The organism is Curtobacterium sp. MCSS17_005 (assembly GCF_003234225.2).
Taxonomy (GTDB): Bacteria; Actinomycetota; Actinomycetes; order Actinomycetales; family Microbacteriaceae; genus Curtobacterium; species Curtobacterium flaccumfaciens.
Genome location: NZ_CP126258.1, coordinates 3,528,667 through 3,751,267, shown reverse-complemented (window position 1 = coordinate 3,751,267; position 222,601 = coordinate 3,528,667). Strand labels below are relative to the sequence as shown.

Sequence of the window (222,601 nt, the reverse complement as noted above, 5' to 3'; positions counted from 1 at the left end):
ACGACGCTCGGCGTAGATGCCCCGGAAGGTGTCGACCTGACCCTTCCAGTCCGCGGCGTCGAGGTACGCGTTCACGACGTACTGGCCGAAGGAGTTCGGCGCGAGCACGGCCGATTCATTGGCGAGCACGAGCTTCTCGCGGATGGCGTGCGGTGCGAGCGCCCAGCCGACGCGGAAGCCCGGTGCGAGGGTCTTCGAGAAGGAGCCGAGGTACACCACGCCCTCTTCGTCGATCGATCGGATCGCCTGCGGCGCCGGCTCGTCGAACCAGAGGAGCCCGTACGGGTTGTCCTCGAGCACGAGGATGTTGTTCGACCGGCAGATGTCGAGCACCTCGATGCGGCGCTCGCGGCTCATGGTGACGCCGGCGGGGTTGTGGAAGTTCGGGATCGTGTAGAGGAACTTGATCCGCTTGCCCTGTATGCGGAGGTTCGCGATCGCCTCGCGCAGCGCCTCGGGGACGAGACCGAGCTCGTCCGTCGTTACGTGCACGGTCTCGGCCTGGTACGACCGGAAGACGCCGATGGCGCCGACGTAGGACGGCGACTCGGCGAGCACGACGTCACCCGGATCGATGAACAGTCGTGTGACGAGGTCGAGGGCGTGCTGCGAGCCCGTCGTGACCACGACGTCCTCGGCGCTGGCACGGATGCCCTCGAGGCTCATGACGTCCACGATGTGCTCACGGAGGGACCGCAGGCCCTGTCCGCCGCCGTACTGGAGCGCCATAGCGGAGTGCTCGGTCATGACACGGTCCAGGGAGCCCGTGACGAGCTCTCTGGGGAGCGCCGAGACGAACGGCATGCCGCCGGCCAGCGAGACCACTTCGGGGCGCGAGGCGACGGCGAACAGGGCTCGGACCTCGGAGGCGCTCAGCCCGGCGGTGCGCTGGGCGTAGGAGTCGTACCAGGGGTCGAGGCTGTTGCCGTTCGTCATCGAGTGCTCCGTTCAGTGGGACATTCCCGCCACACTACGACATCGGCCCGGGGAACCAGGGTTCCGCGACGGGGCCGATCGTCATCCGGTGGCTCCGGACGAGAACGGCCCCGCTCTCCGGGGAGAGCGGGGCCGTTCGGGTGGGGTGACCTACGCGAGGAACTCGGCGAGGTCGGCCTCGAGTGCGGGCTTCGGCTTGGCGCCGATGACGGTCTTGACGACCTCGCCGCCCTTGAAGACCTTCATCGCTGGGATCGACGTGATCTGGTAGTTCATCGCCGACTGGGGGTTGTCGTCCACGTTGAGCTTGACGATCTCGATCTTGCCGGCGTGCTCTTCGGCGATCTGGTCGAGGATCGGCGAGACCGCGCGACACGGGCCACACCACTCGGCCCAGAAGTCGACGAGGATCGTCTTGTCGGACTTGAGGACCTCGTCCGAGAAGGTGGCGTCGGTGACAGCCTTGGCGTTGGACATGTGTGCTCCTTCGAGAAGTCGTTCAGGGGGTACAACGGCGATGCCGTCGTGGTATTCCGAGGCGGGTCAGGCCCGGGCGGCGATGACGTCGACCATGGCGGGCTCGGTCGGGGCGACGCCCTCGGCCTCATCCGTCAGTGCGTCGTCGAGCTCGGCGAGGTACTTCTCGGCGTCGAGCGCGGCGACCGTGCCCGAACCGGCAGCCGTGATGGCCTGACGGTAGGTCGGGTCGATGACGTCACCGGCGGCGAAGACACCCGGCAGGTTGGTCTTCGACGAACGGCCCTGGACGGCGATCGTGCCCTCGGGCGCAATGTCGATCTGGCCGTGGATCAGGTGCGTGCGCGGGTCGTTGCCGATCGCGATGAACAGGCCGTCCAGGGCGAGCTCGGACTCCTCGCCCGTCACGGTGTCCTTGAGCGTGACGCCCTCGACCGCGGAGTCACCCGTGATGCCGGTGACCTCCTTGTTCCAGGCGAACTCGATCTTCGGGTCGTTCATCGCGCGGTCCTGCATGATCTTCGATGCACGCAGGGAGTCCTTGCGGTGGATGACCGTCACCTTGTCGGCGAACCGGGTGAGGAACGTCGCCTCTTCCATCGCGGAGTCGCCGCCACCGACGACGGCGATGTTCTTCTGTCGGAAGAAGAAGCCGTCGCAGGTCGCGCACCACGAGACACCGTGGCCGGACAGGCGCTCTTCGTCGGGGAGGCCGAGGTGACGGTACGCCGAGCCGGTGGCGTAGATGACCGCGAGGGCCTCGTACGTCTCGCCGGAGCCGACCGTGACCTTCTTGACCTTGCCGGTGAGGTCGACGGAGACGGCGTCGTCGTACAGGACCTCGGCACCGAACTTCTCGGCCTGTTCCTGCATCTTGATCATGAGGTCGGGGCCCTGGATCCCCTCGGGGAAGCCGGGGAAGTTCTCGACCTCGGTCGTCTTGGTGAGTTCACCGCCCGTCTCGACACTGGAGGCGACGATGAGCGGCTTGAGCTCTGCGCGCGCTGCGTAGATGCCGGCGGTGAACCCGGCCGGGCCGGAACCGATGATGATGAGCTGGCGCATGCCTGATTGCCCTTCCGTTGCGTCTGACCGGGTCAACCCATCGTACCGGCGAGGCATTCCACGCGGCCCGTGAGCGTGCGGTGCCCGGCTGGTATCAGCGGCCGAGCTTGCTGCGGAGCATCCGGACGGCGTTGCCGATCTCGCCGTTCTTCGCGACGACGAGGGCTCCGAAGTACACGGCAACCATTGCGGCCCCGGTGAGGATGATCGTGATGAGGGCACCGGTGCGGTCGGACATCGCGAACCCGGCCTCTGAGAACGCGCCGAAGAAGTTCACGACGAGGAGCCCGACGACGCCGGAGATCAGCGCGGCGATCACGAACTGGACGTGCGACCGGGTGATGACCGGACCCTCGATGCTCCCGAGCCGCTTGCGGACGAGCACGAGTGCGACGATCGTCTGCGCCGACCCCGCGATGGTGGTGCAGGCGGCGACCCCGATGCCGATGACCGAGGTGGGGAACGTCGACACCGCCAGGGCGCCGATGACGAACAGCACCGACTGGATGCACTGCATCAGGAACGGCGTCCTGTGGTCGTGCATCGCCCAGAAGACCCGCTGGATCACGAACAGCATGCTGAACAGGACGAGTCCGGGCATGTAGGCGACGAGCACGGCACCGACCTGCAGGGCACTCTCGAACGTGCCCTCGTACAGGCGGCCGAACGGGACGGCGACGACGATCAGCGCGACCGAGGCGAAGACGGTGAAGAGCCCGACGATGCGCAGGGACAGCGACAGGTTGCGGCGGACCGCGTCGAGGTCGCCGCGTTCGGCGTCGTGGCTCATGCGGGTGAAGTACGCCGTCGCGATGGAGACCGTGATGATCGAGTGCGGGAGCATGAAGATGAGCCACGCGTTGCCGAGCACGGCGTTGCCGGGCCCGTCGTCCCGCCCGAGCCAAGCGACCTGCGACTGCACGACGCCGGCGATCTGTGTGACCAGGATCATCGCGAAGAGCCAGCCGGCCGCGGTACCGGTGGACTTGAGGCCCACCCCGCGCCAGCGGAAGTCCGGTCGGAACGACAGGCCGGCGCGCTTCCAGAACAGTGGGAGGAACGCGGCCTGCGCGAAGACGCCGAGGGAGGCGCTGCCCGCGAGGAGCGCGATCTTCGCCGGCGTCCACTGGTCGAGTTCGCTGCCGCTGGTGCCGTACAGGGCGATGAACACGATGAGCCCGGCGATGGCGATGACGTTGTTGAGCAGCGGCGCCCATGTGAACGGCCCGAAGACCTGCTTGGCGTTCAGGACCTCGCCGAGCAGGGAGTACATGGCGTAGAAGAGGATCTGCGGCAGGCACCAGAACGCGAAGGCGACGGCGAGGTCGGTGGCGGCGGGACCGGAGTCCGCCGAGTTGCTGGTGTAGAACCGCACCAGCAGCGGGGCGAGTGCCGTCGCCACGATCGTGATGACGATGAAGACGGAACCACCGAGCGTCACGATCTTGTTGACGTACGCCTGCCCGCCGTCCGTGCCGGCCTTCATCGCGCGGACGATCTGCGGGATGAGCACGGCCGACAGCAGACCGCCCGCGATGAGCGCGTAGATGTTGTTCGGCAGCTGGTTCGCGACGGCGAAGGCGTTGGCCGACGGGCTCGCGTTCTGCCCGATCGCGTACGCCAGCACGAAGGTCTTCGCGAAGCCGAGGATGCGGCTCACCATCGTGCCGGCGGCGAGCATCGCGCTCGCTCGGCCGAGGCTGCGCTCGGCGACCGGCTCGGCGTCGACGTCGGGCTGGGGCTGGCTGGTGCTGATGGTCGGCTCCTCGGGGTCGCGGTCGTCCGCGACGGTGCTGCGTGCGGCGTCGGACGGGAGGCCCGGCTCGGACCCGGCGCGCGCGATGGCGTCCTGCAGGGGGCCCTGGTCCACCGCCGCGGTCGCCGCTGCAGCCGGGGCTGCGGCCGCCGCTCCGGTGGCCGCGCCGGCCGTGGACGCGGCCACGCTGGGTGCGGGGGCCGCTCCGGAGCGGTGATCCGTGCCTCCAGGCCGGGTGGTGGACGCCTGCGCGTCCCCGACCGTCGGCTGGACCGCCAGGGGGCGGTTCGGGTCGTCGTCGTCCTCGTCGTCGAGCTCGCCGTTTCGGCGGCGGATGCGCTTGCGGATGCTGCGGAAGATGCCGAAGCCGAAGATGCCGATCAGGGCGATGGCGGCGACCGCGGTGATGACCGTCTCCCACTGCGCCTGCACGTTCAGCTCGACGGTCGCGGGCTCGGCGATGGCGACGCCGGTCGGGCTCGAGAGCGACATCGTCAGCTCGACCTTGCCGTTCGCGACCGACTGCACGGGGACGGTGGCGCGGGTGGAGGAGTCGGGCTGGATCTCGACCACGATGTCGTTGCGGACGACCCGCAGCGCCGAGTTGGACGGCTGCACGGACAGGTGCACCGTGACCGGGTAGGCGGAGCTGTTGCGGATGGACACCGGCAGGGACGACCGGTCGCCGAGCAGGGTGAGACTGCTCGAGTCGACGATCCCGACCTCGGTGGTGCTCTTCGCCCAGGCGGCCGTGCGCGCCTCGACCGCGGCGGCGAGGCCCTGGTCGTCGTCGCGCCACGCGTTCGAGGCGAGCGCGAGCAGACGGAGCCGGGCCGGGGCGGTCAGCTGGTTCGGGTCGCCGAGGATCGTGGCGAACGCGGAGAGCCCCTGTTCCCCTCGGACGAGTCGCTGGAGCTGGTCGACGCGGGCCTCGCCGGTGGACGCGCTCGCGAGCGTGAGCGACCCGGCGACGGCCTTCGAGGCGGTGGAGAGGTCGGCCGGGGCGACCCAGGCGGTGCTCTCGAGGGCGTCCAGCGCCTGGCTGAGCCGGGTGGAGTCGGACGGCCACTCGCGCCCGAGGGTCAGCAGGATCGGCCCCGTGGCAGTGGCGGCACGGGCCGAAGTGGCCAGCGTCGCGGTGAGCTCGGACATCGTCGATGACCAGGTCTGCCGGTCGGTGGCGGTCGCCGCTCGGCGGAGCATCGACGACATCGACTGGTCGGAGACGAGCACGTGGTCGTCGCCGATCTTCTCGGACGCGGTGATGGTGGTGTCCGCGCCGGCCGAGGTGTTGCCGCTCGAGACGATGGTGGTCTTCGTGCCGGCACGCTCGAGGGCCGGCAGGTCGGCGGAGGACACCGTTCCCTCGGTCGGCCAGGCGATCGAGTCCATCGAGTACGGGAAGTCGAGCAGGGACTCCGTGGTCGGCAGGGTCTCCTGCGCCTGGTCGGCACCGTCGTCGGTCGTGGTGCCGTCGCTCGAGGCCTCGGTGGGGGCCGGTGACGAGGTCTGCCCCGGTGTGGCCGTCGGAGTCGGTGCCGGGGTCTCGGCACCGGGGAAGTTCTCGGACTTGACGGACTGGTCGAGGGAGATCGGCGACAGGATGCCGTCGGACCCGGCCTGGCGCAGGCCGGTGACGTCGGCGTCGGCGTAGGACAGCGCGAAGGTCTCGTTGCGCAGTGATTCGAGACGCTGCAGCCAGGTGATCGCGCTCGACGGGGCGTTGTCGCCGAGGATCCGGATCGAGGCGATGATCCGCGGGTCCACCGCCACGGCGACGTTGTGGTCCTCGGCCGCGTCGAGCTGCTGCGTGAGCGTGCCGTCCACCGAGGTCGCCGCGGCCAGCACGGGGGCGGTGAGGATGCCGTCGGTCGACTTCGGCACGGTGATCGGCATCGCGACGGAGACGCTGACCGGGGCCTGCTCGAAGTCCGGGTACCAGGTGATCGCAGAGCGGTCGACGGCGAAGGCGTCGCCCGCCGTGTACTCGGCCGCGATGCGCCGGGCGCCGAACGAGGAGTACCCGCCGAGTGCCACGTTGCCGGAGACGATCTCGACCGAGTCGATGGTGATCGAACGGTGCGCGGGGATCGCCGGGATGTCCACGGAGTCCATCGGAGCGCCGAGGTAACCGGTCGTGGTGGTGTCGCTGAGCCAGCTCGCCAGGACGTCGCGCGTGCTCACCGAGCGGAAGATGTCGAACTCCGCGGTGCCGGCCGGCAGTGCTGCGTCGGTGTCGTTCGTGACGGTGACCGACAGGGTGAGGTCCTGGTCGCGCTGGACGACGCCGCGGTTCGCGGGGGCGATCGAGATGGTCGCCTTGCCCGCGTCTGCGGCGGCCGGATCGGCGAGGTGGCTCTTGGCTGCGGACACCGTGGCGGCCGAGGCGTGATCGGTGGCGACGGGCGCGACGACCAGGCCGAGCGCGACGAGGGTCGACGCGGCTGCGGCGAGCGTGGTGCGGAGCATCTGCATACGGGGAGCGGGCCACGGGGTCGGTTCGGGCCGAGCACGAGTGTATGAGGCGCGACCATGAACAGGTCCCGTGCGCGCGCGGCTCATGGAGAACTCGGGGCCTCGATCTGGGAGGATGAGCACCGTCATGCAGTCCGTTGCCCAGGCCGTCGAACGACTCGACGCACTCGCCACCACCGAGCCCGTCGACCTCCTCGCTCGGGCCTTCGCCGACGCCGGACACGAACTCGCCCTCGTCGGCGGCCCCGTCCGTGACGCGTTCCTCGGCCGTCCGGTGACCGATCTGGACTTCACCACCAACGCCCGGCCGGACGACATCCTGCGGATCGTCGAGCCCATCGCGAGCGCCACGTGGGACGTCGGTCGCCAGTTCGGCACCATCGCCGCACGGGTCGCCGGCGAGCAGGTCGAGATCACGACGTACCGCAGCGACGTCTACGACGGCGAGACCCGCAAGCCCGAGGTCGCGTTCGGCGACACCATCGAGGACGACCTGCTCCGTCGCGACTTCACCGTCAACGCGATGGCCCTGCGGCTGCCGGCCCGCGAACTCGTCGACGTGCACGGCGGCATCGAGGACCTGCTCGCCGCACGGCTCCGGACGCCCCAGACCGCGGTCGTCTCGTTCCGCGACGACCCCCTGCGGATGATGCGCGCCGCACGGTTCACCTCCCAACTGGGCTTCACCGTCGACGACGACGTGCGGTCCGCGATGCAGGAGCTCGTCGCATCGATCGACATCGTGTCCGCCGAGCGGGTCCGCGACGAGCTCGTCAAGCTGCTCAACACGGACGACCCGGTCCCCGGCCTCCGGCTGCTCGTCGACACCGGCCTCGCCGAGCGGTTCCTGCCCGAGCTGCCCGAGATGCGGCTCGAGGTCGACGAGCACCACCACCACAAGGACGTCTACGAGCACTCGCTCACCGTGCTCGAGCAGGCCATCGGGTACGAGGCCGAGCGGCACGCCGGCGATCCCCCGGACACCGTGCTCCGGCTCGCGGCGCTGCTGCACGACATCGGCAAGCCCGCGACGCGCAAGCTCGAGCCCGGCGGCGCCGTGAGCTTCCACCACCACGACCTGGTCGGTTCGAAGCTGGCGAAGAAGCGACTCCGCGCGCTCCGCTTCGACAACGACACCATCGCCGCCGTGTCCCGCCTGATCGAGCTGCACCTGCGCTTCTTCGGGTACACCGAGGGCGCCTGGACCGACTCCGCCGTCCGCCGTTACGTGCGTGACGCCGGACCCCAGCTCGAACGGCTGCACGAGCTCACCCGTTCGGACGTCACCACCCGCAACCGCCGCAAGGCCGACCGGCTGGCGTTCGCCTACGACGACCTCGAGGACCGCATCGAGGTCCTGTCCAAGCAGGAGGAGCTGGAGTCGATCCGTCCGGACCTGACCGGCGACGACATCATGCGGATCCTCGACATCCCGCCGGGGCGTGCCGTGGGCGAGGCCTACCGGTTCCTGCTCGAGGCCCGGATGGACGAAGGGCCCCTCGGGCCGGAGACCGCCGAGGAGCGCCTGCGCGAGTGGTGGAGCGCCCGAGGCGACACCAGCGCCTGAGGCGACACCAGCGCCTGAGGCGACGCCGGCGCCTGAGACGCGACCGCCTGACGGGCGGGACCGCTCTCCACAGGCCGGTAGCGCGCCTCCAGGCAGTCCGGTAGGCTACCCAGGTTGCCCCTCGCGCACCTGCGTGGTCTGGGGCACATGCATCAACCCTCCTGCCCCGGGAACCGCCCGGGGCCGCTGAGACCAGAGGAGGTGGGTTCCGCATGCACCAGTACGAACTGATGGCGATCCTCGACCCCGAGATCGATGAGCGCACCGTCGCTCCCAGCCTGGACAAGTTCCTGGCCGTGATCCGCAACGCGGGTGGCACCGTCGACAACGTGGACGTCTGGGGCCGTCGCCGGCTCGCTTACGAGATCGCGAAGAAGTCCGAGGGCATCTACGCCGTCGTCGACTTCACGTCGTCGCCCGAGGCAGCCAAGGAGCTCGACCGTCAGCTCGGTCTCTCCGAGGCCGTGCTCCGCACGAAGGTCCTCCGCGCTGAAGAGGGCATCGCGCAGGTCGCCGCCCAGAAGCAGCGTGACGAGGCTCGCGCGGCCCGCAAGGCCGCCAACGCCTCCGCAACCGCGACCGCGAGCGCCGAGTAACCCGTGGCCGGCGAAACCGTCATCACGGTGGTGGGCAACCTCACCGCGGACCCCGAGCTGCGCTACACGCAGAACGGGCTCGCCGTGGCGAACTTCACCATCGCGTCGACCCCTCGCACGTTCGACCGTCAGGCGAACGAGTGGAAGGACGGCGATGCGCTGTTCCTCCGCGCGAGTGTGTGGCGCGAGTTCGCCGAGCACGTGGCGGGGTCGCTGACGAAGGGCTCGCGCGTCATCGCGCAGGGTCGTCTGCGTCAGCGTTCCTACCAGGACCGTGAGGGCCAGCAGCGCACGAGCATCGAGCTCGAGGTCGACGAGATCGGCCCGTCGCTCCGCTACGCGACCGCACAGATCACCCGTGCAGCGGGTGGCAGTGGCGGCGGTCGTGGCCAGGTCGGCGGCGGCGGCAGCGCCCCCGCGGGCAACGGCGGCGGCAACTGGAACAACAACGGTGGCGGTCAGTCGGACGCGCCCTGGTCTCCCCAGGGCGGCCAGCAGGGTGGCGGCAACGCACAGTCGAACGACGTGTGGAGCACCCCCGGCGGCAACTTCGACGACGAGACCCCGTTCTGATCGGAGCACGCAGCGCCGCCTGACAGCGGCAACTGCGAGTTCCGGACTGATCCTCAGCGTTCCCACGGACACACAACTTTTCTTCTAAGGACAAATCACTATGGCTGGAAAGAGCACCGGCGACCGCCGGAAGCCTCGCGGCAAGGGCGGCAAGAACGCTGCTCCCGCGAAGTCGATCAAGGTCGGCGTCATCGACTACAAGGACGTTGCGACCCTTCGCAAGTTCATCTCGGAGCGTGGAAAGATCCGCGCCCGTCGCATCACCGGCGTCTCCGTCCAGGAGCAGCGCCTCATCGCCCGTGCCGTGAAGAACGCCCGTGAGATGGCGCTCCTCCCCTACGCCGGCTCCGGCCGCTGATCGGAGGTCGACACATGTCGAAGCTCATCCTCACCCACGAGGTCTCCGGCCTCGGTTCCGCTGGTGACGTCGTCGACGTCAAGAACGGCTACGCCCGCAACTACCTCATCCCCCAGGGCTTCGCTGTCGCGTGGTCCAAGGGCGGCGAGAAGCAGGTCGAGTCGATCCGTGCCGCGCGTACCGCGCGCGAGCTCGCCACCATCGAAGAGGCACAGGACCTCAAGATGAAGCTCGAGAACGCGACCATCACCCTGTCGGTCAAGGCCGGCAAGGACGGTCGTCTGTTCGGCTCCGTCCGTCCGGGCGACGTCGCTGACGCCGTCCAGGCGCAGGGCGTCGGCTCGCTCGACAAGCGCAAGGTCGAGGTCCCCGCGACCATCAAGACCGTCGGTGACCACGAGGCCACCGTGCGCCTGCGCGAGGACATCACTGCCGTGATCTCGCTCAAGGTCGTCGCTGCCAAGTAGCACTGACGTTCCGCTCCACGACGGGCGGGTCTCCTCCGGGAGGCCCGCCCGTCGTTGCGTTCCAGGGGCGGTCGCGCGGCTTGTCCTACGGCTGTCGCCGACATGGTCACGGGCCTGGAGGCGCGGCTCGACTCGGGCTGGCTGGTTACGGTTCAGACGGGGTCACGCTTGCTGGGAACGGGCCGAGAACTCTTCCCACAGGAGGGGTGCTTGTCAAGTCGTTTTACACAGTGGAAACGTGTCAAATCGGAACCTTCAAGGGGTACTTGAACCCCACTTTTCCACACACGGTGTGCAACAGAAAACCCCAGGTCAAGTGGTCGAAAGTGTGTTCGCACGCCACTTTTTCCACAGGCTCGTCCACAGTTCTCCACACAGCGTCCCGGCGTGTTCCGCAGCCTCTCCACAGAGTTATCCACAGGGCCGTTTGTTGGGGATAACTCTGGGGTCGTAGCTTGGGCGAGCGACTCGGGGATGTCGGTCGCCGGGGGTAGAAACAGGGGTGCGGGTTCCGGCCGGTGGGTGCTGTCCCGCCGGTTCAGGTCCGTGTCGTCAACAGAGGAGAGCGTGTGTCGATCGCACATCTTGAGCCCGCACCGCAGGACTACGCGGACCGCGGCATGGAACGCACCCCGCCGCACGACATGCTCGCGGAGCAGTCGACCATCGGTGGCATGCTCCTGTCGAAGGACGCCGTCGCCGACGTCATCGAGACCGCCCGCGGTGTGGACTTCTACGTCCCCAAGCACGAGGTCATCTTCGACGCCATCCTGTCGCTCTACTCGCACGGTGAACCCACCGACGTCATCGCCGTCACCGACGAGCTGACCAAGACCGGTCTGCTGTCCCGTGCCGGCGGCGCCGAGTACCTGCACAGCGTCACGAGCATGGTGCCGACCGCTGCGAACGCCGGCTACTACGCCGGCATCGTCGCCGAGAAGGCCGTGCTCCGTCGTCTGGTCGACGCCGGCACCCGCATCGTGCAGATGGGCTACGCGTCAGAGGGTGAGGTCACCGACCTCGTCAACAGCGCGCAGGCCGAGGTCTACAACGTCGCCGGTGGTGTGCAGACCGAGGACTACGTCCCGCTGACCGACGCCATCTCCGCCGCGCTCGACGAGATCGAGGCCGCCAAGGGCCGCGACGGCCAGATGACCGGCGTGCCGACCGGGTTCGCGCAGCTCGACGGCCTGACCAACGGCTTCCACCCCGGACAGCTCATCATCGTCGCCGCGCGCCCGGCCCTGGGCAAGTCGACGCTGGCGCTCGACCTGTGCCGCGCCGCCGCGATCAAGCACGACCAGACCGCCGCCTTCTTCTCGCTCGAGATGGGTCGCGCCGAGATCGCGATGCGTCTGCTCTCAGCCGAGACCAGCGTGCCGCTGCAGAACATGCGCAAGGGCACCGTGGACTCCCGCGACTGGACCACCATCGCGCAGACCCGCGGTCGCATCAACGACGCCCCGTTCTTCATCGACGACTCCCCCAACATGACGCTCGTCGAGATCCGCGCCAAGTGCCGTCGACTCAAGCAGCAGCACAACCTGAAGCTCGTGGTCATCGACTACCTGCAGCTGATGACCTCGGGCAAGAAGGTCGAGAGCCGCCAGCAAGAGGTCTCCGAGTTCTCGCGTGCCCTGAAGCTGATGGCCAAGGAGCTCCAGGTCCCGGTCATCGCCCTGTCGCAGCTGAACCGTGGTCCGGAGCAGCGTGCCGACAAGAAGCCGGCGATCTCCGACCTCCGTGAGTCCGGCTCCATCGAGCAGGACGCCGACATGGTCATCCTGCTGCACCGTGAGTCGGCGTACGAGAAGGACAACCCGCGTCAGGGTGAGGCGGACCTGATCGTGGCGAAGCACCGTAACGGACCGACAGACACCATCACCGTGGCGTTCCACGGGATGTTCTCGCGGTTCGTCGACATGCCGCAGTAGGCGCGTGGGCGCGCGACGCCTCGCCAACGTCGCATCGACTAGCGGGCGATCGTGAGGGCCCCGTTGTCCTCGCGGATGCGGCCGTCCTTCGGCACCCACACGCGCAGGCCGTCGAGCCTGCCCGTGGTGAAGGACGAGGCGTCGTCCTGCAGCAGGTTGGTCACGGCCTCCGGTGCGGGGAGCCGCTGGTCGCGTCCGACGACGATGGCGACGTAGGGGCCGCGGTCGAGTCGGTTGGTGCCGTGGTCGCCGACGTACGGCTGGAAGAGCGTGGGAGTCGCCGACACGAACAGGATCCGACCGTCGGGCACATCGTGGTCTTCGAGGTACCCGGGCAACAGCGCGATCCCGGTCGGGTGCGCCCGCGCGACGGCCTGGCTCACCCGGAACGACGGGACGACGAGCGTCGCGACGAGGACCAGCACGACCGGGACGGTCAGGGCCCTCGGGGGGACGGTGGCGAGTCGAGCGAAACCGATGGCGGCGAGGACCAGCAGGAACGGCATCCACGCGGTGTAGTAGGTCGGCAGCGCGATCTTGGCGACGACGACGTAGAACCCGACGAGCAGCACCAGGGATGCGCCGACGTACGCGACCAGGCGGTCCGCCCGCACCACCAGGGCAGCGAGCACCCCGATCGCGAGGACGACGAGCATCCCCTTGCCGGTGCCGTCGAGCAAGAACCGGAAGCTCGCCCACCACGGTGCGAACGTGTAGATCTGCCCGTCGATCGTGATCGGGTGCCCGTTGGTGTTCTGCCCCTCCTGGAACGCGACCATGTACTGGATCGCGGAACGGATGCCCATCGGGACGTACAGGGCGACGAACGTCACCGCGAAGGCGGCGACCCAGAGCACGCCGCCGACGAGGCCCTTCCGCCATGCCTTGAACACGACCGGGAGCAGCAGGAACGCCGGGAGCAGCACGATGGTCGACAGCTTGGACGTGACCGAGGCAGCCATGAGCACGCCGGACACGGGAGCGAGCCACCAGGCCCGTTCGCTGCGGATCCACCACCACGCGGCGACGATCGCGAACACGGCGAAGGCCGTCATCACCGGGTCGAGCAGGGCGAGCCGGTCGACCCGGGCACCCGCACCACCACGCGGAGTCAGCCACCACAGCGACGCCGCCAGCAGGGCACCCCAGTACCCGATCTCGCGACGCAGCCACAGGTACAGGACCACGCCGACCGCGAAGGTGAGCACGCCGACGAGGACCCGCGGGCCGATCGGACCCTGCCCGGTGAGGAGCTGCACGAGCCCGAACAGGTACTTGGCCGTCGGCGGGTGTTCGCGGTTCGCGGTGAAGTCGCCGTGGACGTACTGCCACCCGCTCTGCAGGTAGATGTTCTCGTCACCGGTGATGTTCGAGCCGGCCAGGTTCCAAAAGCACTGGTAGAGCGCGGCGATCAGGACGAGGGAGGCGATCGTCAGGCGGAGGCGGAGGTCGCCGGCGAACCCGGACACTCGTGATGGCACCAGACGAACCTACTGGCCCTCCGGCCGTCTTCGGCGTCGACGTGTTAGGTTGTGCACAACCGAATCGAGCACAACGTGAAACTCACCAGCTGGATCGACCTCGTCACCGGCGTCCTGCTCGCCGGGCACGGCATCGTCACGGTTCGCCGCACCCCGCTGCGCGCACGAGCCCAACAGATGCAGCGCCGGGGCTTCGAGCCGGGCGTCCCGCACGCAATCGGCATCTCGGCCCTGGAACTCCTGTCCGGGCTCGGGCTCGCCGCTGCAGCGGTCCGCCGTGCCCCCGGGAGCGACCTGATCGGCACCGGCTCCACCATCGCGGCGACCGCCCCCGGCGGGACCCGGCTCGTGATCGACCTCGAAGACCGGCAGGTGACGACCACGACCGGTGCTGCCGGGGCACTCGCACTCGTCGGCGCACTGCGACTGGCCGCCTCGACCCACGGCCGTCCGGCCGCCCGGATCCTCACGCTCGGTGCCGCCGCTGTCGTGATCACCTTCGAGGCCGCACGCCGTCGCCGCGTCCTCCGCAGCCGCTGACCTCGCCCCCCACTCCACCGAACCCCACCACCACCGTGAAAGGCACCGCCCCGATGGCAACCCGCACCCCCGCAGTCCGCTCCACCCGCCCCCGGACCATCGTCCGCATCCTGTTCGGCGCGATGCTCACCTGGGCCGGCATCAGCCACCTCACGGTGGCACGCGAGGAGTTCCAGGCGCAGGTGCCGAAGTTCGTGCCGCTGCCGACGGACGTCACGGTGATCGCCTCCGGTGTGGTGGAGATCTCGCTCGGGGCTGCGCTGATGCTCCTGGCACGGCGACAGGTGACGGTCGGGTGGGTCGTCGCGGTGTTCTTCCTGGCGGTGTTCCCCGGCAACATCGCGCAGTGGATGCACCACCGCGACGGCTTCGGCCTGGACACCGACACCAAGCGCTTCGTCCGCCTGCTGTTCCAGCCCGTCCTCATCGCCGTCTCGCTGTGGGCGACGAACGCGCTGCGCAAGCGCCGCTGAACCGGCCTGCGCGAGCGCCGCTGACCGACCCTGCACCCGCGCGACCGTGACCATGGGGCAGAATCGGCCCCATGAGCGGGGACGACATTAACCAGCCGCGCGTGGTCGCGGTGAGCAAGGACGGCGAGCACCGGTTCAGCAAGCCGTTGGTCGACGCGGTGACGCTCGTGGCGGGGTGGGGCATCGAGGGTGATGCCCACGCCGGCACGACCGTGCAGCACCGCTCCCGGGTCGCCCGTGACCCCTCCCAGCCGAACCTGCGCCAGGTCCACCTGCTGCACGCCGAGCTGTTCGACGAGGTCGCCGAGGCCGGGTTCAGCATTGAACCGGGACAGATGGGCGAGAACGTCACGACCAGTGACATCGACCTGCTCGGGCTGCCCGAGGGAGCAGTCCTGCACCTCGGCGACGACGCCTCCGTGCAGGTCACGGGCCTGCGGAACCCGTGCCAGCAGATCAACGGCTTCGAGCCGGGGCTCCTCCGTGCCGTGTTGGGGTGCGCCGAGGACGGCACGGTCGAGCGCAAGGGCGGGGTGATGAGCGTCGTGCTCACCGGTGGCACGGTCCGGCCGGGCGATCGCATCCGGGTCGAGCTCCCCGACGGTGAACGACGACCCCTCCAGCCCGTCTGATGACGCAGCGCGTGCGACGCGTCCTGGTACTCGGCGGAACCGGTTGGCTCGGACGGACGATCGTCGGTGAGCTGTTGGCCGAGGGCGCCGACGTCACCTGCCTCGCCCGGGGCGCCACCGGCAGCGTCCCCGAGGGAGCGCGCTTCGTCCAGGCGGATCGAGCCCTGGCCGGCGCGTACGAACAGGCCACCGGCGACTGGGACGAGGTCATCGAGCTCGCCAGCGCCCCCCAACTCGTCGCCCCGGCGCTCGACGCCCTCGCCGACCGGGCCGCGCACTGGACCCTGGTGTCGACGGTCTCGGTGTACGCGGACAACGACGAACCGGGCGCCGGCGAGTCCGCCCGCCTGGTGGAGCCGAAGGACCCGTCCGAGTACGCCGACGCGAAGGTCCTCGCCGAGCGCATGACGCGGCTCCGGCTCGGGTCACGGCTGCTCATCGCACGCCCGGGGTTGATCGTCGGCCCCGGCGATCCGAGTGACCGGTTCGGGTACTGGCCGGCACGCCTCGACCGCGGTGGGCCGGTGCTGGTGCCGACGACGGCGGAGCGGTTCGTCCAGGTGATCGACGTCGCAGACCTCGCCGCCTGGCTCGTCCGGGCCGGGCGCGACCGGTTCGTCGGCACGGTCAACGCCGTGGGCGCTCCGGTGCCGATGCAGGACTTCTTCCGGTGCGTGGCGGAGGTCACCGGGTTCGATGATGAGCTGGTCGCGGTCGACGACGACGTCCTGCTTGCGCACGACGTGGCCTACTGGGCCGGACCCCGATCACTCCCCCTGTGGATCCCGGTGTCGGAGGGCGGGTTCGCACAGCGCTCCACGGTGGCGTTCGCTGACGTCGGCGGGGTGACCCGACCCCTCCGGGACACCGTCGAACGGGTGCTCGAGGACGAGCGTGCCCGCGGGACGGATCGGGAACGCCGTGCCGGCCTCACCGCCGCAGCGGAAGACGCGGTCGTCACCACCGTCCGGCACTGAACAAGCAGCAGAACCGGCTGATCAGGACGCAGCGGCAGCCTGCTCGTACAGACTCGTCGCCAGGTCGTTGAGTACCTCGTGCAGTTCTCCCTTGTGCGCCCCGTCGACGGCCCGGAGCATCGCTGCGTACCGCTCCTGGTAGTCCGACACGACGACTTCGCCCGGGGGCAGCAGCCGAAGCAGTGAGCCTCGGCGATCGGCCGGGTTCGGTGCGCGCTCGAGCAGGCCGGCGGTGCTCATCCGGTCGATCATGTTCGTCACCGCGCCCGAGGTCAGCCCCAGGTACCCGGCGACCTCGGTCGGAGTGGAGTACCCGGTGTCACTGATGAGCACGAGCGCTCGCAACGCGTTCTCGTGCACGCCCGCACGAGCGCTGAGCTGACTCACCAGGCTCGCGTTCGCACGCACGACGGCGGTGAACGCGGCCATGAGATCGGCCGCGTCGTCGTCGTTGCGTGCTGCTGCCACGAGGGTCTTCTTCCGTGTCGGGTACCGGGGGGACAACGGCCGTCCCCCGCACCGGGGTAAGTATACGAGTGGTCAACTTGGTGAATCAGTGACTATCTTAACCATTGAAGCAAAACAGCCCGAATGCCTTGCTTCCCCAACTTCCTGAAACCACCACCGAACGATGAGGTACCCCGTGTCCACCAAGCTCCGCACCTCCGCACTGAAGCGGGTCCGCTTCGCCCCCGTGGCGCTCCTCGCGGGTATCTTCGCCGCCGTCCTGCTCTCCCTCTCGCTCACCGGCACCCTCTCCGGGTTCGCCGCGAGCATCACCAACAGCAGCAACACCGCCGGCAGCGGCACGCTGATCATGCAGGAGCAGAACGCCGGCGCGACCGTCACCTGCCTCAGCACCGACGGCGGCTCGGTCTCGACGAACTCCGCGACCTGCTCGACGATCAACAAGTTCGGCGGCAGCACGACGATGACCCCGGGCAACACGGTCAACACCGCGATCTCGATCAAGAACACCGGCACCGCGAACGCAAGCACCTTCACGCTCAACCCGGGCGCGACGTGCACCCAGTCGGCGAACGGTTCGGCCAACGGCACCGCGACCGACCTCTGCGCCAAGATGAACCTCGTCATCACCTCCGGCTCTACCACCGTGTTCAGCGGCACCCTCGCCAGCTTCAAGGGTGCGGCGGCGTCGGCCTTCACGATGCCGCAGGCCCCGGCTGCCGGCGCGAGCGTCCCGTTCAACTTCGCGGTGACCCTCGACTCCTCGGCCGGCAACACCTACCAGGGCCTCGCCGCCTCGGTCCCGATGACCTGGACCTTCACGGCCTGATCGGCCTGATCCGCCCCCATCACCCCTCCCCCAGACCGGCGACGCTCGGCCGACCCCCCTCCGGTCGAGCGTCGCCACCCCAGCAAGACCAGCAAGACCAGCAAGACCAGCAAGACCAGCCCCACCACCGCCCCACCCCGACCTTCCGGAGCAGAGCCCATGAGCCAGACCGCAGCGATCCCGCTCAGCGGCATGCTCGACCGCCCGGTCCTCCGCGGCCGTCAGGTCACCCGCTCCGAGACGGTCCTCGCCTGGTCGGTCGCCGCGATCGCCGCGCTGCTCCTCACCGCCGCGGTCCTGTTCCTCTCCGCCGGCGGCCGCTGGTTCGTCGTCGAGACCCCTTCGATGGGCGAAGCCGCCCCCGTCGGCACCCTCGTGCTCGACCTGCCGGTGGACGTCGCCACGCTCAGCGTCGGCGAGATCGTCTCGTTCGAGACCTCCGCCAACCCGGACGTCGTCTACACGCACCGCATCGTCTCGATCGACGCGGACGGCGGGCTCCACACCCGCGGTGACGTCAACGGCGCCACCGACCCGTGGACGCTCACCCAGGCGGACGTGATCGGCACCCCCGCGCTCCTGGTCCCCCGCATCGGCTGGCTGCTCCGCGCCGCCCCGATCCTGCTCATCGGCACGCTGATCATCCTGACCCTGACCAGCGCGTTCACCGACCGGGTGACCCGCACGTGCCTGCGGATCGCGGGCAGCGCCCTCACCGTCTCGTACGCGGCGTTCGTGTTCAAGCCGTTCGTCAACGTGACGACGATCACGAACACCTCGAGCCCGACCGGCGTCGAGGCCACCGTGATCTCGTCGGGGATCTTCCCGGTCCGCGTCGACGCCGTCGGCGGCACCAGCGTCCACCTGGTCGACGGTGAGATGGGCAAGGTCGTCATCCATGAGCTGACGAAGAACGGGCACTACCAGCTCATGTCGAACATCGACCTCGACCCCCTGGGTTGGATCGCCCTGATCGCCGTGTGCCTCGTGCCGCTCATGGCGTGCCTGGCGGTCGGCCGCGTCGAGGCGGTGCGTCCCTCGTGATCCTCCGTCGCCTGCGCGACGGCCGCGTCGTCGCCGTCCTCCTCGTGGTGGCCCTGGCCGTCGTCGTCCTGCTGAACCAGTTCGCGCCGACCCGCTCGGCGTACAGCGCCCGCGTGACCAACAGCGCGAACACCGCGGCGACCGCCCCGTACTTCACGTGCACGGGCGCCGTGGGCGCCGACACCGCGAACGCGCTGTTCGCCTACCGCCTGACCGAGGCCTCGGGTTCGCGGACGGCCACCGACTGGTCCGGTCGTGCTGCGAACGGCACGTACCAGGGCACCATGACCGCGACCACGCCGAGCCCGAACGCCTGCCCGCGTGACAGCGGGAGCGCCTACGCGCTCAACGGCTCCACGAGCTACGTCTCCACCCCGCGGTCGTACGCCAACCCGACGACCTTCAGCGAGGAGGTCTGGTTCCGCACCACGGTCGCCGGCGGCATGCTCATCGGCTTCGGCAACAGCCAGACCGGTGCGTCGGGCCAGCACGACCGGAAGCTCTACCTGACCACCACGGGGCAGCTCGCGTTCGGCACGTACAGCGGCACCACGCAGGTCATCACCTCGCCGAAGGCCTACACCGACGGCGTCTGGCACCACGCGGTGACGACGATGTCGCCCACCAACGGCATGCGCCTGTACGTCGACGGCACGCTCGTCGCGTCGAACACGGCCTTCAAGAGCCCCGAGAACTTCACCGGGTACTTCCGCGTCGGCTACGACGTCGTCAGCGGGTGGCCGGGTTCGACGAACAACCCGTACTTCACCGGGTCGATGCGGTACGCCGCCGTCTACGGCACCGAACTGACGGCCAGCCAGGTGGCCGCGCACGCGGCCGCCGGTTCCTGACGCACTGACCGCCGGACTGGAGGCGCGTGGCCGTGCCCGCCACGAGCCTCCAGTCCGTCCCCTGGTCACGTCGAGGACGTGGGCAGGGTTGGCGGACCGGGCCCACCAACCCGCGGATTCGGGGCGACGAATCCCGCTGATCAGGCCTTTTCGTGCCCTGGACCGTGCCAGGATCGTCAGGTCCTGAGACGTCGGAGTCTCCATCCGACCGTCTCGAAAGGCGCCACCTCCATGTCCTTCTGGGCCCTCTTCCTCATCGCGCTCGGCGTCTCCGCAGACGCCTTCGCCGTCGCCCTCGGCAAGGGCCTGCACATGAAGCGCTTCGACGTGCGGCACGCGATCGTGATCGCGCTGACGTTCGGGGTGTTCCAGGCGGTGATGCCGTTGCTCGGCTGGCTGCTCGGGTCGGCGTTCGCGCAGTACATCGCGGCCTTCGACCACTGGGTCGCGTTCGGGCTGCTCGCGCTGATCGGCGGGAAGATGCTGTGGGAGGCGTTCTCGAAGCACGAGGACACCGAGCAGGACACCGATCGGCTGCCGGTCCGCGAGCTCCTCGTGCTGGCGGTCGCGACCAGCATCGACGCCCTGGCGGTCGGCGTCACCCTGGCGTTCCTGCCCGTCTCGATCGGCGGCGCGGTGCTGCTCATCGGGATCACCACCGCGGTGCTGTCGTTCGTCGGGGTCCTGGTCGGTCGCCGTGTCGGTTCCCGTTTCGGCAAGCCGGCGGAGATCGCGGGTGGCGTCGTCCTGATCCTGATCGGTCTGAACATCGTGCTGGAGCACACCAGCGTCATCGGCTGAGGCCGCGGTCGGAACCGACACCGGACAGACGGGAGGCCCGTGGCGAGCTGCCACGGGCCTCCGTTCTGGTGCTGGTGGGTGTCAGTAACTGCCCATGCTGCCCGCCGGAGCGTTCGCGACGACAGCGATCACGAAGATCACCCAGATGATGCCGAACACGAGCGACAGGGCGCTGATGATGACGCCGGCGAGGGCCAGGCCGCGGCCGCGCTCCCCGGTCTTCTTGATCTGCGAGAGCGCGATGATCGACACCACGAGGCCTGCGATGTTCACCACGAAGGCCAGGACGAACCCGACGATCGCCATGACGTTGAAGCGGTCGGACGACGGCTGCATCGGAGCGCCGTAGGGCTGCCCGCCGGCGGCGTAGGGGTTCGGGTTCTGCTGGTTGTACTGGGGCGTGCCGTCACTCATGGCGCCGCGTCCTCTCTGGTCAGGTGGATGTCTACACAGGAAACGTACAGGAGCAGCGGGCCGCATGGTTCGGAGGGATCAGGCAGGACGGCACCCGTCAGATGTCGAGCACCCCGTCCACCGCGTCCGACCGGTCGACGATGTGCCCGGTGGCGACCTCCTCCTCCAGGTGCACCGTGACGTAGGTCCAGTCCTGCACGTGCCCGGCGTCGTCGAACACCCGGTAGCGCCGTCGGAGCCGCAGGTACGGCACGGCGCGGTGCTCGAACGACACCACGACCTCGGTCGCCGGCCACTCGCCCTCGACGGTGACCTCGACGGCTCGGTAGTCGCTCGCCGACCGCCGGGGTTCGGGATGGTCGCGGGTCCACAGGACGCCGGGCTGGTCGAGGGCCTCGAACACGGCCACGAGGTCCGCGACCGCGCGCTCCCGTGCGGCAGCGTCCAGGTCGTACAGCGGCCAGCGCGCGCCCTCGACGTCGGTCAGGTCGAACCGCTCCGTCCACGGAGCGCGGGCTGCTTCCAGCCGCTCCTGCTCGTCCTCCCACGACGTCTCGTCCTCGTCGCTCGCGGGGCGGGACGGCAGGTCCCCCGTGGTCACGGTGGCGGGCAGGCCGCCGGTCACGTCGAGGTCGACCTCGCGGGAGACGTAGACGACGTTCCGGAACACGGACGCGTCGGGTTCCAGTCGTGGACCGGTCGGTGCGTACCGGATGGTGAGGACCGAGCCGGTACGGCGGACGTCCTCGACCAGGTGGTCGACGGCGATCATCGTCCGGCTGCCGTCGGTCCGCACGAGCACGAGGTCGGTCGGCGGGGTCGGCAGGGGTGGCGCGGGATCGACCGGTGCTCCCGACCGACGAGGGAAGTCGTCCTCGTCGTCGTCGGCGTCGGATCCGGCACTCCAGAAGTAGCGGGGGCCGTCATCGTCCGCGTCGTCGTCCAGCAGCTCGGGGCCGTCGTCCTCCGGCTCCTCGCCGGCCGCCAGCGTCGCCGCCCACTCCTCCGGCGACGGCCAGAACGGCTCCGACGGCGCCCACGGCAGCGTCTCCGGGTCGACGCCGTCGAGCGGGTCGTCCGAGTCCCCGTCGTCGTCCTCCGGATCCTCGAGGCCCTCGTCCTCGGAGTCCTCGTCCTCGTCCTCGTCCTCACCCATCCACATCGACGCGTCACGCGGGTCGCCGATCCACAGCCCGTCGACGTCCGCCCCGAGCACCCGTCGGTCACCGAGGTCGACCGCGCACGTCACCCCGGTCGGCGTGACGTGCACGGCCGTCCGGGACATCTCGTCGAGGTCGTCGCCCACGTCCTCGCGCGATCCGTAGACGACCCAGGCGCCCTCGTCGGTCGCGAGGACCCCGACCTCGTCGACCGCAGCGTCCGGCAACGGAGCGTCCGGCCACGTCACCCACCGCACGTCGTCGCCCGTGACGACCGCGGCGACCGGTCGTGTGGCGTCCGGCACGATCGTCACGTCACCGACGCCGACGGCGTCGATCGGCTCGAGGAAGCTGCTCATGCAGCGAACGTACCGCGGCCCTGGGGCCGGCCCGTGAACAGCCGGGAGGTCCGTGGCGGGCCCGCACCGCGCCTCCCGTCCGCCCGTTGCCGGTCCACCTGCCGGACCCGCCGCAGCCGTCGGGCGCATGATGGGCGGATGGCACGCATCTTCGTCACCGGATCCACCGACGGCCTCGGGCGGGGAACCGCCGACTCGCTGCTCCGCAGCGGACACGACGTCGTCGTCCACGCGCGCAACACGGCCCGCGCCGAGGCGGTCGCCGACCTGGTGGAGCGCGGCGCCGAACTCGTCGTCGCCGACCTGGCGGACCGCGACGCCGTGATCGCCACCGCCCGGGAACTCGACGCCGGCACCCCGCTCGACGCCGTCGTGCACAACGCCGGCGTGATCTCGGGCCGTTCCCTGGTGCCCGTCAACGTCGTGGCGCCCTACCTGTTCACCGCCTTGCTGCGCTCGCCGGGGCGGCACGTGTACCTGAGCAGCGGGATGCACCGGGGCGGCCGTCCGCGCCTGGACACCGTCGACTGGACCGGCGCTTCCGAGACGAACTCGTACTCCGACACGAAGCTGTTCGTGACGGCGCTCGCCGCCGAGGTGCCGCTCCGACGCCCGGGCGTGCTGAGCAATGCCGTCGACCCGGGGTGGGTGGCGACCAAGATGGGAGGCGTCGGCGCTCCGGACGACTTCGAGCTCGGACACCGCACGCAGGAGACGCTCGCGACCGACTCCGACCAAACCGTGACGGGTGGTTACTGGTTCCACGGGGAGCGGCAGGAACCGCACTCGGCGGTCGCGGACAAGCGGTTCCGCACCGAACTGCTCGACGCGCTCGCGACGGCCACCGGCGTCACGCTCTGAGTCGCGCGCACCGCCGTCAGGAGCGGCGGAGCGTCTCGCTCGGGTACTCGCCGTGCCGGTCGGCGTACGCGGCGGAGAACCGGCCCGCGTGGGCGAAGCCCCAGTAGCGGGCGACGTCGGCGACGTTCGTGGTGCCCGGGTCGGACGCCAGCAGCTCGGTCCGGATGCGGTCGAGCCGCACCGAGCGGATGTAGGCGTTCGGCGACATGCCGAGCAACCGCTGGAAGGCGGCCTGCAGTGCGCGGAGGCTGAGGTGCGCCATCCTGGCCAGGTCGGTGCTGGTGATCGGCAGGTGCGCGTGCTCGTGGACGTACTCGACGACCTGGCGGATCCGACGGTGCTGCGGCAGCAGGAGTTCGGGCGGCAGGTCGGCGGTGGCGCGGGGGTACAGCTCGAGCAGGGACACCGCGGCCAGCCGGCCCATCTCGGCCTGCAGCAGCGGGGACGCCTGTCGGTCCAGGGTCGTCGCGGAGATGAGCTGGACCGTCTGTCGCCACTGCCGGATCGCGGCGTCGTCGATCTGGGCGGTGTGGTCAAAACGGCGGAGCGACAGGCCACGCTCGGCGGCGACGGCCTCGACGGCGGCGCGGTTCACCTGGACGAGCCGCTGGTCGTAGTTCTCGAAGCGGAACGGGAACGCCTCGTTCGGCCACATCTGCGGGCGTCCCGGCACCAGGTGGATGGCGGTGCCGCCGTCACCCAGGACGCCGCGGCCTCGGGTGATCCACTGCACGACGAAGTCGTCACCGGCGGGCATCTCGCCTGTCAGACGTCCACCGAAGTGCACGGCGCGGAGCGTCATCGTGCCGTCGCCGGCCGCCGTGTACCGGTAGTCGAACCCGTCACCCGTGGTGTCGGCGTGCCATTCGATGCCGTCGTACGCGGTCGCGAGGGTCTGCTTCGCGGCTGCGAGGTCCGTGCCCTGCTCGTCGACCCGGATACGCGCGGGCTGCTCGGTGTCGTCGTTCATGTCGCTCGAGCAGTAGTTTCACACCCCGGTTCGGGCTCATCGCGCGATTGTCCAGATGCGGTCAGAACCGGGCGTCACCCTCGTGCACCGCGAGCAACATCGCCGCAGCGGTCCGGGCCGTGCGGACCGGTTGCACCGAGCGGTGGACCGTCGCCTCGACGTGCGCTCCGTGGAGCAGCAGGGTGAGCGCCTGGCCGAGGTGCACCGGCAACGCGGCCGTCGCGCAGCGATCGGCGACGTGCGCCTCGACCTGCCGCAGCTGGTCGTGCAGCAGGTCGGCGAGGTCGGTCCCGTCGGCGGCGGTTCCTGCTCCGGCACGGCCCGCGTCGGACGACGCCCGGAGCCCGTCGGCCACGAGTCGGTGCTCCAGGTGGGTGAACACGGCGAGCAAGCGGTCCCGGGGGTCGTCGAAGGCGGCCTCGTGCGCCAGCAACCCGCGCATCCACTCGTCGTGCCGGTGGCGGATGGTGTCGAGCGCGTCGAGCGCGTCGAGCGACCCGAGCCCGCCCGGCGCTCCGGACGAGGCGGTCGGTTCGGCCACGAGGGTGGTGCTGCTCACGCTGCGACGAAGAAGTCCGCGTACGTGGGGTCGGCCGGGACACCTCGCACCACGCCGGACAGCCGCCGGGCGATGAGCGCGTCGAGTTCGGTGGGGGGTGTCAGGCCGCGGCGGCGCCACTCGAGGGGCTGCGCACGGAGTTCGTCCATCGCGTCGTCGTCGAAGGGATGGGCCACGGGGTTCATGCGCCGAGGCCGATCACGACGACGGCCGCGGATGCCGTGGCGGTGACCGAGACGATCCCGGTCGCGGTCGCGGCGACCATGAGCGTCCGGAGCCGCGCCTGTTCGCGGATCTCGGTGAAGGGGCTGCGCTCGGAGACGCAGCGTGCACGGCGGGCCACTGCGGTGTGGGCGTGCTTCGGGGCGAGTGCGGTGTCGGTGGTGAAGGTGGTCGTGGTGGTCATGGCTCGTGCCCATTCCTCTCTGCGTCCTCGCCGGCGTCGGCGGTCCTGGCGATCGGGCTGGCATCGACGGTAGGTCGGACTTCCCGGTGGCCGTGGACGAACCGGGGTCGGACGGCGAAAGTCGGACAGCCGGTGTGCGGAAGGTGTCCGGAACCGGCTCGCGCACCAGCGCGATCCGGCCACGACGGTCCTGCGAAGGCGTTCGTGGCGCGCGGACCAGGATGGCTTCGACACGAGAACGGAGGACCCGGTGACCCTCGGCCTGCACAACGGATCGAGTGGGTGGCAGCGCGTGCGACGGCACGGCCTGCTCCTCGCGAACGTCGCCGTCTTCGTCGTGTGCTTCGTCGGCATGGTGTTCGCCGGGTGGCGGGTGTCCGTCGCGGACGCGCTCCAGCACGGACAGGCGGCCGAGTCGCTCTGGGGCTTCCTGACGAGCGGCGACTTCGCCGAGGCCACCTTCGAGAACTGGGAGAGCGAGTTCCTGCAGATGGGCGCGTACATCGTGTTCACGGTGTTCCTGTTCCAGAAGGGGTCGAGTGAGTCCGAGCCCCTGGACGAGAAGAGCCCGCAGGACGAGGACCCCCGGGAGCACGCCGACGACCCGAAGGCTCCGTGGCCGGTGCGCCGGGGAGGGATCGTGCTCGTGCTGTACGAGAACTCCCTGCTGATCCTGTTCGCGGTGCTGTTCCTCGGCAGTGTCGTCGGGCACGTGATCGGTGGCGCTGCGGCCTACAACGAGGAGCAGCTCGAGCACGGCGACAGCGTGGTCTCGGCGTGGGGCTACCTGGGCACGAGCCAGTTCTGGTTCGAGTCGATGCAGAACTGGCAGTCGGAGTTCCTGGTCATCTCGGTGATGGTGATCGCCACCGTGTCCCTGCGGCAACGAGGGTCGAGCCAGTCGAAGCCCGTGGCCGCACCGACGGAGCAGACCGGGGCCTGACCGGACGCTGCTGACGACGATCGCGGGGTTTCCCCACCGACGACGGGGGGCAGCACCGGTGTGCGGGCGGACCCCCGCGGCGAGGCTGGTGTCGGGCAATAAGCTCGTCACCGACACGAAGAGGTCCGCATGTACACCGCCGTCGCCACCCCGGGCGCACCCACCGTCCCCCGGTTCCGACCGTTCCGAGCCGTCGCCGACGGCAGCACCTGGCGGGCCTTCGCGTTCCACGCCGCGCACCTGCCCATCGCGATCGCCGCGCTGGCCTGGTTCGTCGTGGTGCTGGCCGTCGGCATCCCGGTGTCGCTGACCTGGGTCGGCCTGGTCGTCGCCGCGTTCCTGCTCGGTGGGTCGCACTGGTTCGCCGCGGTCACCCGCCGGATGTCCGCCGCGCTGCTCGGGCAGGTCGTCGTCGCCCCGGTACCGCCCCGAGCGGGCTCGACGGCGCTCGGCACCGCGTTCGCCCGGCTGTCGGACGGCCCCACCTGGCGGGCGGTCGCGTACCTGCTCGCGGGGTTCGTGCTGACCACCACCACGTTCGCCGTCTCGACCGCGGTGCTCGTGAGCGGTCTGGGCGCGATGACCCACGCGGCGTGGGGGCACTTCCTGCCGGCGCAGCGGGGTGCGGACGGTGAGCTCCACAGCGGTGCGCAGTTCCTCGGCGTGTACGTCGACACCCCGCCGCTGCAGGTCGCGTTCGCGGTGCTCGGCCTGCTCATCGTGCTGTTCCTCTGGCCCGCGGTGAACCACGGGCTCGCGGCACTGCAGCGTGTGGTCATCCGCGCCCTGCTCGGTGCCACCGCCCGCGACCTGCGGCTCCGCCAGGTCACGGCCTCGCGCGACGCCGCCGTGCTCGACGCCGACACCACCCTGCGTCGCATCGAGCGGGAGCTGCACGACGGCACCCAGGCCCGGCTCGTCGGTCTGGCGATGACGCTCGGCGATGCCCGCGACCGCCTGCAGACCGGCACCGACCCGGACGCGGTCGCCGCGCTGGTCGACCGGGCGCACGCGTCGACCAAGGAGGCCCTGGTCGAGCTCCGCGCCCTGGCCCGCGGCATCCACCCGCCCGTCCTCGACGAGGGGCTCGAGGCCGCGCTGACCTCGGCGTGCTCACGGACCCCGTTCCCCGTCGCGCTGTCGGTGGACCTGCCCGTCCGGCCGTCCCGCGTCGTCGAGGGGATCGCGTACTTCGGGGTGCTCGAGCTGCTGACGAACGTGTCGAAGCACGCCGGAGCCTCGGCCACCGCCGTCCGGGTCGGCATGCTCGGCACCGACCTGCTCGTCGAGGTCGAGGACGACGGCCACGGCGGGGCACACGTCGCGCTCGGCACCCCCGACGGTCACGGCACCGGCCTGGCCGGGGTGCTCGAACGGCTGCGCGCCGTCGACGGGGACCTGCAGGTCGACAGCCCCGCCGGCGGCCCGACCCGCATCCGGATGCGCATGCCGAGCGGAGCCGAACGGTGAGGATCGTCGTCGCCGACGACAACACGATCGTGCGCGAGGGGCTGACGTCCCTGCTGCGCGGTCGCGGGCACGAGGTCGTGCCGGTGTCGGACGGCGACGCCGCGGTGGCTGCCGTCGCGCACGGCGCGGTCGACGTCGTGGTGATGGACATCCGGATGCCGCCGACCCACACCGACGAGGGCGTCCGTGCGGCCATGCGGGTGAAGGACGTCCGGCCCGACGTCGGGGTGCTCCTCTTCTCGCAGTACGCCGAGGCGCAGTGGGCGCGGGCGCTGCTCGACGTCGCCACGGTCGGCGTCGGGTACCTGCTCAAGGACCAGGTCGCCGAGGTCGGCACCTTCATCGACTCACTGCACCAGGTCGCCGCGGGCAACGTGGTGCTCGACCCCGAGGTGGCGGCCGCACTGGTCCAGGCGCCGCGTGCCACGAGCGGTCCGCTCGACTCGCTGACCGCCCGCGAGACCGACGTGCTGCGCCTGATGGCCGAGGGCCGGTCGAACGCCGCGATCGCGGACACCCTGTTCCTGTCCGGCGGGACCGTCGAGAAGCACGTCACCGCGGTCTTCACCAAGCTCGGGCTCGAGGCGACGCCGAACGAGAACCGGCGGGTGCTCGCGGTCCTGCGGTTCCTGGCGGACTGAGCGGGGCCCTGGACGGGCCGACGGACCGGACGGGAGGCCCGTGGCGGGCCCGCCACGGGCCTCCAGTCCGGTCCGCACCACGCTGGTGCGGTAGGTTCCTGCCGAACGCAGTCCGCATGCGAGAGGGGGCGCCCGATGGCGCAGGGGCACCGCTCTCCGCCCACGATGAGCGACGTCGCCGCCGTGGCAGGTGTCTCGAAGAAGACCGTCTCGAACGTGCTGTCCGGCTACGAACACGTCTCCGTCCGCACGCGCGACCGTGTGATGGCCGCCGTCGACGAGCTCGGCTACGAACTCAACGTCTCGGCCCGGAACTTCCGCGCCGGACGCTCCAAGGTGCTCGGGCTCGCGGTGCCGGAACTGCGGCAGGCGTACTTCGCCGAACTCGCCGACGCCGTCATCCGCGCTGCCGGAGCCGTGGGCTACACGGTGCTGATCGAGCAGACCGCGAGCGGTGTGCGCGAGGCGGACGCGATCACCCGGATGCGCGAGCACTCCATCGACGGCATCATCTACAGCCCGCTGACCGTCCGGCCGAGCGACGCCGCCGCACTCGAGGTGAAGTTCCCCCTCGTCGTGCTCGGTGAGCCGATCCCGGACGCCCCCGTGCCGTTCATCGCGATGTCGAACGCGGACGCGCTGCGGGACGCGACCTCGCACCTGCTCGACGCCGGCCGCCGGTCGATCGCGTTCATCGGCTCCGACCCGTCGGGCCCCGTGCGCACGGCGCAGGAGCGACTGCGGGGCTACCGCGAGGCGCTCGACGACCACGGTGTGCCGTTCGCGCCCGAGCGGGTGGTGCCGACCGCGCTGTGGCACCGGGCCGAGGGGGCGGCGGCTGCACGGCAGCTCCTCGACGCCGGCGTGCCGGTCGACGGGATCGTCTGCTGCAACGACGCGCTGGCGCTCGGGGCGATGAGTGCCCTGCAGCTCGCGGGTCGGACCGTACCGGACGACGTCGCGGTCGTCGGGTTCGACGACATCGAGGAGTCGGCGTACTCGACCCCGGCGCTGACGACGGTGTCGGCCGACCTGGACCGCGTCGCGGCGACGGCGGTCGGGGTGCTCGTCGCCCAGCTCGAGGAGGGCGCTCCGGCGACACCGGGGGTGCTGCGCTCGCCGCACGCACTCGTCGTCCGGGCGTCGTCCGGACCGTTGCGTCCGGTTGCTGCCTGACCCGTTGACCACGGGTGCTCCCCGACCCCTTGACCGGGCGGTCGAGCACCGGCTACTGTCCACATTTACACCGGTGTAAATCCGGGATGGACGAGGTCCGCACACCGACGTGCCGGACGGATGGCAGGTTTTCGATGAAGAAGCACATCGCGGTCGTCGCGCTCGCAGCAGCGGCGTCGCTCTCCCTCGCCGGGTGCGCCGGCTCCCCCGGGTCGTCGGGTGACGGCGGCCACGTCGACCTGACGTTCTGGCACGGCTACACCGAGGCCGACGGCAAGGTCCTGGACGGCATCGTCAAGGACTTCAACGCCTCGCAGGACAAGGTCACCATCACGACCCAGACGAAGACCTGGGCCGTGATCGACGACACGATGCTCCCCGCCCTGTCCGCGAAGAAGGGCCCGGACCTCGTCGCGATGACCTCCGACCGGCTGCCGGTCTACGCGCAGAAGAAGGCGCTGGTCGACCTCAGCGACTTCTACGCCGACGACGCCAACAACACCGGGGACCTGAAGGAACAGGCCGTCGCGATGGAGCGGGTCGACGGCAAGGAGTACGGCGTGCCGAGCGGGTTCGTCCCGCTCTCCGTGATCTACAACAAGAAGCTGTTCGCAGCGGCCGGCATCGACTCCTTCCCGACCACCTGGGACGAGTGGGTCGCCGACGCGAAGAAGCTCACGAAGGACGAGAACGGCGACGGCACCCCCGAGCAGTACGGGCTCGTGCTGCCGGACCACCAGACCGTCGGCAACGGCATCTGGCCGAGCCTGTTCGCCGGCAACGGCGGATCGATCACGAACGAGGCGGGCACGAAGTCCACCATCGACTCCGCCGCGAACGCCGAGACGCTCGAGTACTGGGCGAAGGCGGTGCGCGACGACAAGATCTCGCCGACCGGTGTCGACGGCATCGCCGCGGACAAGCTCTTCACGGCCGGCAAGACCGCCATGGAGATCGGCGGCCCCTGGATGGCCGGCGTCGCCGAGGCCTCGGACATCGACTACGGCATCGCCGCGATCCCGGCGGGCCCCGAAGCACAGGTGGCCTCGGCCATCGGCATCTCGCTCGGTGTGACGGCCCAGACCGACGACGCGAAGCAGGCAGCAGCCGAGCGGTTCCTGCGCTACTTCAACGAGCAGTCCGTCGCGACGAAGTGGGCCCTCGGGTCCGGCTGGCCGCCGCTCCGCACCGACGTCACCGCCGCGGACGTCGACGAGAACCCGACCGTCGCGACGCTCACGGGGCTGCCGGGCACCACGATCCCGCTCCTGCCCGGCGTGGTCGACAGCGCCGACGTGCTCACCGCCGTGGACACCGCGACCCAGAAGGCGATGGCGGGCGGGGACCCCGGATCGCTCCTCGCCACCGCCGACGCCGACGTGCAGTCGGCCCTGAAGTAGCAGCAGCGGCCCTCGGAGGACCCTCGTGACCACGCAGCAACTCGGCCGACGCCGTCGGTACCGACCACCGGGCCAGCTCGGCGGACGATCGCCCCTGAACGGCACGTTCCGCCGCCGCGCCACCATCGTCGGGTTCCTCGCACCCGCGATCGTCATCCTCGGGGCGTTCGTGCTCTGGCCGATGCTCTCGGCGCTCCAGCTGTCGTTCACCGACGCCAGCGGGTTCGGCGACCCGTCGTTCATCGGGTTCGCGAACTACGTCCGGGTCTTCACCGACCCCGACGTCCTGCGGTCCATCGGCAACACCGCGCTCTACTCGGTGCTCTTCACCCCCGTCGCGATCGTCGTCGCCCTGGTGCTCGCCCTCGTGCTGAACCACCCGGCCCTGCCGTTCCGCGGGTTCTTCCGGTCGGCGCTGTTCCTGCCGTTCATCGTCTCGCTGGCCGTCGCCGCGTTCGCGTGGTCGTACCTGCTCGACCCGCAGATCGGCCTGCTGAACCACTGGCTGCAGCTCGTCGGCATCCGGCTCGGCAACGTGCTGCAGGACCCGACACTCGCGATGCCCACCGTGGTGCTCGTGGCCGTGTGGAAGAACTTCGGCTTCTACATGGTGATCTTCCTGGCCGGGCTGCAGGAGATCCCCACGAGCCTGTACGAGGCAGCGCAGCTCGACGGGGCCAACGGCCGCCAGCGGTTCGCGAACGTCACCTTCCCGATGCTGAGCAACACGATGGCGTTCGTCGTGATCGTCGCCCTCATCGCCGCGCTGCAGGCGTTCGACCAGATCTACGTCCTGACCGGCGGTGGTCCGTACCGGTCGACCGAGACGATCGTCATGCAGATCTACCAGTCCGGCTTCAAGGACCTCGACCTCGGGTTCGCGAGCGCCCTGGCGTACGTGCTCCTCATCGCGACCCTGCTGCTCAGCCTCGTGCAGTTCCTGTTCTTCGGGAAGCGCGGAGAGGACACCGCATCATGACCGCGCTCCCCCGTCCCGCGACCGTCGTCCGACGCAGCACCGTGGCCCGTCGACAGCCGTCGATGCGGTGGCTCGGCTTCGCAGCCGTGGCCGTCGTGACCCTGGCGGTGCTGCTCCCCGTGCTCGTGATCGTGTTCACCGCGTTCAAGCCGGCGAGCGAGGTCAACGCCTACCCGCCGACGCTGTTCCCGCACACCTGGACGCTCGACAACTTCCGGGCGATCTTCACGCAGCTGCCGTTCGGCCGGCTCATCCTGAACAGCTTCGCCTTCGCCGGCGGTGTCACGGTGTTCGCGCTGGCGTTCGACGCGCTCGCCGCCTACGCCCTGGCACGGCTCGACTTCCGGGGCAGCAAGGTGCTGCTCATCGTGATCGTCGCCAGCCTGATGATCCCGTTCCAGGCGACGCTCATCCCGATCTACCAACTGGTGTCCGACCTCGGGTGGGTGAACACGTTCGCGGGGCTCATCGCGCCGCGGGCGGCCGACGCCTTCGGGATCTTCTTCCTGCGGCAGTTCTTCGTGTCGCTCCCCCGCGACCTGGACAACGCGGCGCGGATCGACGGGGCCTCGGAGTGGCGGATCTTCCGGAGCGTCGTCCTGCCGAACGCCGTCCCCGCCCTGCTCACCCTCGGCATCTTCACATTCGTCAACAACTGGAACGACCTGCTCTGGCCGCTGGTGTTCACCACCGACCAGGACATGGGGACCATCACGTCCGGCCTCACCCTGCTGACCGGACCCGGCGGGATCATCCCGCAGGGCGTGATGATGGCCGGCGCCCTGATCGCCGTGCTGCCCCTCGCAGTCATGTTCCTGCTCGTGCAACGCCGCTTCATCGAGAGCGTCGCCAGCACCGGGCTCAAGTGACGACGACACCGCACGAGCCCGGAGCGGCCGTGCCCACCACGAAACGAGACACCATGCACTGGTCCGACGACGGCAGGCTGCACTTCGCCCTGGGCATCGAGGACACCTTCGTCCCGCAGGCCCGACCGGGTGAACGGCCCATCGACGAGTACGAGCTCACCGACCACTACCGGCAGTACGCCGCCGACCTCGGGCTGGCGGTCGACGTCGGCGCCGAGCTCCTGCGCTGGGGCGTCCCCTGGTACCGCGTCGCCCCCGAGCCCGGCGTCTGGGACTGGTCGTGGGTGGACGGCGTCATGGCGCGGTTCCGCGAGACCGGCCTGCGCCCCGTGGTCGACCTGCTGCACTACGGCACACCGCTCTGGCTCGACGGGCAGTTCGCCCACCCCGACTACCCGGCGCACGTCACCGAGTACGCCGCCCGGTTCGCCGCGCGGTACGGCGATGTCGCCACCGACTACACGCCCGTCAACGAGCCCGTCATCCACGCCCTGTTCTCGGGTGAGTACGGGTACTGGCCCCCGTACCTGACCGGCGCCGAGGGGTCGGCCCGGATCGCGTCCGCCCTGGCCAAGGGGTTCGTCTCGACGCAGCACGCGATCACCCGCGAACTCGGAGACGCCGCCACCTTCGTGCACGTGGATGCCGGCATCCGGTACGTGGGCGACGTCGACGCCCCGGAACACCGCGACACGGTCGCGCGCCTGCGCGCCCAGACGTTCCTGGTCGAGGACCTGGTCACCGGTGGCGTCGACGACGCGCACCCCCTGGTCGGTCGGCTGCGCTCCGGGGGCGTCACCGACGCCGACCTCGACTGGTTCCGGCAGCACGCGGTCCGGCCCGACGTGATGGGCGTCAACTACTACCCGCTGCACTCCACCGAGGTGTTCGAGGCGGGGGTGCACCACGGCGGCGGGTTCGCCGACCCGCGGCCCTACGAGGACACGGGCGTCGAGGGGCTCCGCGACGTGCTCACCACCTACGCCGAGCGCTACGGCGCCCCGGTCATGCTCACGGAGACGTGCGTCACCGGTTCGGTCGAGGAGCGCATCGGCTGGCTGGACGCCTCGGTCACGGCCGTGCGGGAGCTCCGTGACGAGGGCGTGCCGGTCGTCGGCTACACCTGGTGGCCGTTGTTCGACATGTACGAGTGGACCTGGCGGCACACGGACGCCCCACGCCAGGAACACCTGCTCACGATGGGCCTCTTCGACCTCGTCGAGGACGGCGCCGGCGGCCTCGACCGTCGTCGCAACCCGGTCGCCGACGCGTTCGCTGCGCACACGCGACAAGAACGGGCCGTGGCAGCGGCCCTGTCGGCGACCCCGTGACGGACGGGAGGCGCGGGTCGGGTCGGTCCCGCGCCTCCAGTCCGCCTCCGCGCACCACCACCGCACCACCAACCGAACGGAGCACCATGTCCCTCCGCCTCGGCGCCGCTCCGGCGCCTCGTCGACGCCGAACGCTCGCGCTCGTCGTCACCGCTGCCGCCGCCGCGGCAGCCCTCGTCGCCGGCGTCGCCGGCCCCCTCCCCGCCCAGGCGGTCACGACCGGCAACGGAGCCCTCGTGTACTCGCCGGCAGCGGGTTCCTCGTTCAACCCCGAGGGCGGCCGCGCTGCCGGCACCACCTACGCGAAGAACATCGTCCTGAAGAACAGCGGATCGGCCAACGGCCAGCAGTTCGTCACCTTCGACCAGCTCGTGCTCGAGAACGGCGTGCAGGTCTACCCGATCTACCGGAGCACGGACAACGGCACCTCGTGGAGCCGCGTCGCCACGGTCAAGCCGAGCACCCAGTTCCCGACGCTCACCCGCACCGCGCAGCCCTCGCTGTACGAGACCCCGGTCCAGCTCGGCACGATGCCGGCCGGCACGCTGCTGCTGAGCGGCATGATCATGCCCACCGACCGCTCGAGCAGCCGACTGGTCATGTACAAGAGCCTCGACCACGGGCTGACCTGGTCCTTCGTGAGCACCATCGACACCGGCGGTCCGGCCACCTACGACCCGAGCCCGACCTCGACGACCTCGACGGTGTGGGAGCCGTCCGTCGCCGTCGACGCGAACGGCGGGCTTGTCACCTACTTCTCGGACGAGCGGCAGAAGGCGAACAACGTCCTGCAGGCCGTCAGCTACCGGCGCTCCACGGACGGCGGCCTGACCTGGGGTCCCCTGGTCAACGTGTCCGCACCGACCAACAAGAGCGACCGTCCGGGCATGATCACGGTGACGAGGATCCCGAACGGCAACTACGTGGCGACGTTCGAGGTCGTGAACCGGCCGAGCCAGACGAACAACACGGCGCCGGTGTACTTCAAGACCTCACCGGACGGTCTGAACTGGAGCCCCGAGACGAGCATCGGCACCAAGATCGCGCTGCCGGACGGCCGTGGGGTCGGGTCGTCGCCCGAGGTGCGCTGGGTGCCGACCGCCGGCAACGCCAACGGCATGATCGTCGTCTCGTCCAAGTGGTCCCTCGACAGCGCGGGCAACATCGACGGCGGCCAGAACTTCGTCGTGAACCGCAACCAGGGCGCGGGCTCGTGGGAGCAGCTGCCGTACGCGGTGACGTACGACGCGCGAGACGCCGAGGGCGGGACGTTCAGCGGCTTCGCCCAGGGCTTCGACTCGAGCGCCGACGGCAAGACGCTGTACCAGGCGACGAACGTCGAGAACCTCACCACCACGTACAACGACGTGCGGGTCGGGTCGATCCCGATCAACGCGCAGCGGTACGAGGCCGAGTCCGCGGTCCGGAACGACACGAGCACCGTCACCCAGGCCGACGCGGTCGGCGGCGCGAAGGTCGGCAACATCAACAACGCGACGAGTTCCGTGCAGTTCACGGTGCAGGCCGCGACCGCGGGGACGTACACGGTGAACGTCCGGTACGACAACGGCACGGGTGCGACGAGCACCCACGCGCTCGCGGTCAACGGCACCTCGGCCGGTTCGGTCAGCTACGCGCCGACCGTCAACTGGGGCCGGTTCGGATGGGCGCAGAAGACGGTCACGCTGAAGGCCGGCGCGAACACGCTCACCTTCACCAAGGGGACAGGGTTCGCCGAGCTGGACCAGATCCAGGTGTTCCAGCCCTGACGCCGCACCCGCGGCCCTGGTCGTGACCAGGATGCGGACGGGAGGCCCGTGGCGGACCCGCCACGGGCCTCCCGTCCGTCCCGGTGCCGCGTCTCAGGCCGCGACCGGCTCCGCAGGTCGGTCACGCAGTGCCGGGCAGTGCTCGGCGGTGGGGTGTTCGGTGATCGCGATGACCTGGTCGAGGCGCCCCCGGACCGCCTCGAGCTCGGCCAGCTGCGCGGTGATCCGGTCCCGCTCGGCGATGAGGAGCGCGAACGACTCCGGCGTCGACTCCCCGCGGTCGACGCAGGGCAGCAGCTGCACGATCGTGCGGCTCGCGAGCCCGGCGGCGAACAGCTGCTGCACGAGCTGGACCCGCTCGACGGCGGCGTCCGTGTAGACCCGCTGCCCGCTCGCGGTGCGCGACGCGGTGAGCAGTCCCTGCTCCTCGTAGTACCGCAGCGAGCGGACGCTGACGCCGGTCTCGGCCGCGAGGTCACCGATGCGCATGTTGCTCCGATCCGGGCTTGCCCCTGACATGGATGTGAGGTCTTAGCGTAGCCGAGCCGCTGCGGGAGACACCCGAGGGGCAGGAGGAGACACCATGGACATCGCTGGATCGGTCGCACTCGTCACCGGCTCGAACCGCGGCATCGGACGCCGCTTCGCCCTGGAGCTGCTGGAGCGCGGAGCGTCGAAGGTCTACGCGACCGCACGCCGACCCGAACTCGTCGACGTCGAGGGCGTCGTCGCGCTGCCCCTCGACATCACCGACCAGGCCTCGGTCGACGCGGTGGCCGCAGCCGCGGGGGACGTGACCCTGCTCGTGAACAACGCCGGCATCTCGACGCAGGGCTCCCTGGTGACCGACGACCTGACCATCGTCCGGAAGGCCATGGACACGCACTTCTGGGGCAGCCTGTCGATGATCCGCGCCTTCGCACCGGTGATCGAGCGGAACGGCGGCGGCGCGATCGTCAACGTGCTGTCGGCCCTGTCGTGGTTCGCGGCTCCCGGTGCGGGTGGCTACGCCGCGGCGAAGGCGGCCGAGTGGAACATGACGAACGCCGTCCGCCTGGAGCTCGCCGACCGTGGCATCAGCGTGCAGGGACTCCACCTCGGTGCGGCCGACACCGACATGATGGGCGACTACGACGGCCCGAAGACCGACCCGACGGACGTGGCCCGGGCGGCACTCGACGGTGTGGAGCGCGGCGCGGCCGAGGTGCTCGTCGACGACTGGAGCCGGATGGTGAAGGCGTCGCTCGCCGATGCACCGGAGCGCTTCTACGCGCAGATGGCCTGACCGCCGCCCCTGACTGGGGGCGTGTCCCCGCGGCGCAGTCCTGGACCCGGTGCGCGGTCATCGGCGAGCATGGACCCCGATCAGGAGCGGGGGGCACGTCGCCTGCCGCTGGAAGGGAACCATGCGTCCTGTCAGGAACGCGCTGAGCACCGGGGCGATCGTCGCGATCCTCGCCGGTCTCACCATCACCGCAGCACCCGCCCAGGCGGCGACCCCGGGGGCCGGCGCGAGCTGCGCCCCCGGGACCCTGTCGGTGCAGACGCTCGAGAGCGGCTGCACGGCGACGTCCGGCACGGTCGTGACGCCCGACGGCCGCACCTTCGCGCTCCCCGCGCCGGGTGAGAGCGTCATGGCGAGCAGCTCGGCAGCCCCCGGGGCGCCCGAGCTCGCCGACGTCCTCATCGCGAACAACGGCTCCGCCGGTGTCGCCGTCCGCGTGGACGAGGCCTGGACCGGTTCGGCCCCCGCCGTCCAGCAGGAGCGCGCGCAGAGCCAGGCCGCGACGGCACAGGCAGCCCCCGCCGCGACGACCGCTGCGACCACGAAGTGCACGAGCACGGCGTACAAGGCGTCCGGCTACACCTGGCCGAGCACGGTCAAGTGGTACTACAACCAGACCGGCCAGAAGTCGTCCTACGCCAAGGACGCCCTGCGCAAGGCGGCGAACACCTGGAACGGCACGATCTCGGCGTGTGACCGGACCGTCACGTCGACGGCTGAGAACGACTACCTGCGCCTCGCGACCCAGAAGCCCAACCTCACCGACCAGGGCGGCTGCTCGCGGAACAACGGCTACAACGTGATGGGCTGGGGCAAGCTCCCGACCGGAACCCTCGGCGTGACGTGCGTCTGGTTCGACGGCAACGGCAACGCCCGTGAGGCCGACCAGCGCTACGCCACCGGCTTCAAGTGGAGCTCGACGGCCACCTGCTCCGGCGCGCGCTTCGACACCCAGGTCGTCGCGACTCACGAGTGGGGTCACCTGTACGGCCTCGACCACGTGAAGACCGGCACCGGCCAGGTCATGGAGCCGTCCGGCGGCTACTGCGAGCTCGACGGCCGCACGCTCGGCCGTGGCGACATGACGGGTATCTCGACGCTCTACTGAGCTCGACGTTCTGCAGAGACACGGACGGGGTCGTGGCGGAGAACCGCCGCGACCCCGTTGGTCTGCGCGTTGGTGGGTCTGACTGTCTCGGTCAGGCCGCGTCGGCGCGCAGGAACTCCGCCACCGGGGTGGACCCCGTGTTGAACCGGAACGTGTTGCCGGCCGTGCCGGGGTTCTCGACCACGTCGGCGACCACGTGCGCCACGTCACCGCGCGGCACCTGCGTCGACGAGCCGTCCCAGTCGACGGAGCCGGTCGGCTCGTCGTCGGTCAGGGTGCTCGGGGCGACGATCGTCCACTGCAGCCCCGAGTCGCGGAGCACGGCGTCGGCGATCATCTTCGACTGCGCGTACGCGAAGAAGTCCTGGTCCTGCGGGACGCCGTGGTCGAGCTGCGAGCCCGAGAACGACACCATCACGTAGCGGTCGACGCCGGCCTCCTTCGCCCCCTGGATCGACAGCACCGCAGCGTCGCGGTCGATGGCCCAGGTCCGGTCGACGGACCCGCCACCGGCACCGGCCGACCACACCACGGCGTCGTGCCCGCGGACGAGTTCGGCGAAGTCGTTCAGGGACTGCTGCTGGATGTCCGCGACGAGCGGTTCGCCGCCGTGGGCTCGGATCTCGTCGGACTGGTCGGCGTTCCGGATGACGGAGGTGACCGTGTGTCCGCGCTCGGACAGGATGCGGGTGGCGAGGAGTGCGACCTTGCCGTGGCCGCCGAAGACGATGACGTTGCTCATGGGCCGGACGCTACTCGGGGCGGCTCCGTGCCCGGGGAACGCCCGACGTCCGCCCGACGTCCGCTCGTCGCCCGCGATGCTCGGAACACCCGGGGGCACCGTGCGTACCGTCGGGGGCAACACGACAGGAGTCACGATGAGCAAGCAGCACGAGCAGCACACCCTGGTCCGCACCCTGGTCCTCGGCATCATGAGCGGCGGCCGGAGCGCCACCCCGCTCGCCGTCCTCGCACTGAACCACGACCGGTCCTCGCTGAAGGGTTCGTGGCAGCAGTGGAAGGTCTTCAGCACCCCGGTCGGCCGTGGGCTGCTCGTGGCCTCCGCCATCGGTGAGCTCATCGGCGACAAGCTGCCGAAGACCCCGAACCGCATCGCCCCCTCGGCACTGCTCGGACGTGTCGCGTCCGGTGCCCTCGCCGGTGCCGCCCTCGGCACCACGGGCAAGCGTGACCTGCGCATCGAGGGCGCGATCCTCGGTGGCGTCGGTGCCCTCGTCGGCAGCTTCGTCGGCTGGGGTGCGCGCAAGGCCCTCGGGGGTGCGGGCCTGCCCGACCCCGTCGTCGCGCTCGCCGAGGACGCCGCGACCATCGCCGGTTCCGTGAAGGTCATCACCGCCGACTGAGCGTGTCGCTCGTGCGCCGGGCGGGTCGTCGCGCTCGCCGCGGGCGCGTTTCGTGAGCAGGAACGGTCGGGTCGCACCGCCGCACCCGACCATTCCTGCTCACGATCCGCACGCTTCGGCCTACGGTGGCGTCCATGCACATCGTCGTCATCGGAGCCACCGGCCACATCGGCTCGTTCCTCGTCCCCCGTCTCGTCCGCTCGGGTCACCGGGTCGTCGCCGTCACCCGCGGCACGAGCACCCCGTACGCCGACGCCCCGGAGTGGCAGCAGGTCGAGCGGATCACCGCCGACCGCGAGCAGGAGGACCGCGACGGCACCTTCGGCAGCCGCATCGCCGCACTCGGTGCCGACGCCGTCGTCGACCTCGTCTGCTTCACCGAGTCCTCGGCCGCAGCGCTGGTCGACGCGCTCCGCGGCACCGGCACGCACCTGGTGCACTGCGGCTCGATCTGGCGCGCGGGGGTCTCGCACGTGCTGCCGATCACCGAGCAGAATGCGACCCAGCCGTTGGGTGACTACGGCGTCCAGAAGGACGCCATCGCCCGGATGCTCAAGGAAGAAACCGCATCAGGTGGTTTGGTCACGACGTCGCTGCACCCCGGTCACATCAGCGGTCCGGGCTGGACGCCGATCGGTCCGCTCGGCAACCTCGACACGTCGGTGCTGACGAAGCTGTCCGCCGGCGAACCGCTCGAGGTCCCCGGGCTCGGCGCCGAGACGATGGCACACGTGCACGCCGACGACGTCGCCCAGGCGTTCCAGCTCGCGGTCGAGCACCGCGATGCGGCGGCGGGCGAGGACTTCTTCGTCACGGCTCCGACGGCGCTCACCACGCGCGGGTACGCCCACCTGGCAGCGTCGTGGTTCGGCCAGGAGGCCCGGCTCGACCCCGTCACGTGGGACCGGTTCCGCGAGACCACGGCTCCAGAGCACGCTGACGCCAGCTGGGAGCACCTGTCCCGCAGCCAGGTCTTCAGCACCGAGAAGGCGCGTCGTCTGCTCGGCTACGCGCCGGCGTTCACCGCCGAGGAGACCGTGCTGGACGCCGTGCGCTGGCTCGTCGACCACGGTGAGCTCGAGGTCGCGAATCCCCTGGTCCGCTGAGCCCCGTGGTCAGGCCCGCTCCGGCTCGACCACGAGCCCGCGGTTCCGGTGCACGACCCAGACCGTCGCGGCGAAGCCGGCCAGCACCGCGGCGCCGGTCGTGACCGCCGTCCAGCCCCCGGCGTTCCACAGCACCGACGCCAGGGCCGAACCGATCGCGCCGCCGATGAAGTTCGAGGTGACGAAGGCCGTGTTGAGTCGGCTCCGCGCGGCCGGGTCGACCGAGAAGAGCCGGGTCTGGTTGAGCACGTTCGCGGCCTGCACGGCGACGTCGAGCAGCAGCACGGCGAGCAGCACCACGACGATCGAGTGCGCACCGATCCCGGCGACGACCAGGGAGACGAGCAGGAGCACGATCGCTCCCCCGGTGACGGGTACCGACAGTCCCCGGTCGTGCAGCCGCCCGACCCGCTGCGCCGCCACGGCACCCGCGAGCCCCACCAGGCCCACCAACCCGATGCTGCTGGTGAAGAAGTCGTAGGGGTCGCTGCTCAGCAGGAACGTCAGGGCGGTCCAGAACATCGTGAACACGGCGAACACCGACGAGCTGATCACCAGCGTGACCTGGACGGTCCGGTGGGTCCGGACGGCACGGAACACCGACAGGATGAGCTGCGGGTACGGCACCCCGCCGCGGGCCTCGAGCTCGGGGATGGCGCGCCGCAGCAGCAGGGCGAGGACCACCGCGACGACGGCGGCGAGCACGTAGATCGCACGCCACCCGAACGCGTCCGCGACCAGGCCGCTGATCGTCCGCGACACGAGGATGCCGGTGAGCACTCCGGACGCGATCGTGCCGACGACGCGTCCGCGCTGCGCGGGGTCCGCGAGGTCCCCGGCAAGCGGGATGAGGAGCTGCCCGGCGACCGTGGTCAGCCCGACCAGTGCCAGGGCGACCAGGAGCGTCGCGAAGGTCGGAGCGATCGCGGCGAGCAGCAGCGCGACGGCGGAGGCGACGAGCACCCAGGGGATGAGGCGCCGGCGATCGAGGACGTCTCCGAGCGGCACGACGAGCAGGATGCCGAGGGCGTAGCCGACCTGGGTCAGCGTGACGAGCAGCCCGGCGAGCGACGCCGAGGTGCCGAGCGACGATGCGATGTCGTCGAGCAGCGGCTGCGACCAGTACAGGTTGCCGACCGCTGCTCCCCCGGCGACGGCGAACAGCAGGGTCCGGCCCGTCGACATCGAGTGGTCGGTGCTCATGCGTCGGGTGCTCCTTCTTCCGGGAGGTCCAGCTTCTGCTGTCGACGGAACAGCGCACCCAGGTGCCACGGCCCCGGTGCGAGTCGCACGGCCGCCTCGGCCCGCACCCGGGCCTCGAGCTCGCGGTCACGGGTCAGTTCGTGGATCTCCTGCTCGGCCCGCAGCCGGAACCGCAGGCGCTGCAGGAGACCGAGCGGCGCCGCGGGTGGCGCGGTCTGCAGGGACTCGGTGTCGTTCATGCGCTCATCGCGCCCTTCCTGGTCGTGATGGTGGACAGTCGGCACGGCGGTGCGACGCGACCGGCACCGGTCTGGAGGCGCGGTGCGGGCCCGCCCCGCGCCTCCAGTCAGTGGGGTGGTCGCGACCACCGCATCAGGCGAGCTGGCGCGCCCGCTCCGCGATGCCCTCGGTCGCCGCCCACGACGCCAGCACCCGCAGGGCGTCGGCCGTCGGGCTGCCCGGCGTCGCCGGGTAGATGGTGAGCGCGAGCCCCGGGTCCTCGGCGAGCTCGAGCGTCTGGAAGTGGAGCTCGAGCGGCCCCACGACGCTGTGCCGGAATGACTTCACGCCGGCGTAGTGGCGGCGGACGTCGTGCGCTGCCCAGAGGCCGCGGAAGTCGTCGCTCCGCATCGACAGCTCGCCGATCAGCGCGGCGAGGTCCTTGTCGTTCGGCGTCCGGCCCGCTTCGCGGCGGAGGATCGCGACGTTCGTGTGCGCGGCCCGCTGCCAGTCCTGGTAGAAGTTCCGCGCCTGCGGGTCGAGGAAGATGAAGCGCGAGAAGTTCATCGGCCGCGCCGGTGCCGCGACCAGGTCCGAGTGCATCGCGAAGCCGAGCGCGTTCGCGGCGACGATGTCCTGCCGGTTGTTGATGATCATCGCCGGGGCGTCCGTGACGACGTCGAGCAGGTACTGCAGCTCGGGCCGGACGGCAGCGACGGGCACGACACGACCGGCGCGACGCGGGGTCTCGTTCTGGTGCTGCGACAGGTCGCGCAGGTGCTCCTGCTCGGCGGGGTCGAGCTGCAGGGCCCGGCCGATGGCGTCGAGCACGCTGTCCGAGACCCCCTGCAGGTTCCCGCGCTCGAGTCGCGTGTAGTAGTCGATGCTGACGCCGGCCAGGCGTGCGACCTCTTCGCGACGCAGCCCGGTGACGCGGCGCCGTGTGCCGAAGGTCTCGACGCCGGCCTGCTCGGGGGTGATGCGGGCGCGACGGCTGGAGAGGAAGTCGCGCGCTTCGTCGCGGTGGTTCATGCCGTCACGGTACTTGGCCCCATCCGGGGCGAGCGAGGGGCTGCGGGAACCCCTTTCACGTGCGCGTGAACGGGACGGAGACGATCCGGTCGTCCCCGCTCGACGGTGTCCCGCGGCCGTCGGTGTTGTTCGTGACGAACCAGAGTGTGTCCGACGGGCCCTCGAGCACCGTCCGGATGCGGCCGAAGTCACCCGCGAAGTACTCGGTCGCCGTGCCGGGGTCGTCGGCCGGGATCGCACGGAGCACCTCGCCCCGCAGGTTCGCGACGAACACCGTGTCGTCGACGACGGCGAGGCCACTCGGGGACGCCTCGTCGGTGGACCACTGCTGCACGGGGTCGACGAACCCCTGGTCCTCGCCGCCGGTGCCCTCGACCTCGGGCCAGCCGTAGTTCGACCCGGGCTCGATCACGTTGAGCTCGTCGTGGGTGTTCTCGCCGAACTCCGACGCGAACATCGTGCCGTCCGACGACCACCCCATGCCCTGCACGTTGCGGTGCCCGAGGCTCCACACCGGCGACCCGTCGACCGGGTTGTCGGCGGGGACGTCGCCGTCCGGGGTGAGCCGCAGGATCTTGCCCGCGAGTGACTCCTCGTCCTGCGCGTCCGTGCTCGCGCCGGCGTCCCCGACGCTCGCGTAGAGCATGTCGTCGGGCCCGAACGCGATCCGCCCGCCGTCGTGGAACGTGTTCTTCGGCAGGCCGTCGATGATCGTCGTCGCCTCGCCGAGCCCCCACGACCCGGTGCTCCCCGTCAGCTCGTACCGCTGGATCCGGTTGCCGTCGTCGGCCGTGGAGTACACGAACAGGTCGTCGTCGTGCAGCGCGAGCCCGAGCAGTCCGCCCTCGCCGCCGTGGCTGACTCCCTCGACTGCGCCGACCTGACGGGTGGTGCCGTCGGACCGCAGCTCGAGCACCCGGGCCGAGTCGCGCTCGCTGACCAGCGCGTCGCCGTCGTCACCCGTCAGGACCACCGACCAGGGAGCCTCCAGGCCGGTGACCACGTCGGTGGTGTCACCGTCGAGTGCCACCTGCCCCGCCGACAGGTCGGCGGGCGCGGTCGCGCGCGCCGACGGCGAGCCGCCTCGGTCGGATCCGTCCCGCTCTGCTCCGTCGCCGCTCGTGCAGGCGGTGAGGGCGAGCGCTGCGACGGCGGCGAGGCCGGCCAGCGACCAGAGGCGGCGGTTGCGGGGCGTTCCGGCGGGTGTGTCCACGATGATCCTCCCGGGGTCGTGGGTCGATCACACACGCTGCGTTCGGGAAACCCCTGAGGGGGTCTGTCGGCACCTCCCGACGGTGCGCACGGCGGCCTACCGTCGTCGGCATGCAGATCGAACCGAAGCAGCCGACCGTCAAGAACCCGCCCGAGCAGTTCACCGGCGACGTGTACCTCGACGCCATCGCCTCGCCGAAGGAGCCCGGTCAGACGATGACCGTCGCCAAGGTCCGGTTCCTGCCCGGCGCCCGCACCGCCTGGCACTCGCACGCCAAGGGCCAGACCCTGCACGTCACCGAGGGCGTCGCGCGGATGGGCACCCGGGACGGCCGCGTCATCGAGGTGCAGGCTGGACAGACCGTCTACACACCCGCCGGCGAGGAACACTGGCACGGCGCGACCCCCACCGACTACATGGAACACCTCGCGATGCTCGAGGCCGCCGACGACCCGGCGACGACCACCACCTGGCTCGAGCACGTGAGCGACGAGGAGTACACCGCATGACCACCATCGCCATCGTCGGGGCCGGCAAGGGCCTCGGTCTCGCCGTCGCCGAGCGCTTCGCCCGTGAGGGCTTCGCCGTCGCCCTGATCTCCCGCAACCAGGACCGGCTGGACGGCCTCGCCGCGGAACTGCGCGAGCACGGCCACACCGCAGCCGGGTTCGCCGCGAACGTCCGTGACGGGGACTCCCTGCGCACCGCACTCGAGCGCGCCACGGAGCAGCTCGGCCCGATCGAGGTGCTGCAGTACAGCCCGCTCCCCGCGAAGGAGTACATGCGCCCCGTCCTCGAGACCACGGCGGACGACCTGGTCGGCCCGATCGAGTTCTCGGTCTACGGCTCGGTCAACGCCGTCCGCCAGGTGCTGCCCGGCATGCGCGCCATCGGCCACGGCACGATCCTGTTCGTCAACGGCGGCAGCGCGGTCCGACCGGGCGCCCGCGTCACCGGAACGTCCGTCGCCTTCGCGGCCGAGAGCGCCTACGCGCAGCTGCTGCACGACGCCGTCCGCGACGAGGACGTCCACGTCGGCCAGCTCATCATCCCGTTCGGCATCGACGACGGGCAGCCCGAGCACTCCGGGGAGTCCATCGCCGACCGCCTGTGGGCGATCCACACGGAGCGCGGCGACTTCCGCACCTACGCGGAGGCGCTACCCGAGCTCGCGTGAGCGCGGCGCTCGCCGCTTCGTGAGCAGGAATGGTCGGGTCCGGCACAGCGACCCGACCATTCCTGCTCACCATGTGACGGACTGGAGGCCCGTGGCGACCCCGCCACGGGCCTCCCGTCCGTCCCGTGGTGCGTGCGGGGCGATGGGTCCCGAGTCGTAGGCGGGACACCAGAGCGCCGCGCTGCTCGACGCTTCCGCTACCGTCGCGGCGTGGACCCACGAGCCTTCGACGGTGCGGCCTGGGCAGCCCTGATGCTGCTCATGCCGACGTCGGTGCTGTTCGTCGCAGCGGCACTCCGTCGACTCCGGCTCCCCTGCTGGACGTGGCCGCTGTACCTGCTCGGCGTCGCAGGCGGACTCGTGCTCCTGCACGTCGCCGGGCACACCCGGTACGAAGCACCGGACACCGGATCCGGATCGAACTGGTGGGACTTCGGGCAGTTCGTCGGGCTCGGCCTCGGGCGGATCGGCGTCGGCATCAACGCGGTCGCGGCGACGGCGTGGATGCTGCGACGTCCTCGGCTGCCCGACGACCAGCTCGACCGACGTGAGAACCGCCTGGTCGTCCTGTCCTACCTGGCGATGGCGGTGGCGTCCGCGCTGCCAGCGATCTGGTGGGGCATCGGTCTCGGGATCGTGCCACTCCTGATCGAACTGCCGATCGTGGTGGCGGGATGGGTCTGCCTGGCGGTGGCGGTGGTCCTGTACCGCCGCCGGATCCTCGGGGTGCCGGGAGCCGACCGCTCCCTCGGGCCCGTGTGGCCTGTCGACGCGATCGTGGTCGCCTGGCTCGTGGGGACGCTGGCCGTCGGCCCGCTGTTCGCCGGGAGCGGTCTGCCAACCACTTCGTGAGCAGAAGACGTCGAGTCCGAGCAGCCGAGTCGACATCTTCTGCTCACCAAGCGAAGCGGAGCGCACGAGGCAGCGCGCGCGTCAGTGCGCCCGTCGCACCGCCACCCGCCGCCGACCACGCGAGGTCAGCCACGCCCCGGCCGTCACCACGAGGGGCAGGCCGATCGCGAGCAGCGCCAGCACCGGCCAGTCCGGCACGAACGGCATGTGGTTCACCCCGACCGGACTCTCGGTGAAGCGCAGGGTCAGGGCGCGGATCGGCAGGAGTCCGAGGAGCGTCCCGATCACCGAGCCGACCGTGGCCAGGATCGCCGCCTGCCAGGTCGACACCCCTCGGCGCAGGCGCGGTGCGGCACCGATGGCGTCGAGCACTTCGTCGTCCCGCCGGCCGTCGGACCGTGCGAGTCCGATCGCCACCGCCGTCGCACCGATCGTGACGGCCGCGGCCAGTGCGAGCACGATCGCCCGGATGATCGCCTCGTTGTCGGTGGGGCCGGCTTCGTACATGAACGACGGGCCGCTCCACCGTGCACGGTCGTCGCCGCCGAAGCTCTGCCACGCCGAGCTCAGCTCGTCCGCCTGTGCCGGGTCGAGGTCGTGCGGCAGCGTCGTGACGAGCATGCCGTCGACCACGGGCACGCCGTACTGCTCGGCGGTCGCCTTCGTCATGAAGACGCCGACCTGGATCCGCGGGGTCTGCACGTCGAGCACGGCGGGGATCGAGACGCTGGCCGCCGGTCGGCTCCGCTCGGTGATGGGCTCGCTCTCCCACGTCCGGTCGTGGAAGGTGTCGACGCGGACCGCGCCGTCGTGGGCGTACTCGGGCCAGAGCGACACCGCGCGCCCGCCCTCGAGCGCGTCCCGCACGGCGGCGGACGGCCGGTGCCCGGTCAGCACGGCGTAGTCGTCGACGGTCCCCGTCCAGATGTGCGGGCTCGACATGCTCGCCGTGTCCAGGTAGTACGAGCAGCTCGTCGTGTCGTTCGCGGGGCAGTCGTACGCGCTCCAGCGGTGCGGGATCGTGACGGTCGACGGGCTGTCGCCCGGCTGCTCCTGCGCGACACCGAGCACCCGGATGCGGTCCTGGTCGAAGACCCCGGACACCACCTTCGCGGCGTGGGACGTCAGCTTCGCGTCGTGGCGACCGGTACTGCCGCCGTCCTTCGTCTCGGTCTGCACCTCGGCCGTCGCGACCCCGACCGCGGTGGAGTACTCGTAGCCACGGACGTACTGGGCCTGACTCGACGCACTCCACGTGATCACGACCGACGCCACGAACACGACGCTCATCACGCTCGCCAGCACGGGTACCGTGCGGACCGGGTTGCGGCGGGCGTCGCGGGCGGCGAGCCGTGCGGACAGCCCCGCGCGGGCGGTGAGTCGGGTAACCAGGGCGAGCAGCCACGGCGAGCAGATGGCGATGCCGAGCTGCATCAGGCACGGCCCGATCGCGACGCCGGCACCGACGACGTAGGCCCACCGGTCGTGCTGCACCGGGCGGTCGTTGAGCATGAGCACCCCGACACCGCATGCCATCGTCATCACGGCGCCGAGGACCATGAGCAGTGGGCCCCAGATGCGCCGACGACGGCGGGCCGGACGGCTGACGGGCACCGGACGGAGCGAGCCCCGCAGTGCCGCGAGCACGTTGATCCGGGTCGCCGACCGTGCGGCGACGAGCGCGGAGACGAGTCCGGCGAGCACCCCGGCGGCGGCGATGGACAGCAGCAGGAGCGGCGGCACGTGCAACCCGGGGAACGACGCCACGTTGCCGTTGTCGATCAGTCGGTAGGCGAGCACGCCGATCCCGGTGCCGGCGGCGACCCCGAGGACCGCGCCGACGAGCCCGAGCACCAGGCCCGACCCGGCGACGATCGTGCGGACGAACCGCTTGTCGCCGCCAACGCTCGTGACGATGGCGTACGAGCGGGTGTCCGCCCGGGTGCCTACCAGGAACGCGGCCCCGGCGAGCAGGGCGACCTCGAACATCGCGAAGACGCCGAGCAGTCCCATCGCCCCGAGGTACCAGCCGAGCGTCGAGCCCAGCTGCCCACCGGGGAGCCGGGCGTCCGGCGGGTCGAGCACGACCGGACGCGACTGCACGATGATGCCGTGCGCGTTGAGCTGCCGGATCTCCGACCACGTCGGGGCGTCCGACGGCAGGTACACGGTGACGTCGGTGAGCCCGACGTCGTCGGTGGTGTCGGTCGTCGAGAGCGTCGTGCCCCATGGCAGGAACACCCCCTGCGTCCCGGGGTCCGTCCCCAGGTCGGTCATGGTCCCGGTGATCGTGAAGCGCTTGGTGACCGGGTCGGTCAGGTCCACCGTGTCGCCGATCCGCGCCCCGAGGCGGTCGAGCGTGGCCGGCGTGACCATGAGTTCACTGCGCGTGGTCGGCGCGGAACCGTCGAGCACGTGCCAGTGGCCCTCGAGCGACGGGTCCCAGACACTGCCCTCCACGGCGGTCAGTCCGACGGGGCCGTGCGCACCCTGCACCACGACGGGCGTGCTGCCGACCGGGATCGACAGGGCGCCCTCGGGCACGTGGGCCAGGACGTTGGTGAACGGTGAGTCCTCGTCCGACTTCGTGACGGGACTGTTCCGCTTCGAGTCGGTGAACTGCCACTGCACCGGGTCCTGCACCATGCCGGGCAGGTCCGGGCCGGACACCCGCATCTGCGCCGATGCCTGGCCGAGGTCGTAGTCGAGCCGCTCGGTCGCGGTGGCCTGTGTGGACTGCACCACGACGGCGACGGCGGCGAACCCGGCGGTGGGGACCCCGATGAGCGCGATGATCAGTGCCGCGCGGCCCGCCTTCGCGAACGCCAGCCGACGCCCCAGACGGAGCGCCGGTCGGAGGGCGAACGGCGTCCGGCCGGTCCCGGCACGCCGACCCCGGCTCACGAGGCGGTCCGGTCCGTCAGCGCCGCCTCGACGCCCGAGTACACGGTCTCGTCGACCACCCGACCGTCGCGCAGGAACACGATCCGGTCCGCCCAGGCCGCGTGCCGGGCGTCGTGGGTCACCAGGAGGGCGCCGGCTCCGGCGTCGACGTGCCGACGGAGCATGCGGAGCACGACCTCGCCGGTCTGCGAGTCGAGGGCTCCGGTCGGTTCGTCGGCGAGCACGAGCCGGCGCTCGCCCACCACGCCGCGGGCGATCGCGACGCGCTGCTGCTGGCCGCCGGACAGGTCGTCCGGGTAGGCGTCGGCGCGGTGCGACAGCTCGACGTTGTCCAGCGCGAGCTCCGCGGCGCGGCGGGCCTGCGAGGCCTTCCACCCGTCCAGCTCGAGCGGCAGTGCCACGTTCTCGACCGCGGTCAGCGATGGGATCAGGTTGAAGTCCTGGAACACGAACCCGATGAGCCGGCGCCGTAGCGCTGCGAGCTCCTTGGCGGGACGGTCGGACACGAAGGCACCGTCGATCAACACCTCACCGCTCGTCGGCGGCAGCAGGGTGCCGGCGCAGGCGAGCAGCGTCGACTTGCCCGACCCCGAGGTGCCCATCACGGCCACCATCTCGCCGCGCTCGACCCGCAGGTCAATGCCGGCCAGGGCGGTGACGGCCTTCGCGCCGGAGCCGTAGTGCACGCTCACGGCGTCGAGCTGCAGGAGCGGTGCGGCGGTCACCGCGCGCTCCGGGGAGCGGAAGCGGCAGCGGAGGCGTCGGTACTGGCAGGCGCCGCCGGGTGTTCGTCCGGCCGGTACCGCGCGACACTCGACTCCACGTGGTCGAGCCAGCGCACCTCGGCCTCGGCCTGGAACACCATCGACTCGAGCACGAGCGACCACGCCAGGTCCGTCGACGGGTCGGTCGTGCGCTTCAGCCGGGTCAGGTCCTGCAGGTTCCGGATCGCGGCACCGCGCTGCACCTGCACCAGCCGCGCGACGTCGACCCCGGGCACGGTCACGGCCAGGGCGAACTTGATCGCCAGCTCGTCGCGGCCGCGCTTGGCCGGCACGGGTTCGCTGAACCAGCGGTCCACCTCGGCGTGTCCCGCGTCGGTCGCCGTGTAGACGACGTGTCCGTCGTCGTCGGCGTCACCGCGGGCCACGAGGCCGTCGCGTTCCAGGCGGTCCAGGGTCGTGTAGACCTGGCCGATGTTCAGCGGCCAGCTCCCGCCGGTGCGGTGCTCGAACTCCCCCCGGAGCTGGTAGCCGTAACCGGGTCCCCCCACCAGCAGCGCGAGTACGCCCATCCGAACGCTCATGACACTTCCCCTGTCTCGGGCCACCGTGGCCATACTGAGTATGCACATACCCGGTATGCCTGCGCAAGCACGGATCTGGACAGGGCAGAAATACGAACGGGAGGCGCGGTGCCAGCTGGCACCGCGCCTCCCGTCCGACCGGTCGTCGCGTTCGCGACCCGCGGTCGCGTCGGGTCAGTGACCCAGCTTCGCCAGCTCCTCGAACTCGTCGTCGGTCAGCTCGACGGTGGCACCGGCGAGGTTGTCCTCCAGGTGCGCGACGCTCGACGTGCCGGGGATCGGCAGCATCACCGGGGAGCGCTTGAGCAGCCAGGCGAGCGCGAGCTGCGCCGGGGTGGCACCCTTGCGCTCGGCGATCTCGGTGAGCGGCGAGTCCTCACCGGTCAGGCCACCCGTGGCCAGGGGGAACCACGGGATGAAGCCGATGCCCTGCTGCTCGGACCAGTCGAGCAGCTCCTCGGCGTCACGCTTCTGCAGGTTGTAGAGGTTCTGCACGGAGACGATCGTGGCGATCTCCTGTGCGGCCTTGACCTCGTCGACGGAGACCTCGGACAGGCCGATGTGGCGGATCTTGCCCTCGTCCTGCAGCTTCTTCAGCTCGCCGACCTGGTCCTCGAGCGGGACCTTCGGGTCGATGCGGTGCAGCTGGAACAGGTCGATGCGCTCGAGGCCCAGGCGGCGAAGGCTCATCTCGGCCTCTTGCCGGAGGTACTCCGGGCGGCCGACGGGCGGCCAGACGTTCGGGCCGGTGCGGGTGAGGCCGGCCTTCGTGGCGATGACGACGTCGTCGCCGTAGGGGTGCAGGGCCTCCTTGAGGAGCTCCTCGGCGACGTAGGGGCCGTACGAGTCGGCGGTGTCGAAGAAGTTCACGCCGAGCTCGACGGCACGCTTGAGGACGCGGATCGCCTCGTCGTGGTCCTTCGGCGGTCCCCAGACGCCGGGGCCCGTGAGCTGCATGGTGCCGTAGCCGAGCCGGTTGACCTCGAGGTCGCCGCCGATGCGGAAGGTGCCGGAGGACGCGGCCGGACGGTTCGTGGTGTCAGTGCCTGTGGTCATGACCCCGGTCTACGCCCGGTGCGTTGCCGGTCCCTGAGTCGGTGTCCCCCGACCGCTCCCCGGGTTCGCAGGGTCTACGGACGGGTGGGCCGCGGGTACGGGGTCTCGCCGCGTTCGAGTCCGCCGACGAGCTTGGTGAGCCGGTTCGTCCGCACCGTGGCGTTCGGGGCGGTGGTGATGCGGTGCAGCACGGCGTACCGGTTCGTGGCGTCGAGCTCGGCGAACAGCGCGGCGGCTGCGGGGGCGGCGTCGAGCGCGGCCTGCAGGTCCTCGGGCACCGTGGCCGTTGCCGAGCCGGCGTAGGCGCGGTCCCACCGGCCGTCACCCTTCGCGCGCTCGATCTCGGCGTGCCCGCGCTCCCGCATCCGCCCCTCGGCGATGAGTGCCGCGACCAGGCCGAGGTTCCGCTGCGACCACAGCGAGGCCTTCCGGCGCGGGGTGAACCGCTGGCGGTAGGTGGTGTCGTCGCGCCCGCGCCGCTGCCCGTCGATCCACCCGGAGCACAGCGCTTCGTCGAGGGCCGTGTCGTAGGTCAGCGTCGTCGGTTCCGTGACGCCCTTCTTGGCGAGGACGAGCCACACCCCGTCGGGTTCGTGCTCGTGGTCGTCGAGCCACGCGCGCCACGCGGCGACGTCCGGCAGCACCAGGTCGACGATGTCCATGCGGTCATCGTAGGACCGGCCGGCGACGGGCCGGGGCGAGTTTTCGCGCTGCGCGACAGTTCACGGGGTGCAGGACGCGTGAAGTGTCGCTGGGGCCGAAACCCGGACCGCGCGCCGTCCCCGGGCCGCGGGTCAGGCCGCGCTGCTGCTGATCCGGGTCGCGCTCGCCCAGTCGTGCACCCAGTCGGGCAGGGTCAGGTCGCGGTCGGCCCCACCCGCCGCCTCGAGCAGGTCCGCGGTCGGCACGGTCCCGCCGGAACGCCGCAGGAACCGGGCCTGCACCACGGCGCGGGCCATCACGGCACCCTGTCGCACGAACGTCTGCTCCAGGTACACGGCACGGTCGTCGACCCCGAGCACGTGGGTGCGGAGCTCGAACCGCTGCCCGAGCGTCAGCGACCGCTTGTACGTGATCGTCTGCGCCGAGACGACGGGGTACCAGCCGTGCTCGGCCAGCGCGGCCCAGTAGCCGGAGCGGAGCATCAGGTCGAGCCGACCGAGGTCGAGCATCGACAGGTACTTGCCGTTGTTGACGTGGCGCAGCGGGTCCAGGTCGGTCGGGACCACCCGGAACGGCGTCCGCACCTCGTCCCAGAGCGACGCCCGGCGGCGCCCACCCACCCGAGCGCGCAGACGGGTGCGCAGCTGCAGCAGGAGCAGTCGGAAGTACAGGTTCACGAGACGATCACACCAGTGCGCGGAGCAATCGTGCGAGCACCTTGGAGGAACCTCACGAAGCGCGCGGCCGTCTGCCGACACACGACCAGCCGCTCCCGACAATCGGCAACCGGTGGGGTCGAGCTGTTCAGCCGGGGAAGCCGCCGCCGGCGCCCGTGATCCCGGGGTGTGCGGATTTGGCGAGCCCCTCGGTCCTGGAGTGCGCCGCATCGGCTTCAGCCGTGGCGCGTGCGCTGTCACGCGGATCCGACAGGTCTTCGATCGCCTCGAGCGCCCGCCGCCGGCGGCGGTTCTGCACCTCGAGCACGACGAGCAGGGCGCCGAGCACGACGACCACGGCGATGACGATCCAGATGATGACCACGGCACTCCCCCGAGCCCGGGGCGCCTGCCCCGTCGCTCGCAGCGTAGTGGTGCGGAGGCGGGTACAGCCAGTGCCTCCCGCCGTCAGGGGGACCGGGAGTAGACCTGCAGCATGCAGACACGCAAGCTCGCAGACCTCGAGGTCGGCCCGATCGGCCTCGGAACCATGGGCATGAGCGCCTTCTACACGGGCGCCGGCACCGACGACGACGAGTCGATCCGCACCATCCACCGCGCGATCGACCTCGGCGTCACCCTGTTCGACACCGCCGAGGCGTACGGCCCCTACACGAACGAGGAACTCCTGCGCCGTGCGCTCGAGGGCCGTCGCGACGACGTCGTCATCGCGACCAAGTTCGGCCTGTACCACCACGAGGCCGGTGAGGAGACGCCCGCGCAGCAGCGCGGGATCTCCAGCCAGCCCGAGTCCGTGCGCGAGGCCCTCGAAGGCTCCCTCCGTCGCCTGGGCACGGACCACATCGACCTCTACTACCAGCACCGCGTCGACCCGGCCGTCCCGATCGAGGACGTCATCGGCCAGCTCGCCGGCTTCGTGCAGGAGGGCAAGATCCGACACATCGGACTGTCCGAGGCCGGCGCCGAGACCATCCGCAAGGCCCACGCCGTCCACCCGATCACCGCGCTGCAGAGCGAGTACTCGCTGTGGACGCGGGACCCCGAGGGCGACGTGCTCGACACCCTGCGCGAACTCGGCATCGGCCTGGTCCCCTACTCGCCGCTCGGCCGCGGGTTCCTGACCGGTGCCATCACGAAGCCGTCCGACCTGGACTCCGACGACTTCCGCCTGGCGAACCCCCGCTTCCAGCAGGAGGCGTTCGAGCAGAACATGCGCATCGTCGACGCGGTCAAGGAGATCGCCACCGAGGCCGGCGCCACCCCGGCGCAGGTGTCGCTCGCCTGGCTGCTGGCCCAGGGCGACGACATCGTCCCGATTCCCGGCACGAAGCGGGTCTCCCGCCTCGAGGAGAACGTCGGCGCAGCCGACCTGACCCTCACGGCGGACCAGCTGTCGCGCCTGTCGGCGCTGCCGGTCCCGACCGGTGACCGCTACCCCGACATGTCGACCATCGGCCGGTAGACGCGACCGGTTGACGGCCTGGAGGCCCGTGGCGGATCCGTCACGGGCCTCCAGTCCGTCGTCAGTCGCGTTTGCGGACGTCTCAGACCTCGGCGGCGAAGGACGCGGCCCGAACCTGCAGGTCCTCGATGCGCCGGAGGCGCGCGGCCTCGACGTCGTAGCCCTCGTAGGCGGGCGGCGGCAGCTTCCGGACGTTCCGCGAGCACTGGAAGTCCTGGCACACCAGGGTGCCGACGGTGTTGCCGTTCCGTCCGGCCGGCCCGGACCGTTTCGCGCTGTAGAACGCGACGTCGTTCGGCAGCTTCACGTCCTGGCACCACGAGCACTGGGCACGGGAGCGGGGCGAGGCCTCGGCCTGCCGGAACAGGATGCCGATCAGGTCGCCGTCCAGGGTCGGCACGACGGCGTACGCACGCCGACCGATCTTCGGGTCGCGCCAGCCGAGGTAGTCGAGCGCGTCCCAGTCGAGCGTCTCGAAGTCGGCGGGCAGCGTGAGGTCGGACACCTCCTTGCGCGAGGCGTTGACGAAGGACGTGCGGAGGGTCTTCTCCACGATGGGGAGCATGGGTGATCGCTTTCGTGCGGGCCCGGGGCGTGCGGACGCACACCGCACCGGGCGGAGGAGGTCAGGGTTCGACGAGGGCGGCCGCACCCGAGGGCGCGACCGAGGGCCTCACGCCCTGATGCCGGCGCTCCGGGCGCCGACCACCTCCTGGAAGCTCACCCGACCAGCCTACGACCGGGTGTCAAGCCCGGCCCGGCTCGGCCGCGGTCGGTTCGGTGTCGCCGTGACCAGGACGACCGAGCCCTCGTACGTCGGCCGGATCCGCAACGACCCGTGCCGCCGGTCCCACTCCCCCGACTCCAGCGCGGTCCGGAGCGCTGCCACCGACCGCCGGACGGTGAACTCGTCGACCAGGCCCCACGCCGGGTCCGCCTGGCGCACGCCGGGGTCGAGCAGTCGCTCGGGGCGGGCGTAGTACGCCTCGGCGAACCCGTCGACGCACGTGAACGGGATCGGCAACGGGGTGCTCGTCACGGTGTCGTCGCTCAGCGCGTCGGCGATCCGCGGCAGTGCCGGATGTCGACGGGCGTCCGCCGCCAGCACCTCGGGCGCGTACTCGGCGAGCCAGGAGCGCTCGATGCGGTCGGGGTCGAACGTCAGGACCACGATGGGGCCCCGGGTCACCCGACGCACCTCGGCGAGCACGCGTTCGAGGTCGTGCCACTCGTGCAGCGAGAAGGTCGTCATCGCGGCGTCGAAGGTGTCGTCGGCGAAGCGCAGGTCTCCGGCGGGCTCCACGGCGGTCACGTCGCGGTCGGTCGGCGCGTACGAACCGGCACCGGCACCGGCACCGGCACCGATGTCGAGCACGGTCCGGGCGTCTCCGAGGGCCTTCGCGACCGCGCGGGCGAACGCGGGTTCGGGCCGGCGGTGCTGCCGGTCGTCCGCGTCCCCTGCTGAGCCGTCCGTCGTCCTCGTCACGTCCCCACCCTACGAACCCGCGCTGCTATGTTCGACGGATGCTCGCAGACAGTGGTCTCGGATTCGTCGTCGTCCTCTACGCCCTGTTCGTGCTGGCGCTCGCCGTGCTGGCCGTCGCCCTCATCGTGCTCGTGTTCGCCGCGATCCGTGTGCTGCGGTTGTCGGCGACGGAGCGGCAGCTGCGCATCGAGCGGATGCGCTCGCCGGAGCTGTTCGACGGCGACGTGCCGCCCCAGGCGTGACGGTCCGGCCTCGGGGCTGACGCTCCCGGCGATCCGGGGGCCGGGTCAGTCGACCGACTCGGACTCGGACTCCGACTCGCGCAGGGCCGCGTACTGCTCGGCCCGCTCCGTCGCTGCCCAGCTGCCGAGCAGCGCGAGCGACCGCTCGGACTCGCTGCCCGGTTCGGCCGAGTACGAGAACAGCGTCAGACCGGGGTCGGCGACCAGGTCGAGCGCCTCGTAGGACAGCCGCAGCTCCCCCACGATCGGGTGGTCGATGCGCTTCTTGCCGGTGCGCTGCATCCGGACGTCGTGGGCGGCCCACCAGCCGCGGAACTCCTCGCTCCGGGTGGAGAGCTCACCGACGAGCGTGATGAGCCCCGGCTCGCAGGGGTTCGACACCGCAGCGGTCCGGAGCACGGCCACGGCGTCCTTCGCGGTCTGCGCCCAGTCCGGGAAGAAGTCGCGGGCGGCCGGGTCGAGGAACGTGAAGCGTGCGGTGTTCACCGGGCGTCCGGGGCCGGCGAAGAGCGGTGCGTAGAGCGCACGGCCGAGCTCGTTCGTCGCGACGACGTCCCCGCGCTCGTTCCGCACCCAGGCCGGTGCGCCGGTGATGGCGTCGAGCAGCCGCTGCACGCCGGGGCGCACGCGGGTCGGCACGTTCCGGTGCATGACCTTCGCGCCGGAGTTCGCCAGGCGCGTGAGGTCCCACAGGTGCGCCCGCTCGTCCTCGTCGAGCTGCAGGGCGCTCGCCAGGCCCTCGAGCACGCTGTCCGAGACGCCCTTGAGCGAGCCGCGCTCGAGTCGCGTGTAGTAGTCGACGCTGACGCCGGCGAGCATGGCGACCTCGTGCCGCCGCAACCCGGGCACGCGGCGGACCCCGCCGCCGAACGACGGCATGCCGACCTGCTCGGGGGTGAGCCGCGCCCGCCTGGAGGACAGGAAGTCGCGGATCTCGTTGCGCACGTCGATACCCATGCGACGAGCGTACGTGCCCGGGCCGTGCGTCCGGCAGGCGGGAGGTCCGAGGCGGGGCCGCCGGCCGTCGCTGACTGGTCACGACACGTCGCGGGCCGTGCGCCGTCCCGTCGCAACCTGTCGGCTGGTGGCGCCGCAGGCGACGGCCTGTGACCGCTCGTCGGCGTCTGGCGGGGTGTTGCGACCGCCCGGAGCGGACGGGAGGCGCGGGGCGGCCCCGCCACGCGCCTCCCGTACGCCGTCTGGTCGCGTTCTGTTGCGTGACCGGCCGTGCCCGACCGGTCGCGACACGTCGCGTGCCGCCCGCCGGGTGGTCGCGACCTGTCGGCTGGTGGCGCCGTAGACGACGGCCTGTGACCGTTCGCCGGCGTCCCGCGGGGTGTTGCGACCGCCTGCGCCAGGGGCTTCCCCCCCCGCTCTGTCCCGCGGTCAGGGCGCGGCGTCGGCTCCGATGCGCACCCGCGCGACGCGGTGACCATCCATGGCGGTCACCTCGAGGCGGTGGCCTCCGGCCAGGATCACGTCGCCGACCTCGGGCACGCGGTCCAGCTGCACCTGCACGAGGCCACCGACGGTCTCGTAGTCGCCGTCCGGCAGGACGGGGCCGCCGTCCGCAGCCAGGTCCTCGAGCACCGTGGCTCCGTCGACGCCGTCGTGCGCCAACACCGACTCGTCGTACTCGGTGGAGTCCCACTCGTCGCGGATGCGGCCGACGAGGTCCTCGAGCAGCGCCTCGAGCGTGACCATGCCGGCGCTGCCGCCGTACTCGTCGACCACCAGGGCGATCTGGTGGCCGTCGGTGCGCATGTCCGCGATCGCGCTCGACAGCGACTTCGTCTCGGGCAGGGCGAGCACCGGCCGGACGAGCGTGGCGACCGGGGCCGCGGGGTCGACCGGACGCAGCAGGTCACGCAGGTGCACGAAGCCCTGGACCTCGTCGCGCCCGCCGGAGGTCACGAGGTACCGGGTGTGCCCGGCCGCGATGGCCTGGTCCGTGGCATCGGCGACCGAGAGCCCGGCGTCCAGCGTCGAGACGTCGTACCAGGGGCGCATCGACTCGCGCAGGATGCGGTCACCGGCGTCCAGGGCGCTGCGGGCGATCCGGCGTCCCTGCTCGTCGACGCCGGTGTGCTCGTCGACCAGGCCGCGGAGCTCCTCGGTGCTCATCGACTCACTGCGGGCTTCCGGGTCGCCGCCGAGCAGTCGCACGACGGTGTCGGTGGACTTCGAGAGCAGCCAGATCACCGGCCGCATCAGCACCGCGAAGCGCTCCAGGGTCGGGGCGACGGCCATCGAGAAGCCCTCGGCACGCTGCAGGGCGAGGCGCTTCGGCACGAGCTCGCCGAACACGAGCGACAGGTACGCGATGACGAGGGTCATCAGCACCAGCGCGACGGCTTCGGCCGTGCCCTGCTCGAGGCCGAGCCCCTGGAACAGCGGCGCGACGTCGGGTGCGATCGAGGACGCACCGTACGCGGCGGAGAAGAACCCGGCGACGGTCACGCCGATCTGCACGGCGGACAGGAACCGGTTCGGGTCACGGCCGAGCTCGGCGACCCGCATCCCGCGGGGGCCGCGGCGTTCGAGCTGCTGCAGCTGGGATTCGCGGAGGGAGACGAGTGCGATCTCGGCGGCCGCGAAGACCCCGCCGACGAGCACGAAGAGGATGACGAGCCCGAAGGCGATCCAGGTGTCAGCGCCCATCAGCGGGCAGCCGCCTCGGATCGACGACGGGCGGGCGGTCTGTGGGGATCGTCCATGCCTGTGAGTCTGCACAGGCCGACTGGGACATCACCGTGCTGCCGCTCGACAGCGGCTGTGGATCCCGCGTCGTGACGGGGAGTGGTCGCTACAGGGTGAGTGAGCGACCGATGCGGGCTTCGAGCCACGCCTTCGGGTCGATCGGCGTGACGCCGTCCATCAGGACCTCGAGGTGCAGGTGCGCACCGGTCGAGACGCCGGAGGACCCGACGAGCCCGATGAACTGCCCGGCAGCGACGGTGTCGCCGACCTTGAGCGGCGAGGAGCCGGGGATCATGTGGCCGTAGAGCGTCGACACCTGACGGCCGTCGACCACGTGGTCGATGATGACCGCGTTGCCGTACGAGAAGTAGGTGCCCGAGACCCGGACCTCGCCCGCGGCGACGGCGCCGATCGGCGTGCCCATGCCCGGGGTGAAGTCGAGGCCCTGGTGCAGCGACGAGCACGCGCCGCACGGTGCCGAGCGGTACCCGAAGCCGGAGCTCATCTGCACGGGGCCGGGGAACGGCGAGCGGACCGCGCCGCCGAACGACACGGCGCCTCCGGCGGTCGCCGCGGTGTCGGTGGAACCAGCCGTCTTCGTGGTGACGGTCGAGCCGCCGCCGACGGTGAACCCGTCACGGTCGAACCCGGCGGCCGTGACCGCCTGGGTCACGGCGTAGTCCTGGGTGCGCACGATGGGTGCGATGGTCGAGGTGGCCATCGAGGTGCCGGCGCTCGCGTGGGCGGGCATCGCCGAGGCGGCGAACATCGCGATGGCGGCGGCGGCGCTGGTGAGCGTGATGCGTCCGGCACGGGCCGACCGGGAGGCCCGGGGTGCGCTGGCGACGCGGGTCACCTTGGGTGCGGGGCGACGGACGACGCGCTGGATGCGGTCGTCGACGTGCTCGGTGGTGGCGCGTGCGGCTGCGGAGCGGCGGCCGGCCGGCTCGGTGGCCGAGGACGCGGTCGCGAGGACGACGGCCTTCACCGGCTTGGCGACCTTCGCGGCCTTCGGCGCCTTGGCCGGCTTCGTGGCCTTCGCCGGCTTGGCGACCTTCGCTGCCTCGGCCGGCTTCTCGGGCTTGGCCGCCTTCGCGACCGGGGCCGCCTTGCTGCGACGCTGCGATCCGCGGGCTGCTGCGCGCTCGGCCTCGAGGGCGGCGCGACGGGACAGGTGCACCACCGGGGTCTCCGGGTGCTGGTCGAGTTCGGGTGCAATCGTCATGGCCGCCCACCATTCTGCACGACTCTGTCGCTTTGTACAGGCCCTTCCGTGATCTTTTCGTTACCGAGTGCGCTGGGAGGCGCCTGATCACCACGGCCTCGAGCGTCCCCCGGGCCCTGCGCATCGGTACGGTCAGGGGAAAGCGACGGAAGGACCCGCACCATGGCCCGATCGCCGCGTGAGCGGTACGGAACGGTCGACCTGGCGTCGGCCGACGTCGTGCTGGCCGGTACCCAGGAACTCCTGCCCGTGCTCCGGGCCGCGGCCGTGCGTGCCGGGATCGACGCCGCGCGGATGCGGGTCATCGGGGTCGACGACCTGCCGGACCCGGAGGAGGCCTGGGACGCGGCGCTGGCCGTCATCGCCATCCGCCGTCCGGGTGACGACCCCGCCTTCCACCGGGCGCAGGCGGCTGCCGAGCTCATCGCGCCGATGCTCGCGCCGCACGCCGTCCGCATCGTCGTCACCGTGTCCGGGGTCACGCGGCTCGCACCGAAGCTCGAGCGCACCATGACGTCCGAGGTCCTGCACCAGATCGATGCGGCGTCGGCGTCGTCCGGGTTCCGCCGGCCCTTCCGGCCCCTGCGCATGCGGCTCGGGCTCGCCGGACTCCGAGCCGCCGGCGTCCGGGTGTTCCGCATCTCGATCGGCGACTGAGCGGACGCCGAGCAGGTCACCGGGTCGGCGCGCCCCGCAGTTCGAGGGCGATCTGCTCGGCGTCCAGGTTCTGCAGCATCGACTCGAGCACCTCGGCGTCGAACGTGCCGTCGTCGCGGGCGTCGAGGATCGCGGAGCGCTGCGCCTGGAGGACCGCGAGGCGTCGCGCCTTCTCGCGCCCCATCCAGGCGCGGAGCTCGGCTGGGTCCGCCGCCTCGAGTTCTCCGCGCGAGGCCGGGGGGTGTTCACCGGTGCGCGGTACCTGTTCGGCCGCGCTGCGCATGAGGTCGAGCAGACGCTGTCGTTCCTCGGTGTCCTTCGCGGCGGTGTCCGGTGCGGGGGCGGCGATGCGTCGGAGCAGGGGGCCGATCGTGCCGCCCTGGACCACCAGGGACAGCAGTGCGACCGCGAAGGCGACGAACACCAGGAGCGATCGCTGTGGGGTGTCCTCCGGCAGGGTCTGCGCAGCTGCGACGGTCACGGCCCCGCGCATCCCCGCCCAGACCACGGCGGTGCCCTCGCGCCAGCCCAGCGGCGCCTTCGTGTAGTACGCGATGTCCGCCAGGGTGCGGCGGACGCGGGTCGTGAAGCGGTCGAGCTCTCGTTCCGAGGGGACGCGGTTGCCCGGTCGGTGCTCGCGGATTACCTCGCTCATCGCGTCGCGGTCACCGGCGTGCATCTCGGCGAAGCGCCCCTGCATCCGCTCGCCGCGCTTGGCGCTCGCCGACAGGGCGAGCAGCAGCGGGACGACGTACGCGGCCCGCACGAGCACGGTGAGCACGAGGGCCCCGACGGCGATGAGGAGGGCCGGTCCGACACCCGTGTGCTCGTCCTGCACGTCGCCGAGGATGGTCGAGAGTTCGAGCCCCATCGTCAGGAACACCGCGCCTTCGAGCACGAGTTCGATGGTCTGCCAGTTCTGGGCGTCCGACAGCCGGTGCCCCGGAGGGAGCTTGCGCGGCCCGACGATCCCGGTGAACAGGCCCGCGACGACGGCGGCGACGAGTCCGGACCCGCCGAAGTGCTCGGTGGGGACCGCCGCGACGAACGGCACCGCGAAGGACAGCGCCGTGTTCACCGCGGCGCTCGGCACGCGCGCGCGGACGAACACGTTCAGCCAGCCGACGAACCACCCGACGACGACGGCGATGGCCACGGCACCCGCGAAGTCGCCGAGCGCCCCCCAGAACGAGAACGACGCGGCCGCTGCGACGACGGCGGTGCGCAGGAGCACGAGCGCGGTGGCGTCGTTGAGCAGCGATTCACCGTCGAGGATCGAGATCGCCCGGCGTGACACCGAGGTCTGCTTGACGATCGAGGTGGCGACGGCGTCGGTCGGGCTGACGATCGCGCCGAGGGCGATGCCCCACCAGAAACCGAGGCCCGGGATCACCCAGGCGAAGAACAGCCCGAGCACCAGGCTCGACGCGACGACGAGCAGGACCGACAGGCCGCTGATCGCGCCGAACTCGCGCCGGAAGTTCATCGACGGCATCGACACCGCCGACGAGTACAACAGCGGCGGCAGGACCCCGGCGAGGATCCACTCCGGTTCGATCTCCGCGTGGGGGATGAACGGCATCAGGCTCGCGACGATCCCGACGACGACGAGCACGAGCGGTGCCGCGATCCCGATGCGGGGGCCGAGCACGGCTGCGCCCGCGATGGCGATCAGGGCGATGACACCCACGACGAGGAGTTCGGTCACGGGTCCAGGGTGGCACCACCGGCCGGATCAGGCTCCGTCGGGTCCGGAACCGTGGACGGCGCTCGCCTGCACCGACGGGTGTGGAGGAGCGGCGTGCGCGACGACGGAGACGCTGCCGACGGCGAGCACGAGCGCCAACGCACCGGCGGTGCAGGCCGTCCCGATCCGCCGCAACCGCGACCGGCTGCCACGCTGACGCGGCGCGAACCGTTTCGTGCTCCGTCGGGGTTCGGGGCCGACGAGCCAGGGACCGGAGCCGTCGGGGTCGTACGAGAACGGGCCGGAGCCGTCCGGCGCGTACCGGTAGGGCCCGCTGCCGTCCGAGGCGTAGGCGGACCGCAGGTCCTCCGCGGTCCAGCCGAAGTCGTCCGGGGTCTGCCGTGTGGTGGTCATGCGCGCTCTCCCTCGCTCTGGTGCTGCGGAAGACCAGTCCACGCACCGTTCCTATGTGTCGACAGTGCGCCTCCAGGATGTCGGCCGAGCATCTGCCGCGCGGAAGCGGGGTCCATGTATCTTGATGTCGAGACATCCTGCGCCACGAGTACCGTGGACGTACCGACGGTCGAACAAGGGAGTACCCGCCAGCATGGCCAAGATCATCTACACCCTCACGGACGAGGCGCCGTTCCTCGCCACCCACTCCTTCCTCCCGGTCATCCAGGCCTTCGCCGGCACCGCGGGTGTCGACGTCGAGACCCGCGACATCTCGCTCGCCGGCCGGATCATCGCCCAGTTCCCGGAGCGGCTCACCGACGAGCAGCGCCTGGACGACGCCCTCGCCGAGCTCGGCGACCTGGCGAAGACCCCCGAGGCGAACATCATCAAGCTGCCGAACATCTCGGCGTCGATCCCCCAGCTCAAGGTCGCCATCAAGGAACTGCAGGCGCAGGGCTACGACCTGCCCGACTACCCGGACGAGGCCACCACCGACGAGCAGCGCGACGTCCGCGCCCGCTACGGCCGCGTCCAGGGCAGCGCCGTCAACCCGGTGCTGCGCGAGGGCAACTCCGACCGCCGCGCACCCCTGTCGGTCAAGAACTACGCCCGCAAGCACCCGCACCGCATGGGCGCCTGGTCGCGTGACTCGAAGACGAACGTCAGCACCATGGGCGTCGACGACTTCCGGTCGAACGAGAAGTCCTGGATCGCCCCCGCCGACGACGTCCTGACGATCACCTTCGTGGCCGAGGACGGCAGCGAGCAGGTCCTCAAGCAGTCGATCCCCGTGCTGCAGGGCGAGGTCGTCGACGGCACCGTGCTGCACGTGGCCGCCCTCGAGTCGTTCCTGCGCAAGCAGATCGAGCGCGCCGCGGCCGAGGACGTCCTGTTCTCCGTGCACCTCAAGGCCACGATGATGAAGATCTCCGACCCGATCATCTTCGGGCACGTCATCAAGGCGTTCTTCCCGTCGGTGTTCGAGCGCTACGGCGCCGACCTGGCCGCCGCGGGCCTGACCCCGAACGACGGCCTCGGCTCGATCCTCGCCGGCCTCGCTGCGCTGCCGAACGGCGCCGAGATCGAGCGTGCCTTCAAGCAGGGCATCGCCGACGGCCCCGAGCTCGCCATGGTCGACTCGGACAAGGGCATCACGAACCTGCACGTGCCGAGCGACGTCATCGTCGACGCGTCGATGCCCGCGATGATCCGCACCTCGGGCCACATGTGGGGCCCGGACGGCGACGAGCACGACACCCTCGCCGTCATCCCCGACTCGAGCTACGCCGGCATCTACCAGGCCGTGCTCGACGATTGCCGCGCCCACGGCGCCTTCGACCCGTCGACGATGGGCTCCGTGCCCAACGTCGGCCTGATGGCGCAGAAGGCCGAGGAGTACGGCTCGCACGACAAGACGTTCGAGCTCCCCGGCGGCGGCGTCGTCCGCGTCACGACCGCCTCGGGCGACGTCGTCATCGAGCACGACGTCGAGCCCGGTGACATCTGGCGCGCCTGCCAGACCAAGGACGTCGCCATCCGTGACTGGGTGAAGCTCGCCGTCACCCGCGCGCGTGCCTCCGCGACGCCGGCCGTGTTCTGGCTCGACGAGACCCGTGCGCACGACGCGAACCTCATCGGGCTCGTTCGCCAGTACCTCGGCGAGCACGACACCGACGGCCTGCAGATCGAGATCCTCGCGCCCGAGGACGCCATGCGCTTCTCGCTCGAGCGCATCCGCCGCGGCGAGGACACCATCTCGGTCACCGGCAACGTCCTGCGCGACTACCTGACCGACCTGTTCCCGATCATGGAGCTCGGCACCTCGGCGAAGATGCTCTCCGTCGTCCCGCTGCTGGGCGGTGGCGGCCTGTTCGAGACCGGTGCCGGCGGTTCCGCGCCGAAGCACGTGCAGCAGCTCGTGCAGCAGAACTACCTGCGCTGGGACAGCCTGGGCGAGTTCCTCGCACTGGCGGTCAGCCTCGAGCACCTCGCCGGTGTGACGGGCAACGAGCGGGCGAAGATCCTGGGGGAGACCCTCGACCGTGCAACCGGGACGTTCCTCGAGCAGGACAAGTCCCCGGGTCGGAAGCTCGGCTCGATCGACAACCGCGGCAGCCACTTCTACCTGGCGAAGTACTGGGCCGAAGAGCTCGCGGCGCAGACCCAGGACACCGAGCTCGCGTCGTCGTTCGCGGACCTCGCGGCGAAGCTCGGTGAGCAGGAGCGCACGATCGTCGACGAGCTCGTCTCGGTGCAGGGTCACCCGGCGGACATCGGCGGCTACTACCGTCCCGACGACGCCAAGACGAGCGCGGTCATGCGTCCGTCCGCCACGTTGAACGCAGCGCTGGCAGCGCTCTAGGCGCACCAGCCGACGGACGGGAGGCCCGGTGCCAGCTGGCACCGGGCCTCCCGTCCGTCCGTGGTCGCGTCCGCACCACGAACCCGACCGTTCCTGCTCACGAAGTGACAGGGGACGCGCGGGGCGTCAGCCGCGGGACGGCACGGGCGGGCCGGCGGCCAGCAGCCCGGTGAAGACCAGGGCGACGGCCACGACCCCGATGCCGGCGGCCACGGCGGGCCGACGCACCACGAAGAACAGCAGACGATCCCAGAACCCCGAGTGGGCGTCCGGCGAGCGTCGCCAGGACCCCTCGAGCATGCCGCGGCGGGCGACCGCGACCTCGAACGGCACCGTGGCGTACGGCACGACGGCACTCGCCCAGCCGAGCACGAGCGCCCCGAACGACCACCGCTGGTTCACCGCGACGACCGTCGTGACCACCAGGTACGCCAGGAACACGAAGCCGTGCACCCCACCGCCGATGCGGACGCCCCAATCGCCGGCGTCCAAGCCGTACTTGAGCACCATCCCGAGGATGAGCAGGGTCCAGGTCACGAGTTCGGCGACCGCGGCGGCGCGGAACAGGGAGCGCGGAGTCATGGCCTCCATGGTGGCGGACCCGGTTGACAGACAGCAGGACGCCCCGGCCTGCAGGGCGCCCACCGACAGCAGGACGCCCCGGGCCGTCGACCCGGGGCGCCCTCGACGTCAGGTCAGTGCCGCACGACCACCGTCTGGCCCAGGCGGTTCACGCCGGCGCGTGCGTCCCACGTGCCGGTGTTCGCGGTCTGGATCGCGAAGGCCGGGTTCGACGCCACCGAGCGTTCAGGTGCCGGCAGGGCGAGGGCGACGTCCCAGCGGCCCTTCGGCAGGTGTGGGAGCGACGCCCGGACGGTCACGCTCCGTCCCGGCTGCCACGACGACGCGTCCGCACGCACCGGCACGGTGACCCTGCGGTGCCCGTCGGTGAGGACGAGCTGCACCGGGCGGCTGTTGTACGGCGCCGCCCAGCCGTCGTTCCGCACCGACACCGCGACCGACGGCGTGCGACCGGTGGTGACGGTGCTCGAGGTCATCGTGAAGCGGTAGCCGAGCTTCTTCGCGGCGTCGGTCATGCCGTCAGCGCCCCAGGTCGCCAGGACGTCCTTGTTGTAGTCGAGGTTGAGGTAGCTGTAGTGGTACTTCGCCATCTCGGCCGAGGCGGACGGGTACTCGGACCGCGGCGCGTTCACGGCGCAGGTCTCGCCCCCGACGGGGACGTACCGCGACTCGGCGGCCAGGTAGTCCTGGTCGAGTGACAGCGGGTCGCTCAGGAACGTGCCGAAGTCGTCCGGCGAGGCGAGGAAGCAGTCGTTGTGGTGCCCGATCCGCGACGCCGCCGACCCGTCGTGCGCCTGCGCCGGGGTGAGCGCCCCGGCCGTGCCGGACGGCGTGCGCAGTGCGTCCTGCTTCATCTGCATCTTGCGGACCTGGACCGAGCGGCTGGACGGCAGGGCTGCGAGTTCGGCCCGCAGGACCTGCCGTCGGGCGTCCTTGTCGGCCTCGGTCAGCGCGCCCGGGTTCGCCGGGTCGCTGGCGAAGTGGTCGGTGTAGTAGCCCTCGCCCCAGAGCCCGATGAACCCCTGCTGCAGGGTCGGGATGACGTCGGCGTTCCGGCGGAGCGTCGGGGTGAGCTGCTGGATGTGCGCGAGCACGGTCGGCAGGTCGGCGTCGCCGTAGGGCGCCGTGTACGGGTACGCGCCGCCCTGCACGTACGCGAACCGGGTGATCACGCCCACACCGGCCGCACGTGCGGTGTCGTAGTCGCGCTGCACGAGCCGCAGCCAGGCCGGGCTGATGCGCCGCTGCTGCACGAACGCCTCCATGTAGAACACCCGGACGACCTGGGTGACACCCTCGGCGCGGTAGCCGCGGAGCGTCGCGGCGTCGAGCGGCGTGTACCCGGTGCCGTCGGCCCGGTAGTGCGTCTCGGTGGTGTGGTCGAACCCGCGCGAGGGGTTCGGGATGACCGCGTCGCTCGCCGTGTAGGTCACGGTCGAGGTCGTCGCGGTCCGTGCCGGATGGCCGGTGGGCGACGAGGCCCATGCTGTGGTCGGTACGGCGAGCGCGAGTGCCGCCGCGAGTGCGACGGTGGTGATGGTGCGGTGCGGCATCGGACGAGCCCCTGTCCTCGGCGCGGACGGTGATCGGCGCCCCCTGGCGCTGCCGTCCTGCGCGAATGTGATCTGAAGGTAGGCCAAACGATCAGAAAACGCCAGTGGATGCGTGAACCGAGCACGGGTAGCGTTGCCTGCATGTCGCCGTCGACCGAGAACCGTCCCCTGAACATCGTCGTCTGGAACGAGAACGTGCACGAGACCCGCGGTGACGCGACGGTCATCGGGCACTACCCCGACGGCATGCACACCGTGATCGCCGAGGCGCTCCGGCAGCTGCAGCCCGGGGCCGACGTCTCCACCGCCACCCTGCAGGAACCCGACCACGGCATCACCGCCGAACGGTTGGCCGCCACGGACGTGCTGTTCTGGTGGGGGCACGCCGCCCACGACGAGGTGAGCGACGCCGTCGTCGACCTGGTCGTCGACGCCGTGCACGCCGGGATGGGCCTGGTGGTGCTGCACTCCGGCCACTACTCCAAGCCGTTCAAGCGCCTGATGGGCACGACCTGCTCGTTGAAGTGGCGGAACGACGGCGAGCGCGAACTCGTCTGGACCGTCGCGCCCGAGCACCCGATCGCCGCCGGGGTCCCGCACCCGATCGTCATCGACCGGCAGGAGATGTACGGCGAGTACTTCGACATCCCACGCCCCGACGAAGAGGTGTTCCTGTCGACCTTCGCGGGCGGCGAGGTCTTCCGCTCCGGCGTCGCGTACCGCCGAGGACTCGGCAAGGTCTTCTACTTCTCGCCCGGCGACCAGGAGTACCCCGTGTACCACCACCCGGACATCCAGCGCGTGCTGTCGAACGCCGCCGCCTGGGCCGCCCCGGTGTCCGAGCGCCGCGAGCTGACCGCCGACCCCCACCCGCGGGACTGGTTCCTGTCGGACGATGGGGGTAGACAGGCCGGGTGACCAACCATCTCGACGGTGCGGACAAGCGCACCGCGGTGATCGAGGCGCTCGCCATCTTGGGATCAGGACCCGAGGAGCGCTTCGACCGCATCACCCGCATGGCCCACGAGGCGTTCGACGTCCCGTTGACCTTCCTCAACCTCGTCCACCACGACCTCGTCACCACGCAGTCGACCTTCGGCTGGCACCAGGGATCGAGCGTCCCCGCCAGCGAGCAGTTCTGCGCGTCGACGGTGCTCACCCGCGAGCCGATGGTGATCCCGGACGCGTCGCTCGACGCCCGGTTCGCCGACACAGCGGCGGTGGCGGAGCACGGCATCCGGTTCTACGCGGGCGCACCGTTGACGATGGTCGACGGCACCCGGGTGGGCACGCTGTGCCTGATGGACGCGGTTCCGCGCACGTTCTCGCCGGACGACGTCGCCCTGCTGCGTGACCTGGCCCGGTGGGCGGAGCGGGAACTCGGCGTCGCCATCGACCGCGGGCGGGTCCGTCGCGTGCTCGACGGCCTGGTGCCGGACCCGGTCGCGGTGCCGGGGTACCACGTCGACGTCCTGGTCGCCCAGCACGACGACGGCGGGGGTGACGTCGCCGATTGGCGCACCGCCCCCGACGGTGCCCTGCACGTCACCGTCGGCCGGGTGAGCGCCGCCGGACCGGCGTCCGGCCTGCTCGCCGCGGCGGTCCGCGGTGCCGTGGCGGCACGGACCGGTTCGGCCATGTCGGACGCGATCGTCGGCCTGGAGGCGCAGGTCACCGCCGACCTGTCGGCTGCGGACGCCGTCGGCTCGCTCTTCCACCTGCGGCTCGACCCGACGTCGGGTCACGTCGACTTCGGCGACGCCGGCCACGGCCTCGCGGTGCTGGTCCCCGCCGACGGTCCGGCTCGCGTCCTGCACCCACTCGACCTGCCGCTCGGGCTGCAGCCGGACGCGATCCCCCGGTCGCCCGGCGCGCTCGACCTGGAGCCCGGAGACCGGCTGGCGATCTGCACCCAGGGCGTCCTGTCGCTGGACGGGCTCCGGCACCTGGACGATCTCGCTGCGCTGGTGCGCTCGGCTCCGGACGGGGCGACCGTGGTCGAACGGGTGCGCACGGCGGTCCCCACGGACGCCGCGGTCGACGTCACGCTGGTGGTGCTCACACGGCACTGAGCGGGATTCGCCGCCTCGGCACGGCGTGCTGCCCGGAGCGGGTCAGGAGCGGAAGCGGTCCGGCCGCGGGCGCGGGGTGCCGGTCAGGGAGACCACGAGCAGCGTGGCGAGCAGGGCGAACCCGGCGAGCTCGATGCCCAGGCCGGCGAGCTGCCAGTACGCGCTGCCGACGTGCTGCGGCTGCGTGATCGATTCCGGCCACCACGACTCGATGAGCGGGAACGAGCCCGGGAACGGGTCGAGGGCGAACACCACCAGTCCGCCGAGCAGCATCACCACGCCGAGGCCGGCCATCGCCCCGCGGGACCGACGGAGCATGTGCACCACGAGGGCAGCGCCCATGCCGGCGAGCCCGACGACGGCGATCAGGAACGCGAGCACCACGATGGTCTGCGGCGTAAGCGCGACCCAGTCCAGCACCGCGATCGGCAGCAGCAGCCACCGACCCGTCCGTGCCCAGCGCGCAGGGTTCCGCCATCCGTCCATGGCGACCGACCGTAGGGCATACGGCCGAACGCCTGCCGAATGCGGCCAGTGGTCCCCGGCGGCAGCGTGCGCTGACTACGATCGGACCCCATGGTGCAGGACCGACCGACCCGACAGCAGCGGTCGCTCGCGACCCGCACGGCGATCATCGAAGGCGCGGCCGCGGAGTTCGACGAACGCGGGTACGTCGGCGCCTCGATGGACGGCATCGCCGAGCGCATCGGGATGACCAAGGGCGCGCTGTACTTCCACTTCACGTCGAAGGCCGACATGGCCGGGGCTGTGATCGCGGAGCAGCACGCGATCTCCCGGCGCTACGGTGCGGCCGCGTTCGCGCGCGGCACCAGTCCGCTCGGGGTGTTGATGTGGATGTCGCAGGGGCTGGCGATTCAGATGACCAGTGAGGTCGTCGTCAGCGCGGGCATCCGGCTCTCCACCGAGGCCGCCACGCGCGACGTCGCTCGCCAGGACCCGTACACGGACTGGATGACGGTCGTGTCGGAGCTCGTGCAGCAGGCGATCGACGCTGGACAGGTCGACCCGCGGTGGGACGCGGCGCTCGTCGGCCGCGTCGTGATCCCCGCGTACACGGGCGTCCAGACCGTGTCCGACGTCCTGACCGAACGTGCGGACCTGTTCGAACGACTGCGGGAACTCTGGACGGTCCTGCTGGACGCGTTCGTCACCGAACGGCTGCGTCCGGAGATCCCGCGGCTCGTCGCGCTCATCGCTCCGGAGTGACGCGGGTCCCCCCAGGGAAACACCCACGTCACCTCGCCTCTGAGACTACCGAGGAGGGTGTCGCGGTACCGGCCCCAGTTCGCGGGCGTGTGTCCGGCGGCCCACTAGCCTGACGCCGTGCCCAAACCCGCTGCCGAGGTCGACGTCGACGTCCCGCTCGTCCGGTCCCTGCTGCGCGACCAGCACCCCGACCTGGCCGGGCTCCCGCTCGAGGTCGTCGCGAACGGTTGGGACAACGTCGTGCTGCGTCTGGGCGACGACCTGGCCGTCCGGGTGCCCCGTCGGGAGCTGGCCGCACGCCTCGTCGAGCACGAACAGCGCTGGTTGCCGGACATCGCCGCCCGGGTCGGATCGGTCGTCCCGGTGCCGGCCCCGGTTCGGACCGGCCGCCCCGCCCTCGGCTACCCGTGGTCGTGGAGCATCGTGCCGTGGCTACCCGGCACGGCGATCGGTGAACGTGCGGCCGGAGTCCCCGTCGCCGAGGCGCTCGCTGCGTTCGTCGGGCTCCTGCACGTCCCCGCCCCGGCCGACGCCCCGGTGAACCCGTTCCGTGCGGTGCCGCTCGCGTCGCGGAGCGACGCCGTGCTGACGCGACTCGACGACCACGGCGTGCACCGGGCCGGAGAGCTGGCCACGCTGTGGCGGACCGCAGCCGCCGTGCCCGCGCACGCCGGGCCTCCCGTCTGGGTGCACGGCGACCTGCACCCCTTCAACCTGCTCGTCGACCCGTCGAACGGTGTCGACCGCCTGTCGGCCGTGATCGACTTCGGGGACGTCACCGCGGGCGACCCCGCCGTCGACCTCGCTACCGCCTGGCTGACGCTCGACCGGTCGGGGCGTCGGGCGTTCCGGGCGCGCGTCGCGGCCCCGGAGGCCACCTGGCTGCGCGCACGCGGGTGGGTGGTCGCGCTCGCGTCCGCGCTGGCGACCGCCGACGAACGCGCCTTCCGGAGCGTCGCGCGACGGAGCATCGACGCGGTGCTGGACGGCTGAGTCCCCGCGGGGCTATCGTGAGCGCACCATCCGTGCACAGCCGATCGGAGGGGCCACCATGACCCTCGAGCTCCGCGTCCAGCACGACGTCGCCACCGACGCCTCCCCCGCCCCCGTCCGACCCGAGCGACGCGGTCTGCGCGGCCTGCTCGACCGTCTGTCGGACCGCCGCGCCGCCGCCCGCGCGCGACGGGTCGACGACCGGGTGCGCGAACTCGGCGAACTCGTCCACCTGCTCTCCGACGCACGCGCGGTCGTCGAACGCGGGTGGGTCCAGCACGCCTGGTTCGCCTACCTCGACGAGCACGGCCGCGAGCGCAAGGCCTCGAGCGCCGCCGCGATGGACGTGCAGGGCCGGCCGCTCGTCGGCGCCTGTCTGGTCGGCGCGGTCGTCTCCGCCGCCGGCGGGCCGCACGCGGTCCACGCGCCCCGGGTGCAGCACGCGCTCGACGTCGTGTGGCACGCCCTCGCCCGCGACGAGGGCGAGCCCGTGCTGTGGTGCCCCGCACCGGACATCCGGATGGGGCGGGTGCGTGACCTGACGAGCTGGAACGACGCACCGACACGCACCGGTTCCGAGGTCGCCGGGCTGCTGCTGACGGCCGAACGGGTCGCCGTGCAGGAGTCGACGCGCCTGCAGGAGCTCCGGGTGGCACGATCGGGGGCATGAGCGACGTCGAAGCTGTCCCCGAGGTGCACCCCGCGAGCACCAGCACCCTGGCGGCGAGCGGCAACGCCCTGCTGTCGGACGAAGGGTCCACGCGGAACCCCGACGGCGCGACGGCCGCGGACGGCGCGGTCGCCGACACCGCGGTGAAGCGGACGCTGCACCGGTACCTGCAGAAGCACCGTGCGGCCCTGCTGGCCAAGCTCGACGGGCTTGCCGAGCGGCAGGCCCGCTGGCCGGTGACGCCGACGGGCACGAACGTCCTCGGGCTCGTGAAGCACGTCGCCGGGGTGCAGGCCGGCTACTTCGGCGAGGTGTTCGGGCGGCCGTTGCCGGACCAGCCCGCCTGGCTCGAGTCTGAGGACGGCGAGGACATGTACGCCTCGCTCGACGAGACCATGGCCGACATCGTGGCCTTCCACCATCGGAGTGCCGCCCACGCCGACGCCACGATCGAGGCGCTCGACCTCACCGCCACCGGGACCGTGCCGTGGTGGCCGGAGGGGCACCGGGACGTCACGCTGCACCGGATCCTGGTGCACATGGCGTACGAGACCGCCCGGCACGCGGGTCACGCCGACATCGTCCGCGAGATGCTCGACGGCCTGGCCGGCGACGGTGACGGCAACCTGGCCGACAAGTCCCCGGAGGAATGGGTCCGCTGGCGTGAGCAGCTCGTCGACATCGCGGAGCGATCCGGGTTGCGCGACCTCGACGCATAGCCGAGCGGGCAGACCGATCGTTACCGTTCTCTCAGGGTGCGCATGGTGAACATGCGCTGAACAGGGGTTCTTCTCCGTGCAGATGTGAGGGAAACGTTCGTCCACCCCAGTGTGCGTTGTACAACCGGGCCAGCTGCTGCGTAGCTTTGGCCGAGCTCGTGCCCCGATCTGTGGGCAGTTCAGCCGACCGGAAGGGGAGCGCCCACCCGTGTTCCAGTACGTCGTGGAGCGATGGAGCCAGATCTGGTTCGCATCGTGGCAGCACTTCTCACTGGTCGTCCAGTGCGTCGTCCTCGCCACGGTCATCGCCGTGGTGCTCGCCACACTCGTCTACCGCAGCCCGCGCCTGACCGCGTTCGCGAACGGGGTGTCGGCCATCGGCCTCACCCTGCCGTCGTTCGCCGTCATCGGCCTGCTCATCGTCCCGCTCGGCTTCGGCGTCCTGCCGTCGGTCGTGACGGTCGTCTTCTTCGCCGCCCTGCCGATCCTGCGCAACGCGGTCGTCGGTCTCGCCGAGATCCCGCCTGCCGTCGTCGAGTCGGCGCGCGGCATCGGCATGAGCCGGTTCCGAACCCTGCTGCAGGTCGAACTGCCGATGGCGTGGCCGATCATCCTGAGCGGGGTCCGCGTGGCCGCGCAGATGGTGATGGGCATCGCCGCCATCGCCGCGTACGCGCTCGGCCCCGGGCTCGGCGGCTTCATCTTCTCCGGGCTGTCCCGCCTCGGCGGTGCCAACGCCCTGTTCTCCGTCGTGGTCGGGGTGGTCGGCGTCGTGCTGCTCGCCCTGGTCCTCGACCTGCTCCTCATCGGCCTCGGCCGCCTGACCATCTCGAGAGGTATCCGTGTCCAGCACTGACTCCGCCACCACCACCGCGCCCGACGGGGACGTCACCGGGCGCAGCATCCTGCTCGACGAGGTCACCAAGCGGTACCCCGGGCAGTCGAAGCCCGCGGTCGACGGCATCACGCTCGAGATCCCGGCGGGCAAGATCGTCATGCTCGTCGGCCCGTCCGGCTGCGGCAAGACGACGACCCTCAAGATGATCAACCGTCTGATCGAGCCCACCGAGGGCCGGATCGTCGTCGGCGACGACGACGTCACCGGCATCGACGGTGACGAGCTCCGCCGCCGCATGGGCTACGTGATCCAGGCCGGCGGGCTCTTCCCGCACATGACCGTCGCGGCGAACATCGCGATCGTGCCGAAGATGCTCGGCTGGTCGAAGGAGAAGATCGCGGCGCGCGTCGACGAGCTGCTCGACCTGGTGTCGCTCGACCCCGACACCTACCGCGACCGGTTCCCCCGCGAACTCTCCGGCGGGCAGCAGCAGCGCGTCGGCGTGGCCCGCGCGCTCGCCGCGGACCCGCCCGTCCTGCTCATGGACGAGCCGTTCGGCGCCGTCGACCCGATCACCCGCCAGCGCCTGCAGGACGAGCTCCTGCGCATCCAGGAGGAACTGCACAAGACGATCGTCATCGTCACGCACGACTTCGACGAGGCCGTGAAGCTCGGTGACTGGATCGTCATCTTCACCGAGGGTGCGCACATCGTGCAGTACGACACCCCGGAGCGGATCCTGGCCGAGCCGGCGAACGAGTTCGTCGAGAACTTCATCGGCTCCGGTGCCGGCCTGAAGCAGCTCACGCTGAACCGCGTGCGCGACGTCGAGGTCGAGTCCGCCGTGACGTGCTCCCCCGGCGAGGAGGTCAAGGCCGTGCTGCAGCGGATGAACGAGGCCGGCGGGCACCAGCACGCCGTCGTCGTCGACCACCGCCAGCGTCCGATCGGGTGGCCGTCCCGCCGCCAGCTCGAGCGTCTCGAGCGCATCCCCGACGGCGTCGAGCCCGGCCTGCCCGTCGTGGGCGAGGCAGCGACGCTCAACGACGCGCTCGACACCATGCTCGTCTCGAGCGCCGGCGCCGCACTCGTCACCGGTCGTCGTGACGCGTTCCGCGGGGTCATCACCGTCGAGACCGTGATGGAGGCGATCACCCGCTCCCGCGCGACCGCCGCCGGTGACCAGGCCTACACGCCGGTCGGCACCAACACGAACCCGATCGAGACCATGCCGTCGTCACCGGTGTCGGCCATGCCCACCGGAGAAGACCTGTGAGCACCGTCGCCGTCGCCGGCCCCGCCACCGGTGCGCGCACCTCGTGGAAGGGCCTGCTGTTCCAGCCGATCGCGATCCTGGTCGTCCTGGCCGGCTTCGCGGTGTGGCTCGCGACGGCGGACCTGACCCCGACGGAGCGCACGACGCTCAACCCGGCGGACATCCTGGCCCTGACCGGCCAGCACCTCGTACTGACCCTGCAGTCGACGGTCCTGGTGCTCGTCATCGGCATCCCGCTGGGCGTCGTGCTCACCCGCGGGCCGCTGCGCCGGGCGAGCCCGTACGTGCTCGCCGTCGCGAACTTCGGGCAGGCGGCCCCGGCCGTCGGCCTCATCGTGCTGCTCGCCGCCTGGCTCGGCCTGAACAGCTCGTCCGCCGTCATCGCGCTCGTGCTCTACGCGATCCTGCCGGTGCTCCGGAACACCATGATCGGCGTGCAGAGCGTCGACGACCGCCTGGTCGAGGCCGGTCGTGGCATGGGCATGAGCGCCTTCAGCGTGCTGGTGCGCGTCGAACTGCCGCTCGCGGTGCCCGTCATGCTCTCGGGCATCCGGACGGCACTCGTGCTGCTCGTCGGCACGGCGAGCCTGGCCACCTTCGTCGGTGCGGGCGGACTCGGTCTGCTCATCACGACGGGCGTGACGCTGTTCCTGCCGAAGGTCCTCGTCGCCGGGGCCCTGCTCGTCGCCCTGCTGGCCCTCTCCATCGATTGGCTCGGCCGCGTGGTCGAGACGGTCGCACGACCGAAGGGACTCCGATGACCCGCCGCACCCGCCGCACCCGCAGCACCCGCACCCGGGTCGGAGCCGCCGCGTTCGTCGCCGGTGCCACCGCCCTCGTCCTGACCGGCTGCGGTCTGCAGCCCGCCACGTCGTTCGTGCCCGAGGCCGGTGCAGGCTCCATCCAGCGCATCGACGACCTGCCGGCCGGCGCCCACATCACCGTGACGTCGAAGAACTTCACCGAGCAGCTCGTGCTCGGCAAGATCGCCGTGCTCGCCGCCAAGGCCGCCGGGTTCGACGTCACCGACGAGACGAACGTGCCCGGCAGCGTCGCGGTCCGTGAGCTGATGACCTCGCACGCGGCCGACTTCACGTACGAGTACACCGGCACCGCCTGGCTGACCTTCATGGGCCACACGAAGGGGATCCCGGACAAGACCGAGCAGTGGACGGCGGTGAAGAAGGAGGACGCCCGCAACGGGCTGACCTGGCTCGAACCCGCGCCGATGAACAACACCTACGCGTTCGCCGTCCGCAACGAGGCCGTCAAGGAGCTCGGGGACGTCAAGACGCTCTCCGACATCACCAAGCTGCCGGTCGACCAGCGCACGTTCTGCGTGGAGTCGGAGTTCAACTCCCGTGCGGACGGCTTCAAGCCGATGCTCAAGAAGTACGGCTTGGAGCTCGGTGGTTCCGGTGCGAACGGTGTGCCGAGCCGCAACGTCAGCATCCTCGACACCGGCACGGTCTACACCGCCACCGACCGTGGCAAGTGCAACTTCGGTGAGGTCTTCACCACCGACGGACGCATCAAGTCGCTCGGTCTGACGGTGCTCGAGGACGACAAGGGCTTCTTCCCGGCGTACAACGTCGCCCCCGTCATCGATTCGACGACGCTGAAGGAGTACCCGCAGCTCGAGGGGATCTACGACCAGATCTCGCCGAAGCTCACGGACGCGGTGCTGCAGGAGCTGAACCGTCAGGTCGACGTCGAGGGGCGTGAGCCGGCCGACGTCGCCTTCGACTGGATGGTCAAGGAGGGCTTCATCACGAAGCCCTGACCGTTCTCGACGTGCCCACCGACGGACGGGAGGCGCGGTGCCAGCTGGCACCGTCCCTCCAGGCACGGCCGTCACCCCGCTGGCGCGGTGTGCCGGTACCGGCTGGTGGGGCCCACCTCCAGGCACGGCCGTCACCCCGCTGGCGCGGTGTGCCGGTACCGGCTGGTGGGGCCCACCTCCAGGCACGGCCGTCACCCCGCTGGCGCGGTGCGCCGGTACCGGCTGGTGGGGCCCACCTCCCGTCCGTTCGTGGTCGCGTCTCAGGCCGCGGCGATGCGCGCAGCCGTGTCGCGGATCGACGCGACCACCGCCGCCCGCACCTGTTCCGGGTCGGAACCCTCGTGCCGAGCGGCACTGCGGAGCCCCGTCATGCACATGCCGAGCAGCATCTCCGCCGCCTGCGGGGTCGCCGCCTCCGGCCCCCAGGCCGGGTCGCGCTCGAGGATCGTGCGCACCGCGCCGGTCATCGCCTCGGCGACCGTGGTCATCCGCGTGACCTGCCGACGCATCAGCTGCGGGAACCGCACGATGACGGCCTTGCGCTCGAGCCGCTCGTGCTCGTCGCCGAACGACGACCCGAACACCAGGAACGCCAGGTCCACCACGGCCTGCGCCGCCTGCTCCCCCGCGACGGCGGCCAGGTGCGCCTCGAGGGTGGCGGGCTCGAGGTCGAGCTCGGTGTGCCCGAGGACCGCGTCCTCCTTGCTCTCGAAGTAGTTGAAGAAGGTCCGCGGGGAGACGTCGGCCCGCGCGGCGATCTGCTCGATCGTGGTGCCGTCGACGCCCTGCTCGAGGGCCAGGGACCGAGCCGCCTCGGCGATGCGGTTGCGGGTCTCGATGCGCTTGCGGTCACGGAGACCGAGTTCTGACGGCGTCGCGGAGTCGGGCATGGCCCGACTGTAACCGGAACGTCACATGATCTACAGCAAACGCAAACTTGCAGTCGTGCATCGGACACTACGGTGAACCCATGACCACTCCCGTGCTCGAGGCCCGTGACCTCGCCAGGACCTACGGCCGCGGCGCGACGCGGTTCGACGCGCTCAAGGGGGTGTCGCTGGCGGTGCACCAGGGCGAGAGCCTGCTGGCCGACAAGGCGAAGAACGACGCCAACGACCTGTCCGGCGGCCAGAAGCAGCGCGTGGTCATCGCCCGGGCGCTGGTCGGCGAGCCGAGCGTGATCTTCGCCGACGAGCCGACCGGCAACCTCGACACGAACACCGGACAGGTGGTCGAGGACATGCTGTTCGGGCTGCAGCGCGAGCGGGGGATCACGCTCGTCGTGGTCACGCACGACGAAGAGCTCGCCGCACGCTGCGACCGCAGCGTGAACGTCCGAGACGGCCTGATCGTCGGCGGACCCGACGACGTGGTCGACGCGTCTGCCACGCACGGAAGGCACTCCGCATGAACTTCCTCGACCTCCTGCGCACCGCGGTCTCGAACACCTTCCGCTCGAAGCTGCGCACGACCCTGACCGTCATCGCGATCTTCATCGGCGCCTTCACGATCACGCTCACGTCGGCGATCGGCACGGGCGTCAGCAACTACATCGACAGCCAGGTCTCCTCCATCGGAGACGACGGCACCCTGGTCGTCACGAAGGCCGTGGACTCCACCTCGACCGACAGCGGCCCGGCGGAGTACGACCCGGACGAGTCCGGCCAGAGCGTCGACCGCGGCCCGGCGTCGTTCTCGTACCTGTCGCAGTCCGACGTCGACGCGATCAAGAAGACGGACGGCATCAAGAGCCTCCGCCCCGCGGTCGCCCTCGCACCGAAGTACGCCGAGTACGGGGACCAGGGCAAATACGTCGTCTCGCTCACGGCCAACGCCGGCGAGCTCGACGCCGACCTGGCGAGCGGCAAGCAGCTCGACGACGAGACCGACGCCAACCAGGTGATGCTGCCGACCGACTACCTGAAGAACATGGGCCTCGGCAGCGCCTCGGCCGCCGTCGGCAAGGAGCTCACGTTCGCCGTCGACGACTACCAGGGCAAGGCGCACACGCTCACCGCCACCGTCGTCGGGGTGCAGAACGAGTCGCTGTTCGGCAGCGGTGCCGGGGCGAACGCCGCACTGACCGACGCCATGCAGGCCGCGCAGGAGATCGGCAAGCCCGACTCGATCGCGACGTCCTACGCAAGCGCCACCGCGACGCTCGACGCCGACGCCTCCGTCACCACGGTCAAGAAGTCCCTGGCCGACGACGGGTTCCTCGGTCAGACCATCCAGGACCAGCTCGGCCAGTTCCAGACCGTCATCAGCGGCATCGTCGGGGTCCTGAACGCCTTCGCCGTGATCGCGCTCGTCGCCGCCGGGTTCGGCATCATCAACACCCTGCTCATGAGCGTGCAGGAGCGCACCCGCGAGATCGGCCTGATGAAGGCGATGGGCATGGGTGGCGGCAAGGTCTACACGCTGTTCTCGCTCGAGGCGGTGTTCATCGGGTTCCTCGGCAGTGCCATCGGCGCCGGGGTCGCGATCCTGCTCGGCACCGGGATCTCGAACGTCCTGGCCGGCACGCTCCTCAAGGACCTGCCGGGGCTGCAGATCATGCAGTTCGCGCCGGGGTCGGTCGCCACGATCATCCTCGTCGTGATGTTCATCGCGTTCCTGGCGGGCACCCTGCCGGCACGACGAGCGAGCGGCACGGCAGAACCCGATCGAGGCGCTCCGGTACGAGTGACAGGCAGGGGTGCCTAGTGTCTGGACGGTGACGACGTTCGGACGCGACCTCGGTGACGGCTACACGCTGACGCTGCGCGACCTGACGACGGTCGACCAGGTGCTCGCACTCGTGCACGCCAACACCGATCGTCTGCGGGCCGCCGAGCCCTGGGCCTGGGACCCCCAGACCCGCGAGGCCATCGCCCTGTACACGGAGCGCCTGCTCGGCCAGTTCGCGATGGACCGCGCGCTGCCCTGCGTCATCCGGGCTGACGACCGCATCGTCGGGGTGGCCTCGCTGACGTTCGACCCGTACCTGGGCCAGGCATCGCTCGGCTACTGGGTGGACGCCGGACAGGAGGGCCGTGGTGTCGTCCGACGGGCCGCCACCGTGCTCATCGGGGTCGCCCGGGCACGCGGGTCCGCACGGATGGAGATCCGGACGGCGGTCGACAACGCGCGGAGCCGTGGGCTCGCCGAGCGGCTCGGCTTCGCGCACGAGGGCACCCTGCGCGGCGCACTGCCCCTCGGCCCCGAGCGGGTCGACGTCGCGGTGTACGGCCTGCTGCTCTGACGCCCGCCGCCGTCGTGCAGGCCGACCGACACCGGTCGCCGGTATCGTCGGAGCATGGCCTTGTTCGGACGACGCAACCCCGACGTGCGCGATCGACCCATCAGCCAGGTCGAACTGAAGCGGGCGGTCGACGAGGGTTTCCTCATCGCGAAGGCCGCCGTCACGATCGCGGTGGCCAACCGCATCATCACGAACGCCCTGCGTGACCAGGGGTACTTCGACCACGCGCTCATCGCCGAGGCCACGCGCGAGGAACTCCACCGCATGGCCGAGGAACAGCGGGGCGACGCCGCACGCATGCGGGAGATCCGCTCCACCTCGAGCAAGCAGAAGGGCCGTTCCCGCCACCAGCACGACTACCGGCGGGGCGACGACCTGAAGCTCCGGATGCGCGAGGCCACGTACGAGCAGCTCGCCACCATGCTCGACAAGCGGCGCGACGACCAGCACTTCGTCGACGGCATCGTGCTCGCCGCGCGGGCCCGCGCCTGGGACGACATCGGCACCACCGTCGTCGGACGCCTCGGTTGGGCACAGCGCCCGGCGGACGACTACGAGATCGGCCGCGACGACCGGTTGCAGCAGATGCTCGACGAGGACTTCGCCGAGTTGCTCGCCGAGCACCCCGTCGGATCGACCCCGGTCGACTCCGACGAACCCGACGACGCCGATGGTGACCAGGACGAGTCGGACCCGGCCGACCCCGACACCTCGCGCACCTGACCGGTACTTGATATACCGAGGCGTCTTCGATACGCTCATCGAGTAACGCCCCAGGACCATTCGGCTCGCCGGACTCCTGGGGCGATTGCTGTCTCAGAGGGGTGCGACGAGGGGCGCGATGATCGATCCAGCCACGCTGCAGGCGCTCCCGAGGCTGCTCAGCGCAGCGCGTTTCGGCCGGTATGCGGCCCGCTACGACGGCCGCACCGACCTCGCCGCGCGGCTCTACGCCTGGAACTCGGAGATCGCGTCAGCGTTCTGGAATCCCGTCGGTTGCGTCGAGGTGTTCGTCCGGAATGCTCTCCACGACGAACTCCGCCGGGGCCGTCGTGACGACTGGTGGAACGACTCCGCTGTCCACCTGCTGGACCGCGAACGCCGAGCGGTCGATGACGCAACTCGAACCCTGCGACGACGGGGCTTCACCGATCCCGAACCGGATCAGGTGGTCGCAGCGACGAGCTTCGGTTTCTGGGTCGGCCTCACCGATGCGGGGATCCCCCGAGACCCGATCTGGAGCTACGAGACGACGCTCTGGCAGCCCCGACTCGTTCATGCGTTCCCCGGCCTGGGGGCGGTCCGACGCAAGCAGCTGCACCGGCGACTCGATGCCGTGCGGAGATTCCGGAACCGGCTCGCTCACCACGAACCCATCCACAACGCGCCGTTGGCTGCCATCCGCGACGACATCGTCGCGATCGCCGGAGCGATCGACCCCGACGCAGCGGCGTTCATCGCCGGTGCGCACCGCATCGACGACGTCCTGGCTCGGAAGCGGGTGGCGGTGTCGACAGGCGCTTCGGTGATCTGACCGACACCACACGCAGTCACGAGTCCCTAGGCTCGGTGCATGGTTGATGCGGTGGTCGTCGGAGCGGGACCGAACGGGCTCGCGGCAGCGGTGACGCTCGCACGCGCCGGACTGTCGGTCGAGGTCGTCGAACGGAACGACACGATCGGCGGCGGCGCCCGCACGGCCGAGCTCACCCTGCCCGGCTTCCTGCACGACGTCTGCTCTGCCGTGCACCCGATGGCCCTGCAGTCCGAGTTCTTCCGGCTGTTCCGCATGGAGGAGCGCATCGAGCTGCGCCTGCCCGAGGTGCAGTACGGCCACCCGCTCGACGGCGGCCGCGCCGGCATCGCCTACCAGGACCTCGACCGCACCGCCGCCGAGCTCGGGGTGGACGGGCCGGCCTTCAAGCAGCTGATGGCCCCGCTGGCGGAGAACGCCGACCAGGTCGCCGACTTCGCGACCGACGCGCTGCTGCACGTGCCGCGGCACCCCCTGACCGTCCTGCGCTTCGGCCTGCGTGCGCTCGAGCAGGGCACTGCCGCGTGGAACCTGCGCTTCCGCGGCGAGGCTGCTCCGGCGATGGTGTCCGGCGTCGCGGCGCACTCGATCCAGCACCTGCCGTCCCTGTCCACCGCGGCGGCGGCGCTGTCGCTCGGCTCGTACGCGCACGCCCGCGGCTGGCCGGTGCCGATCGGCGGCAGCCAGGCGATCGTCGACGCCCTCGCCGCGGACCTCGTCGCGCACGGCGGCCGCATCGTCACCGGGCAGGAGGTCCGGTCGCTCGGTGACCTCACCCCGGCGAAGGCGGTGCTGTTCGACACGAGCGTGCCGGGCATGCTCCGGATCGCGGGCAAGCAGATCCCGACCCCGAAGCGCGGTGCACTGCGACGATTCCGGTTCGGCAACGCGGCGGCGAAGGTCGACTTCGCGCTGTCCGACCCGGTGCCGTGGACCAACGAGTCGCTGCGGAAGGCCGGGACCGTGCACATCGGCGGGACCCGCCAGGAGATCGCAGCCGCTGAACGTGCCGTCGCGAACGGGCAGCACGCCGAGCGCCCGTACGTGCTCGGCGCGGAGCCGACGGTGGTGGACCCGACCCGCGCCCCGAGGGGCAAGCACGTGTTCTGGGCCTACGCGCACGTCCCGGCGGGGTCGGACGTCGACCCGACCGAGGCCGTCACCCGCCAGATCGAGCGGTTCGCGCCGGGGTTCCGCGACACGATCCTGTCGTCGAGCTCCCGCACCGCCGTGCAGATGGGCGAGTACAACCCGAACTACGTCGGTGGCGACATCGCCGCCGGTGCCGCGAGCTTTTGGCAGCTCGTCAAGCGCCCCGTCCTGTCCAGCGACCCGTGGCGGATGGGCGGTGGCATGTACCTGTGCTCCGAGTCCTCCGCGCCCGGCCCCGGCGTGCACGGCATGGCCGGGTGGCACGCGGCGAAGAGCGCACTCCGGCACACCTTCGGCCTGCCGGAGGACGTCGACCTCACCCCGGAAGGCTGATCACCATGGCGAAGAACGTCCGCATCCTGCACTGCCGTCCCGAAGCCGTCTTCGACGTGCTCGGCGACGGGTGGCTCTACACGACCTGGGTGGTCGGGGCCTCGCGCATGCGCAAGGAGGAGTCCGGCTGGCCGCAGGTCGGTACCCACCTGCACCACTCGTTCGGCGCGTGGCCGATCGTCATCAACGACGTCACGACGTCGCTGGTGTGGGAGCCGCCGCACCGCATGGTCATCCAGCCGAAGGGCTGGCCCATCGGCGAGGCCCGCGTCGAGCTGACGGTCGAACCGCACCGGTACGGCTGCAAGGTCACGATCACCGAGAACGCGGTGGCCGGGCCGGGCTCGTACGTGCCCGACTTCCTCATGCAGCCGCTCATCTGGATCCGCAACCGCGAGACCCTCCGCCGCCTGGAGTGGGTGGCCGTCGGGCGCGCGGCGAACGCCTGAGACGTCGCACGAGACGGACGGGAGGCCCGTGGCGGCATTGCCACGGGCCTCCCGTCCGCCCCGTGGGTGCGTCGACTACTCGGCGCGCGAGAACTCGCTGGCGCGCGCCACCTGGTCGTCGGACAGGGCGACGCCCGTGTACCGCTCGAACTGGCGGGCGGCCTGCAGGGCGATGACCTCGGCGCCGGTGATGACGTGCTTGCCGGCGTCGCGGCCCGCCCGCACGAGCGGGGTCTCCGACGGGAACGCGACCACGTCGAAGACGGTGTGCGCCGCCTCGATCCGTTCCGGAGCGAAGGCGAGTGCGTCCTGCTGGTCGCCGCGCATGCCGAGCGGGGTGACGTTGACGACCAGGTCGGTCTCCCCCGCCTCGTGCTCGTCGGCGACCCACTCGTAGCCGTACTGCGATGCGAGGGCCGGGCCGGTCTGCTCGTTGCGGGCGACGACCGTCAACCGGTCGAAGCCGGCGCCGCGGAACGCCGCCGTGACGGCCTTGGCCATGCCGCCCGAGCCGCGGAGCAGCACGCGCGAAGCCGGGTCGACCTCGTGGGACCCGAGCAGGGCGGCGATCGCCTCGTAGTCGGTGTTCGACGCGGTCAGCACGCCGTCGTCGTTCACGACCGTGTTGACCGACTGGATCGCGGCGGCGGAGTCCTCGATGTGGTCGACCAGCGGGATGATCGCCTCCTTGAAGGGCATCGACACCGAGCAACCGCGGATCCCGAGCGCACGGATGCCGGCGACGGCGCCGGTCAGATCGGTCGTGGTGAACGCCTTGTACAGGAAGTTGAGGCCGAACTCGTCGTACAGGTAGTTGTGGAACCGGGTGCCGATGTTGCTCGGTCGCGCGGCCAGCGACATGCAGACCTGCATGTCCTTGTTCAGGATGGGCATGCCCCCAGTCTCGCACCCTCTCCGTTTCGCGTCCTCGCAGGGATGGAGCGGTCCACCCAGACCGGGTGCCGCCCTCCGGGGTAGCGTCGGTGCCGATGACTGAGATCCCGGAGACCATGCGCGCTGTCCGCTTCGACGAGTGGGGTGACCGATCGGTCCTGCACGTCGCCGAGGTGCCCGTTCCCGAGGTGACGCCCGGGCGGGTGCTCGTCCGCGTCCGTGCCGCGGGCATCAACCCCGGTGAGTCGGCCATCCGCCAGGGTGCGTTCGGTGGCGACCTGCCGTCCGGGCAGGGCACCGACTTCGCCGGCATCGTGGTGGCCGTCGGGGCCGAGGTGGACGGCGTCGACGAGGGCGAAGAGGTCATCGGCTGGTCGTGGGACCGCGCCAGCCAGGCCGAGTACGTCTCCGTGCCGGCCGTCCAGGTCGTCCAGAAGCCACGCCTGCTCGACTGGACCGTGGCGGGGGGCCTCGACGTCATCGCGACCACCGCGGCCGCCGCCGTCCGTGCGGTCGATCCGCGTCCGGGCGAGACCGTCGTGGTGTCCGGCGCCGCCGGCGGGGTCGGCGGCTTCGTCACCCAGCTGCTCGCGAACGAGGGCATCGACGTCATCGCCGTCGCCTCCGAGGCGAACCACGAGTGGCTCCGTTCCAAGCGTGCACGGCCGGTCGCGTACGGCGACGGACTGCAGGAGCGCATCACCGAACTCGCGACGAACGGCATCGACGCGGTGATCGACACCCACGGCGCCGAGTACGTCCGGCTCGGCATCGCCCTCGGGGTGCCGGTCGACCGCATCGAGACGATCATCGCGTTCGAGGAGGCCGCCGAGGTCGGGGCGAAGGCCTCGGGCAGCGCGGACACCGCCGACCCGGAGATCCTCGGGGCGCTCGCACTCGAGGTCGCGAACGGCGCGATCGAGGTTCCGATCGCCGCGACCTACCCGCTCGACCGCGTGCAGGACGCCTTCGAGGAGCTCGAGCAGGGCCACACCCGCGGCAAGATCGTCCTCATCCCTTGATCCCAGGCCGCTCAGGGCCGGCCCGGGGGTTTCCCCCACCACGCTCGGGGTGCGTCCCGGATGCGCTCGACCGGCGGCGTTGCGTAGCGTCGTCGGTATGAGCACACTCTCCCGTCCCCGCAACGGTCGTCTGCTGGCCGGCGTCTGCGCCGGTCTCGCCGATCGCTTCAACCTGTCCCGCACCCTGGTCCGGGTGGTCTGGGTCATCCTGAGCTTCTTCCCCGGGCCGCTGTGGATCGCGTACGTCGTGCTGTGGTTCGTGATGCCGCCCGAGGGTGGTCGGCGGCGCTGAGCGGTCGGGATCTCGTGCTGAAGGGTCCGGGGTCGCGCGCTGAGCACCGGTCCGTCCGGACGGGTTAGTGTGGCGGCGTGCCGGTCTCCGTCTTCGATCTGTTCAGCGTCGGTGTCGGCCCCTCGAGCTCACACACCGTCGGCCCGATGCGGGCCGGTGCCGAGTTCGCCACCCTCGTCCGTGGCCTGCCCATCACGACCGTGGTGGTCGACCTGTACGGGTCCCTCGCGTCGACCGGGCAGGGCCACGGCACGCTCGGTGCCGTCGTCGCCGGGCTCATGGGGTCACACCCGGAGACCGTCGACCCCGATGCCATGGTCCTCGCGCTCGACGCCCTGGAACGCGACGGTGTCCTGCGGCTCGACGGCGGTGCGAGCGTGCCGTTCCGCCTCGCCGACATCGTCCTGCACCCCCTGACGATGCTGCCCCGGCACCCGAACGCCATGCGGCTGCGTGCCCGTGACGCCGCCGGTGCCGACCTGGCCGACGAGACCTACTACTCGATCGGTGGTGGGTTCATCGCACGGGACGAGGCGGCGGAGCCCGCGGCGGACGCATCGGCTGCCGTCGCCGGTGCCGCGATCCCGGTCGACGACGCCGTGCCCTACCCGTTCTCGAGCGGCGCCGAGCTGCTCGCCGCGTGTGCCGGTTCCGGCCTGCCGATCAGCGGCGTCGCCCTGGCGAACGAGGCGGTCACCCGGACGGACGCCGAGATCCGGTCCGGACTGCTGGGCATCCACGGCGTGATGGAGTCGTGCGTCGACCGATCCGTCCGCCGGGGCGGGTGCCTGCCCGGGGGACTCGACGTCCGTCGTCGCGCCGCCACCTGGCACGAGCAGCTCACCCGCGAGGACCCCGACCACGACCCGCTCTTCGCGATGGAGTGGGTGAACCTCGTCGCCATGGCGGTCAACGAGGAGAACGCCACCGGCGGCCGCGTCGTCACCGCCCCGACGAACGGCGCAGCCGGCATCATCCCCGCGGTGCTGTACTACGCGCTCACCTACGTGCCCACGGTCGCCGACGCCCCCGCCGCCGAACGGGACGACGCCGTCGTGCGGTTCCTGCTCACCGCCGGGGCGATCGGGTCGATCTACAAGGAACGGGCGTCGATCTCCGGCGCCGAGGTCGGCTGCCAGGGCGAGGTCGGATCCGCGGCGTCGATGGCGGCTGCGGGGCTCGCCGAGGTCCTCGGAGGCACGCCGGAGCAGGTCGAGAACGCCGCCGAGATCGCGATGGAGCACAACCTCGGGCTGACCTGCGACCCGATCGGCGGCCTGGTGCAGATCCCGTGCATCGAGCGGAACGCGATCGCGGCGAACAAGGCGATCAACGCCGCCCGGATGGCCCTGCGGGGCGACGGGGTGCACCACGTGTCGCTCGACCAGGTCGTCGAGACGATGCGGCAGACCGGGGCGGACATGTCGTCGAAATACAAGGAGACCGCGATGGGTGGACTCGCGGTGAACGTCCCGCTCTGCTGAGCGCCAGCCCGCGCCTGCTCGCGCGTCAGGCGTGCAGGAGCGTCAGCAGTCTCGCCGTCTCGGTGGCGATGGCGTCCCGGCCCGCCGACACGTACTTGCGCGGGTCGACGACGTCCGGCCGCTCGTCGAGCACGGTGCGGAGCGCGCGGGTGAACAGGCCGTTCAGGTGCGTCGAGATGTTGATCTTCGTCATCCCCGCGTGCACGGCACCGCGGAGTTCATCGTCGGACAGGCCGGAGGACCCGTGCAGCACGAGCGGCACCGGCACCGCGGCACGGAGACGCTCGACCAGGTCGCGGTCGACCGACGCCTCGCGGGTCTGCATCGCATGCGACGTCCCCACCGCGACCGCCAGGGCATCGACCCCGGTGTCGGCCACGAACGCGGCGGCGTCGGTCGGATCGGTGCGGACACCGGGCGCGTGCACGCCGTCCTTGCCGCCGACCTCGCCGAGCTCGGCCTCGATCGCGACACCCGCGGCGTGACACCGCGCGGCGAGCTCGCGGGTCGCTGCCACGTTGGCGGCGAAGTCCAGGTGCGAACCGTCGTACATGACCGAGTCGACGCCCAGGTCGACGCCGGCCGCGACCAGCTCCGGGTCCTCGATGTGGTCGAGGTGCACGAGGACCTCGACGTCGGCGGCCCGTGCGACGGCCTGGGTCGCGGTCGTGATCGGTGCGAGGCCGCCGTGGTAGCGGACGCAGTTCTCGCTGATCTGCAGGATCACCGGCAGACCAGCCAGCTCGGCGCCGGAGACGATCGCCTCGGCGTGCTCGAGCAGCACCACGTTGAACGCACCGACCCCGCGGCGTGCCGTGCGGGCGGTGTCGAGCAGGCCGGTGAGGGCGAGGTCGGTGATCATGCGGGGGTCCTCGTTCGGTCGTGGGCGGGAGCGGGCGGGGTGGACAGGAAGCGGTCGACGTCTGCCGGGTCGACCACGCCGGCCACCGGCTGGAGGACGGCGGCGGCCCCGTGTGCGGCGGCGGACCGCAGCGCGCGGAGCAGGGTGGCGTCGTCGGGGGCTGGGACGCCGCGGTCGGGCCCGGGGAGACCAGCACCGACGAGGACATCGACAAGCGCACCGACGAGTCCGGCGGTGGCTGCGTCACCGGCGCCGGTCGGGTTGCCCGAGACCCCGGGGACCGCCGGCACCTCGAGCACGTGCTCGGCGGTGTGAGCGGCGATGCCGTCGGAGCCGCGAGAGACCACGACGATCGCGGCGCCGAGTCCGAGGAGCCGGAGTGCCCCCGAGCGCTCGTCGTCGGTGCCCGTGGCCTCGAGCAGTTCCTCGTGGTTGGGCTTGCAGACCGTCGCGCCTGCCGAAGCGGCAGCCAGCAGTGCCGTTCCCGAGCAGTCGACCACCGAGAGCACACCGCGGCGGCGAGCGGCGGTGACCCAGCGGGCGACGACCGCGGGATCGGAGTCGCGGGGCAGGGAGCCCGACACGACCAGGGCAGCTGCCGGCGGGGCACCGGCTTCACCGCCGACACCGCCGACACCGCCAGTACGGCCGACATCGCCGCCGAGCAGCGTCTCGACCGCGGTGGTGACGGTGTCCCAATCGTCGGGGCTGAGCACGGGTCCGGGCTCGCCGAACATGGTCGGGTGGGCGACGTCGTCCACCACCGTCACGGTCGTGCGGGTCTCACCATGGACGGCGACGTCGGTGTGGACGAGCCCGAGGTCGTCGAGGGCGTGGGCGATCCAGCGCCCGCCGTCGCCACCGAGGGGCAGCACGGCGTGGGTCGGGATACCGATGGCGGCGAGGACCCGCCCGACGTTCAGGCCCTTGCCGCCGGGGCGCCGCTGGACCTCGAGGACGCGCTGGGTCTCGCCGATGCGCTGCTCGGCGACCCGGTAGGTCACGTCGACTGCCGGGTTCGGGGTGACGACGAGGATCACGCGACCACCGCCGTCGGCAGGGCTCGGACGCTGCCGCGCTCCGGGTCGAGCACGACCAGGTCGGCGGGGGCGCCCACGCTGAGCGGTGCCGGGGCCCCGAGCAGGCGTGCCGCACGCCCCGCGGACGCCGCGACGACCTCGGGCAGGTCGGTCCCGGCATCGAGCAGGCGGCGGACGGCGTCGGCGACCGTGATCGTGCTGCCCGCCAGCGACGAACCGTCGGCGAGCACGGCGAGCCCGTCGCGGACGGTCACCGCCGATCCGGCCACCGTGTACGCCCCGTCGGGGCAGCCCGTCGCCGCCATGGCGTCGGAGACCAGGACCATCCGGCCCGGAGCGCTGCGCAGGACGATGTCGACGGCGACCGGGTCGAGGTGGTGGCCGTCGACGATGCACTCGAGCAGCACTCGGTCGTCGGTGAGTGCGACCCCGACCGGCCCGGGTGCTCGGTGGTGCAGCGGTGGCATCCCGTTGAACAGGTGGGTGACGAGCGAGGCCCCGGCGTCGACCGCGCGGCGGGTCTGCTCGGCGGTGGCGTCGGTGTGGCCGATGGCGACGACGACCCCGGCTTCGACGAAGCGGGCGACGGCGTCGAGTGCACCCGGAAGCTCCGGTGCGAGCGTGACGATCCGCAGGGCGCCACCCGCGGCGTCGCAGTAGGCGTCGACCTCGGCGGGGTCCGGAGCGTGCAGCAGGTCGTCGCGGTGCGCCCCGCGACGGGCGGGTGCGAGCCACGGCCCCTCCAGGTGCAGTCCGGCGAGCGTGCCGTCCGCGACGAGCGGTCGGAGCCGGGTGAGGGCCGCCACGGTGTCCGCGCGCTCGCCCGTGGCGACGGACCCGACCACGGTGGTCGTGCCCCGTGACCGGTGGTGCCCAGCGGCGGCACGGGCGTCCTCGGCGGAGCACCGGGCGAAGTCGTGCCCGAGCGCGCCGTGGGCGTGCAGGTCGACGAACCCGGGCACGACCGCGCCGTCGACGGTGACGGCGGTGTCCGTGCGCATCGGGGACCCGGTGCCGGTCGCCAGCACGGTGTCGTCGTCACCGATGACGAGCCAGCCGTCGTGCAGGTCCGCCTGGGCCGTGACGATGCGGTGGGCTCGCACGAGGGTCGTCACAGCCGGACCCCGGTCTCGGTCTCGAGCAGCGTGCGTGCGAGGATCCCTGCGCCGATGGCGCCGGCTGCGTCGCCGTGCCGGGCGGGGACGATGACGGGGACACGGACGCCCTGCAGACGCTCCGTGACGGCGTCGCGCAGCGGGTCGAGCAGCAGCGGGCCCGACTCGGCGAGTCCCCCACCGACGATGATCGTGTGGTTCCCGGCGACCGCGGTGGTCCCGGCGAGTGCGTCGGCCAGGACCGCGACGCAGTCGTCCCAGACCGCACGGGCAGCGGGGTCGCCCTGGCGGACCAGGAGCATGGCGGCGTGCGCGGAGGCTGCCCCGGACCGACGTGCGACTCCCCCGGCGGACGCGATCTCCTCGACGCGGTGGCCCGCGTGCGGACCGGTCTGGATGCGGACCTGCCCGATCTCCCCCGCCCAGCCACCGCCGGACACGACGACGCCGTCGACCACCAGGGCGCTCGCCAGCCCGGTGCCGACCGGCACGAACGAGACCGACCCCCGCGAGAGCGCCGGGTCACCGGCCCGGACCTCGGCCAGGGCGCCGGCGCGGACGTCGTGGCCGAAGGCGAGCGGCACGTCGATCCCCTGCCGCAGGAGCTCGGCACGGACGAGGTCACGCACCGGGACGTCGCGCCACCCGAGGTTGACGGACAGGTCGACGGTGCCGCGGGTCTCGTCGACGACGCCGGGGGTCACCACCCCGATGGCTCCGAGCTGCGCCCGTCGCGTGGCCTGTGCGGCCAGTTCGGCGACGACGGCGGCGAGGCGCCCGGCGTCCGGGTCGTCGCGCGGCGTCGGTACCCGGGTCTCGTCGAGGACGAGTCCGTCGGCCGTCGTCAGCCGGGTCTTGATGCCCGTGCCGCCGACGTCGACCCCGAGCACCGCGCCTGCGCCACCCATCAGGTGAGGATGACCGACCGGGTGAGCGACCGGGGGTTGTCCGGGTCGAGCCCGCGTCCCTCGGCCAGGGCGACGGCGAACCGGTGCACGACGACGAGTCCGGCGATCGGGTCGAGGTCGTGCTGGACGAAGCGGGCACCGGTGGCGGCGACCTCGTCGGCCAGGCCCTCGGGTGCGGTGCCGAGCGACCAGACGAGCCGTCCGGGCTGGGCGATCGCGATGGGACCGTGCCGGTAGTCCATCGCCGGGTAGGACTCGGCCCAGAACTGCGCGGCCTCACGCGTCTTGAGCGCGGCTTCGAACGTCAGGCCGACGGCGGCCCCACGACCGACGAACGAGACTTGCTCGGCGTCGAGCAGGTCGTCGATCGGCACCGTCAGCGCGGTCTCGGCCTGGGCTGCGAGCGCGTCGACGTCGTCACCGATGGACGCCCGCAGCAGTGCGAGGGTCGTGGTGGCGAAGCGGGTCTGGACGACCGAACGCTCGTCGGCGAAGGGCAGGGCGACCACCTGGTCGGCGACGGCCGCGGCGGGGCTGTCGGCGACGGCCGTGATCAGGACGGTCCGCTGAGACGGCAGGGCCTGCAGCAGGTCGACGATCTCGGTCGTCGTGCCCGAGCGGCTGATCATGAGCACGCGGTCGTACTCGCGGGACGCGGGGTACTCGGACCCGGCGAAGGCATCGGTCACGCCGAGGCCCGCCTGCTCACGGGCGACGGCGTAGCTCATGGCGATGAACCAGCTCGTGCCGCAGCCGATCACGGCCACGCGTTCGCCCGGCTGGGGGAGCGCATCGGCGAAGGTCGGCAGGAGCGCGGCGGCTGCACGCCAGGTCTCCGGCTGCGAGGCCAGTTCAGCGCTCACGAAGGTGTCGGTCATGGGAGCCTTCCGGGTCCGGATCGATCCGGGTGATCGATGATCAGGAAGCGTAGCGAGCGATCGTGCGCAGGGGAAGGGCAAACCGTCATTTCCGATCACCGGACGACGGTCGTGACGCCGTAGGATGACCGTCATGACCCCCCAACAGCGGCTGAACGCCCTGCTCGAACTGGTGAGCGAACGCGGCAACGTGTCGATCGCCGAGATCGGCGAGCTGCTCGGGATCTCCGCCGCGACGGCCCGCCGTGACCTCGCGACCCTCGCCGATCAGCGGCTCGTCACGCGCACGCACGGGGGAGCGGCGGCACTCGGGGCCGGGTACGAGCTCCCGCTGCAGTACAAGATCGCCCGGCAGGCCGAGGCGAAGACGGCGATCGCCCGCGCGGCCGCCCGGTTGGTGCAGCCGGGGGAGACCGTCGGGCTCAACGGCGGGACGACCACGACCGAGGTCGCGCGTGAACTCGGCAAGAGCGAGCGGTTCATCCGCGCCGACGGCGAGTTCGGCATCACGATCGTGACGAACGCCCTGAACGTCGGGTACGAGCTGTCCGTCCGCGCCAACGTGAAGATCGTGGTCACCGGTGGTGTGGCGCGGCGGCAGTCCTACGAGCTCGTCGGGCCGCTCGTCCGGGACACCCTCGACGAGTTCGCCCTCGACCTCGTGGTGCTCGGCGTCGACGGGCTCACCGGCCAGTACGGTGCGACGACCATGCACGAGGGCGAGGCCGAGGTCAGCCGCCACTTCGCCTCGGTCGGACGACGGGTCGTCGTGGTCGCCGACTCGACCAAGATCGAACGGTCGACCTTCGCCCGGATCTGCCCGCTCGACCGCATCGACGTCCTGGTCACCGACCAGCCGGTGCCGGCCTCGTTCGCTGCTGACCTTGCCAGCGCCGGCGTGGAGCTCGTCGTCGCCGACTGAGCGCCCCCTGCGGCCACCCCGGAGCGGTCCGGACGTTTCGATCGTGTAAAACCCTCCCCGGCACGGGTGCGTGAGCGATCCGTGAGCGCCTATTGTGCATTCATGATCGATTCGGCATCATGGGCGTCACATTCACGCAAGGGAGCGATGAGCATGGGCGCTGACAACGCAGGACTCCGCGTCGCGGTGATCGGGATGGGCCAGCGGTCCGCCATCGCCCGCCACGTGGCCGAGGCAACGGCGGACGACCCGTCGCTGCAGGCCCGGGTCGTGGCCGTCGCGGACGTGACCGCGGCCGGCCGGGACCGCGGGCACGACGAGTACCCGGACGCCCTGGCGGTCGAACACCACCGTGACCTCACCGGTCACGTCGACGCGGCCATCGTCACCACGCCGGACTGGACCCACGCCGAGATCGCGATCGACCTGCTCCGCGCGGGCATCGCCGTCTACCTCGAGAAGCCGCTGGCCATCACGGTCGAGGACGCCGACGCCGTCCTGAACACCGCGGCGGAGACCGGAACGCCGCTGTACGTCGGGCACAACTTCCGGCACGCCGCCGTCGTCCGCCTGATGCGCCAGATCGTCGACCGCGGCGAGATCGGTCAGGTCAAGGCGGTCTGGTGCCGGCACTTCGTCGGCAACGGTGGTGACTACTACTTCAAGGACTGGCACGCCGATCGCAGCAAGGTGAACTCCCTGCTCCTGCAGAAGGCGAGCCACGACCTCGACGTCATCCACGCGCTCGGCGGGGGTGACACCGCCCGGGTCGTCGGGATGGGTTCGCTGTCGGTCTACGGCGACGTCACCGACCGGCGCGACCGCAGCGGCGAGCTCATGGGGGACTGGTTCTCCCACGACAACTGGCCGCCGCTCGCCCAGACCGGGCTGAACCCCGTCGTCGACGTCGAGGACGTCTCGATGGTGATGATGACGCTCGACAACGGGGTGCAGGCCAGCTACGAGCAGTGCCACTTCACCCCGGACTACTGGCGGAACTACACCGTCATCGGCACCGAGGGACGCCTCGAGAACATCGGCGACACCGGTGGTGGCGTCGTGAAGGTGTGGACGCACCGCCGGGGCTGGGACACCGCGGGGGACCGCGAGTACCCGATCGTCGGCGTCGAGGACGGTCACGCCGACGCCGACCTGCTCACCATGACCGAGTTCCTGCGGTCCGTCGCCTTCGGCGAACCGTCGGAGCTCTCCCCGATCGCGGCCCGTGCCGCGGTCGCCGCGGGCGCGCTGGCCACGCGCTCGCTCCGCAACGGGTCCGTCCCCATCGACGTCCCGCCCCTGCCGGCCGAGACCATCGCGCACTTCACATCGAACGCCCCGCACTCCACCCCCTCCACCCCGCATCCCGCCCAGACCGTCGGCTCCTGACGGCCGTGCGAAAGGACACCCCGATGACCGCACACATCCCCACCCGAGGAACCGGCGTGCGCCGCGCCCTCCTCGGCGCCGTCGCCGCCCTCGGCGCGGCAGCACTCCTGGCCGGCTGCTCCTCGTCGTCCGGAGCGTCCGGCTCCGGCGGCGACTACGAAGCCGCGCCGAAGGACACCAAGGCGTCCCTGACCTACGCCGTCTGGGACGAGAACCAGGTCAAGGCCATCAAGGCCAACCTGAAGGGCTTCAACGAGGAGTACCCGGACGTCAAGGTGAGCGTCGACGTCACGCCGTTCGCCAACTACTGGACGAAGCTGCAGACCCAGGGTTCGAGCAACACCCTGCCCGACCTGTTCTGGATGAACGGCCCGAACTTCCAGCTGTACGCGGCCAACGGCAAGCTCGCGCCGATCACCGGCGAGGTCGAGTCCGGTGACATCGACGCGTCGAAGTACTCGAGCGCGCTCAACGACCTGTACACGTACGACGACACCCAGTACGGCGTGCCGAAGGACTTCGACACCATCGGGGTCTGGGTCAACAAGTCGCTGTTCGAGCAGGCCGGCATGGACCTGCCGTCCAAGGACTGGACCTGGGACGACTTCCAGCAGATCGGCGCCGAGCTGTCCGAGAAGCTGAAGGCGAAGGGCGCGTACGGGGCAGCGGGCGGCATGGACGGCCAGACGACGTACTACAACACGATCCTGCAGGCCGGGGGATCGGTCGTGAACGCGGACGGCACCGAATCCGAGTACGCCACGAAGGCCTCCGAGGACGGCCTGCAGTTCTGGACCGACCTGATCGACTCGGGGGCATCACCCTCGATCAAGCAGCTCACCGACACCACGGCCGACCAGTGGTTCACCTCGGGCAAGCTCGCGATGTACCAGGGCGGCAGTTGGTTCCGCTCCGCGCTGACCGGCACTGAGATGGAGAAGGACGTCGTCGCCTACCCGCTGCCCAAGGGCAAGGAGCAGGCGACCGTCATCCACGGGGTCTCGAACGTCGTGTCCGAGGCGAGCAAGGACAAGGCAGCCGCCCAGGCGCTGCAGGTCTACCTCGCGGGCAAGACGGCCCAGCAGCAGCAGGGCGACATGGGCGCGGTCATCCCGGCGTACGAGGGCACGCAGAGCGCCTTCACGAAGACGATGCCCGACGCCGACCTGCAGGTGTTCCTCGACGCGGTGGACTACGCGAAGCCGCTGCCGGTGTCGAAGAACACCGCGGCCTGGAACACCCTCGAGACCACCCTGCTGCCGAGTGCCTTCGACGGATCGAAGCCCGTCGACCAGGTGGCAGAGGACCTCGCACAGAAGATGGACGCCGCCCTCGCCAAGGAAAAGTAGGACCCGCGCGTGACGATCAACACCGAGCGGCCCCCGGCCGCAGCCACCCCAGCCCGGACGACACGTTCGTCCGGGCGGGGCGCCCCCGCGCCGCGCGCCGACGGCGGCCGAGCGCCACGACGGACCGACGGCTGGTGGCCGTGGCTCTTCGTGCTCCCGTTGCTCGTCGGCGTCGGCACCTTCTACATCTGGCCGATCATCCAGACGTTCTGGTACTCGTTCACCAGCTGGGGTGTCTTCGGGGGCGCCACGTTCACCGGCGTCGCCAACTACGTCCGGCTCGTCGGTGACCCGCAGCTGTACCAGTCGCTGCTCAACACGGTGATCTACACCGTGATCGTCCTCGCCGGGATCCCGATCGCGGTGTGGCTCGCCAGCCTGCTGAACACCCCGGGGCTGCGGTTCGCGCAGTTCTACCGGGTGCTCTTCTTCCTGCCGTACGTCGCCATGCCGGCGGCGATCGCCCTGGTCTGGCGCATCATGTACAACGGCGACTACGGCATCGTGAACTGGTTCCTCGGGAACTTCGGCATCGACGGCCCGTACTGGATCTCGACCCCCGGCTTCGCGCTGATCGCGGTGAGCCTGGTCGGCCTCTGGTCGTCCCTCGGGTTCTCGATGATCATCCTCGGCGCCGGGCTCAAGGATATCCCGCCGGAGCTCTACGAGGCCGCGGAGCTCGACGGCGCGAGCCGGTGGCGGCAGTTCCGGTCGGTGACCGTGCCGTTGCTCAGCCCGAGCATCTTCTTCGTGGTGATCGTCACGACGATCTCGAGCTTCCAGCTGTTCGACCTGCTGTACGCGATCCTCGGCAGCACCAACCCGGTGATCCCGAAGACGATGTCGCTCGTCTTCTACTTCTACAGCGCAGGGTTCATCGACAACGACAAGGGCTTCGCGGCCGCGATCGCGATGGTGATCTTCCTGCTCATCGGCATCGTCACGCTCGTGCAGTTCCGCGTCCAACGGAAGTGGGTGCAGGGATGACCGCCACCATCACACCGCCTCGGGCCGCACGCCGGCCCGGCCGTCGCGGCGGCAGCCACTGGTGGATCCACGTCGTGCTCGGCATCGGCGGGTTCGCGATGGCCTTCCCGTTCCTGTGGCAGATCATCATGTCGCTGTCGACGAACGCGCAGGTGCAGTCCGTCACGCCGGTCTTCTGGCCGGGGGAGCTGCAGTGGCAGAACTACGCGCAGGTCTTCGAACGCCTGCCGTTCCTCAGCCAGCTCGGCACATCGGTGTACGTCACGATCATCCGCACGATCGCGCAGATCGTCCTCTGCACGCTCGCCGGGTACGCCTTCGCCCGGATGCGGTTCCGCGGGCGGGCGGCCCTGCTCGCGATCGTGCTGTCGATCCTGCTCGTGCCCTCGCAGGTCTACCTGATCTCGCAGTACCAGATCGTGCAGGGGCTCGGCTGGCTCGACACCCTGATGGGGATCGTCGCGCCCGGGCTGTTCAGCGCCTTCGGCACGTTCCTGATGCGGACCGCGTTCCTGAACATGCCGCCCGAGCTCGAAGAGGCAGCGCGGATGGACGGCGCGAACCCGTTCCAGACGTTCTGGCGGATCATGCTGCCCCTGGCGCGTCCCTCGATCAGCGTGCTCGCGATCACGACCGTGCTGTGGTCGTGGAACGAGCTGCTCTGGCCGCTCGTGGTCTCCACCCGCGCCGAGGACATGCCGCTCGCCGCCGGCCTCGCGACGCTGTCGAGTGACCGCACGATCGACTACCCGGTGCTGATGGCCGCCAGTCTGATGGCGATGGCGCCGGTGCTCATCATGTTCGTCGTGCTGCAGCGTCGGGTGATGGACGGGCTCGCGTCGTCCGGTCTGAAGTGACCACCGCGACCCCCGGCCTGGAGGCCCGCCCCGGGTCCGTCGCGGTCCTCGCCGCCGCCGTGGGGTCACCGGACGACTCCGCGACGGTGGCGGCTGCACTGGCCGCCACCGTCGCCGACGCCGGGCCCGCGGAGCGGGACGCGCTGCTGGTGGCGGCGCTCCGCGCCGCGGTGCCGGGCACCGCCGATGCCCTCGCGGAGCGTGGGCTCCCGCGCGCGCTCGCCGAGGCCTCCGTCGCCGATGTCGACCGCAAGCTCGCCCGCTACGGGCTGCACGGCACCGGGGTGGAGTGGCTCGTCGCCGTGGTGACCGGGCGCGTGGTGGCCGTGGGGCGCCTCCAGTTCGAAATCGGGGACCACCTGGCGGACGGCACGCCGGCCTGGGGGGTGCACGTGCCGGAGACCGGGCCGCTCGACCCGGTGGCCTGCGACCGCTCGTTCGCCCGCGCACCCGAGGTCCTGCGCGGCCTCGCACCGCAGCTCGCTGCCGATCGGTGGCAGTGCCGCTCCTGGATGCTCGACCCGGGGCTGCCCGCCGCGCTCGGTCCCGATGCCAACCTCGTGCGCTTCGCCCGGCGCTTCCGTCTCGTCCCGCCGGGGGAGCACGACGCGACCGAGGGGGACGCCAGCGTCGCGAAGTTCGTCTTCGGGGTGCCGCTGGCCACCGCGCGGTCCGCGGCGCCGTCCGGTCGGTTGCGTGCGGCCGTGCTCGACCGGTGGGCGAGGGGTGGGCACTGGACCGAGCGGACCGGCACGGCGCCGGTCGCGTGACCACCCGCAGCCGCGGCCGCGTACCGTACACGGCATGACGAAGCCCGACCACGATCACCTCGACGACGGCGTCGACATGACGTTCGAGGAACGCCGACAGGACACGTTCCGCCGCATGTCCGGATCCGACGAGCACGACGCCGATCCGCGGGTCGAGGTCTCCCGTGCCGAGGACGGCGACGTCCGCATCGACGTCGCCGACACCGCGGCGGTCCGACCCGGCGAGTGACACCCGTTCCGGCCCTGGTCCGCCGGGGTCGGTGGGGCACGGCATGATCGTGTCGTGCACCTCGTCCTCCGCCGCGTCGACGGCGGCGTCCTCGCGACGCCCCTGACAGACGCGGGGACCGCCGGGGGTGAGCCGATCCGCCTGGACGAGCCGGGCCTCCCGGCCTTCGTCGCGGCCCACGACGCACCGGGCGTGCGCTGGGTGTGGGACGACACCGCCCGCTGGTACCCGGCCGTACTCGCCGCCGGCGGGCGGGTCGGTCGCTGCGTCGACCTGCGCCTCGGTCGTCGTGTCCTGCGGGCTGCGCTCGCGGCACGGGGATCTGCGCTCGCCGCTGCGCCGACCGACGCCCTGGACGCCCCGGCCGCGGAAGCCCGCGTGGTCCGGCCGACGCAGGCCCAGCTCTTCGACGACGCCCTGTTCACCGCCTCCGCGCCCGACGACGAGGTCGAGCCGGTGGCGGAGTTCCGGGCGCAGCTCGCCGCGGTGGCGGGGTCGAGCGCTCCCGGTGCGCTCCGCCTGCTGCTCACCGCGGAGTCGGCCGGTGCGCTCGTGGCGGCCGAGATGCTGCACGCCGGGCTGCCGTGGCGTGCCGACGTGCACGAGCGGCTGCTCGAGGACGCCCTCGGGCCGCGTGTGCCCTACGGGGTGCGGCCGCGACGCCTCGAGGAGATCGCCGCCGTCGTGCGCGAGCGCCTCGACGACCCCGGTCTCAACCCGGACTCGCCCGCCGACGTCCTGAAGTCGCTGCGCCGGGCCGGCCTGATGGTCACGAGCACGCGGAAGTGGGAGCTGCAGGAGATCGAGCACCCCGTCATCGAGCCGCTGCTCGAGTACAAGCGCCTGGCGCGACTGCTCACCGCCAACGGGTGGACCTGGCTCGACGACTGGATCCGCGACGGCCGGTTCCACCCGAAGTACGTCGTCGGCGGCGTCGTCACCGGGCGCTGGGCGGCCGACGGCGGGGGAGCGATGCAGTTGCCGAAGGGCATCCGCGGGGCCGTCATCGCCGATCCCGGGTGGAAGCTCGTCGTGGCGGACGCCGCACAGCTGGAGCCCAGGGTGCTCGCCGCGATGTCCGGCGACCGGGCGATGGCCGCGGCCGGCGACGGGCGCGACCTGTACGACGGCGTGGTGGCGTCGGGGGCGGTCGAGACCCGGCAGCAGGCGAAGGTGGCGATGCTCGGTGCGATGTACGGGGCGACCCAGGGCGAGGGCGGTCGGCTCGTGCCACGCCTGGTCAGGGCGTTCCCGCAGGCGCTCGACATGGTGGAACGGGCCGCGCGTGCGGGGGAGCGCGGCGAACCCGTGACGACGTTGCTCGGGCGGACGTCACCGGTGCCTGACGACTCTTGGTTCGCGGCCCGGAACCAGGCGTACACGGTCGAGGGGACCCCGGCGATGCAGCGTGCGGTCGAGTCCCGCGCCCGGAGCTGGGGCCGGTTCACCCGGAACTTCGTAGTGCAGGGGACCGCGGCCGAGTGGGCGCTCGCGTGGATGGGGTCCCTGCGCTCGCGGCTGATCGCGCGCTTCCCCGGAGCCGTGACGGACGGGCCGCACCTGGTGTTCTTCGTGCACGACGAGATCGTGGTGCACGCCCCGGCGGAGCACGCGGAGTGGGTGGCGCAGCAGATCCGGGAGGCCGCCGTCGATGCCGGACGGCTGTTGTTCCAGGACTTCCCGGTGACGTTCCCGCTGTCGGTCGGGGTGGTGGGGGCGTACTCGGAGGCGAAGGACTGAGGCGGCCGGGGGCTCACGTCCGCCGAGTTGTGCCACTGAAACACGTATGTCAGCGTTCTGGCAGCAGCTGTTGCCCGGTGCTCTCCCGCCGAGTGCCCAGAAACGATCGGACGGATCGATGCGTGTCCTCTCGTGGCAGCGGTTCGACATCGGGTTGCGGCTCATCCTCTGCAGCGGCCCTGTGCTGATCTGCGTGTTCTCCCTGGCCGAGTTCCCGGAAGTGAGCGGCTGGTGGATGCTGGGCATCGGGACCGCGTCGATCGTGCTGATGCTCAGCACCCCGGCAGTCGGCATCATCGCGACCCGTAACGCCCTCTGGCTCGTTGCGGCGCCGTTCTGAGGCGTCCAGGTCAAGATCGGCGACATCGCCTCGGTGACCAGCGTGGACGTGCGACCGATGGAGGACTTCGGTGGGTGGGGCATCAAGGGCAGGAGCCGCCGCGATGGTCTGCTCCTGGCAGCGGACGGCCAGCGCGCCGTACGCATCGCTCGACTGAACGGACAGGTCTTCCTCGCCACCTCGGATGATGCCGACGGTGTGGCCAGCGCGATCGGTCGTGTGGTCGCTCGGCGCTCGTAGCCAGGCGGCCGGGACGGCTCCCGGCGGCTTCGGGCAGTGTGGACGGATGCACACCGAACGCGGGGACGCCGCCGACCGCACCGTCGGCGAAGTCGACCTGACCCGTTGGCGCTCCCGGGCGGGCCGCAGTGTCGCCGGTGCGTGGACCGCGCTCGGCAAGCGCTTCGGCGCCATGCCGGTCCTGCTGCTGACCCTGGCCATCGGCCTGGGCATCGCCGTCCTCGCCACGTGGATCGCCTCCGAGGTCTACGACGCCGTGCGGGAAGCCGACGACGTCGCGGTGCTCGACCGACCCGTCCTCGACTGGGCGCTCACACTCCGATCACCCACGGCGGACACGCTCGTCACCTGGTGGACCGACATCGCGGGCACGATCGGAATGCCGATCGTCGCGCTCGGGTTCCTGGTCGGCTTCACGATCCAGCGCCGTGCGTGGACGCCACTGGTGCTCCTGGTCGCCGCGAGCGGTGGTTCGCTGCTCATGACGATCGCGGGCAAGGACCTGATCGGCCGCGCTCGTCCGCCGCTGTCCGACGCGGTGCCGCCGTACGAGACGTCGCCGTCGTTCCCGTCGGGGCACACGCTCAACTCCACGGTGATCGTGGGCACGATCGTGTACCTCCTGCTCCTGCGGCAGTCGCGCGTCGTCACCCGGGTGTGGACGATCGTCGTGGGCACCCTGTTCGTGCTGTCGGTGGGGGCGTCGCGGGTGTTCCTCGGGCACCACTGGCTGACCGACGTCCTGGCGGCGTGGGCGCTCGGACTCGCCTGGCTCGCCCTCGTGATCACGGCGCACCGGTTGTACCTGACGGCGCTCCACCACGGTGCCGAGCCCGCGCCGGACGTCGACCGCATTACTTCGTGAGCAGAAGACGTCGGGTTGCTCGCCCGCACCCGACATCTTCTGCTCACGAAGTCGCCAGGCCGCCGCCCCGCCCCCCCCCGAACGGCAGAGCGCCGTCAGCCGCGACCGGTAGGTTGCCGGGCATGGAAGAACGGGTCTTCGGCGGCAGGTACCGCGTCACGGGCACGCTCGGACACGGTGGCATGGCGTCCGTGTACCGGGCGGTCGACGAGCAACTCGGTCGCGAGGTCGCGGTCAAGGTGTTCCGCATCGGCCCGGTCGACCGCGGTGAGCGCGCCCGCGCCGAGGCGGAGATCCAGACCCTCGCGACGCTGCGCGCCCCCGAGCTCGTCACGCTCTACGACGCCGCACTCGACGACGTCGACGGCGACTCGTACCTCGTCATGGAACTCGTGCCGGGCAGTGACCTGGCGACCCGTCTGCGCGAGGGCCCGCTCGACCCCGCGACCGCTGCCCGCCTGGGTGCCCAGGTCGCCGACGGCCTGGCCGCCGTGCACGCGCAGGGGATCGTCCACCGTGACGTGAAGCCCGCGAACGTCCTGCTCGAGAGCGACGGCCGGCACGTCAAGCTCGCCGACTTCGGGATCGCCCTGCTCCGTGACGCCTCACGTGTGACGGGGACGGGGACCGTGATGGGGACGGCCGCGTACCTGGCCCCGGAGCAGGTCCTGGCGAAGGAGATCACCGGCAAGGCGGACGTCTACTCGCTCGGGCTCGTGCTGCTCGAGTGCATGACCGGCCGCCAGCCGTTCCCGGGCAGCGCGGTCGAGTCGGCCACCGCCCGGCTCACCCGTTCGCCCGAGATCGACCGGCAGCTGCCCACGGCCTGGCGCACCCTGCTGCACGTGATGACCGCGCAGGACCCGGCGGAGCGACCGACGGCAGCCGAGGCGGCCGAGCGCCTGCGTGCGCTGGGCCGTGACGAGCCGACGAACGCCACGCAGCTGCTGCCCGGCACGCCCGGTGCGGTGACGGCCGCGGCCGCCGGTGCTGCGGGTGCCGCGGTCGGCGCCGGTGCCGCCGCAGCGGCGAACGCCGACGACCGGACGCGGGCGATGCCGGCGAGCGAACTGCCGAACGGCGGCGCGCGTCCGGGCGATGACGCCACCCGCGTCCTCGACACCCAGCGTCCGAACCCCGCCGACGACGTCTCGACGACCGTCCTCGGCGCCCAGGCGAACGACCGCGGCGCACCGGGCCCGAGTGGGCCGACCCCGCCGCCGGTCACGCCCCGCCCGGTCCGGGGCGACCAGCCGGACGACCAGCCGGAGAAGAAGAAGCGCGGACCGCTCATCGCCGCGATCATCGTGATCGTCCTGGTGCTCATCGGCATCGGGGTCGCGGTGTTCGCCCTCAACGGTGACGACGACGGCACCCCGGCCCCGACGGACACCACGTCGACCGCGCCGACCGAGCAGCAGCCGTCCGAGGACCCGGGCGAGGAACAGCAGCCGAGCGAACCGGCCGAGCAGCAGCCCTCACAGGAGCAGCAGCCGTCGCAGCCCGCCGAGGAACCGAGCGAGGAACCGAGCGAGCAGCCGAGCGAACCGACCCAGCCGGAGCAGCCCACGCAGGACCCGCCCGTCGGCCCGGAGCCGAGCACCCCGGCCTCGAACCCTGTGCAGGAGCCGCAGGACGCTACCGGCGCCGCCGACACCGGTGCGGTCGACACCACGTCGGACACCGCCCCCGGCAAGTCCGGCAGCGCACCGGGACACAACAAGGACTGACACGCCGGGGTTTTCGTCCAGTCCCTGGAGCAAATAGGCTCGCCCCGTGCGAGAACTGCAACGGAGCGGTGGTCCGACGACGGCCGTGGCCGCTCGGAACGGTGTCGGCTTCGGTTCGGCAGAGGCCTGGCTCGTCGAACGACCAGCGGGAACGTCCGTGGCCGAGGCGATCGTCCCCGGTTTCACCGGACGCACCATCGCCACCGGCGACGAGCTCTCCTGGGTCTGGTTCCCCGAACGGACCCTGCCCGACGGGGCGTCGGAACCGACCGAAGCAGACCTGCCGCACTTCTGGGACGCCACGGCCTTCGCCGTCGACGTCGTCTTCACCGACGGCTCGCGGCTGCGTGACGACGCCGGGGTCCGCGACCAGTACGGCGACGCGGTCACCCCGGACGCGCAGGACGCGGCCCGCAAGCAGTGGGTGGACCAGTGGAACCGTCGCGCGGTCGACCTCACGCCGTTCGCGGGGCTGGTCGTCGACCGCCTGGAGGCCCGGCTCGGCTCCGACGCACCGGCTGCGGCCGCCGACGAGCGTCCCGCACTGCGCGGCTGGCTCGACGCCGTCCGGATCGGTCCCGCGCGCCCGACCCCGACGACCCCGCTCGGCCACGTCCGGACGACCCGTGGCACCCAGGCGTCCTCCCGGTTCTCCCGCGGCAACAACGCCCCGCTGGTCGGCGTCCCGCACGGCGGGGTGTTCGGCCTGCCGATGACGGACGCCTCGAGCAACCGCTGGCCGTACGCGTACCAGGAGCACGACCGGCTCGACGACCAGGGGCGGCTCCGCCCGGCGATCCAGGCCTTCGCGACGAGCCACATCCCGTCGCCGTGGATGGGCGACCGCGGGGTGTTCCAGGTGATGCCCTCGCCACTCGACACCCCCGACGTCGACCGGTCCGCCCGCGCGCTCGGGTTCGACCACGAGGACGAGCAGGACGGGCCGCACCGCTACCGGGTCGCCCTCGCGCACGGTGTGACGGCCGAGCTGACCGCGGGGGAGTTCGCCCTCGGGTTCCGGTTCACCGGCACCCGCAGCGTCGTGCTCGACCACCACGGCCGGGTGTCCGACGTCTCCGTGACGGTCACCGACGGCACCGCCGTGGTCGAGGCCGTCCTCGACGACCGCCCCGGCACCCCGCCGCACCACGTGCACCTGCGGGTCGCGGGGGTCACCGCCGACCACACGACGGTCGGCGAGCACGAGCTGCGCGGCTGGCTGTCCGTGGGGGAACCCGGGGGCACCGGCGGCCCGGTCGACGTCCTGCTCGGCATCTCGACCGTCTCGATCGAGGACGCCCGCGCGAACCTCGACGACGCCGGCTCGTTCGACGCCATGTGCTCCCGTGCCGAGGCGCTGTGGACCGAGAAGCTCGCGACGCTGTCCTTCGACGGCGCGAGCCCCGACCAGCTGACGAGCCTGTACTCCGGCCTGTACCGGCTGTTCCTCTACCCGAACCGCGCCGGGGAGACCGCCCTGACCGGCACCCCGCGGCACCGCTCCCCGTACGGCGACGTGCTGGCGGAACCGATCCGCGACGAGCCCGGGCCGGAGGTCGTCGAGGGCGCGTTCACCACCACGAACGGCTTCTGGGACACCTACCGCACGGCCTGGCCGCTCCTCGGACTCCTGACCCCCGAGACCGCTGGGGAGCTCGCGCAGGGCTTCGTCGAGCACCACCACGACGGCGGGTGGACGCCCCGCTGGAGTGCCCCCGGCGCCGAGGACTGCATGACCGGCACCACGAGCGACACCGTCTTCGCCGACCTCGTGGTGAAGGGCGTGCGCGGCTTCGACCTGGCCGAGGCGTACCGGAGCGCGGTGCGGAACGCGACCGTCCCGCCGCGTGACGAGCGCGTCGGACGCAAGGGGAGCCTCCCGGGCGCCTTCCGCGGCCACGTCGACACGGCGACCCACGAGGGGATGTCGTGGACCCTGGACGCAGCCATCAACGACTGGGGTCTGGCCGTCATGGCGGGCCTGCTCGCGTCGCGAGCGCGGACGCCCGCCGACCTGTCCCGCTACGAGGCCGAGGCCGAGTGGTTCGCCCGCCGGTCGCTGCAGTACCGGCACGTGTTCGACTCCGAGCGCGGGTTCTTCATCGGCCGCGACCCGGACGGCTCGTGGCGGGTCGGCACCGAGTTCGACCCGCGCAACTGGGGCGACGACTACACGGAGACGAACGCGTGGGGCACCGCGTTCACGGCGCCGCACGACGGCGCCGGCATCGTCGACCTGCACGGCGGGCCGGAGCGGTTCGACGCGGCCCTCGACGCCTTCTTCGCAACCCCCGAGACCGGCGCACTGGCGCGCTCCGGCTCGTACGGCTTCCCGATCCACGAGATGACCGAGGCCCGCGACGTCCGGATGGGCATGCTCGGGCTGTCGAACCAGCCCGCGCACCACATCCCCTTCTTCCCGATGTTCACCGGACGGCACGACGACGCGCACCGCATCGTCCGCGAATCGCTCGAGCGCCTGTTCGTCGGGTCCGACCTCGGCCAGGGCTACCCCGGCGACGAGGACAACGGTGAGATGAGCGCCTGGTACGTCTTCGCGACCATCGGCCTGTACCCGCTGGCGCCGTCGACCGGTACCTACGTACTCGTGCCGCCGTCGGTCCGCAGGACGGTGCTGCGACAGCCTGGAGGATCGCCCACCGTCATCGAGATCGCCGCGGGCTCCGCAGGCGCGTACGTCGCGTCGGTGACGGTCGACGGCTCGCCCTGGATCTCGGTCACCATCCCGCACAGCGTGGTCGTGGCCGCGTCGCGGATCGAGTTCACCCTGTCCGACGAACCGCAGGGATGGGCGTCGGACACCCGCCCCGTCTCCGCCTCCGACGTGCACGGCTACCGGGACGCCCCGGTGGACGTCCTGCCCGTCGGGGCCTCGGCGCTCACCGACGACACCGGCCGCACCGTCACGGCGCTCGCCGCGGGGGAGTCCGTGTCCTTCGACGTGTCGTGCCCCGTCGCCTCCCTGTACACGGTGACGGTGGCATCACCGGGGTCCTACTCGTGGCAGGTCGGCCTCGACGACGCCGTCACCGCGGTCGACGGCGCCGAGTTCTCGTGGGCCGGCCAGACCCGGGTGTTCCGGATCCTCGGCGGTGGGTCGTCGTTCACGTTCACCGCCGGCACCGACCTGACGCTGACGCAGCTCGAACTCATCGCGGCCGACGGACAGCGTTGACCCGGCGTTCACCCAGCGGGAGCATGCTCGCCCCATGTCGATGAGCGCACCGTTCGATCCCGAACAGCAGGGCCGGTCCATCCCCGTGGACGGCAGTGACGAGTCCGAACTCGAGATGGAGGAGGACCGCGGCGCCGACGTCGGCGACGACTCCGCCGACCCGAGCGTCTCGCCCGTCAGCCACCACGACGAGGACGAGGCCGGCGGCGGCCCGGTGTTCCGGCGTCCGCACCCCGGTGAGCGGCTCCACCCGGACGACCTCTGACCGTTCCGGGGGTCCTCCGGGCTTTCTTGGGCGATTGCCAAGCGGCTCGGGCATGCTCGTGCGCATGTCGATCGCGAACTCGTGGGACCCGTCTGGTGGCCGTGCAATCCCGGAGGACCAGGTCCGTCAGGACGGGCTCGAACTCGACGAGGACCCGGCGATGCTCGGGATCTCGTTCGACGTCGTGGGTGGCGCCTCCGCTGACCCCGCCGGGGTGTCCCCGGTCGACGTGAACGTGCCGACGCCGAGGTCTGCTGGCTCCGCCTCCGACGACTAGCGCGCCTGGTCGAATCGGGCATACCTGGTCGAATCGGGCGTACCTTGTCGGATCTTTTCACCAGGTACGCCCGAAAGCACCTTGCATCGCACGCGTTGTGGGAAGGAACTTCAGCGCGCGGAAGGGTCGGGGACCCGGTACTTGAACCCGACGTGCGAGCCGGTGAAGCCGAGGCGCTCGTAGAACCGGTGCGCATCGGTCCGTGCAGCGTCCGACGTGAGCTGCACGAGCGGGGTCGACCGAGTCGTCCTCGAATCTCGCGGGCCCTCGGACCGGAACGATCGCGCGCACCTCGACGCCCTGCGGTCACGCAAGTTGGTTCACGGGCTGGTGCTCGGCGAGGGGAAACGGCCTCCCTCGAGCAGCTGAACCATGTGCTGAGCGTCCACGAACACCGTCGGTGAACGTGCGAATCCCCGGGCCCCGCTATACCGCAGGATCTCCCGGGGATCACTTCCGCACCCACCTCGATGGGGCGACTGGTCTCAGTGTGACATATCAGCGGACGGGCAGGGCGAGGTCGTGGAGCACGATCCCACCCTGCCCGAGCCGACGGGGTGGTCCTGGTTCAGGGGACGGTGTGTCCGGCCGCGGTGAAGAGCCGGTACCACTCCTCGCGCGACAACTCGACGTCCGAGCCGGCTGCCGAGTCGCGCACGCGCTGCGGGTTCGTGGTGCCGAGGACGACCTGGAAGTGCGCGGGGTGGCGGGTGATCCATGCGACCGCGATGCCGGTCGGGGTGACACCGTGCGCGGCGGCGACCTCCTCGAGCACGTCGTTCAGCTCGGCGTACCGCTCCCGGTCGCCCAGGAAGACGCCGTCGAAGAAGCCCTTCTGGAACGGCGACCAGGCCTGCAGCGTGATGTCGTTGATGCGCGAGTAGTTGAGGATGTCGTTGTCGCGGTCGACCGACTGCTCGAGGCCGCCCATGTTCGCGGTCAGGCCCTGCGAGATGACGTTGGCGTGGGTGATGCTCAGCTGCACCTGGTTGAACGCGAGCGGCTGCCGGACGTGCTTCTTGAGCAGGTCGACCTGGCCAGGGGTGTGGTTCGAGACGCCGAAGTGGTGCACCTTGCCGGCGACGTGCAGCTCGTCGAAGGCCTTCGCGACCTCTTCCGGCTCGACCAGGGCGTCGGGGCGGTGCAGCAGCAGGACGTCGACGTACTCGGTCTGCAGTGCCTCGAGCGACTCGTGCACGGACTCGAGGATGTGCTCGTACGAGAAGTCGAAGTACGCGCCCTTCGGCGTCGGCCGGATGCCGACCTTGGTCTGCAGCACGATCTCGGCGCGTTCCGCGGGCGACAGCGTGACGGCGGCGCCGAAGCGCTCCTCGCAACCGTGCCACTCGCCGTAGACCGCGGCGTGGTCGAACATGTTCACGCCCGCATCACGGGAGGCGCTGTAGAGCGAACGGATGTCCTCGTCGCTCATGTCGTTGATCCGCATCAGTCCGACGACGACGTCGGAGGCGGTGAGGTCTGTCTGTGGCAACTCCAGTGTCTTCACGCCCTCGATCCTGCCAGCCGGTCCCCGGCACAGGCAGGCCCTGCCAGTACCTCAGGCGCGTTCGGGCAACAGGACGGCGAGCACCTCGGAGCCGTCGACCCACGTCCCTTCCAGCGTCTCGCCCTCGGGCAGTGCCGTACCGACGACCCGAGCGACGACGATCGTGCCGTGATCGGTCGCGATCGACGTCAGGGCGTCCGCAGTGGTCGCTCGCACCGAGGTGACGCTGGGGGAGTCGGGATCGGAGCCGCTCCCGCTGGCCCAGGCGTCCTTCGGCCGCTGTCCGGCACCGTTGGCCAACTCGAGCGAGGCTTCATGCCCGCCGGTGACGATCGCCCGGCGCAGGACATCAGCGTGGACCGGATCGCCCACGGCGTCGTACACCCACCGTCGCCCGAGCACGGAGTGGTCCATCTCGGTGACCAGGAACGCGTCGGCACCCGGCAGTGGTGCGTCCCGGTAGGTCAGTGGCGCCTGCAGGACCCGGCCGTGGTCGGTGCGGACGAGGAGCACCTCGACGCCGACCTCGCCAGCGGGGTCGTCGAACCGGAACTGCCCGATGACCTCGACGGACGCTCCCGCGACGACGCCGCTCCACGCCTGGTCGGGGAGCCAGGCGGCGAGCGCCTCGGCCTTGGAGGGGCGGAGCGTTGCCTGCTCGATGACTGCCATGACCTGACCGTACTGCCGCGCAGCACCGCGCCGTCGGCGCACGTCGAGGTCAGTGGACGGAGAACCCGCCGTCCACCGCGATGGACTGCCCGGTGACGTAGGCCGACCCGGGTCCGGCGAGGAACACCGCCGCCGCGGCGAAGTCCGACGCGAGCCCGTTCCGCCCGACCAGCGTCCGTGCGGCGAGGGCCGCCACCGTCGCCGGGTCGGAACCGAGCCGCTCGTTGAGCGGGGTGCGCACGAAACCGGGGACGAGGACGTTGGAGGTGACCCCCTGCGCGGACCAGGCCTCTGCCTGGGACCTGGCCAGCGCCTCCAGGCCGGCCTTGGAGACCCCGTAGGCGCCGCTGGCGGCGAAGGGGCGGTGGGCCTGCTGTGAACTGATCGACACGATCCGCCCGTACCCACGGGCCGCCATGCCGGGTGCGAGCCGCTGCCCGAGCACGAACGGCGCGTCGAGGTTGACGGCCATCGTGGCGTCCCAGGTGGCCTCGTCGAGTTCCGGCATCGGCGGCCGCAGGTTGATCCCGGCGGAGTTCACCAGCACGTCGACGTCGCCGGCGGTGTCCGCGAGTGCGTGGGCTCCAGCGCGGGAGGACAGGTCCGCGACGATGCCGTCGGCCGAGCGGCCCGCCTGGCGGATGCCGGCGACGGTGGCGTCGATGGTCGCGGACGTCCTGGCGGCGACGAGGACGTGGGCACCCGCGTCGGCGAGTGCGGTGGCGATCGCTCGGCCGATGCCGGAGCTGCCTCCCGTCACGAGTGCGGTGCGGCCGTCGAGGCCGAAGAGCTGCTGCAGCGACATCCGGTCAGGCTACCGAGGCCCGTACGCTGGGCCGGTGCGTGACGACCTGCTGCCGATGCTCGCCTGCCCCGTGTGTGCCGAGCCCCTCGGCCGCGTCGACGGCGGCCAGGTCGGCTGCCCGAACGGTCACCGGTTCGACGAGGCGAAGCAGGGCCACCTGACGCTCCTGCCCGCGAAGCGGCGCGCGCTCACCGCGGACACCCCGGAGATGGTGGACGCGCGGCTGCGGTTCCTGGGGCGCGGGCACTACGCGCCCGTCGAGCGGGCGCTCGCCGCGATCGTCGCGGACGCCACCGCGCCCGGCATCGTGCTCGACGTCGGTTCCGGCCCGGGGACCTACCTGGCGCATGCGCTGCGTGCGGCGGACGGGAGGCTCGGGGTCGCGTTGGACTTGTCGGCCGTCGCGACCCGGCGTGCGGCACGCGCCCACGAGCGCGCGGGGGCCGTCGTCGGGGACGTGACCGAGCGCCTCCCGGTCGTCGACGACGCTGCCGCCGTCGTCCTCGACGTCTTCGCACCGCGCAACCAGGCCGAGTACGCCCGCGTCCTGCATACCGACGGCGTGCTCGCGGTGGTGACCCCGCGGGCCGGCCACCTGGCGGAGCTCGCCGAGGCGACGATCAGCGTGGACCCGGAGAAGGAGCGCCGGCTGCACGACTCCCTGACGCCGTCGTTCGCGCTGCGGTCCTCCGAGGACCTGACCTGGACCATGGAGTTGTCGGCGGAGGACGTCCACGACGTCGTGCACATGGGGCCGAGCCACCACCACGTCGCGGCGGACACGGAGTTCGAGCCGGCGACGGTGACGGCGGCGGTCACCGTGTCGACGTGGACGCCGACGCGATGATCGCGGCCTCACAAGCAAGTTTGTATGCGGCCTTGGCATGAAGAATCTGATGTTTTAGTGTGCTGCCAGGGGTCGCCAACGAGGGCGGCTCTGACACGGAGAGGCTGCACATGTCGAAGCGAACCAACACCTGCGCTGGAATCCTCCTGAGCGCCGCGCTGATCGCGGGCGGAGGCCTGACCGCCCCTGCTGCCAGCGCCGAACAGGCCGGTATCAAGGTCGTCGAGGCGCAGTCTGAAGCGCCGTTCGTCACCCGAGCGCTGATCGCACAGGCGATCGACGAAGCTCGCAGTGCGGGCGCGGTCAAGCGGGAAGAGACGCAGTCCGACGGCAGCCGGACCGTCATCGTCGATGGTGGCAACGGATTCGAGCTGGCGTTGAACGACACCAATCCGAACGCCCGTCTGGCCTACGGATCGGACAACCGCGGCGCCTACATCGCCTTCAACTCGTTCGACCAGGGCGTGATCATCAGCGGTGCCGGATCACTGCTCGCCGCCGGGATCTGTGCGCTCGGTCCGGCTGCGTGCATCGTCGGGAGCGCCGCGATCATCCTGGCAAGTCAGTACATCACCTCGCACAGCAAGTGCCCCAGCCCGAAGTCCGTCCGCGTCTACCCCGTCACGAAGAAGACGAGTCGCTGCGTCTAGGAGGAGTCCCTCATGTCGAAGATCCTGAACAGTCTCCCCCTCGCGATCTGCGCCGCCATCGGGCTCGTGCTCATCGGGGCCGCCGTCTACGCCGGAGTCAACGGAACAACCGCGCAGTCCTGGGGCGGGATTGCCGTCGGTGCCACTGCAGTCTCCGGGGGCGCGTGCACGGCATCAGCGATGCGGTACCGCCGCTCCCGGCGCCACGGTCGACGGGACTGACGGCGGTGGACGGCGAATGCCCCGTTCTCATGGAAGAACGGGGCATTCACCGTTTCACAAGGTCGTCAGTTGCCGGCCGGGGCGACGTCGAGCTGCCAGACCACGCCGAAGCGGTCGCGCAGCTGCCCGGCCAACGGTGCCCAGGCCGAGGGCTCCAGCGGCTGCCGGATCTCGGCGCCGTCGGACAGTGCGGCCCAGTACCGCTCGATCTCGGCCGTGTCGTCGCCGTGCACGAACACGTAGAAGGCGTTCGATCCCTGGTCGTAGGGCTGCCCGGGCCAGACGTCGAAGGCCATGACGCGGAAGCCGGCGGCCGTGGAGACCTGACCGAACACGATGCGCTCCACCCAGGCCGGGTCGTCCAGGGCGCCCATCTGGCCGTAGGTGGCGGCGGTGACCTCGCCGCCGAAGACCGATGCGTAGAAGTCGAGCGCCGCGCGGGCGTCGCCGTCGAAGTTGAGGTGGGTTGTCGTTTCGATGCTCATGGGACGAGGATGTCGGGCAATGCGGTCAGATCGTGTCCGCTTCTCAGACGAAGATGGACGCCATGGCCGGACCCTCCGCACGGATGCTCGCGCTGCTCTCCCTGCTCCAGGTGCACCGCGACTGGTCGGGGGACGAGCTCGCCGGGCGGCTCGACGTCAGTCCGCGCACCGTCCGCCGCGACGTCGATCGGCTCCGCGGGCTCGGGTACCGGGTCGAGGCGCTCCGCGGACCGGCCGGCGGCTACCGGCTCGCGGCCGGCTCCGACCTGCCCCCGCTGCTCTTCGACGACGACCAGGCGGTGGCGATCGCCCTGGCGCTCGCCGTGGCGCCGGCATCGGGGGCGGACGTCGCCGAGTCGGCGGCCCGCGCCCTGGCGACCGTCCGGCAGGTGATGCCCGCGCGGCTGCGGTCCCGGGTCGACGCGGTGCAGGCCGTGACCGCGACGAGCCGGACCACCACCGACCCGGAGGTCCTGGTGGCGGTGAGCGAGGCCGTCCACCTGCAGGAGGTGTTCCGCTTCGGGTACGGCGACGACGAGACCCCGCACCGGGTGGAACCGCACGCCGTCGTCGCCCGGAACGGTCGCTGGTACCTGCTCGACTGGGATGGCGACCGTGACGACTGGCGCACGCACCGCATCGACCGGATCACGCCCCGGATGCGCACCCGCGTCCCCTTCACGCCGCGACCGATCCCCGGTGGCGATGCGGCCGCGTTCGTGTCCGCGCGGTTCAAGGGGTCGGCGGTTGACGACGTGTGGCCGTGCACCGGTTCGGTGACCACGACGGCGGGCGATGCGCGGCGGATCGCGCCGTACCTGCCCGAGGACGCCGTGGTCGAGCATCTCGAGGACGACCGGGCCCGCGTCACCCTCGGATCGTGGTCGTGGGACGGCCTCGCGGGCGTGGTGTCAGGACTTGCGGTCGACTTCGTCGTCGCGAGTCCGGACGAGCTCGTCGAGGCCGTAGCAGACCTCGCTGACCGGTTGCGCGCGGCTGGCACGCGTGGCCCAGCGTGATCAGTGGCGACCTCTCCAGAGCGCGTGGTCCAGCCAGCCGGCGCCGACACACATCGACGAGAGATTCGCGAGGAGCGGCGAGCTTCTCGATCCGGACGCCATGTGCCCGCGAGACGAGAAAATCGGCCCGAGCCGTGAGGCGAGCGGGCCGATCATGATGGGTCGACGCTAGCAGGATCCGCTCCGCGAGAGCCAGTGTTGGTCGGCTGAGGAGCGCCGGAAGCGTCAGCCGCCCGTGATGGATCCGCCGAAGAACATCGCCACCGGCGCGAACACGACGAACACGATGCACCCGACGGTCAGCGCTGCACGGCTCCGACCACCACCGCGGGACCACCCCACCGCGGCGAGCGCGAGCGCGGTGACGGCCACGAGCCACGGAACGACGGACAGCGGTGCCGCCCAGAACCAGAACAGCAGTTGCCGCCGTTCGCCGAAGAGCCACAGCGGCGCGAAAACCGTCCCCCAGAGCACACCGAACGCGACGCCGGCGACCGCCAGCAGTCCGGCCGCCACGACGGACGCCGTCGCACCGGGACGGGCGGGGACCACGGGGATCGTCACGTCTCGATCGTAGGACGCCGGAACGCGTTAGGAGCGTGCATGCGTCCGCCAGGGCGGCGTCAGGGATCTGTTAGGACCGGACTGGAGGCGCGGCGCAGGATCCAGCATCGGTTCGGCACCACTCGTGGTGCCGGTCCGCGTCACCCGGCGCGGACACCGCAGATCTTCTGGAGTCCCTCGTGTTCGACGTGTTCGTCGTCGCCGGTGTCCTCGCCGTGTTCGGCGTGGTGGCACTGATCGCCAAGGGGGTGGAACGGCTGTGATCGGCATCACCATCGCGGCCGCCGTCCTCGGCATCGCCGCAGTCGTGTACCTCGTCTGGGCGCTCGTGCGTCCGGAGCGCTTCTAGTGGGCGCCGCGGACGTCTGGGCGGGCATCGCCCAGGTCGCCACGCTCGTCCTGCTGCTCGTCGTCGCGTACCGCCCGCTCGGTGACTGGATGGCGAAGGTCTTCACGCCCGTCCGCCACAACCGGGTCGAGCGCGGGGTCTACCGGCTGATCGGGGTCGATCCGGACGCCGAGCAGTCCTGGCCCGTGTACCTGCGCGGCGTGCTGCTGTTCAGCGTCGCCGGGCTCCTGCTCGTCTACCTGCTGCAGCGCATCCAGGTCGTCCTGCCCGGCGACCTCGGGCTGCCCGCCGTCGGACCCTCGCTCGCGTTCAACACCGCGGCGTCGTTCGTCGCGAACACGAACTGGCAGTCGTACTCGCCCGAGGTCACCGTCGGCTACACGGTGCAGATGGCCGGCCTCGCGGTGCAGAACTTCCTGTCCGCGGCCGTCGGTCTCTCGGTCGCCGTGGCCCTGGTGCGTGGGTTCGCCCGTCGCAGGTCCGGCACGCTCGGCAACGTGTGGGTGGACATCGTCCGCGGTCTCGGCCGGCTGCTCCTGCCCGGGGCGTTCGTCTTCGCGATCGTGCTCGTCGCCGGCGGGGTCGTCCAGTCGTGGGGCAGCGGCACCGACGTCACCACGCTCATCGGCGGCACGCAGCACATCCCCGACGGGTTCGTCGCCTCGCAGGAGGCGATCAAGGAACTCGGCACGAACGGTGGCGGCTACTTCAACGCGAACTCGGCGCACCCGTTCGAGAACCCGCAGGCGTGGACGAACCTCGTCGAGATCTTCCTGATGCTCGTCATCCCGTTCTCGCTCCCGCGCACGTTCGGGCGGCTGGTCGGCGACGACCGTCAGGGCTACGCGATCCTCGCCGTGATGGGCGCGATCTTCCTCGTGTCGCTGTCGGTCATGTCGATCGCCGAACTCGGCGGCGGCGGTGTCGCCACACACGCCGCCGGGGCCGCGATGGAGGGCAAGGAGAGCCGCTTCGGCATCCTCGGTTCGACGCTCTTCTCGACCGCGACCACCTCGACGTCCACCGGTGCCGTCAACGCGATGCACGACAGCTACACCCCGATCGGCGGGATGATGGCGCTCGTCAACATGATGCTCGGCGAGGTCACCCCCGGCGGCGTCGGCTCCGGTCTGTACGGCATGCTCGTGCTCGCCGTCATCACGGTGTTCATCGGCGGCCTGCTCGTCGGTCGCACCCCGGAGTACCTCGGCAAGAAGATCCGCGCCAAGGAGATGACCTTCGCGGCGCTGTACATCCTCGTGACGCCGACGCTCGTGCTCCTGGCCACCGGGCTCTCGCTGGTGATCCCCGGGGTCCGCGAACAGGTGCTCGGGACGTCGATCTTCAACCCCGGCAACCACGGGCTGACCGAGCTGCTCTACGCCTTCACCTCGGGTGCGAACAACAACGGCTCGGCCTTCGGCGGGCTCACCGCGAACACCACGTGGATGAACTCCTCGCTCGGCGTCGTGATGCTGCTCGGCCGCTTCGTGCCGATGGTGTTCGTCCTGGCGCTCGCCGGGTCCCTCGCCGCGCAGGACCGGGTGCCGGAGACCGCCGGCACGCTGCCCACCCACCGCCCGCTGTTCATCGGGTTGCTCGGCGGCGTCGCCGTCATCGTCACCGCACTCACCTACTTCCCGGTGCTCGCACTGGGTCCGCTCGCAGAAGGACTGTCATGACCACCCCCGTGACCACGGAGTCGGAACCGCGCACCGCCGTGGAACCGGCCACCCGCTCGTCCGCATTCGGACCCCGCCAACTTGTGGCGGGCCTCCCGGGCGCCCTGCGGAAACTCGATCCGCGACTCATGTGGCGGAACCCCGTCATGTTCATCGTCGAGGTCGGCGCAGCGCTGACGACGGCGGCTGCCGTCGTCGAGCCGTCCGCGTTCACGATCGCCATCGCCGTCTGGCTCTGGCTCACCGTCGTCTTCGCCAACCTGGCGGAGTCGGTGGCGGAGGGCCGTGGCAAGGCGCAGGCGGACACCCTGCGGAAGACCCGCTCGACCACGAGCGCCCGCCGTGTGCTCGGGTACGCGACGACCGACGCGGCCGCGACCGGCAACGAGACCGAGGAGGTCGCGTCCGTCGACCTCGCCAAGGGCGACGTGGTCGTGGTCGTCGCCGGCGAGGTCATCCCCGGTGACGGCGACGTCATCGACGGCATCGCGTCGGTCGACGAGTCGGCCGTCACCGGCGAGTCCGCGCCGGTCATCCGTGAGTCCGGCGGTGACCGCAGTGCCGTCACCGGCGGCACCCGGGTGCTGTCGGACCGGATCGTGGTGCGCATCACCTCGACGCCGGGCGAGACCTTCATCGACCGGATGATCCGCCTGGTCGAGGGTGCGGCACGGCAGAAGACGCCGAACGAGATCGCGCTGAACATCCTGCTCGCCTCGTTGTCGATCGTCTTCGTGATCGTCTGCCTGACGATGCAGCCCATCGCGGGGCTCGTCGGCGCGACGGTCAGCGTGCCGGTGCTCATCGCCCTGCTCGTCTGCCTCATCCCGACCACCATCGGAGCCCTGCTCTCCGCGATCGGCATCGCCGGCATGGACCGGCTCGTGCAGCACAACGTGCTGGCGATGTCGGGCCGCGCGGTCGAGGCCGCCGGTGACATCACGACGCTGCTGCTCGACAAGACCGGGACGATCACCTACGGCAACCGTCGGGCATCCCGTGTGGTGCCGGTGCCGGGGGTGTCGGAAGCCTCGCTCATGGAGGCCGCCGCGCTGTCGAGTGCTGCCGACAGCACGCCGGAAGGACGCTCGATCGTGTCGCTCGCTGCCGACGCAGGGGTGACGCCGGCACTCGCGGACGGCGCCGTCGAGGTGCCGTTCACGGCCCAGACGCGCATGTCCGGTCTCGACCTGCCCGACGGCTCACAGATCCGGAAGGGCGCCGCTGCGGCAGTGCTCGCCTGGGCGGACACCACCGAAGCCGGTGTGGTGTCAGCCATCGACGCGACCGTCGCGGAGATCTCCGACCAGGGCGGCACCCCGCTCGTCGTCGGCCGCCGCTCCTCCGACGGCGCGGTCGCCCTGCTCGGCGTCGTGCACCTGAAGGACGTCGTCAAGGACGGAATGGCGTCGCGGTTCGCCGAGCTCCGGTCGATGGGCATCCGCACGGTGATGATCACCGGCGACAACCCCCGCACCGCGGCCGCCATCGCCCACGAGGCCGGCGTCGACGACTTCCTCGCCGAGGCCACCCCGGAGGACAAGCTCGCCTACATCAAGCGCGAGCAGGAGGGCGGCAACCTCGTCGCCATGACCGGTGACGGCACCAACGACGCCCCGGCCCTGGCCCAGGCGGACGTCGGCGTCGCGATGAACACCGGCACGACGGCGGCGAAGGAGGCGGGCAACATGGTCGACCTCGACTCCGACCCGACCAAGCTCATCGACGTCGTCCGCATCGGCAAGCAGCTGCTCATCACCCGCGGTGCCCTGACCACCTTCTCCATCGCCAACGACGTCGCCAAGTACTTCGCGATCATCCCGGCGATGTTCCAGGCGGCGTTCCCCGGGCTCGCGGCGCTCAACATCATGGGGCTGCACAGCCCGTCGTCCGCGATCCTGTCGGCGGTCATCTTCAACGCGCTCGTCATCGTGGCGCTCATCCCGCTGTCCCTGCGTGGCGTGAAGTACCGCGCGGCCGCAGCGTCGTCGATCCTCGGCCGCAACCTGCTCGTCTACGGGCTGGGCGGCGTGGTCGTCCCCTTCATCGGCATCAAACTGATCGACCTCGTGGTCGGTCTCATCCCGGGGTTCTAGTCATGGCATCTGCACGTTCCACCTTCCGTTCCGCCGGTGTGGCCATCCGCCTCACCCTCGTCGCCACCGTCGTCCTGGGCGTCGGCTACCCGCTCGCCGTCTGGGGCGTCGGCCAGGCGGCGTTCCACGACCAGGCCAACGGTTCGATGGTCACGGACTCGTCCGGCAAGGTCGTCGGTTCCTCGTTGATCGGGCAGTCGTTCACCGGCAAGCAGGCCGACCGTTGGTTCCAGTCGCGGCCGTCCGCCGCCGGGGACGGCTACGACGCGGGGGCGTCCTCCGGCTCGAACCTCGGGCCGAACAACGCCGACCTGCTCAAGGCCGTCGAGGAGCGTCGTGCGGCGCTGGCGAAGGCCGACGGGGTCCCCGCCGCGCAGGTGCCGGCGGACGCGGTCACGGCGTCGGGTTCGGGGCTCGACCCGGACATCAGCCCGGAGTACGCGTCGCAGCAGGTCGCGCGGGTGGCCTCGGCGCGAGGCCTGTCGGTTGCTGACGTGCGGGCGCTCGTGGCCGAGCACACCGAGTCGCGGCAGCTCGGGTTCCTCGGCGAGCCCGTCGTGAACGTGTTGTCGCTGAACCTGGCCCTGGCGAAGCTGTCCTGACCGTGGGTGGCCCCTCCGCAAGACACCGGTGCTCGCACGTCGAACACCCGCAATCCGCGGTGCGACAGGTGAACACCGGTGTTTTGCGGAGACCGACCCCCGGACGCGAGAGGATGAGCACGTGAAGCGCGGGAAGCTGCGGGTCCTGCTCGGTGCGGCGCCCGGTGTCGGCAAGACCTACACGATGCTCGAAGAGGGGCGTCGGCTGCTCGACGAGGGTCGCGACGTGGTCGTCGCCGTCGTCGAGACGCACGAGCGCGCCGCCACCGCAGCACTGGTGAACGGGCTCGAGGTCGTCCCCCGCCGCACCGTCTCGCACCGCGGTGTCGAGCTCGACGACCTCGACCTCGACGCCGTCATCGCCCGGGCACCCGAGGTCGCGCTGGTCGACGAACTCGCGCACACGAACGCCCCGGGGAGCCCGAACGAGAAGCGCTGGCAGGACGTCGAGGCACTGCGGGACGCCGGCATCGACGTCATCTCGACCGTCAACGTGCAGCACATGCAGTCCCTCGGCGACGTGGTCCGCGAGATCACCGGCACCGTGCAGCGCGAGACCGTCCCCGACGCCGTCGTGCGCGCGGCCGACCAGATCGAGGTCGTCGACCTGGCCCCGGCAGCGCTGCGCGAACGGCTCTCCGACGGGCTCGTGTACCCGGCGGCCCGGATCGACGCCGCGCTGTCGAACTACTTCCGCCTCGGCAACCTCACCGCGCTGCGCGAGATCGCCCTGCTCTGGCTGGCCGACGAGGTCGACGACGCGCTCAAGGCCTACCGCGCCGAGCACGGCATCGAGCACCGGTGGGAGACCCGGGAGCGCGTGCTCGTCGCCCTGACCGGCGGCCCCGAGGGCGAGACCCTGCTGCGCCGCGGCGCCCGGATCGCCGCCCGCAGTGCCGGCGGCGAGCTCGCCGCCGTGCACGTCACGACGAACGACGGCCTGCGCGTCCGGCACCCCGGCGCCCTCGGCAAGCAGCGGACCCTGCTCGAGCAGCTCGGTGGCACGTACCACCAGGTCGTCGGCGACGACGTGCCGAGCACGCTGGTGCGCTTCGCGCGGTCGATCGACGCCACCCAGATCGTGATCGGGGTCAGCCGCCGCAGCCGGCTCGCTGCCGCGATGACCGGTCCGGGGATCGGCAACACCGTGATCCGCGAGTCCGGCGACATCGACGTGCACGTCGTCACGCACGAGCGCGCCGGCGGCGGGATCACCCTGCCGAAGCTCGGCGGCAGCCTGTCGCGTGGCCGGGTGATCGCCGCGTTCGTCCTGTCGGTCCTGGTCGGGCCGCTGCTCACGTGGGTGCTGTCGATCGGCAGCGACCCGGACGCCATCACGGTGGACGTGCTGGCGTACCAGCTGCTCGTCCTGGTCGTGGCGCTCGTGGGCGGGATGTGGCCGGCGGTGTTCACGGCCGTGCTGTCCGGGCTGAGTCTCGACTACTTCTTCGTGCAACCCCTCTACATGGTCACGGTCCAGCAGCCGTGGCACCTGTTCGCCCTGGTCATGTACGTGATCAGTGCGGTGTTGGTCAGCTTCGTGGTCGACCGGTCCGCTCGCCGATCACGTGCCGCCCGTCGGGCCTCGGCCGAGTCCGGGCTCCTGATGGGCATCGCCGGCAGCGTGCTCCGCGGCGACGACGCCCTGCAGGCACTGCTCGACCGCACCCGTGAGGCCTTCGGCTTCGCCGGCGTCCGGATCCGCCAGGGTGACGAGGTGCCGGCGACCTCCGGCGAGTTCGGTGCGACGCCGGACGCGTCGACGACGCTGGCGTCCGGTGCCGTGCTCGAGTTCGCCGGTGCGCCCGACGACCCGACCCAGCGCCGACTGCTGCGGGTCGTCGAGCAGCAGCTCGACGCCGCCGTCGAGCACCGGGAGCTGACCCGCACCGCCGTCGGCGCCGAGCGCATCGCCGCCGCCGACCGGGTCCGGAGCGCGCTGCTCGCGGCCGTCGGCCACGACGTGCGCCGACCCATCGCCGCGGCCTCCGCCGCCGTGCAGACGCTGCGTGCGCCCGACATCGACTTGTCACGGGCCGACCGGGAGGCGCTGCTCGCGACCGCCGACGAGAGCCTCGGTCAGCTGGCGGTGCTGTTGGCAGACCTGTTGGACGTCAGCCGCGTGCAGGCCGGAGTCCTCGCGGTCACCCCGGCGGCGATCGCGCTCGAGACGGTGGTCGCGCCGGCGCTCGACGAGCTGGAGCTCGGCCCCGACGACGTCGACCTCGACCTGCCTGCGGACCTGCCGCCGGTGCTCGCCGACCCGGTCCTGCTGCAGCGCGTCGTCGTGAACCTGCTCGCCAACGCCGCCCGGTACGCGCCGGACGGCACCCACGTCCGGGTCGCCGCGAGCGCGTTCGCCGGCGGGGTGGAACTCCGCGTCGCCGACCACGGCCCCGGCATCCCCGAGGACCGCCGCGATGAGGTGTTCCAGCCGTTCCAGCGGCTCGGCGACACGGACAACGAGACCGGCCTCGGGCTCGGCCTGGCCCTGGCGCGCGGGTTCACCGAGGGCATGGGCGGCACGATCGAGGTCGACGACACCCCGGGCGGTGGGCTCACCGTCGTGGTGCGGCTGCCGATCGCCGGGCACGTGGGAGTGGAGATCCGATGAAGGTCCTGATCGCTGACGACGACGCACAGCTCGTCCGCGCCCTCTCGGTGACGCTCTCGGCGCGCGGGTACGACGTCGTCACGGCTCGGGACGGGCGCGAGGCGATCGACGCCGTCATCACCGAGCGCCCCGACCTGGTGCTGCTCGACCTCGGCATGCCCCGGCTCGACGGCATCGGGGTGCTCGAGGGCGTCCGGGCCTGGTCGCAGGTGCCGGTCCTCGTGCTCTCCGGGCGCACCGACTCGTCCGACAAGGTCGACGCACTCGACGCCGGTGCCGACGACTACGTGACGAAGCCGTTCCAGATGGACGAGCTCCTCGCCCGGCTGCGAGCACTCGGACGGCGCCGGGTGGTGGCGTCGGAGGAGACCCCGACGATCGCGATCGGACCGCTGCTCGTGGACCTCGTCGCGAAGCAGGTCACCCCGGCCGAGGGCCCCGCGATCCGCCTGACGCCCACCGAGTGGCGCCTGCTCGAGGTCCTGGTCACGAACCCCGACCGGCTGATGACCCGCGAGATGCTGTTGACCGAGGTCTGGGGGCCGACGCACGGCAACGACTCCGGGTACCTGCGGCTGTACATGGCCCAGCTGCGGCGGAAGCTCGAGCCCGACCCCGCGCACCCGCGCTACCTGGTGACGGAGTCCGGCATGGGCTACCGCTTCGCCCCGGCCGGGGTCACACCCGGGAGCTGAACGCCGCGAGCTCGGCCCGGGTCCGGGCGCCGTGCTTCCGGAGCAGGTTCGCCACGTGGTACTTCGCGGTGTTGACGCTGATGCCGAGTCCCTCGGCGATCTCCCGGTTGCCGACACCGGTCGCCACGAGCCGCAGGACGTCGCGCTCCCGCGGGGTCAGGTCGCCGTCGTCGACCGCGTCCACCTCGGTCGGCCGCGGGTCGAGCGGCAGCGAGATGTCGAGCACGGATCCCCAGCCAGGCGTGCTCGCGACCTGCACCCGGCCGTCGAGCGTGACGACCCGCTCCGCGATCGGCCGCACGGCGTCGTCGTGCACGTCGAGCGTGCCGGAGCCGTCGTCCCGGAGCTGCATGAGCAGGTTCCGGCCGTCGCAGTCCCACTGGATGCGCACCCGCTTCGCCGCACCGTCGTTGACCAGGGCGAGCACCGCGGTCCGCACGATCGCCCGGGCCGCGTGGGCGACGTCACCCGGGAGCGCACGGCCGGTGGCCGGCGGCTCGACGAACTGCACGTCGAGGTCCCCGAAGCGCACGAGCGGCCGCAGGTCGGCGCGCAACCGCGAGAACGCGCCGGTGACGGGTTCGAGCAGGGTGCTCCGTTGCTGATCGGTCACGGTGCGCAGATCGACGAGGGCGGCCGAGGCGATCTCGACGGCCTCGGCCCTGGCGGCCGCGTCGGTGACCCGCGACGACCGGAGCACGGCGAGGACGGACTCCAGGGTGAGCGCGTGCCGGTCGGCCTGCTCGGCGACCGTGCGTGCGTGCTCGGCGGCCGCGAGCCGGATGGCGGAGCCGCCCCGGGCCTCCAGGGTGTCGACCGATGCGTCCATGGACGCGAACGTACCCGTCCCACCCGAGCGGACGGGCCCACCCAATGGGATGGGACCCCTGCCGGGGCGGGTAGCGGCGTGCCGGGGCGTGCGACGGAAGGATCGAGGGCATGGCAGCAACCACCGTCTCCGCAGCGCTCGACCTGGTCGTCCGCGAGGTCGGCGACCTGGCCGCCCGCCTCGACGACGCCCCGGCCCAGCGCGCTCTCGACCTGATCGAGGGCGCCGACCGGGTGTTCGTCCACGGCGCCGGGCGCTCCGGACTCGCCCTCCGCATGACCGCGATGCGCCTCATGCACCTCGGGCTCGACGCGCACGTCGTCGGCGAGGTCACCACCCCGGCCATCCGACCGGGTGACCTGCTCCTCGTCGCGAGCGGTTCGGGCACGACCACCGGCATCGTGCAGGCCGCGCGCACCGCGCACGAGGTCGGTGCATCCGTCGTGGCGCTCTCGACCACCGACGACTCCCCGCTCTCCGAGCTGGCGGACGTCACGATCGTGCTGCCCGCCGCGACGAAGACCGACCGCTCCGGCACAGCCTCGGCCCAGTACGCCGGCAGTCTCTTCGAACAGGCCGTCGCCCTGGTGGGCGACGCCGTGTTCCACGCCCTGTGGGCCCGAGGCGGGCAGTCCGCCGACGACCTCTGGCCCCGTCACGCCAACCTCGAATGAAAGGCACACCCATGCAGCTCCAGTTCGCCATGGACACCCTGACCGCCGAAGCCGCCCTCGAGCTCGCCGCCGCGGCCGCGCCGCACGTCGATGTTCTCGAGCTCGGCACGCCCCTGATCAAGAGCGCCGGCCTGTCCGCCGTCACCGCGATCAAGGAAGCACACCCCGACAAGATCGTGTTCGCCGACCTCAAGACCATGGACGCCGGTGAGCTCGAGGCCGACATCGCCTTCTCGGCCGGTGCCGACCTGGTCACCGTCCTCGGTGTCGCCGGGGACTCGACGATCGTCGGCGCCGTCAAGGCCGCGAAGAAGCACGGCAAGGGCATCGTCGTCGACCTGATCGGCGTCTCCGACAAGGCCGCCCGTGCCCGCGAGGTCGTCGCACTCGGCGCCGAGTTCGTCGAGGTCCACGCCGGGCTCGACGAGCAGGCGGAAGAGGGCTTCACGTTCTCGACCCTGCTCGACGCCGGCAAGGAGTCGGGCGTCCCGTTCTCGATCGCGGGCGGCGTGAACGCGTCCTCGGTCGCCTCGGTGCAGGAGGCCGGTGCTCGCATCGCCGTCGCCGGCAGCGCGATCTACAGCGCCTCGGACGTCGGCGCAGCAGCCGCCGAGATCCGAGCCGCCATCAAGTAGCGCGTCCCGGTCGCCCTTCCCGGGCGACATCGTGAGCAGGAATGGCCGGGTGTGCATGTCGCACCCGACCATTCCTGCTCACGAAGCGGACGCCGCCGTCCGGATGCGCCGTACGGTGGCCACATGAACCGAGCGCTGCGCTGGACCACCTGGATCGTCGCCGTCGTCGTGTTGATCGCGGTGGTGTTCCTCGTCTGGGCCCACATCGTGATGCAGGGCACCCGCAGCGCCGCCCTGCAGGTCTGGCGCGACGACCGGATCGCGGTCCGCGACGCCGGTGACTCGGTGGTGATGACCCCGACCGGCCAGGCCGACGGGGTCGGGATCGTCTTCATCCCCGGCGCGAAGGTCGACCCGTACGCCTACATGGCCACGTTCCGGCAGGTGGTCGCCAACGGCACGACGGTGGTCATCACGAAGCCGACGCTGAACCTCGCGTTCTTCGACACCCGGCCGCTCGCCACGTTCGAGGCCCACGCGCCCTCGGTCACCCGCTGGGCGGTCGGCGGGCACTCCCTCGGCGGGGTCCGCGCGTGCCAGCTCGCCCAGGACGCCGACGGCCTGCTGCTGCTCGGCAGCTACTGCGCGAACGACATCAGCCGCTCCTACATCGACGTGCTGAGCGTCTCCGGTTCGCGTGACGGCCTGTCGACGCCGGCCAAGGTCGACGCCGCGCGGGACAAGCTGCCGTCGACCGCCACCATGACCGAGATCCAGGGGTCGAACCACGCCGACTTCGGCGCCTACGGCGACCAGCCGGGCGACCGCACGGCGACCATCAGCCGTGCTGATGCCCGCCAGCAGATCTCGGACGCGATCGAGGCCTGGGTGCGCGACCTGCGCTGATCACGCGGGCGGACCGGCGGACGCACCACGGGCCTCCAGACGGTCTGCCTGGAGGCCCGTGGTGCGTGACGTCAGTGGATCACGCCCGCCTCGTGGTCGCGTCCGGAACGGCGCCCGGTGAACCGGGCGACGAAGTACAGGACCACGCCGACGGCGAGCAGGATCGCGGCGTAGAGCCAGACCTGACCGCTCTGCTGCGTCAGCAGCAGGATGCACGACAGCACCCCGAGCACCGGGACGAACGTCCAGACCTTGAAGTGGTCGTGCTCGACGTGGTCGCGGCGGAGCACCAGGACGGCGACGTTCGTGCTGATGAACACGAAGAGCAGCAGGAGCACGACGGTCTCGGCCAGCACGCCCACGTCACCCACCAGGGTCAGGAGCATCGCGACGATCGTGGTGGCGATGATCGCGGTCCACGGGGTCTTCCGGTTCGGCAGGACCTTCGCGAGCAGGGCGGGCAGGAGTCGCTGCTCGGCCATGCCGTAGGTCACGCGGCTCGACATGATCATCGTGAGCAGCGCGCCGTTCGCGACGGCGACCAGGGCGATGAGGCTGAAGATCCAGTCGGGGATCGGGACGCCGGTGGCGGAGACGACCGCGAGCAGCGGGCCGCTGGACTCGGACAGCTCCGAAGCAGGCAGGGCGATCGCGCTGGCGAGGGCGACGAGGACGTAGACGACACCGGCTGTGGCGAGGGCGCCGAACAGGGCCTTCGGGTAGACGCGGCGGGGGTCGCGGACCTCCTCCGCGATGTTGGCGGACGTCTCGAAGCCGACGAACGAGTAGTAGGCGACGATCGCGGCGCTCAGGGTCGCCAGGGCCGGGTTCGCCTCGGACGGGAACGCGCCGATCCGCGAGACGTCACCGCCGCCACCGCCGAGCATCACGGCCACGACGACGATCACGATGACGAGGCCGGAGACCTCGATGATCGTCATCACGACGTTGCTCTTGAGCGAGTCGGAGATGCCGCGGGCGTTCAGGCAGGCGATCAGGGCGAGGAAGACGATCGCGGTGGGCACGGGCGGCAGGTCGACGAACGTGCCGAGGTAGTCGCCGGCGAAGGCGAGCGACAGTCCGGCGGCGCTCGTGACGCCGGCGGCGAGCATGCTGAACCCGACCAGGAACGAGACGATCGGCGCCTTGTAGGCCCGTTCGGCGAAGACCGCGGCACCGCCGGCCTTCGGGTACTTCGTCACGAGTTCGGCGTAGGAACCCGCGGTGAGCAGGGCCAGCAGGAGCGCGAGCACCAGCGGTGCCCAGAGTGCACCGCCCACGTCCTTCGCCAGCGTCCCCATCAGGGCGTAGATGCCGGCGCCGAGCACGTCGCCGAGGATGAAGAGGAACAGCAGCGGGCCGGTGATCGCCTGGCGGAGCTTCGACTGCGTGCCGTCGTGGGGTGCGGCCGTGGTGTCGCTGGTCATGGTGGTGCCTTTCGTCCGGGTCAGCGTGCCGGGGTGTGTCTCAGAGGCCTCACAGGTGCGCCGTGGCGGGGTTCTCCCTGCACAGCGGGGCGGCCGGTGAACTCGCTCCACAGGGCGCGGCGCGTCGGAACGTCCGGACTGGAGCGGTCCTAGACTCGGCGGCAGCCATTCGTCCACCACCAGTCCCCGGAGGACCGCAGATGACGACGCAGGACCAGCGCACGCCCGCGCGACTCAGTGACCAGCGCGCGCTCCTGTTCGACCTCGACGGCGTGCTCACCCCGACCGCCGACGTCCACATGCGCGCCTGGAGTCGGCTGTTCACGCCGTACCTCGAAGCACACGGGGCCGCGCCGTACACCGAGCAGGACTACTTCACCTACATCGACGGCAAGCCCCGCTACGACGGCGTGCGCTCGCTGCTCGAGTCGCGCGGCATCGACCTGCCGCAGGGCACCCCCGACGACGCGCCCGACACCGACACGGTGTGCGGGCTCGGCAACCGGAAGAACGCGGAGTTCACCGCCGAGCTCGACGAGCACGGCGTCGAGCCCTACCCGGGGTCGCTCCGGTTCCTGACCGCCGCGATCGCCGCAGGCATGTCCGTCGCGGTCGTCTCCAGCTCGGCGAACGCCACGTCGGTGCTCCGGACGGCGGGCATCCTCGACCGGTTCCCCGTCGTCGTCGACGGGCTCGTCGCGCGCCAGGACGGTCTGACCGGCAAGCCGGCGCCCGACACCTACCTCGATGCGGCGACCCGGTTCGGGCTCACCGCCGCCGAGTGCGTCGTGGTCGAGGACGCCACGAGCGGGGTCGAAGCCGGCCGCAACGGTTCGTTCGGTCTCGTCGTCGGTGTCGACCGCGGTGCCGGGGCGGACGCCCTGCGCGAGCACGGTGCCGACGTCGTGGTGTCCGACCTCGCCGAACTCATCGACGACCTGCCCGCACCGGCCACCAGCACGACGTAGGCCAGCCGGCCGGACGCTCCCTGGCTGCCGGCCGCACCGACGTACCCATCTCCCTCCCTTCCCACGGAGCAGCATGAACCCCATCACCTCGGACCCCCTCGACCGCGTCCGCTACCCGATCGACGAGTGGGCCCTCGTCGAGACCGAGTACACCCCCGACGAGCAGGGCGTCGCCGAGACGAACTTCGCCGTCGGCAACGGGTACCTCGGCCTGCGCGGCAACCTCGACGAAGGCCGTGGCGGCGTGCAGTACGGCACGTACATCAACGGGTTCCACGAGACCTGGCCGATCCGGCACGCGGAAGACGCCTTCGGCTTCGCGAAGACCGGGCAGACGATCATCAACGCGCCGGACGCCAAGGTCATCCGCCTGTACGTCGACGACGAGCCGCTCGTGCTGGCCGAGGCCGACATCCTCCGGCACACGCGTCGGCTGGAGTTCCGCGGCGGCTACCTGTTCCGCGAGACCGAGTGGTCGACGCCGTCCGGCAAGCGGGTGCTCATCCGGGCACGTCGACTCGTGTCGTTCACCGATCGGCACCTCGCCGTCATCGACTACGAGGTCACCGTGCTCGACGCGGACGCCTCGATCCTGCTGTCCAGCCAGATCCTCAACCGCCAGGACGTGCAGGACGAGTACCACGCCGGCATGCGGGCCGCGGCGAACGCCTTCGACCCGCGCAAGGCCGAGTCGTTCACCGAGCGGGTGCTCGTGCCGAAGCTCAAGCGCAGCACCGGCGGCCGTTCGGTCCTGGGGTACCAGGCGTCCAGCTCCGGCATGACGATCTGCGTCGGCGTCGAGCACCACATCGAGACCGAGAACAGCTGGGACGAGTCGTCCTCGATCGAGGACGACCTGGCGAAGCACGTCTACCGGGTGCAGGCCCGCGCGGGGCAGCCCATCCGCCTCGTGAAGCACGTGGTCTACCACACCTCCCGCGGGGTGCCCGTGCGCGAGCTCGCCGACCGGTGCGACCGCACGCTCGACCGCGCGCACGCCGAGAACGTCGACGAGACCTTCGCGAAGCAGCGCGACTGGCTCGACGACTACTGGGCCCGCAGCGACGTCGAGATCGCCGGTCAGCCCGCGATCCAGCAGGCCGTCCGCTGGAACCTCTTCCAGCTGGCGCAGGCCACTGCCCGCACGGACGGCCACGGCATCGCCGCGAAGGGCGTCACCGGCTCCGGCTACGGCGGGCACTACTTCTGGGACATGGAGATCTACGTCCTGCCGTTCCTGTCGTACACGGCGCCGATCGTCGCCCGGAACGCCCTGCGCTTCCGCTACAACATGCTCGACGCGGCACGGGCTCGGGCCCGCGAGCTGAACCAGCGGGGTGCCCTGTTCCCGTGGCGGACGATCAACGGTGAAGAGTCCAGCGCGTACTACGCCGCCGGCACCGCGCAGTACCACATCGATGCCGACATCTCGCATGCGCTCATGCAGTACGTCCGGGCCTCGGGCGACCGCGAGTTCCTGAAGCGCGGCGCCATCGACGTGCTCGTCGAGACCGCCCGGCTCTGGGCAGACCTCGGGTTCTGGCGGTCCAACGGCGACAAGAAGTTCCACATCGACGGCGTCACCGGGCCGGACGAGTACACGACCGTCGTCGACGACAACCTCTACACGAACGTGATGGCGCGGGCGAACCTGTGGTTCGCCGTCAACGCCTGCCGCGAGCTCGCCGCCGACGACGCCGAAGAGTACGACCGCATGGTGCGCCGGACCGGTCTGCAGCCGGACGAGCTCGTCGAGTGGGAGCACGCCGCCGAGTCGATGGAGATCCCGTTCGACCCGCACCGCGGCATCCACCCGCAGGACGCCCAGTTCCTCGACAAGGAACTCTGGGACCTCGAGAACACCCCCGAGTCCAAGCGCCCGCTGCTCCTCCACTACCACCCGCTGGTGATCTACCGGTTCCAGGTGCTGAAGCAGGCCGACGTCGTGCTCGCGCTGTTCCTGCAGGGGCACGAGTTCACGGCTGCCGAGAAGCGTCGCGACTTCGACTACTACGACGCACTCACCACCGGTGACTCGACGCTGTCCGCGGTCGTCCAGTCGATCATGGCGGCCGAGGTCGGGTACCACGACCTCGCCGACCAGTACTTCCAGACCGCGCTCTACGTCGACCTGGCGGACCTGCACGGCAACACCTCGGACGGCGTGCACATCGCGTCGACCGGTGGCATCTGGGGTGCGCTCGTCAACGGCTTCGGTGGCATGCGCGACCACGGCGGTCGGATGACCTTCAACCCGCGGCTGCCGAAGCACTGGGACCGTCTGTCCTACCGTCTGACGATGCGCGGATCGCGGGTCCGGGTCGACCTCGAGCAGGAAGCCATGACCCTCACGGTCGAGACGGGTTCGGGCTTCACGGTGTGGGTGCACAACCAGCAGTGGGACATCGAGGCGGGGGAGCCCACCGTGGTGCCGCTGCCGCACCACGGGCCGCGGATGTCCGGGCACGCCCCGACCACGAGCGACATCCAGGGCACGTTGCGGGCGGACGGCTCGGTCATCACGGCGTCGATCCCGACGATCTCCCTGGAGCGCGACTTCGACCTCGACGACTCGACCGGCTGAGGCCAGTCCCTGCGCTGCAGTCGCACGTCGCCCCGGTTCCGCCTCGCGGGGCCGGGGCGACCTGCGTTCCCGCGGCGTTCTCGGCGCCTCCGAACGCGTCCAGTCGGCCCGGGGCACCGTGGTCTGCCGTGCCCCTCGGGTCGATGGCGTCTCCCCGGGCACGGTTCGTGCGACGAGAGGAGACATCATGGGCAACCGGTTCGAGGGCAAGGTCGCGATCGTCACGGGCGCGGGGTCCGGCATCGGCGAGGCGACGGTTCGGGCGTTCATCGACGAGGGCGCGTCGGTCGTGCTGACCGACAGCGTCGAGGAGAAGGTCCGCGCGGTGGGTGACTCCCTGCCGACGCACCGGGTCGTCGCCCTGCACGCCGACGTGGCGAGCCCGGAGGACTGGGAGACCGTCGTCTCGGCTGCGATCGACCGCTTCGACCGGCTCGACGTCCTGGTGAACAACGCCGGGACCTTCAGCTCGGGCGACATCACCGACATCAGCACGGACGAGTGGCGCCGGGTCATCGAGACCGATCTGTCCGGTGTGTTCTACGGCACCCGGTCGGCCCTGCCGTTCCTGCGCGAGACGAAGGGGTCGATCGTCAACACCTCCTCGGTCTCCGGGGAGGACGCCGACTGGCGGATGAGCCCCTACAACGCGGCGAAGGGTGGCGTGACGAACTTCACCAAGGCCGCTGCCCTCGACAACGGGCAGTTCGGCGTGCGCGTGAACGCCGTCGCTCCGGGACTCATCTGGACCGACCTGACCCAGGAGCAGGCGGAGGACGAGGCCCTGCAGTCGAAGTTCACCGAGCGCATCGCCCTCGGCCGCGGGGGCCGCTCTGCCGAGGTCGCCGAGGCGATCCTGTTCCTGGCCAGCGACGCGGCCTCGTTCATCACGGGTGCGGTCCTGCCGGTGGACGGCGGCACCATGGCGAGCAACGGGCAGCCGCCGCAGGCCTGAGCCGCCCCGGCGTCGGCGGAGACTCGGCCCGGCGGACACTTCGGGCGGTCAGCAACGCCCGGATCGTCCGCGGGAGCGAGTCTCGGCTCGCTTCGAGTGCACGAGGGTCACAGGAGCTTCCGCAGGGTGTTCGTGTTGCGGGTCGTCGTCGTGCGCTTGAAGCGTGCGGCGCCGGCCCGCTTGGCGAACACGGTGTCGGTGCTCGAGCCCTTCGGACACGACCAGTAGACGACCCCGTCGCCGCGGCCGACCTGCTCGACCGCGTCGTCGAGTTCGAGGTCCCCGACCAACGCGTCGAGCGCATCGTCGTCGGACCCGAACACGACGTAGTCGTGCCGTTCGTCGGGACGCGCGAAGGGGAAACCGTCGACCACGGCCGCGAGGGCGTCGTGCCGGACGAGCACGATCCAGGCGTCGTACCCGAACCGGTCGCGCAGCCCCTGCTCGATCGACGTCTTGAGCTGCTCGGCGGGCACGTCGGCGGAGAACACGACGTTGCCCGAGGCGAGCACGGTGCGGACGTCGTCGAACCCGAGCCCTCGGAAGAGCTCCGCGAGCTCGGCGCTCCGGATCGTGATGCCGTTCACGTTGACCCCGCGCAGCAGCGCCACCCACCTGTCCATGTCCGGACGGTAGCGGTCCGGGCCGCTCACGTCCACGTCCGGGCCACGCCCCAACCGGCACCCTGCGGCACGATGTCGACCACCAGGGCCTCACCGTCGTCGTCGCTGGTCGCCTGGAACCGCCAGCCCACGGTGCGCTCGGGCGCATGGGTGATCGCGGTGGGCAGCTCGGCGCGCGTCACGGTCAGCCGGGTGGGGGTGTCGCTCACCCGCCAGCGCCGTCCGGCCCACACCAGCCGGGTCGGCGTGCCCTCGGCCCACCACACCGTGGCGGCCGTGTCGGTGATCATCATCGGGGTCTCCTCGTTCGAACGTGTGTTCGAATGGTAGGTGTCGACCTCCGACGTCGCAACCGACCGTTGCGTTCAGAACACGTTCTGAATAGGCTCGATCCATGACGCTCGTCGCTCCGCCCCGATCCCGACGGTCGGTGCAGTCCTCTGACCTCTCCCGCCACGCCAAGCAGGTGTTCGCCGCCGCGGAAGAAGCCCCGCTCGAGGTCACCCGTCGCGACGGGAAGCCCCTCGTCCTCACCACGAAGGAACGGTCCGACGACGACGACGCAGTCCTGGACATCGCGGCGCAGCTCATCGCCGCGGTGACGCTCAACGAGCAACTGCCACTCCACGATCGGCTGGCGATCCCGTACCCGTGGATCAAGCTCCTCAGCGCCGCAGACCAGCAGCGCTTCGCCCGGGAGATCGTCGACGTCGCCCGCGGCTCGTTCTCGCTCCGGCAGCCGCGCAGGCTCCTGCTCGAGATGCAGGCGTGGCGCAACAGTGCCGAGGCGATCGCCGCGGGCTGGGACACCAGAGAGCCGGAGATCCTCGCTGATCCGATCCGCGTCGAGAAGCCCTGACGCGGTGGCGGGCCGGCGCGGCGGGGTCCCCCGGCCGATCCGTTCGACGGAGTACACGATCGTCTTCGGGACGCGCGGCGCGGAACAGGGGTGGCGCGACGTGGTGGCGGTGCAGCGGAACGCAGTCGCTGCCGCGTGGGATCGGCTGACCACGGATCCGTTGACCGAGGACCTGTCCTGCCACGCCCTGCGCGGGGAACTCGGTGTGGTTCGACACTCCGGCCGGGAGTGGACGCGTCGTCAGTTCGAGCTGAAGCGCGGCGCCCGGATCTGGTTCACGGTCGACGTGGATGACCGGGTGGTGTGCATCACCGACGTGCACACCCACCACCCCAACCAGACGAAGTGACTGCGCTCGGCCTCGGCAGCCGTCGTGTAGACGGGACCCATGACGAACGACGCACAGGGCCCCGACGCGCAGCACCAGGTTCCCGAGGGGGTGTCCGAGGCCACGGTCGAGGCGCTCGGCAGCCTGTCCGCCGCGGTCGAGGTCATCGAGCACGCCCGTGGCCTGCTCTACGGGTTCCACAGGCTGACCGGCACCGCTGACCTGAACCTCGGTGAGGCGGTCGAGCAGCTGCGGAAGGCCGGGCACACCGAACTCGCCGAGCGCATCGACACCGAACTCGTGGGCCGCAACGTCATCGCGGGCCGCTGGACGTTCCAGATCGTCGAGGACTACGACGACGGCTACTACGCCCTCGCCAAGGAGCTCGAGCGCACGGCGCGCGACGAGCTCGTGCAGGGCCGTCGCCACCTGTTCGAGGCGGGCATGAAGGAAGACCGTCGCACCCAGGACCAGCGCCACCACGAGGCGACGCCGAGCGACCTGCCGGACTGACCACGGGCCTCCAGGCCGACGCCGGCCTGCGGAAGACGCCGGCGTCTTGTCGAGACGCCCCGGAAACATCGAGACGCCGCCGGATTCGGCGGCGTCTCGATGACACGACGGCGTCTTGTGATAGGCCCGGCCCAGCCCGCCCAGCCGGGCCCAGCAGGAACGTCTCAGCCGACGCCGAGCAGTGCCTCCAGCGGCCCCCGCGCGAAGTACAGCAGGAAGCCCGCGGCGACGACGTAGAGCAGCCACGAGACCTCACGGCCACGGCCGGACAGCAGCTTGATGAGCACCCAGCTGATGAAGCCGGCGCCGATGCCGTTCGCGATCGAGTAGGTCAGCGGCATGACGACGATCGTCAGGAACGCCGGCAGGGCCGAGCCGAAGTCCGACCACGAGATGTCCGCGACCTGCGCGACCATGAGCGCCCCGACGACGACGAGCCCGGCGGCTGCGACCTCGAGCGGGACGACCTGGGTGAGCGGCGTGAGGAACATCGACGCCAGGAACAGCAGCCCGGTGACGACCGAGGCCATGCCGGTGCGGGCGCCCTCGCCGATGCCGGAGGCCGAGTCGATGAAGACGGTGTTCGACGACACCGACGCGCCGCCACCGGCGATCGCGCCGACGCCCTCGACGACGAGCGCCGACTTCAGGCGGGGGAACGTGCCGTCCGGCTTCGCGACGCCGGCGGCCTTGGCCAGACCGGTCATGGTGCCCATGGCGTCGAAGAAGTTCGTGAACACGAGGGTGAAGACGAGCATCGACGCGGCGAGCGGGCCGATGCGGGTGAAGGCGCCGAAGACGTCGGCGTGGCCGACGAGCGACAGGTCCGGCACGGCGAACAGTGCGCTCGGCAGGCCGGGGGCGTTGAGGTTCCAGCCGGTCTTCGAGTCGACCGAGGTCGGCACCTGGAAGATCGCCTGCAGGATGATCGCGATGATCGTGGTCGCGACGATGCCGATGAGCAGCGCACCCTTGACCCGGCGGGCCATGAGCGTGCCGATGATGATCAGGCCGATCAGGAACACGATGGTCGGCAGGGCACCGACGGAGCCGTCCTCGCCGAGCTGCAACGGCGGCGACGCGAGCCCGGAGGACCGCACGAACCCGGAGTCGACGAGCCCGATGAACGCGATGAACAGGCCGATGCCGACCGTGATCGCGGCCTTGAGCTGGGCCGGGACGGCGGTGAAGATCATCGTCCGGATGCCGGTCAACGCGAGGATCACGATGATCACGCCGTTGATGACGACCAGGCCCATCGCCTCGGCCCAGGTGACCTGGTGCACGACGCTGACGGCGAGGAACGAGTTGATCCCGAGCCCCGCGGCGATGCCGAACGGCAGGTTCGCGATGATGCCCATCGCGATGGTCATGACGCCGGCGACGAGGCCGGTCGCCGCGGCCACCTGAGCGTTCTCGAGCCATCCGCCGCTGACGTCCTTGGCGGCCTGGTCGGCGCTGAACCCGCCGAGGATGAGGGGGTTCAGGATGACGATGTACGCCATCGTCACGAACGAGACGAGGCCACCGCGGACCTCGCGGGGGATCGATGATCCGCGTTGCGTGATGGAGAAGAATCGATCGAGGCCGGTCGCGAAGCGGTTCCGGGGCGTGGTGTCGGTCTGCGGGGCGCTCACCACGAGAGTTTAAAGGACGCTGGGTTTCGGGCGTGTCACACCGGTCTCACAGGTTGTGACAGCCTGGAGGCCCGTCCCACGCGGTTCGCGCCCCTCGCGCTGGGCGTCTGCCCGCGTTCTCCGGCCATGGCTGGTGTTGGATGAGCGGGTGACGTCACCCATGGACCGCGCCCGTGTGGAGGCCGCCGTCCGCGAGCTGCTGCTCGCCATCGGCGAGGATCCTGACCGCCCGGAACTCACCCGCACCCCCGCTCGTGTCGCCGACTCGTACGCCGAGTTCTTCTCCGGGATCGGCACCGACGCGGTCGCCATCGCCCGGGACGGCACCGTGCACGCCGAGGACGGCGAGCGCGGCCGGCTCGTCATCGTCCGCGACGTGAAGTTCCGCTCCGTGTGCGAGCACCACCTGCTGCCGTTCCTCGGGGTCGCGCACCTGGCGTACGCGCCGGGCGACCGTCTCATCGGACTCGGCACGCTGGCGCGGGTGCTCGACGCAGTGGCCTCCCGCCCGCAACTGCAGGAGCGGCTCGGCGAACAGGTCGCCGCGACCATCGCCGAGGGGCTCGGCGCCGAGGGCGTCCTGGTGGTCCTCGATGCGCAACACCAGTGCGTCACGACGCGCGGGGAGCGCCAGACCGGTTCGACGACCGTGACGGTGGCGGCGACCGGTTCGCTGGCCGACGCCGCGGGACGGGCCGAGGCGATCGCGCTCATCGGCGCGGGGCGTGGGACCGACGCCGGGCACGACGCGAGTGCCGGGGCGGACGCATGACGGGCCTCCCCGACGGCACGGGCGGACCCGGCTGGGTCGTGCCGGACCTGCGCCACCCGGTCCGGACGTTCGGCCGCCGCACCATCGACTTCGACCACCGCATCGCCGTGATGGCGATCGTGAACCGCACCCCCGACTCGTTCCACGACCGCGGCGCCACCTTCGAACTCGACCGGGCCGTCGCCGCCTCGGTCCGCGCAGCCGAACAGGGCGCCGACTGGGTCGACATCGGCGGCGTGAAGTTCGCCCCCGGCCCGGAACTGCCCGCCTCCGACGAGATCGACCGCGTCGTCCCCGTCGTCGAGCAGCTCGCCCAGCAGTCCGACGTCGTCATCAGCGTCGACACCTTCCGCCCGGAGGTCGCCGCAGCGGCGATCGCAGCCGGGGCGACCGTCGTCAACGACACCACCGGCCTGTCCGACCCGCGGATGGCCGCCGTGGTCGCCGACTCCGAGGCCACCGTCGTCATCACGCACTCCCTCGCGGAACCCCGTCGTCCGCTGCCCGCGCCGCCGCAGTACGGCGACATCGCGGGCGAGGTCGTCGCGTTCCTGCGCGAGCGGGTCGACCGGGCGCTCGCCGCGGGCATCCCCGAGTCGCGGATCATCGTCGACCCGGGCCACGACCTGCACAAGAACACCGTGCACACCCTCGAGCTCACCCGTCGGCTGCCCGAGGTCGTCGCGCTCGGCTACCCGGTCCTTGCCGCGGTGTCGAACAAGGACTTCGTGGGGGAGTCGCTGGGGCGCCCCCGCGGGGAACGGCTCTCCGGATCGCTCGCCGTGGCGACCGTGAGCGCGATGCTCGGCGCCCGGATCGTCCGGATGCACGACGTCGCCGAGAGCGTCGACGCGATGCGCATGGTCGAGGCCACGCTCGGATGGCGCACCCCCGTGGAATCGAGGCACAACACGTGAACGTCCTGCCCCCGTCGATCGCGGACCTGTCCGATGACGACCTGCTCGAGCTCTACACCGCCGACGCCGGGGCCCCCTGGCTCCGCGTGAACTTCGTCGCGACGCTGGACGGTTCGGCCTCGGCTGCGGGGGTGTCCGGGTCGCTCGGCGGCGCCGACGACCTGCGCGTCTTCGACCTGCTCCGGCGGGTGGCCGACGTCGTGCTCGTCGCCGCCGGCACCGTCCGTGACGAGGGCTACGGGCCGATGGTCCTGCACGATGCCGACGTCGCCTGGCGTCGGGCGCACGGCAAGCCGGACCACCCCGTGTTCGCGATCGTCACCGGCTCGCTGTCCCTCGACCCCGGGTCTCGGGTGTTCAACGAGGCGCCGGTGCGCCCGATCGTCCTGACGTCGGCGACGGCGGCAGCGTCGTCGGAGGCCCAGGCGCTCGCCGAGGCCGCCGACGTCGTGCCCTGCAGCGCGGACGATGACCCGGACTCGGTGGACGCCGGGCGGATCCGAGGCGTGTTGGCCGACCGTGAACTCGGGATGATCCACTGCGAGGGAGGGCCGTCGTTCCTCGGGGCGCTCATCGCCGCGGACGCCGTCGACGAGCTGACCCTGACGATCGACCCGTCGCTCGAGGGCGGGGCGGGGCCGCGCATCGCCCGCGGGTCGTCACCCGAGCTCCGGCGGATGCGACCGGCGCACGTGCTGCTCGGCGCCGGCGGCGTGCTGCTCACCCGGTACGTCCGGGCGCGCTGACACCGGTCGCGCGCGTACCGCGGGACCGCGGGACCGCGGGACCGCGGGACCGCGGACCGCGGGACGGTCGGGCCCGTGGGCTAGGGTCGGGCGCGTGATCGACATCGTGGCGTCCGGGGTCCTCTTCGACATGGACGGGACCCTCGTCGACTCGACCGCGGTGGTCGAGGCGACCTGGACCCGGTTCGGCCACGCGAACGGCATCGACCCCGACGAGATCCTCGCGTTCTCGCACGGGCGGCAGGCGATCGACACCCTGCGGCGTTTCCTGCCGGACCTGCCCCTGGTCGAGCAGCAGCGGATCGCGGCCGAGCTCGTCGCCGAGGAGACCGCGAGCACCGAGGGCATCCTCGAGATCCCCGGAGGCGTCGCCTTCGTGCAGCGACTCGTCGAACTCGGCGTCCCGGTGGCCCTCGTGACGAGCGCCCCGCGTGACCTCGCCGCGGGCCGGATGGCCGCCGCAGGGTTCGCCGTGCCCGAGGCCTTCGTGCCCTCGGAGGACGTCGAACACGGCAAGCCCCACCCCGACGGCTACCTGCGCGGAGCTGCCCTGCTCGGCCTCGACCCGACCGACTGCGTGGCGTTCGAGGATGCCCCGGCCGGACTCGAGTCCGCCATCGCCTCCGGCGCGACCACGGTCGTCGTCGGTCCACTCGAGCACCCGGTGACGGCCGGCCTGCACCGGGTCCACGGGTACGACGGCCTGACCGTCGAGCGCGACGGCGGCGCCTTCCGCATCCGCGGCTGAGCGCGGCGCCCGTCCTGCCTGCCCGCGGTCTGCCGTCGGTCAGGACACCCCGCCCGGCCTGCGCCGAGTGGTCAGGAACCGTCGGCTGCGCCGCCGCCAGGCGACACTTCGTGACCGCCCGGCGGACGTGAGCGGGGTGTTGCGACCGCCCGGACGGCGGCCTGGAGGCCCGTGGCGGGCCCGCACCGTGCCTCCAGGCCGACCGTGGGCGCGTCCACGGCGCCTCGGCGGCCGGTCAGGACAGCCCGCCCGGCCCGCGCCGAGTGGTCAGGAACCGTCGGCTGCGCCGCCGCCAGCCGACGCTTCGCGACCACCCCGCCGACGTGAGCGGTGGGTTGCGACCACCCGGACGGCGGCTTGGAGGCCCGTGGCGGGCCCGCACCGTGCCTCCAGGCCGACTGTGGGCGCGTCCACGGCGCCTCGGCGGCCGGTCAGGACACCTCGCCCGGCCTGCGCTGAGTGGTCAGGAACCGTCGGCTGCGCCGCCGACAGCCGACGGTCCGCGACCGCCCGGCGGACGTGAGCGGGGAGTTGCGACCGCTCGACCGGCCGGCCGGACCCCCGAGCCGCCCCTGCACGCCTGCCCAGCCGACGCCGACGACCCTCGGGTGTGCGGCCGGAACGACCGGGCCGCGGAAGGAGCGATCATGGCAACCCTCGACGGCAAGAAGGTCCTCGTCATCACGACGAACTACGGCGTGGAGCAGGACGAGATCGTCGTCCCCACCGAGCAGCTGCGTGAGCGCGGTGCCTCGGTGACCGTGGCGGCGAAGGAGACCGGCACGATCCAGACGCTGGTCGGCGACAAGGACCCGGGGCAGACGCTCGAGCCGGACACCACCATCGCCGGTGTCGACGCAAAGGACTTCGACGCCCTCGTGATCCCCGGCGGCACGATCAACGCCGACACGCTGCGCCAGGAGTCCCGCGCGGCGACGCTCGTGCAGGCCTTCGCCGAGGCGAGCAAGCCGGTCGCGGCGATCTGCCACGGCCCGTGGACCCTCGTCGAGGCGGGCGTGCTGTCGGGCAAGACCGTCACCTCGTTCCCGTCGCTGCAGACCGACCTGCGCAACGCCGGAGCCGAGTGGGTGGACCAGGAGGTCCAGGTCGACGGCGGCTTCATCACCTCCCGCACCCCGGACGACCTGCCGGCGTTCGTCGACGCGATCGAGAGCGCCCTCACCGCCTGAGCACTGCGCGCCGAGCGTCTCGCCGCCCGACCGAGTCTCGGCCTGCCGGACACGATGCGCCCCCGGACACCGACGATGTGTCCGCCGAGCCGAGTCTCGGCCAGCGCAGGACGGTCGCCCGCCCGGCGACGGCGTCAGCCGAGCGCCACAGGGCGGGCCGTGCGGAGCACCGCGGGTCCGAGGGTGAGAACACCGTCGGACTCCGGATCGCACCGCACGCCGCCCCGGCCGCGCATTGCCCGGAACGCCCCGGGGGCCACCTCGTGGTCCATCCAGGCGCAGGGGTTCGCCGCGCGGTAGCCACGGAACCGGACCGGTCCGCCACCCGCGTCCGGAGTCACGCTCTCCAGCGAGAACGGCTCGCCCCGCAGCGCCTCGACGTCGGCGCCCCGCAGGAACACGTTCCGCCGGGTCGCAGCGGGGTCGACGGTCGCCCCGATCGCCGTGCCGACGGCTTCGAGCCCCTCCAGGCCGATCACCGTGACCGAGGCGTGCACGTGCGCCCGGGCCGCGAAGTACCGGTCACCGACGATGCCCAGCCCGGACCGGAGCCCGATCCGGTCGCGTGACTCGTCCGGATCGTCCGCGCCCACCGGCAGCGCGCCGTCGGCCGGGCGCCCCTCGTACCGGTGCCGCGGCGAGACGAGCAGCAGCGCGACCTCGACCTCGGTCCGGAACGGCAGGTCGTCGAGACCGGCCACGTCGTCTGCGGGAGTCACCCGGTCAACGCTAGCCGGGCCTCCCGGCCGTGCGCTGCCCCGTCCGATTCCCGCCAGTCGACGTCGGCGGCGCATGTCAGGCTGAGCCCATGACCACCCCGGACACCGACGTACAGCCGGACGCGCTGCACGCCGAACGGCACCGCGCCGTCGCCTCCCGCGACGCGCGTTTCGACGGCCAGTTCGTCACCGCCGTCCACTCCACCGGCATCTACTGCCGGCCCAGCTGCCCGGCCCGCACGCCGAAGGTCTCGGGCGTCACCTTCTACCGCACGAGCGCCGCAGCGCACCTGGCCGGCTTCCGCGCCTGCAAGCGCTGCCTGCCCGAGGCGACCCCCGGCAGCCCCGAGTGGGACCTGCGCGAGGACGTCGCCGGCCGGGCGATGCGGCTCGTCCTCGACGGTGTCGTCGAGCGCGACGGCGTCCCCGGGCTCGCCGCGCGCGTGGGCTACTCGGAGCGGCAGCTCAACCGCATCATGACGGCCGAGCTGGGCGCCGGGCCGAAGGCGCTCAGCCGGGCGCACCGGGCGCAGACCGCGCGGACCCTGCTCACCTCGTCCGACCTGCCCGTCGCCGACGTCGCGTTCGCCGCGGGGTTCGCCAGCGTCCGACAGTTCAACGACACCGTGCGCGAGGTCTTCGCCGTCACCCCGACGGGGCTCCGCGCACGCCGGTCCGGGGGAGCCGACGGTGCCACGGACGGCGGCGACGGCGCACTCCACGTCCACCTGCCGGCCCGAGCACCCTTCGACGCGCAGGGCCTGCTCGACTGGCACGCGCTGCACGCCCTGCCGGGCACGGAGCAGGTGGACACCGACCCCACCGGTCGGGTCACGTCGTACGGGCGGCTGGTCGGCCTGCCTGGAGGCCCGGGCTGGTTCAGCGCGTCGGCCGCCGTCCCCGACGTGGCCGGGCGGGGCACCGGGATCGACCTGCGCGTGCGGGTCACCGACCTCTCCGACCTGCCTGCGCTCGTGGCGCGGGTGCGTGCGCTGTTCGACCTCGACGCCGACCCGGTCGCCGTCGACGCCGTCCTCGGGGCCGTGCCCGAGCTCGCCGGCCCCGTCGCCCGGGTGCCCGGCCTCCGGTTGCCCGGTGCGGTGGACGCCCACGAGATCGTGTTCCGCACCCTGATCGGGCAGCAGGTCTCGGTGGCCGCAGCGCGCACCGCGCAGACCCGGCTCGTGGCCGCACTCGGCGCGACGGTGCCGGACGCCATCCGGCCCGGCGGACTGCTCTTCCCGTCGGCGGCGGTGATCGCCGAACGCGGGCACGAGGTGCTGCGCGGCCCCGCCGCCCGCGTCGACACGATCCTGCGGGTGGCCGCCGCGCTCGCCGACGGGTCCCTGGTGGTGGACGGCGGGCAGTCGCTCGGTGACCTGCGCGACGGACTCCTCGCGGTGAAGGGCATCGGGCCGTGGACCGCCGACTACGTCGCGCTGCGGGTCCGGCACCACCCCGACATCTTCCTCCACAGCGACCTCGCCGTGCGGAACGGTGCACAGGAACTCGGGCTGCCCGGAACGGCGCGCGAGCTCTCCCTATGGTCGGAGCAGGTGGCCCCCTGGCGGAGCTACCTCACGATGCACTGCTGGCGACCGATCATCGACCGCGCGATGACCGCGACCGCCGGCGCCCGTGCAGCCCGTGCCCCCGAGGACCCCCGGAAGGACGACCGATGACCGACGCAACCATCCAGACCCTGGACACCCCCGACGGGGCGTTCACCGTGCTCGAAGACGCCGAGGGCAGGGTCCTCGCGTCCGGGTGGACCGACTCCGTCGAGCGGATCCTCGCCCGTCTGGCCGACCGCCACCGCCCCGACCGGGTGCTCGACGGCGTGGTCGCCTCGGCCGACGCGGTCGACGCCTTCTACTCGGGCGAGGTCGAGCACGCCATGCAGGTGCCCGTGCGCCAGTTCGGCACGGAGCTCTTCACCGAGGGGTGGCGCCAGCTCCGCCGGATCCCGGCCGGTGGCACCCTGACCTACACCGGGTTCGCGGCGGCGATGGGTCGGCCCGACGCGGTGCGGGCGGCGGCGAGCGTGTGTGCCCGGAACGCCCCGGCGCTCTTCGTCCCGTGCCACCGCGTGCTGCGCTCGGACGGCACGCTCGGGGGCTTCGCCTGGGGCCTCGACGTCAAGCGGTCCCTGCTCGAACGGGAGTCTGTGGGCACCACGGCACTCGTCTGACTTGTACAAAACGCTCTAGAATGTACGGGTGAGCGAAGTGTCGATCTCCGAAGCCCGTGGCCGTCTGGCGTCGATCATCGACGACGCCCGACACGAACCCGTCTACCTGACCCGGCGCAACAAGCGCGTCGCAGCCGTGGTCGACGCGGCCGTCCTCGACCGGTTGCTCGAGGCGGCGGAGGACCTGGACGACCTGGTCGCCTACGACGAAGCCGTCGCCGAGAGTGCCCGTATCGGTGGCGAGAACGTCAAGTGGGACGACCTCAAGCGCGAACTCGGCCTCGGGTGACGTACTCGGTCGAGGTCATCCCGGCCGCGCAACGCGTCATCCGCAAGCTCCCGCTCGACGGGCGGCGGCGAATCGAGGGGCTCCTCGCGATCCTCGCCGAGCACCCCCGGCCACCCGCCGCACGCAAGCTCGTGAACCGGCCCGGGTGGCGAGTTCGCTCGGGGGACTACCGACTGATCTACCGGATCGACGACGGCAAGCTCGTCGTGGTGGTCGTCGATGCCGGGCGCCGGCGCGAGGTCTACCGGGACCGCTGACCGTCCGGCGCCCGAGCGGCGGGGTTCTGCCCCTGGAAGCGGGGGGAGACACGGACTCCCACGCCTGCGACACTCGGAGGACCGGTAATCCGCACGGTCCCCTCCGAGGCCCGACGCATCGCCGTCGACAGCTCGCAAAGGACCCCATGCTCCCTCCAGTCGACCGAACGGTCGTCTCCTCCGACGGCACCACCATCGCCGTCTCCGAGGCAGGGGACGGGCCGGCGGTCGTCGTCGTGGGCGGTGCCTTCGACCACCGCGGGACCCCGTACCTCGACCGCGTGGTCGCCGAGCTCGGCTCGACGCACCGCGTGGTGACCTACGACCGACGTGGTCGCGGTGCCAGCGGTGACTCCGCGACGTGGGCCATCGAGCGTGAGGTCGACGACCTGCGCGCCGTCGTCGAGAGCATCGGCGCACCGACCACCGCCGTCGGCATCTGCGTCGGCGCCGGTGTCGTGCTGCACGGGCTCGCCACCGGACTGCCGGTCGACGGCGCTGTGCTGTGGGAACCGCCGTACCGCGCCTCGGTCGACCCGCACGCCGACGACGTCGTGTTCGCCGACCTGCTCGACGAACACGTCGGTGCTGGCCGCCGCGCCCAGGCTGTCCGCGGGTTCCTGACCCAGGTGCTCGGGGTCCCGATGGGCCAGGTCACGGCACTGCGGCTCAAGGGGTCGCTCTGGCGCTCCCTGGTGGTCGACGCGCACGTGCTCAGCCGCGAGGTCCGGGTGCTGAACGGCCTCGCCGTGCCGGAGCGCGTCGCCGCCGCGGTCGGCGTGCCGGTGCTCGTCGGCGCCGGTGGTGACGGACTCGAGTGGATGCGTCGTGCGGCCCGCGCCCTCGTCGACGCCGTCCCGGGCTCGGAGTACACCGAGGTGCCCGGGCAGGGACACGTCCCCGCTCCCGCGGCCCTCGGAGCCCTGATCGACCGCGTGCGGAGCCGGATCGCCTCTCCCAGCAGCTGACTGCGAGAGGATGGGCGGGTGAACGCACCCCGCCTCGGTCTCCTGCTCGACGTCGACGGACCCATCGCCAGCCCGGTCTCCCGCACGATCGCGATCCCGAGCATCGTCGCGGACCTCGTCACGCTCGCCGCCGAGGGCATCCCGATCGTCTTCAACACCGGCCGCAGCGACGCGTTCATCCGCTCCGAGGTCGTCGGTCCCCTGCTCGCCGGGGGTCTCGCCGAGGGCGGCCGCGTCCACGCCGTCTGCGAGAAGGGTGCCGTGTGGTGCTCGATCGGTCCGCAGTACGACGGCGGCATGGGTGAACTGACGGTCGCGGAGGACCTCGCGCTGCCGCGGGACTACGCCGACGAGATGCGCGAGCTGGTCCGCGACGAGTACGCCGACCTGGTGTTCTTCGACGAGACGAAGCGCGCCATGGTGTCGATCGAGCAGCGCGTCGAGGTGCCGAATGCCACCTACCTGGCCCGCCAGCCGGAGTTCGACGCGAAGGCCATGGCCGCACTCGAGCGTCGTGGGCTCGGTGTCCGCCGACTCGACGACGTCCGACCCGACGCCGACGGCGCCGTGCAGTGGCGCATCGACCCGACGATCATCTCGACCGACGTCGAGTCCGACCGCAGCGGCAAGGACCTGGGCGCCGAACGCTCGCTCGAGCTCCTCGGGCAGGACGGCGAGCTCCCGGTCACCTGGCGCACCGTGGGGGACTCTCGCAGCGACTACGCCATGGCGGACTGGCTGCACGCCCACGGCCACGAGGTCGCGCACGTCGACGTCCGTCCCGCCGACGGGGTGCCAGCCACGCCGTACCCGGTGCTCACCGCGCCCGACGGCGTGATCCACGACGAGGCGGGCGCCCGGTTCCTGGCGGAATGGCGCGCCGGCCGCTGACGCGAGCACAACCGCACCCCGCGATCGCGGCCCGCAACCGCGCCCCGCGACCGCGCCCCGCTGACGCGACCGCGCCCCGCTGACGCGACCGCGGCCCTGGACGCACCCGTCGGCCGACCGAGCGGTGCGTGCCGGACCGGTGCCGCGCCTCCCGGCCGTCGCCGGACCGGACCACCGTCCGGGCGGACGCTTTGCGTGACACAGTGGTACACCAGTACCCTTCCGAGGTCCGCCGCCAGCCGATGACGGGATCCACCCCATGGCAACGAAGCTCCGCATCAAGTCGATCGAGGCCTCCCTGGCCGACTCCGAGGAGCAGGGCAGGTCCCTGAAACGCTCCCTGAAGACGTTCGACATCGCCGCGATGGGGATCGCGGTCGCCGTCGGCGCCGGGATCTTCTCGGTCGGCGCGAACGCCGCCGCGAACTTCGCCGGGCCCGGCGTCATCATCTCCTTCCTGCTCGCCGCCGTCACCTGCGGCCTGGCGATCATGTGCTACGCCGAGTTCGCGTCGACGATCCCCGTCGCCGGCTCCGCGTACACGTTCACCTACGCCACGATGGGTGAGCTGCTCGCCTGGATCGTGGGCTGGGACCTCATCCTCGAGACCCTCACCGCCAGTGCCGTGATCGCGAAGTACTGGGGCATCTACCTCAGCACCGCGTTCGACGTCTTCGGCATCACCCTGCCGAGCACGATCCAGCTCGGACCGATCCCCTTCACCTGGGGGCCGGTGCTCATCGTCGGGATCTTCACGGTGCTCCTCGCGTTCGGCACCCGCCTGTCGTCGCGGGTGTCGGCGGTCATCACCGTCATCAAGGTCGCGATCGTCGTGTTCGTCATCGTCGCCGGTGCGTTCTTCGTCAAGGCCGCCAACTTCACCCCGTTCATCCCGCCGGCCGAGCCCGCCAAGGGCGCCGAGGGCAGCGTCTGGACGCAGTCGCTCGTGTCCTGGTTCACCGGTGCCGAGCCCGCCCAGTACGGCGTCTTCGGCCTGCTCGCCGCGGCGTCCCTGGTGTTCTTCGCCTTCATCGGCTTCGACGTCGTCGCCACGAGCGCGGAGGAGACCGAGAACCCGCAGAAGACCCTGCCGCGCGGCATCTTCATCGGCCTCGGCATCGTGACCCTGCTCTACGTCGGCGTCAGCATCGTCATCACCGGCATGGTCTCGTACCAGCGCCTGGCGGAGGAGAAGGCGCCGTCCCTGGCGTCGGCGTTCGACATCGTCGGGCTGCCGTGGGCCGCCGGCATCATCGCCATCGGCTCTCTGATCGGTCTGACCACCGTCGTCATGGTGCTGCTGCTCGGGCTGTCCCGCATCGTCTTCTCGATGAGCCGCGACGGCCTGCTGCCCCGCTGGTTCTCGAAGACCAACCCGAAGACGCAGACGCCGGTGCGCGTGCAGGTCGTCGCCGGTGTCGTCGTGGCGCTGCTGGCCGGGTTCACCGCGGTCGACAAGCTCGAGGGCATGATCAACATCGGCACGCTGTCCGCGTTCGTCCTGGTGTCGATCGGCATCGTCGTGCTGCGTCGTTCGCGCCCCAACGCCCCGCGGTCCTTCCGGGTGCCGTGGTCGCCCGTGCTGCCGATCATCTCGGCGGTGCTGTGCTTCTGGCTGATGCTGAACCTCGAGGTCGAGACTTGGCTCCGGTTCGTCATCTGGCTGGTCATCGGCTTCGTCATCTACTTCGGCTACAGCCGTCGCCACAGCCGCGTCGGCCAGCGCATGCAGTAGCGGCGATCCGCCTCGCCGGAACCAGGTTCCGGACACAGCACCATGCGGTCGCGTGGTGCTGTGTCCGTTTCGCGGTGCGCCATGCGCGCCGCCGCCGCTACGCGCCGACGAGCAGCAGCACACCGAACGCGAGCATCACAACGGCGACCAGCCCGTCGAACACCCGCCAGGTCAGCGGCTTCTCGAACAGCGGCCGCAGCAGGCGTCCGCCGAACCCGAGCGCACCGAACCACAGGCAGCTCGCCGCGACGGCACCGATCGTCCAGAGCCACCGGTCGTCCGCACCCTGCTGGTTCGCCACCGACCCGAGGAACACCAGCGTGTCCAGGTAGACGTGCGGGTTCGCCCACGTGAAGACGAGCATGGTCAGCACGGCCGTCCGCATGGTCACCACCTGGCCGGGAGGCGCGGTGCGCGTCCGCCCCGCCGCCACCATCGTGCCGGTGGTCGCGTCCACCGCCGCGTCCACCCCCGCGCCCGCGTCCGCGCTGGCGCCCACCACACCGTCGTCGGCCGCTTCGTCAGCGACCCGCATCGCGTCCCCCGAGGGCCGCAGCGCACGCCGCGCCGCGAGCACCCCGTACGTGAGCAGGAACGCGGCACCGATGAACCGGATCACCAGGAGCGCCACGGGGAACCGCTCGACCACGGCGCCGACGCCGAGCACCCCGGCGACGATGAGCAGCGCATCCGAGACCGCGCACACCACGACCGCCGCGGCCACCACCCGGAGTCCTGCGCTGACCGCGAGCCGGAGCAGGTACGTGTTCTGCACACCGATCGCAACGATCAGTGCGAGTCCGGTGCCGAGGCCGGAGAGCAGGGGCAGGAGCGTGGTCACGGTCCGACGCTAGAGCCGGGGGCCGGTGTAGTACAGCTCACGTTCCTGCACCCCCGTAAGCTCAGCTGCATGACCCGGTTCCAGCGCGAGCACCTCGAGACGCTGCTCGCCGCCGTCGACCACGGCACGCTCGACGCGGCGGCCCGCGCGCTGGCGATCACCCCGTCGGCGGTCTCGCAGCGGATCAAGTCCATGGAGCAGCAGGTCGGTCGGGTCCTGCTCCAGCGCACCACCCCGGTGCGCCCGACCGCGGACGGCGCAGTGGTGCTCCGGCACGCACGGCAGGTCCGGCTGCTCGACGAGGAGACCTCCCGAGCCCTCGGCGGTGGATCGTCGGTGGTGCCGTCGATCCCGCTGGCCGTGAACGCCGACTCGCTCGGCACCTGGTTCCTCGACGCCCTCGCCCTCGTCCGGGCCGACACCGAGGTGGTCTTCGACCTGCACCGCGAGGACCAGGACCGCACTGCCGAGCTGCTCCGCGCCGGCACGGTGATGGGTGCCGTGACGGCCGAGGCAGACCCGGTGCAGGGCTGCTCGTCGGTGCCACTCGGCATCGACCGGTACCGGGCGGTGGCGTCCCCGGCGTTCGTCGCCCGCTACCTCGGCGACACCGGCACCGAGCGGCGGATGCTCCGGCGGCTCGACGAGGTCCCGCTCGTCGACTACGACCGCGACGACGACCTGCAGCAGGGGTACCTGCGCCAGGTCCTCGGCCACGCTCCCGGCGGACCGCGTCACTTCGTCCCGACCTCCGCCGACTTCGCCCGTGCGGTCACGCTCGGGTTCGGGTGGGGGCTGCTGCCCGAGGCGCAGTGCCTCGAGGCGATCGACCGCGGTGTCCTGGTCGAGCTGGCCCCGGGTCGGCACGCCGACGTGGCGCTGTGGTGGCAGCGCTGGAACCTGGCGTCACCCCTGCTCGAACGGGTCACCGACGCCGTCCGTGCGACCGCGTCGTCGCGACTGCACCCCGCGCGTCAGCGTCAAGACTGACAGCGCGGACACCAGTACGTGTCGCGCAGGGTGAGCTCCGAGTCACCGAGTTCGCCGTACCGGATCGGGGTCCCGCACCGCAGACACGGCTTGCCGGCACGGCCGTAGACCCAGAACCGTCGCCCGGGGCGGTCGACGCCGGTCGTGACGCGGGCGCTGCGGTCGCGGTTCGCCAGGATCAGCCGGCTCGCGAGCGTGATCGTCCGCGCCGGGTCCGGCACCTGGCCGACCGGACGCGTCGGCAGCACGCCGCGCAGGAAGCAGAGTTCGTTCCGGTACACGTTGCCGAGCCCGGCGAGCACCCGCTGGTCGAGCAGTGCCAGCCCGACCGGGCGCTCGGGGTCCTCGGTCAGGTTGGCGAGCGCCAGGTCGGCGTCCCAGTCGGGGCCGAGCAGGTCCGGCCCCAGGTGCCCGACGACCTCGGACTCCTGGTCGCGCGGGACGACCTCGAGCACCCCGAGGGCGAAGCCGACGGTGGAGACCCCCTCGGCGTCCAGGATCGCCCGGGCCTGGTGCGCCGGACGCCGCCAGCGGTCACCGGGCGCGTAGACGTCCCACCGGCCCTCCATCTTCAGGTGCGAGTGCACGGTCAGGTCGCCGATGCGGTGCAGCAGGTGCTTGCCGCGTGGGACGACCTCGTCGACGGTGCGGCCGACCAGGTCGAGCGTCGCGAACGCGGGGACCCGGAAGTCGCTCTTCGTCAGGACCTTGCCCGCCAGCGCGGTGTGCAGGCGGCGGGCAGCCCGGTAGACGGTGTCGCCTTCAGGCACGGTTCACCTCCGGCACGTGGTCGCTGCACTGCCGGGAGGCGCGGCTCGCCTCACACACGGAGCCGCAGCCCCTGCGGGGTCGCCGTGAACCCCGCGGCCCGGAGCGCGCCGCCGAGCGGCGTCTCGAGCACGAAGTCCCCGTCGACCCGCTCGACCGAGAGCTTCCGCAGCCCGGTCCGGACGATGCCGGCGATCGAGGCGGCCGCGGCAGCGAGGTCGGCGGCGTCGTCGGTGAAGGTCAGCACCGACTTGCCACCGCGCTCCACGTACACGGTGAGCTTGCCGTCGACGGTCGTGACGAGGGCACCCGCCTTGCGCCCAGGCCGGTGGCCCCGAGCGGTCTTCGCGCCGCTGCCGACCGCGGTCTCAGGCGGGGCGGCTCCGCCGTCGTCGACCACGAGAACGGGGTCGGCGTCGCCCGTCGGCCACGGCAACGAGGCCCCGAACGGGCTCGCCGGGTCGGTCGCGGCGAGTGTGAGCGCCTCGCGCTTGCGGTCCGGGTCGTCCCGCTCGTCGTCGCCGAGTTCGCGGGCGTAGGTGCGCAGCCGGTCGACGGTCGGGCCGGTGGCGAACTGAGCCGCGCCGAGCCCCTCGACGAAGTACCCGCGACGAGCCCGGCCGGACTCCTCGAACCGCGAGAGCACCCGGTACACCCCGGCGAAGCCGCCGCGGACACCTTCGACCTGCACGGCACCGCGGGTGACGACGCCGTAGCGTTCGAGCAGCTGTTCGGCGGTCGCCGCGGCCCGCACGGTCGAGTCGGACTCGGCCAGCGGCAGGAGCGACCAGCGACCCCCGACGGACGGCGGCCCGGACTGCGTCGGCATCGTCGGACGCCGTCGGCCACGATAGGCCCGAGCCCGCGGAGCACTCGAGCTCTTCGCCTTGCCGCCGAGCATCGAGCGCAGCGGGGCGAAGGTGTCGTTCGTGATCTGCCCGGCCCAGACCAGGTCCCACAGCGCGGTGGTGAGCGCCTGGTCGTCGCTGCTGCCCACGGCCTGGCCGAGCTGCCGGAAGAAGTACGCGCCACCGCCGGCCAGGGCGCCGAGCACGTCCCGCTGCAGTTCGGTCGTCTCATCCCCGGAGGGCTCGGCGAGCGTCGTCGCCGCGGTGTCGGCCAGGTGCAGCCGCACCCAGCCGTCGTTGCCGGGCAGGGTGCCCCCGCCGGACCACAGGACCTCGCCGGTGGCGGTGAGTTCGTCGAGCATGCTCGTCGAGTAGTCGGTGACACGGGACGGCAGCACCAGGGTCTCCCAGGCGCTGGCGGGCAGGGCGACACCGGCGAGCTGGTCGATCACCTGCAGGACGCCGTCGACGCCGCGGAGCCCACCGCGGGTCCCCGGGGTCTGCACGTGCTGCCACGCGGGCAGGAACCGGGCGAGGGTGTCCGGTGAGACCGGTTCGACCTCGTGCCGCAGCGCTGCGAGGGACTTCGTGCGGATCCGTCGCAGGACCTCGGCGTCGCACCACTCGGCCCCCTGGCGGTCTGGGCGGAACTCGCCCTCCACCACCCGGCGGTCGGCGACGAGTCGGCGCAGGGTGTCCTGCACGACGGCGATGCCCAGCCCGAGGCGACCGGCGGCCTCCTGCGCGGAGAACGGCCCGTGCGACCGGGCGTAGCGGCCGATCAGGTCACCGAGGGGATCGGCCACGGGCTCGATGAACGCCGTGGGCACACCGATCGGCAGCGGGACCCCGAGGGCGTCGCGCAGACGGGCGGCGTCCTCGATCACGGCCCAGCGCGTCGCCCCGGCGTGCGAGAACGACAGCACTCGGCGGTCCCGCTCCAACACCTGGAGCGTGCTGCGCAGTTCGGCGGTGGCCGCTGGACGGTCGCCGGTGTCGGCGAGCCAGCTCCGGTCGACCGCTTCGTCGAGGTCGAGCGCGCCGACGAGCCGCAGCACGTCCACGAGTCCCTCGGCGTCACGGGCACGGCGGTCCGGCGACAGCCGCTGCAGGTCGCGCTCCACCGAGGTGATGACCGCCGGGTCGAGCAGCTCGCGCAGCTCCGCACGGCCGAGCAGCTCGCCGAGCAGGGTCGAGTCGAGCGACAGGGCCGCTGCCCGGCGTTCTGCGAGCGGGGTGTCCCCCTCGTACATGAAGGCCGCGACGTACCCGAACAGGATCGACCGGGCGAACGGCGACGGCTGCTCGGTCTCCGTCTCGACCAGGCGGATCCGGCGTCCGGCGATGTCGTCGGCGATCCCGAGCAGCGCGGGCACGTCGTAGACGTCCTGCAGCACCTCGCGCACGGTCTCGAGCACGATCGGGAACGTCGGGTACTTCTGCGCGACCTCGAGCAGCTGCGAGGCCCGCTGCCGCTGCTGCCAGAGCGGCGACCGCTGCCCGGGGTTCCGTCGGGGCAGCAGCAGGGCGCGTGCCGCGCACTCACGGAACCGCGCGGCGAACAGCGCCGAGCCGCCGACCTCGTCGGTGACCAGGGCCTCGAGGTCGTCGCGCTCGAACACGAACAGGTCGGCACCCGGCGGCTCGGCGTCGGTCTCCGGGATGCGGACGACGATGCCGTCGTCGGCCGCCATCGCGTCACCGTCGATGCCGTGCCGTTCGCGCAGCCGTGCGGCGACGGCCAGGGCCCACGGTGCGTGCACCTGCATGCCGTAGGGCGAGTGCAGGATGAGCCGCCAGTCCCCGAGCTCGTCGCGGAACCGCTCGATGACGAGCGTGGTGTCGTTCGGCACGTGACCGGTGGCCGCGCGCTGGTCGCGCAGGAAGGTCAGCAGGTTGGTGATCGCGCGCTCGTCCAGTCCACCGGCGGCGACGCGGGCGCGGGCGTCGTCGTCCGACGCGCCCTCGACCTCGCGCACGAACGCACCGGTCGCCCGGCCGAGTTCGGCGGGCCGGCCGATGCCGTCGCCCTTCCAGAACGGCACGCGTCCGGGCTGCCCGAACGCCGGGCTCACGACGACGCGGTCGTGGGTGATCTCCTCGATCCGCCAGCTCGTCGCACCGAGGGCGAAGACGTCGCCCACGCGCGACTCGTAGACCATCTCCTCGTCGAGTTCGCCGACGCGGGACGCCTTCTCGCCGACCATGAAGACGCCGAACATGCCGCGGTCGGGGATCGTCCCGCCGCTCGTCACCGCGAGTCGCTGCGCACCGGGGCGCCCGGTCAGGGTGCCGTGCACGCGGTCCCAGACCAGCCGCGGCCGGAGTTCGGCGAACTCGTCGCTCGGGTACCGGCCCGTGACCAGGTCGAGCGTCGCCTCGAACGCCGACCGGGGCAGGCCGCTGAACGGGGCGCTCCGCCGCACGAGCTCGAACCAGTGCTCGACGTCGAGGGTGTCGATCGCCCCGGCGGCCACGGTGTGCTGCGCCAGGACGTCGAGCGGGTTCGCCGGCACCGAGATCGACTCGATCTGGCCCGTGACCATCCGCTCGACCGTGACCGCGCTGTTGACCAGGTCGGCCCGGTGCTTCGGGAACAGCACGCCGCGGGAGATCTCGCCCACCTGGTGTCCGGCACGACCGACGCGCTGCAGGCCGCTCGCGACCGAGGGAGGTGCTTCCACCTGGACGACCAGGTCGACCTCGCCCATGTCGATGCCGAGCTCGAGAGAACTCGTCGCGACGACGCACCGCAGCCGACCGGACTTCAGGTCGTCCTCGATGATCGCCCGCTGGTCCTTCGACACCGAGCCGTGGTGTGCGCGGGCGAGCACCGGGACCGAGGCGTCCGAGCCCCCGCCGCCCGTCTGCCCGGACCCGCCGATCAGCTGCGCCGGGGGTCGCTTGGTCCCCTGGGGTGCGACGGCGTGCGCCGAGGTGCGGGCCGGTGACTGTGGACGGCCCTGCGTCACAGGGAGGGCGTCGTCGTCCGGGGACGCCCCCGCCGGCACCAGCACGCCGTCACCGGCGGCGGCGAGCACGCGTTCCTCGTGGATCTCGTTCAGTCGAGCCGTCAGCCGTTCGGCCAGCCGCCGCGAGTTCGCGAACACGATGGTCGAGCGGTGTTCCTCGATCAGGTCGACGACACGTTCCTCGACGTGCGGCCAGATCGACCCGTTGGTCGGCGACTCGGACGCGTCCGCACCGACCGGTGGCGCCCCGAGCTCGGTCATGTCGTCGACGGGCACGACGACCCGCAGGTCGAAGGTCTTCTGCGCGGGCGGCGCGATGATCGTCACCGGTGCACGGCCGCCGAGGAACCGCGCGACCTCTTCCGGCGGGCGGACGGTCGCGGACAACCCGATGCGCTGCACGGGCTTGTCGAGCAGGTCGTCGAGGCGCTCGAGCGACACGGCCAGGTGTGCACCGCGCTTGGTCGAGGCGACCGCGTGGACCTCGTCCACGATGACGGTGTCGACGTTGACCAGGGTCTCGCGCGCCTGCGAGGTGAGCATCAGGTACAGCGACTCGGGCGTGGTGATGAGGATGTCCGGCGGCTGGCGCAGGAGCTTCTGCCGGTCGGACGACGGGGTGTCACCGCTGCGCACACCGACCGTGACGTCCGGCGGTTCCGTGCCGAGGCGGCGTGCGGTCTGGGTGATGCCGACGAGCGGGCTCCGCAGGTTGCGCTCGACGTCGACGCCGAGGGCCTTGAGCGGCGAGACGTAGAGCACCCGCGTGCGCTGCTTCGCCGGCGGGCGGTCCGTCGCGCTGATGAGCCGGTCGATCGACCACAGGAACGACGCCAGGGTCTTGCCGGAGCCGGTCGGGGCGATCACGAGTGCGTGTTGCCCGGTCGAGATGGCGTCCCACGCCCCGGCCTGTGCCGGCGTCGGTGCGTCGAAGGCGCCGCGGAACCACTCGGTGGTCGCGGGGGAGAAGCGCTCGAAGACGTCCGTCATGGTCCGTCCCATCCTGCCCGCCACCACCGACAGCAGGCCGAGCGTGCGTACCCCTTGACAGAGCGATAGTTACCGATCTATCGTAAACACATCGCGATACGACGAAGACGATCAGGTCAGACCGGTCGCGAGCCGACTCAGCACGATGAAAGGACTCCTCATGCGCCCCTCGTATGACGACGACAACAACACGTCCCCCCGCGACCAGCGCGGGTTCGGCCCGCGCGGCCCCCGCTTCGGCGGCGCGCGGCAGCACCACGGCGCCGGCTTCCCCGGCCGTGACCGCGGCGACCACGACCACGGCGGCCGCGGCTTCGGTGGCCGCGGGTTCGGCCCCGGCTTCGGCCCGGGCATGGGCTTCGGCCCCGGTTTCGGCGGCCCCGGCTTCGGCCGCGAACGCCGTCGCCGCGGTGACGTCCGTCTCGCGATCCTCGGTCTGCTGGCCGAGGGCCCGCAGAACGGGTACGCCGTGATCAAGACCATCGCCGAGCGCACCGGCGGCGCCTGGAAGCCGAGCCCCGGCTCGGTCTACCCGACGCTCCAGCAGCTCGTCGACGAAGACCTCGTGGTCTCGTCGGGCGACGGTCGCAAGACGCTCTTCGAGCTCACCGATGCCGGCAAGGCCGAGACCGAGGCCAAGGCCGACGAGATCGCTGCGGCACTCGACGGGGCCCCGGGCATCCCGGACGCCCAGCGCGAGTTCTTCGAGGCGCTGCGGAAGACCATGGGCGTCCTGCAGATGTACCGCAGCACCGCGACCGAGGAACAGGCCAAGGCCGCCACGGCCAAGGTGGACCAGCTCCGCAAGGACCTGCTCCAGATCCTCGCCGACTGACGGACAGGAGGCCCGGTGCCAGCTGGCACCGGGCCTCCAGTCCGTCCGCACATCGTGAGCAGCAACGGTCGGGTCCGCACGTCGGACCCGACCATTCGTGCTCACGAAGCGCGCTCCGCAGCGCTACCCCTCGTCGACGAAGGCCGCCACGTCCGCCAGCTCCGCCGTCGACACGGCGTGCGGCAGGCCCGCGTAGGCACGGTCGGTCACGTCGGTGTGCGCTGCGGCCCACGCCTGCGTCCGGGCGGTGGCCTCGGGCGGGATCACCGGGTCGAGGTCGCCGTGCCCGAGGAACACCCGCGGCCGCACGGCCGACACGGCCTCGTCGCGCGAGTCCGTGACGCCCGGCACGACGAAGCCCGACAGCGACACCGCGAACGCGAACGCCGCGGGCCGGGCGCGCAGGAGCTGGAGCGCCATCGAGCCGCCCTGCGAGAACCCGAGCAGCCCGATCCGTGGGTGGTCGACGGCGACGGAGTCGATCCAGTCGAGCACCTCGACGGCCGCGGCGTCCACCGCCTCGGGCGCGGGGGAGCCGGGCGTGCCGAGCGGGTACCAGCTGAAGCCGGGCCCCCACGGCATCGGCGCCCGGAGCGACGCGACCGTCCACGCGGGCGGCAGCGCGGGGGCGAGGCCGAGGAGATCGTGCTCGTTCGACCCCACCCCGTGCATCGCCACGAGCAGGGGTGTGCCCCGCCGGTCCGAGGTGCTCCGGGTCCACTGCACCAGGTCCGCATCGATCATGTGGACAACGCTAACCATCCCCAACTCCCGCGCCTTCCGCCGAACTCGCCGCCGTCCCTGGTAGACACGGTGCATGTCCTCGCTGCGCACCCCCGATCCCGACTCCGGCTGGCTGTCCGACGAGGAGCTCGCGAACGTCCGCCGTCGTCTGCCGATCTGCTACGTCGAGGCGGTCCCCGTCCGCACCGACGGTCTCGGCGTCGTGACCGAGGTCGGCGTGCTGCTGCGTGTCTCCCCGAGCGGTTCGATCGCCCGCACCCTGGTGTCCGGCCGGGTGATGTTCGGCGAGTCGATCCGTACCGCGCTGTTCCGCCACCTCGAGAAGGACCTCGGGCCGATGGCGTTCCCGCAGCTGCCCTCGAGCCCGACGCCGTTCACCGTGGCCGAGTACTTCCCGCTGCCCGGTGCCTCGGTGTACACCGACGAGCGGCAGCACGCGATCTCGCTGGCGTACGTCGTTCCCGTCACCGGCACGTGCGAGCCCCGGCAGGACGCCCTCGAGCTCACGTGGATGAGCCCGATGGAAGCCGCGTCCGACGCCGTCGCCGACGAGATGGAAGGCGGACGCGGGGCACTGCTCCGCGCCGGCCTGGCATCGGTCGGCGCCCTGCACTAGCCCGACCGGGGCGTCCGCGCCCTGCGCACGACGAAGCCCGCGCACGACGAAGCCCCTGGATCCGATCGGATCCGGGGGCTTCGCAGCGCGGTCGCGAACCGGCTTAGTGCTTGTCGTCCTTGAAGCTGTCGGCGACGCCGTGCGCGGCGTCCTTGACGTCGGTGACACCCTGCTTCGCCGAGGCCTTGCCCTGGTCGGTCTGGCCTTCGGCCTTCAGCCGGTCGTTACCGGTCGCGTTGCCGGTGGCTTCCTTGACCTTGCCTGCCGCCTTCTCAGCGGCGTTCTTGATGTCATCGATGCCAGCCATAGGCACTCCTTCCAGAAGCGGACGTGTTCCCCGTCAGCCGCTTGCGCGGCATCCGGTGAGTGAGACCGTACGCCCGACGGAGTACCCCACCCCCAGCCCCCGCCAAGGTTCGCCCGTGCCCGGACGCAAAACACCGGTGTTCACGGATCACACCCCGGGATGCGGGGGTTCGAAACGTGAACACCGGTGTCTTGTGGGCTCAGACCGACGGGGTCAGGCCGAGCGACTCAGACCGCGCGGGTCAAGCGCGCAGGTCAGTGGCGGTCGGCAGCGCCGGCCGGACGGGAGGCGCGGCGCGAGCCACCACGACGGTTGCCGCCCGACTCGTTGCCGGACCGACCAGCGGCGTAGCCGCCCTCGGACGACCAGACGGCCGACGAGCCGCCGCGCACGACGTCGCTGCTGCCCGAGCGACGGTTGCCGCCGCTGCGGCGACCACCGGTCGAACCGGCGGCTGCGGCACCGGGGCGCCCGGCGCCCTCGGAACGTGCGCCACGGGCCGGACGGCCCTGACGGCCCGCGGCCGAACCGGCGGACTCGCCAGCCGAGCCGGAGCGCGCGGGCTGCGCCGCGCCTCCCGACCGACCGCCGCGACCACGGCGACGACCGCCACCGTCACCGGCGGACTCGGCCGAGCGCTGCTTGGGCTGACGCTGCTGGGTGGGCTGTTCCTCGGCCACGTGGCGGATCGGAGCGACCTCGCCGACGAGCGCGGTGACGGCCGGGGAGGTGGCCGTGACGTGCTGGGGGGTGACCTTGATCGCGGCTGCACGCATCATCTGCGCGACGTCGCGACGCTCGGCGGGCATCGTCACCGTGACGACGTCACCGGACGAACCGGCACGCGCCGTGCGGCCCGAGCGGTGCAGGTACGCCTTGTGCTCGGTGGGCGGGTCGACGTGCACGACGAGCTCGACGTTGTCGACGTGCACACCGCGGGCGGCGACGTCGGTGGCGACGAGCACGAGGGCCTCACCGGAGGAGAACTTCGCGAGGTTGCGCTCACGGGCGCCCTGCGACAGGTTGCCCTGCAGGTCGACGGCCGGGATCCCCTGGCTGCTGAGCTGCTTGGCGAGGCGCTTGGCGTGGTGCTTCGTGCGCATGAAGAGGATGCGGCGACCGTTGCCCGAGGCAAGGGCGCTCACGAGGTGCTTCTTCGCGTCGGCGTCGGCGACCTCGAACAGGTGGTGGGTCATCGCCTCGACGGGGCTGTTCGCCTCGTCGACGGAGTGCATGACCGGGTTGTGCAGGAACTTCTTGACGAGCTTGTCCACGCCGTTGTCGAGCGTGGCGGAGAACAGCAGTCGCTGCCCGTTCTCGGGCGTCGCCTGCATGATCTTGGTGACGCCGGGCAGGAAGCCCATGTCGGCCATGTGGTCGGCCTCGTCGAGGACGGTGACCTCGATGTCGCCCAGGTTCACGTGGCCCTGCTGCATCAGGTCGGCGAGGCGACCCGGGCAGGCGACCACGACGTCGACGCCGCCGCGCAGGGCGTCGACCTGACGACCCTGACCGACGCCACCGAAGATGGTCGTGGTGTTGAGGCCCATGGCCTTGGCGAGCGGGGCGAGGGCGACGTCGATCTGCGTCGCGAGCTCACGGGTCGGTGCGAGCACCAGGGCGCGGGGGCGGCCGGCGCGGCGCTTGCGGCCGCTGGCGGCGAGGCGGGCGACGAGCGGGATCGCGAACGCGATGGTCTTGCCGGAGCCGGTGCGGCCGCGGCCGAGGACGTCCTTGCCCTGCAGGGAGTCCGGGAGGGTGTCCGCCTGGATGGGGAACGCCATGTCCTTGCCCTGGTCGGCGAGGACGGAGACCATCGGCGCGGGGACGCCGAGGTCGGAGAAACGGATGTCTTCGGTGGTCATGGTGACCTTTCGAGCCGGAGCAGTCCGGCTGTGGGCGCGCTCTGAGGCAGCGCGCGGGCGGGATGCACGCCAACGGATGTGGCTGGCGCAGTCGCCGCAGCAGAGAAGCCTGGGCACCTTCGTGAGGTGCTCGATCATCGACCAGAGTCCGGAGACAGGTGGTCGGGAGTTCGGGGCGTCCGTACGACGCACGAGGCGATCGGCGCCTCGAGTACGACCAGCATAGCGTGCACATCCCCGGAACAGCGAGGGCGGGGTCGTTCGCCCTGCGCGTGCGAGGATTCCGGGGTGCGCATGCGATCCGTCCTGTTGACCACCGCGATGGCCCTGGTGGCCGTCCTCGGCACGGCTGGCTGCGCCGAGGCCGCCACGACCAGCGCGGCCGGGAGCTACCGCAACCTGCCGACCTCGGGCCGCGTGGACTACCAGCTCGGCGGCGGGTACACACCGCCCTCCGGCGTGAGGATCGTCGAGCGCGACAGCACTGACCGCCCGGCGAAGGGCAAGTACAACATCTGCTACGTCAACGGGTTCCAGACGCAGCCCGAGGCCGCCCGCACGTGGAAGAAGTCGTACCCGTCGGCGATCCTCCGCGACCGCGCGGGCAAGCCGGTCTCGGACCCGGGGTGGCCGGACGAGATGCTCCTGGACACCCGGACCGCGGCCAAGCGTGCCCTGATCACGAAGGTGCTCGCGAAGACCGTCGCCCGCTGCGGTGACCGCGGGTTCGACGCGGTGGAGTTCGACAACCTCGACTCGTGGACCCGGAGCGGCAAGCGGCTCACCCGTGCCGGCAACCTGGCGCTCGCGAAGTCGCTCGTCGCCAAGGGGCACCGGCACGGCTTGGCCGTCGGGCAGAAGAACACGCCGCAGCTCGGGGCGTCCGGCCGGAAGCAGACCGGGTTCGACTTCGTCGTCGCCGAGGAGTGCGTGCAGTACCGGGAGTGCGCCGCGTACACGAAGGCCTACGGCAAGCGGGTCATCGACGTGGAGTACTCGGACACCCTCGAGCGCTCGTGGAGGTCGGTGTGCGGGCTGAAGAGCCGTCCGGCCATGACGATCCTGCGCGACCGCGACCTGGTGACCCCGAAGGACGACGCGTACGTGTACGAGCACTGCTGAGCGCTCGCACCACCCGCGCCCGCTACGCCGGCCAGGCCTCGCGCAACGCGGTGGCCGCCTGGTCCGCCGACAGCCCCGCCGATCGCGCCGCCGCGGCCAGGGCACGAGCGGCCTCGGCCACGGCGTCCGGCACCGCTGCCGGCCGCACCACCCGAGTGCCGGCGCCTCGTGCGGTGTGCACGAGCCCGGCCTCCTCGAGCAGCTGGTAGGCCTTCGCGACGGTGCCGGCGGCGAGCCCGAGCTCGTCCGCCAGCCCACGCACGCTCGGCAGCCGTTCGCCGTCCACCAGGTACCCGGCGGTGATCTGTGCGGCGATCTGCGATCGGACCTGCTCGAACGGCGGCACGCGGCCACCGGCGTCGAGGGCGACGAGTCCTGTCATGCGTTCCACCCTAGAAGTCGTACTGCTCGCCGACGGGGATCGGGACCGGCACGGTGTTGCCCGGAGGCGCGAGCGGGCACGCCCACGCCGGGTCGTACGCGCACGACGGGTTGTAGGCGAAGTTGAAGTCGAGCACGAGCGACCCGAGGTCGTCGCCGCCCAGGTCCGAGCCCTTGATGGTGTCGAGCAGGTAGCGTCCGCCGCCGTAGGTGCCGCGGGCCTTGCCGGCGCTGGCGTCCTTGACCGGGACGAACACCCCGCCCGCGTAGCCGCCGTGCTTCCAGACGTCGAGGGTGCCGACACCGGGGACCCGCACCAGGCCGAGCCGGTCGAAGTGGACGACACCGTCGGTGCCGGTCTCGAAGTCGAACTCGGCGGGCTCCGTGGCCTCGATGCGGACCTGGAACCGCCACGCCGGGTCGTAGTCCGGTACCGGCAGGGACTCGAAGTCGCGGGCGTCCTCGTCGAGCAGCGGCGACGCCGGGTGCTCCGCGAACATCGCGTCACGGGTCTCGCGCCAGAGCGCGTGCGCCGTCTGGGGGTCCGGGGTGGCGCGGACGCGGCGGTACAGGTCGAACGTCATCCGCCGCCAATCCGTCGTCGCCAGCGTGCTGCGCACGCGGTCGTCGGTCGTCGGCTCCTGGGGGCGCGTCTGGCTCACGTGGTCGAGGCTACGCCCGCTCCGCGGTGGACGGGAGGCCCGACCCGCGTCGCGTCACTCGCCGTCGGTCCGCCAGGTGGGCGCGAGGGCGCGCATCCGGAACGCCCGCCACTGCCAGATGACCCACATGCCGGGCCACAGGGCGAGCCCGAGGACGGCCGGCCGCATCCGGTAGGTCAGGCGGTCGAGCAGCAGGGTCCGGCCTCCCGGTGCGGGGACGACGGCCATCCGGTGCGACATCGTCATCCGCCCGAACAACCCGGACGTGCCGCCGCCGTTGTCGCGCTGCACGGGGACCCCCTCGACCTCGTACAGGTCGAGGTCGACGTGCGTGTCGCCGCTCGGCACCAGCCCGAAGGCGTCCGCGGTGATCGGGTGCGGGTGCCCCGGCTCCCAGCGCTCCGGGAACCCCTGGGGATCACGCGAGCGGTACGCCAGGAACGGCTTCGTCACCGCCACCATGACGGACGGTGACAGCAGGGCATCGCGCACGGCCTCGACCGGCGCGTCGAGGACGATCCTGAGGCCGACGTGCATGGCGGTGACGCTACGCCCGCGCGCTGGACGGTGCGCGGTGGCCGGTGGGCGACGGCGCCTTGTGCGAGACGACGCAGGCGAGACGACGCCGGCGAGACGCCTCAGGCGTGCCGGGCCGACCGACGGCGGGACCCCTCGGCGCGGTCGTGGCGCCGGAGCCGCTCGGCCAGCGAGAGCCGCACGGCCGGCCACTCCGACGCGATGACCGAGAACACCACGGTGTCGCGCAGCGTGCCATCACGGCCGATCGCGTGGTTCCGGAGCACGCCGTCCTGCTTGGCGCCGAGGCCCGCGATGGCCGCTCGGGACTGCAGGTTGTGCCAGTGCGTGCGGAACTCGACCGCGATGCACTGCCACGCCTCGAACGCGTGGGAGAGCATGAGCAGCTTCGACTCGGTGTTGATCCCCGATCGCTGCGCGGACCTGGCCAGGAACGTGCTGCCGATCTCGACGTGACGGTTGCCCGCGTCGATGTTCATGAAGGTCGTCGCACCCACCACCCGGCCCGTCGGACGGTCCCGCACGGCGAAGGGCACCATGCGGCCGGCCTCGTGCTCGGCGAGCCGCCGGTCGATCTCGGCCTCGACCTGTGCCGGGGCGGGCACCGAGGTGTACCAGGTGCGCCACAGATCGCCGTCCGCGACCGCCGCCCGCAGGTCCTCCGCGTGCTCCTGCCCGAGGGGCTCGAGCGTCACACGGTCGCCGGTCAGGGTGGGTACGGGGGCGATCTCCATGGACATGCATCCTAGGGTCGCCGACCCTGGTGGAACCCGGTCGGACGGCGACCCTGTGGAGAGGGACAGCATCGCCCGGGCGGCTATCGTGACGGACGTGGCAGAACGCACCCAGGAGAAGTACCAGGTCCGGTTCGCGTGGGGTCCCGGAGGTGCGGCACGGATCGCCCACGGCACCCACCTGCTCGTCTGGGTCGACGCCCTGCCGCCGACCCCCGACGCCGCAGCACAGCGGCGCGCGCTGCGGAACGTGACCGCCCAACTGCCGCAGGGTCCGGAGGTCGTGCTCGGCCACCTCGGCAACGCGGCGGCGGTCGCGGAACGCGTGACGGGCCTCCAGGCCGCGCGCGGTGACCGGTGCGTCGTCGCGATCGTGGCCGCCGGGCTGCACCACACCGCAGCCCTCGACGACGCGGCCGAGGCCGCGGGTGAGTCCGTCGACGTCGCCGACGCACCCGACTTCGCCGTCGAGGACCTGCTCGCCGCCGGAGCCGTCGTCGACGCGCTCACCGAGGTCGGCATCGACCACACCTCACCCGAGGCGGCTGCTGCCTGCGCGGCGTACACGGGGCTGCGCCGTGCCGTGAAGCACCTGGTCAGCGCGTCCGAGGGAGCCGCCGTCCTGAGCCGTGACGACGTGCACGCGGCGCTCGCCGCGGGCCCCGACCTGCCCGTCCTGCGGGAATCGGGGGAGCGCGCGTAGCGTTCCCCCCGTCACGGAAGCAGCGAGCGAAGGAGCAACGCCATGAAGGCAGTCGTCGACGACACGGTGATCGCGGAGGCCCCCGAAGAGGACCTCATCAAGATCGAGGGCAACTGGTACTTCCCGCCGTCGAGCGTGAAGACCGAGCTCTTCACCGAGAGCCCCACCCAGTACCACTGCCCGTGGAAGGGCGACACCCAGTACTTCACGGTCAACGTCGACGGACAGGCGCTGCAGGACCGCGCGTGGTCGTACCCGACGCCGATCCCGTCGTCGTTCGACCGCGTCGGCAAGGACTACTCGGGTTACGTCGCGTTCTGGAAGGACGTCCAGGTCGTCGACTGACGACCGCCCGCCACCCTGACCGGCCGTGTCTCAGCCGGTCAGGGTGAGCACGACCAGTGCGACGTTGAGCGCCACGATGACCGCCGCGATCACCCACGCCACCACGCGGGTGGTCGCGGCGTTCACGTCGGTCCCCATCACGCTCCGTCGCGACGTGTAGACCACCAGAGGCACGATCGCGAAGGCGATCCCGAAGCTCAGCACCACCTGACTGACGACGAGCAGCATCGTCGCGTCGGCGTTCAGCGCGAGCAGCACGATCGCGGGCACCAGGGTGATCGCACGCCGGGCCACGAGCGGGATCCGCACGTGCAGCAGGCCCTTCATGATCTCCGCGCCGGCCATGCAGCCCACCGAGGTCGAGGCCAGGCCGGACGCGAGCAGGCCCACGGCGAAGAGCACCCCGACGACCGGGCCGACGTTCTCGGCGATGGCGCGCTGCGCACCGGGGATGGAGTCGGTACCCTCGACGCCCGGCAGGGTGGCCGCGGCGAGGACGAGCATCGCGACGTTCACCCCACCCGCGACGATCAACGCGAGCCCGACGTCCCACCGGGTCGCGACGAGCACCCGGCGACGCTCCGGCCCGGCGGGGACGTCCCCGTGGCGGTCCCGGGCGAGCGCCGAGTGCAGGTACACCGCGTGCGGCATCACCGTCGCGCCGAGCATCGAGGCCGCCAGCAGCACCGACCCGGCGCCCTCGAACCGCGGCACGAGCCCGGCGACCAGGTCGGTCGGTGACACCTGGGCGAACAGCAGCCCGGCGCAGAAGCCCACCGTCAGGATCGCGAGCATCGCCGTCACCACGGTCTCGAACAAGCGCGTGCCCCGGCGGCTGTGCAGGGTCAGCAGGAGCATCGAGACGAGCCCGGTGATGATCCCGCCGACCACGAGCGGCAGGTCGAAGAGCAGGTAGAGCGCCAGCGCGCCGCCGATGACCTCGGCGATGTCGGTCGCGGCGGCGACGATCTCGGCCTGGCCCCAGAACAGCAGGCGCGGGGTGCGCCGCATCCGCAGGCCGAGGTGCTCGGGCAACGACTTGCCCGTCACCACCCCGAGCTTGGCGGACAGGTACTGCACCACCACGGCGCTGGCGTTCGCGGCCACGAGCACCCAGAGCAGCAGGTACCCGTACTCGGCGCCGGCGGTCAGGTTGGCGGCGACGTTGCCCGGGTCGACGTACGCGATGGCCGCGACGAACGCCGGTCCGAGCAGGGTGAGCCCGGCTGCGCGGCGACGCGGGGCACCGGTTGGGTGCTCGTCGAGCCGGGGGCTGGCAGTGTCGGTCATGCACCGATCCTGCCAGAGAATTCGGGGTCCCGAATCTTTTTCTTCGTCGTGTCGCGGTGGTTGCCGCGCGCCACTCGCGCGTGCGTGTGTCGGGTGGTCAGGACCCGTCGGCTCGGACGCCGTCGGGCGACGGTTGGTGACCGCTCGGCGGGGGTGAGCGGGGTGTCGTGACCGCTCGCGGAAGGCGGACGGGAGGCCCGTGGCGGCGCCGCCACGGGCCTACTGGCCATTCGGTTGGTCGCGACTCGTCGCTTGCTTCGCGTCGGGTGGCCGCAACCTGACGGTTGCGACGCCGTCGGGCGACGGTTGGTGACCGCTCGGCGGAGGTGCGCGGGGTGTCCTGACCGCTCGCGACCCGACACCGTTCGCATCACGCGGCGGACGCGGCCACTCCGGGCTCAGCTCGTGGTCACTCCGCGGCGCGGCGAGCGCGGTGCGCCCGGACCTTCGCCCGGTTGCCGCATCGCTGCATCGAGCACCAGCGCCGGGTCCCACCGCGCGACGAGTCGTAGAACACCAGACCGCAGTCCTCGGCCGAGCACCGGCTCAGCCGCGTCGGCCGGCCGTCCGCCTCGACGTCGTCGAAGCCGACCTCGGTGAAGAGCGCGACGGCGTCGCGCGCGACGCTCGACAGGGCCTGCGCCAGGCGGACCCGGTTGGCTCCGGCACGGCGTCGGCCACCCGGGAGGCTCGGGGGCACGTCCGGCAGGGCGGCGAACAGGTTGACGGTGTCGATGTCGTCGGGCGCGGGGCGCGTGCGCCCGGCTCCGGCACGCAGGCCCGCTGCCACGGCGGTGCGTTCCGCGGCGGTGCTCGCCGGCGCGGGGGCGGCGGACACGGCGAGCTGGGCGATCGCGGCACGCAGGGCCCGGGCGTCCTGCAGCTCGCGGGCGCTGGCGCCGACGTCGATCGGCTCGGTGTGCTCGCTGAGCCACTCGTCCAGGTCGGCCGGACTCGCGAGCAGCTCCCCGAGCTGCGACCGCGGTCGGCGTCCGGCGGGGTCGTCGGCGAAGCCACCCGTGTGCGCGAAGTCGAGCGCGATCCGTCCGGCGTCGAAGAACCAGGAGGAACCGGCGTCCGTGCGGATGTGCTGCCCCGTGTGCATCCGCCCAGGCTAACGGGTTACCGGCGCGCCTCCGTGCGTCGGGACCCTCATGCGGTAGTCGACGCCATCGTGGCCGCGTCGTCGTCCGCGGCCCGGCGCCGCCACGTGATGACGTTCCGGGCGTCGAACCGTCGGGAACAGCGGGCGCAGGCCAGGGGGCGGGTGGGCGTGCGGTACCGGAAGTGCTCGTGCCCCGCGGGGCAGGTGCCGATCCAGGGGGCGAGTTCGCTTGCGATCGGCCCGTCGTGCAGCCGGGAGCCGGTGTACCCGATCGCCGCGGCCGTGCGCTTCCACTTCGGTCCGTGTGCCGCCCGGGCGCCGGCGAGTGCGTGCGCGACCTCGTGCAGCAGGACCTGCTCGACGTCGTCGTCGGAGAACCGGGCGGCCAGGTGACGGCTCACCGTGATCCGCTTCCGCGCGAAGTCGCACTGCCCGGCGCGGGTCTTGGCGTGGTCGAAGCCGAACGCCCACGTGCCGGCACCGAGGTGTTCGGCGATGAGCGCTTCGGCGCGGAGCCGGACGGTCTCGAGCGCGGTCACTGCTCGGCGCGCGGGTCGGCCTGGCCCTTCTTCGCTGCCCGGGCCGCGATCCGGCCCCAGATGTCGTCGGCCTCGGTCCGTGCGGCGTCGGGCGCACCGAGCACGCGGCGGCGGATCGGCGGGACCTGCTTCACCGGCTCGGCGACGCGGGTGGTGGGTTCCTCGTCCTCGGCACGGCGGGCGGCGACCTCGCGGGCGGTCCGTGGCTTGTCGGACGGCTCCGCCGGGTTGGTGATCGAGGCCCGCATGGCGGCCTCGACCGCGGTGCGCAGCGCGTCGGTGCGCTCGGACGGCGCCCCCGCCTGCCGGAAGGCCTGGTACGCCCGCGACAGGGCGGCGCGGGCCTCGTCGAAGCGGTCGTTCTCGAACAGCGACCAGCCCTCGATCTCGGCTGCGGCGCCCTCGAGTTCGGGCCACTCCTCGGTGGCGGCGGTGTCGCGGGCCATGGCGGCCTCGGTGGCGGCGCGGTCGTGCCGCCCGAGGTCGTGCAGGACGTGCGCACGACGGATCCGCGCGGCGACCTTGTCCTGGCGCTCCCCGGTGAACATGGCGAGGCGGAACACCTCTTCCGCGATGACGAGCGACTCGTCCAGACGACCGAGCAGGCGGAGGAGCTCGGCCCGTTCGGCGAGGGCGTCGGTGCTGCGGCTCTGGCCGAGGTCACGGAGCCGCTGGTGCACGGCGTCGACGTCGACCGCGGGTCGCAGGCTGATGGGCGCGAAGGTGCTGCCCGGGCTGACTCCGGCCGTCACGGGAGCCGCGTGGCGCGGTTCGCGGGAACGGTCGGACAGGTCGGGCTGCTGGCGGTCGTCGGGCGGGAGGGACATCGGTTCGAGGGTAGCCGCGGTCTCCCGGGAGCGGTCGGTGCGACGCGCTCAGGTTGCGCGGGTGCGGCCGTCCGCACGTACCCCCGGGACGACGAACGGCCCGCCGTGCCGAAGCGCGACGGGCCGTTCGGTCGAGCGGTTGATCAGGAAGCGGATCCCATGGCCGAAGCCGCGGCGACGCCGATGTACGTCACGATCGTCGCGATGGTGGCGACGACGGCCAGGATGATCGCGAAGATGCCCCAGCCGCGACCGCGCTTGGTCACGGCCGCGATGATCCCCTGCACGAGCGCCCAGAGACCGAGGACGGCGGCCACACCGGCCACCGCGATGCCGCCCATGAACTGCGACCGGACGGCCGGGTCGCTCATGATCTCGTTCTGCATCTCGGGGGTGACCGTCGTCGATCCGTTCTGCAGCAGGTCGCTCAGCGCGCCGCTGTTGCTGATGGCCGAACCCATGATGTAGCCGCCGATGACGCCGAGCACGAGTGCGAGCAGGCCGAGCACGAAGGCGATGATGCCGACGGTCTTCTTCTTCTTGGGCTTCGGCTCGTCGTGGCTCTGCCAGGCCGGGGCACCTGCGTGCGCGGGCGCGGCGGCGTACGGCTGCTGGTCGTGGTGCTGGTCGTGGCGCTGCTGGTCGTTCCAGCTCGGCGTGCTCGACGGCTGCCCGTACTGCTGCTGGCCCTGCCCCGACTGCTGCCCGTACTGCTGCTGGCCCTGCCCGTACTGCTCGCCGTACTGCGGGGTCGAGGTCGGCGCCGGGTCCACCCGCTCGCCGTACCGCGGGGCCTCGGCGTCGGGCTGCTGCTGCGGGGCGTCGCCCCAGCGCGGCGCCTGGCCGTCGCCCGTCCGGTCCTGGTCGTTCCGGTCGTCGTTCGTCATCAGGGTTCCCATCGCTCGGTCGCGCACCTGCGCGGTCGTTCAGACCATCCTGACAGCCGGACCCGCCGAGTGCCCGAAGTCCGTCCCCGGCAACGCCCCGTGCGGTCGTCAGCCCCCGAACACGCTCCGGTTCGGCTCCGGCGACGCGACCGCCGTCTGGTCGGTGACGATCGGCGCCCCGGCGATGAACGCCTTGAGCTCCGCACCGTGCACGACCTTCGCCGGCATCGGGTCGGACGAGTACCGCCTCGGCATGTCCGCCACCGGCAGGTCGGTCGGCGACCCGAGCAGCACGATGTTCCCGAACCGCCGGCCCTTGAGCATGCCGGTGTCCGCGACCGCGGCGACCGACGGCAGCACCGACTGCAGCGTCGACGCCTGGCCGCGGGCGAAGGCCAACCCGGCGCCGTCGGCCACGTTCACCGCGACGATGCCCGTCGGCGACAGGAACGCGGCGACCTCGCGGTAGAACTCGACGCTCGTCACGTGGGCGGGGATCTGCGAACCACCGAAGACGTCCACCACCGCCAGGTCCACCGTGCCGCTGAGTCCGGCGGGCAGCTTGCCGAGGACCTCCCGGGCGTCGCCGTACCGCACCCGGATCGAGGCGCCGCGGGGGAACGGCAGGGCCTCGCGTACGTGCTCGACCAGGTCGCGCTCGAGCTCGATCACCTGCTGCCGCGAACCCGGACGGGTCACCGCGACGTAGCGGGGCAGGGTGAGGGCGCCGGCGCCCAGGTGCAGTGCCGTGATCGGGCCGTCCGGCAGCAGGTCGATCGCGTGCCCGATCCGCCGGATGTACTCGAACGCCAGGTGGGTCGGGTCCTCGAGGTCCACGTGTGACTGCGGGGTGCCGTCCACCACCAGGGTGAAGGACCCCGGTCGGTGCCGGTCCGGCTCCACCACCGAGTACCCCGCACCGATCCGGAACCCGTCGAACGCATCAGCCATGCCGTCAATGGAACACCACCGCGATCACCACCCGCGTCCCCACCCCTGGTTGGTGTGCCCGCGGAGCGCCCGGAACGAGGCTGATGTCACCGGTCGGAACACTCCGCCGGACCACCTCGAAAGGCACACCATGTCGGTCCAGCTCCTCGCGAACGTGCTCATCGGCCTCGCCCTCGTCGGCCTCCTGGCGTACCGGCAGGCGACCTGGCGGTCCCTCGACCCGGCACGCATCTGGCGGGGGCCGCTCGTCATGGCGATCGTCGGCGTGGTCGTCCTCGCACAGACCACGACGACCGTCACCACCACCGACGTCGTGTTCCTCGGCCTCGAGGCCCTGCTCACCGTCGGCGTCGGCCTCGCGATGGGGGCCATGACCCGGTTCCGCACCGTCACGACGCCGGACGCGAAGGGCAGCACCCTGCAGTCCCGCACCGGGTGGCTCGGTGCCGCGCTCTGGATCGTCCTGATCGCCGCCCGCATCGGGCTCGACGTCCTCGGCGGCCACCTCGGTGCGCACCTGCTCACGTCGACCGGCACGATCCTGCTCGTGCTCGCCCTGAACCGTGCCGCCCGTGCCCTGGTCGTCGACCAGCGCATCCCCCGCGGCGGCGACCGGTCGGAGGCCGCCCGCCGCGGCATGATGGTGCGGTGAGCCTGCCGACCGACCCGGACCGGACCGACCCCGCCGGGGTCCGGTCCCGCTCGGTGCTCTCCTGGGGACTCAACGCCGTCGGGATCGCCGTGGTGGCCTTCTGGTTCGTCCGGAACGGCCTCCTGCTCCACCACCCCGCGTGGGTCTGGGCCGTCGGGGCGGTGGCGCTCGCCGCCTGGGCCGTCCGCGAAGGGGCACGCACGCCCCGCGTCCTCGTCGCCGCGGCCGGCCTGATGATCGCCGCCGGATCGCTCGCCGTGGTGCCGACCGACTCGCTCCTGGTGGTCCCGGTGATCGTCGGGCTCGTCGTCCTCGGCGCGGACCTGCGTCTGCCGGTCTGGACGGCCACGGTCGCCGCGCTCGCCGCCGTCGTGGTGGTGGCCGTCACCGCGACGCTCGAGCAGACGTCGGTGCAGTTCGTCCTCGGCGTGAGCGGCGGGCTGCTGCTCGGCGTGCTCGTCGGCTTCGGTCGTCGGCAGGTCCGGATCACGACGGCGCAGGCCCGCGAGACCGAGCGGCAGCAGCAGCGCGCACGGCTCCTCGCCGACCGGTCGCGGGCGTCCCGGGACATCCACGACGTCCTCGCCCACTCGCTCGGCGGCCTGGTGCTGCAGCTCGACGCGGTCGAGGCCCTGCTCGAGGCCGGCCGCGTCGACGAGGCCACCCGCCGAGCCGGCGAGGCCCGCGCGCTGGCCGCGGACGGCCTGGCCGAGGCGCGGCGTGCGGTGCACGCGCTCCGCGACGAACCGCAGCCCGGCCAGCCGGAGCCGACCCGTGCCTCCAGTCCGTCCGCCGACCACACGTCGGGCCTGACGGCCCTGCTCGACGCGCACCGCTCGTTCGGCGGCGAGGTCGTCGTGCAGGGCGACGCGACCCTCGCGGTCCTCGACGACGCCCACCGTGCCGCCGTGGTCCAGGTCGTCCGGGAGGCCCTCAGCAACGCCCGCAGGCACGCTCCCGGCCGCCCCGTGTCCCTGTCCGTGATCCGGGACGGCGACGCCGTGGACGTCGTCGTGGCCAACCCGCTGCCGAGCGGCGGGCAGGGGGTGCTCGGGATGCGCGAACGGTTCGCGGAACTCGGCAGCGAGGCCACGGTGGAGGCCGAGCGTTCCGACGACGAGTTCGTCGTCGCCATGCACCTGCCCGTCGACGGTTCGGTCGATGCGGAGACCGGGGAGAACGCGGACGCTGCGGTCGCCGCCGAGGACGACCGCTCGTGACGATCCGGGTTCTCGTGGTCGACGACCAGGCCATCGTCCGCGACGGCCTGGTGACGGTGCTGTCGCTCGTGCCCGACCTGCAGGTCGTCGGGCAGGCGGCCGACGGTGCCGAGGCGATCGCCGCCGTCGACCGGCACGTGCCCGACGTCGTCCTGATGGACCTGCGGATGCCGGGGGTCGACGGACCGACCGCCACCGCGCGGATCGTCGCCGAGCACCCCGGGGTCGCGGTCCTGGTGCTGACGACCTACGCCGACGACGACTCCATCGTCACCGCGCTGCGGGCGGGAGCTCGCGGCTACCTGACGAAGGACGCCGGACGGGCGGAGATCGCGACCGCGGTGCGGGCGGTGGCCGCCGGGCAGTCGACCTTCGACGCGACCGTGGGGGCGCGGCTCGTGGCGCGCCTCGCCGGTGGTGCTGGTGCCGGTGCCGGTGTCGCTGCTGGTTCCGCTGCGCCTGCGTCACCCGATCCCGGTCCGTCGCTCGGTGCGCGGTTCCCGGAACTCACCCCGCGCGAAGTGGACGTCCTCGAGCGGATCGCGGACGGCCGGACGAACCCGCAGATCGCCGCCGAGCTGTTCCTGACGGTCCCCACCGTGAAGTCGTACGTGAACCAGGTGTTCGCGAAGCTCGGGGTCCGCACCCGCGCCGAGGCCGTCGCCCGCGTCCTGCGCTGACCGTCCGCAGCACCCCGTGGTCCCCGGGCGACGCGCTGAGGACACGTGAATGCGTACACATGGACAACCAGCGGACGCCAAGACTCGTTGCGTACCGTTGACGCCTGTCGTCACGACGCCAGAGCGTCGATGCGTGTGTGCCCCACACACCACGCGTCCGCCCGGACACCGTGACCACGACGTGCCCGTGAGCGCCCCCACCGCTCGAGCGTGCGCGTCGTCGGCGTGCTGCTGCGCGCCACCCCTCCGGCCACCCGCGCGCGCTGGCCGTCGAACGCACCGCACCCGATGACGAGTGCACCACTGCTGATCCGCCGCAGGAGACCGCCGTCATGACCGCCGACACCATGAGCGTGCCCACCGCTCGTTCCACCACCCCGGACACCCGCCGGGCCGGCACCCGACCCACCCGGGTGATCCGGGCCTCCCGACCGTCCCGCGCTTCCCGTGCCTCCCGGCCGTTCCACGCGGACCGCGAGACGGCGCCCACCTGGATGCGGGTCGTCGGCACGGCGCTGCTCGTCGGCGGCGCCGGCCTGTCCGCCGCCGTGCTCGGCTGGCCCGGGGACGCACCGGAGGTCGCCCTGCTGGTGCCGGCCCTGCTCGCCGTCGCCCTCGGGACGCTGCTCCTGCTCGCGCGTGCCGGGTTCACCGTCACCGAGCAGCACGTGACCCTGCACTTCCGTCCACTCCCGCCGCGGCGCATCCCGCGCCGGCGGATCACCGACGTCCGCCTGGTCGAGGCGGACGCGGCCACCTACGGCGGTGTCGGCCTGCGGATCCGTCGCGGCGTGCGTGCGCTCATCCTCACGCCGGGGCTCGGGATCGAGCTCACGGACGACCGGGGCCGGGTGACGTTCGTCCGCACGCGTCGACCGGAGGACGCGTTCCGTGCGCTGGCCGGACTGCCGGGCGGGCCGGGAGGCGCGGATCGCGTCGAGCGCGAGCGTCTCGGCTGAGCAGGGTCCCGGCTGAGCAGGGACCTCGGCTGAGCAGGGGCCCGGCTGAGCACGGGAATGGAAGCGGCATGTGGCGGCTTATACACGCCACTGCCGAATCCGGTCAAGCCGGGACTGGACAGCGCGCCACGGAGCGAACTATGATGACAGTTCGCGCTCCCTGGCATCCGTGTCGTCATATTGCGGTCGACGCAGAGTTCTGAGACAGAAACTCATCTCGCCCTGGTGCAGCCGGACCCGTATATGGCGGCGGGTACCGCTCACGGAGATCATCCCACACGTGCACCGACGTTCCGCGTCAAGGCACGCGTCGGCGTGGTCGCAGGGCTTGCATCTCAGGGTTCGCCGAGCGATCAATCCACTCACCTACACACTGCTCGTCAGTGTCGGCCCGACGGGGCCTACCGGAGGTCACACCCTTGGCTGCTGCGCCCAACGCATCCACCAACCCCAAGAACGGTCCCAAGAACGGTCGCAACCACTCGCGACTCTCGTTCGCCAAGATCACGGACACCCTCACGGTTCCTGATCTGCTCGCACTCCAGACGGAGAGCTTCGACTGGCTCGTCGGCAACGACGTCTGGAAGGCCCGCCTCGCCGAAGGGCAGGAGCAGGGTCGTACCGACCTCGCGCTGCACTCGGGGCTCGAGGAGATCTTCGAGGAGATCTCCCCGATCGAGGACCTCGGCGAGACCATGCAGCTCTCGTTCACCGCGCCGGAGCTCGAAGACCCGAAGTACTCGATCGACGACTGCAAGGAGCGCGGCAAGACCTACGCCGCTCCGCTGTACGTCAACGCCGAGTTCATGAACCACATGACGGGTGAGATCAAGACGCAGACGGTCTTCATGGGCGACTTCCCGCTCATGACCGAGCGCGGAACGTTCATCATCAACGGCACCGAGCGCGTCGTCGTGTCGCAGCTCGTCCGTTCGCCCGGCGTGTACTTCGAGCGCCAGCAGGAGAAGACCTCCGACAAGGACATCTACTCGGCGCGGATCATCCCGTCGCGTGGTGCCTGGCTCGAGTTCGAGATCGACAAGCGCGACCAGGTGGGCGTGCGCATCGACCGCAAGCGCAAGCAGTCCGTGACCGTCTTCCTCAAGGCCCTCGGCCTGACGAGCGAAGAGATCATGGACGAGTTCCAGGGCTTCGCGTCGATCGAGTCGACCCTCGAGAAGGACGCCGTCCTCACGAAGGAAGAGGCGCTCAAGGACATCTACCGCAAGCTCCGCCCGGGCGAGCAGGTCGCTGCCGAGGCCGCGCGTGCGCTCCTCGACAACTTCTACTTCAACCCGAAGCGCTACGACCTGGCGAAGGTCGGCCGCTACAAGGTCAACCGCAAGCTCGGCATGGACGCCCCGCTGTCCGACTCGGTGCTCACCGTCAAGGACATCGTCGCGACGATTAAGTACCTGGTGTCGCTGCACGCTGAGCGCACCACGATCGACGGCGTCCGTGACGGCGAGCCGGTGCAGCTGCGCCTCGACGTGGACGACATCGACCACTTCGGCAACCGTCGCATCCGCGCCGTCGGCGAGCTCATCCAGAACCAGGTCCGCACGGGTCTGTCCCGCATGGAGCGCGTCGTCCGCGAGCGCATGACCACGCAGGACATCGAGGCGATCACGCCCCAGACGCTCATCAACGTGCGTCCGGTCGTCGCCGCGATCAAGGAGTTCTTCGGAACGTCCCAGCTGTCGCAGTTCATGGACCAGAACAACCCGCTCGCGGGCCTGACGCACAAGCGTCGTCTCTCGGCCCTCGGCCCGGGTGGTCTGTCCCGTGAGCGTGCCGGCGTCGAGGTCCGTGACGTCCACCCGTCGCACTACGGCCGCATGTGCCCGATCGAGACCCCGGAAGGCCCGAACATCGGCCTGATCGGTTCGCTCGCGTCCTTCGGTCGGATCAACTCCTTCGGCTTCATCGAGACCCCGTACCGTCGCGTCGTCAACGGCGAGGTCACGAAGACCATCGACTACCTCACCGCTTCGGAAGAGGACGACTTCGTCGTCGCGCAGGCCAACGCCCCGCTGACGAACGACTTCCACTTCGCCGACGACAAGGTGCTCGTCCGCAAGAAGGGTGGCGAGGTCGAACTCGTCGCCAAGGACGAGGTCGACTACATGGACGTCTCCCCGCGCCAGATGGTGTCGGTCGCGACGTCGCTCATCCCGTTCCTCGAGCACGACGACGCGAACCGCGCCCTCATGGGTGCGAACATGCAGCGTCAGGCCGTCCCGCTGCTCCGTTCCGAGTCGCCGCTCGTCGGTACCGGTATGGAGGGCTACACGGCCATCGACGCCGGCGACGTCGTCACCGCCGACAAGGCCGGTGTCGTCTCCGAGGTCTCGGCCGACGCCGTCACCCTGCAGCTCGACGAGGGCGGCACGCAGACCTACTACCTGCGCAAGTTCGACCGCTCCAACCAGGGCACGAGCTACAACCACCGCGTCATCGTCTCCGCAGGCGAGCGCGTGGAGCAGGGCGAGGTCATCGCCGACGGTCCCGCGACGGAGAACGGCGAGCTCGCGCTCGGCAAGAACCTCCTCGTCGCGTTCATGCCGTGGGAGGGCTACAACTACGAGGACGCGATGATCCTGTCGCAGAACCTCATCAAGGACGACACGCTCTCCTCGATCCACATCGAGGAGTACGAGGTCGACGCCCGCGACACCAAGCTCGGCAAGGAGGAGATCACCCGTGACCTCCCCAACGTCAGCCCGGACCTGCTGGCCGACCTCGACGAGCGCGGCATCATCCGCATCGGTGCCGAGGTCCGCCCCGGCGACATCCTCGTCGGCAAGGTCACGCCGAAGGGCGAGACCGAGCTGAGCGCCGAGGAGCGTCTGCTCCGTGCCATCTTCAACGAGAAGTCGCGCGAAGTCCGCGACACCTCGCTCAAGGTGCCCCACGGTGAAGAGGGCACGATCATCGGCGTCAAGGTGTTCGACTCGCAGGACGGTGACGACGAACTCGGCTCTGGTGTCAACCAGCGCGTGGTCGTCTACATCGCCCAGAAGCGCAAGATCACCGCGGGTGACAAGCTCGCCGGTCGTCACGGCAACAAGGGCGTCATCTCGACCATCCTCCCGGTCGAGGACATGCCGTTCCTCGCCGACGGCACCCCCGTCGACATCGTCCTCAACCCGCTCGGCGTCCCCGGCCGCATGAACTTCGGCCAGGTGCTCGAGATCCACCTCGGGTGGCTCGCCAAGCAGGGCTGGAACGTCGAGGGCATCCAGGACTGGGCCGAGAACCTGCCGGAGGCAGCGCACAGCGCCGAGCCCGGCACCAAGGTCGCCACCCCGGTGTTCGACGGTGCGTACGAGCGCGAGATCGAGGGCCTCCTCGACTCGACCCTCCCGAACCGCGACGGCGAGCGCCTGATCGGCTCGTCCGGCAAGGCGCAGCTCTTCGACGGCCGCTCCGGCGAGCCGTTCCCGGAGCCCGTCTCGGTCGGCTACATGTACATCCTCAAGCTGCACCACCTGGTCGACGACAAGATCCACGCGCGTTCGACCGGTCCGTACTCGATGATCACGCAGCAGCCGCTGGGTGGTAAGGCGCAGTTCGGTGGACAGCGATTCGGTGAGATGGAGGTGTGGGCGCTCGAAGCGTACGGCGCCGCCTACGCCCTCCAGGAGCTCCTGACGATCAAGTCCGACGACATCCTCGGCCGCGTGAAGGTCTACGAGGCGATCGTCAAGGGCGAGAACATCCAGGAACCCGGCATCCCCGAGTCCTTCAAGGTCCTCATGAAGGAGATGCAGTCGCTCTGCCTGAACGTCGAGGTCCTCTCGGCCGACGGCCAGGCGGTCAGCCTGCGCGACAACGATGACGAGGTCTTCCGCGCTGCGGAGGAGCTGGGCATCAACATCTCCTCGCGGTTCGAGTCGTCCTCCGTCGACGACATCTGATCCCGCCCGTACATCGAAGCCTGAATCAGCAAGAGAGAAGAACATTGCTCGAAGCAACTTCCTTTGACGCCATTCGGATCGGCCTCGCGACCGCCGAGGACATCCGTCAGTGGTCGTACGGCGAGGTCAAGAAGCCGGAGACCATCAACTACCGCACCCTGAAGCCCGAGAAGGACGGTCTGTTCGGCGAGCAGATCTTCGGTCCTTCCCGCGACTGGGAGTGCGCCTGTGGCAAGTACAAGCGTGTCCGGTTCAAGGGCATCGTCTGCGAGCGCTGCGGCGTCGAGGTCACCAAGTCCTCGGTCCGTCGTGAGCGCATGGGCCACATCGAGCTCGCTGCCCCCGTCACGCACATCTGGTACTTCAAGGGCGTCCCGTCGCGCCTCGGGTACCTCCTCGACATGGCACCGAAGGACCTCGAGAAGGTCATCTACTTCGCGGCGTACATGATCATCGACATCGATGAAGAGGGCCGTCACGCGGACATGCCGGGTCTCGAGAACGAGATGCGTCTCGAGATCAAGACCCTCGAGGGCCAGCGCGACTCGATCATCGCCGACCGCCTCAAGAAGCTCGAGGACGACCTCGCAGCCCTTGAGGAAGAGGGTGCGAAGGCCGACGTCAAGCGCCGCACCAAGGACACCGCCGAGAAGGAGATGTCCCAGGTCCGCAAGTCGTTCGACGAGGACATCACCCGTCTCGAGCGTGTGTGGGAGGACTTCCGCAACCTCAAGGTGGGCGACCTCAAGCCCGAGGACGCCGTCTTCCACGAGCTCCAGGACCGGTTCGGGATCTACTTCGACGCCTACATGGGCGCCGAGGCGATCAAGCTCCGGCTCGAGGCGTTCGACCTGGCCGCCGAGGCCGAGGCGCTGCGTCTGCAGATCGCCGAGGGCAAGGGCCAGAAGAAGATCCGCGCGATCAAGCGTCTGCGCGTCGTCAGCTCCTTCCTCGCCACCGGCAACTCGCCGGCCGCGATGGTGCTCGGCGTCGTGCCGGTCATCCCGCCGGAGCTGCGCCCGATGGTGCAGCTCGACGGTGGCCGTTTCGCCACGTCGGACCTCAACGACCTCTACCGTCGTGTGATCAACCGCAACAACCGTCTCCGCCGCCTGCTCGACCTCGGTGCCCCCGAGATCATCGTGAACAACGAGAAGCGCATGCTGCAGGAAGCCGTTGACGCGCTGTTCGACAACGGTCGTCGTGGACGTCCGGTCACGGGTACCGGCAACCGCGCCCTGAAGTCCCTGAGCGACATGCTCAAGGGCAAGCAGGGTCGTTTCCGCCAGAACCTGCTCGGCAAGCGCGTCGACTACTCGGGCCGTTCGGTCATCATCGTCGGCCCGCAGCTGAAGCTGCACCAGTGCGGTCTGCCCAAGCAGATGGCGCTCGAGCTCTTCAAGCCGTTCGTGATCAAGCGCCTGATCGACCTGTCGCACGCGCAGAACATCAAGTCGGCCAAGCGCATGGTCGAGCGTTCGCGTCCGCAGGTGTGGGACGTGCTCGAGGAGATCATCCGCGAGCGCCCCGTCCTGCTGAACCGTGCGCCGACGCTGCACCGTCTGGGCATCCAGGCGTTCGAGCCGCAGCTCGTCGAGGGCAAGGCCATCCAGCTCCACCCGCTCGTGTGTGCTGCGTTCAACGCGGACTTCGACGGTGACCAGATGGCCGTGCACCTGCCGCTGTCGGTCGAGGCCCAGGCCGAGGCCCGCATCCTGATGCTCGCCTCGAACAACATCCTGAAGCCGTCCGACGGCCGTCCCGTGACCCTGCCCGCACAGGACATGATCATCGGTCTGCACCACCTCACGACCGTCCGCGAGGGCGCCGTGGGCGAGGGCCGTGCGTTCTCGTCGGTGGCCGAGGCGATCCTGGCGAACGACCAGCACACGCTGCACCTCAACGCGATGGTGAAGATCCGCATGACGGGTGTCCACTTCGCCGAGGGTGAAGCGCCCGAGGGCTACGAGCTGGGCGACTCCGTGCTGCTCGAGACGACCCTGGGCCGTGCGCTCTTCAACGAGACTCTCCCGGCGAACTACCCGTTCGTCCAGAAGGTCACCGACAAGGGTGTGCTCTCCGCGATCGTCAACGACCTCGCCGAGCGGTACTCCAAGACCGAGACGGCCGCTGCGCTGGACCGGATCAAGGACGCCGGCTTCTACTGGGGCACCCGCTCCGGTGTGACCGTCGCCCTGTCGGACGTCGTGACGCCTCCTCGCAAGAAGGAGATCATCGCGGGCTACGAGATCCAGGCCGCCAAGGTGCAGGGCGAGTTCGACAAGGGTCTGATCACCGACTCCGAGCGTCGCGCCGACCTGATCAAGATCTGGACCGAGGCCACGAACGAGATCGCGCAGGAGATGCGCGACAACTTCCCGGTCGACAACACCATCAACCGCATGGTGTCGTCCGGTGCTCGTGGTAACTGGCTCCAGGTCCGCAACATCGCCGGTATGCGTGGTCTGGTGAACAACCCGAAGGGCGAGATCATCGCCCGCCCGATCATCAACTCGTACCGCGAGGGCCTGACCGTGGCGGAGTACTTCATCGCCACCCACGGTGCTCGTAAGGGTCTTGCCGACACCGCGCTCCGTACCGCGGACTCCGGGTACCTCACCCGTCGTCTCGTGGACGTCTCGCAGGACGTCATCATCCGCGAGGACGACTGCGGCACGACGCGTGGCCTCGAGCTGCCGATCGCGACCGTGGACGCCGACGGCAAGCTCGTCCGCGACCCGCGCGTCGAGAACACCGTGTACTCCCGCACCCTGGCCACCGAGGCCGTGGACGCACAGGGCACGGTCGTGGCAGAGGCTCGCGAGGACGTCGGTGACGTGCTCCTCGAGAAGCTGCTGGCAGCCGGTGTCGAGAGCATCAAGGTGCGCTCGGTCCTGACCTGCGAGTCGGCTGTCGGTGTCTGCGCGAAGTGCTACGGCCGTTCGCTCGCCACCGGCAACCTGGTCGACATCGGTGAGGCAGTGGGCATCATCGCCGCGCAGTCCATCGGTGAGCCCGGTACCCAGCTGACGATGCGTACCTTCCACACGGGTGGTTCGGCCTCGGCCGACGACATCACCCAGGGTCTGCCGCGTGTCACGGAGCTCTTCGAGGCGCGTACCCCCAAGGGCGCGTCCCCGATCGCCGAGGCCCCCGGCCGCGTCGTGGTCGAGGACACGGACAAGGGTCGTCGGATCATCCTCACGCCGGACAACGGCGACGAGCCGTTCATCTACCCGGTGCTCAAGCGTGCGACGCTCCTCATCGAGGACAACCAGCACGTCGAGCTCGGCGAGCAGTTCATCGCCGGCACCGTCGACCCGAAGGAAGTCCTCCGGGTCAAGGGTGTCCGAGAGGTCCAGAAGCACCTGGTCAACGGTGTGCAGGACGTCTACGGCTCGCAGGGTGTGCCGATCCACGACAAGCACATCGAGGTCATCGTCCGCCAGATGCTCCGCAAGGTCACCGTCGTCGACCACGGCGACACCGACCTGCTGCCGGGTGAGCTCGTCGACCGGTCGCGCTACAACGCGCTGAACCGTGCGGCGCTGCAGGAGGGTCGCAAGACCGCCTCGGCTCGCCAGGAGGTCATGGGCATCACGAAGGCGTCCCTCGCGACCGAGTCGTGGCTGTCCGCCGCTTCCTTCCAGGAGACCACCCGCGTGCTCACGCAGGCGGCCATGGAGGGCAAGCAGGACCACCTCGTCGGCCTCAAGGAGAACGTCATCATCGGTAAGCTCATCCCCGCCGGGACGGGACTCAGCCGGTACCGTGACGTGGACGTGAACGCGACCGAAGAGGCGAAGGCGGAGCGGTACCCCAACCGCATCTTCGCTGACGACTCGTCGTTCTCGGACGCCGACCTGAGCTTCGTCGACTTCGACAGCTTCTCGTCGGACGACTTCACGCCGGGCACGTACAACTGAGCCTGATGTGATCCCACGAAGGCCCCGTCTCCGCAAGGAGGCGGGGCCTTCGTCGTGTCGTCACCACGTGACGGCCTGGAGGTGCAGTGCGGGGCCGCCACGGGCCTCCCGTCCGCCGTGGGGTCGCGGCTAGAGCGCGCGGCCCGCGCCGTTGTCGCGGCCGGAACCGCGACCGGTCTCGTCGACGAGCGAGAACAGGCTCAGCACGTTGCCGTCGGGGTCGCGGACGTCGAACCAGTCGACCGCCCCGTCGACGCACTCGACGGGGCCGATGTCGATGCCGAGCGCCCCGATGCGGGCGTGCTGCGCGGCGACGTCGTCGACGCCGAAGCGGACGCTGACCGGGTTCTCCTCGGCCTGTTCGTCGACGTAGAGCTGGATCCAGATGCCGCCGACCTCGTACTCGGCGACGCCGTCCTCGGGCTCGAGGTCCGGCTCGGTGCGCTCGAAGACCGCGCCGTACCAGAGGCAGGACGCCTCGATGTCGCTGACGGGCAACCCCACGGTCACGCTCGTGATGTCCATGACTCATCATGTGCCCGGGTGGGGGCGCGCGTCGAGAGGGATTCCGCGGTGCCGCGCTGTCCGGCCCGCGTCGGACGGCGGCCCTGTTCCTCCACACCCCCGTGTGACGCCGACGTTCTCCACGGACCGCTCGCCAGGACTCCGGCAGCCGCGCGTGGTCCGGGAGGCTGGCGGACATGCACCCTCCGACGACCACCGCGAACCGGCCCAGGCGTCCCCCGGACCGGGGCCGAACCGGTCGTGGACCCCAGTTCTGGGTGCAGCCGGACCCCCTCCGCCCCCTCTTTCTGGGACTGCGGTCGGCGAGGGCCCCAGAAGTAGCGTGGTCGGGCGCCACATCCCTGGTGGCGCATCACCCGACGACGTCTCGCCGTGCGCGAGTCCAAGGAGGCACGGGACTCATGGCGACCCTGTCCGAGATCCTCATCCTGAACGGCGCCCTGCCCATCGAGCACCTCGATGCGATGACGGGTGACGAGGACCTCGACGAGCGAGCCATCCGCGGCCTGGTCGACCAGGGCGTCGTGAGCGAGGCCCAGTTCATCACCGCCCGGGCCGCGTCGAACAACTCCCGCACCGTCCCGCTGAGCGACTACCCCGTCGACGGCACCGCGGTGTCGATCCTGCCGGCGGCCCTGTGCCGTCGTCACGGCGTGCTCGGCGTCGGGTTCGAGGGCGACCTGCTCATCCTCGCGATGGTGAACCCCACGAACGTGCTCGCCATCGACGACGCCCGGACGGCGTCCGGGCGCGCGATCAAGCCGCTGCAGGTCGAGGAGCGTGACCTCGTCGCCGCCCTTGACCGGTACCTGCGCGCCGACGACGAGCTCAACGACCTGACGTCGTCGCTGGAAGAAGAAGCGTCGACGACCTCGAAGGCGCAGGTCGACATCGCCGACGGTGCCCTCGACGACGTCCCGATCGTCCGCTTCGTGAACCTGCTCGTGTCGCAGGCCATCCAGGACCACGCGTCCGACATCCACATCGAGCCCGGCGAGCACGAGGTCCGGATCCGGTACCGCATCGACGGCGTGCTGCACGAGATGGCGCCGGCGCCGAAGAACATCCAGAACGGCGTGATCAGCCGCCTGAAGATCATGAGTGACATCGACATCGCCGAGCGTCGCAAGCCGCAGGACGGCCGCATGTCCGTGCGGCACGGCGGCCGGCAGATCGACCTCCGCGTCGCGACGCTGCCCACCGTGTGGGGCGAGAAGGTCGTCATGCGGATCCTCGACAACACGAACACCTCGCTGACCCTCAAGGACCTCAACCTCCTCGAGCAGAACTTCCAGGCCTACCAGCGGTCCTACTCGAAGCCGTACGGCATGATCCTGGTCACCGGTCCCACCGGTTCGGGCAAGTCGACGACGCTGTACACGACCCTCAACGCCGTGGCGAAGCCCGAGATCAACGTCATCACGGTGGAGGACCCGGTCGAGTACCGGATGGCCGGCATCAACCAGGTGCAGGTCAACCCGAAGGCCGGCCTGACGTTCGCGTCCGCGCTCCGCTCGATCCTCCGGTCCGACCCCGACGTCGTGCTGCTGGGTGAGATCCGCGACCACGAGACCGCCCAGATCGCGATCGAGGCGTCGCTCACCGGGCACCTCGTGCTCTCGACCCTGCACACCAACGACGCGCCCTCGGCCGTGACCCGCCTGACCGAGATGGACATCGAGCCGTTCCTGGTCGGGTCCGCCCTCGACTCCGTCGTCGCCCAGCGACTCGCCCGCCGGCTGTGCGACCGGTGCAAGGCGCCGGCCGTGTACGAGATCGAGCAGCTCCAGGCGCTCGGTTTCCTGGCCCCCGGCGACGAGATGCCCGCGTTCTTCGCCCCGGTCGGCTGCGCGGTGTGCTCGAACACCGGCTACCGCGGCCGCATCGCCCTGCACGAGGTCATGACCGTGACCGAGGAGATCGAGCGGCTCGCCGTCGGTCGCGCCTCGAGCGCGGAGATCAGCCGCGTCGCCCAGCAGCAGGGCATGCTCACGCTCCGCCAGGACGGCTTCGAGAAGGTCAAGCTCGGCATGACGAGCGTCGACGAGATCCTGCGCGTCGTCGCGTGACCGGGGAACAGGACGAGCAGATGACCGACTCCGTGTACGACATCACCATGCCCGGCGACGAGCCCGTCGCCGGATGGCACCCCGGCACTCCGGGCGCCGAGGTCGGCTCCCGCCGTGCCGCGCGTCTGGCCGCTGCCGCTGCCGCCCCGCCCGAGCAGGTCTACGACCTGACGGACGACTCGGCGGTGTGGCCCGCGCCCACCGGCACGCCCGTGGCCAGCCCGATCGCTGGTCCCGTGGGTGGTCCGGTCGCTGCGCCCGTGGGGCAGTCCGCCACCGCCCCGGCGACGCCGCCCGCCGCGGTGCCGTCGTCGACCGCCACCTACGGGTACGCCGAGCCGGCGACCCAGCAGCTGCCGGCCATCGCCTACAGCGGCGCGCACCACGCCGCACCGGCAGCGCCCGCTCCGACCCCGGCCCCCGCCGCGGCGTCGACCGGTGACATCGACTTCGCCCGGCACGCGCGCGAGGTCGCCGACCCCGACCTCATCACCGCACTGGCGCAGGTCGTTTACCAGGGCGCCTCCGACCTGCACGTCACGGCCGACGCCCCGCCCACCGTCCGCGTCGACGGCTCGCTCCGGCCGGCCGTGCCCGGAGGCGCGTGGTCGCGTGGCAAGGTCATCGCGGCACTGAAGACGCTGCTGTCCGTCGAACAGGCCGGGCAGTTCGACCACGACCAGGAGCTCGACTTCGCGTACTCGCTGTCGCCGGAGTACCGCTTCCGCGTGAACTACTACCAGCAGCGCGGCAACTGGGGTGCGGCGTTCCGCATCATCCCCACCCGGATCAAGACGCTCAAGCAGCTCGGCATCCCCGCGCACGTCGGCGACTTCGCCGGCCTGCCCCGTGGCCTGGTCCTCGTCACCGGCCCGACCGGTTCGGGCAAGTCGACCACCCTCGCCGCGCTCATCGACCTGGTCAACGAGAGCCGCGCCGACCACATCGTGACGGTCGAGGACCCGATCGAATTCATGCACGACCACAAGCGGTCGATCATCAACCAGCGCGAGGTCGGTGCCGACACGCACTCCTTCGCCTCCGCGCTCAAGCACGTGCTCCGGCAGGACCCCGACGTCATCCTGATCGGTGAGCTCCGCGACCTCGAGACCATCTCCGTCGCGCTCACCGCCGCCGAGACCGGCCACCTGGTGTTCGCCACCCTGCACACGCAGAGCGCACCCGGCACGATCGACCGCGTCATCGACGTCTTCCCACCGCACCAGCAGGGGCAGATCCGCACCCAGCTCGCGGCCACCCTGCAGGGCGTCGTCTGCCAGACCCTCGTCCCGAAGGCCAACGGTGTCGGTCGGGTCGTCGCCACCGAGATCATGACGATCACCCCGGCCATCGGCAACCTCATCCGCGAGGGCAAGACCTACCAGATCACCTCGGCCATGCAGGCCGGCCGTGACATCGGCATGCACACCATGGACCAGGACCTCGCCGAACTGGTCAACGTCGGCACCATCTCGCGCAAGGCCGCGATGGAGAAGGTGCACGACGAAGAGGGCTTCGATCGGCTCGTCCAGCGCGTCGAGTCCCCGTCCGACTCCTCGGCCGCCGCGATCGCCGCCAGCGGCATCGACTTCGGCGACAAGTTCTCCGGAGGCTACTGATGTCACTCGCGTTCGACTACCGCGGGCGTGACGGCGCCGGCAAGCTCGTCAAGGGCCGCCTCGACGCCGCGTCCGAGGGGGCCGTCGTCCAGCGCCTCAGGGGCATGGGCGTCTCGCCGATCGCCATCACCGAGGCGAAGGCCGGCACCGGGCTCCAGACCGAGATCAAGATCCCCGGGTTCGAGAAGGGCGTCGGGCTCAAGGACCTCGCGATCATGTCGCGGCAGGCCTCGACGATGCTCACCTCGGGGCTCTCGCTCCTGCGGACCCTGACCATCCTGTCCGACCAGACCGAGAACAAGAAGCTCAAGGACATCCTCGGCAAGGTCCGCGACGACGTCGAGCGCGGTGTCTCCTTCTCCGACGCCGTCGCGAAGTACCCGGTCGACTTCCCGCCGATCATGATCAACATGATCCGTGCGGGGGAGACCGGCGGGTTCCTCGACCAGGCCATGGACTCCATCGCGACGAACTTCGAGAAGGAGCACAAGCTCCGCTCGACGATCAAGTCGGCGATGACCTACCCGGTGGTCGTGCTCGTGATGTCGCTGGTGGCGGTCGCCATCATGCTCATCTTCATCGTCCCGATCTTCCAGGACATGTTCTCGTCGCTCGGCGGCACGCTCCCGCTGCCGACGCAGATCCTCGTGACGCTGTCACACGCCATGCGGTACGTCGCGATCCCGCTCGCGATCGTCGTCGTGCTGGCGTGGCTCTGGTGGCGAGCGAACAAGAACACCGAACGCGTCCGAGCGTTCATCGATCCGATCACCCTGAAACTGCCGGTCTTCGGCCCGCTGCAGAAGAAGATCGTCATTGCTCGGTTCGCGCGCAACTTCTCGAACATGATCGGCGCCGGTGTTCCCATTCTGCAGGCATTGCGGATCGTCGGGGAAGTGTCGAACAACTTCGTCGTGAAGCGCGCGCTCGACAATGTCGCAGAGGCGGTGCGGAAAGGTGAATCAATCGCGGTGCCGCTCGCCGCACAATCGGTTTTCCCGGCAATGGTGACGCAGATGGTCGCGGTTGGTGAAGACGCCGGTTCCCTCGAGATCATGCTCGAGAAGATCGCGGTGTTCTACGACGCCGAGGTCGAGGCGACCACCGACGCCCTGACCTCGCTGATCGAGCCGCTGCTCATCGCGTTCCTCGGGGTGGTGGTGGGCGGGATGATCATCGCGCTGTACATGCCGATCTTCCAGATCACCAACGTCGTGCAGAACGCTTCCTAGTCATTCCACCCCCATGCGGGGGCATTGTCGATATCGATCCTCCCCCGCACTGGGGGTGTTTTGTGCCCAGCATGGCCCCCGTTCTCGGGATTGGCCGCTCGATGTGCCCCCAATACGCTGATCTGCGGCGGCCGAGCAAGCCCCGAACTCATTTCCCCGACATTCCCCGCAGAATGGAAACAACCATGTACTTCGCTCTCATGGGCAAGCTCGACGCTCGCCGCAAGGGTCTCCTGAAGGACGGCGAGAAGGGCTTCACGCTCATCGAGCTCCTCGTCGTCGTCATCATCATCGGCATCCTCGCCGCGATCGCCATCCCGGTGTACATCGGCGTGCAGAACAACGCGAAGGACTCGTCGGTCAAGTCCGACGTTGCGAACGCGAAGACTGCGATCGTCAGCGTCGCCTCGCAGGGTGACGGCGCCTTCCCCGCGACCATCACCGACGCGGACCTGATCGCGGGCGACTACAAGAGCGCCGGTGTCACCAAGGGGTCCAGCACGACCGCGCTGTCCTATAAGAAGACTGCGACCGGCTTCTGTGTCCAGGGCACGAGCTCGACCGCCAAGGTCTTCTCCGCCAACGAGACCGACGGCGTGAAGACCGGGGCCTGCTGACACTCGCTGTGAACCGTGTGGGCGCCGCCTCGTCGAGGCCGGCGCCCACACGAGCATCGGAACGACCACTCCATCCAGAAGGGACGCCATGATCTCGCGCATCGCCGAGCGACTGCGTTCCGCACGTGAGAGCGAGGACGGCTTCACGATCATCGAGGTGATGGTCGCGATGACGATCTTCGCCCTGATCGCCGCCGGGATCGCCGCGGGCATCGCCGCCTCACTGGTGCTGTCGAAGGACACCCGTGCGCGCGAGGTCGCATCGACGATCGCGATGGAGGACATCGACGACCTCCGGGACACCCCGAGCATCTTCAACGTGAAGAGCGGCACCGCCACCAAGCAGGTCGGCAACCAGGTCTTCGACCTGACCCGCAAGGTGTCGTGGACCCGGTCATCCGGCGCGGCCACCGCCTGCGGCACGGGCGACGGCAGCCTGTCGTACAAGGCCGTGACGGTCACGGTGCGGTGGAAGACCAGTGCTGCAGCGTCCGGGACCCAGCAGGTCGAGATGTCGAGCGCCATCGCTCCACTCACGAACATCAACTCGGACACCACGGGTTCGATCCTCGTCGGCGTGACGAACGCGAACGGGATCGGCGTCTCCGGGATCGTGCCGACCGTGAGCGGTGGCCCCGCCGGGGTCACGTTCCCGGCGACGGACGCGGAGGGCTGCACCTACGTGGCCGGCGTCGCGCCCGGGACCTACAAGGTGTCGGTCGCCCGCACCGGGTACATCGACTCGACCCAACAGACGAGTCCGTCGTCGCAGTCGGTGACGGTGTCGGTCGGGAGCTCCGGTGCTGCCGCCTTCACCTTCGACAAGGTGACGACCTACTCGTTCAAGTACGTGACCTCGCCGGCATCGTCCGCGATCCTGCCGACGAACCTGCCCTTGTCGATCACCAACGGGACGTCGGGCACGACCGTATTGAACCCCGCCCCGACGAGCGCGGCCCTGTTCCCGTTCCCCATGGGATACCAGGCGGTGGCCGGTCTGTACTCCGCAGACGTGTCGTCCGACGCCGCAGCGACCTGCCTGGGCCCGGAACCAGGTGCCTGGACGACCGCCAACAAGGCCGGCAAGAAGGGGACGGCGACGGAGTTCAAGGACGCGACCGGGCCGATCCCGATCAGAATGGGCGCGATCACGCTCGCCAAGCCGGACAAGGCGCTCTTCATCACCGCGAAGACCACGACGGCCGTGAACGGCGATCCCGGCTGCGCGAAGGGGATGACCCTGAGCTTCCCGAAGCCGACGTCCGACAGCATGACGATCGCCCTGCCGTGGGGAACCTGGAAGCTGTTCACGGGCGGCACCGCGGGCGCGGCGACGACGCCGCTCACGCTCACCGCCACCAACACCGCGATGGTCAGCAACGGTGCCGTCACCGATGGCGTCGTCCTCGTCGACCCGAGGCCGGCCAGCTGATGCGCGCGCTCCTCCGTCGTCTGCGTGGCGATCAACGCGGGATCACGCTCGTGGAGCTCCTCGTCGCCATGCTCGTGACGTCGCTGCTGCTCACCCTGGTCGGGAGCTTCTTCGTGTCGATCTCGAAGGCGCAGCGCACGGTGTCCTCGGTCAACGACAGCACCCGACAGGGCACCACGTCGATGACGCAGCTCAGTCGGTACCTGCGTGAGGCATCCCGTTGGCAGGTGAGCAAGACGGTCAGCGCGCCCGCGTTCGTTAGCGCCACTGGCCGGAGCGTGCAGTTCTACTCGGGTGTCGACCTGTCGAGCGCGCGGGCCGGGCTCACCAAGGTGACGGTCGACGTCGTGTCGAACCGGCTGCGCATGCAGCTGCAGCGAGGCGACTGCCCGACCGGCGGGTATTGCACGTTCACCGGCGCCACCCGGACGCTGTGGCTCGCCGACGTGGTCCGTGCCGGCACGCTCTTCTCGTACATCGACGCGGACAACGGTCCCGTGTCCGCGCCGGCGAACGCCACCTACGACACGATCCGTTCGGTCCGCGTGGCGCTGACGGTGGGGTCGACGGACGGCGTGACCACCAACGACAGCACGTTCCAGGCCACCATCAACCTGCGCAACCTCGACTACGGCGCAGCCACGGAGTCATGATGCTCATCCGGATCCTCCGAGGCCTGCGTGCCCGAGACGACGAACGCGGGGTCGCCCTCGCGGCCGTCATCGGGATCGGTGCGGTGCTCATGATCGTGCTGTCCCTCGTCGTCGCCACCGCGACGAGCGGTGCGACGAAGGCGACGACCGACACGAACTACAACAAGGCGATCGCGGCCGCGTACGCGGGTCTCTCCGACTACCAGGGCCGCCTCGCAGCCGACAACGCCTACGTCAAGTACGGCGTGCGCACCGCGTTCTCGTCGACGAGCACGTACACGGCAGATCCGGCCAACAAGGCCTTCGGCACCGCGAAGGACGGCTCGTGGGCGAACGTGGTCGGGAGCACCGACCAGTCCTACCGGTACGAGGTCGACAACTCCGACTACTCGACGACCGGCAAGGTCCGCCTGCGCGTGACGGGGAAAGCCGGTGCCACGACGAGGACCATCGTCGTGGACCTCCGCGGTGACGGCTTCGTCAACTACCTGTACTTCACGAACTACGAGTCCCAGGACCCGAGCCTGACGAACGCCGGCTGCGTCTCGAACCACCGCAACGACGACGACTGGAGCTCCAGCAGCAGCTGTGAAGCCGTCACGTTCGCCAGCGGTGACGTCCTCGACGGGCCGGTCCGGTCGAACGACGTCATCACCGCCTGCGGAGCGACGTTCAACTCGAGCGTGCAGGACACGGGGCCCGCCGACTTCTTCTACACGAGCAAGGCGACGACCATCGACTCCGCCTGCCGCTCGTCCACGAAGTTCATCGGCGGGAAGATCAAGAACGTCGGGACGCTCCCCATGCCGAGCACCAACGCGAACATGAAGCAGGAGGCACGGACCGACATCCCCGAGAAGGTGGCGAAGCCCGGGTGCCTGTACACCGGTCCGACGTCCATCACGTTCCTCGCCGGGGGCAAGATGCGCGTGGTCTCACCGTGGACCATCTCCACACAGGTCAAGGGCAACGCCACGGGCAGCGCCATCGCGCCGGGTCCGGGGAACGACGCCCTGTGCGGCTCGGTCGCTGCCCTCCGGGGAACCGGTGCCGTCATCCCCACGCTGCCCGCGAACTTGGTCTACGTGCAGAGCGTGCCGTCGACGGTCGGTGACCCGAACTACTGGGCGTCCAGCGCAACACCGTCCGGCACGGTCAACGGGACCGTGAACGCGGGTTCGCCGGTCTACTGCCAGCAGACGGTCAAGTCGGGGAACTCGACGAGTTCGGACTACGGCAACGGCTTGGGGTACCCGCTCAACGGCGAGTTCACCGGAACGCGCGGGGATGCCGGGTACTACGGGTGCCGCAGCGGTGATGCCTTCGTGTCCGGGTCCTTCGGCGGACAGATGACCCTCGCCGCGGAGAACTTCCTGTACGTGACCGGGAACATCGTCTACCAGAACGGCCGGACCTCCGACGACATGCTCGGGCTCGTCGGGCAGAAGGCGGTCTCCGTCTACAACCCCGTGTCGTGCTCCAGCTACTCCGGCTGGTCGAACACGGTGTGCAACACGGGCAGCAGCTCCTACTCGACGAACACGGCGCCGACCAAGAACATCGAGATCGACGCGGCCATCGCCAGCAACCTCGGCACGTTCAACGTCCAGAACAGCCAGTACGGGTCCAACCTCGGCATCCTCACGATCTACGGATCGATCGCCCAGCAGTTCCGCGGCTCGGTCCGCACCTCGTACGGCAACGGCCTGCTGACGGGGTACGCGAAGGCGTACTCGTACGACAGCAGACTCAAGTCCTCGGCCCCGCCCAAGTTCCTGCAGCCGGTCTCGACCACGTACGGCGTGACGACCGAGACCGAGTCGGCCACGGCCTTCCGCGCCGACGGCACTCCGACGGGGAAGTGACCGTGGCTTCCTTCGCCGGTGTGGCACCCCTCGTCGCCGCGCTGGTCGGCGTGCTCGGTCTCGCGATCGGGTCGTTCCTGAACGTCGTCGTGTACCGGGTGCCCGCGGGCATGTCCGTCGTCGCGCCGGCCAGCTCGTGCCCCGGATGCGGTCATGCGATCCGAGGTCGCGACAACGTGCCCGTGGTCTCCTGGCTCGTCCTGCGCGCCCGGTGCCGTGACTGCGGCGCGCCCATCTCGGCCCGGTACCCGCTCGTCGAAGCCGCCACGGGCCTCCTGTTCGTCGCGGTGACGCTGCTCTCGGTACTCGCACCGTGGTCGCCGCTGGTGGCACCGGACGGCGTCTCCGGATCGATCCACGCAGCGGTCCTGCTCGTTGCGCTCCTGTACCTGATGGCGATCAGCATCTCGTTGACGCTCATCGACCTCGACACCCACACGTTGCCGAACCGGATCGTGCTCCCGGCCTACATCGTGCTGCCCGTGCTCCTGCTGGCTGCGTCAGCGGCGTCCGGGGACTGGGGCGCCGCGCTCCGGGGGCTCATCGGCCTGGTCGTCCTCGGCGGCGTCTACCTCGTGCTCGCGCTGGCGGTGCCCGGCGGGATGGGGCTCGGCGACGTGAAGCTCGCCGGCGTGCTCGGCCTCGTGCTGGCGTACCTCGGATGGGGACCCCTCGCAGTGGGTTCTTTCGCGGCGTTCCTGCTCGGAGGTACCTTCGCAGTCGTCCTCCTGGTCGTGCGCCGGGCGGGCCGTCGCAGCGGGATCCCGTTCGGCCCCTGGATGCTCGCGGGTGCCTGGCTCGGCATCGCCGTCGGTGCCCCCGCATGGGACGGCTACCTGCGCCTCCTCGGACTCGCCTGACGCCTCGTCGCGCGCTGACTCACCAGACCGACCCGAAGACGGTCACGGAAGGACCACCCATGTCGAAGAGCATCGTGGGCGTCGACATCGGCGCCGCCGCGATCCGTGCTGTCGAGGTCCAGGACGCCGACAAGCCGAGACCGACGATCCTGCGGTTCGCCGAGGTGCCCGTGCCCCCGGGCGCGACGAAGCAGGGGGAGGTGCTCGAGCCGAACACCGTCGCGGGTGCGCTCCGACAGCTCTGGTCGCTCGGGCGCTTCCGCTCGAAGGACGTCGTGCTCGGCATGGGCAACCAGCGCGTGCTGTCGCGCGACCTGACGGTCCCGAAGGCCCCCATCGCGCAGATCCGTGAATCGTTGCCCTTCCAGGTGCAGGACATGCTCCCGGTGCCCGTGGGCGACGCCATCCTCGACTTCTACCCGACCAGCGAGGAGACGGGGGAGAACGGCCCCACAGTGAGCGGTCTCCTCGTCGCCGCCGTGAAGGACGCCGTGCTCGCCAACGTCCGCGCGGTCCAGAATGCCGGGCTCAAGCCGGTCGGTGTCGACCTCATCCCGTTCGCCCTGGCACGTGTCCTCGCGCCAGCGAACCGGTCGGGCACCGTCGCCATCGTGGAGTGCGGCGGCAACACGACGACCGTCGTCATCGTCACCGACGGCGTCCCGAAGTTCGTCCGCATCGTGCCGACCGGCGGCGACGACATCACGCGGCTCCTCGCCGGTCGGCTGACCATCGACGAGGGCGCGGCCGAAGCCGTCAAGCGTCACCTGGGCATGGATCCGGAGCGGGCGCGGACCGGCGACGACGCGCTCGCGGTCGCGGCGGTCCGCGAGACGATGGGCGAACTGCTCTCGAGCCTCCGCAACACCGTCAACTACTTCGTCAACACCCACCCTGCCGAGCCCGTCGGCGAGATCCTGCTCTGCGGCGCTGCAGCTGCGCTCCCCGGTTTCGCCGCAGCGCTCTCGGAGTTCACCCGGACGCCCGTCCGGTTCGGGGCGCCGTTCGCGAACGTCGCGCTCGCGAAGTCCATCCGGGTCGAGGACCTGCACGCGCACGGCGCATCGATCGCCGTGGCATGGGGACTCGCCGCGGGAGGGAAGGCAGCATGAGCCAGTCGACCAAGTCGAAGCCCTCGCGTTCTGGACGGAGCCGCCGTCGAGGAGCAGCGCCCGACCCGGCCCTGCGTGTCGCCGCCGAGACCGCGGAGCGCGTCAAACGTCAGCGTCGGACCACCCCCAGCGAGATCGTCGTCGGGGGCCGCCCCAGTGTCGACCTGCTGCCCACCGAGGTCCTCGCCGACCGACGCAGCAGCCGTGTCGTCCGTCGGATGTGGGCGGGCGTCGTCCTCGTGGCGATCGTGGTCGGGATCGCGACCGCCGGAGCCAGTCTCCTGTCCAGCCAGGCCCACGACGACCTGACCCACGCGCAGGACGAGACCCTGTCGCTCCTGCAGCAGCAGGCGAACTACCGCGAGGTCCGGGACACGGAGGCCGGTACCGCGCTGCGTGAAGCCGCGCAGTCGGTCGGCGGGGCCACGGAGATCGCCTGGCAGCCGTACCTCGCTTCGCTGAAGGCATCGCTCCCGGCGGGAGTCGAGATCACCGGCGTCGCGATCGACTCGGCCACGCCGCTGGAGACCTACGCGCAGGCTGACACCCCGCTCCAGGGGCAGCGTGTCGCGACCCTGACCATCGACGCGCAGAGCCCGACGCTGCCGTCCGTTCCGTCGTGGCTCGATGCCGTCAAGGGACTCAAGGGCTTCGTCGACGCGACCGCGAACTCGGTCACGCTCGACCCGACGACCGGCACGTACACGGTGAACATGACGATCCACGTCGACCAGGCCGCCTTCGACGGCAAGTACCAGGACAAGGGCGAGTGAGATGACCCGCAACCGACTCAACATGCTCCTCGCCGTCGTGGCGATGGTCGTGGTGGCACTCGCGGGGTTCTTCCTCGGCGTGCAGCCACATCTCGCACAGGCCGCGAGCGACCGTACCGACCAGGTGTCGGTGGACGCGACGAACCGGACGACGGCGGCGGAACTCGCCCGGCTCAAGGACCGTGCGAAGTCCCTGCCGGCGATGAAGGCGGAACTCGCGGAGCTCACCACCTCGGTGCCGTCGAGTGCGAACATGTCCTCCTTCTACGGCGCTGTCGACAGCGTCGCGGCCCGTGCGGGTGTGAAGGTGTCCGCGATCACGACGTCGGACGCTGTGGCGTACACCGCCCCCGTCGCAGCCTCGACTGCCGCGGGCACCGAGGACTCGTCGGCCTCCGCGACGGACGAGGCGACGGACGAGGCGACGCCCGAGCCGACCGCGGCATCCACCGGCGCCGCGACGGCGCCGGTGACCGACCCGGCGATCTCGGCCGCGAACTTCTCGGCCATCCCCGTCTCCGTGTCGGTCGACGGGTCGTTCGACCAGGCCCTGTCCTTCGTCGGGGGCATGCAGGACGGCGCTCGACTCTTCCTGGTCACCACGGTGTCGTCCTCCATCTCGCAGGACTCGACCGACCCGGCCGCGGCGGCTGCGACGACGTGGACGTTCGGTGGCTACGTGTACGTCCTGACCGCCGACTCGGACACGGCCGCGAAGGGCTGACCCGACCCCCGCGGACTGGGGTCGGCCGCGCCACGCCGACCCCACTTCCGCGACACCCGTCGTTGTGATTACGATGCACCAGACGCCGTGATCACGGCTGCTCATCCCTTCTCGAACGGTCGGCTCGAACCGGCCGTTCCTCGTCGTGCCCGGAGTCGCGCGTGTTGGTCGGAATCGTGGAATTCCTGGGTTGGTTCGGTGCTGTAACCGTTTTAGCTGGTTACATCTTGTTCTCCACCGGCAAGATCCCGAACGGCCCGCTCTACCAGCTGTTCAACCTGGTCGGCGGCCTTGCGGTGGCGATCAACGTCGCCGCGCACCACGCCGTCCCCTCGACGATCGTCAACGGGATCTGGGCGATCGTCGCCGTCGTGGTCCTGGTGAAGATGGGCCGAGCGCGTCGCGCGGCGAAGCGCAACGGATCCGTGTCCACCGAGCCGCCGGTCCTGCACGCTGAACCGGCCGCGACCACCGGGGTCCTGCCGGTCATCGGCCCGGCGCTGCGTGACCACGAGCCGGAGGACACCCCCGAGGCGGACGCCGCCACGGGCCTCCAGTCCGACGACCCGACGGACGCGACGGACGCGACGGACGAGACGATGCCGGATGCCGCACCCGCCGCGGTGCCGGAGGCGCCGGCCCCCATGACGGAGACCGTCCCGATCATCACGGCGACGATCGCGCTCGCCCTGGTCGCCGCAGCGCAGGAGCAGTCCGACCGGGCGGACCGTCGCGAGCACGCGGACGACACGGACCACGCCGAACCCGCTCACTGACCAGCCGGTCGGCGATACGATCGGCGCATGTCCCGGTGGTTGATCGCGACGATGACGTCCGTCCTCTTCATCGCGCTCGTGATCGCCGTCACGGGCTTCGAAGCCCTGCTCGCCGACGTCGAGGTCATCTCGCAGCCCGACGCCACCCCGTACCTCGGGCCCGCGATGGTGGTCGGTGGCGCGGTGGTGGTCTTCCTCGCGACCGCGGCCGGCGTGCGCGACGGCAACCCGGGGGTCACCGCGCTGGTGGCCGCGGCGACGGTCTACCTGGTCATGCTCGGCGTCGGAGCCGTGGGCTACGCGCTCGTCCGTTCGGACGCGACGGAGCTCCTCGTCTTCCCCGCGGACTACGCCCTCGGGCCGTTCGTGGTCGGGTCCGTCGTGGTGGCGCTCCTGTCGGTGCTCGGCGGGATCACCATGGCCCGGCACCAGGCACGGACCGGCGGCGGCTCGGGCGAGGCCGGGACGGCGCGTCCGGACGGGCCGGACGAGCGCTCCGGGCCCGACCGGACGCACGCGGGCGAGGAACCCGCCGGACGGTAGTGTTCGCAGGGCACGACGCACACGCAACGGGGGAACGATGAGCGACCAGCACGCGCAGGATCCGGACCAGCAGGGCGGCTGGGGCGCCGTACCGCCGGTGGCCTCGATCCGTGGAACCGACGGAACGTCCGGGGCAGCGGCCCAGGGATTCGGTCCAGGTCCCGGCGCAGGAGCCCCCGGATTCCCCGGGATGCCCGGGGTGCCCGCTCCGGTGCCCCAGCGTCCTCGCCGGAAGCTCCGCCGCGGTCAGCTCATCGGCATCATCTCGGGCGGCACTGCGGTCGTCCTGCTGCTCGTCGCCGGTGTCGTCGGGTACTCGGTCGGTTCCTCCTCGCACTCGGCGGACCGCCCGGTGCGGGCGTTCCTCGACGACCTGACGGCCGGACGCGTGGCCGACGCCCTCGACGACGCGGGCATCGAACGCGAGAAGACCGACGTGCTGCTCGGTGAAGCCGCCTACGCGAAGGCATCGGACAAGGTCACCGGCTACCGTGTCGCCGCGACGCGCACGGACGGTGACACCGCAACGGTCCGCGCGTACCTGCGCCAGGGCGGGCAGGACGTCGCTGCGACCTTCACGCTGGACAAGACCGGGACGGACTGGGGTGTGTTCCCGATCTGGGAGCTGCAGGCCCCCGAGCTCGGGTCGGTCGCCGTCGCCGTGCGGGGGCCGTCCGGTGCGGCGGTCACCGTCGCCGGCCGGAACGTGGAGACCGCGAAGGACGGCACGGTGAGCCTCCGTGCGCTGCCCGGCACGTACGACGTCGCCTTCGACGGCGGCAAATGGACCACGGCGAGTGGGGGATCGGCGAGCGTCAGCGGGTTCGGGCGGTCGACCTCGACCCCGGTGCAGATGACCACCACCCTGACCACCGCCGGGCAGCAGGCTGCCAAGCGGGCGGTGGACGACTGGGTGGACGGCTGCATCGCCTCCCCGGATGCCGCTCCCGCCGGGTGCAGCTTCTACGCGTACGGGCAGAACCCCGCGTACACGTACTCGAACCAGAAGTGGACGCTCGAGACGCGGCCGACGGTCCGGGTCGGCAGCTGGACGACGAACGGCTGGTTGATCACGACGACGACGCCCGGCCGGGCGAAGTACACGGCCGACATCTCGGGCGCGGCCGGCACCGGGACGGCCTCGGCGGGGCCGCTCAACGTGAACGCGAGCGGGTACGTCACGGGCTTCTCGAGCGACGGTGCCACGTTCCGCTCGGCGGTGGGCAACGGGTCCTCCGACACCGGCTCTTGACGGTGTCGGTTCCCGGGGTGACCCGGATTGATTTCGTCCCGTCACGCGGGTAGTCTCTACTGGGTGTGCGCCCTCGGGCGCGCCCGAAAAGTCCGGCGAGCGGGATCGCCCAGTCGGACCACTCCGTCCCCCACTCGAACACCCGCCGTCCGGCGGTGCTCAGCGTGGGACGAGGAAGCCGGCGGAACGCGCCGGCCAGAGAGCACGAGCGAAGAACCAGGAGAACAGTTGCCTACTATTCAGCAGCTGGTTCGCAAGGGTCGTACGCCGAAGGTCACCAAGACCAAGGCGCCCGCCCTGAAGGCGAACCCCCAGCAGCGTGGTGTGTGCACCCGCGTCTACACCACCACCCCCAAGAAGCCGAACTCGGCACTGCGCAAGGTCGCTCGTGTCAAGCTCTCGAACGGCACCGAGGTCACGGCCTACATCCCCGGTGAGGGCCACAACCTCCAGGAGCACTCGATGGTGCTCGTCCGCGGCGGTCGTGTGAAGGACCTCCCGGGTGTGCGGTACAAGATCATCCGTGGCGCCCTGGACACCCAGGCAGTCAAGAACCGTAAGCAGGCTCGTAGCCGCTACGGCGCGAAGAAGGGTTGAGTTAGATGCCTCGTAAGGGTCCCGCCCCCAAGCGTCCCGTCGTCGCCGACCCGGTCTACGGTGCGCCGATCGTCAGCCAGCTCGTCAACAAGATCCTGCTCGACGGCAAGAAGGGCCTCGCCGAGCGCATCGTCTACGGTGCACTCGAGGGCGTTTCCGCCAAGAACCAGCAGGACGCCGTCGTGACGCTGAAGAAGGCGCTCGACAACGTCCGTCCGACCCTTGAGGTCCGCAGCCGCCGCGTCGGTGGCTCGACCTACCAGGTCCCGGTCGAGGTCAAGCCGCACCGCGCGAACACCCTCGCGCTCCGTTGGCTTACCTCGTACGCCAAGGCCCGTCGCGAGAAGACGATGACCGAGCGTCTCATGAACGAGATCCTCGACGCGTCGAACGGTCTCGGTGCCGCGGTCAAGCGCCGCGAGGACACGCACAAGATGGCCGAGTCGAACAAGGCCTTCGCCCACTACCGCTGGTAGTCCCGGCACCGTCTGGGCGCCGGTGGTCAAGAACTCCGGCGCCCAAACGGCCGCCAACCTCTCCTACAACTCTTCCGGAGGAACCCTGTGGCACAGGACGTGCTCACCGACCTGAACAAGGTCCGCAACATCGGCATCATGGCGCACATCGATGCCGGCAAGACCACGACGACCGAGCGCATCCTGTTCTACACGGGCATCACGCACAAGATCGGTGAGGTCCACGACGGCGCTGCCACGATGGACTGGATGGCGCAGGAGCAGGAGCGCGGCATCACGATCACGTCGGCCGCGACGACCTGCTTCTGGGACAACAACCAGATCAACATCATCGACACCCCCGGTCACGTGGACTTCACGGTCGAGGTGGAGCGCTCGCTCCGCGTCCTCGACGGTGCGGTCGCCGTCTTCGACGGCAAGGAGGGCGTCGAGCCCCAGTCCGAGACCGTCTGGCGTCAGGCCGACAAGTACGACGTCCCGCGCATCTGCTTCGTCAACAAGATGGACAAGCTGGGCGCCGACTTCTACTTCACGGTCGACACCATCATCAACCGCCTCGGCGCGGAGCCCCTCGTGCTCCAGCTCCCGATCGGCGCCGAGAACGACTTCGTCGGGATCGTCGACCTCATCGAGATGCACGCCAAGGTGTGGCCGGGCGATGCCAAGGGTGACGTCACCATGGGCGCCCAGTACGAGGTGCAGGAGATCCCCGCAGACCTCAAGGAGCGCGCCGAGGAGTACCGCGGCAAGCTGATCGAGCGCGTCGCCGAGACCGACGACGTCCTGCTCGAGAAGTACTTCGGCGGCGAGGAGCTGACCAAGGACGAGATCAAGGCTGCGATCCGCAAGCTGACCATCGCTTCCGAGGTCTACCCGGTCCTCTGTGGTTCGGCCTTCAAGAACCGCGGTGTCCAGCCGATGCTCGACGCCGTCATCGACTACCTCCCGTCCCCGCTCGACGTGCCGCCGATGATCGGCCACGACGTCAAGGACGAGGAGAAGGAGATCATCCGCAAGCCCGACGCGTCCGAGCCGTTCTCGGCCCTCGCGTTCAAGGTCGCGGTGCACCCCTTCTTCGGTCGTCTCACGTACGTCCGCGTGTACTCCGGCTCGATCGAGTCCGGTGCCCAGGTCATCAACTCGACCAAGGGCAAGAAGGAGCGCATCGGGAAGATCTTCCAGATGCACTCCAACAAGGAGAACCCGGTCGACAACGTGACCGCTGGCCACATCTACGCGGTCATCGGCCTCAAGGACACCACCACCGGTGACACCCTGTGCGACCCGACCAACCAGGTCGTCCTCGAGTCGATGACGTTCCCGGAGCCGGTCATCGAGGTCGCCATCGAGCCGAACACGAAGGCCGACCAGGAGAAGCTCTCCACGGCCATCCAGAAGCTCGCCGAAGAAGACCCGACGTTCCGCGTCGAGCTCAACGCCGAGACCGGTCAGACGACGATCAAGGGCATGGGCGAGCTCCACCTCGACATCCTCGTCGACCGCATGAAGCGCGAGTTCAAGGTCGAGGCGAGCGTCGGCAAGCCGCAGGTGGCCTACCGCGAGACGCTCACCAAGGTCGTCGAGCGCTACGACTACACCCACAAGAAGCAGACCGGTGGTTCCGGCCAGTTCGCGAAGGTGCAGATCGCGCTCGAGCCGATGGAGGTCACGAGCGAGAAGGTCTACGAGTTCGTCAACGCGACCTCCGGTGGCCGTGTCCCGCGCGAGTACATCCCGTCGGTCGACGCCGGTATCCAGGACGCCATGCAGGTCGGCATCCTCGCGGGCTACCCGACGGTCGGCGTGAAGGCGACCCTCAAGGACGGCGCGGCGCACGACGTCGACTCGTCCGAGATGGCGTTCAAGATCGCCGGTTCGATCGCCTACAAGGAAGCGGCTCGCAAGGCCGGTCCGGCGATCCTCGAGCCGATCATGGCCGTCGAGGTCCGTACTCCGGAGGAGTACATGGGCGACGTCATCGGTGACCTGAACTCCCGTCGTGGCCAGATCGCCTCGATGGAGGACGCCTCGGGCGTCAAGGTGGTCCGCGCGAGCGTGCCGCTGTCCGAGATGTTCGGCTACGTCGGCGACCTGCGGTCGAAGACCTCTGGTCGTGCGGTCTACTCGATGACCTTCGAGACCTACAGCCAGGTCCCGGCCAAGGTCGCCGAGGAGATCATCGCGAAGAACGCGGGGGAGTAGCGCTCAGCGCTTCTCCACAGGCGGGGGCGCCCGGCGACGGGCCCCTCGCCACCAGGTAAAGTACAGACACACACCGCGCACCAACGGTTCCGAGCCCATCCAGGGCCGGCCGGGGGTGACGCTTCCGAGTCCTGAGGAGGACCCACAGTGGCCAAGGCCAAGTTCGAGCGCACCAAGCCGCACGTCAACATCGGAACCATCGGTCACGTCGACCACGGCAAGACCACGCTCACGGCGGCGATCACCAAGGTTCTGCACGACCAGTACCCGGACCTCAACGAGGCCCGCGACTTCGCGCAGATCGACAACGCTCCCGAGGAGCGCCAGCGCGGCATCACGATCAACATCTCGCACGTCGAGTACCAGACCGAGAAGCGTCACTACGCGCACGTCGACGCCCCCGGTCACGCCGACTACGTGAAGAACATGATCACGGGTGCGGCACAGATGGACGGCGCGATCCTCGTGGTCGCCGCCACCGACGGCCCGATGCCCCAGACGCGCGAGCACGTCCTGCTCGCCCGCCAGGTCGGCGTGCCGTACATCGTCGTCGCACTGAACAAGTCCGACATGGTGGACGACGAGGAGATCCTGGAGCTCGTCGAGCTCGAGGTCCGTGAGCTCCTCGGCTCGCAGCAGTTCGACGAGGACGCCCCTGTCGTGCAGGTCTCGGCGCTCAAGGCGCTCGAGGGCGACGAGAAGTGGGTCAAGTCGGTCCAGGACCTCATGGCCCAGGTCGACGAGAACGTGCCGGACCCGGTGCGCGCAACCGACCAGCCGTTCCTGATGCCGATCGAGGACGTCTTCACGATCACCGGTCGTGGCACCGTCGTCACCGGTCGCGTCGAGCGTGGCACGCTCAACCTGAACGAGGAGGTCGAGATCGTCGGCATCCGCGCGACGCAGAAGACCACCGTCACGGGCATCGAGATGTTCCGCAAGCTGCTCGACCAGGCGGTCGCCGGTGACAACACCGGTCTGCTCATCCGTGGCCTCAAGCGCGAGGACGTGGAGCGCGGCCAGGTCGTCGTGAAGCCGGGTTCGGTCACGCCGCACACCGAGTTCCAGGCGAACGCGTACATCCTGACCAAGGACGAGGGTGGGCGTCACAACCCGTTCTACGCGAACTACCGCCCGCAGTTCTACTTCCGCACCACGGACGTCACCGGCGTCATCACGCTGCCCGAGGGCACCGAGATGGTCATGCCCGGTGACACCGTCGCCATGACGGTCGAGCTGATCCAGCCGATCGCCATGGAAGAGGGCCTCCGTTTCGCCATCCGTGAGGGTGGTCGTACGGTCGGCGCCGGTACGGTCGAGAAGATCATCAAGTAACTCTGGTTCCTTGCGACAGCGGGGTCGGGCCTTCGGGCCCGGCCCCGCTTCGTCGTCCCCGGCCGCAGACGGGCGGTACCGGGCGCCGGACGGGAGGCCCGGTGCCATGCCGGTGCCGCGCCTGCTGTCCGCCCCGTGACCCGTCCCAGGCGTCACGGAGTTGGCTCGACGATGTGACACGTCTCCGCAGATCCGCGACCTCCGGTCGCGGCTACCACCGCGTCCGTTCCGGACGCGGTTTCTCGTTCCGCGACCCCGACGGCAACACCGTGACGGACCCGGACGAGCGCCGTCGGCTCGAGGAGTTCGTGATCCCGCCGGCGTGGGACGACGTCTGGATCTCGCCGTACACGAACGGCCACATCCTGGCCACGGGCACGGACGGCGCGGGACGTCGCCAGTACATGTACCACCCGTCCTGGCGTGAACGGATGGACCGGATCAAGTACGACCGGGCGCTGGCGCTGGCGGAGTCGTTGCCGGTCGCCCGCCGCGGCGTCACCCAGGACCTCCGTCGCCCCGAGCCGGACCGCCGCCGTGCGCTGGCCGCAGCGTTCCGCATGCTCGACCAGGGGTCCGTGCGGGTCGGGTCCGAGCGGTACGCCACCGAGCACGGCAGTCGGGGCCTGTCCACGCTGCTCTGCGCCCACGCCCACGTGTCCGGCGACGACATCGAGCTCGACTTCCCCGGCAAGAGCGGGCAGGAGTGGTCGTCGTCGATCCACGACCACGACCTGGCGCGGGTGATCGCCGGCATGAAGCGTCGCGGGCCCAACGCGCGGTTGCTCTCGTTCCGCGAGCATCGCGGTGCGGAGTGGGAGCCGCTCTCCGCCGAGGACATCAACGCCTACGTGAAGGAGCGCGCGGGCGACGAGTTCACCGCGAAGGACTTCCGGACACTGCACGGCACGGTCGCGGCCGCGGTCGACCTGGCGAAGACCGGACCGCAGTCGTCCCAGGCCAAACGGAAGAAAGCCGTCTCGCACGCGGTGAAGGCCGCCAGCGACGAGCTCGGGAACACCCCGACCGTGTGCCGACAGAGCTACATCGATCCCCGCTTGCTCGACGCGTACGACCACGGCGAGACCATCGATCCGAACCGCCTGGCGTCCGCCGAGGCCGAGGTCCGGGCGCTGCTGTACCGACAATGACCCGGGGGTCGTCCGGATGACGTAGCGTTGGTCGACGTGCCGGACCACCCCCACACGGCACGGAAGGACCCACAACAGTCGTGACCGACGAGTGCATCCACGGATTCCCCACCGAGCTCTGCGACATCTGCGCACCCCGGCAGCGCGAGGCGTCGGATATCCCAGCCACCCCGGCACCCCGCCGGACCCGCATCACCACCAACCTGCGCGTCGACCCGCCGGCCTCCGGGCCCGGGACGTCGCTCCGGTCGCCGACGTCGCTCCGTTCGTCGTCCGCCGACCTGCCCGAAGCGCGAGAGTTCGCAGCGCTCCGCGCCCACCACGTCACCCACATCGACAACCTCGACGGCATCGTCGGCGCCGGCGCGATCCTGGCGTCCGACCAGGCCGAGCCGGTCGTGGACGTCAGTTCCGCCGACACCCGCGCCGCCCGCGCCGAGGCAGAGGCACCCGACGGCTCCTCGATCGCCGGTCACGTGCCGTTCACGCTGTCGCCCGACGCCACCCGCTGGGACGAGCTCCGCACGGGCGCAGACGGAGAGCGCTGGTCGGACGCCGCCCGCCGTACCCGGGCGATCGACTACGTCGTGCTCGTCGTGCCGGTCTCGGCATTCGGTGCCTCGGTGATCGTCGCCGACCAGGACGCCGACGCCGACGACGTCCGGTTCGCCGTCGGACCGGACGCCGCCACGAACCTGATCCGTCGCACCGACTTCACGGACCCGGAGATGCACGGCCTCGAGCTGCTCGCCGGCCCGAGTGTGCCGTTCACGTCGGTCGCGGTCATCGGCGTCCCGAACGACAAGGCCCGGCAGACCGTCCGCGCCGTGCTCGCCGACCACGGTGGACACGCTCCTCGAGTGGCCGTCTTCCCGCCGTGGTTCGTGCCCCCGGTGACCGCCGAGTGACGGTCTCCTGACCCGTGTCGACGCACCCTCCGGACCCCGTCCGGAGGGTGCTCCGCGTTGCGGAGCCGAGCCGGGCCTCCAGGCCGTCCGATCCGCGTGGATCCGGGCAAGTGAGCCGTCGGGACACGCCCGGCAATTCGCGACACGCCCGGGTTGCACGTGGGCCGGGGCTATGCGAGACTTGTCCGGTTCCGAATTCCCCGTGGGTGTACGCCCACAGGATCACTGCTCTGGCAGTGCACAACCCCCTTGTTCAGCAGGGCTGGGTTGGGCCGCAGGCAGCAGAACACGACTCCCCGAAGGGTGACGGACGCGGTGTACCACTGCTGCGCCCGGAGCACGAGGCAGTCGATTGCCCACGCTGGACGGCCACGGTCGCCCGCGAGGTTGACAGGTGAACAGCGGTCATCCCCAGTGGATGCGACCGGTTGGTTCAGGAAAACAGCACGGTCCGCGGGAATGCGGAACCGAGCGGCGTCAGGCGGCCAGAGGGTGCGCGGCGCAGAGAGGACAAGAGACACATGGCGGGACAGAAGATCCGCATCCGGCTCAAGTCGTACGACCACGAGGTCATCGACACGTCGGCCCGGAAGATCGTCGACACGGTGACCCGTGCCGGTGCAACCGTGGTCGGCCCGGTGCCGCTCCCCACCGAGAAGAACGTGATCGCAGTGATCCGTTCCCCTCACAAGTACAAGGACTCGCGCGAGCACTTCGAGAAGCGCACGCACAAGCGGGTCATCGACATCGTCGACCCGACGCCGAAGGCCGTGGATTCGCTCATGCGACTCGACCTGCCGGCAGACGTCAACATCGAGATCAAGCTGTAAGGGGGCTGACCAATGGCGAACTCCACCAAGACCGTCAAGGGCCTCCTCGGCAAGAAGCTCGGGATGACCCAGGTGTGGGACGAGAACAACAAGTTCATCCCCGTCACCGTGATCGAGGTCGGCCCGAACGTGGTCACCCAGATCCGCAACGCTGAGCGCGACGGCTACGAGGCGATCCAGATCGCTGCCGGTGCCATCGACCCGCGCAAGGTCAACAAGCCGGCCGCCGGCCACTTCGAGGCCGCTGGCGTGACCCCGCGTCGCACCCTCACCGAGATCCGCACCAACGACTCCGCTGAGTACACGCTCGGCCAGGAGCTCACCGTGGACGGCACGTTCACCGCGGGCCAGAAGGTCGACGTGGTCGGCACGTCCAAGGGCAAGGGCTTCGCGGGTGTCATGAAGCGCCACGGCTTCGCCGGCGTCTCCGCATCGCACGGTGCGCACCGCAACCACCGCAAGCCCGGTTCCATCGGTGCCTCGTCGACGCCGTCGCGCGTCTTCAAGGGCATGCGGATGGCCGGTCGCATGGGTGGCGAGCGTGTCACCGTCCTCAACCTCACGGTGCACGCCGTCGACGCCGAGAAGGGTCTGCTGCTCGTCAAGGGCGCCGTCCCCGGTGCTCGCGGCCGCTCCGTCTTCGTCCGCACCGCCGTGAAGGGTAAGTGATCATGGCCACCACGACCGCAACCACGATCGACGTCCTCGACGCATCGGGTGCCAAGTCCGGCACCGTCGAGCTCCCCGCAGCTCTCTTCGACGTCGAGACCAACGTCCCGCTGATCCACCAGGTCGTCACCGCGCAGCTCGCAGCGGCGCGCCAGGGCACCCACAAGACCAAGAACCGTGGCGAAGTCCGCGGTGCCGGTCGCAAGCCGTTCAAGCAGAAGGGCACCGGCCGCGCCCGTCAGGGTTCCGTCCGCGCTCCGGAGCACACCGGCGGTGGCGTCGTCCACGGACCGACCCCGCGCGACTACTCGCAGCGCACCCCGAAGAAGATGATCGCCGCTGCTCTGCTCGGCTCGCTCTCGGACCGCGCCCGCGGTGGCCGCATCTCCGCTGTGGAGGGCTTCGTCGCGGCTGAACTGCCGTCGACCAAGACCGCCCGCACGCTCCTCGAGAAGGTCGCGCCCGTCAAGAACGTGCTCGTCGTGCTCGAGACGGACGACGAGCTGACGCTCAAGTCGATCCGCAACCTGTCGAACGTCCACGCGCTCTCGTACGGCCAGCTCAACGCCTACGACGTGCTGCGCTCGGACGCCGTCGTCTTCAGCAAGAGCGCCCTCGACGCCTTCATCGCGTCGAAGACCGCGAAGGAGATCACCGCATGAGCGGCTTCAACAAGGACCCGCGCGACGTCATCATCTCGCCGGTCGTCTCGGAGAAGAGCTACGCGCTCATCGACCAGGGTAAGTACACGTTCATCGTGGACCCCCGCTCGAACAAGACCGAGATCAAGCTCGCCATCGAGAAGATCTTCGACGTCAAGGTCGCGAGCATCAACACGCTGAACCGCCCGGGCAAGACCCGTCGCACCAAGTTCGGTCTCGGCAAGCGCAAGGACACCAAGCGCGCCATCGTGACGCTCAAGTCCGGTTCGATCGACATCTTCACGGCTGTCGGCTGAGGACCAGAGGGATAAATCATGGCTATTCGTAACTACAAGCCGACGACCCCGGGTCGTCGCGGCTCGTCGGTCGCCGACTTCGCTGAGATCACCCGTTCGACTCCGGAGAAGTCACTGCTTCGTCCGCTGCCGAAGACCGGTGGTCGCAACAGCTCCGGCCGTATCACCACGCGTCACATCGGTGGTGGCCACAAGCGCCAGTACCGCGTGATCGACTTCCGTCGCTCCGACAAGGACGGCGTCGACGCCAAGGTCGCTCACATCGAGTACGACCCCAACCGCACTGCGCGCATCGCGCTCCTGCACTACGTGGACGGCACGAAGCGGTACATCATCGCGCCGAACAAGCTGAAGCAGGGCGACGTCATCGAGCAGGGCCCCGGCGCCGACATCAAGCCCGGCAACAACCTGCCGCTGCGCAACATCCCCGTGGGTACCGTCGTGCACGCCATCGAGCTCCGCCCCGGTGGCGGCGCCAAGATGGCTCGCTCCGCCGGCGCCTCGGTGCGTCTCGTCGCCAAGGACGGCCCCTACGCGCAGCTCCGTCTGCCGTCGGGTGAGGTCCGCAACGTCGACGCACGCTGCCGCGCCACCATCGGCGAGGTCGGCAACGCCGAGCAGTCGAACATCAACTGGGGCAAGGCCGGCCGCATGCGCTGGAAGGGCGTCCGCCCGACCGTCCGTGGTGTCGCCATGAACCCGGTCGACCACCCGCACGGTGGTGGTGAGGGCAAGACCTCCGGTGGTCGTCACCCGGTCAGCCCCTGGGGTCAGTCCGAGGGCCGGACGCGCAAGCCGAACAAGCCGAGCGACAAGCTCATCGTCCGTCGCCGTAACGCCGGCAAGAAGCGCAAGTAGGAGTTCAGAAGATGCCACGCAGTCTGAAGAAGGGCCCCTTCGTCGACGAGCACCTGCTCCGCAAGGTCGTCACGCAGAACGAGGCCAACACCAAGAACGTGATCCGCACGTGGTCGCGTCGGTCGATGATCGTCCCGAACATGCTCGGGCACACCATCGCCGTCCACGACGGCCGCAAGCACATCCCGGTGTTCGTCACCGAGTCGATGGTCGGTCACAAGCTCGGCGAGTTCGCGCCGACCCGCACCTTCCGTGGTCACGTGAAGGACGACAAGAAGGGCCGTCGCCGCTGAGGCGGCGACGCAGAGGAGGAACGAAATGGTGGAGTCGATCGCACGCGTGCGACACATCCGCGTCACGCCTCAGAAGGCCCGTCGCGTCATCGAGCTGATCCGCGGCAAGCAGGCCCACGAGGCCCTCGCCATCCTGAAGTTCGCCCCCCAGGGCGCTTCGGAGCCCGTGTACAAGCTGGTCGCCTCGGCGATCGCGAACGCACGGGTCAAGGCGGACTCGACGAACAGCTTCCTCGACGAGCGCGACCTCTACGTGAGCCGCGTCTTCGTCGACGAGGGCACGACCCTGAAGCGGTTCCAGCCGCGCGCCCAGGGCCGCGCCTTCCGCATCAACAAGCGCACCAGCCACATCACGGTCGTCCTCGCGACGCCTGACGAGGCCGAGGTTGCCGCGACGAGCAAGAAGGCGAGCAAGTAATGGGCCAGAAGGTCAACCCGTACGGCTTCCGTCTCGGGATCACGACGGACCACGTCTCGCACTGGTTCACCGACAGCAAGAAGGCCGGTCAGCGCTACGCCGACTACGTGGCCGAGGACATCAAGGTGCGCGAGTACCTGAAGAAGACCCTCGACCGCGCCGGTGTTGCACGCATCGAGCTCGAGCGCACCCGTGACCGCGTCCGCGTGGACATCCACACGGCTCGTCCGGGCATCGTCATCGGCCGCCGCGGCGCCGAGGCTGAGCGCGTTCGCGGTGAGCTCGAGAAGCTCACCAAGAAGCAGATCCAGCTGAACATCCTCGAGGTCAAGAACCCCGAGACCGAGGCCCAGCTCGTCGCGCAGGGCATCGCCGAGCAGCTCTCCGCTCGTGTCGCGTTCCGTCGCGCCATGCGCAAGGGCCTGCAGGGTGCACAGCGCGCCGGCGCCAAGGGTGTCCGCATCCAGGTGTCGGGCCGTCTCGGCGGCGCCGAGATGTCGCGTTCGGAGTTCTACCGCGAAGGCCGTGTGCCGCTGCACACCCTCCGCGCGAACATCGACTACGGCTTCTACGAGGCCCGGACCACGTTCGGCCGCATCGGCGTGAAGGTCTGGATCTACAAGGGCGACATCACGAACAAGGAGCTCGCTCGCGAGCAGGCGAACCAGCGTTCGTCGCGCCCGGAGCGTCGTGGCGGCCCGCGCGGTGAGCGTGGCGACCGTGGCGGCGACCGTCGTGGCGGCGACCGCGGTGACCGTCGTCCGCAGCAGGCCCCGCAGGACGCGCCGGCCGGCGCAGGAGTTGAGGCGTAACCATGCTTATTCCCCGTCGAGTCAAGCACCGCAAGCAGCACCACCCGAAGCGTTCGGGTCAGGCCACCGGTGGTACCAAGGTCAGCTTCGGCGACTACGGCATCCAGGCCCTCACCCCGGCGTACGTGACCAACCGTCAGATCGAGTCCGCTCGTATCGCCATGACGCGTCACATCAAGCGTGGTGGCAAGGTCTGGATCAACATCTACCCGGACCGTCCGCTGACCAAGAAGCCCGCCGAGACCCGCATGGGTTCCGGTAAGGGTTCGCCCGAGTGGTGGGTCGCGAACGTGAAGCCGGGCCGGGTGCTCTTCGAGCTCTCCGGCGTCAGCGAGGAGATCGCCCGTGAGGCGTTGACTCGTGCAATCCACAAGCTGCCCCTCAAGGCACGCATCATCAAGCGCGAGGAGGGCGACGCATAATGGCGATCGGTTCCAAGGAGCTCCGTCCGACGGAGCTCGACACGTTCGAGAACGAGCGTCTCGCTGACGAGCTGAAGAAGGCCAAGGAGGAACTCTTCAACCTCCGCTTCCAGTCGGCCACCGGCCAGCTGGAGAGCCACGGTCGTCTCCGTGCCGTCAAGCGCGACATCGCCCGCATCTACACCGTCCTCCGCGAGCGCGAGCTCGGCATCCGTGCCACTCCCGCGCCCGTCGAGACCGCCCCCAAGGCCAAGAAGACGACGAAGAAGGCTGACAAGCCGGCCGAGTCGACCGAGGCCGAGACCGCCGAGGAGAAGTAATGGCGAACGAAGAGAAGAACTCCGCCGCCCTCACTCGCGGCTACCGCAAGACGCGTCGCGGCTACGTGACGAGCGACAAGATGGACAAGACCATCGTGGTCGAGGTCGAGGACCGCGTGAAGCACGCGCTCTACGGCAAGATCATCCGTCGTACGTCCAAGGTGAAGGCCCACGACGAGCTCGGCACCGCTGGTGTCGGCGACCTCGTCGTGATCAGCGAGACCCGTCCCCTCAGCGCGTCCAAGCGCTGGCGCCTGGTCGAGATCCTCGAGAAGGCCAAGTAGGCCTCGGCCTGCTTCGGAATAGGAGACAGCAGTGATTCAGCAGGAATCCCGCCTGAAGGTCGCCGACAACACGGGTGCCAAGGAGATCTTGACCATCCGCGTGCTCGGTGGCTCGGGTCGTCGCTACGCCGGCCTCGGTGACGTCATCGTCGCCACGGTGAAGGACGCCATCCCCGGCGGCAACGTGAAGAAGGGTGACGTCGTCAAGGCGGTCATCGTTCGCACCAAGAAGGAGACCCGTCGTCAGGACGGCTCCTACATCAAGTTCGACGAGAACGCGGCAGTGATCCTCAAGGCCGACGGCGACCCGCGCGGTACGCGCATCTTCGGTCCGGTCGGTCGCGAGCTCCGTGACAAGAAGTTCATGAAGATCATCTCGCTCGCGCCGGAGGTGCTGTAAGCCATGGCGAACATCAAGAAGGGTGACCTCGTCCAGGTCATCACGGGCGCGACGCAGGAGCGTGGCGGCGACCGTGGCAAGCAGGGCAAGGTCATCGAGGTCCTGAAGGACAAGAACCGCGTCGTGGTCGAGGGCGTGAACTTCGTCACGAAGCACGTCCGCGTCGGTCAGACGCAGCGCGGTTCGAAGACCGGTGGCATCGAGCAGCACGAAGCCTCGATCCACGTCTCGAACGTCGCACTCGTCGACCCGAAGACGAAGAAGCCGACGCGTGTCGGCTTCCGCACCGAAGAGGTGGAGAAGGACGGCGTCAAGAAGACCGTCCGTGTCCGCTACGCGAAGAAGTCTGGTGAGAAGCTCTGATGACTGACACGACTGCTGCGCCCGCTGGCAAGATCCAGCCGCGCCTCAAGCAGAAGTACCTGGCCGAGATCAAGTCGGCCCTCACCGAGCAGTTCGGTTACGCGAACGTCAACCAGGTCCCCGGCCTGGTCAAGGTCGTCGTGAACACCGGTGTCGGCGAGGCCGCTCGTGACTCCAAGATCATCGAGGGGGCCATCAAGGACCTCACGGCGATCACGGGTCAGAAGCCCCAGGTCAACATCGCCCGCAAGTCCATCGCACAGTTCAAGCTGCGCGAGGGTCAGGCCATCGGCGCGCACGTCACCCTGCGCGGTGACCGCGCGTGGGAGTTCCTGGACCGCCTGGTGACGCTCGCACTGCCCCGCATCCGCGACTTCCGCGGTCTCAGCGACAAGCAGTTCGACGGCAACGGCAACTACACGTTCGGTCTCACGGAGCAGTCCGTGTTCCACGAGATCGACCAGGACCGCATCGACCGTGTCCGCGGCTTCGACATCACTGTCGTGACCACCGCGAAGACGGACGACGAGGGACGCGCGCTGCTCCGCCAGCTCGGCTTCCCGTTCCGCTCCAACGAGCAGACGGTCTAAACTACTTCGGGCGGTGCGGGCCGGAGGATTCACGTCCTCCGGCCCGCACGCACGAACACACCGATCTCGGGGAACCGCCCCGGGATCACTCGATCGCTCAGGTCGGCATTCGTGGAACGGGTGTCGAAACCAGGCGAGAAATGGACGAACATCATGACGATGACCGATCCGGTCGCAGACATGCTGACCAGATTGCGGAACGCGAACTCCGCGCACCACGACGCAGTCGCGCTCCCGAGCTCCAAGCTCAAGAAGAACATCGCCGACATCCTCAAGCGTGAGGGCTACATCAGTGAGTGGAAGGTGGAGGACGCCCGAGTCGGGCAGACCCTCACCATCGACCTGAAGTACGGCCCCGAGCGCGAGCGTTCGATCGCCGGCATCAAGCGCGTCTCGAAGCCGGGCCTCCGGGTCTACGCGAAGTCGACGGAGATCCCCCAGGTCCTCGGTGGCCTCGGCGTGGCGATCCTCTCGACCTCCTCCGGCCTCCTGACCGACCGCGAAGCCGAGCAGAAGGGCGTGGGTGGGGAAGTCCTCGCCTACGTGTGGTGATCGACAATGTCACGAATCGGACGTCTCCCCATCGACATCCCCGCCGGCGTCACCGTCTCCGTTGACGGTCAGAACGTGGCGGTCAAGGGTCCGAAGGGCGAGCTCGCGCTCGTCATCGCGGAGCCCATCCAGGCCAAGGTCGAGGAGAACCAGGTCCTCGTCACCCGTCCGGACGACGAGCGCGAGTCGCGTTCGCTCCACGGACTGACCCGGACCCTCATCGCCAACAACATCATCGGCGTGACCCAGGGCTACACCAAGGGCCTCGAGGTCGTCGGCACCGGTTACCGTGTCGCGGCCAAGGGCTCGAACCTCGAGTTCGCCCTCGGGTACTCCCACTCGATCACGGTCGAGCCGCCGGCGGGCATCAGCTTCGCGGTGGAGGGCAACAACAAGGTCACCGTCGCCGGTATCGACAAGCAGGCTGTCGGCGAGGTCGCCGCGAACATCCGGAAGCTCCGGAAGCCCGAGCCCTACAAGGGCAAGGGTGTCCGTTACGCCGGCGAGAACGTGCGCCGCAAGGCCGGAAAGTCAGGTAAGTGATCATGGGACTCCTCAAGACACGAGGCAAGAGCAAGGCGGCCGCCAAGGCGCGTCGTCACAACCGTCTCCGCAAGAAGATCACCGGCACCGAGGCTCGTCCCCGTCTCGCCGTCACCCGCTCGTCGCGTCACGTGTTCGTGCAGGTCATCGACGACTCGAAGGGTCACACCCTCGCAAGCGCCTCGACGATGGAGGCAGACCTCCGCTCGTTCGACGGCGACAAGACCGCCAAGGCCCGTCGCGTCGGTGAGCTCCTCGCCGAGCGCGCGAAGTCGGCTGGCGTCGAGGCCGTGGTCTTCGACCGCGGTGGCAGCAAGTACGCCGGTCGCGTCGCCGCGATCGCCGATGGTGCCCGTGAAGGAGGGCTGAACCTGTGAGCGACAACGCGAACACCAACGAAGACGCCAAGACCGAGGCCGTCGAGGCCACGGAGACCACCGAGGCGAGCACGGAGGCCACGGCCACCGAGGCCGCCAAGACCGGCAAGGAGGCGGAGGCACCTGCCGTCGCCGAGCGTCCGGTCGAGACCGCCGCGGGCTCCGCGTCGAACAACCGCGACTCCGCAGACCAGCGCGGACGTCGTGGCGGCGGGCGTGACCGTCAGCAGGGCCGTGACCGCAACAACCGCGGTGGCGACAGCCAGTTCCTCGAGCGCGTGGTGACCATCAACCGCGTGTCGAAGGTCGTCAAGGGCGGTCGTCGCTTCAGCTTCACGGCGCTCGTCGTCGTCGGTGACGGCAACGGCCTCGTGGGCGTCGGCTACGGCAAGGCCAAGGAGGTCCCCACGGCGATCTCCAAGGGCGTCGAGGAGGCGAAGAAGAACTTCTTCCGCGTCCCGCGCGTCGGCAACACGATCCCGCACCCGGTGCAGGGCGAGGCCGCTGCCGGTGTCGTGCTCCTGCGTCCGGCCGCTGCCGGTACCGGTGTCATCGCCGGTGGTCCGGTCCGCGCCGTGCTCGAGTGCGCCGGCATCCACGACGTCCTGAGCAAGTCGCTCGGCTCGTCGAACACCATCAACATCGTGCACGCGACCGTCGAGGCCCTGAAGCAGCTCGAGGAGCCCCGCGCCGTCGCGAGCCGTCGTGGCCTCGACGTCGACCGGGTCGTCCCGGCTCGTCTGCTCCAGGCCGAGGCCGCAGCCCTGCGTGCCGCGACCGAGAAGGCAGGTGCGTGATGGCGACCCTGAAGATCACGCAGATCAAGTCCGTTATCAGCGAGAAGCAGTACCAGCGCGACACCCTGCGCAGCCTGGGCCTCAAGCGCATCGGCCGTACGGTCGAGCGTGAGGACAACGCCCAGAACCGCGGGTACATCGCGACGGTCGCGCACCTCGTGAAGGTCGAGGAGGTCGACGCATGAGCGACGAGAAGAACGAGCGCGTGCAGGTGCTGAAGCTGCACCACCTCCGCCCCGCCGAGGGCGCCAAGAAGGACCGCACCCGTGTGGGTCGCGGTGAGGGCTCGAAGGGCAAGACCGCTGGACGTGGTACCAAGGGCACGAAGGCCCGCTACCAGGTCCGGGTCGGCTTCGAGGGTGGGCAGATGCCGCTGCACATGCGCACCCCGAAGCTCCGCGGGTTCAAGAACCCGTTCCGGGTCGAGTACCAGGTCGTGAACCTGGACAAGATCTCGGAGCTCTACCCCGACGGTGGCGACGTCACCGTTGCGGGCCTGGTCGCCAAGGGCGCCGTCCGCAAGAACGAGAAGGTCAAGGTTCTCGGTCAGGGTGACATCACCGTGAAGATCACGGTCACGGTCGACAAGGTCTCGGCGTCCGCCGCCGAGAAGATCGTGGCTGCTGGCGGCACCGTCTCCCAGTAACCCCCGTCGGCGGCCCGTGCGTTTGCGCACGGGCCGCCGTTACGGTTTCCTTGACAGTGGCCGGCATCCGCCAGCCGGGTCGGCCCTGCCGACCGAAACCGGTCCGGCCGCGATCGACGGCCCCGGTCCCACAAGTTCGGAGTCATCGTGTTCAGAGCGGTCGCGCGCATCATGCGCACCCCTGATCTTCGCAAGAAGATCGGCTTCACCCTCGCGATCATCGCGCTGTTCCGTCTCGGGTCGTACATCCCGGCACCGTTCGTCGACTACGCCGCCGTGCAGAGCTGTCTCGCCAGCGCGTCGTCCTCCGGCGGTCTCTACGACCTCATCAACCTCTTCTCCGGCGGCGCGCTGCTGAAGCTCTCGGTCTTCGCGCTCGGCATCATGCCGTACATCACGTCGTCGATCATCGTGCAGCTCCTGCGTGTGGTCATCCCGCACTTCGACACCCTCTACAAGGAGGGCCAGTCGGGCCAGGCGAAGCTGACGCAGTACACGCGCTACCTCACGATCGCGCTCGGTGTCCTGCAGTCCACGACCCTGATCACGGTCGCCCGCTCCGGCGCCCTGTTCGGCACCAACGCCTCCGCGTCCTGCACGTCGATCATCTCGAACGACAGCTGGTACGCCATCATGCTGATGGTCGTCACGCTGACCGCCGGTACCGGCCTCATCATGTGGATGGGCGAGCTCGTCACCGAGCGCGGCATCGGCAACGGCATGTCGCTCCTGATCTTCACGTCGATCGCGGCGCAGTTCCCGTCGGCGCTCTGGGCGATCGAGCAGTCGCAGTCGTTCGAGCTCTTCCTGTTCGTGATCCTGGTCGGACTCGTGATCATGATGGCCGTCGTGTTCGTCGAGCAGTCACAGCGGCGGATCCCCGTGCAGTACGCCAAGCGCATGGTCGGGCGGCGGACGTACGGCGGCAACAACACCTACATCCCGATCAAGGTGAACATGGCCGGCGTCGTGCCCGTCATCTTCGCCTCGTCGCTGCTGTACCTGCCGGCCCTGATCGCGCAGTTCAACCAGCCCTCGGACGGCTCCGAGCCGGCCGCGTGGGTGACCTGGATCCAGAACAACCTGACCTCGGGTGACAACTGGTTCTACATGGTCCTGTACTTCCTGCTCATCGTCGGGTTCACGTACTTCTACGTGGCGATCACCTTCAACCCCGAAGAGGTCGCCGACAACATGAAGAAGTACGGCGGGTTCATCCCCGGCATCCGTGCCGGTCGTCCGACCGCCGAGTACCTCGACTACGTCCTCACCCGGGTGACGCTGCCCGGTTCGCTCTACCTCGGTCTCATCGCGCTCATCCCGCTGGCAGCACTGGCGCTGTTCGGCGCGAACCAGAACTTCCCGTTCGGTGGCGCGAGCATCCTCATCATCGTGGGTGTCGGTCTCGAGACCGTGAAGCAGATCGACTCGCAGCTGCAGCAGCGTCACTACGAAGGGCTTCTCCGTTGAGCGCACGTCTCATCATCGTCGGACCTCCCGGAGCCGGGAAGGGCACCCAGGCCGTCCGCATCGCCGAGTCCTTCGGGATCCCCGCGATCTCGACCGGGGACATCTTCCGCAAGAACGTGGCAGAGGGCACGCCCCTCGGTGTGCAGGCGAAGGCGATCATGGACGCCGGTGACTACGTGCCGGACTCCCTGACGAACGAGCTCGTGAAGTCCCGCCTGCAGGAGCCCGACGCCGAGCACGGCTTCCTGCTGGACGGCTACCCGCGCACGGTCGGTCAGGTCGAGTACCTCGACGCGCTGCTCGCTGAGCAGGGCACCGGGATCGACGCCGTCGTGCAGCTCGTCGCCGACCAGGACGAGCTCGTCGGTCGCCTCCTCAAGCGCGCCGAGGACCAGGGCCGCAGCGACGACAACGAGGAGACGATCCGTCGTCGCCAGCAGGTCTACGCCGAGCAGACGGCGCCCATCGTGGCGGCGTACGGCGAGCGTGGCCTCGTCGTCGACGTCGACGGCCTCGGTGCCATCGACGAGGTCGGCGACCGCATCCAGACGGCGCTGGCGGGCCGCGGGCTCTCCGCGACCGTCTGACCAGCGTGGTGCGGTTCAAGAAGCCCTCGATCTACAAGACCCCGGACGAGCTCCGGGCGATGGTCCGGCCGGGCCTGCTGACCGCCGAGGCGCTCGACGCAGTCCGTGCAGCGATCCGCCCGGGGATCACCACCGGTGAACTCGATGCGATCGCCGAGCGCACCATCCGTGACGGCGGCGGAGTCCCGAACTTCCAGCTCGTGCCCGGCTACCGCCACACGCTGTGCGTGTCGGTGAACGACGAGATCGTGCACGGGATCCCCGGTGAGCGCGTGCTCGCGCCCGGCGACATCGTGTCGGTGGACGCCGGCGCCGAGGTCGACGGCTGGAACGGCGACAGCGCGTTCACGACCGTCGTGCCCGGTGGCGACGCAGCGGTCACCGCAGCCCGCCAGACGCTCTGTGACACGACCGAGCGGTCGCTCTGGCACGGCATCGCCGCGCTCGCTCACGCGAAGAACCTGCACGAGGTCGGCTCGGCCGTGGAGGACGCGATCGACGAGACCGGTGCGTGGGGCATCGTCGAGGACTACACCGGCCACGGCATCGGTCGGTCGATGCACGAGGAACCGCCGGTCTTCAACTACCGCGTCCGCGGTGCCGGACCTGCTGTCAAGCCGGGGCTGGTGGTCGCCATCGAGCCGATGGTCACGGCCGGCGCGATCGACAGCTTGACGGACGACGACGAGTGGACGGTCCGGACGCTCGACGGCTCGGACGCCGCGCACTGGGAGCACAGCGTCGCGGTGCACGCGGCCGGCATCTGGGTGCTCACGGCCGCCGACGGCGGCGCTCGGGGCCTGGCCCCGCTTGGTGTGACGCCCGTCCCGATCCCGTAGGACGGGCCTCCAGTCCGCACGCCGTGCCCACGCTGGGTGTCTCCGCACGATGCGACGGCCAGGAGGCCCGGCTGGCGTCCGCCGCGTCGACGACGTCGCGTGGACCCACCCGACCACCGCCGGGCGCACGCGCCGTGGCATCGCGTCAGTTGCCGACGGAGCAGGTCTCCTCGGAGGCGCTCTGCCCGGTGATCGACGAGGGCAGCGGCGTCGCCGACGCGGTCGGCGTCCGCGTGGCGGTCGCGCTCGACGTCGCCGACGGTGTGCCGGCGGACGACGAGGTCCCGGACGAACCCGAGGTGCCGGACGGCCCCGAGGAGCCGGACGACCCGGTGCTGCTCGACGTCCCGCCGCTCGACGGCGACTCCTCGGAGGCGCGACCGGTGCTCGAGTCGCTCAGCGACGACCGGACGTCGTTCTGCAGCGCCACGTTCAGGGTGTGGGCCGTCTCCTGGTCGACGATCACGCGGGCGTTGTCGGCGGGGTCGTCGGCCACCGGGTACTGCACGAAGAGCATGTTGGCCGTGCTCATCCCGCGCAAGGCTGCCGCGAGCTTGACGAGGGTGCCGGTCTGGGCCAGGCCGTCGGACAGCGTCATGTTGGACAGGGCGGCGCCGGCCAGCTTGTAGAGCGTGATCGGGTTCGAGAGCGTGCCGTCCGAGGTGACCTTGCGGAGGAGCGCCGACAGGAACACCTGCTGCGAGCTGATGCGGGCGAGGTCGCTGCCGTCGCCGACCCCGTGGCGGGTGCGCAGGAAGGCCAGGGCGTCCGAGCCCTCGAGGGAGTGCGAGCCCGTCGTGAGGTGCAGGCCGGTAAACGTGTCGTCGATCGGCTCGGCGACGCAGACGTCCACACCGCCGAGAGCGTTCGACATCTCGATCACGCCGTCGAACGTGATGAGCCCGGCGTAGGGGATGCTCAGACCGGTCAGGTTCTCCACCGTGTCCACGACGCAGGAGACACCGCCGTTGCCGAGCGCGGTGTTGAACATCGCCGAGGTGGACGCCGGGTAGGTCGTGCCGGTCGCGGGGTTCGTGCAGGCCGGGATGGGGACCATCAGGTCACGGGGGAAGCTGACCGCGGTGAGCTGCTGGTGGTCCGCCGAGATGTGGATGAGCATCGTGACGTCGTTGCGGGCGCCCTCGACGTCCTCGTCGGAGTCGAACTGGCCGACCCGGGTGTCGCTCCCGATGAGCAGGATGTTCGCTCCGCCCTTGATCGCCGAGATGTCGGCGGTCTTCGCGGTGCTCTGGTCGTCGGTGCTCAGCGCGACGGTCTGCGGCGCGGTGGCGAGCTGTGCCCCGGCGATCGCGGCGACGCTCGTGCCGCTGACGAGCAGGACGGCTACGGCGGACGCGACGACGGTGACGAGCGTGCCCCAACCCCGGCGACGGGCCTGCTTGCCGTGGCTGGCGAAGGGGCGTCGGGTGGCGTCGGGCACGTGTTCTCCGTTCGGTGGTCCGGCGCGATCTGCTGGTGCGACGGACGTGGCTGCGGAGCAAAACTACGGTTCGCGCGCATGTGTGCGCCCGGAGCGCGCCGTCAAACCACTGTGCAACGCTCAGGCACGGCCCCGGAAGCCCCAGACGTGGGGTGTTCCGCGTCCCCACTTGGCAATTGCGGGTTTACCACATAAGATCGATCTTTGGTGTGTCATGCCCTCTCGGGTGTGGCGACCGACCCGCAGACCGGTTCGGGGATCACACCTGTTCCACAACCAAGCGACAGTGAGGCTATGGCCAAGAAAGACGGCGTCATCGAGATCGAAGGCTCGGTGCTCGAAGCTCTGCCCAACGCGATGTTCCGCGTTGAGCTGACGAACGGACACAAGGTCCTCGCGCACATCTCCGGGAAGATGCGCCAGCACTACATCCGTATCCTCCCCGAGGACCGCGTGATCGTGGAGCTGAGCCCGTACGACCTGACCCGCGGCCGGATCGTCTACCGCTACAAGTGATCCGCGAGCTGGAAAGGAACGGCACGGCAATCCTGCCGAGCACGAAGCCAGCGAGCACGAGGAAAGAACCATGAAGGTCAACCCCAGCGTCAAGCCCATCTGCGAACACTGCCGTGTGATTCGCCGCAAGGGCCGCGTCATGGTGATCTGCAAGAGCAACCCGCGTCACAAGCAGCGCCAGGGCTAGTCCCGGGCGCGTGACCGGCGCTGACGGTGTCCATCGGACACCAGGCTGCTCGAGCACGACCCACAACTGAAGATCGACAACGCAGTACCAGAACCCGGTCGCACGACGACCGGGGGACACCTCGGGGCGGAGGCCCGAGCACCGGTACTGCGCCACACCTCCATCGACAACAGGAGCAGCCATCACATGGCACGTCTAGCAGGCGTCGACATCCCGCGCGAGAAGCGCGTGGAGATCGCACTCACGTACATCTACGGCGTCGGCCGTACCCGCGCCGTCCAGGCACTGACGGAGACCGGTATCTCCGGTGACATCCGCGTCAAGGACCTGACCGACGACCAGCTCGTCGCCCTCCGTGACTTCATCGAGGGCAACTTCAAGGTCGAGGGTGACCTCCGCCGTGAGGTCGCCGCCGACATCCGCCGCAAGGTCGAGATCGGCAGCTACGAGGGTCTTCGCCACCGTCGTGGTCTCCCGGTGCGCGGTCAGCGCACCAAGACCAACGCTCGTACCCGCAAGGGACCGAAGCGCACCGTGGCAGGCAAGAAGAAGGCTCGATAGGAGACCCCGATGGCTACCCCCAAGACTGCCGCGCGCAAGCCGCGCCGCAAGGAGAAGAAGAACGTCGCTGTGGGCCAGGCCCACATCAAGAGCACGTTCAACAACACGATCGTCAGCATCACCGACCCGTCGGGTGCCGTCCTCAGTTGGGCGTCCTCGGGTGCCGTGGGCTTCAAGGGTTCGCGCAAGTCGACGCCGTTCGCGGCGCAGCTCGCCGCCGAGTCCGCTGCGCGTCAGGCGCAGGAGCACGGCGTCAAGAAGGTCGACGTCTTCGTGAAGGGCCCGGGTTCGGGTCGCGAGACCGCGATCCGTTCCCTCCAGGCCGCTGGCCTCGAGGTCGGCTCGATCAACGACGTCACGCCGCAGGCGCACAACGGGTGCCGCCCGCCCAAGCGCCGTCGCGTCTGACGCGAGGAGCAACCGGCCGCGCCCTGCTCGTCCCCTGACCGGATCCGTTCCGGCGAGGGCGGGCAGGGCCCGCGGCCATTCCTGGTCGTTCGATCGCGCACGTGTGTGCGCGTGATCACAACTCAACAGACCCGTCGGGGCCCATGCGGCCCCGTCGTACCGCCAAGTGTCATATAGCGGACACTTCGCCGAAAGGAATCCCACAGTGCTCATTGCACAGCGCCCCACCCTGACCGAGGAGCCGATCTCCGAGCACCGCTCGCGCTTCGTCATCGAGCCGCTCGAGCCGGGCTTCGGTTACACCCTCGGCAACTCGCTGCGCCGCACGCTCCTCTCCTCGATCCCCGGCGCGGCTGTCACCAGCATCCGCATCGACGGCGTCCTCCACGAGTTCAGCACCGTTCCCGGTGTCAAGGAAGACGTCACCGAGATCATCCTCAACATCAAGAGCCTGGTCGTCTCCAGCGAGCACGACGAGCCCATCACGGCGTACCTGCGCAAGCAGGGTGCCGGTCAGGTCACCGCAGCGGACATCTCCGCTCCGGCCGGCGTCGAGATCCACAACCCGGAACTCGTCATCGCGACCCTGAACGACACCGCGCGCTTCGAGCTCGAGCTCACGATCGAGCGTGGCCGTGGCTACGTCTCGGCGACGCAGAACCGTTCCGAGTTCAGCGAAGCCGGTCAGATCCCGATCGACTCGATCTACTCGCCCGTCCTGAAGGTCACCTACCGCGTCGAGGCGACGCGTGCCGGTGAGCGCACGGACTTCGACCGCCTGGTCGTCGACGTCGAAGCGAAGCCGGCCATCACGCCGCGCGACGCCATCGCGTCGGCCGGTCGCACGCTGGTCGAGCTGTTCGGGCTCGCTCGCGAGCTCAACACGGCGGCAGAGGGCATCGAGATCGGCCCCGCGCCGGTCGACGCCGTGCTCTCGAACGAACTGCAGACCCCGATCGAGGACCTCGACCTGTCGGTCCGCAGCTACAACTGCCTGAAGCGGGAGGGCATCAACACGGTGTCCGAGCTCGTCGCCTTGTCGGAGACGCAGCTCATGAACATCCGCAACTTCGGTCAGAAGTCGGTGGACGAGGTCAAGGACAAGCTCACCGAGCTCGGCCTGTCCCTCAAGGACACCGTCCCCGGATTCGACGGCGCCCACTTCTACAGCGGGTACGACGAGGACGAGTCCAACAACTGACCTCGCGCTCACGCGCAAGCGCGCTGACACCGCGCGCACCACTTTCACCACTGGAGAACTGACATGCCGAAGCCCACCAAGGGCCCCCGCCTCGGTGGCGGTCCCGCCCACGAGCGCCTGCTCCTGAGCAACCTCGCCAACGCCCTCTTCACGCACGGTCGCATCACGACCACCGAGACGAAGGCCAAGCGCCTCCGTCCGGTCGCCGAGCGTCTCATCACGTTCGCGAAGCGCGGCGACCTGCACGCGCGTCGTCGTGTGATCAGCATCCTGCGCGACAAGTCCGTCGTGCACACGCTGTTCACCGAGATCGCCCCCCAGGTCGAGGACCGCCAGGGCGGTTACACCCGCATCACGAAGCTCGGCTTCCGCAAGGGCGACAACGCCCCGCTGGCGTCGATCGAGCTCGTCCTCGAGCCCGTCTCGAGCACGCCCGCTCCGGTCAAGCGCAACTCGGCTCCGGCCGCTGCTGCCGCCCCGGTCGACGAGCCCGCCGCTGACGAGACCACCGAGGAGGCCCCGGTCGAGACGGTGCCTGTTGAGGACACCGAGACGACCGAGGAGTCCGCTCCGGTCGAGACCGAGTCCGAGACCGAGGCTGCTGCCGAGGTCGAGGCCGACGCCGCCGAGAAGTCGGACGACGCCGACACCAAGTAGTCCGGTGCCCTCCGGGGCGCTGCACCACCACGAGGAAGCCCCCGCGACCCAGGTCGCGGGGGCTTCCTCGCGTTCGAGGCTGGTCGCGGGTACGGACTCCACGGCACGCACGACGCGCCGCGTAGGGTGGCCGACCGGTACGACAGGGAAGGAAGTCATGGCGTTCCAGCACGTTGCGGGTCTGGGGACACGGGTCTGGCGGTGGAGCCGGACCTCGGGCACACAGCCGCGCCTGCTGCACGCCGGCAAGGCCGCCGCTGCTGCGGTGATTGCCTGGTTCGTGGCGCAGCACATCCCGGGCGTCGCGGCCGAGTACCCCTACTACGCACCACTCGGCGCCGTCGTCGCGATGCAGACCACGGTGTTCGCGGGCATCCGGAGCGGCGTGCAGACCCTGGTCGGGATCGCCCTCGGCATCCTCATCGCCGCGTTCACGATGTGGGTCGGCGATCCCGGCTTCCTCGCGATCGCGCTGGCGGTCGGCGTCGGGGTGCTGGTCGGCGGGTTCCGCGTGCTGGGCGAGGGCAGCTCGTGGGTGTCCACCGCGGCGCTCTTCGTCCTGCTCGTCGGCGGCGCGCACGCCGAGGGCTACTCGCTCGGGTACCTCGTGCAGATGGCCGTGGGCGTCGTGGTCGGGCTGCTGGTCAACTTCCTGGTGTTCCCGCCGCTGCACTTCTGGGACGCCGAACACCGCATCGACGCGGTGAACGGCGTGCTGGCGGACCACCTCGACGGGCTGGCAGCCGTGCTCGAGGAGGGCAAGCGCGACGAGAAGGCGTGGGACCACCAGCAGGACCGCCTGGACCGTGCGATCGCGGACGTGCGGTCGCGGGTGGCGATCGCGCACGAGAGCCGTCGGCTCAACCCCCGTGGTGCCCTTCGCGGGTCACGAGCGCGGCTCCAGAAGGACGGCGGACGCTTCCGCGCACTGGAGCGGGTCGCCTGGTACACGACCGACCTCACCGAGCTCGTCGCACGCTCCGGCCCGGTGTCCGAGGGCGTCGGGCGTCCGGACCCCGCGTTCGCCACGCCCATCGCCGAGGCACTGCGGGAGATCGCCAGCACGATCCGCGGCGACTCCCCGGAGGACCAGGCCGAAGCGGCCATCGAACGACTCGAGTCCGCGCTCGACGCATCACGTGAGAACCCCTCGCACGTTGCGGTCACCTCGGCCGCGCTCGTCGCCCTGCGCGGGATCGTCGAGTCAGAACGACGCGCCACCGACGACCTCGACACCCGGACCGGACCCTCGGCGTTCGGTCGTCCGCGCGGCTGAGTGGCCGGCCCGTCCGTGGTCGTCCGTAGACTCGCCCCGTGACCGACCGCCCCCGCATTGCCGTCCTCGGTCCGATCACGGTGGACGACGCCCACGGCGCTCCGACCGCGGTGCCGGGGGCCCTCGCCCGGGCGTTCCTGACCGCGCTCGTGCTCGCACGCGGCAACGCGCTGACGAGCGAGTCCCTGATCGAGGACCTGTGGCCGGACGAACGACCGCGCGGTGCGCGAGCTGCACTGCAGACGCTCGTCTCGCGGCTGCGTCGGGGAGTCGCGGACGGCATCGTCGTGTCCACGAGCACCGGGTACGCGCTCGGTGGCGGTCCGGACGACGTCGACCTGCTCCGAGCCGAACGAGCACTCGGCAACGGTGACCGGGCGGCCGTGTCCGCCGCACTCGACCTCTGGCGCGGTGACCCCGGGGCGGACGTCGACGGCGAGTCGGGCACGGCGCTGGCCGACCGGGCGAACGCCGCCCGCCGCGGGCTCCGACGGGCGCTCGGCACCGCCCTGTCCGACGACGGACACGCGGACGAGGCGGCCGAGGTGTGGGCAGCCGAGTCGCTCGCAAACCCCTTCGACGAGGTCGCAGCAGCCGGGGCGATGCGCTCACTCGCCGCAGTGGGGCGCACGACTGAGGCGCTCGCCGTGTTCGCCGCGCACCGGGACCGTCTCGCCGACGAACTCGGCGCCGACCCGTCGGCGGACCTCGTCCGCCTGAACGCCGACCTGCTCCGCCGGTCCAACGTGTCCGTCGGCACCGCGCGCCGCACCGGGCTGCGGGCAGCGCCGAACGCGCTGGTCGGGCGACAGGACGACCTCGCCGTCGTGGGCGACCTGCTCTCGAGGAGCCGGCTGGTCACGATCCTCGGTGCAGGCGGACTCGGCAAGACCCGCCTCGCGCAAGCGGTCGCAGCTGCCCTTCCGCCGACGACCGGGGTCGTGGTCTTCGAGCTCGCGCCGCTCACCGCAGCGGAGGACATCGTCCCCGCCCTCGCCGCGCTGCTCGGGATCGCGGAGTTCCGATCGGCCCGGTCGCTCCGGGACGCCGTCGCCGCGGACCTCGGATCGCGCGTCGTCCACGCCCTGGCCGACGGTCCCACCGTGCTCGTCCTCGACAACTGCGAGCACCTGGTCGCCGAGGTCGCGACCTTC

234 protein-coding genes and 2 pseudogenes (2 of these 236 running past the window's edge) are annotated in these 222,601 nt (G+C 70.8%); 164 read left to right on the top strand and 72 right to left on the bottom strand.

From position 1 onward, the window contains the following. The 4 genes from DEJ20_RS18000 to DEJ20_RS17985 all read right to left on the bottom strand — a co-directional run. Positions 1-936, bottom strand: the 5' portion of a protein-coding gene (locus tag DEJ20_RS18000) for an aminotransferase-like domain-containing protein (RefSeq protein WP_111234505.1). The gene continues 369 nt to the left of window position 1, outside the view; only the first 936 of its 1,305 coding nucleotides appear in the window; it begins with the start codon at positions 934-936; its stop codon lies beyond the left edge, outside the window. 150 nt (positions 937-1,086) lie between these two features. Then, positions 1,087-1,413, bottom strand: a complete 327-nt coding sequence (trxA, locus tag DEJ20_RS17995) for a thioredoxin (protein ID WP_017887828.1) — start codon at positions 1,411-1,413, stop codon at positions 1,087-1,089. 66 nt (positions 1,414-1,479) lie between these two features. After that, a complete protein-coding gene (trxB, locus tag DEJ20_RS17990) occupies positions 1,480-2,478 on the bottom strand; it encodes a thioredoxin-disulfide reductase (RefSeq protein ID WP_071248620.1) in 999 nt (332 codons plus the stop codon). 94 nt (positions 2,479-2,572) lie between these two features. Beyond that, positions 2,573-6,709 (bottom strand): DUF6049 family protein, encoded by a 4,137-nt coding sequence (locus DEJ20_RS17985; protein WP_220034963.1) that lies wholly within the window; start codon positions 6,707-6,709, stop codon positions 2,573-2,575. A gap of 127 nt (positions 6,710-6,836) precedes the next feature. Here DEJ20_RS17985 and DEJ20_RS17980 point away from each other — a divergent pair, with 127 nt between their 5' ends. The 6 genes from DEJ20_RS17980 to dnaB all read left to right on the top strand — a co-directional run bounded on the left by DEJ20_RS17980 (position 6,837) and on the right by dnaB (position 12,204). Further along, on the top strand, positions 6,837-8,276 hold the full coding sequence (locus tag DEJ20_RS17980; RefSeq protein ID WP_111234710.1) for a CCA tRNA nucleotidyltransferase: 1,440 nt from the start codon (positions 6,837-6,839) through the stop codon (positions 8,274-8,276). 212 nt (positions 8,277-8,488) lie between these two features. Beyond that, the gene (rpsF, locus tag DEJ20_RS17975; protein ID WP_027466903.1) at positions 8,489-8,872 is read left to right on the top strand and encodes a 30S ribosomal protein S6; all 384 of its coding nucleotides are present in this window, start codon (positions 8,489-8,491) and stop codon (positions 8,870-8,872) included. A 3-nt stretch (positions 8,873-8,875) separates the two neighbouring features. After that, a complete protein-coding gene (locus DEJ20_RS17970; protein WP_111038694.1) occupies positions 8,876-9,445 on the top strand; it encodes a single-stranded DNA-binding protein in 570 nt (189 codons plus the stop codon). A 100-nt stretch (positions 9,446-9,545) separates the two neighbouring features. Next, positions 9,546-9,803, top strand: a complete 258-nt coding sequence (rpsR, locus tag DEJ20_RS17965; RefSeq protein ID WP_017887834.1) for a 30S ribosomal protein S18 — start codon at positions 9,546-9,548, stop codon at positions 9,801-9,803. A gap of 14 nt (positions 9,804-9,817) precedes the next feature. Next, positions 9,818-10,270, top strand: coding sequence for a 50S ribosomal protein L9 (gene rplI / locus DEJ20_RS17960; RefSeq protein ID WP_027466901.1), 453 nt, complete (start codon positions 9,818-9,820; stop codon positions 10,268-10,270). 569 nt (positions 10,271-10,839) lie between these two features. After that, positions 10,840-12,204: a replicative DNA helicase gene (gene dnaB / locus DEJ20_RS17955; RefSeq protein WP_027466900.1), complete on the top strand. Its 1,365-nt coding sequence runs from the start codon at positions 10,840-10,842 to the stop codon at positions 12,202-12,204. Positions 12,205-12,242: 38 nt separating this feature from the next. Here the strand turns inward: dnaB and DEJ20_RS17950 are convergent, their stop codons facing one another. Continuing rightward, positions 12,243-13,685: an ArnT family glycosyltransferase gene (locus DEJ20_RS17950; protein WP_181431457.1), complete on the bottom strand. Its 1,443-nt coding sequence runs from the start codon at positions 13,683-13,685 to the stop codon at positions 12,243-12,245. Positions 13,686-13,760: 75 nt separating this feature from the next. Between DEJ20_RS17950 and DEJ20_RS17945 the strand changes: the two genes are divergently transcribed. From DEJ20_RS17945 to DEJ20_RS17930, 4 genes are all read left to right on the top strand, one after another. Next, a complete protein-coding gene (locus tag DEJ20_RS17945) occupies positions 13,761-14,225 on the top strand; it encodes a hypothetical protein (protein WP_146245354.1) in 465 nt (154 codons plus the stop codon). Positions 14,226-14,278: 53 nt separating this feature from the next. After that, complete coding sequence (locus tag DEJ20_RS17940; protein WP_027466888.1) at positions 14,279-14,698, top strand: DoxX family protein; 420 nt, start codon at positions 14,279-14,281, stop codon at positions 14,696-14,698. Between the two features lie 71 nt (positions 14,699-14,769). After that, complete coding sequence (locus tag DEJ20_RS17935) at positions 14,770-15,330, top strand: MOSC domain-containing protein (protein ID WP_111234508.1); 561 nt, start codon at positions 14,770-14,772, stop codon at positions 15,328-15,330. An 11-nt stretch (positions 15,331-15,341) separates the two neighbouring features. Then, positions 15,342-16,307, top strand: a complete 966-nt coding sequence (locus DEJ20_RS17930; RefSeq protein ID WP_258377083.1) for an NAD-dependent epimerase/dehydratase family protein — start codon at positions 15,342-15,344, stop codon at positions 16,305-16,307. Positions 16,308-16,328: 21 nt separating this feature from the next. Here the strand turns inward: DEJ20_RS17930 and DEJ20_RS17925 are convergent, their stop codons facing one another. After that, positions 16,329-16,775, bottom strand: coding sequence for a MarR family winged helix-turn-helix transcriptional regulator (locus DEJ20_RS17925; protein ID WP_111234510.1), 447 nt, complete (start codon positions 16,773-16,775; stop codon positions 16,329-16,331). Positions 16,776-16,950: 175 nt separating this feature from the next. Here DEJ20_RS17925 and DEJ20_RS17920 point away from each other — a divergent pair, with 175 nt between their 5' ends. From DEJ20_RS17920 to DEJ20_RS17905, 4 genes are all read left to right on the top strand, one after another. Beyond that, complete coding sequence (locus tag DEJ20_RS17920) at positions 16,951-17,604, top strand: COG1361 family protein (RefSeq protein ID WP_111234511.1); 654 nt, start codon at positions 16,951-16,953, stop codon at positions 17,602-17,604. 159 nt (positions 17,605-17,763) lie between these two features. Next, positions 17,764-18,648: a S26 family signal peptidase gene (locus tag DEJ20_RS17915; protein WP_111234512.1), complete on the top strand. Its 885-nt coding sequence runs from the start codon at positions 17,764-17,766 to the stop codon at positions 18,646-18,648. Continuing rightward, entirely contained in the window at positions 18,645-19,499 is an 855-nt protein-coding gene (locus DEJ20_RS17910) for a LamG domain-containing protein (RefSeq protein WP_111234513.1), read from the top strand. Before DEJ20_RS17915 ends, DEJ20_RS17910 begins: the two co-directional genes overlap by 4 nt. A gap of 231 nt (positions 19,500-19,730) precedes the next feature. Further along, positions 19,731-20,300 (top strand): manganese efflux pump MntP, encoded by a 570-nt coding sequence (locus tag DEJ20_RS17905; RefSeq protein ID WP_111234514.1) that lies wholly within the window; start codon positions 19,731-19,733, stop codon positions 20,298-20,300. Positions 20,301-20,381: 81 nt separating this feature from the next. Here DEJ20_RS17905 and DEJ20_RS17900 read toward each other — a convergent pair whose 3' ends face one another. Together DEJ20_RS17900 and DEJ20_RS17895 are read right to left on the bottom strand one after the other, a co-directional pair. Continuing rightward, a complete protein-coding gene (locus DEJ20_RS17900; protein WP_111092130.1) occupies positions 20,382-20,714 on the bottom strand; it encodes a DUF4190 domain-containing protein in 333 nt (110 codons plus the stop codon). A gap of 97 nt (positions 20,715-20,811) precedes the next feature. Next, entirely contained in the window at positions 20,812-22,233 is a 1,422-nt protein-coding gene (locus tag DEJ20_RS17895) for a hypothetical protein (protein WP_111234516.1), read from the bottom strand. A gap of 138 nt (positions 22,234-22,371) precedes the next feature. On the opposite strand from DEJ20_RS17895, the gene DEJ20_RS17890 reads away from it, so the two are divergent. Next, the gene (locus DEJ20_RS17890) at positions 22,372-23,094 is read left to right on the top strand and encodes an SDR family NAD(P)-dependent oxidoreductase (protein ID WP_111234517.1); all 723 of its coding nucleotides are present in this window, start codon (positions 22,372-22,374) and stop codon (positions 23,092-23,094) included. 16 nt (positions 23,095-23,110) lie between these two features. On the opposite strand, the gene DEJ20_RS17885 is transcribed toward DEJ20_RS17890, so the two are convergent. The 4 genes from DEJ20_RS17885 to DEJ20_RS17870 form a co-directional block, all read right to left on the bottom strand. Then, positions 23,111-24,064: an AraC family transcriptional regulator gene (locus DEJ20_RS17885; protein ID WP_111234518.1), complete on the bottom strand. Its 954-nt coding sequence runs from the start codon at positions 24,062-24,064 to the stop codon at positions 23,111-23,113. A 61-nt stretch (positions 24,065-24,125) separates the two neighbouring features. Next, complete coding sequence (locus tag DEJ20_RS17880) at positions 24,126-24,623, bottom strand: hypothetical protein (RefSeq protein ID WP_111234519.1); 498 nt, start codon at positions 24,621-24,623, stop codon at positions 24,126-24,128. Then, positions 24,620-24,799, bottom strand: coding sequence for a hypothetical protein (locus DEJ20_RS17875; protein WP_146245355.1), 180 nt, complete (start codon positions 24,797-24,799; stop codon positions 24,620-24,622). The genes DEJ20_RS17880 and DEJ20_RS17875 overlap by 4 nt, the downstream gene beginning before the upstream one ends. 5 nt (positions 24,800-24,804) lie before the next feature. Then, positions 24,805-25,029 carry a hypothetical protein gene (locus tag DEJ20_RS17870; RefSeq protein ID WP_110862921.1) on the bottom strand — a complete coding sequence of 75 codons (225 nt, stop codon included), beginning with the start codon at positions 25,027-25,029 and terminating at the stop codon, positions 24,805-24,807. A 250-nt stretch (positions 25,030-25,279) separates the two neighbouring features. Here DEJ20_RS17870 and DEJ20_RS17865 point away from each other — a divergent pair, with 250 nt between their 5' ends. From DEJ20_RS17865 to DEJ20_RS17825, 9 genes are all read left to right on the top strand, one after another. Further along, entirely contained in the window at positions 25,280-25,972 is a 693-nt protein-coding gene (locus DEJ20_RS17865; RefSeq protein WP_258377084.1) for a DUF6766 family protein, read from the top strand. Between the two features lie 129 nt (positions 25,973-26,101). Beyond that, positions 26,102-27,442 (top strand): sensor histidine kinase, encoded by a 1,341-nt coding sequence (locus DEJ20_RS17860; protein ID WP_111234521.1) that lies wholly within the window; start codon positions 26,102-26,104, stop codon positions 27,440-27,442. Continuing rightward, positions 27,439-28,083 (top strand): response regulator transcription factor, encoded by a 645-nt coding sequence (locus DEJ20_RS17855; protein WP_071248572.1) that lies wholly within the window; start codon positions 27,439-27,441, stop codon positions 28,081-28,083. Before DEJ20_RS17860 ends, DEJ20_RS17855 begins: the two co-directional genes overlap by 4 nt. A gap of 165 nt (positions 28,084-28,248) precedes the next feature. After that, complete coding sequence (locus DEJ20_RS17850) at positions 28,249-29,259, top strand: LacI family DNA-binding transcriptional regulator (RefSeq protein ID WP_111234522.1); 1,011 nt, start codon at positions 28,249-28,251, stop codon at positions 29,257-29,259. Positions 29,260-29,393: 134 nt separating this feature from the next. Beyond that, positions 29,394-30,659 carry an ABC transporter substrate-binding protein gene (locus DEJ20_RS17845; protein WP_071404107.1) on the top strand — a complete coding sequence of 422 codons (1,266 nt, stop codon included), beginning with the start codon at positions 29,394-29,396 and terminating at the stop codon, positions 30,657-30,659. A gap of 25 nt (positions 30,660-30,684) precedes the next feature. After that, complete coding sequence (locus tag DEJ20_RS17840; RefSeq protein ID WP_111028862.1) at positions 30,685-31,638, top strand: carbohydrate ABC transporter permease; 954 nt, start codon at positions 30,685-30,687, stop codon at positions 31,636-31,638. Further along, positions 31,635-32,507, top strand: coding sequence for a carbohydrate ABC transporter permease (locus DEJ20_RS17835; RefSeq protein ID WP_071404106.1), 873 nt, complete (start codon positions 31,635-31,637; stop codon positions 32,505-32,507). Before DEJ20_RS17840 ends, DEJ20_RS17835 begins: the two co-directional genes overlap by 4 nt. Before the next feature lie 53 nt (positions 32,508-32,560). Beyond that, on the top strand, positions 32,561-33,838 hold the full coding sequence (locus DEJ20_RS17830) for a family 1 glycosylhydrolase (protein ID WP_110865361.1): 1,278 nt from the start codon (positions 32,561-32,563) through the stop codon (positions 33,836-33,838). Between the two features lie 86 nt (positions 33,839-33,924). Further along, positions 33,925-35,607, top strand: coding sequence for a CBM35 domain-containing protein (locus tag DEJ20_RS17825; protein WP_111234523.1), 1,683 nt, complete (start codon positions 33,925-33,927; stop codon positions 35,605-35,607). A gap of 93 nt (positions 35,608-35,700) precedes the next feature. Here DEJ20_RS17825 and DEJ20_RS17820 read toward each other — a convergent pair whose 3' ends face one another. Continuing rightward, positions 35,701-36,096: a MerR family transcriptional regulator gene (locus tag DEJ20_RS17820; RefSeq protein WP_071404104.1), complete on the bottom strand. Its 396-nt coding sequence runs from the start codon at positions 36,094-36,096 to the stop codon at positions 35,701-35,703. A gap of 94 nt (positions 36,097-36,190) precedes the next feature. Here DEJ20_RS17820 and DEJ20_RS17815 point away from each other — a divergent pair, with 94 nt between their 5' ends. Together DEJ20_RS17815 and DEJ20_RS17810 are read left to right on the top strand one after the other, a co-directional pair. After that, the gene (locus DEJ20_RS17815) at positions 36,191-36,892 is read left to right on the top strand and encodes an SDR family oxidoreductase (RefSeq protein WP_111038386.1); all 702 of its coding nucleotides are present in this window, start codon (positions 36,191-36,193) and stop codon (positions 36,890-36,892) included. 121 nt (positions 36,893-37,013) lie between these two features. After that, positions 37,014-38,000 (top strand): matrixin family metalloprotease, encoded by a 987-nt coding sequence (locus DEJ20_RS17810; protein WP_111234524.1) that lies wholly within the window; start codon positions 37,014-37,016, stop codon positions 37,998-38,000. Between the two features lie 91 nt (positions 38,001-38,091). Here DEJ20_RS17810 and DEJ20_RS17805 read toward each other — a convergent pair whose 3' ends face one another. Next, a complete protein-coding gene (locus tag DEJ20_RS17805; protein WP_111234525.1) occupies positions 38,092-38,742 on the bottom strand; it encodes an NAD(P)H-binding protein in 651 nt (216 codons plus the stop codon). A gap of 136 nt (positions 38,743-38,878) precedes the next feature. On the opposite strand from DEJ20_RS17805, the gene DEJ20_RS17800 reads away from it, so the two are divergent. Next, on the top strand, positions 38,879-39,364 hold the full coding sequence (locus DEJ20_RS17800; protein ID WP_163342984.1) for a DUF4126 family protein: 486 nt from the start codon (positions 38,879-38,881) through the stop codon (positions 39,362-39,364). 134 nt (positions 39,365-39,498) lie between these two features. Continuing rightward, positions 39,499-40,470 (top strand): NAD-dependent epimerase/dehydratase family protein, encoded by a 972-nt coding sequence (locus tag DEJ20_RS17795; protein ID WP_111234527.1) that lies wholly within the window; start codon positions 39,499-39,501, stop codon positions 40,468-40,470. Positions 40,471-40,479: 9 nt separating this feature from the next. On the opposite strand, the gene DEJ20_RS17790 is transcribed toward DEJ20_RS17795, so the two are convergent. From DEJ20_RS17790 to DEJ20_RS17775, 4 genes are all read right to left on the bottom strand, one after another. Continuing rightward, a complete protein-coding gene (locus DEJ20_RS17790) occupies positions 40,480-41,673 on the bottom strand; it encodes an MFS transporter (RefSeq protein WP_111234528.1) in 1,194 nt (397 codons plus the stop codon). Beyond that, entirely contained in the window at positions 41,670-41,912 is a 243-nt protein-coding gene (locus DEJ20_RS17785) for a hypothetical protein (protein ID WP_111028871.1), read from the bottom strand. The genes DEJ20_RS17790 and DEJ20_RS17785 overlap by 4 nt, the downstream gene beginning before the upstream one ends. A 133-nt stretch (positions 41,913-42,045) precedes the next feature. Further along, entirely contained in the window at positions 42,046-42,924 is an 879-nt protein-coding gene (locus DEJ20_RS17780) for a helix-turn-helix transcriptional regulator (protein WP_027466864.1), read from the bottom strand. A 55-nt stretch (positions 42,925-42,979) separates the two neighbouring features. Continuing rightward, positions 42,980-44,137 (bottom strand): PQQ-dependent sugar dehydrogenase, encoded by a 1,158-nt coding sequence (locus tag DEJ20_RS17775; RefSeq protein WP_111234529.1) that lies wholly within the window; start codon positions 44,135-44,137, stop codon positions 42,980-42,982. Positions 44,138-44,247: 110 nt separating this feature from the next. On the opposite strand from DEJ20_RS17775, the gene DEJ20_RS17770 reads away from it, so the two are divergent. From DEJ20_RS17770 to DEJ20_RS17760, 3 genes are all read left to right on the top strand, one after another. Beyond that, complete coding sequence (locus tag DEJ20_RS17770) at positions 44,248-44,646, top strand: (R)-mandelonitrile lyase (protein WP_071248546.1); 399 nt, start codon at positions 44,248-44,250, stop codon at positions 44,644-44,646. Beyond that, positions 44,643-45,314 (top strand): SDR family NAD(P)-dependent oxidoreductase, encoded by a 672-nt coding sequence (locus tag DEJ20_RS17765; protein ID WP_111099655.1) that lies wholly within the window; start codon positions 44,643-44,645, stop codon positions 45,312-45,314. The genes DEJ20_RS17770 and DEJ20_RS17765 overlap by 4 nt, the downstream gene beginning before the upstream one ends. Before the next feature lie 210 nt (positions 45,315-45,524). Next, a complete protein-coding gene (locus DEJ20_RS17760) occupies positions 45,525-46,166 on the top strand; it encodes a hypothetical protein (RefSeq protein WP_111234530.1) in 642 nt (213 codons plus the stop codon). Positions 46,167-46,247: 81 nt separating this feature from the next. Here the strand turns inward: DEJ20_RS17760 and DEJ20_RS17755 are convergent, their stop codons facing one another. The 7 genes from DEJ20_RS17755 to DEJ20_RS17725 form a co-directional block, all read right to left on the bottom strand. Then, the gene (locus DEJ20_RS17755) at positions 46,248-49,070 is read right to left on the bottom strand and encodes an ABC transporter permease (protein WP_111234531.1); all 2,823 of its coding nucleotides are present in this window, start codon (positions 49,068-49,070) and stop codon (positions 46,248-46,250) included. Beyond that, positions 49,067-49,795, bottom strand: a complete 729-nt coding sequence (locus DEJ20_RS17750; RefSeq protein WP_027466859.1) for an ABC transporter ATP-binding protein — start codon at positions 49,793-49,795, stop codon at positions 49,067-49,069. Before DEJ20_RS17750 ends, DEJ20_RS17755 begins: the two co-directional genes overlap by 4 nt. Next, on the bottom strand, positions 49,792-50,376 hold the full coding sequence (locus DEJ20_RS17745) for a PadR family transcriptional regulator (protein WP_258377085.1): 585 nt from the start codon (positions 50,374-50,376) through the stop codon (positions 49,792-49,794). The genes DEJ20_RS17750 and DEJ20_RS17745 overlap by 4 nt, the downstream gene beginning before the upstream one ends. Positions 50,377-50,550: 174 nt before the next feature. Beyond that, positions 50,551-51,432, bottom strand: a complete 882-nt coding sequence (locus DEJ20_RS17740) for an aldo/keto reductase (protein ID WP_110859382.1) — start codon at positions 51,430-51,432, stop codon at positions 50,551-50,553. A 74-nt stretch (positions 51,433-51,506) separates the two neighbouring features. Beyond that, the gene (locus DEJ20_RS17735) at positions 51,507-52,094 is read right to left on the bottom strand and encodes a YdeI/OmpD-associated family protein (protein WP_027466857.1); all 588 of its coding nucleotides are present in this window, start codon (positions 52,092-52,094) and stop codon (positions 51,507-51,509) included. 132 nt (positions 52,095-52,226) lie between these two features. Further along, positions 52,227-52,772, bottom strand: a complete 546-nt coding sequence (locus tag DEJ20_RS17730; RefSeq protein ID WP_111234533.1) for an acyl-CoA thioesterase — start codon at positions 52,770-52,772, stop codon at positions 52,227-52,229. A 127-nt stretch (positions 52,773-52,899) separates the two neighbouring features. Beyond that, entirely contained in the window at positions 52,900-53,136 is a 237-nt protein-coding gene (locus DEJ20_RS17725) for a hypothetical protein (protein WP_111234534.1), read from the bottom strand. Between the two features lie 111 nt (positions 53,137-53,247). Between DEJ20_RS17725 and DEJ20_RS17720 the strand changes: the two genes are divergently transcribed. Further along, complete coding sequence (locus DEJ20_RS17720; protein ID WP_111234535.1) at positions 53,248-54,234, top strand: aldo/keto reductase; 987 nt, start codon at positions 53,248-53,250, stop codon at positions 54,232-54,234. Positions 54,235-54,316: 82 nt separating this feature from the next. Here DEJ20_RS17720 and DEJ20_RS17715 read toward each other — a convergent pair whose 3' ends face one another. Next, complete coding sequence (locus DEJ20_RS17715; RefSeq protein ID WP_071406263.1) at positions 54,317-54,799, bottom strand: FBP domain-containing protein; 483 nt, start codon at positions 54,797-54,799, stop codon at positions 54,317-54,319. 168 nt (positions 54,800-54,967) lie between these two features. Next, entirely contained in the window at positions 54,968-55,720 is a 753-nt protein-coding gene (locus tag DEJ20_RS17710; RefSeq protein ID WP_111234536.1) for a class I SAM-dependent methyltransferase, read from the bottom strand. Positions 55,721-55,758: 38 nt separating this feature from the next. Here DEJ20_RS17710 and DEJ20_RS17705 point away from each other — a divergent pair, with 38 nt between their 5' ends. After that, the gene (locus tag DEJ20_RS17705) at positions 55,759-55,962 is read left to right on the top strand and encodes a hypothetical protein (protein WP_017887883.1); all 204 of its coding nucleotides are present in this window, start codon (positions 55,759-55,761) and stop codon (positions 55,960-55,962) included. Between the two features lie 45 nt (positions 55,963-56,007). On the opposite strand, the gene DEJ20_RS17700 is transcribed toward DEJ20_RS17705, so the two are convergent. The 3 genes from DEJ20_RS17700 to DEJ20_RS17690 all read right to left on the bottom strand — a co-directional run bounded on the left by DEJ20_RS17700 (position 56,008) and on the right by DEJ20_RS17690 (position 59,887). Beyond that, on the bottom strand, positions 56,008-56,919 hold the full coding sequence (locus tag DEJ20_RS17700) for a helix-turn-helix transcriptional regulator (protein ID WP_071406260.1): 912 nt from the start codon (positions 56,917-56,919) through the stop codon (positions 56,008-56,010). Positions 56,920-57,348: 429 nt separating this feature from the next. Next, positions 57,349-58,623, bottom strand: coding sequence for a hemolysin family protein (locus DEJ20_RS17695; protein ID WP_111234537.1), 1,275 nt, complete (start codon positions 58,621-58,623; stop codon positions 57,349-57,351). A 145-nt stretch (positions 58,624-58,768) separates the two neighbouring features. Continuing rightward, entirely contained in the window at positions 58,769-59,887 is a 1,119-nt protein-coding gene (locus DEJ20_RS17690) for a M23 family metallopeptidase (RefSeq protein WP_181431458.1), read from the bottom strand. A gap of 162 nt (positions 59,888-60,049) precedes the next feature. Here DEJ20_RS17690 and DEJ20_RS17685 point away from each other — a divergent pair, with 162 nt between their 5' ends. Beyond that, entirely contained in the window at positions 60,050-60,544 is a 495-nt protein-coding gene (locus DEJ20_RS17685; RefSeq protein ID WP_111234539.1) for a hypothetical protein, read from the top strand. A gap of 16 nt (positions 60,545-60,560) precedes the next feature. On the opposite strand, the gene DEJ20_RS17680 is transcribed toward DEJ20_RS17685, so the two are convergent. Next, positions 60,561-62,252, bottom strand: coding sequence for a cation:proton antiporter (locus DEJ20_RS17680; protein WP_111234540.1), 1,692 nt, complete (start codon positions 62,250-62,252; stop codon positions 60,561-60,563). Between the two features lie 27 nt (positions 62,253-62,279). Beyond that, entirely contained in the window at positions 62,280-62,645 is a 366-nt protein-coding gene (locus DEJ20_RS17675) for a hypothetical protein (protein ID WP_111234541.1), read from the bottom strand. Between the two features lie 193 nt (positions 62,646-62,838). On the opposite strand from DEJ20_RS17675, the gene DEJ20_RS17670 reads away from it, so the two are divergent. Beyond that, on the top strand, positions 62,839-65,049 hold the full coding sequence (locus DEJ20_RS17670; RefSeq protein WP_284183358.1) for an NADP-dependent isocitrate dehydrogenase: 2,211 nt from the start codon (positions 62,839-62,841) through the stop codon (positions 65,047-65,049). 126 nt (positions 65,050-65,175) lie between these two features. Here DEJ20_RS17670 and DEJ20_RS17665 read toward each other — a convergent pair whose 3' ends face one another. Then, a complete protein-coding gene (locus DEJ20_RS17665) occupies positions 65,176-65,631 on the bottom strand; it encodes a DUF3817 domain-containing protein (RefSeq protein WP_035809287.1) in 456 nt (151 codons plus the stop codon). Positions 65,632-65,744: 113 nt separating this feature from the next. Continuing rightward, entirely contained in the window at positions 65,745-67,184 is a 1,440-nt protein-coding gene (locus DEJ20_RS17660; protein WP_111234543.1) for a DUF4832 domain-containing protein, read from the bottom strand. A 141-nt stretch (positions 67,185-67,325) separates the two neighbouring features. On the opposite strand from DEJ20_RS17660, the gene DEJ20_RS17655 reads away from it, so the two are divergent. Next, a complete protein-coding gene (locus DEJ20_RS17655; protein ID WP_258377087.1) occupies positions 67,326-68,102 on the top strand; it encodes a ThuA domain-containing protein in 777 nt (258 codons plus the stop codon). Then, the gene (locus DEJ20_RS17650) at positions 68,099-69,256 is read left to right on the top strand and encodes a PP2C family protein-serine/threonine phosphatase (protein WP_111234544.1); all 1,158 of its coding nucleotides are present in this window, start codon (positions 68,099-68,101) and stop codon (positions 69,254-69,256) included. Before DEJ20_RS17655 ends, DEJ20_RS17650 begins: the two co-directional genes overlap by 4 nt. Before the next feature lie 42 nt (positions 69,257-69,298). Here the strand turns inward: DEJ20_RS17650 and DEJ20_RS17645 are convergent, their stop codons facing one another. Then, positions 69,299-69,742: a disulfide bond formation protein B gene (locus DEJ20_RS17645; RefSeq protein ID WP_111234545.1), complete on the bottom strand. Its 444-nt coding sequence runs from the start codon at positions 69,740-69,742 to the stop codon at positions 69,299-69,301. Between the two features lie 90 nt (positions 69,743-69,832). On the opposite strand from DEJ20_RS17645, the gene DEJ20_RS17640 reads away from it, so the two are divergent. The 8 genes from DEJ20_RS17640 (at position 69,833) to DEJ20_RS17605 (ending at position 76,762) form a co-directional block, all read left to right on the top strand. After that, a complete protein-coding gene (locus tag DEJ20_RS17640) occupies positions 69,833-70,483 on the top strand; it encodes a ScbR family autoregulator-binding transcription factor (protein WP_111234546.1) in 651 nt (216 codons plus the stop codon). 117 nt (positions 70,484-70,600) lie between these two features. Then, positions 70,601-71,476: an aminoglycoside phosphotransferase family protein gene (locus tag DEJ20_RS17635; protein WP_111234547.1), complete on the top strand. Its 876-nt coding sequence runs from the start codon at positions 70,601-70,603 to the stop codon at positions 71,474-71,476. 58 nt (positions 71,477-71,534) lie between these two features. Further along, positions 71,535-72,146, top strand: coding sequence for a DUF6197 family protein (locus DEJ20_RS17630; protein WP_111234548.1), 612 nt, complete (start codon positions 71,535-71,537; stop codon positions 72,144-72,146). Next, the gene (locus tag DEJ20_RS17625) at positions 72,143-72,865 is read left to right on the top strand and encodes a DinB family protein (RefSeq protein ID WP_111234549.1); all 723 of its coding nucleotides are present in this window, start codon (positions 72,143-72,145) and stop codon (positions 72,863-72,865) included. Before DEJ20_RS17630 ends, DEJ20_RS17625 begins: the two co-directional genes overlap by 4 nt. Before the next feature lie 208 nt (positions 72,866-73,073). Continuing rightward, positions 73,074-73,721, top strand: a complete 648-nt coding sequence (locus DEJ20_RS17620; RefSeq protein WP_027466835.1) for an ABC transporter permease — start codon at positions 73,074-73,076, stop codon at positions 73,719-73,721. Continuing rightward, positions 73,708-74,979: an ATP-binding cassette domain-containing protein gene (locus tag DEJ20_RS17615; protein ID WP_111234550.1), complete on the top strand. Its 1,272-nt coding sequence runs from the start codon at positions 73,708-73,710 to the stop codon at positions 74,977-74,979. Before DEJ20_RS17620 ends, DEJ20_RS17615 begins: the two co-directional genes overlap by 14 nt. Beyond that, on the top strand, positions 74,976-75,740 hold the full coding sequence (locus tag DEJ20_RS17610) for an ABC transporter permease (protein WP_111234551.1): 765 nt from the start codon (positions 74,976-74,978) through the stop codon (positions 75,738-75,740). Before DEJ20_RS17615 ends, DEJ20_RS17610 begins: the two co-directional genes overlap by 4 nt. Next, complete coding sequence (locus tag DEJ20_RS17605; protein ID WP_111234552.1) at positions 75,737-76,762, top strand: glycine betaine ABC transporter substrate-binding protein; 1,026 nt, start codon at positions 75,737-75,739, stop codon at positions 76,760-76,762. The genes DEJ20_RS17610 and DEJ20_RS17605 overlap by 4 nt, the downstream gene beginning before the upstream one ends. A 260-nt stretch (positions 76,763-77,022) precedes the next feature. Here DEJ20_RS17605 and DEJ20_RS17600 read toward each other — a convergent pair whose 3' ends face one another. Beyond that, positions 77,023-77,652 (bottom strand): TetR/AcrR family transcriptional regulator, encoded by a 630-nt coding sequence (locus DEJ20_RS17600; protein ID WP_146245356.1) that lies wholly within the window; start codon positions 77,650-77,652, stop codon positions 77,023-77,025. Between the two features lie 80 nt (positions 77,653-77,732). Here DEJ20_RS17600 and DEJ20_RS17595 point away from each other — a divergent pair, with 80 nt between their 5' ends. The 7 genes from DEJ20_RS17595 to DEJ20_RS17565 all read left to right on the top strand — a co-directional run bounded on the left by DEJ20_RS17595 (position 77,733) and on the right by DEJ20_RS17565 (position 83,474). Further along, positions 77,733-78,173 carry an ATP-binding cassette domain-containing protein gene (locus DEJ20_RS17595; RefSeq protein ID WP_111234553.1) on the top strand — a complete coding sequence of 147 codons (441 nt, stop codon included), beginning with the start codon at positions 77,733-77,735 and terminating at the stop codon, positions 78,171-78,173. Further along, entirely contained in the window at positions 78,170-79,468 is a 1,299-nt protein-coding gene (locus DEJ20_RS17590; protein ID WP_258377088.1) for an ABC transporter permease, read from the top strand. Before DEJ20_RS17595 ends, DEJ20_RS17590 begins: the two co-directional genes overlap by 4 nt. A gap of 10 nt (positions 79,469-79,478) precedes the next feature. Further along, entirely contained in the window at positions 79,479-80,006 is a 528-nt protein-coding gene (locus tag DEJ20_RS17585; protein WP_181431459.1) for a GNAT family N-acetyltransferase, read from the top strand. Positions 80,007-80,060: 54 nt separating this feature from the next. Then, complete coding sequence (locus tag DEJ20_RS17580; RefSeq protein ID WP_111234555.1) at positions 80,061-80,729, top strand: hypothetical protein; 669 nt, start codon at positions 80,061-80,063, stop codon at positions 80,727-80,729. 118 nt (positions 80,730-80,847) lie between these two features. Continuing rightward, on the top strand, positions 80,848-81,540 hold the full coding sequence (locus tag DEJ20_RS17575) for a hypothetical protein (protein WP_111234556.1): 693 nt from the start codon (positions 80,848-80,850) through the stop codon (positions 81,538-81,540). Positions 81,541-81,579: 39 nt separating this feature from the next. After that, positions 81,580-83,025: a phytoene desaturase family protein gene (locus DEJ20_RS17570; RefSeq protein ID WP_111234557.1), complete on the top strand. Its 1,446-nt coding sequence runs from the start codon at positions 81,580-81,582 to the stop codon at positions 83,023-83,025. A gap of 5 nt (positions 83,026-83,030) precedes the next feature. Next, positions 83,031-83,474 carry an SRPBCC family protein gene (locus tag DEJ20_RS17565; RefSeq protein WP_111234558.1) on the top strand — a complete coding sequence of 148 codons (444 nt, stop codon included), beginning with the start codon at positions 83,031-83,033 and terminating at the stop codon, positions 83,472-83,474. 75 nt (positions 83,475-83,549) lie between these two features. Here DEJ20_RS17565 and DEJ20_RS17560 read toward each other — a convergent pair whose 3' ends face one another. Beyond that, a complete protein-coding gene (locus tag DEJ20_RS17560; RefSeq protein ID WP_111234559.1) occupies positions 83,550-84,368 on the bottom strand; it encodes a shikimate 5-dehydrogenase in 819 nt (272 codons plus the stop codon). A 95-nt stretch (positions 84,369-84,463) separates the two neighbouring features. On the opposite strand from DEJ20_RS17560, the gene DEJ20_RS17555 reads away from it, so the two are divergent. The 3 genes from DEJ20_RS17555 to DEJ20_RS17545 all read left to right on the top strand — a co-directional run bounded on the left by DEJ20_RS17555 (position 84,464) and on the right by DEJ20_RS17545 (position 87,166). Next, complete coding sequence (locus tag DEJ20_RS17555) at positions 84,464-85,390, top strand: NADP-dependent oxidoreductase (protein WP_258377089.1); 927 nt, start codon at positions 84,464-84,466, stop codon at positions 85,388-85,390. Between the two features lie 97 nt (positions 85,391-85,487). Further along, the gene (locus DEJ20_RS17550) at positions 85,488-85,682 is read left to right on the top strand and encodes a PspC domain-containing protein (protein ID WP_027466823.1); all 195 of its coding nucleotides are present in this window, start codon (positions 85,488-85,490) and stop codon (positions 85,680-85,682) included. Positions 85,683-85,759: 77 nt separating this feature from the next. Next, on the top strand, positions 85,760-87,166 hold the full coding sequence (locus DEJ20_RS17545) for an L-serine ammonia-lyase (protein WP_111234560.1): 1,407 nt from the start codon (positions 85,760-85,762) through the stop codon (positions 87,164-87,166). A gap of 25 nt (positions 87,167-87,191) precedes the next feature. Here DEJ20_RS17545 and DEJ20_RS17540 read toward each other — a convergent pair whose 3' ends face one another. Genes DEJ20_RS17540 through DEJ20_RS17520 form a run of 5 tightly spaced genes read right to left on the bottom strand, consistent with a single transcriptional unit; the run spans position 87,192 to position 91,969 of the window. Beyond that, the gene (locus tag DEJ20_RS17540) at positions 87,192-88,028 is read right to left on the bottom strand and encodes a class II fructose-bisphosphate aldolase (protein ID WP_111056516.1); all 837 of its coding nucleotides are present in this window, start codon (positions 88,026-88,028) and stop codon (positions 87,192-87,194) included. Then, positions 88,025-89,068: a 1-phosphofructokinase family hexose kinase gene (locus DEJ20_RS17535; protein ID WP_111234561.1), complete on the bottom strand. Its 1,044-nt coding sequence runs from the start codon at positions 89,066-89,068 to the stop codon at positions 88,025-88,027. Before DEJ20_RS17535 ends, DEJ20_RS17540 begins: the two co-directional genes overlap by 4 nt. Then, positions 89,065-90,183, bottom strand: a complete 1,119-nt coding sequence (gene nagA / locus DEJ20_RS17530; protein ID WP_111234562.1) for an N-acetylglucosamine-6-phosphate deacetylase — start codon at positions 90,181-90,183, stop codon at positions 89,065-89,067. Before nagA ends, DEJ20_RS17535 begins: the two co-directional genes overlap by 4 nt. Then, complete coding sequence (locus DEJ20_RS17525) at positions 90,180-91,091, bottom strand: ROK family protein (protein ID WP_111234563.1); 912 nt, start codon at positions 91,089-91,091, stop codon at positions 90,180-90,182. The genes nagA and DEJ20_RS17525 overlap by 4 nt, the downstream gene beginning before the upstream one ends. Beyond that, positions 91,091-91,969, bottom strand: a complete 879-nt coding sequence (locus DEJ20_RS17520) for an SIS domain-containing protein (protein WP_071406232.1) — start codon at positions 91,967-91,969, stop codon at positions 91,091-91,093. The genes DEJ20_RS17525 and DEJ20_RS17520 overlap by 1 nt, the downstream gene beginning before the upstream one ends. 133 nt (positions 91,970-92,102) lie before the next feature. Between DEJ20_RS17520 and DEJ20_RS17515 the strand changes: the two genes are divergently transcribed. From DEJ20_RS17515 to DEJ20_RS17445, 15 genes are all read left to right on the top strand, one after another. Then, a complete protein-coding gene (locus tag DEJ20_RS17515) occupies positions 92,103-92,891 on the top strand; it encodes a DeoR/GlpR family DNA-binding transcription regulator (RefSeq protein WP_027466817.1) in 789 nt (262 codons plus the stop codon). A gap of 147 nt (positions 92,892-93,038) precedes the next feature. Continuing rightward, a complete protein-coding gene (locus tag DEJ20_RS17510) occupies positions 93,039-94,280 on the top strand; it encodes a Gfo/Idh/MocA family protein (RefSeq protein ID WP_111234564.1) in 1,242 nt (413 codons plus the stop codon). 23 nt (positions 94,281-94,303) lie between these two features. Continuing rightward, positions 94,304-95,629 carry an ABC transporter substrate-binding protein gene (locus DEJ20_RS17505; RefSeq protein WP_111234565.1) on the top strand — a complete coding sequence of 442 codons (1,326 nt, stop codon included), beginning with the start codon at positions 94,304-94,306 and terminating at the stop codon, positions 95,627-95,629. A 9-nt stretch (positions 95,630-95,638) separates the two neighbouring features. Further along, positions 95,639-96,616, top strand: coding sequence for a carbohydrate ABC transporter permease (locus DEJ20_RS17500; protein WP_027466814.1), 978 nt, complete (start codon positions 95,639-95,641; stop codon positions 96,614-96,616). Further along, positions 96,613-97,473, top strand: coding sequence for a carbohydrate ABC transporter permease (locus DEJ20_RS17495; protein ID WP_258377090.1), 861 nt, complete (start codon positions 96,613-96,615; stop codon positions 97,471-97,473). Before DEJ20_RS17500 ends, DEJ20_RS17495 begins: the two co-directional genes overlap by 4 nt. Continuing rightward, complete coding sequence (locus DEJ20_RS17490) at positions 97,470-98,243, top strand: hypothetical protein (RefSeq protein ID WP_111234566.1); 774 nt, start codon at positions 97,470-97,472, stop codon at positions 98,241-98,243. The genes DEJ20_RS17495 and DEJ20_RS17490 overlap by 4 nt, the downstream gene beginning before the upstream one ends. A 34-nt stretch (positions 98,244-98,277) precedes the next feature. Next, complete coding sequence (locus tag DEJ20_RS17485) at positions 98,278-98,472, top strand: hypothetical protein (protein ID WP_017887924.1); 195 nt, start codon at positions 98,278-98,280, stop codon at positions 98,470-98,472. 54 nt (positions 98,473-98,526) lie between these two features. Then, positions 98,527-100,212 (top strand): bifunctional 3'-5' exonuclease/DNA polymerase, encoded by a 1,686-nt coding sequence (locus tag DEJ20_RS17480; RefSeq protein WP_111234567.1) that lies wholly within the window; start codon positions 98,527-98,529, stop codon positions 100,210-100,212. A gap of 118 nt (positions 100,213-100,330) precedes the next feature. Further along, a complete protein-coding gene (locus DEJ20_RS17475) occupies positions 100,331-100,552 on the top strand; it encodes a hypothetical protein (RefSeq protein WP_111234568.1) in 222 nt (73 codons plus the stop codon). A gap of 33 nt (positions 100,553-100,585) precedes the next feature. Further along, a complete protein-coding gene (locus DEJ20_RS17470; protein ID WP_284183355.1) occupies positions 100,586-100,792 on the top strand; it encodes a hypothetical protein in 207 nt (68 codons plus the stop codon). A gap of 46 nt (positions 100,793-100,838) precedes the next feature. Next, entirely contained in the window at positions 100,839-101,657 is an 819-nt protein-coding gene (locus tag DEJ20_RS17465; protein ID WP_111234570.1) for a phosphatase PAP2 family protein, read from the top strand. A gap of 122 nt (positions 101,658-101,779) precedes the next feature. Next, entirely contained in the window at positions 101,780-103,387 is a 1,608-nt protein-coding gene (locus tag DEJ20_RS17460) for a serine/threonine-protein kinase (protein WP_111234571.1), read from the top strand. Positions 103,388-103,433: 46 nt separating this feature from the next. Next, positions 103,434-106,583: a GH92 family glycosyl hydrolase gene (locus DEJ20_RS17455; protein WP_258377091.1), complete on the top strand. Its 3,150-nt coding sequence runs from the start codon at positions 103,434-103,436 to the stop codon at positions 106,581-106,583. Positions 106,584-106,617: 34 nt separating this feature from the next. Next, the gene (locus DEJ20_RS17450; RefSeq protein WP_111234573.1) at positions 106,618-106,848 is read left to right on the top strand and encodes a hypothetical protein; all 231 of its coding nucleotides are present in this window, start codon (positions 106,618-106,620) and stop codon (positions 106,846-106,848) included. 64 nt (positions 106,849-106,912) lie between these two features. After that, positions 106,913-107,125: a hypothetical protein gene (locus tag DEJ20_RS17445; RefSeq protein WP_139179591.1), complete on the top strand. Its 213-nt coding sequence runs from the start codon at positions 106,913-106,915 to the stop codon at positions 107,123-107,125. A 110-nt stretch (positions 107,126-107,235) separates the two neighbouring features. On the opposite strand, the pseudogene DEJ20_RS17440 reads toward DEJ20_RS17445, so the two are convergent. The 4 genes and pseudogenes from DEJ20_RS17440 to DEJ20_RS17425 form a co-directional block, all read right to left on the bottom strand. Continuing rightward, positions 107,236-107,355, bottom strand: a pseudogene (locus DEJ20_RS17440) (GNAT family N-acetyltransferase); the annotation flags it as partial. Positions 107,356-107,693: 338 nt separating this feature from the next. Continuing rightward, positions 107,694-108,632 carry an aldo/keto reductase gene (locus DEJ20_RS17435; protein ID WP_111234574.1) on the bottom strand — a complete coding sequence of 313 codons (939 nt, stop codon included), beginning with the start codon at positions 108,630-108,632 and terminating at the stop codon, positions 107,694-107,696. A gap of 51 nt (positions 108,633-108,683) precedes the next feature. Beyond that, positions 108,684-109,304 (bottom strand): CG0192-related protein, encoded by a 621-nt coding sequence (locus tag DEJ20_RS17430; protein WP_111234575.1) that lies wholly within the window; start codon positions 109,302-109,304, stop codon positions 108,684-108,686. Between the two features lie 49 nt (positions 109,305-109,353). Beyond that, on the bottom strand, positions 109,354-110,109 hold the full coding sequence (locus DEJ20_RS17425; protein WP_110892861.1) for an SDR family NAD(P)-dependent oxidoreductase: 756 nt from the start codon (positions 110,107-110,109) through the stop codon (positions 109,354-109,356). Between the two features lie 34 nt (positions 110,110-110,143). Between DEJ20_RS17425 and DEJ20_RS17420 the strand changes: the two genes are divergently transcribed. From DEJ20_RS17420 to DEJ20_RS17410, 3 genes are all read left to right on the top strand, one after another. Continuing rightward, positions 110,144-110,956, top strand: a complete 813-nt coding sequence (locus tag DEJ20_RS17420; protein WP_111234576.1) for a putative RNA methyltransferase — start codon at positions 110,144-110,146, stop codon at positions 110,954-110,956. Positions 110,957-111,066: 110 nt separating this feature from the next. Next, on the top strand, positions 111,067-111,606 hold the full coding sequence (locus DEJ20_RS17415; RefSeq protein ID WP_110863276.1) for a hypothetical protein: 540 nt from the start codon (positions 111,067-111,069) through the stop codon (positions 111,604-111,606). Between the two features lie 12 nt (positions 111,607-111,618). Then, the gene (locus DEJ20_RS17410) at positions 111,619-111,828 is read left to right on the top strand and encodes a hypothetical protein (RefSeq protein WP_111234577.1); all 210 of its coding nucleotides are present in this window, start codon (positions 111,619-111,621) and stop codon (positions 111,826-111,828) included. 65 nt (positions 111,829-111,893) lie between these two features. Here DEJ20_RS17410 and DEJ20_RS17405 read toward each other — a convergent pair whose 3' ends face one another. Continuing rightward, complete coding sequence (locus DEJ20_RS17405; RefSeq protein ID WP_111234578.1) at positions 111,894-112,313, bottom strand: VOC family protein; 420 nt, start codon at positions 112,311-112,313, stop codon at positions 111,894-111,896. Positions 112,314-112,375: 62 nt separating this feature from the next. On the opposite strand from DEJ20_RS17405, the gene DEJ20_RS17400 reads away from it, so the two are divergent. Next, on the top strand, positions 112,376-113,332 hold the full coding sequence (locus DEJ20_RS17400) for a helix-turn-helix transcriptional regulator (RefSeq protein ID WP_111234579.1): 957 nt from the start codon (positions 112,376-112,378) through the stop codon (positions 113,330-113,332). A 225-nt stretch (positions 113,333-113,557) separates the two neighbouring features. On the opposite strand, the gene DEJ20_RS17395 is transcribed toward DEJ20_RS17400, so the two are convergent. Further along, the gene (locus DEJ20_RS17395) at positions 113,558-113,896 is read right to left on the bottom strand and encodes a hypothetical protein (protein ID WP_111234580.1); all 339 of its coding nucleotides are present in this window, start codon (positions 113,894-113,896) and stop codon (positions 113,558-113,560) included. A 259-nt stretch (positions 113,897-114,155) separates the two neighbouring features. On the opposite strand from DEJ20_RS17395, the gene DEJ20_RS17390 reads away from it, so the two are divergent. The 6 genes from DEJ20_RS17390 to DEJ20_RS17365 all read left to right on the top strand — a co-directional run bounded on the left by DEJ20_RS17390 (position 114,156) and on the right by DEJ20_RS17365 (position 121,934). Then, entirely contained in the window at positions 114,156-114,245 is a 90-nt protein-coding gene (locus tag DEJ20_RS17390) for a potassium-transporting ATPase subunit F (RefSeq protein ID WP_017887940.1), read from the top strand. After that, entirely contained in the window at positions 114,245-115,927 is a 1,683-nt protein-coding gene (kdpA, locus tag DEJ20_RS17385; protein WP_111234581.1) for a potassium-transporting ATPase subunit KdpA, read from the top strand. Before DEJ20_RS17390 ends, kdpA begins: the two co-directional genes overlap by 1 nt. After that, positions 115,924-118,023, top strand: a complete 2,100-nt coding sequence (gene kdpB, locus DEJ20_RS17380; protein WP_111234582.1) for a potassium-transporting ATPase subunit KdpB — start codon at positions 115,924-115,926, stop codon at positions 118,021-118,023. Before kdpA ends, kdpB begins: the two co-directional genes overlap by 4 nt. A 2-nt stretch (positions 118,024-118,025) precedes the next feature. After that, on the top strand, positions 118,026-118,625 hold the full coding sequence (gene kdpC, locus DEJ20_RS17375; RefSeq protein ID WP_111234583.1) for a K(+)-transporting ATPase subunit C: 600 nt from the start codon (positions 118,026-118,028) through the stop codon (positions 118,623-118,625). A gap of 121 nt (positions 118,626-118,746) precedes the next feature. Continuing rightward, entirely contained in the window at positions 118,747-121,239 is a 2,493-nt protein-coding gene (locus DEJ20_RS17370; protein ID WP_111234584.1) for an ATP-binding protein, read from the top strand. Beyond that, positions 121,236-121,934 (top strand): response regulator, encoded by a 699-nt coding sequence (locus tag DEJ20_RS17365; protein ID WP_111234585.1) that lies wholly within the window; start codon positions 121,236-121,238, stop codon positions 121,932-121,934. Before DEJ20_RS17370 ends, DEJ20_RS17365 begins: the two co-directional genes overlap by 4 nt. On the opposite strand, the gene DEJ20_RS17360 is transcribed toward DEJ20_RS17365, so the two are convergent. After that, on the bottom strand, positions 121,918-122,763 hold the full coding sequence (locus DEJ20_RS17360; RefSeq protein WP_111234586.1) for a helix-turn-helix transcriptional regulator: 846 nt from the start codon (positions 122,761-122,763) through the stop codon (positions 121,918-121,920). The genes DEJ20_RS17365 and DEJ20_RS17360 overlap by 17 nt on opposite strands. A gap of 110 nt (positions 122,764-122,873) precedes the next feature. Here DEJ20_RS17360 and hxlB point away from each other — a divergent pair, with 110 nt between their 5' ends. The 3 genes from hxlB (at position 122,874) to DEJ20_RS17345 (ending at position 124,918) form a co-directional block, all read left to right on the top strand. After that, positions 122,874-123,437, top strand: a complete 564-nt coding sequence (gene hxlB, locus DEJ20_RS17355; protein WP_111234587.1) for a 6-phospho-3-hexuloisomerase — start codon at positions 122,874-122,876, stop codon at positions 123,435-123,437. 11 nt (positions 123,438-123,448) lie between these two features. Then, positions 123,449-124,072: a 3-hexulose-6-phosphate synthase gene (hxlA, locus tag DEJ20_RS17350; RefSeq protein ID WP_111234588.1), complete on the top strand. Its 624-nt coding sequence runs from the start codon at positions 123,449-123,451 to the stop codon at positions 124,070-124,072. A 123-nt stretch (positions 124,073-124,195) separates the two neighbouring features. Further along, on the top strand, positions 124,196-124,918 hold the full coding sequence (locus DEJ20_RS17345; protein WP_027466790.1) for an alpha/beta hydrolase: 723 nt from the start codon (positions 124,196-124,198) through the stop codon (positions 124,916-124,918). A gap of 71 nt (positions 124,919-124,989) precedes the next feature. On the opposite strand, the gene DEJ20_RS17340 is transcribed toward DEJ20_RS17345, so the two are convergent. Continuing rightward, on the bottom strand, positions 124,990-126,345 hold the full coding sequence (locus DEJ20_RS17340; RefSeq protein ID WP_111234589.1) for an APC family permease: 1,356 nt from the start codon (positions 126,343-126,345) through the stop codon (positions 124,990-124,992). 200 nt (positions 126,346-126,545) lie between these two features. On the opposite strand from DEJ20_RS17340, the gene DEJ20_RS17335 reads away from it, so the two are divergent. The 3 genes from DEJ20_RS17335 to budC all read left to right on the top strand — a co-directional run bounded on the left by DEJ20_RS17335 (position 126,546) and on the right by budC (position 130,852). Further along, the gene (locus tag DEJ20_RS17335) at positions 126,546-127,313 is read left to right on the top strand and encodes an HAD family hydrolase (protein ID WP_111234590.1); all 768 of its coding nucleotides are present in this window, start codon (positions 126,546-126,548) and stop codon (positions 127,311-127,313) included. A 73-nt stretch (positions 127,314-127,386) separates the two neighbouring features. Further along, positions 127,387-129,897 (top strand): glycoside hydrolase family 65 protein, encoded by a 2,511-nt coding sequence (locus tag DEJ20_RS17330; protein WP_111234591.1) that lies wholly within the window; start codon positions 127,387-127,389, stop codon positions 129,895-129,897. A 187-nt stretch (positions 129,898-130,084) separates the two neighbouring features. Then, entirely contained in the window at positions 130,085-130,852 is a 768-nt protein-coding gene (gene budC / locus DEJ20_RS17325; protein ID WP_111234592.1) for a meso-2,3-butanediol dehydrogenase, read from the top strand. A gap of 107 nt (positions 130,853-130,959) precedes the next feature. On the opposite strand, the gene DEJ20_RS17320 is transcribed toward budC, so the two are convergent. Together DEJ20_RS17320 and DEJ20_RS17315 are read right to left on the bottom strand one after the other, a co-directional pair. After that, entirely contained in the window at positions 130,960-131,475 is a 516-nt protein-coding gene (locus DEJ20_RS17320; protein WP_111234714.1) for a DUF1697 domain-containing protein, read from the bottom strand. 26 nt (positions 131,476-131,501) lie between these two features. Next, positions 131,502-131,768 carry a hypothetical protein gene (locus DEJ20_RS17315; RefSeq protein ID WP_035809269.1) on the bottom strand — a complete coding sequence of 89 codons (267 nt, stop codon included), beginning with the start codon at positions 131,766-131,768 and terminating at the stop codon, positions 131,502-131,504. Positions 131,769-131,869: 101 nt separating this feature from the next. On the opposite strand from DEJ20_RS17315, the gene DEJ20_RS17310 reads away from it, so the two are divergent. Genes DEJ20_RS17310 through DEJ20_RS17300 form a run of 3 tightly spaced genes read left to right on the top strand, consistent with a single transcriptional unit; the run spans position 131,870 to position 133,175 of the window. After that, a complete protein-coding gene (locus tag DEJ20_RS17310; RefSeq protein WP_111234593.1) occupies positions 131,870-132,334 on the top strand; it encodes a prevent-host-death protein in 465 nt (154 codons plus the stop codon). A gap of 4 nt (positions 132,335-132,338) precedes the next feature. Then, positions 132,339-132,683: a hypothetical protein gene (locus DEJ20_RS17305; RefSeq protein ID WP_027466784.1), complete on the top strand. Its 345-nt coding sequence runs from the start codon at positions 132,339-132,341 to the stop codon at positions 132,681-132,683. A 39-nt stretch (positions 132,684-132,722) separates the two neighbouring features. Then, on the top strand, positions 132,723-133,175 hold the full coding sequence (locus DEJ20_RS17300; RefSeq protein WP_017887957.1) for a hypothetical protein: 453 nt from the start codon (positions 132,723-132,725) through the stop codon (positions 133,173-133,175). A 164-nt stretch (positions 133,176-133,339) separates the two neighbouring features. Here the strand turns inward: DEJ20_RS17300 and DEJ20_RS17295 are convergent, their stop codons facing one another. Next, positions 133,340-134,815 (bottom strand): NCS2 family permease, encoded by a 1,476-nt coding sequence (locus DEJ20_RS17295; RefSeq protein WP_027466783.1) that lies wholly within the window; start codon positions 134,813-134,815, stop codon positions 133,340-133,342. 157 nt (positions 134,816-134,972) lie between these two features. Between DEJ20_RS17295 and folE the strand changes: the two genes are divergently transcribed. The 5 genes from folE to DEJ20_RS17270 all read left to right on the top strand — a co-directional run bounded on the left by folE (position 134,973) and on the right by DEJ20_RS17270 (position 139,185). Continuing rightward, positions 134,973-135,584 carry a GTP cyclohydrolase I gene (gene folE / locus DEJ20_RS17290; RefSeq protein WP_111234594.1) on the top strand — a complete coding sequence of 204 codons (612 nt, stop codon included), beginning with the start codon at positions 134,973-134,975 and terminating at the stop codon, positions 135,582-135,584. Continuing rightward, positions 135,581-136,501, top strand: a complete 921-nt coding sequence (gene folP / locus DEJ20_RS17285; protein ID WP_111234595.1) for a dihydropteroate synthase — start codon at positions 135,581-135,583, stop codon at positions 136,499-136,501. Before folE ends, folP begins: the two co-directional genes overlap by 4 nt. Further along, on the top strand, positions 136,498-137,247 hold the full coding sequence (locus DEJ20_RS17280; protein ID WP_258377092.1) for a pyrimidine reductase family protein: 750 nt from the start codon (positions 136,498-136,500) through the stop codon (positions 137,245-137,247). Before folP ends, DEJ20_RS17280 begins: the two co-directional genes overlap by 4 nt. 94 nt (positions 137,248-137,341) lie before the next feature. Further along, positions 137,342-137,995: an HAD-IA family hydrolase gene (locus tag DEJ20_RS17275; RefSeq protein ID WP_111234597.1), complete on the top strand. Its 654-nt coding sequence runs from the start codon at positions 137,342-137,344 to the stop codon at positions 137,993-137,995. 647 nt (positions 137,996-138,642) lie between these two features. After that, positions 138,643-139,185: a type 1 glutamine amidotransferase domain-containing protein gene (locus DEJ20_RS17270; RefSeq protein WP_027466778.1), complete on the top strand. Its 543-nt coding sequence runs from the start codon at positions 138,643-138,645 to the stop codon at positions 139,183-139,185. Positions 139,186-139,319: 134 nt separating this feature from the next. On the opposite strand, the gene DEJ20_RS17265 is transcribed toward DEJ20_RS17270, so the two are convergent. Then, positions 139,320-139,904, bottom strand: a complete 585-nt coding sequence (locus DEJ20_RS17265) for a molybdenum cofactor biosysynthesis protein (protein ID WP_258377093.1) — start codon at positions 139,902-139,904, stop codon at positions 139,320-139,322. An 89-nt stretch (positions 139,905-139,993) separates the two neighbouring features. Between DEJ20_RS17265 and DEJ20_RS17260 the strand changes: the two genes are divergently transcribed. From DEJ20_RS17260 to DEJ20_RS17230, 7 genes are all read left to right on the top strand, one after another. After that, positions 139,994-141,586 (top strand): AlkA N-terminal domain-containing protein, encoded by a 1,593-nt coding sequence (locus tag DEJ20_RS17260; RefSeq protein ID WP_111234599.1) that lies wholly within the window; start codon positions 139,994-139,996, stop codon positions 141,584-141,586. Then, complete coding sequence (locus DEJ20_RS17255) at positions 141,583-142,095, top strand: methylated-DNA--[protein]-cysteine S-methyltransferase (protein ID WP_111028941.1); 513 nt, start codon at positions 141,583-141,585, stop codon at positions 142,093-142,095. Before DEJ20_RS17260 ends, DEJ20_RS17255 begins: the two co-directional genes overlap by 4 nt. A 28-nt stretch (positions 142,096-142,123) precedes the next feature. Further along, positions 142,124-142,384, top strand: a complete 261-nt coding sequence (locus DEJ20_RS17250; RefSeq protein ID WP_027466775.1) for a type II toxin-antitoxin system Phd/YefM family antitoxin — start codon at positions 142,124-142,126, stop codon at positions 142,382-142,384. Continuing rightward, positions 142,381-142,641 (top strand): type II toxin-antitoxin system RelE family toxin, encoded by a 261-nt coding sequence (locus tag DEJ20_RS17245; protein WP_111234600.1) that lies wholly within the window; start codon positions 142,381-142,383, stop codon positions 142,639-142,641. Before DEJ20_RS17250 ends, DEJ20_RS17245 begins: the two co-directional genes overlap by 4 nt. A 146-nt stretch (positions 142,642-142,787) precedes the next feature. Continuing rightward, entirely contained in the window at positions 142,788-143,609 is an 822-nt protein-coding gene (locus DEJ20_RS17240) for an alpha/beta fold hydrolase (protein WP_111234601.1), read from the top strand. An 18-nt stretch (positions 143,610-143,627) separates the two neighbouring features. After that, positions 143,628-144,500: a hypothetical protein gene (locus DEJ20_RS17235; protein ID WP_111234602.1), complete on the top strand. Its 873-nt coding sequence runs from the start codon at positions 143,628-143,630 to the stop codon at positions 144,498-144,500. Positions 144,501-144,759: 259 nt separating this feature from the next. Then, the gene (locus DEJ20_RS17230; protein WP_111234603.1) at positions 144,760-146,235 is read left to right on the top strand and encodes an APC family permease; all 1,476 of its coding nucleotides are present in this window, start codon (positions 144,760-144,762) and stop codon (positions 146,233-146,235) included. A 97-nt stretch (positions 146,236-146,332) separates the two neighbouring features. Here DEJ20_RS17230 and DEJ20_RS17225 read toward each other — a convergent pair whose 3' ends face one another. Next, positions 146,333-147,076 (bottom strand): LysE/ArgO family amino acid transporter, encoded by a 744-nt coding sequence (locus tag DEJ20_RS17225; RefSeq protein ID WP_111234604.1) that lies wholly within the window; start codon positions 147,074-147,076, stop codon positions 146,333-146,335. 69 nt (positions 147,077-147,145) lie between these two features. Between DEJ20_RS17225 and DEJ20_RS17220 the strand changes: the two genes are divergently transcribed. Continuing rightward, positions 147,146-148,066 carry a LysR family transcriptional regulator ArgP gene (locus DEJ20_RS17220; protein ID WP_111234605.1) on the top strand — a complete coding sequence of 307 codons (921 nt, stop codon included), beginning with the start codon at positions 147,146-147,148 and terminating at the stop codon, positions 148,064-148,066. Here DEJ20_RS17220 and DEJ20_RS17215 read toward each other — a convergent pair. Continuing rightward, positions 148,057-148,836, bottom strand: coding sequence for an Fpg/Nei family DNA glycosylase (locus DEJ20_RS17215; RefSeq protein ID WP_111234606.1), 780 nt, complete (start codon positions 148,834-148,836; stop codon positions 148,057-148,059). The two genes, DEJ20_RS17220 and DEJ20_RS17215, sit on opposite strands and share 10 nt — an antisense overlap. Before the next feature lie 50 nt (positions 148,837-148,886). After that, positions 148,887-153,644, bottom strand: coding sequence for an ATP-dependent helicase (locus tag DEJ20_RS17210; protein ID WP_111234607.1), 4,758 nt, complete (start codon positions 153,642-153,644; stop codon positions 148,887-148,889). A 160-nt stretch (positions 153,645-153,804) separates the two neighbouring features. On the opposite strand from DEJ20_RS17210, the gene DEJ20_RS17205 reads away from it, so the two are divergent. Further along, entirely contained in the window at positions 153,805-154,479 is a 675-nt protein-coding gene (locus DEJ20_RS17205; RefSeq protein ID WP_111234608.1) for a PadR family transcriptional regulator, read from the top strand. A gap of 123 nt (positions 154,480-154,602) precedes the next feature. Here the strand turns inward: DEJ20_RS17205 and DEJ20_RS17200 are convergent, their stop codons facing one another. Then, complete coding sequence (locus tag DEJ20_RS17200; protein ID WP_111234609.1) at positions 154,603-155,223, bottom strand: alpha/beta hydrolase; 621 nt, start codon at positions 155,221-155,223, stop codon at positions 154,603-154,605. Positions 155,224-155,296: 73 nt separating this feature from the next. Here DEJ20_RS17200 and DEJ20_RS17195 point away from each other — a divergent pair, with 73 nt between their 5' ends. After that, positions 155,297-155,839, top strand: coding sequence for an NUDIX hydrolase family protein (locus tag DEJ20_RS17195; protein ID WP_110859466.1), 543 nt, complete (start codon positions 155,297-155,299; stop codon positions 155,837-155,839). A gap of 103 nt (positions 155,840-155,942) precedes the next feature. On the opposite strand, the gene DEJ20_RS17190 is transcribed toward DEJ20_RS17195, so the two are convergent. Together DEJ20_RS17190 and DEJ20_RS17185 are read right to left on the bottom strand one after the other, a co-directional pair. Then, positions 155,943-156,146: a CsbD family protein gene (locus tag DEJ20_RS17190; protein WP_111234610.1), complete on the bottom strand. Its 204-nt coding sequence runs from the start codon at positions 156,144-156,146 to the stop codon at positions 155,943-155,945. Positions 156,147-156,400: 254 nt separating this feature from the next. Further along, positions 156,401-158,011, bottom strand: a complete 1,611-nt coding sequence (locus DEJ20_RS17185) for a DEAD/DEAH box helicase (RefSeq protein ID WP_111234611.1) — start codon at positions 158,009-158,011, stop codon at positions 156,401-156,403. Between the two features lie 294 nt (positions 158,012-158,305). On the opposite strand from DEJ20_RS17185, the gene DEJ20_RS17180 reads away from it, so the two are divergent. After that, positions 158,306-159,133 carry an endo alpha-1,4 polygalactosaminidase gene (locus tag DEJ20_RS17180; RefSeq protein ID WP_258377104.1) on the top strand — a complete coding sequence of 276 codons (828 nt, stop codon included), beginning with the start codon at positions 158,306-158,308 and terminating at the stop codon, positions 159,131-159,133. A gap of 22 nt (positions 159,134-159,155) precedes the next feature. Here the strand turns inward: DEJ20_RS17180 and DEJ20_RS17175 are convergent, their stop codons facing one another. The 4 genes from DEJ20_RS17175 to DEJ20_RS17160 all read right to left on the bottom strand — a co-directional run bounded on the left by DEJ20_RS17175 (position 159,156) and on the right by DEJ20_RS17160 (position 161,453). After that, entirely contained in the window at positions 159,156-159,515 is a 360-nt protein-coding gene (locus DEJ20_RS17175) for a GntR family transcriptional regulator (protein ID WP_258377095.1), read from the bottom strand. A 10-nt stretch (positions 159,516-159,525) separates the two neighbouring features. After that, complete coding sequence (locus DEJ20_RS17170) at positions 159,526-160,098, bottom strand: DUF1684 domain-containing protein (protein ID WP_051597091.1); 573 nt, start codon at positions 160,096-160,098, stop codon at positions 159,526-159,528. 132 nt (positions 160,099-160,230) lie between these two features. Further along, complete coding sequence (locus DEJ20_RS17165) at positions 160,231-160,713, bottom strand: hypothetical protein (protein WP_111234614.1); 483 nt, start codon at positions 160,711-160,713, stop codon at positions 160,231-160,233. A 101-nt stretch (positions 160,714-160,814) separates the two neighbouring features. Beyond that, the gene (locus DEJ20_RS17160; RefSeq protein ID WP_111234615.1) at positions 160,815-161,453 is read right to left on the bottom strand and encodes a GNAT family N-acetyltransferase; all 639 of its coding nucleotides are present in this window, start codon (positions 161,451-161,453) and stop codon (positions 160,815-160,817) included. Between the two features lie 91 nt (positions 161,454-161,544). On the opposite strand from DEJ20_RS17160, the gene DEJ20_RS17155 reads away from it, so the two are divergent. Together DEJ20_RS17155 and DEJ20_RS17150 are read left to right on the top strand one after the other, a co-directional pair. Further along, positions 161,545-162,150: a 2-phosphosulfolactate phosphatase gene (locus DEJ20_RS17155; protein ID WP_250892951.1), complete on the top strand. Its 606-nt coding sequence runs from the start codon at positions 161,545-161,547 to the stop codon at positions 162,148-162,150. Positions 162,151-162,189: 39 nt separating this feature from the next. Continuing rightward, a pseudogene (locus tag DEJ20_RS17150) lies at positions 162,190-162,495 on the top strand (DUF427 domain-containing protein); the annotation flags it as partial. Between the two features lie 30 nt (positions 162,496-162,525). Here the strand turns inward: DEJ20_RS17150 and DEJ20_RS17145 are convergent. The 6 genes from DEJ20_RS17145 to DEJ20_RS17120 all read right to left on the bottom strand — a co-directional run bounded on the left by DEJ20_RS17145 (position 162,526) and on the right by DEJ20_RS17120 (position 168,094). After that, a complete protein-coding gene (locus DEJ20_RS17145) occupies positions 162,526-163,785 on the bottom strand; it encodes an Nramp family divalent metal transporter (RefSeq protein ID WP_111234617.1) in 1,260 nt (419 codons plus the stop codon). Positions 163,786-164,194: 409 nt separating this feature from the next. After that, positions 164,195-164,890 (bottom strand): CGNR zinc finger domain-containing protein, encoded by a 696-nt coding sequence (locus tag DEJ20_RS17140; RefSeq protein ID WP_111234618.1) that lies wholly within the window; start codon positions 164,888-164,890, stop codon positions 164,195-164,197. A gap of 47 nt (positions 164,891-164,937) precedes the next feature. Continuing rightward, positions 164,938-165,429: a SprT-like domain-containing protein gene (locus DEJ20_RS17135; protein WP_111234619.1), complete on the bottom strand. Its 492-nt coding sequence runs from the start codon at positions 165,427-165,429 to the stop codon at positions 164,938-164,940. After that, the gene (locus DEJ20_RS17130; RefSeq protein WP_071406181.1) at positions 165,426-166,256 is read right to left on the bottom strand and encodes a hypothetical protein; all 831 of its coding nucleotides are present in this window, start codon (positions 166,254-166,256) and stop codon (positions 165,426-165,428) included. The genes DEJ20_RS17135 and DEJ20_RS17130 overlap by 4 nt, the downstream gene beginning before the upstream one ends. 143 nt (positions 166,257-166,399) lie before the next feature. Continuing rightward, complete coding sequence (locus DEJ20_RS17125) at positions 166,400-167,143, bottom strand: phage holin family protein (protein ID WP_146245358.1); 744 nt, start codon at positions 167,141-167,143, stop codon at positions 166,400-166,402. Positions 167,144-167,251: 108 nt separating this feature from the next. Continuing rightward, positions 167,252-168,094: a spermidine synthase gene (locus DEJ20_RS17120; RefSeq protein ID WP_111234621.1), complete on the bottom strand. Its 843-nt coding sequence runs from the start codon at positions 168,092-168,094 to the stop codon at positions 167,252-167,254. A gap of 130 nt (positions 168,095-168,224) precedes the next feature. Here DEJ20_RS17120 and DEJ20_RS17115 point away from each other — a divergent pair, with 130 nt between their 5' ends. The 6 genes from DEJ20_RS17115 to rpoC all read left to right on the top strand — a co-directional run bounded on the left by DEJ20_RS17115 (position 168,225) and on the right by rpoC (position 179,451). Then, positions 168,225-168,746, top strand: coding sequence for a hypothetical protein (locus DEJ20_RS17115; protein ID WP_111234622.1), 522 nt, complete (start codon positions 168,225-168,227; stop codon positions 168,744-168,746). Further along, on the top strand, positions 168,743-169,966 hold the full coding sequence (locus DEJ20_RS17110) for a sensor histidine kinase (protein WP_111234623.1): 1,224 nt from the start codon (positions 168,743-168,745) through the stop codon (positions 169,964-169,966). The genes DEJ20_RS17115 and DEJ20_RS17110 overlap by 4 nt, the downstream gene beginning before the upstream one ends. Continuing rightward, positions 169,963-170,646, top strand: a complete 684-nt coding sequence (locus tag DEJ20_RS17105) for a response regulator transcription factor (protein ID WP_111234624.1) — start codon at positions 169,963-169,965, stop codon at positions 170,644-170,646. Before DEJ20_RS17110 ends, DEJ20_RS17105 begins: the two co-directional genes overlap by 4 nt. Positions 170,647-170,978: 332 nt before the next feature. Then, entirely contained in the window at positions 170,979-171,605 is a 627-nt protein-coding gene (locus tag DEJ20_RS17100; RefSeq protein ID WP_111234625.1) for a hypothetical protein, read from the top strand. Positions 171,606-172,024: 419 nt separating this feature from the next. Next, positions 172,025-175,525 carry a DNA-directed RNA polymerase subunit beta gene (gene rpoB / locus DEJ20_RS17095; protein WP_111234626.1) on the top strand — a complete coding sequence of 1,167 codons (3,501 nt, stop codon included), beginning with the start codon at positions 172,025-172,027 and terminating at the stop codon, positions 175,523-175,525. Positions 175,526-175,569: 44 nt separating this feature from the next. After that, the gene (gene rpoC, locus DEJ20_RS17090) at positions 175,570-179,451 is read left to right on the top strand and encodes a DNA-directed RNA polymerase subunit beta' (protein WP_111234627.1); all 3,882 of its coding nucleotides are present in this window, start codon (positions 175,570-175,572) and stop codon (positions 179,449-179,451) included. A 129-nt stretch (positions 179,452-179,580) separates the two neighbouring features. Here rpoC and DEJ20_RS17085 read toward each other — a convergent pair whose 3' ends face one another. Continuing rightward, entirely contained in the window at positions 179,581-179,976 is a 396-nt protein-coding gene (locus DEJ20_RS17085) for a VOC family protein (RefSeq protein WP_071245506.1), read from the bottom strand. Between the two features lie 401 nt (positions 179,977-180,377). Between DEJ20_RS17085 and DEJ20_RS17080 the strand changes: the two genes are divergently transcribed. The 43 genes from DEJ20_RS17080 (at position 180,378) to map (ending at position 215,200) form a co-directional block, all read left to right on the top strand. Then, positions 180,378-182,045, top strand: a complete 1,668-nt coding sequence (locus DEJ20_RS17080; protein ID WP_111234628.1) for a GspE/PulE family protein — start codon at positions 180,378-180,380, stop codon at positions 182,043-182,045. Continuing rightward, positions 182,042-183,664 (top strand): type IV pilus twitching motility protein PilT, encoded by a 1,623-nt coding sequence (locus DEJ20_RS17075; RefSeq protein ID WP_284183353.1) that lies wholly within the window; start codon positions 182,042-182,044, stop codon positions 183,662-183,664. Before DEJ20_RS17080 ends, DEJ20_RS17075 begins: the two co-directional genes overlap by 4 nt. After that, the gene (locus tag DEJ20_RS17070) at positions 183,664-184,896 is read left to right on the top strand and encodes a type II secretion system F family protein (RefSeq protein ID WP_111023277.1); all 1,233 of its coding nucleotides are present in this window, start codon (positions 183,664-183,666) and stop codon (positions 184,894-184,896) included. The genes DEJ20_RS17075 and DEJ20_RS17070 overlap by 1 nt, the downstream gene beginning before the upstream one ends. A gap of 185 nt (positions 184,897-185,081) precedes the next feature. Then, entirely contained in the window at positions 185,082-185,513 is a 432-nt protein-coding gene (locus DEJ20_RS17065) for a type II secretion system protein (protein WP_284183352.1), read from the top strand. Between the two features lie 88 nt (positions 185,514-185,601). Continuing rightward, a complete protein-coding gene (locus tag DEJ20_RS17060; protein WP_111234629.1) occupies positions 185,602-186,945 on the top strand; it encodes a carboxypeptidase-like regulatory domain-containing protein in 1,344 nt (447 codons plus the stop codon). Beyond that, positions 186,945-187,598, top strand: a complete 654-nt coding sequence (locus DEJ20_RS17055) for a PilW family protein (RefSeq protein ID WP_111234630.1) — start codon at positions 186,945-186,947, stop codon at positions 187,596-187,598. Before DEJ20_RS17060 ends, DEJ20_RS17055 begins: the two co-directional genes overlap by 1 nt. After that, on the top strand, positions 187,595-189,463 hold the full coding sequence (locus DEJ20_RS17050) for a hypothetical protein (protein ID WP_111092220.1): 1,869 nt from the start codon (positions 187,595-187,597) through the stop codon (positions 189,461-189,463). The genes DEJ20_RS17055 and DEJ20_RS17050 overlap by 4 nt, the downstream gene beginning before the upstream one ends. Next, a complete protein-coding gene (locus DEJ20_RS17045; protein WP_502866588.1) occupies positions 189,460-190,323 on the top strand; it encodes a prepilin peptidase in 864 nt (287 codons plus the stop codon). The genes DEJ20_RS17050 and DEJ20_RS17045 overlap by 4 nt, the downstream gene beginning before the upstream one ends. A 59-nt stretch (positions 190,324-190,382) precedes the next feature. Then, complete coding sequence (pilM, locus tag DEJ20_RS17040) at positions 190,383-191,435, top strand: type IV pilus assembly protein PilM (RefSeq protein ID WP_110893921.1); 1,053 nt, start codon at positions 190,383-190,385, stop codon at positions 191,433-191,435. Then, positions 191,432-192,208, top strand: a complete 777-nt coding sequence (locus tag DEJ20_RS17035) for a PilN family protein (protein WP_111038485.1) — start codon at positions 191,432-191,434, stop codon at positions 192,206-192,208. The genes pilM and DEJ20_RS17035 overlap by 4 nt, the downstream gene beginning before the upstream one ends. Before the next feature lies 1 nt (position 192,209). After that, a complete protein-coding gene (locus DEJ20_RS17030; RefSeq protein WP_111234631.1) occupies positions 192,210-192,932 on the top strand; it encodes a hypothetical protein in 723 nt (240 codons plus the stop codon). Positions 192,933-193,093: 161 nt separating this feature from the next. Beyond that, positions 193,094-193,708 (top strand): CBU_0592 family membrane protein, encoded by a 615-nt coding sequence (locus tag DEJ20_RS17025; protein ID WP_502866587.1) that lies wholly within the window; start codon positions 193,094-193,096, stop codon positions 193,706-193,708. Between the two features lie 27 nt (positions 193,709-193,735). Further along, positions 193,736-194,251, top strand: a complete 516-nt coding sequence (locus DEJ20_RS17020) for a DUF6121 family protein (RefSeq protein WP_111234633.1) — start codon at positions 193,736-193,738, stop codon at positions 194,249-194,251. 190 nt (positions 194,252-194,441) lie between these two features. Then, entirely contained in the window at positions 194,442-195,503 is a 1,062-nt protein-coding gene (locus DEJ20_RS17015) for a hypothetical protein (RefSeq protein WP_111234634.1), read from the top strand. Between the two features lie 228 nt (positions 195,504-195,731). Beyond that, positions 195,732-196,100 (top strand): 30S ribosomal protein S12, encoded by a 369-nt coding sequence (gene rpsL, locus DEJ20_RS17010; RefSeq protein WP_017885540.1) that lies wholly within the window; start codon positions 195,732-195,734, stop codon positions 196,098-196,100. 5 nt (positions 196,101-196,105) lie between these two features. Further along, entirely contained in the window at positions 196,106-196,576 is a 471-nt protein-coding gene (rpsG, locus tag DEJ20_RS17005; RefSeq protein WP_017885539.1) for a 30S ribosomal protein S7, read from the top strand. Positions 196,577-196,663: 87 nt separating this feature from the next. Then, positions 196,664-198,778 carry an elongation factor G gene (gene fusA / locus DEJ20_RS17000; protein WP_111234635.1) on the top strand — a complete coding sequence of 705 codons (2,115 nt, stop codon included), beginning with the start codon at positions 196,664-196,666 and terminating at the stop codon, positions 198,776-198,778. A 147-nt stretch (positions 198,779-198,925) separates the two neighbouring features. Continuing rightward, positions 198,926-200,113 (top strand): elongation factor Tu, encoded by a 1,188-nt coding sequence (tuf, locus tag DEJ20_RS16995; RefSeq protein ID WP_071259759.1) that lies wholly within the window; start codon positions 198,926-198,928, stop codon positions 200,111-200,113. Positions 200,114-200,286: 173 nt separating this feature from the next. Continuing rightward, complete coding sequence (locus tag DEJ20_RS16990; protein WP_111234636.1) at positions 200,287-201,264, top strand: DNA topoisomerase IB; 978 nt, start codon at positions 200,287-200,289, stop codon at positions 201,262-201,264. A gap of 80 nt (positions 201,265-201,344) precedes the next feature. Beyond that, complete coding sequence (locus tag DEJ20_RS16985; RefSeq protein WP_111234637.1) at positions 201,345-202,172, top strand: DarT ssDNA thymidine ADP-ribosyltransferase family protein; 828 nt, start codon at positions 201,345-201,347, stop codon at positions 202,170-202,172. 521 nt (positions 202,173-202,693) lie between these two features. Beyond that, the gene (gene rpsJ, locus DEJ20_RS16980; RefSeq protein ID WP_017885534.1) at positions 202,694-203,002 is read left to right on the top strand and encodes a 30S ribosomal protein S10; all 309 of its coding nucleotides are present in this window, start codon (positions 202,694-202,696) and stop codon (positions 203,000-203,002) included. Positions 203,003-203,014: 12 nt separating this feature from the next. After that, entirely contained in the window at positions 203,015-203,671 is a 657-nt protein-coding gene (gene rplC, locus DEJ20_RS16975) for a 50S ribosomal protein L3 (protein WP_111234638.1), read from the top strand. A gap of 2 nt (positions 203,672-203,673) precedes the next feature. Beyond that, entirely contained in the window at positions 203,674-204,333 is a 660-nt protein-coding gene (gene rplD / locus DEJ20_RS16970; RefSeq protein ID WP_027466730.1) for a 50S ribosomal protein L4, read from the top strand. After that, complete coding sequence (gene rplW, locus DEJ20_RS16965; RefSeq protein WP_027466729.1) at positions 204,330-204,629, top strand: 50S ribosomal protein L23; 300 nt, start codon at positions 204,330-204,332, stop codon at positions 204,627-204,629. Before rplD ends, rplW begins: the two co-directional genes overlap by 4 nt. An 18-nt stretch (positions 204,630-204,647) precedes the next feature. Next, complete coding sequence (rplB, locus tag DEJ20_RS16960) at positions 204,648-205,487, top strand: 50S ribosomal protein L2 (RefSeq protein WP_027466728.1); 840 nt, start codon at positions 204,648-204,650, stop codon at positions 205,485-205,487. Between the two features lie 11 nt (positions 205,488-205,498). Continuing rightward, complete coding sequence (gene rpsS / locus DEJ20_RS16955) at positions 205,499-205,780, top strand: 30S ribosomal protein S19 (protein WP_017885529.1); 282 nt, start codon at positions 205,499-205,501, stop codon at positions 205,778-205,780. 25 nt (positions 205,781-205,805) lie between these two features. After that, entirely contained in the window at positions 205,806-206,198 is a 393-nt protein-coding gene (gene rplV / locus DEJ20_RS16950) for a 50S ribosomal protein L22 (protein WP_035809257.1), read from the top strand. Next, positions 206,198-207,010 carry a 30S ribosomal protein S3 gene (rpsC, locus tag DEJ20_RS16945; protein ID WP_017885527.1) on the top strand — a complete coding sequence of 271 codons (813 nt, stop codon included), beginning with the start codon at positions 206,198-206,200 and terminating at the stop codon, positions 207,008-207,010. Before rplV ends, rpsC begins: the two co-directional genes overlap by 1 nt. Before the next feature lie 2 nt (positions 207,011-207,012). Then, positions 207,013-207,432 (top strand): 50S ribosomal protein L16, encoded by a 420-nt coding sequence (rplP, locus tag DEJ20_RS16940; protein ID WP_017885526.1) that lies wholly within the window; start codon positions 207,013-207,015, stop codon positions 207,430-207,432. Further along, positions 207,432-207,752: a 50S ribosomal protein L29 gene (gene rpmC / locus DEJ20_RS16935; RefSeq protein ID WP_017885525.1), complete on the top strand. Its 321-nt coding sequence runs from the start codon at positions 207,432-207,434 to the stop codon at positions 207,750-207,752. Before rplP ends, rpmC begins: the two co-directional genes overlap by 1 nt. Then, on the top strand, positions 207,752-208,036 hold the full coding sequence (gene rpsQ, locus DEJ20_RS16930; protein ID WP_017885524.1) for a 30S ribosomal protein S17: 285 nt from the start codon (positions 207,752-207,754) through the stop codon (positions 208,034-208,036). The genes rpmC and rpsQ overlap by 1 nt, the downstream gene beginning before the upstream one ends. 31 nt (positions 208,037-208,067) lie before the next feature. Then, entirely contained in the window at positions 208,068-208,436 is a 369-nt protein-coding gene (gene rplN, locus DEJ20_RS16925) for a 50S ribosomal protein L14 (protein WP_017885523.1), read from the top strand. Positions 208,437-208,439: 3 nt separating this feature from the next. After that, positions 208,440-208,799, top strand: a complete 360-nt coding sequence (gene rplX / locus DEJ20_RS16920) for a 50S ribosomal protein L24 (protein WP_017885522.1) — start codon at positions 208,440-208,442, stop codon at positions 208,797-208,799. Next, positions 208,799-209,389: a 50S ribosomal protein L5 gene (gene rplE, locus DEJ20_RS16915; RefSeq protein WP_110859500.1), complete on the top strand. Its 591-nt coding sequence runs from the start codon at positions 208,799-208,801 to the stop codon at positions 209,387-209,389. The genes rplX and rplE overlap by 1 nt, the downstream gene beginning before the upstream one ends. Before the next feature lie 153 nt (positions 209,390-209,542). After that, positions 209,543-209,941, top strand: coding sequence for a 30S ribosomal protein S8 (rpsH, locus tag DEJ20_RS16910; RefSeq protein ID WP_017885519.1), 399 nt, complete (start codon positions 209,543-209,545; stop codon positions 209,939-209,941). 6 nt (positions 209,942-209,947) lie between these two features. Next, entirely contained in the window at positions 209,948-210,484 is a 537-nt protein-coding gene (gene rplF, locus DEJ20_RS16905) for a 50S ribosomal protein L6 (protein WP_017885518.1), read from the top strand. A 2-nt stretch (positions 210,485-210,486) separates the two neighbouring features. Then, complete coding sequence (gene rplR / locus DEJ20_RS16900) at positions 210,487-210,861, top strand: 50S ribosomal protein L18 (RefSeq protein WP_027466725.1); 375 nt, start codon at positions 210,487-210,489, stop codon at positions 210,859-210,861. Beyond that, on the top strand, positions 210,858-211,658 hold the full coding sequence (gene rpsE / locus DEJ20_RS16895) for a 30S ribosomal protein S5 (RefSeq protein ID WP_111234639.1): 801 nt from the start codon (positions 210,858-210,860) through the stop codon (positions 211,656-211,658). The genes rplR and rpsE overlap by 4 nt, the downstream gene beginning before the upstream one ends. Next, positions 211,658-211,843 (top strand): 50S ribosomal protein L30, encoded by a 186-nt coding sequence (rpmD, locus tag DEJ20_RS16890; protein ID WP_173168934.1) that lies wholly within the window; start codon positions 211,658-211,660, stop codon positions 211,841-211,843. Before rpsE ends, rpmD begins: the two co-directional genes overlap by 1 nt. Next, positions 211,840-212,304 (top strand): 50S ribosomal protein L15, encoded by a 465-nt coding sequence (gene rplO, locus DEJ20_RS16885; RefSeq protein WP_027466723.1) that lies wholly within the window; start codon positions 211,840-211,842, stop codon positions 212,302-212,304. Before rpmD ends, rplO begins: the two co-directional genes overlap by 4 nt. Positions 212,305-212,451: 147 nt before the next feature. Continuing rightward, positions 212,452-213,774 carry a preprotein translocase subunit SecY gene (gene secY / locus DEJ20_RS16880; RefSeq protein WP_027466722.1) on the top strand — a complete coding sequence of 441 codons (1,323 nt, stop codon included), beginning with the start codon at positions 212,452-212,454 and terminating at the stop codon, positions 213,772-213,774. Continuing rightward, complete coding sequence (locus DEJ20_RS16875; RefSeq protein WP_111234640.1) at positions 213,771-214,361, top strand: adenylate kinase; 591 nt, start codon at positions 213,771-213,773, stop codon at positions 214,359-214,361. Before secY ends, DEJ20_RS16875 begins: the two co-directional genes overlap by 4 nt. A 59-nt stretch (positions 214,362-214,420) precedes the next feature. Next, positions 214,421-215,200 (top strand): type I methionyl aminopeptidase, encoded by a 780-nt coding sequence (gene map, locus DEJ20_RS16870; RefSeq protein ID WP_502866599.1) that lies wholly within the window; start codon positions 214,421-214,423, stop codon positions 215,198-215,200. A 145-nt stretch (positions 215,201-215,345) separates the two neighbouring features. Here the strand turns inward: map and DEJ20_RS16865 are convergent, their stop codons facing one another. Continuing rightward, a complete protein-coding gene (locus DEJ20_RS16865) occupies positions 215,346-216,641 on the bottom strand; it encodes an LCP family protein (protein ID WP_111234642.1) in 1,296 nt (431 codons plus the stop codon). A gap of 294 nt (positions 216,642-216,935) precedes the next feature. On the opposite strand from DEJ20_RS16865, the gene infA reads away from it, so the two are divergent. From infA to DEJ20_RS16825, 8 genes are all read left to right on the top strand, one after another. After that, positions 216,936-217,157, top strand: coding sequence for a translation initiation factor IF-1 (gene infA / locus DEJ20_RS16860; RefSeq protein ID WP_017885509.1), 222 nt, complete (start codon positions 216,936-216,938; stop codon positions 217,155-217,157). Positions 217,158-217,227: 70 nt separating this feature from the next. Beyond that, a complete protein-coding gene (rpmJ, locus tag DEJ20_RS16855) occupies positions 217,228-217,344 on the top strand; it encodes a 50S ribosomal protein L36 (RefSeq protein WP_022903266.1) in 117 nt (38 codons plus the stop codon). Between the two features lie 186 nt (positions 217,345-217,530). Then, positions 217,531-217,905 carry a 30S ribosomal protein S13 gene (rpsM, locus tag DEJ20_RS16850; RefSeq protein ID WP_017885508.1) on the top strand — a complete coding sequence of 125 codons (375 nt, stop codon included), beginning with the start codon at positions 217,531-217,533 and terminating at the stop codon, positions 217,903-217,905. A gap of 9 nt (positions 217,906-217,914) precedes the next feature. Continuing rightward, positions 217,915-218,313, top strand: coding sequence for a 30S ribosomal protein S11 (gene rpsK, locus DEJ20_RS16845; RefSeq protein WP_017885507.1), 399 nt, complete (start codon positions 217,915-217,917; stop codon positions 218,311-218,313). Positions 218,314-218,518: 205 nt separating this feature from the next. Beyond that, a complete protein-coding gene (locus tag DEJ20_RS16840) occupies positions 218,519-219,514 on the top strand; it encodes a DNA-directed RNA polymerase subunit alpha (protein WP_017885506.1) in 996 nt (331 codons plus the stop codon). Positions 219,515-219,577: 63 nt separating this feature from the next. Continuing rightward, on the top strand, positions 219,578-220,171 hold the full coding sequence (rplQ, locus tag DEJ20_RS16835; RefSeq protein ID WP_111234643.1) for a 50S ribosomal protein L17: 594 nt from the start codon (positions 219,578-219,580) through the stop codon (positions 220,169-220,171). A gap of 157 nt (positions 220,172-220,328) precedes the next feature. Continuing rightward, positions 220,329-221,447 carry an FUSC family protein gene (locus DEJ20_RS16830; RefSeq protein ID WP_111234644.1) on the top strand — a complete coding sequence of 373 codons (1,119 nt, stop codon included), beginning with the start codon at positions 220,329-220,331 and terminating at the stop codon, positions 221,445-221,447. A 38-nt stretch (positions 221,448-221,485) separates the two neighbouring features. Further along, positions 221,486-222,601: the beginning of an AfsR/SARP family transcriptional regulator gene (locus DEJ20_RS16825; protein WP_111234645.1), read on the top strand. The gene runs 2,091 nt beyond the window's last position; 1,116 of the gene's 3,207 nt are visible here — the first part of the coding sequence; its start codon is at positions 221,486-221,488; its stop codon lies beyond the right edge, outside the window.

What these genes read in the sequence shown, in the direction of transcription:
- budC (WP_111234592.1), top strand. Translation starts at nt 130,085, where the DNA reads ATGGGCAACCGGTTCGAGGGCAAGGTCGCGATCGTCACGGGCGCGGGG.
- DEJ20_RS17060 (WP_111234629.1), top strand. Translation starts at nt 185,602, where the DNA reads ATGATCTCGCGCATCGCCGAGCGACTGCGTTCCGCACGTGAGAGCGAG.
- DEJ20_RS17555 (WP_258377089.1), top strand. Translation starts at nt 84,464, where the DNA reads ATGACTGAGATCCCGGAGACCATGCGCGCTGTCCGCTTCGACGAGTGG.
- rplQ (WP_111234643.1), top strand. Translation starts at nt 219,578, where the DNA reads ATGCCGAAGCCCACCAAGGGCCCCCGCCTCGGTGGCGGTCCCGCCCAC.
- DEJ20_RS17715 (WP_071406263.1), bottom strand. Translation starts at nt 54,799, where the DNA reads ATGCTCCCCATCGTGGAGAAGACCCTCCGCACGTCCTTCGTCAACGCC.
- DEJ20_RS17050 (WP_111092220.1), top strand. Translation starts at nt 187,595, where the DNA reads ATGATGCTCATCCGGATCCTCCGAGGCCTGCGTGCCCGAGACGACGAA.
- DEJ20_RS17335 (WP_111234590.1), top strand. Translation starts at nt 126,546, where the DNA reads ATGACGACGCAGGACCAGCGCACGCCCGCGCGACTCAGTGACCAGCGC.
- DEJ20_RS17130 (WP_071406181.1), bottom strand. Translation starts at nt 166,256, where the DNA reads ATGTCCCTCCCGCCCGACGACCGCCAGCAGCCCGACCTGTCCGACCGT.
- DEJ20_RS17230 (WP_111234603.1), top strand. Translation starts at nt 144,760, where the DNA reads ATGGCAACGAAGCTCCGCATCAAGTCGATCGAGGCCTCCCTGGCCGAC.
- rplP (WP_017885526.1), top strand. Translation starts at nt 207,013, where the DNA reads ATGCTTATTCCCCGTCGAGTCAAGCACCGCAAGCAGCACCACCCGAAG.
- rplI (WP_027466901.1), top strand. Translation starts at nt 9,818, where the DNA reads ATGTCGAAGCTCATCCTCACCCACGAGGTCTCCGGCCTCGGTTCCGCT.
- DEJ20_RS17540 (WP_111056516.1), bottom strand. Translation starts at nt 88,028, where the DNA reads ATGATCACCGACCTCGCCCTCACCGGCCTGCTCGACACCGCCCGCACG.
- rplR (WP_027466725.1), top strand. Translation starts at nt 210,487, where the DNA reads ATGGGACTCCTCAAGACACGAGGCAAGAGCAAGGCGGCCGCCAAGGCG.
- DEJ20_RS17815 (WP_111038386.1), top strand. Translation starts at nt 36,191, where the DNA reads ATGGACATCGCTGGATCGGTCGCACTCGTCACCGGCTCGAACCGCGGC.
- rpsK (WP_017885507.1), top strand. Translation starts at nt 217,915, where the DNA reads ATGGCTACCCCCAAGACTGCCGCGCGCAAGCCGCGCCGCAAGGAGAAG.
- DEJ20_RS17320 (WP_111234714.1), bottom strand. Translation starts at nt 131,475, where the DNA reads ATGGACAGGTGGGTGGCGCTGCTGCGCGGGGTCAACGTGAACGGCATC.
- DEJ20_RS17740 (WP_110859382.1), bottom strand. Translation starts at nt 51,432, where the DNA reads ATGACCACAGGCACTGACACCACGAACCGTCCGGCCGCGTCCTCCGGC.
- DEJ20_RS17700 (WP_071406260.1), bottom strand. Translation starts at nt 56,919, where the DNA reads ATGGGTATCGACGTGCGCAACGAGATCCGCGACTTCCTGTCCTCCAGG.
- DEJ20_RS16830 (WP_111234644.1), top strand. Translation starts at nt 220,329, where the DNA reads ATGGCGTTCCAGCACGTTGCGGGTCTGGGGACACGGGTCTGGCGGTGG.
- DEJ20_RS17790 (WP_111234528.1), bottom strand. Translation starts at nt 41,673, where the DNA reads ATGAGCACCGACCACTCGATGTCGACGGGCCGGACCCTGCTGTTCGCC.
- DEJ20_RS17220 (WP_111234605.1), top strand. Translation starts at nt 147,146, where the DNA reads ATGACCCGGTTCCAGCGCGAGCACCTCGAGACGCTGCTCGCCGCCGTC.
- DEJ20_RS17180 (WP_258377104.1), top strand. Translation starts at nt 158,306, where the DNA reads ATGCGATCCGTCCTGTTGACCACCGCGATGGCCCTGGTGGCCGTCCTC.
- DEJ20_RS17100 (WP_111234625.1), top strand. Translation starts at nt 170,979, where the DNA reads ATGACCGCCGACACCATGAGCGTGCCCACCGCTCGTTCCACCACCCCG.
- DEJ20_RS17195 (WP_110859466.1), top strand. Translation starts at nt 155,297, where the DNA reads ATGTCCTCGCTGCGCACCCCCGATCCCGACTCCGGCTGGCTGTCCGAC.
- DEJ20_RS17895 (WP_111234516.1), bottom strand. Translation starts at nt 22,233, where the DNA reads ATGAGCAGCTTCCTCGAGCCGATCGACGCCGTCGGCGTCGGTGACGTG.
- DEJ20_RS17400 (WP_111234579.1), top strand. Translation starts at nt 112,376, where the DNA reads ATGGCCGGACCCTCCGCACGGATGCTCGCGCTGCTCTCCCTGCTCCAG.
- DEJ20_RS17240 (WP_111234601.1), top strand. Translation starts at nt 142,788, where the DNA reads ATGCTCCCTCCAGTCGACCGAACGGTCGTCTCCTCCGACGGCACCACC.
- map (WP_502866599.1), top strand. Translation starts at nt 214,421, where the DNA reads ATGGTCCGGCCGGGCCTGCTGACCGCCGAGGCGCTCGACGCAGTCCGT.
- DEJ20_RS17445 (WP_139179591.1), top strand. Translation starts at nt 106,913, where the DNA reads ATGTCGATCGCGAACTCGTGGGACCCGTCTGGTGGCCGTGCAATCCCG.
- DEJ20_RS17940 (WP_027466888.1), top strand. Translation starts at nt 14,279, where the DNA reads ATGGCAACCCGCACCCCCGCAGTCCGCTCCACCCGCCCCCGGACCATC.
- DEJ20_RS17820 (WP_071404104.1), bottom strand. Translation starts at nt 36,096, where the DNA reads ATGCGCATCGGTGACCTCGCGGCCGAGACCGGCGTCAGCGTCCGCTCG.
- DEJ20_RS17065 (WP_284183352.1), top strand. Translation starts at nt 185,082, where the DNA reads ATGTACTTCGCTCTCATGGGCAAGCTCGACGCTCGCCGCAAGGGTCTC.
- hxlA (WP_111234588.1), top strand. Translation starts at nt 123,449, where the DNA reads ATGCAGCTCCAGTTCGCCATGGACACCCTGACCGCCGAAGCCGCCCTC.
- DEJ20_RS17805 (WP_111234525.1), bottom strand. Translation starts at nt 38,742, where the DNA reads ATGAGCAACGTCATCGTCTTCGGCGGCCACGGCAAGGTCGCACTCCTC.
- DEJ20_RS17125 (WP_146245358.1), bottom strand. Translation starts at nt 167,143, where the DNA reads ATGACGAACGACGACCGGAACGACCAGGACCGGACGGGCGACGGCCAG.
- DEJ20_RS17705 (WP_017887883.1), top strand. Translation starts at nt 55,759, where the DNA reads ATGCTCGCAGACAGTGGTCTCGGATTCGTCGTCGTCCTCTACGCCCTG.
- rplD (WP_027466730.1), top strand. Translation starts at nt 203,674, where the DNA reads ATGGCCACCACGACCGCAACCACGATCGACGTCCTCGACGCATCGGGT.
- DEJ20_RS17425 (WP_110892861.1), bottom strand. Translation starts at nt 110,109, where the DNA reads ATGTCGCTGCAGCAGCTCTTCGGCCTCGACGGCCGCACCGCACTCGTG.
- DEJ20_RS17670 (WP_284183358.1), top strand. Translation starts at nt 62,839, where the DNA reads ATGGCCAAGATCATCTACACCCTCACGGACGAGGCGCCGTTCCTCGCC.
- rpsM (WP_017885508.1), top strand. Translation starts at nt 217,531, where the DNA reads ATGGCACGTCTAGCAGGCGTCGACATCCCGCGCGAGAAGCGCGTGGAG.
- DEJ20_RS17745 (WP_258377085.1), bottom strand. Translation starts at nt 50,376, where the DNA reads ATGAGCGTTCGGATGGGCGTACTCGCGCTGCTGGTGGGGGGACCCGGT.
- DEJ20_RS17495 (WP_258377090.1), top strand. Translation starts at nt 96,613, where the DNA reads ATGACCGCCACCATCACACCGCCTCGGGCCGCACGCCGGCCCGGCCGT.
- DEJ20_RS17410 (WP_111234577.1), top strand. Translation starts at nt 111,619, where the DNA reads ATGTCGAAGATCCTGAACAGTCTCCCCCTCGCGATCTGCGCCGCCATC.
- DEJ20_RS17935 (WP_111234508.1), top strand. Translation starts at nt 14,770, where the DNA reads ATGAGCGGGGACGACATTAACCAGCCGCGCGTGGTCGCGGTGAGCAAG.
- DEJ20_RS17985 (WP_220034963.1), bottom strand. Translation starts at nt 6,709, where the DNA reads ATGCAGATGCTCCGCACCACGCTCGCCGCAGCCGCGTCGACCCTCGTC.
- DEJ20_RS17525 (WP_111234563.1), bottom strand. Translation starts at nt 91,091, where the DNA reads ATGGGTGGCGCAGGCGCGGTGCTCGGGGTCGACGTCGGCGGCACGGGC.
- rplX (WP_017885522.1), top strand. Translation starts at nt 208,440, where the DNA reads ATGGCGAACATCAAGAAGGGTGACCTCGTCCAGGTCATCACGGGCGCG.
- DEJ20_RS17560 (WP_111234559.1), bottom strand. Translation starts at nt 84,368, where the DNA reads ATGCCCATCCTGAACAAGGACATGCAGGTCTGCATGTCGCTGGCCGCG.
- DEJ20_RS17900 (WP_111092130.1), bottom strand. Translation starts at nt 20,714, where the DNA reads ATGAGTGACGGCACGCCCCAGTACAACCAGCAGAACCCGAACCCCTAC.
- rpsQ (WP_017885524.1), top strand. Translation starts at nt 207,752, where the DNA reads ATGGCGAACGAAGAGAAGAACTCCGCCGCCCTCACTCGCGGCTACCGC.
- DEJ20_RS17870 (WP_110862921.1), bottom strand. Translation starts at nt 25,029, where the DNA reads ATGACCACCACGACCACCTTCACCACCGACACCGCACTCGCCCCGAAG.
- DEJ20_RS17505 (WP_111234565.1), top strand. Translation starts at nt 94,304, where the DNA reads ATGACCGCACACATCCCCACCCGAGGAACCGGCGTGCGCCGCGCCCTC.
- DEJ20_RS17475 (WP_111234568.1), top strand. Translation starts at nt 100,331, where the DNA reads ATGCGTGTCCTCTCGTGGCAGCGGTTCGACATCGGGTTGCGGCTCATC.
- DEJ20_RS17170 (WP_051597091.1), bottom strand. Translation starts at nt 160,098, where the DNA reads ATGACGTTCGACCTGTACCGCCGCGTCCGCGCCACCCCGGACCCCCAG.
- trxA (WP_017887828.1), bottom strand. Translation starts at nt 1,413, where the DNA reads ATGTCCAACGCCAAGGCTGTCACCGACGCCACCTTCTCGGACGAGGTC.
- DEJ20_RS17590 (WP_258377088.1), top strand. Translation starts at nt 78,170, where the DNA reads ATGAACTTCCTCGACCTCCTGCGCACCGCGGTCTCGAACACCTTCCGC.
- rpsC (WP_017885527.1), top strand. Translation starts at nt 206,198, where the DNA reads ATGGGCCAGAAGGTCAACCCGTACGGCTTCCGTCTCGGGATCACGACG.
- DEJ20_RS17565 (WP_111234558.1), top strand. Translation starts at nt 83,031, where the DNA reads ATGGCGAAGAACGTCCGCATCCTGCACTGCCGTCCCGAAGCCGTCTTC.
- DEJ20_RS17035 (WP_111038485.1), top strand. Translation starts at nt 191,432, where the DNA reads ATGAGCCAGTCGACCAAGTCGAAGCCCTCGCGTTCTGGACGGAGCCGC.
- DEJ20_RS17330 (WP_111234591.1), top strand. Translation starts at nt 127,387, where the DNA reads ATGAACCCCATCACCTCGGACCCCCTCGACCGCGTCCGCTACCCGATC.
- DEJ20_RS17070 (WP_111023277.1), top strand. Translation starts at nt 183,664, where the DNA reads ATGTCACTCGCGTTCGACTACCGCGGGCGTGACGGCGCCGGCAAGCTC.
- DEJ20_RS17140 (WP_111234618.1), bottom strand. Translation starts at nt 164,890, where the DNA reads ATGCACACGGGGCAGCACATCCGCACGGACGCCGGTTCCTCCTGGTTC.
- DEJ20_RS17205 (WP_111234608.1), top strand. Translation starts at nt 153,805, where the DNA reads ATGCGCCCCTCGTATGACGACGACAACAACACGTCCCCCCGCGACCAG.
- DEJ20_RS17260 (WP_111234599.1), top strand. Translation starts at nt 139,994, where the DNA reads ATGACCACCCCGGACACCGACGTACAGCCGGACGCGCTGCACGCCGAA.
- DEJ20_RS17310 (WP_111234593.1), top strand. Translation starts at nt 131,870, where the DNA reads ATGACGCTCGTCGCTCCGCCCCGATCCCGACGGTCGGTGCAGTCCTCT.
- DEJ20_RS17115 (WP_111234622.1), top strand. Translation starts at nt 168,225, where the DNA reads ATGTCGGTCCAGCTCCTCGCGAACGTGCTCATCGGCCTCGCCCTCGTC.
- rpmD (WP_173168934.1), top strand. Translation starts at nt 211,658, where the DNA reads ATGGCGACCCTGAAGATCACGCAGATCAAGTCCGTTATCAGCGAGAAG.
- DEJ20_RS17415 (WP_110863276.1), top strand. Translation starts at nt 111,067, where the DNA reads ATGTCGAAGCGAACCAACACCTGCGCTGGAATCCTCCTGAGCGCCGCG.
- DEJ20_RS17340 (WP_111234589.1), bottom strand. Translation starts at nt 126,345, where the DNA reads ATGACCAGCGACACCACGGCCGCACCCCACGACGGCACGCAGTCGAAG.
- rplE (WP_110859500.1), top strand. Translation starts at nt 208,799, where the DNA reads ATGACTGACACGACTGCTGCGCCCGCTGGCAAGATCCAGCCGCGCCTC.
- DEJ20_RS17270 (WP_027466778.1), top strand. Translation starts at nt 138,643, where the DNA reads ATGGCAACCCTCGACGGCAAGAAGGTCCTCGTCATCACGACGAACTAC.
- DEJ20_RS17885 (WP_111234518.1), bottom strand. Translation starts at nt 24,064, where the DNA reads ATGAACGACGACACCGAGCAGCCCGCGCGTATCCGGGTCGACGAGCAG.
- DEJ20_RS17255 (WP_111028941.1), top strand. Translation starts at nt 141,583, where the DNA reads ATGACCGACGCAACCATCCAGACCCTGGACACCCCCGACGGGGCGTTC.
- DEJ20_RS17200 (WP_111234609.1), bottom strand. Translation starts at nt 155,223, where the DNA reads ATGATCGATGCGGACCTGGTGCAGTGGACCCGGAGCACCTCGGACCGG.
- DEJ20_RS17915 (WP_111234512.1), top strand. Translation starts at nt 17,764, where the DNA reads ATGAGCCAGACCGCAGCGATCCCGCTCAGCGGCATGCTCGACCGCCCG.
- DEJ20_RS17905 (WP_111234514.1), top strand. Translation starts at nt 19,731, where the DNA reads ATGTCCTTCTGGGCCCTCTTCCTCATCGCGCTCGGCGTCTCCGCAGAC.
- rpsS (WP_017885529.1), top strand. Translation starts at nt 205,499, where the DNA reads ATGCCACGCAGTCTGAAGAAGGGCCCCTTCGTCGACGAGCACCTGCTC.
- DEJ20_RS17845 (WP_071404107.1), top strand. Translation starts at nt 29,394, where the DNA reads ATGAAGAAGCACATCGCGGTCGTCGCGCTCGCAGCAGCGGCGTCGCTC.
- DEJ20_RS17550 (WP_027466823.1), top strand. Translation starts at nt 85,488, where the DNA reads ATGAGCACACTCTCCCGTCCCCGCAACGGTCGTCTGCTGGCCGGCGTC.
- DEJ20_RS17450 (WP_111234573.1), top strand. Translation starts at nt 106,618, where the DNA reads ATGTCGATGAGCGCACCGTTCGATCCCGAACAGCAGGGCCGGTCCATC.
- DEJ20_RS17570 (WP_111234557.1), top strand. Translation starts at nt 81,580, where the DNA reads ATGGTTGATGCGGTGGTCGTCGGAGCGGGACCGAACGGGCTCGCGGCA.
- DEJ20_RS17015 (WP_111234634.1), top strand. Translation starts at nt 194,442, where the DNA reads ATGCCCGGGGTGCCCGCTCCGGTGCCCCAGCGTCCTCGCCGGAAGCTC.
- rplW (WP_027466729.1), top strand. Translation starts at nt 204,330, where the DNA reads ATGAGCGGCTTCAACAAGGACCCGCGCGACGTCATCATCTCGCCGGTC.
- DEJ20_RS17630 (WP_111234548.1), top strand. Translation starts at nt 71,535, where the DNA reads ATGACCCTCGAGCTCCGCGTCCAGCACGACGTCGCCACCGACGCCTCC.
- rpsF (WP_027466903.1), top strand. Translation starts at nt 8,489, where the DNA reads ATGCACCAGTACGAACTGATGGCGATCCTCGACCCCGAGATCGATGAG.
- folP (WP_111234595.1), top strand. Translation starts at nt 135,581, where the DNA reads ATGACGGGCCTCCCCGACGGCACGGGCGGACCCGGCTGGGTCGTGCCG.
- rplB (WP_027466728.1), top strand. Translation starts at nt 204,648, where the DNA reads ATGGCTATTCGTAACTACAAGCCGACGACCCCGGGTCGTCGCGGCTCG.
- DEJ20_RS17605 (WP_111234552.1), top strand. Translation starts at nt 75,737, where the DNA reads ATGACCCGCCGCACCCGCCGCACCCGCAGCACCCGCACCCGGGTCGGA.
- DEJ20_RS17580 (WP_111234555.1), top strand. Translation starts at nt 80,061, where the DNA reads ATGGCCTTGTTCGGACGACGCAACCCCGACGTGCGCGATCGACCCATC.
- DEJ20_RS17735 (WP_027466857.1), bottom strand. Translation starts at nt 52,094, where the DNA reads ATGGACATCGTCGACCTGGTGCTGCCGGACGTCGCCGCGTGGCGCGCG.
- kdpB (WP_111234582.1), top strand. Translation starts at nt 115,924, where the DNA reads ATGACCACCCCCGTGACCACGGAGTCGGAACCGCGCACCGCCGTGGAA.
- rplV (WP_035809257.1), top strand. Translation starts at nt 205,806, where the DNA reads ATGGTGGAGTCGATCGCACGCGTGCGACACATCCGCGTCACGCCTCAG.
- DEJ20_RS17640 (WP_111234546.1), top strand. Translation starts at nt 69,833, where the DNA reads ATGGTGCAGGACCGACCGACCCGACAGCAGCGGTCGCTCGCGACCCGC.
- kdpC (WP_111234583.1), top strand. Translation starts at nt 118,026, where the DNA reads ATGGCATCTGCACGTTCCACCTTCCGTTCCGCCGGTGTGGCCATCCGC.
- rpmJ (WP_022903266.1), top strand. Translation starts at nt 217,228, where the DNA reads ATGAAGGTCAACCCCAGCGTCAAGCCCATCTGCGAACACTGCCGTGTG.
- DEJ20_RS17515 (WP_027466817.1), top strand. Translation starts at nt 92,103, where the DNA reads ATGACCCCCCAACAGCGGCTGAACGCCCTGCTCGAACTGGTGAGCGAA.
- DEJ20_RS17210 (WP_111234607.1), bottom strand. Translation starts at nt 153,644, where the DNA reads ATGACGGACGTCTTCGAGCGCTTCTCCCCCGCGACCACCGAGTGGTTC.
- DEJ20_RS17785 (WP_111028871.1), bottom strand. Translation starts at nt 41,912, where the DNA reads ATGAACGACACCGAGTCCCTGCAGACCGCGCCACCCGCGGCGCCGCTC.
- DEJ20_RS17860 (WP_111234521.1), top strand. Translation starts at nt 26,102, where the DNA reads ATGTACACCGCCGTCGCCACCCCGGGCGCACCCACCGTCCCCCGGTTC.
- DEJ20_RS17405 (WP_111234578.1), bottom strand. Translation starts at nt 112,313, where the DNA reads ATGAGCATCGAAACGACAACCCACCTCAACTTCGACGGCGACGCCCGC.
- DEJ20_RS17575 (WP_111234556.1), top strand. Translation starts at nt 80,848, where the DNA reads ATGATCGATCCAGCCACGCTGCAGGCGCTCCCGAGGCTGCTCAGCGCA.
- DEJ20_RS17825 (WP_111234523.1), top strand. Translation starts at nt 33,925, where the DNA reads ATGTCCCTCCGCCTCGGCGCCGCTCCGGCGCCTCGTCGACGCCGAACG.
- DEJ20_RS17175 (WP_258377095.1), bottom strand. Translation starts at nt 159,515, where the DNA reads ATGACAGGACTCGTCGCCCTCGACGCCGGTGGCCGCGTGCCGCCGTTC.
- DEJ20_RS17055 (WP_111234630.1), top strand. Translation starts at nt 186,945, where the DNA reads ATGCGCGCGCTCCTCCGTCGTCTGCGTGGCGATCAACGCGGGATCACG.
- DEJ20_RS17765 (WP_111099655.1), top strand. Translation starts at nt 44,643, where the DNA reads ATGACCACCATCGCCATCGTCGGGGCCGGCAAGGGCCTCGGTCTCGCC.
- DEJ20_RS17695 (WP_111234537.1), bottom strand. Translation starts at nt 58,623, where the DNA reads ATGGGCGCTGACACCTGGATCGCCTTCGGGCTCGTCATCCTCTTCGTG.
- DEJ20_RS17600 (WP_146245356.1), bottom strand. Translation starts at nt 77,652, where the DNA reads ATGCCCGACTCCGCGACGCCGTCAGAACTCGGTCTCCGTGACCGCAAG.
- DEJ20_RS17665 (WP_035809287.1), bottom strand. Translation starts at nt 65,631, where the DNA reads ATGACTCCGCGCTCCCTGTTCCGCGCCGCCGCGGTCGCCGAACTCGTG.
- DEJ20_RS17345 (WP_027466790.1), top strand. Translation starts at nt 124,196, where the DNA reads ATGAACCGAGCGCTGCGCTGGACCACCTGGATCGTCGCCGTCGTCGTG.
- hxlB (WP_111234587.1), top strand. Translation starts at nt 122,874, where the DNA reads ATGGCAGCAACCACCGTCTCCGCAGCGCTCGACCTGGTCGTCCGCGAG.
- DEJ20_RS17190 (WP_111234610.1), bottom strand. Translation starts at nt 156,146, where the DNA reads ATGGCTGGCATCGATGACATCAAGAACGCCGCTGAGAAGGCGGCAGGC.
- DEJ20_RS17835 (WP_071404106.1), top strand. Translation starts at nt 31,635, where the DNA reads ATGACCGCGCTCCCCCGTCCCGCGACCGTCGTCCGACGCAGCACCGTG.
- DEJ20_RS17120 (WP_111234621.1), bottom strand. Translation starts at nt 168,094, where the DNA reads ATGGCTGATGCGTTCGACGGGTTCCGGATCGGTGCGGGGTACTCGGTG.
- DEJ20_RS17085 (WP_071245506.1), bottom strand. Translation starts at nt 179,976, where the DNA reads ATGGACATCACGAGCGTGACCGTGGGGTTGCCCGTCAGCGACATCGAG.
- DEJ20_RS17800 (WP_163342984.1), top strand. Translation starts at nt 38,879, where the DNA reads ATGAGCAAGCAGCACGAGCAGCACACCCTGGTCCGCACCCTGGTCCTC.
- DEJ20_RS17300 (WP_017887957.1), top strand. Translation starts at nt 132,723, where the DNA reads ATGACGAACGACGCACAGGGCCCCGACGCGCAGCACCAGGTTCCCGAG.
- DEJ20_RS17165 (WP_111234614.1), bottom strand. Translation starts at nt 160,713, where the DNA reads ATGCACGTCGGCCTCAGGATCGTCCTCGACGCGCCGGTCGAGGCCGTG.
- folE (WP_111234594.1), top strand. Translation starts at nt 134,973, where the DNA reads ATGGACCGCGCCCGTGTGGAGGCCGCCGTCCGCGAGCTGCTGCTCGCC.
- DEJ20_RS17625 (WP_111234549.1), top strand. Translation starts at nt 72,143, where the DNA reads ATGAGCGACGTCGAAGCTGTCCCCGAGGTGCACCCCGCGAGCACCAGC.
- DEJ20_RS17145 (WP_111234617.1), bottom strand. Translation starts at nt 163,785, where the DNA reads ATGACCGACACTGCCAGCCCCCGGCTCGACGAGCACCCAACCGGTGCC.
- rpsJ (WP_017885534.1), top strand. Translation starts at nt 202,694, where the DNA reads ATGGCGGGACAGAAGATCCGCATCCGGCTCAAGTCGTACGACCACGAG.
- DEJ20_RS17365 (WP_111234585.1), top strand. Translation starts at nt 121,236, where the DNA reads ATGAAGGTCCTGATCGCTGACGACGACGCACAGCTCGTCCGCGCCCTC.
- DEJ20_RS17890 (WP_111234517.1), top strand. Translation starts at nt 22,372, where the DNA reads ATGGCACGCATCTTCGTCACCGGATCCACCGACGGCCTCGGGCGGGGA.
- DEJ20_RS17780 (WP_027466864.1), bottom strand. Translation starts at nt 42,924, where the DNA reads ATGAACCACCGCGACGAAGCGCGCGACTTCCTCTCCAGCCGTCGCGCC.
- DEJ20_RS17720 (WP_111234535.1), top strand. Translation starts at nt 53,248, where the DNA reads ATGCAGACACGCAAGCTCGCAGACCTCGAGGTCGGCCCGATCGGCCTC.
- DEJ20_RS17360 (WP_111234586.1), bottom strand. Translation starts at nt 122,763, where the DNA reads ATGGACGCATCGGTCGACACCCTGGAGGCCCGGGGCGGCTCCGCCATC.
- DEJ20_RS17645 (WP_111234545.1), bottom strand. Translation starts at nt 69,742, where the DNA reads ATGGACGGATGGCGGAACCCTGCGCGCTGGGCACGGACGGGTCGGTGG.
- DEJ20_RS17795 (WP_111234527.1), top strand. Translation starts at nt 39,499, where the DNA reads ATGCACATCGTCGTCATCGGAGCCACCGGCCACATCGGCTCGTTCCTC.
- DEJ20_RS17830 (WP_110865361.1), top strand. Translation starts at nt 32,561, where the DNA reads ATGCACTGGTCCGACGACGGCAGGCTGCACTTCGCCCTGGGCATCGAG.
- DEJ20_RS17510 (WP_111234564.1), top strand. Translation starts at nt 93,039, where the DNA reads ATGAGCATGGGCGCTGACAACGCAGGACTCCGCGTCGCGGTGATCGGG.
- DEJ20_RS17660 (WP_111234543.1), bottom strand. Translation starts at nt 67,184, where the DNA reads ATGCCGCACCGCACCATCACCACCGTCGCACTCGCGGCGGCACTCGCG.
- DEJ20_RS17485 (WP_017887924.1), top strand. Translation starts at nt 98,278, where the DNA reads ATGACGAAGCCCGACCACGATCACCTCGACGACGGCGTCGACATGACG.
- DEJ20_RS17465 (WP_111234570.1), top strand. Translation starts at nt 100,839, where the DNA reads ATGCACACCGAACGCGGGGACGCCGCCGACCGCACCGTCGGCGAAGTC.
- infA (WP_017885509.1), top strand. Translation starts at nt 216,936, where the DNA reads ATGGCCAAGAAAGACGGCGTCATCGAGATCGAAGGCTCGGTGCTCGAA.
- rpmC (WP_017885525.1), top strand. Translation starts at nt 207,432, where the DNA reads ATGGCGATCGGTTCCAAGGAGCTCCGTCCGACGGAGCTCGACACGTTC.
- DEJ20_RS17080 (WP_111234628.1), top strand. Translation starts at nt 180,378, where the DNA reads ATGGCGACCCTGTCCGAGATCCTCATCCTGAACGGCGCCCTGCCCATC.
- DEJ20_RS17675 (WP_111234541.1), bottom strand. Translation starts at nt 62,645, where the DNA reads ATGACCACCACACGGCAGACCCCGGACGACTTCGGCTGGACCGCGGAG.
- DEJ20_RS17595 (WP_111234553.1), top strand. Translation starts at nt 77,733, where the DNA reads ATGACCACTCCCGTGCTCGAGGCCCGTGACCTCGCCAGGACCTACGGC.
- rpsR (WP_017887834.1), top strand. Translation starts at nt 9,546, where the DNA reads ATGGCTGGAAAGAGCACCGGCGACCGCCGGAAGCCTCGCGGCAAGGGC.
- DEJ20_RS17690 (WP_181431458.1), bottom strand. Translation starts at nt 59,887, where the DNA reads ATGACGATTGCACCCGAACTCGACCAGCACCCGGAGACCCCGGTGGTG.
- rpsH (WP_017885519.1), top strand. Translation starts at nt 209,543, where the DNA reads ATGACGATGACCGATCCGGTCGCAGACATGCTGACCAGATTGCGGAAC.
- DEJ20_RS17020 (WP_111234633.1), top strand. Translation starts at nt 193,736, where the DNA reads ATGTCCCGGTGGTTGATCGCGACGATGACGTCCGTCCTCTTCATCGCG.
- DEJ20_RS17430 (WP_111234575.1), bottom strand. Translation starts at nt 109,304, where the DNA reads ATGGCAGTCATCGAGCAGGCAACGCTCCGCCCCTCCAAGGCCGAGGCG.
- DEJ20_RS17655 (WP_258377087.1), top strand. Translation starts at nt 67,326, where the DNA reads ATGTCGCCGTCGACCGAGAACCGTCCCCTGAACATCGTCGTCTGGAAC.
- pilM (WP_110893921.1), top strand. Translation starts at nt 190,383, where the DNA reads ATGTCGAAGAGCATCGTGGGCGTCGACATCGGCGCCGCCGCGATCCGT.
- rplC (WP_111234638.1), top strand. Translation starts at nt 203,015, where the DNA reads ATGGCGAACTCCACCAAGACCGTCAAGGGCCTCCTCGGCAAGAAGCTC.
- DEJ20_RS17185 (WP_111234611.1), bottom strand. Translation starts at nt 158,011, where the DNA reads ATGACCACCGAAGACATCCGTTTCTCCGACCTCGGCGTCCCCGCGCCG.
- DEJ20_RS17685 (WP_111234539.1), top strand. Translation starts at nt 60,050, where the DNA reads ATGGCCCGATCGCCGCGTGAGCGGTACGGAACGGTCGACCTGGCGTCG.
- DEJ20_RS17850 (WP_111234522.1), top strand. Translation starts at nt 28,249, where the DNA reads ATGAGCGACGTCGCCGCCGTGGCAGGTGTCTCGAAGAAGACCGTCTCG.
- rpsG (WP_017885539.1), top strand. Translation starts at nt 196,106, where the DNA reads ATGCCTCGTAAGGGTCCCGCCCCCAAGCGTCCCGTCGTCGCCGACCCG.
- DEJ20_RS17030 (WP_111234631.1), top strand. Translation starts at nt 192,210, where the DNA reads ATGACCCGCAACCGACTCAACATGCTCCTCGCCGTCGTGGCGATGGTC.
- DEJ20_RS17315 (WP_035809269.1), bottom strand. Translation starts at nt 131,768, where the DNA reads ATGATGATCACCGACACGGCCGCCACGGTGTGGTGGGCCGAGGGCACG.
- DEJ20_RS17810 (WP_111234524.1), top strand. Translation starts at nt 37,014, where the DNA reads ATGCGTCCTGTCAGGAACGCGCTGAGCACCGGGGCGATCGTCGCGATC.
- rplO (WP_027466723.1), top strand. Translation starts at nt 211,840, where the DNA reads ATGAGCGACGAGAAGAACGAGCGCGTGCAGGTGCTGAAGCTGCACCAC.
- rplF (WP_017885518.1), top strand. Translation starts at nt 209,948, where the DNA reads ATGTCACGAATCGGACGTCTCCCCATCGACATCCCCGCCGGCGTCACC.
- DEJ20_RS17770 (WP_071248546.1), top strand. Translation starts at nt 44,248, where the DNA reads ATGCAGATCGAACCGAAGCAGCCGACCGTCAAGAACCCGCCCGAGCAG.
- DEJ20_RS17460 (WP_111234571.1), top strand. Translation starts at nt 101,780, where the DNA reads ATGGAAGAACGGGTCTTCGGCGGCAGGTACCGCGTCACGGGCACGCTC.
- trxB (WP_071248620.1), bottom strand. Translation starts at nt 2,478, where the DNA reads ATGCGCCAGCTCATCATCATCGGTTCCGGCCCGGCCGGGTTCACCGCC.
- DEJ20_RS17160 (WP_111234615.1), bottom strand. Translation starts at nt 161,453, where the DNA reads ATGTCCATGGAGATCGCCCCCGTACCCACCCTGACCGGCGACCGTGTG.
- DEJ20_RS17520 (WP_071406232.1), bottom strand. Translation starts at nt 91,969, where the DNA reads ATGACCGACACCTTCGTGAGCGCTGAACTGGCCTCGCAGCCGGAGACC.
- DEJ20_RS17980 (WP_111234710.1), top strand. Translation starts at nt 6,837, where the DNA reads ATGCAGTCCGTTGCCCAGGCCGTCGAACGACTCGACGCACTCGCCACC.